The sequence below is a fragment of the Pseudomonas sp. Marseille-Q8238 genome (assembly GCF_965111915.1).
Genome location: NZ_CBCOPI010000001.1, coordinates 3,128,817 through 3,355,740, shown reverse-complemented (window position 1 = coordinate 3,355,740; position 226,924 = coordinate 3,128,817). Strand labels below are relative to the sequence as shown.

Genomic DNA, 226,924 nt, shown 5'->3' with positions numbered 1-226,924 from the left:
CGCTTTCTGTCTTTTTCCCCTGTAAACAGGCTGTGCCCGCTGCGCGAGGCCGATATAATGCGGCCCTTTGCCGGCTTGCCGTGGCCGCCGTTTGCCTGGAAGAACTAGATGAAAAGCGCAGAAATCCGTGAAGCCTTCCTCCGCTTCTTCGAAGAGAAGGGGCACACCCGTGTCGCATCCAGCTCGCTGATCCCGGCGAACGACCCGACCCTGCTGTTCACCAACGCGGGGATGAACCAGTTCAAGGACTGCTTCCTGGGCCTGGAAAAGCGCGCCTACACCCGCGCCACCACCAGCCAGAAGTGCGTGCGTGCCGGCGGAAAGCACAACGATCTGGAAAACGTCGGCTATACCGCGCGTCACCACACCTTCTTCGAAATGCTGGGCAACTTCAGCTTCGGCGATTATTTCAAGCGCGATGCGATCACGTTCGCCTGGGAATTCCTGACCAGCGACAAGTGGCTGAACCTGCCCAAGGACAAACTCTGGGTTACTGTCTACGCCACCGACGACGAGGCCTACGACATCTGGCACAAAGAGGTCGGTATTCCGGCCGAACGGATGATTCGTATCGGCGACAACAAGGGTGCGCCGTACGCCTCCGACAACTTCTGGGCGATGGGCGATACCGGCCCGTGCGGCCCGTGCACCGAGATCTTCTTCGACCATGGCGAGCACATCTGGGGCGGCCCGCCCGGTTCGCCGGAGGAGGACGGTGACCGTTACATCGAGATCTGGAACAACGTGTTCATGCAGTTCAATCGCACGGCAGACGGCGTATTGCACCCGCTGCCGGCGCCAAGCGTGGACACCGGCATGGGCCTGGAACGCATCAGCGCCGTGCTGCAGCACGTCAACTCGAACTACGAGATCGACCTGTTCCAGAGTTTGTTGGGCGCGGCGGCCAACGCCATCGGCTGCATCAATGAAGGACAGGCGTCGTTGAAAGTGGTCGCCGATCACATCCGTTCCTGCGGTTTCCTTATCGCCGACGGCGTGACCCCGTCCAACGAAGGCCGCGGTTATGTGCTGCGCCGCATCATTCGTCGTGCTTGCCGCCACGGCAACAAGCTGGGCGCCAAGGGCAGCTTCTTCTACCAGATCGTTGCTGCGCTAGTGGCCGAGATGGGCGAGGCCTTCCCCGAGCTGAAGCAACAGCAGGCACACATCGAGCGTGTGTTGAAAGCCGAAGAAGAGCAGTTTGCCAAGACCCTGGAGCAGGGCCTGAAGATCCTCGAGCAGGATCTGGCAGGGCTGCAAGGCAGCGTCATTCCTGGCGATGTGATCTTCAAACTCTACGATACCTACGGTTTCCCGGTGGACCTTACCGGCGATATCGCCCGTGAGCGCGAGCTGACCCTGGATGAGGAGGGCTTCGAGCGCGAAATGGAAGCCCAGCGCGTTCGTGCCCGTTCCGCCAGTTCGTTCGGCATGGACTACAACAGCCTGGTCAAGGTCGATGTGGACACCGTGTTTACTGGTTACGCCGCAACGTCCGGCGCTGCCAAGGTCATTGCGCTGTTCAAGTCGGGCGCGACCGTTGACCGCCTGAGTGAAGGCGAGGAGGGCGTAGTCGTTCTCGACCAGACGCCGTTCTATGCCGAGTCTGGTGGCCAGATTGGCGACACCGGCTACCTCGGTGCTGCCGGGCAGCGTTTCGATGTTCGCGATACCACCAAGGCAGGTGGCGCCTTCCTGCACCATGGCATTGTTGCCCAGGGCAGCATCGACGTAGGCTCGACCGTCGATACTCAGGTCGATGCCAGCGTACGCCAGGCTACTGCGCTCAATCACTCTGCAACTCACCTGCTGCATGCTGCGTTGCGCCAGGTGCTGGGCGAGCATGTGCAGCAGAAAGGTTCGCTGGTCGACAGCCAGCGCCTGCGCTTCGACTTCAGCCATTTCGAGGCGATCAAGCCCGAGCAACTGAAAGCACTGGAAGAGCTGGTCAACGCCGAGATTCGCAAGAACTCGGTGGTCGAGACCGAGGAAACCGACATCGAAACGGCCAAGGCCAAGGGCGCCATGGCGCTGTTCGGTGAGAAGTATGGCGACGATGTGCGCGTACTGACCATGGGTGGCGGTTTCTCCGTCGAGCTGTGTGGCGGCATCCATGCCTCCCGTACCGGCGACATTGGCCTGTTCAAGATCACCAGCGAGGGCGGCGTGGCCGCTGGCGTGCGCCGGATTGAGGGGGTCACCGGCGCTGCGGCGCTGGCCTGGCTGAATGCAGCGGAAGATCAGCTGAAAGAGGCGGCAAGCCTGGTCAAGGGCAGTCGCGACAACGTGCTGGACAAGCTGTCCGGCCTGATCGAACGCAATCGTCAGCTCGAGAAAGAGTTGGAGCAGCTCAAGGCCAGGGCTGCCAGTGCGGCGGGTAATGACCTGGCTGGCTCGGCTGTCGAGGTCAAAGGCATCAAGGTTCTGGCTTCGCGTATCGACGGGCTGGATGGTAAAGGCCTGCTGGCGTTGGTCGATCAACTGAAGAACAAGCTGGGCAGTGCGGTGATCCTGCTTGGCGGCGTGCAGGACGACAAGGTTGTGCTGGTCGCAGGCGTTACCCAGGATCTGACCGGTAAGCTCAAGGCGGGTGACCTGATGCGTCAGGCCGCGACTCTTGTCGGTGGCAAGGGCGGTGGTCGCCCGGATATGGCGCAAGGTGGTGGTGTGGAGGTCGGCAAGCTGGATGAAGCGCTGGCTCTCGCCGCAACTTTTGCCGAGCAAGGTCTCTAGAACAGCGAAAACCAGGGTCGGCAGCGCGTCCGGCTGGCCTTGGCAGTATGACCCGTTGCGGGTTTAATGGGCGCCCTTGAGGAATCAGGTGGCTTTTTGATATGGCTTTGATCGTACAAAAGTTCGGGGGCACTTCCGTCGGCACCGTTGAGCGTATTCAACAGGTGGCTGAAAAGGTGAAGAAGTTCCGCCAGGGTGGCGACGATATCGTCGTCGTGGTTTCCGCCATGAGCGGTGAAACCAATCGCCTGATCGATCTGGCCAAACAGATTAGTGATGGTCATCCGGTACCGCGTGAGCTTGATGTCATGGTTTCCACGGGGGAGCAGGTCACCATTGCCCTGTTGTCCATGGCGCTGATCAAACTGGGTGTGCCGGCGGTCTCCTATACCGGTAGCCAGGTGCGCATCCTGACAGACAGCTCGCACAATAAAGCTCGCATTCTGCAGATCGATGATCAGCGTATCCGCACTGATCTGAAAGCAGGTCGTGTGGTGGTGGTGGCGGGTTTCCAGGGGGTGGACGAGCACGGCAATATCACAACCCTCGGCCGTGGTGGTTCCGATACCACGGGCGTGGCGCTGGCTGCTGCACTGAAAGCCGACGAATGCCAGATCTATACCGATGTGGATGGTGTCTACACCACAGACCCGCGCGTAGTGCCCAAGGCCCAGCGCCTGGACAAGATCACCTTCGAAGAGATGCTGGAAATGGCCAGCCTCGGTTCCAAGGTGCTGCAGATTCGCTCGGTGGAGTTCGCCGGCAAGTACAACGTCCCGCTGCGCGTACTGCACAGCTTCCAGGAGGGGCCGGGCACCCTCATTACCCTTGATGAAGAGGAATCCATGGAACAGCCGATCATTTCCGGCATCGCCTTCAATCGCGACGAAGCCAAGCTGACTATCCGTGGTGTGCCGGATACTCCGGGCGTGGCGTTCAAGATTCTTGGTCCGATCAGTGCTGCCAATATTGAAGTCGACATGATCGTGCAGAACGTAGCGCACGATAACACCACCGACTTCACCTTCACCGTGCACCGCAATGACTACCAGGCAGCCTTCGAGGTGCTGGAGAACACTGCGCGTGAGATCGGTGCTCGCGAAGTCAGTGGCGACACCAACATTGCCAAGGTTTCCATCGTCGGTGTGGGCATGCGTTCGCACGCGGGCGTGGCCAGCCGGATGTTCGAAGCATTGGCCAAGGAAAGCATCAATATCCAGATGATCTCGACGTCGGAAATCAAGGTTTCCGTGGTTATCGAGGAGAAATATCTGGAGCTTGCTGTGCGTGCATTGCACACTGCTTTCGAGCTGGACGCACCGGCCCGTCAGGGCGAGTGACGCACCATCCGAAAGGCGCGCTGTCTCGCGCCTTTCGTCCTTTTTGATCGGCGGAGAAAGGAACTTTCCTTTTGCGTGCGCTGGTCAATACTTGGGTGAGGCTCGCGCTTGAGTTTTTGCGGAGCCGCCACCATTTCATTTTTGCAGACTGTTGTTCTGAACTGTAATCCGTAAGGAGAAAGGAATGCTGATTCTGACTCGCCGGGTCGGAGAGACCCTGATGGTCGGTGATGAGGTAACTGTCACCGTGTTGGGCGTGAAGGGTAATCAGGTGCGCATTGGCGTCAATGCCCCGAAGGAGGTTGCCGTGCACCGTGAAGAGATTTACCAGCGTATCCAGAAAGAGAAAGGCGACGAACCAAGCCACTAATTTTTCTCAAATTTTTGGCTTTTCAAACCGGGAAAACATGGTTATCATGCGCCCCGTGTTGCGGAGAGGTGGCCGAGTGGCCGAAGGCGCTCCCCTGCTAAGGGAGTACACCTCAAAAGGGTGTCGGGGGTTCGAATCCCCCCTTCTCCGCCATTTTCACAACCTTGGTTGTGTTTGCATTGGGCTGGTAAGTCATTGAGCTTACTCAGAAAAGTTCTTGACCCTAAAGTTTTGAACCCTATAATGCGCACCCTGTGGACTCATAGCTCAGCTGGATAGAGTACTCGGCTACGAACCGAGCGGTCGGAGGTTCGAATCCTCCTGAGTCCGCCATATTTGGAAATGGCCTGCGATAGTGGGGTTGTTTCGAAACCAGCGGTGATCTGGTTAAAAAGCACCATTTGCACTCATAGCTCAGCTGGATAGAGTACTCGGCTACGAACCGAGCGGTCGGAGGTTCGAATCCTCCTGAGTGCACCATATAAACAAAAGGCCCGCATTTATGCGGGCCTTTCGTTTTTCTGTTGTTTATAAATCTTCTTGTGCCTGGGTTTTGCGGATTCTCTTCAGGTGATCTGCTTGTTTGCCTGGCTATTATTTTTCTTGCTCTTTCTGCGTGTCTTGCGGTCTTACGCATGCGTCCTAACGTTATTCACAGGATGCTGAAGTGTGTTGCGCAAGCGCTTGTTCTCTCCGTGTTTTTGTCACATGCATGGTGGAATGGAGTGATATCATTTGCGCGTCAGCTCCGCCGGAGCTTGTGGAATCCCACCATGGACTTACCCAGTAGTTACTCAATATCTCGATTCAAGAATCGCGTCTTGACTGATTGACCCCCGTGGCGTGCTCTGCTGCTGGGGTGGAGCGTGCCATATGTCTGAAGTAGAAGCCAAAAAGCCGCAAGAGAGCATGCAGGATCGCCTGGCCCAGGTGGTCGAGCTGCTGCATCGCCACAAGCTGGTAGAGAACCTGACCCATCGACAAGAGGGGCAGCACCAGGAGCTTGTGGAGAATCTGGTTCATCGTCAGAACCTGTCCGAATTACAGCGCAAGCTCGATGAGCTGCACTCCGCTGATATCGCCCATATCCTTGAAGCGTTGCCCCTAGATGACCGTATGACGGTCTGGCAACTGGTCAAGGCTGAGCGTGATGGCGATATTCTCCTTGAGGTATCCGATTCGGTCCGTGAGTCGCTCATCGCGGACATGGATGATCACGAGATCCTGGCTGCGGCCAGGGACATGGATGCGGATGAGCTGGCGGATCTCGCGCCAGAGCTTCCCCGGGATGTCGTGCTCGAGCTCATGGAGTCGCTCGATGCGCAGCAGCGTGAGCGTGTCCGTTCAGCGCTTTCCTACGAGGAGGATCAGGTTGGTGCGTTGATGGACTTCGAAATGGTCACTATCCGTGAGGATGTGAGTCTCGAAGTGGTGTTGCGCTACCTGCGTCGACTCAAGGAGCTGCCGGGGCATACCGACAAGCTCTTCGTGGTTGACTACGACGGAGTGTTGAAGGGTGTTCTGCCGATCAAGCGTCTGCTGGTCAATGATCCCGACAAGCAGGTTGGTGAAGTCATGGCGAGTGATCCGGTGAGCTTCGGCCCCGATGAGGATGCCTACGATGCGGCTCAAGCGTTCGAGCGTTATGACCTTATTTCTGCGCCCGTTATCGATGGGACGGGGCGGCTTATTGGTCGTCTGACCATCGATGAAATGGTCGACCTCATCCGTGAGGAAAGTGAGGCTGAAGTGCTCAATATGGCGGGTCTGCGTGAGGAGGAAGATATCTTCGCCTCGGTGTGGAAGTCATTGGGTAACCGTTGGGCGTGGCTGGCCGTGAACCTGGTGACGGCTTTTGTGGCTTCCCGGGTGATCGGCCTCTTCGAAGGATCCATTGAGAAGCTGGTGGCGTTGGCTGCCTTGATGCCAATCGTTGCCGGTATTGGTGGCAACTCCGGCAACCAGACAATCACCATGATTGTGCGTGCCATGGCGCTGGATCAGGTGGGAACTGGCAATACGTCGCGGTTGATGCGCAAGGAGTTGAGTGTTGCGCTGATCAATGGTGTGGTCTGGGGTGGCGTGATAGGTGTGGTGGCCTTCCTGCTTTATGGCAGTTGGTCGCTCGGAGTGGTGATGACCGCTGCTATGACCCTCAACCTGTTACTGGCTGCACTGATGGGGGTGCTGATCCCTATGACGCTGATGCGCATGGGGCGCGATCCTGCCATGGGGGCAAGTGTCATGATTACTGCCATGACGGACAGCGGTGGGTTCTTTATCTTTCTGGGGCTGGCTACCATCTTCCTGTTGTAGCTGGAGCCAAATAAAAAAGCCGCCCACTGGGCGGCTTTTTATTTGCTTGGTCAGCTCAGGCCGAAAACGCGGTCAGGCCTGTTCAGCAGCGAGCTCGGCGTCATGGGCAATCAGAGCGACCAGGGCGTTCTGCTGTCGATGGGAGAGTTGTCTGAAGCGTTGCAGCAGTTCGCGCTCATGCAAGGAGAGTTCTGGGCTGTCGAGGCGCAAGCCTTCATCGTCTCCCAGTACTCCTTCCTGAAGCATGCTTTGCTCCAGGCGGGCGATGATTTCCGAATTCATGCTGCGATGATGGTTGCGTGCAACATCGGCAATGCGTTCACGCATGCCATCGGGCAGACGAACCACAAACTTGTCAGCCGTGCGGCTGGAGTAGATAGCTTGTTTCATAGGGCGCATACATTAAACCGGTTAGTCAGGAAGGTGACGCGGGCATTCAGTTGAATGGTCATCGCAGTTTTGACCGTCAGGTCTTGTTGCGGTTCAGCTGATTTTTGCATCGATTCTTCAGTTTGATAGTCTATTATTTGACGCCAATTACACGTCGTATTTTGGGTCAGATACCGGCTTATTGCCAGCACCAATTATCCGAAATGCGCGTCACTCAACAAAACGTCCGTACCAGTTTGCCACGAAAGCCGCTTGTTAGAGGGATTAGTAGCTTAGGATGTTTTTTCGAGAGGCGCCTGAAGTGTTCGTTGTGCCACCAACAGTAGGAACATATGTCATATCGCTGGCATGACAAACCGCGATCAGACCGTTAACATGCCGCCGCCACGCAAGGCCCATGTTGGCTGCGTGTTGTGCAGGTCCCAGTAGCTCAATTGGATAGAGCATCCCCCTCCTAAGGGGAAGGTTGGTGGTTCGAACCCACTCTGGGACGCCATGATTATTTGCCATAAGGCCCGCATTGATGCGGGCTTTTTGCGTTTTGGCAGTGCTGGAACGAAAAAACCGGCGCTAGGCCGGTTTTTAGGGAAGTATCGGATGGGCTCCGATCTTCGGGATATGGTCGGAGCGACTGGATTCGAACCAGCGACCTTCTCGTCCCGAACGAGACGCGCTACCAAGCTGCGCTACGCTCCGATGAATGGCGCGCATTGTACCGAAAAGGTTTGGCCGCACAAGGGGTTAGCTGGAGAATTTTGGGCGCTGAGCCGGCTGAATTAGGCCGCCGCATGTGTAGCAGCGGCCCGCATCTCAGAGCTCTTTGACGGTGCGAACTTGATCCTTGTTGACCTTGGCTGGCTTGCCGTCGAGTTGTTCGAATTCGTAGAAGCCTGAGTCCTCGTCGTACTTAGGAGTGTCGACGGTTTGAATCTCGCGGCCGTCATTGAGGGTGATCACGCTGGGGGTGGAGCATCCCGCCAGTGCGGTCAGGCCGAGGGTCAGCATCAGAATGGAGAGAGTCCGCTGTTTCATGGGGGTGATTCCTTGTAGGTCAGAAGCTGTACCCGGTTTCTGACGTGAGGCAGCGGCGCAAGTTCCTTATGGTTTCCGGGTGTTATCGGCGGCATTCAGCAGTTGGGGTGTATTGAGGTTGGCCAGTCGAGGGTCATCCGCTTGGCAGGATAGGGCTTGGGCGCCCAGCTGGAGCAATGCTCGGCGCGTACTGCGCTCTCCCGCCTGCCAGGCATCTTGCAGAAGTTCCAGCATCGCGGTGGGGATAACGCTGAACAGTGGCTCCCATTGTGTTTCGCGGCGCAGCATCAAGGGAATTTCAGGCTGTTCCTCTGCGTGCTGGAGCATGGCGTGCAGAAGGGGGCGATCCATCAGGGGGGAGTCGCAGGGGAGAACCAGCAAATGTGCATGCCGAGCGGCCTTTAGCCCGGCAAGAATACCGGCCAGTGGGCCTGGGAAGTCTCCACTCGGATCTGCCACAAGTTGATCAGCGTACCCAGAATAACGCTCATGGTTGCGATTGCAGGAGATGATCAGGTCATCGGTCAATGGGCGGGTCAGTGCATGGAGGTGAGCGATTAGCGGCAGGCCGTGCCATTCCAGCAGGCCCTTGTCGGCACCGCCCATTCGATGTCCCCGGCCACCGGCGAGCAGGAGCATCGAGCAGGGAAAGGAGCGTGTGGATGGGGTCATGACAGTGCTCGGGCTGGGGCCTGTGATATAACACTGGGCCGTTTTCGCCACAATCGGATAGCACCATGAGCCTCAAGGCCGAGGCGGCATTTGTGCCGCTGAATATTGCCGTTTTGACTGTCAGTGACACGCGCAGTCTGGACACTGATACCTCGGGCCAGCTGCTGGTTGATCGGCTGCTCGACGCAGGGCATCAACTGGCGGCGCGAGTGCTGCTCAAGGATGATCTCTATCGGATTCGTGCTCAGGTGGCGACCTGGATCGCCGAGGATGAGGTCCAGGTGGTGCTGATAACCGGTGGCACTGGGTTCACTGCACGGGATAGTACGCCCGAGGCCGTGCAGTGCTTGCTGGACAAACAGGTCGATGGCTTTGGTGAGTTGTTCCGCCAGGTGTCCGTTGCCGATATTGGCACCTCCACCATCCAGTCTCGCGCGTTGGCTGGCCTGGCAAATGGCACGCTCGTGTGTTGCGTGCCGGGTTCCACCAATGCGTGCCGCACAGCCTGGGATCGCCTGTTGGTGGAGCAGTTGGACAATCGCCATCGTCCCTGCAACTTCGTGCCCCATCTCAAGGCAGGGACTCATTGCGAGAGCCGTGGATGAGTGCCTTGCTATCGGTCGAAGAGGCCTTGAAACGATTGCTCGCGCTGGCAGATGCCGATCGCATCGTCGGCAGCGAAGTACTGCCACTGTCGGATGCTGATGGCCGCGTGCTGGTGGCTCCGTTGGTTGCGGGGCTGGATTTGCCGCCATGGCCCAATAGCGCCATGGATGGTTACGCCTTGCGCTATCGGGATGCCCAAGGTGAGCCGTTGTTGGTCAGCCAATACATCCTGGCGGGGCAGTTTCCCGAGCCTTTGCAGGCAGGCAGTTGTGCGCGCATTTTCACCGGTGCGCCGCTTCCCGCTGGCGCCGACAGCGTCGAGATGCAGGAGAATGTCGAGGTTCAGCCGGATGGTCGCGTTCGTTTTCTCGAGCCAATCAGGCTGGGCCAGAATGTGCGCCCTCAAGGTCAGGAGGTGCGCAGCGGGGAACTCCTGTTGGCTGCTGGCGCTCGCCTGGGCCCTATTGAGTTGGGTGTTGCCGCGTCGATTGGCAAGGCCGAGCTCGACGTGCGGCGCAAGCTCCGTGTGGCCGTCGTGTCTACCGGCGACGAACTGGTAGAGCCGGGAGCGCCCCTGGCGTTGGGGCAGATCTATAACAGTAACCGTAGCGTGCTGTGCACCTGGTTGCGCCGTCTGGGTTGTGGGGTGGTCGACGGTGGCATTCTTGCCGATGACGTGCAGAAAACCCGCGAGGCTCTGGCGGGCTTGCACGATGTCGACCTGATTCTGTCCACGGGCGGCGTCTCGGTTGGCGAGGCGGACTTCCTCGGCCAGGTATTGCGCCAGGAGGGAGAGCTGGACATGTGGAAGTTGGCGATCAAACCCGGGAAGCCACTGACGTGTGGTCGCTATCAGGGCGTTCCTGTCATCGGGTTGCCAGGTAATCCAGCTTCTACGCTTGTCACCTTTGGTCTGCTGGTACGGCCCTACCTGTTGAGGCGGATGGGTGTTGAGGCCGTCGCCCCCTTGAGCATCAGTGTGCCTGCTGGATTCGCCTGGACCAAGGCGGGCAGTCGTCGTGAGTATCTGCGGGCGCGGCTCGAGCAAGGACGGGCCGTGCTGTATCCGAACCAGAGCTCCGGCGTGCTGCGCAGTGCCGCCTGGGCTGATGGCCTGGCCGTCATTCCGGAAAATGGCACCTTGGCCGAAGGCGATAGTCTGACTTTCATCCCCCTGAGCGAGGTGCTGGGGTAACGACTGTCTGGAGATGGCTATGGCGCGTAAGGCTTGGTTGATTCTGCACGGCAAGCAGGCTCTCAACGACGAGGTGCGCGAGGCAGTGAAGGCCCGCCGTGATGAGGGGTGGGAGCTGGCGGTGCGGTTGACCTGGGAGGGCGGCGATGCCGCTCGCCTGGTGAGCGAAGCACTGGCGGCCAACGTCCCCATCATCATCGCTGGTGGTGGCGATGGCACCTTGCGTGAAGTGGCCGAGGCCCTGGCTCAGGCGGGAGGTGATGCGAGCCTGGTGCTACTGCCACTGGGAACTGCCAACGATTTCGCCAGCGCTGCAGCTGTGCCGTTGATCCCCGCGCAGGCTCTGGCCCTGCTCGATCAGGAGCCGACGACCATTGACCTGGGCGAGGTCGCCGGGCAACTGTTCCTCAACATGGCGACTGGTGGCTTTGGCTCGAAGATCACCGCCAATACGTCGGAAGACTTGAAGAAGATGCTCGGCGGCGCCGCTTACTTGCTGACTGGCCTGACCCGGTTCTCCGAGGTGCACGCAGCGTTCGGTCGGTTTAACGGGCCGGACTTCTCCTGGGAAGGCGAGTTCCTGGCGCTGGGCATTGGCAATGGAAGGCAGGCCGGTGGTGGGCATGTTCTGTGTCCGGATGCGCGGGTCAACGATGGTCTTCTGGATATCTGCATCGTGCCTGCTCCCCAGGATGCCGTAGGTACCCTCGGAACGCTGCTGTCAGGAGGCATTCTGGGGCTTGAGTCGGTGTCGGTCAGTGCGCGCCTGCCCTGGGTCGAGGTGGATGCAGCCGAAGGCTTGGACCTCAATCTCGATGGCGAGCCACTGGAGGGGAAGCAACTGCGCTTTGCCGTTCGGCCTGCGGCCTTGCGTGTGCATCTGCCGCCCGACTCACCTCTACTGCAGGCTTGAGCCTGTATGCTGGTCAGGCTGGTACGACCATGAGTGCTGAGGCATGATGGCGTAGTGCTATGTCGCTGCCGTCGGTCGCTACACTGGCTAGACTCGCTACAGAACATCAGGAGGGCGTGATGGCCAGTATTCTCGATTCGGTTGACCAGCGGACGCAATTGGTCGGTGAAAACCGCCTGGAGATCCTGATGTTCCGCCTGGCGGGCAGGCAACTGTTCGCCATCAACGTCTTCAAGGTGCAGGAGGTGCTGCAACTGCCGCGGCTGACCTTGATGCCGCACCGCCATCCGCACGTTTGTGGGGTGGTCAACCTGCGTGGGCAGACGTTGCCGGTGATCGACTTGTCGCAGGCCATCGGCATGCGTCCACTGACGCCGGGCGAGAACAGCACCATCATCGTCACCGAATACAACCGCTCGGTGCAGGCGTTTCTGGTGGGTGGTGTCGACCGCATCATCAACCTCAACTGGGAGTCCATCCTGCCACCGCCCGGTGGGGCGGGGCGCCAGCATTACTTGACGGCAATCACCAAGGTCGATGAGCAGATCGTCGAGATCATCGATGTGGAAAAGGTCCTGGCCGAAATCACACCAATGAGCACCAAGGTCTCGGACGAGAAGCTGGCCGACCCATTGCTGGCCAAGGCCCGGGGCCGTGAGGTTCTTTTGGTGGACGATTCCACCGTCGCCCTGGCGCAGTTGCGCGACACCCTGGTCCAGCTCGGGCTCAAGCTGCATGTCGCCAGTGATGGGCTGAAGGCCTTGAACATGCTGAAGCAGTGGGCAGACAGCGGTGAGGTGATGACCGACAAACTGTTGATGATCTTCACCGATGCGGAAATGCCGGAAATGGATGGCTACCGTCTGACCACGGAGATCCGCAATGACCCGCGCCTGCGCGACCTGTACGTGGTCTTGCATACCTCATTGTCCGGCAGTTTCAACGAGGCCATGGTGAAGAAGGTCGGCTGTGACAATTTCCTTTCTAAATTCCAGCCGGACAAGTTGGTTGAGGTGATCCGCGAGCGCCTGAGCCTCGACGCTTGAGCCTGTCGAGCGGCTGACGTATATATCCGGCTTCCCCGCGTTCATGGAGGCTGGCCATGCGTCTGTCTGCTCTCTACCGTTTTCCGCTCAAGTCCGCCATTGGTGAGAGCCTGCAAAGCCTTGAGCTGGATGCGCTGGGCGTGGTCGGCGACCGCCGCTGGATGCTGGTGGATGCCGAGAATGGCCGTTTCCTGACCCAGCGCGCTTATGCCCATATGAGCCAGCTGGAGGCTCGCTGGAACGCGGCGGGTGGGCTGACGCTTTACGCACCCGGGCGGCCCAGGCTGGATGTGGCGTTGCCCGAAGCTGACGAAAACCTGCGCGGTGCATTCATCTGGGGCGATGCCATGCGTGTGCCGGATGCTGGCGACGAAGCCGCGCAGTGGTTGAGTGACTTCCTTGGCAAATCCTGTCGCCTGGTGCATGTGCCGGCCGAGCGCGCACGCTATATCGAAGGCAATCTGAGCAGTGCGGAGAAGGTCGGCTTTGCCGATGGTTTTCCAATATTGCTCATTGGTCAGGCCTCTCTTGACGACTTATGTGCCAGGGTGGGCCGGCCCCTTGAGATGCTGCGTTTCCGGCCCAATCTGGTAGTGGAAGGTGGTGAACCCTATGCGGAAGATCACTGGAAGCGTATCCGCATTGGGGCGGTCGAGTTCACGGTGGACAAGGGCTGTTCCCGCTGCATTCTCACGACTATCGATCCGCGTACCGGGGAGCGGAGTGCCGATCGCGAGCCCCTGGCTACGCTACGGACATATCGCGAGCGAGAGGGCGACGTGTATTTCGGGCAGAACCTGATCAACCGTAGCCATGGCCGAATAGAGGTTGGCATGCCCGTCGACGTGTTGGAGTAGGCTCCGCGTAGGAATAAAAAACGGGCGCTATTGGCGCCCGTTTTTTATGGGATTAAGTCTGCTATGCGCGCGGGTCCGAGTCGATGGCTACTGGTCGTCGAAGAAGCGCTCATGCCAGTCGACCAGGGGTTGTGGCGCATTGAGCTTCTGTCCGTAGATCACCGAGTAGGACAGGACGTTCTGCACGTACTGGCGGGTCTCGTCGAATGGAATGTTTTCCACCCACACGTCGAAGGCCAGGTGATTGGCGCCCTTGAGCCATTGACGTACGCGGCCGGGGCCGGCGTTGTAGGCGGCAGAGGCGAGCACGCGGTTGCCGTTGAACTGGCCGTGTACCTGGCTCAGGTAGGCGGCGCCGAGCTGGATGTTCTTGTCCGGGTCGAGTGCCTGCTGCGGTGCGCTCAGGGGAATGCCGAACTTGCGCGCGGTTTCCTTGGCGGTGGCCGGCATCAGCTGCATCAGGCCCATGGCGCCTACGCCCGAGCGGGCATCGCTCATGAAGGCACTTTCCTGGCGGGTGATGGCGAACACCCAGCTGGAGTGCAGGCCGCGCAGTTTGGCCTGCTGAGTCAGGTTGCTTCTGTAGGCCATTGGGAAGCGGATATCCAGATCATCCCAGTACTGCGCCTGGCTGATGGTGCGGATAGCTGGGAAGTACCACTGCATGTCGTACGCCAGCTTGGCCTGGGCGACCATTTCGTCACGGCTGAACAAGCGACTGACGTGGTACCACTCGCGGCGCCCGTCAACGATCTGGCCACGATCATGGAACTCAATGGCGCGGCGGATACCGGCAGTGTTGCGTACTTTCTGCATCACCTTGGGTGCAAGGGTCAGCGGCTTGTTATTGAGGCTGTAGGGCGCTTCGATCCGGTCGGCAGCCAGGAAACCGTAGAAGTCACGTTCCTTGGCTAGCGGCTGATAAAGGGCCAGGGCCTGTTTGCTGTGTGGCTGGGCCAGTTGCAGGCTGCGTGCCTGCCAGTAACGCCAGCGGTTGGTGTTGGCCAGCTCTGCCGGCAGGCGGCTGGTCAACTGATAGGCTTCATCCCAGCGACCATGGCGCAGCAGCAGGCGCGCACGCCATTCGGAGACGGTGTTGTCACGCAGTTCCGGGTCATACTGAGCCATGACCTGCAGGGCGCGCAGATCGAAACGCTTGGCCAGGGACAGGCCGATCTCGCGGGCGATGGCGACTTTTTCCTCGGTGGAGAAGGACAGCTTGCGCGCATAGCCGTCGAGCAGGCTGAGGGCTTGTTCCGGGTCCTGGCGCGCCAGGCGCCGCAGACCAAGACCCACCACATCGCCCATGGCCTTGTCGGCTGTAGAGAAGCGTGCCGTATTGCTCAGCAAGGTGGGCTTCTGGGCCACTTCGATCATCAGTTCGCCGCGTGCCTTCAAGGTTGTCAGGCTCTTGCTCATGAAGGTGGCCAGGCCGTAATTGCGCGCTTCGGCGGCCAGCTTCAGGCGTTTCCAGCGCTTCTCCTCGGTCAGTTGGCCGGCTGCAGCCCAGCGCTCGAAGAGAGGGTCGCAGGCATTGGGTTGCGATTTACCGACCAGCCAGAGCTTTTCTGCGGTGGCATACCCTTCGGCCACCATGCCATGACCAAGCTGGTACTGGCCGTAGAGGCAGTCCAGTTCGGTGAAGTTCAGCTTCGGATCGTAATGGTTGATGAAGGGTTTCCAGTCGCCACGCTCGGCCAGCCAGCGCAACCAGCGCAGTTTCATCCAGCCGGCCTGGGGGAGGTCACCATGTTCGGCGAGGAATTTCTCGATCTCATCGTTGCTTGCCCATTTCAGCCGGGCAGTCAGTTCGTCATAGGCGAGGTACGGCGTGAGCGGGTAGTCGCGCAGCGCGTCGGCGTAACGCAGGTAAGGCGATTTGTCGCCCTTGGCCAGGGCGCTTTTTGCCTGGTCATACATCTGGCGCTGCTGGGCCAGGCTGGCGGCCTGGGCATGGGAGAGGCTGAAGGTGCAGAGCAGCAGGCAGGAAAACACACTTAACAGAGAACGGCGCATGACTCTTCCGGGCAGAAAACAGGGTGAATGGTGATCAAGGGCACCATCGAGTGCACCTAGCTTAGCCTTTTGCCCGGTCGCGGCGAAAGCATGGGGCTGGCGAGTGATGGGTGATCCACAAATGCCAGCGTGCTTATTCGGCAACTCGGTTAGAATGCCTCCCCGGTTTTTTGGAAGTGCTGTCATGACCTTGCTCAAGTTCACCGAAGTTTCCCTGGCCTACGGCGCTATGCCGCTCCTGGATAAGGTGTCCTGGCAGATCGCACGTGGCGAGCGCGTGTGCATCATCGGTCGTAACGGTACGGGCAAGTCGAGCATGCTCAAGCTGGTCAAGGATCAGCAGAAGCCCGACGACGGCAGCATCTGGCGCGCGCCGGGGCTGAAGATCGGCGAACTGCCTCAGGAGCTGCCGGTGGCTGACGATCGGACGGTGTTCGATGTGGTTGCCCAAGGTCTCGATGGCGTCGGTGAGCTGCTCGCGCAATACCATCATCTGGCGCAGAACTGCGTTACTGAAGAAGACCTCGACAAGCTCATGCATGTCCAGCAAGCGCTCGAAGCCCGCGACGGCTGGCGCCTGCAGCAATTGGTCGAAAGCACCTTGAGCCGCCTGCAGTTGCCGGCCGACAAGACTCTGGCCGAGCTGTCTGGTGGTTGGCGCCGTCGCGTGCTGCTGGCACAGGCGCTGGTCAGCGAGCCGGATCTGCTGCTGCTCGACGAACCGACCAACCACCTGGATATTGGTGCCATTTCCTGGCTGGAGGAGGCGGTCAAGGACTTCCAGGGCGCCGTGCTGTTCATCACCCACGACCGCTCCTTCCTGCAAAGCCTGGCCACGCGGATTCTCGAGTTGGACCGTGGTGGGCTGATCGACTGGAATGGCGACTACGCCAGCTTCTTGGTGCACAAGGAGGCTGCGCTGGCCGCCGAGGAAACCGCCAACGCGTTGTTCGACAAGAAGCTGGCCCAGGAAGAAGTATGGATTCGCCAGGGTATCAAGGCCCGTCGTACCCGCAATGAGGGGCGCGTGCGTGCCCTCAAGGCCCTGCGTGTCGAGCGCAGCGAGCGCCGTGAGCGTACCGGCAAGGCCTCCATTCAGTTGGACGTCGCGGACAAGTCCGGCAAACAGGTGATGGTGCTGGAGAACGTTAGCTTCGCGCATCCGGGTGGGCCGCTGCTGATCAAGGATTTTTCCATGGTCTTGCAGCGCGGCGATCGTATCGGCCTGCTCGGCGCCAATGGTACCGGCAAGACCACCCTGCTGAAGCTGATGCTCGATGGTCTGCAGCCAACCGCCGGCAAGGTGGAGCAGGGCACCAAGATCGAGGTGGCCTATTTTGACCAGTTGCGCCATCAGCTCGAGCTGGAAAAGACCGTAATCGACAACATTTCCGAGGGGCGCGATTTCATCGAGATCGATGGCCAGAACCGCCATGTGCTGAGCTACCTGGGCGACTTCCTGTTCAGTCCCCAGCGTGCCCGCACCCCGGTGAAGGCACTATCCGGTGGTGAGCGTGCGCGTCTCCTGCTGGCCAAGCTGTTCAGCAAGCCGGCCAACCTGCTGGTGCTCGACGAACCGACCAACGATCTCGATGTGGAAACCCTGGAGCTGCTCGAAGAGGTGCTGGCGAATTTTTCCGGCACCGTGCTGATGGTCAGTCACGATCGGGCCTTTCTCGACAATGTGGTCACCAGCACCCTGGTGTTCGAAGGCGATGGCCGCGTGCGCGAGTATGTGGGCGGTTATCAGGACTGGCTGCGCCAGGGTGGCTCGCCGCGTTTGCTCGGTGTTGGTGAAAGTAAATCAGGCAAGGCCGAAATGGCGGCGCCTGCTCCTGTTTCTGACCCTGCCGAATCGGCAGTGACAGAGGTTGCGGTACCCAGGAAAAAACTCAGCTACAAGCTGCAGCGTGAGCTGGAGACCATTCCGGGGCAAATCGATGCCCTTGAGGTCCAGCTCGCAGCGCTCCAGGCGCAGATCGCCGATCCGGCGTTCTATCAACAGGCAACGGATATCACCGCTGCCGCGTTGGATCGCCTGCAAGGCCTGCAAGACGAACTGGACCAGCTCTTGGAACGCTGGGCCGAATTGGAAGCCTGAGTAGCCTGCCGGAGACACGCATGGCGATTGAGTACCGCATCACTCTGGATGACGAACATCAGTTCAGCTACAAGATCGAACTGGATCGTCAATATGATCCCCAGAGTGCAGAAGCCACCCCCAAGTGGACGCGCTTGACCTACAACCAATGCAGCAACTGCCCGCTGAGCAAGGATGCGTTCAGTCACTGCCCGGCGGCGGTCGATCTCCATCGGGTAATCGAAGACTTCAATGGCCTGCCTGCCATCAAGCGGGCTCAGGTGGCCGTGCGTACGCCGGAGCGTGAGTACAGCAAGCAGGTGAGTCTGGAAGAGGGCTTGCGTTCGCTGCTCGGGGTCATCATGGCGACCAGTGCGTGCCCTCTATTGGGTCGGCTGAAGCCAATGGCGAACAATCACCTGCCCTTTGCCAGCAGCCAGGAGTTCATCCTGCGCACCATTTCGCTCTACCTTGCGCGGCAGTACTTCAATTTTCGCGAGGGGCGGCGTCCTGACTGGGAGCTGCGCGGGCTGGTGCGGCAATTCCAGCAACTGCAACTGGTCAACCAGGCGTTCTGGCAACGTATTCACGATACCTGCGAGGGGGACTCCAATCTCAAGGCGTTCCTGACGTTCTTCTCCATGTCATCGAGCATGACGGTGTCGTTGGAAACGCAGTTGCAGAAAATCCGGCCGCTGGTGATGAGTGCCGAGGATTCGGGAGAGTGAAGGCGGGCGGCGCTAAGCGCCGCCCTGGCTGTTTATTGTTTCTTCAAGCGCACGGCGAGCACATCGCAGGGAGCGCCATGCAGAACGTCATTGGCGGTAGAGCCGAGTAGCAGTGCCAGGCCATGGCGACCATGGCTGCCGACCACGATCAGGTCACACCCATGCTCTGCGGCAAGGCGGTGCAATTCCTGGCGAGGTTGGCCGTAGGTCAGGTGGCACTGTTCGCTGGTCACTTGTGGATGCTTATTGGCGAAGCGCTGCAGATGCTCACGTGCCTGATCGAATTGCTGTTGCTGCAGCAGCGACAGGTCCATCGGAACATCGCCGCCGAAGGCCATGGCCATGGGTTCGATTACATGCGCCAGGGAAACCTTGGCGTTACCTTCGCTGGTCGCCAGGGCCAGGGCGCGCTGCACCACGGGATCGCACTCTTCAGTCAGATCGACGGCGATGAGTATGTGCTGATAGGACATGGTGCTTCCTCCTGAGGTTTTTGATCAGTATGGCTGCGCCTGCTGGATAACGCAGGCTTTCCTGCAGAGTGACATATATGACCGGATGGATAGTGATTTTGCTCATAGGTGTGGCGCTTAGTCCTCTGGTCTGGCTGCGCCCATCGGCACGCCAAAGCCGCCAGATGGCCTTGCGCATGGCCGCGCGACGCATGGGGCTTGCCATGCAACTGACCCAGCAGGAGTGGCCGCATTGGCTGACGTGCAGTCCGCCGAAGAGCTGTGCCCAATATCACCGTGGGCGGCGGGCCGGGCATGTCGATACCTGGGTTTATTGGCAGCCCGAGGCAGGTCAATGGCTCAATCAATGGCGTGAGCCATGTGACGATGCGCCTATGCTGGCTCGTTTGAGCGCGCTTCCTTCAGATGTGTACAAGGCGGAAGCCGGTCGGCAGATGATCGCCGTGTACTGGGGGGAGCGTGGCGACGAACACGATTTGCAGAAAGTGGCCACTTTTCTTGCTGAGCTCGCCTGAGTTTCCTCCCGTTCATTATTAATTCATGCGGCGAATAGTCGTCATGGGTAGCCTTTCTCGACCGCGATAGCCTATGTGACGCGGGCTCCAGGGCATGTACCGCTATACCTGCCGCTGCTCGATACAGTGTGAAGCGCGTCGACAATTGACAACTGTCTGCTTTTCGCAGAATGTGTGCGCACCCAAATCAAACGGGCGTATGAATTGAGTGTTTGTCTTGTAGACGGCATCAATACAGCCCGAATATCGCGTCGGCGGGTGTGCCAGGCCGATTGGGGCTATGCTCGACGGCTGTGTCGCGAGCGGGTCCCTGGTTGGCTCCGATGTGTACTGTTCAGCTTCCATACCGTGGAGATCAGTTGATGATTTACGAAGGTAAAGCCATCACGGTTAAGGCTCTTGAGGGTGGCATCGTCGAATTGAATTTCGACCTCAAGGGTGAGTCCGTCAACAAATTCAACCGTCTCACACTGAGCGAACTGCGTCAGTCCGTGGATGCCATCAAGGCAGACGGTTCGATCAAGGGCGTAATCGTTACCAGCGGCAAGGACGTCTTCATCGTCGGCGCCGACATCACCGAGTTCGTCGACAACTTCAAGTTGCCCGATGAAGAGCTGGTAGCCGGCAACCTCGAAGCCAACAAGATCTTCAGCGACTTCGAAGACCTCAACGTTCCGACCGTAGTTGCCATCAATGGCATCGCCCTGGGCGGCGGTTTCGAAATGTGCCTGGCTGGTGATTATCGCGTCATGAGCGAAACCGCCAAGGTCGGCCTGCCTGAAGTCAAACTGGGCATCTACCCAGGCTTCGGCGGCACCGTGCGCCTGCCGCGCGTGATCGGTACCGACAATGCTATCGAGTGGATCGCTTCGAGCAAGGAAGCCAAGGCGTCCGATGCCCTGAAAGTAGGCGCTGTCGACGCTGTCGTCGCTCCGGCCAAGCTGCAGGAAGCTGCTCTGGATCTGGTCAAGCGCGCCATCTCCGGCGAGCTGGACTTCAAGGCCAAGCGTCAGCCCAAGCTGGAAAAGATCAAGCTCAATGCCATCGAGCAGATGATGGCCTTCGAAACCGCCAAAGGTTTCGTCGCTGGCCAGGCTGGCCCGAACTACCCGGCCCCGGTCGAAGCAATCAAGAGCATCCAGAAGGCCGCCAACTTCGGTCGCGAGAAAGCCCTGGAAGTCGAAGCCGCCGGCTTCGTCAAACTGGCCAAGACTTCGGTTGCCGAAAGCCTGATCGGTCTGTTCCTGAATGACCAGGAACTGAAGAAAAAAGCCAAGCAATACGACGAAATCGCGCGCGACGTGAAACTGGCTGCCGTACTCGGCGCTGGCATCATGGGTGGCGGTATCGCTTATCAGTCGGCCTCCAAAGGCACGCCGATCCTGATGAAGGATATCCGTGAAGAGGGTATCCAGATGGGCTTGAACGAAGCGGCCAAGCTGCTCGGCAAGCGCGTCGAGAAAGGTCGCATGACCCCGGCGAAGATGGCTGAAGCCCTCAACGCCATTCGTCCGACCATGTCCTACGGTGATTTCGGTAACGTCGACATCGTCGTCGAAGCCGTCGTCGAGAACCCGAAGGTCAAGCAGATCGTTCTGGCCGAAGTCGAAGGCGTGGTACGAGAAGACGCTATCCTGGCTTCCAACACCTCGACCATTTCCATCAACTTGCTGGCCAAGGCCCTCAAGCGTCCGGAAAACTTCGTCGGTATGCACTTCTTCAACCCGGTGCACATGATGCCGTTGGTCGAAGTCATCCGTGGCGAGAAGTCCAGCGAAGTGGCCGTGGCCACTACCGTTGCCTACGCCAAGAAGATGGGCAAGAGCCCGATCGTGGTCAACGACTGCCCGGGCTTCCTGGTCAACCGTGTACTGTTCCCGTACTTCGGTGGCTTCTCCAAGCTGCTGGGCTTCGGTGTCGACTTCGTGCGCATCGACAAGGTGATGGAGAAGTTCGGCTGGCCGATGGGCCCGGCGTACCTGTCCGATGTGGTCGGCATCGACACCGGTCACCACGGTCGCGACGTCATGGCCGAAGGCTTCCCGGATCGTATGGCCGTTGAAGGCAAGACTGCCGTTGACGTGATGTACGACGCCAATCGCCTGGGTCAGAAGAATGGCAAGGGTTTCTATTCGTACGAGACCGACAAGCGCGGCAAGCCGAAGAAAGTCTCCGATCCGCAATCCTACGAACTGCTCAAGGCCATCGTGGTCGAGCAGCGCGAAGTGACGGACGAGGACATCATCAACTTCATGATGATCCCGCTGTGCCTGGAAACCGTTCGTTGCTTGGAAGACGGCATTGTCGAAACCGCAGCTGAGGCCGACATGGGCCTGATCTACGGCATCGGCTTCCCGCCCTTCCGTGGTGGTGCACTGCGTTACATCGACTCCATCGGTGTGGCCGAATTCGTTGCCCTGGCGGACAAATACGCCGAACTGGGCGCGCTGTACCACCCGACCGCCAAACTTCGCGAAATGGCCAAAAACGGCCAGAAGTTCTTCGGTTAATCGCGCAACGATCAGAGCGAGAGTAGAGATATGAGCCTGAATCCGAGAGACGCAGTCATTGTCGACTTCGGTCGTACCCCGATGGGTCGTTCCAAAGGTGGCATGCACCGCAACACCCGTGCCGAGACTATGTCGGCACACCTGATCAGTGGTGTCCTGGCGCGCAACAGCAAGCTGGACCCGGCTGAAGTAGAGGACGTGATCTGGGGCTGCGTAAACCAGACCCTGGAGCAAGGGTGGAACATTGCGCGCATGGCGTCGCTGATGACCCAGATCCCGCACACCAGCGCTGCGCAGACCGTCAGCCGCCTGTGTGGTTCTTCCATGAGTGCCCTGCACACTGCCGTGCAGGCAATCCAGACTGGCAACGGCGACGTGTTCGTGGTTGGCGGTGTGGAGCACATGGGCCACGTCAGCATGATGCACGGCGTGGATCCGAACCCGCACCTGTCGCTGTACGCCGCCAAGGCGTCGGGCATGATGGGTCTGACCGCTGAAATGCTCGGCAAGATGCACGGCATCAGCCGCGAGCAGCAGGACGCTTTCGGTGAGCGTTCTCACCGTCTGGCGCACAAGGCTACCGTCGAAGGCAAGTTCAAGGATGAAATCATCCCGATGCAAGGCTACGACGAGAACGGCTTCCTGAAGGTATTCGACTACGACGAAACCATTCGTCCGGAAACCACCCTTGAAAGCCTGGCTGCCCTGAAACCGGCGTTCAACCCGAAAGGCGGCACCGTGACTGCAGGTACGTCCTCGCAGATCACTGACGGTGCTTCCTGCATGATCGTCATGTCCGCCCAGCGTGCCCAGGACCTCGGCATCCAGCCGCTGGCCGTGGTTCGTGCGATGGCCGTGCACGGTGTCGATCCGGCGATCATGGGTTACGGCCCGGTGCCGTCCACTCAGAAAGCACTGAAGCGTGCTGGCCTGACCATGGACGACATCGACTTCGTCGAGCTCAACGAGGCCTTCGCCGCGCAAGCTCTGCCAGTGCTGAAAGACCTGAAACTCCTCGACAAAATGGAGCAGAAGGTTAACCTGCACGGCGGCGCGATTGCGCTGGGCCACCCGTTCGGCTGTTCCGGTGCGCGTATTTCCGGCACCCTGTTGAACGTGATGAAGCAAAATGGCGGCACCCTCGGCGTGTCCACCATGTGCATTGGCCTCGGCCAAGGCATATCCACCGTCTTCGAGCGCATCTAGGCGATCCCGTCTAAGCGTTCCAGGATGGAAAGACCGGGGCCTCGTGCCCCGGTTTTTGTTTTTGTGCAGAATTAATCAGGAGTCGAACCAATGCTGTTGCAGCCGGGTCTCTATCGTCATTACAAGGGGCCGCACTACCGTGTATTTACTGTCGCTCGCCATTCGGAGACAGAGGAACAGGTTGTGGTCTATCAGGCGCTATACGGCGATTTCGGCATGTGGGTACGACCGCTGGAGATGTTCTGCAGTACTGTCGAAGTGAACGGTGAAAGCGTGCCGCGCTTTGCCTTGATCGAGGCTGAATCTGCGTCATTCGGCAAGGATTGAGCAAGTCCCGAGCTTGACCTTGCCTTGATCGCCACTATATATAGCGGTGCCTTTAGTGGCTCCTCCCGCTTTTACTCTCTCGAATTCAGGAATTTTCCAATCCATGGGCAAATCGCTGGTCATCGTGGAATCCCCGGCCAAGGCCAAGACCATCAACAAGTACCTGGGCAACCAGTACGTGGTGAAGTCGAGCATCGGCCATATCCGTGACCTGCCTACCAGCGGTTCCGCCAGTGCTGCCAAGGAGCCGGTCAAGCGCGGCAAGGCCGCTGCGGCCGAAGCGCCTGCGCTGTCGCCCAAGGAAAAGGCCAAGCGTCAGTTGGTCGCCCGCATGGGCGTCGACCCTGAGCACGGGTGGAAGGCCAAGTACGAGATCCTTCCCGGCAAGGAGAAGGTGATCGAAGAGCTGCGCCGCTTGGCCAAAGATGCCGACACCATCTACCTCGCAACCGACTTGGACCGTGAAGGGGAGGCCATTGCCTGGCACCTGCGCGAGGCCATTGGCGGAGACGACAGCCGCTACAAGCGCGTGGTGTTCAACGAAATTACCAAGAAGGCCATTCAGGAGGCCTTCTCCAAGCCTGGTGATCTGGATATCAACCGGGTCAACGCGCAACAGGCGCGTCGCTTCCTCGATCGCGTGGTCGGCTACATGGTCTCGCCACTGCTCTGGCAGAAGATCGCCCGTGGCCTGTCCGCCGGTCGGGTGCAGTCAGTAGCGGTCAAGCTGGTGGTTGAGCGCGAGAAGGAAATCCGTGCTTTCGTACCGGAAGAATACTGGGAGCTGCACGCAGACCTCGGCACTGCCAAGAACGCCAACGTGCGCTTTGAGGTGGTTCGCGAGAATGGCGAGGCGTTCAAGCCGGTCAACGAAGCCCAGACCATGGCGGCGCTGGAGAAGCTCAAGGCTTCTGCCTACAGCATTGCCAAGCGGGAGGACCGCCCGACCAGCAGCAAACCGTCGGCGCCGTACATTACCTCGACCCTGCAGCAGGCCGCGAGCAACCGCCTCGGCTTCGGCGTGAAGAAAACCATGATGATGGCTCAGCGTCTCTACGAGGCTGGCTACATCACCTATATGCGTACGGACTCGACCAACCTCTCGGCTGATGCTGTGGAGATGGTGCGGGGCTTCATCGAGAGCGAGTACGGCAAGAAGTATCTACCGGCCAAGGCCAACGTCTATTCGAGCAAGGAGGGCGCCCAGGAGGCGCACGAGGCGATTCGTCCGTCCGACGTCAATCTGCGCCCGACACAGATCTCCGGCATGGAGCGTGACGCCGAGCGCTTGTACGAATTGATCTGGCGTCAGTTCGTGGCATGCCAGATGCCACCAGCCGAATACCTGTCGACCAGTGTCACCGTTGCAGCGGGTGCTTTCGAGCTGCGTGCCAAGGGCCGCATCCTCAAGTTCGACGGTTATACCAAGGCGCAGCCGCAGCAGAGCAAGCCGGGTGAGGACGACGTTCTTCCGGACATGAGCGAAGGCGATGCGCTGAAGCTGATCAAGCTCGACCCGAGTCAGCACTTCACCAAGCCACCGGCTCGTTTCTCCGAGGCCAGCCTGGTCAAAGAGCTGGAAAAGCGCGGTATCGGTCGCCCGTCGACCTATGCAGCGATCATTTCGACCATCCAGGAGCGCGGCTACGTCACGGTACAGAACCGTCGTTTCTATGCCGAGAAAATGGGCGACATCGTCACCGAGCGTCTCAGCGAGAGTTTTTCCAACCTGATGGACTACGGCTTTACTGCCGGTATGGAAGAGCATCTGGATGATGTCGCACAGGGTGAGCGCGATTGGAAGCATTTGCTCGACGAGTTCTACGGCGACTTCAAGAAGAAGCTCGAAGTGGCGGAGGTCGCCGACAGTGGCATGCGTGCCAATCAGCCGACCCTGACCGATATCGCCTGCCGCGACTGTGGCCGACCGATGATGATTCGTACCGCATCCACCGGTGTATTCCTCGGCTGCTCTGGCTATGCACTGCCGCCGAAAGAGCGCTGCAAGGCCACTATCAATCTCATCCCTGGTGATGAAATTGCCGCTGATGACGAGGGCGAGTCGGAGTCGCGCGTTCTGCTCAATAAGCACCGTTGCCCGATCTGTTCCACGGCGATGGATGCGTACCTGCTGGATGAAACACGCAAGTTGCACATTTGTGGCAACAACCCTGACTGCACGGGATATGAGATCGAGCAGGGCCAGTACCGCATCAAGGGGTACGAAGGTCCGAGCCTGGAATGCGACAAGTGCGGCAGTGAGATGCAACTCAAGACGGGGCGTTTCGGCAAGTTCTTCGGTTGCACCAATAGCAGCTGCAAGAACACCCGCAAGCTGCTGCGCAGTGGTGAGGCTGCTCCGCCGAAAATGGACGCGGTGCAGATGCCGGAACTGAAGTGCGAGAAGGTCAACGATACCTATGTGCTGCGTGATGGCGCATCGGGCCTGTTCCTGGCGGCCAGCCAGTTCCCGAAAAACCGCGAAACTCGTGCACCGCTGGTGCTCGAGCTGATTCCGCACAAGGATGAAATCGATCCGAAGTACCACTTCCTGCTGGATGCTCCGAAGAAGGATCCAGAAGGCCGTCCGGCGGTTATCCGCTACAGCCGCAAGACCAAGGAGCAGTACGTGCAGAGTGAGGTGGACGGTAAGCCCACTGGCTGGCGTGCATTCTTCTCCGGCGGTAAATGGAAGGTTGAAACCAAAGGCTGATGGAGTGAGCCCTGTTCGGATTGCAGTCGAGCAGGGCGAAATCGCCAGCAATGATCGAGGGTGCCGCGATGGCGCACGAGCTGTATACCCGAACTAACCAGAAGATCTATTTTGCAGGTCTGGCCCTGGATAGCCTGCGCAAGGCAGAAGAGGGGCAGGCGCTAGGCGGGCCGGGCAAGGTTCAGGCGGAGCGTGAAGCGGCCTTGTTTCACCTGTATGGCGCATTGCTCGGGCTGTGCCATGAAGTCGCAGGTTATTATCGTCTGGCCGAGGCCAATGCGTCGCGGGTCGAACTACTGCTCAATCAGGCGGTCCTGAAGGCAGCGCCAAGCCCGGAGTTTGCCGAGCTGGTCGAGATGGCGCAGCAGCCGGAAACCTGGCTGGCGCAATTGCTTAGTGCTTACGAGGCATTATCTGCCCCTCCTGCGGCTCCGAAAGCGGCGAAGGTCGATCCTACGTTGCCGCTTATTCAAACCGTCAGTGTTTCTGACGAGCCGCCTGTATTGACGCAAGAAACGATGGAAGGTTGGCGTCAGCAGCTCAAGCTGTTGGCCTTGCGCTTTCGCGAATCGCTCAGCGAGTGCTGAGTTTGGAAGGATGGATGGGCAGCGGCTGCCCTGATCTGACTGTTACACTAGCCGCCTGATTGGAGAACCTGAATGCCTACATCCTTCCTGGAAATTGTCGAGCTTCCTGACGGGCGCATTGCATTGCGTCGTGCTGAGGATGAGGAAACGTTGGTGACTCTGGATTTCTCCGCCGACGCCAAGGCATTTCTGCAGGGGCATCATGTCGAAGTGGCGAAAGCCATGCTCAACGTCGGTGTCCAGATGGCTGGGCGATTGGCTGAGGGCGAGGTGGAGCATGATGACCACCCGCGGGTTCTTCACTGAGCTGTTGCGCTAATTGGCTTTCGGCTCGTCATCATTCGAATAGATCGCGATACTGAACTACCTTCAGTACTCGCAGGATGATCTTCCTTCTCTACCTGGTTCTTTCCTGCACATGGCCTGGGCTGTTCTGCTCAGGCCTCTCAACTCATGCGAATGTTCAGGCTTTGCGCGCTACCGAGCCGGGCGGCGCTGCTCAGGGTTGCTCGTTCTCCAGCCTGAAGCTCAAGCCAGCTGACGACGGTGTGGCTGCGGCCCAGGCGCAGTGCTTCGCAAGCCAGTTCCATGGCACTTTGTTCTGATTTGGGTTGCAGAACGAGCAGTCGATCGAGGTTGAGTCCGGCGCTACGCAGCCAGGCATTGGTAATGCTGGCAGGCGGGGCAATCAGCGTCAGCCAGCGGGCATTCTGATTCTGGCTCAGCTCGCGCATAACAGGGCCTAGCAACTGGCGACAGTGGCTGATCGAGCCGCTGAGGCTCAACTCGCTGAAGGATTCGGGCTCTTCGGCCCAGGCCGGCAATTCGATTTCATCAATCAGTAGTGGGCTCAAGCCCTGGCCCAGGAAAGCTTCAAACAGCGGAAGTTGCGAGTGGTTCAGCGACTGCGGGAACTGCATGAAGCTCTCCTCGGTTAGCGGCGAATGACGCCGACACTCAAACCTTCAATGATCAAATCCTGTTCTTCCAGATTCACTTCAATCGGTGCGAATTCCGGGTTTTCTGCAATCAGAAGCACTTTATTGCCGGTGCGTTGAAAGCGTTTGACCGTAACCTCGTCATCGATGCGTGCCACGACGATCTGGCCATTGCGCGCCTCGCGCGTGGTATGCACGGCAAGCAGATCGCCATCGAAGATGCCGATATCTTTCATGCTCATGCCGCGTACGCGGAGGAGGTAGTCGGCGCGAGGCTGAAAGAATCCCGGGTTGATCTGGCAGGACTCCTCGACATGCTGCTGGGCGAGAATGGGCGCGCCGGCAGCAACGCGACCGATGATAGGAAGGCCTTCCTCTTCCGCCGCTTCAGGCTCATAGCCTGGGATGCGAATGCCGCGCGAGGCGCCAGGGGTCATTTCAATCGCCCCTTTGCGTGCCAGGGCCTTGAGATGTTCCTCGGCAGCATTGGGTGACTTGAAGCCCAGCTCCTGAGCAATTTCTGCTCGCGTTGGAGGGTAGCCGTTGTCTTCCAGGCAGCGTTTGATGAAGGCAAGAATTTCAGCTTGGCGGGGCGTTAGTTTGATCATGCTGGTGGTCTGTCTGTTTATACAGTTGCTGTGATTATATACAGTGAAAGTGCGATGGCAACAATTCTTTCTGTACCTGCTTTGCCGCAGCCAAGCAGCAGCTTTAGTGGTGTCTGTGGCGCTATGGTTTAATCTATGACCGCCCGGCCACGATTGGGCTGGGAATACTTGACAGGACAGTCGCCTGAAACGTATGTTTCAAACAAGTGTTTGTCAGGTGAGAATCTTATGGCTCAGTCAGAAACTGTTGAGCGCATATTGGACGCTGCAGAGCAGTTGTTCGCGGAAAAAGGCTTCGCCGAGACTTCCTTGCGCCTGATTACCAGCAAGGCTGGTGTCAATCTGGCTGCCGTTAACTATCACTTCGGCTCGAAGAAGGCGCTGATTCAGGCGGTTTTCTCGCGTTTCCTCGGGCCTTTCTGTGTCAGCCTCGAGCGTGAGCTGGATCGTCGCCAAACCAAGCCGGAGAAGGCCAGTCTCGAAGAGCTTCTCGAGATGCTGGTCGAGCAGGCGCTGGCGGTGAAGCCGCGCAGTGGCAATGACCTGTCGATTTTCATGCGTTTGCTTGGACTGGCTTTCAGTCAGAGCCAGGGACACTTGCGTCGCTACCTGGAAGATATGTACGGCAAGGTGTTCCGTCGCTATCTGCTGCTTCTGCATGAGGCGGCGCCGCGTATTCCTCCGCTCGAGCTGTTCTGGCGTGTGCACTTCATGCTGGGTGCTGCTTCGTTCAGCATGTCGGGCATCAAGGCCTTGCGCGCGATTGCCGAGACCGACTTCGGTGTCGATACCTCCATTGAGCAAGTCATGCGCCTGATGGTGCCTTTCCTGGCGGCAGCGATGCGAGCGGAAACAGGCGTCAGCGAAGAGGCACTGGCTACTGCCCAGCTGCTTCCACGCGCCAAGTCGACAGTCGCCAAAGCCTGATCCTGACTGTGCCGGGGCGTCTGGATCGGCTAAGCTAGCGATCTATGCGCCCGCTCGATCTATTGCACATATCCATCGCTGATCAGTGCCTATACGGCTTTGCCGATGGGCAGCTGTTGTTGCGCCTGCCGGTTTCCACTGCTCTCAATGGAGCAGGGGAGCGCAGCGGTTCGAATTGCACGCCTCGCGGCCGTCATCTGGTTCGGGCAAAAATCGGCGAGGGTCTGCCTGAGGGCGCTGTGCTGCGAGGTCGGCGCTGGACGGGTGAGGTCTGGTCGGCTGAGCTGGCCAATCAATTTCCCGGCCGGGACTGGATCCTGACCCGCATCCTCTGGCTAAGTGGCTGCGAGCCAGGCATCAACCGTCTGGGTGATGTCGATACCTTTCGCCGATACATCTACCTGCATGGCACGCCTGATATAGAGCCTATGAGTGTGCCGCTGTCCCATGGCTGCGTGCGGCTGCGCAATACGGACTTGCTGGACCTTTTCCCTCGCGTGCCTGTGCACTGCGCGGTTTTCATTGGCGAGGCACCTTGCCCTGAGTGGGCGACTGCCGATCTCGCTTAAGGAATACTTTTGACGACTCCCTTGACTGGTTCCCTGATGCTGGACATCCACGGTACCTGGCTGACGGCCGAGGATCGCCAGATCCTGCGCCAGCCAGAAGTGGGTGGGCTGATTCTGTTCGCACGCAATATCGAAGATCCCCGGCAGGTGCGCGAACTGAGCGCTGCTATCCGCGCCATTCGCCCGGATCTGCTACTGGCGGTGGACCAGGAAGGCGGACGTGTGCAGCGGCTGCGCCAGGGTTTTGTCCGGTTGCCGGCCATGCGTGCCCTGGCTGATAACGAGAACGCTGAATACCTTGCCGAGCAATGCGGCTGGCTGATGGCGACAGAGGTCCTGGCGGTAGGCCTGGATTTGAGTTTTGCCCCGGTACTGGATCTGGACCATCAGCGCAGTGCGGTGGTCGGTAGCCGCAGCTTTGCCGATAGCGGTGAGCGCGCGACGGCATTGGCCGGTGCGTTCATCCGTGGCATGCAGGCGGCGGGGATGGCGGCAACGGGCAAGCACTTTCCCGGACACGGCTGGGCCGAGGCCGACTCGCATGTGGCCATTCCGCTGGATGAGCGCGAGCTGGAGGATATTCGTCGCCACGATCTGGTTCCGTTCCAGCGCCTGAGCGGACAACTGGCAGCGATCATGCCGGCCCATGTGATTTATCCGCGCGTGGACGCTCAACCAGCCGGTTTTTCGCGGCGCTGGTTGCAGGACATCCTGCGCGGCGAGCTGGGCTTCCAGGGCGTCATCTTCAGTGATGACCTGTCCATGGCCGGTGCGCATGTCGTCGGTGATGCGGCCAGTCGCATCGAGGCGGCCTTGAGTGCAGGCTGTGACATGGGGCTGGTCTGCAATGATCGTGCTGCCGCCGAGCTGGCGTTGAGCGCTGCGCAGCGACTCAAGGTTCAACCACCTGCAGGCCTGGCACGCATGCGCGGCCAGGGCTTTGCCACCACCGACTATCGTCAGCAGCCACGCTGGCTGGCTGCCGTGGGCGCTTTGCGTGCCGCACAGTTGATCGACTAGGAGTGAGCATGGCTGTTCACGCCATCATCGGCGGCACGGGTCTTACCCAGTTGGAAGGCTTGACCCTGAAGGAAGAGCGCCTGTTCGATACGCCCTATGGCGCACCCTCTGCGCCTGTGCTGAGCGGCGAGTATGCCGGGCGCGACGTACTGTTCCTGGCTCGCCATGGTCATCCGCATCGCATTGCACCACATCAGGTCAACTACCGGGCGAACCTGTGGGCGCTCAAGCAGGCGGGGGCGGGGGCAATTATCGCGATCAACGCAGTGGGCGGTATCCATGCCGCCATGGGCACGGGTCAGTTGTGTGTCGCCCATCAGATCATCGATTACACCTGGGGCCGTGAGCATACCTATTTCGCCGGTGACATCGAGCATGTGACCCATGTCGACTTCAGCTACCCCTATGATGAAGCGCTGCGCGGCAAGTTGAATGCGGCGCTGCAGGTGTTGGGCTATCCGCACAGCAGTCATGGTGTGTATGGCGCGACTCAGGGGCCACGCCTGGAAAGCGTGGCCGAGATCGCCCGCATGGAGCGTGACGGTTGCGATATCGTCGGGATGACCGGCATGCCCGAGGCCGCCCTTGCACGGGAGTTGGATCTGCCTTATGCCTGCCTGGCATTGGTGGTCAATCCCGCGGCTGGCAAGTCCAGCGGCATCATCACCATGGCCGAGATCGAAGAGGCACTGGCGGGTGGTATCGACAAGGTCAAGCAGGTTCTGGCGCACGTGCTCGTGGCGTGAGGCTATAGTTCGAGACAGCTATTCGGGATCTTGAATATCCCGCTTCAGCGGCGTTGACGTGTTGTCCGTATCGGCAATGCTTTTTGCAGGGAAAGTGTACAAGGATGAGTTCGTACTCAATCTACCGTGACCTGGTCACACAGCTCATGCAAGGCGAAGAAAGCCTGCCGAGCCTGCCAAACCTTACCCTGCAGATTCGCAGCGCGCTGCATTCCAGTACGACCACCACCGCCCAGCTTGAGCGGTTGATCGGTCGTGATCCGGCGCTCAGTGCCTTGCTGGTCAAGCATTCGAGCAGTCCGCTTTATCGTCAGTCGCGGCAGGCGCAGGGGCTGCGCGATGTGATTCAGGTGCTGGGGATGAAACAGGTTGGCAACATCACCATGGCCCATAGCCTGAAGAGCTTGTTCACGCTCTACAGCCCTGCCTACAAGCGCCTGTTCCTGGAGGTCTGGGAGCGCCTGGTGATCAAGGCCAGTACCTGCTCGGTGATGGCACGCCAGATCGGCAAGGTCGCACCCGAGCATGCCTTGCTGGCCAGTTTGCTCAGTGAGGTTGGCAGCCTGGTGCTGCTGTCGGCGTTCAGGAATGACACGCAGCCACCGAGTGCCGACGAGTACTATTTGCTATGCCGTGAGTTCAGCAAATCCCTGGGCGTGATTCTGTTGAAGAAGTGGGCGGTGGAGGATGAATACATCCAGATCATCCGTCAGGCCGGGGATTGGTTCAGTGTTCACGAGCCCCGTCTGCAGCCGGTCGATCTGGTCAACCTGGCGCTCTATCACGCCATCATCGAGCGAGACCCCAATGCCGGGTTGCCACCGCTGCCGACGCTGGCGGCCTATCAGAAGCTGCCAGCTCCGTTCAATCAGCTCGATGACCTGGGGTTTCTGCAGTTGATTACCGAGAACGAAGACGCCATCCAGACAGTTGCCAGCGCCTTGCGCTGAACTCAGAACCTGTTTCGGTCTTACGAGCTATAGCCAAACAAGGGCTAGGCGCCCCCGCGAAAACGGCTGAGGAAGCGTCGCTTAGGCGCTGCAAATGAGCATGGCTCGCTTCGCTCACCCCTTTGGGGCGCACTGAAGTGCGTTAGCCGCAAGCGGCTTGCCGAAGTCGTCTTCAACGCAGTTTGGCCGACGCGCAGCGGATCGGTTCTCAGGGCGGGTCGTGGTTACAGCAGCGTGACCTTGACCAGCATTCCCAGGCTGCCGTGGTCCAGGTAGGTCAGTTCGCCATTCTTCAGGCGGGTGCGTTGCTTGATGCGCTCGCTGCCGCTCAGCAGGCCGTTGCCATCGAATGTATTGACCCAGATATCGGCATCGATATCGACCAGGCGCTCGGGCTGGCTGAGGGCAATGATCCCTTCCACGGGGAAATGGCCGAATTGCTCGTTACCGGTCTCGAAGGCGAATTTCTCGGGGGCTGGTGATACGGACTGCTCCCAGGCCTTGTGCAGCAACACTTGATAACCACTGCCGGGGTTGAGCTTGGCGGCCACGTCGCTCAGGGTCACGCTGCGCTCATTGCCGCTGATGGGCTGTGCGCCTGTTGCCCAGTCGTCCGGTGAGGGCTGGCTGGCCACGACCGGCTCACCTGCCTGGCGGAACACGATGACTTCGATCTGGTACAGCGCATCGGCGAAGGCCGATGGCGCCAGCAGGCAGAGCAGCAGGGTGAAATGGCGGAACGCACGCATGGCATCAGTCCTTTAAGCGGATTGCGGTTGTAGACGTTCGAGCAGGGCCTCGAGCGTATTGAAACGTTCTTCCGGGCGCTCCATGGGCACCTGGAACTTGAACATCGTGGCACCTTCGAACTTGTAGCGCTTGGGCTGGCTCTGGATCAGCTTGATCAGCACCATCGGGTCGACACTGGTATCGGCGGCGAATTCGATACGGCCACCTTGGGGGCCAGCGTCGATCTTCTTGATTCCCAGTTTCTCGGCCTGCAGCTTGAGCAGGGTGATGCGCACCAGGTTCTTGGTTGGCTCTGGCAGCAGGCCGAAGCGGTCGATCATTTCCACCTGCAGTTCTTTCAGGCCATCTTCGTCGGCGGCATTGGCGATGCGTTTGTACAGGATCAGCCGCGCATGTACATCGGGCAGGTAGTCGTCGGGGATCAGCGCCGGTACGCGCAGATTGATTTCCGGGCCGCCGCCTAGCGGCTGTTCGAGGTTCGGTTGCTCGCCCTTGCGGATGGCCTTGACCGCGCGCTCGAGCATTTCCATGTAAAGCGTGAAGCCGACCGCCTGGATCTGCCCGCTCTGGCCGTCGCCAAGCAACTCGCCGGCGCCGCGGATTTCCAGATCGTGGGTGGCCAGGACGAAGCCGGCGCCGAGGTCCTGGGCGTTGGCGATGGCTTCCAGGCGTTTCTGCGCATCGTCGGTCATCTGCTTGCGCGGTGGAGTCAGCAGGTAGGCATAGGCCTGGTGGTGGCTGCGACCAACACGGCCGCGCAACTGGTGCAGCTGGGCCAGGCCGAACTTGTCGGCGCGCTCGATGATGATGGTGTTGGCGCTGGGCACGTCGATGCCGGTCTCGATGATGGTCGAGGCGATCAGCACGTTGAAGCGCTTGTGGTAGAAGTCGCTCATCACCTGTTCGAGGTCGCGTTCGCGCATCTGCCCATGGCCGATGCCGATGCGTGCCTCGGGGACCAGTTCGGCGAGGTCGGCGGCGCACTTCTCGATGGTCTTCACGTCGTTGTGCAGGTAATACACCTGGCCACCGCGCAGCAGCTCACGCAGCAGCGCCTCCTTGATCGTCGGGTTGTTCTGTTCCATGACGAAGGTGCGCACCGACAGGCGCCGTGCTGGCGGTGTGGCGATGATGGACAGATCGCGCATGCCGGCCACGGCCATGTTCAGGGTGCGCGGAATCGGCGTGGCGGTCAGGGTGAGGATGTCCACCTCACTGCGCAGGGCTTTGAGCTGTTCCTTCTGGCGCACGCCGAAACGGTGCTCTTCATCGATGATCGCCAGACCCAGGTTGGGAAACTTCACGTCTTCCTGCAGCAGCTTGTGGGTGCCGATGACGATATCGATCTTGCCTTCGGCCAGTTTGTGCACGGCTTCATCCACTTCCTTGGCGGATTTGAAGCGGCTCATCACCTCGACCGTTACCGGCCAGTCGGCGAAACGGTCGCGGAAGCTGTTGTAGTGCTGCTGGGCGAGCAGGGTGGTGGGCACCAGTACGGCAACCTGGCGACCGCTGTGTACGGCGATGAAGGCGGCACGCATAGCCACCTCGGTCTTGCCGAAACCGACGTCGCCGCAGATCAGGCGGTCCATCGGCTTGGCTGCGAGCATGTCTTCGCGCACCGCTTCGATGGCGGTCTGCTGGTCCGGTGTTTCCTCGAACGGGAAGCCGGCGCTGAAGGTCGCGTAGTCGGCCAGTGGGTCCTTGAACGCATAGCCTTCGCGGGCAGCGCGGCGGGCGTAGATGTCGAGCAGCTCGGCGGCGACGTCGCGGACCTGCTCGGCCGCTTTGCGCTTGGCTTTCTGCCAGGTTTCCGAGCCAAGCCGGTGCAGCGGCGCCAGGGCATCATCACTGCCGGTGTAGCGGGCGATCAGGTGCAGGTTGGCAACCGGCACGTAGAGCTTGGCTTCCTCGGCGTACATCAGGGCGAGGAATTCTGCGGCCTGGCCTTCGATCTCCAGGGTAATCAGGCCCAGGTAGCGGCCGACGCCGTGGTCGATATGCACCACCGGTGAGCCTTCGCGCAGCTCGGTGAGGTTCTTGATCACGTTGTCGCCGCCATCGCGCGATTTCTCGCGGCGACGGCGTTGCATCACGCGCTGGCCGAACAACGGGCTCTCGGCGACCAGGGCCAGTTCGTCGAGCAGCAGGCCTTCGTCGAGCGGAGCGATGGTGATGCCCATGCGCTCTTCGTTATCGATGAATTCCTGCCAGCCGCTGACCTCGCGTGGCTTGAGCTTGAGCCGGGCCAACAGCTCCAGCAACACCTCGCGGCGCCCGGCGGATTCGGCGCAGAACAGCACGCGGCCCGGGTATTCCTCGATAAAGCGGCGCAGTGCGGCCAGGGGTTCGCTGGCCTTGGCCTGGATTGCCAGGTCGGGCAGTTGCTGGGCGTTGAAGCGTTCGCGGCCGACGCCAGGCTCCACGTCATCCTGGCTGATGACGACGCGCGGCCAGTTCTTCAGGCGGGCGAAGCAATCCTCTACCGGCAGGAAGATGTCGGCGGGCGGCAGCAGCGGGCGTTCCGGGTCGACACGGCGCTCGTCGTAGCGGTTGCGCGCGTCGTTCCAGAACTGCTCGGCGGCCTTCTCGATGCCAGGCAGGGAGAACACCTGGGTGTCTTGCGGCAAGTAATCGAAGAGGGTTGCGGTCTCTTCGAAGAACAGCGGCAGGTAATACTCGATACCGGCCGGGGTGATGCCGGTGGAGAGGTCCTGGTAGATCGGGCAGCGGCGGAAGTCGACGTCGAAGCGTTCGCGAAAGCGCCCACGGAAGTCGGTGACGGCCTTTTTATCCAGCGGGAACTCACGGGCGGGCAGCAGGCGGATCGATTCGACCTTGTCCACCGAACGCTGGGTTTCCGGGTCGAAGGTGCGCAGCGTCTCGATTTCGTCATCGAACAGGTCGATGCGGAAGGGCAGTTCGCTGCCCATGGGAAACAGGTCGATCAGGGCGCCGCGCACGGCGAACTCGCCATGCTCGTAGACGGTATCCACGCAGCGATAGCCGGCAGACTCCAGGTTGCTGCGCATGGTGTCGACATTCAGTTTCTGGCCGACATCCAGCACCAGGCCTGAGCCGAGCAGGAAGCGCGTCGGTGCAATACGGTGCAGGGCAGTGCTGATCGGCACGACCAGCACGCCGTGGGTCAGTTGCGGCAGGCGGTACAGCGCGGCGATGCGCTGGGAAATGATGTCTTGATGTGGCGAAAACAGGTCGTAGGGCAGGGTTTCCCAGTCCGGGAAGTGCAGAACGGGCAGGTCGGGGGCGAAAAATGCCAGCTCCTCCTGCAGGCGTTCGGCATTCTGGCTGTCGGCTGTCAGCAGCAGGGTGAAGCGCTTGGCAGCGCTGGCTGCCTCGGCAATCGCCAGTGACAGCGCGGCACCGGGCAGGTTGCCCCAGTGCTGTTTGCCAGCGGCGGCGGGTAGTTTCGGTAGGTGCAGGACGGACGCGGTCGGCATGGACACAGGCAACGCAACCCCAGATTGGCGAGCGTGTGATTGTAACGAGGCGAGGATGCCGCTGTCAGTTGCGACAAGCGCGCATTGCTCAGGCTCGCGTGCGCCGTCATAATGTAGCCCCTTTTTTCAGCCCCTACATGTGGAAGGTAATTGCCCGTGACTCAGAAGCCCGACCAGTGTCTCGGTGAGTGGATCGATCGCGAAGCCCTCGCAGAAGCGATGATTCCGTTGATCGGCCAGCTCTACCGCAACAACAGTGTGGTGACCTCGATCTACGGCCGTGGCCTGATCAACCGTTCGGTGATCGCCATTCTCAAAGCCCACCGTTTCGCCCGTCACCGCCTGGCCGACGACAGCGAACTGACCGTGCACGAGACCTTCCCGATCCTGAAGGCCATGAGCGAGCTCAAGCTGGGCGCCGCCTCGGTAGACCTGGGCAAGATGGCCGCCAAGTTCAAGAGCGAGGGCGCTGGCCGCTCCGTCGAGCAGTTCGTCAAGGATGAACTGGCCGATGTGGTTGGCAAGCAGAACGGCGCTGCCCGCGAAGGCACCGACGTCGTGCTTTACGGTTTTGGCCGTATCGGTCGTCTGCTGGCGCGCATCCTGGTCGAGAAGACTGGCGGTGGCGACGGCCTGCGTCTGCGTGCCATCGTGGTGCGCAAAGGTGCGGAAAACGACCTGATCAAGCGCGCCAGCCTGCTGCGTCGCGACTCGGTGCATGGTCCGTTCGATGGCACCATCACCATCGATGAGGCCAACAATACCCTCACCGCCAATGGCAACCTGATCCAGGTGATCTACTCCAACGATCCGGCGTCCATCGACTACACCCAGTACGGCATCAAGAACGCCCTGCTGGTGGACAACACAGGCAAATGGCGCGATGCCGAAGGCCTGGGCCAGCACCTGAAGTGCCCAGGCATTGCCCGCGTGGTTCTCACCGCACCTGGCAAGGGCGCGCTGAAGAACATCGTGCATGGCATCAACCACGGTGAAATCAGCGATGACGACAAGATCGTCTCCGCGGCTTCCTGCACCACCAACGCCATCGTGCCGGTGCTCAAGGCGGTCAACGACCAGTACGGCATCGTCAACGGTCATGTTGAAACCGTACACAGCTACACCAACGACCAGAACCTGATCGACAACTTCCACAAGGGCAGTCGTCGTGGTCGCAGTGCGGCGCTGAACATGGTCATCACCGAGACGGGCGCTGCCACCGCTGCTGCCAAGGCGCTGCCGATCCTCAAGGGCAAGCTGACCGGCAACGCGATTCGCGTACCGACGCCGAACGTGTCGATGGCCATCCTCAACCTGAACCTGGAAAAGGCCACCACCCGCGAAGAGATCAACGAGTACCTGCGCCAGATGGCCATGCACTCGGATCTGCAGAAGCAGATCGACTTCGTCCAGTCGCAGGAAGTGGTGTCTACTGACTTCGTTGGTTCGCGTCACGCCGGCGTGGTTGATGCCGAAGCCACCATCGCCAACGACAACCGTGTCGTGCTGTACGTCTGGTACGACAACGAGTTTGGCTACAGCTGCCAGGTCGTGCGTGTGATGGAAGACATGGCCGGGGTCAACCCGCCGTCTTTCCCGCGCTAAGCGCCGGGTGTTGAACAAAACGGGAGCCATGGCTCCCGTTTTGCTTTTCAGGGAGCGGCCAGTAACTGCTTGCGCAGGGTGTCGGAAAGGCCGTTCTCGGCGAGCCATATGCCCAGGTAGGCGCGGGCCAGTTCGGGATTGGCGTTCTGGTAGAGGGTTTCATCGTTGCGTTGCAGGCTTAGGCCATCCTCTGCCGAGTAGTTCAGGGCGTAGCGGTCGCCGGGCTGGATGTCGCGAAAGGCGGCATGCAGGGCGTCGATATCGCGGCGCAGGGGCCCCAGTCGGGCCGGTTCATGCTGGCGTTTCAGGGTGATCCAGGCGGCCTTGATGACATCGCTGCGCTTGATCGAGCGAAAATAGTAGAGCTCCAGGCGCAGTGGGCTCTGTTGCGCGATGGCCTGGCGCGGTGTGAGTGTCGGCGGGGCGTAGAATGCCGCGGCGTATACATCGACCCAGAGGTAGTCCAGCACGGCCTGGTTCTTGAGTGCCACGGTGCTGCCGTATACGTCCTGGGTGCCGCTGAACGCGGCCTCGGACAGTCGATCGGCCAGCAGGTGGTTGCTGCCGGTAAGCAGTACAAGCGCAAGCAATAGTCGGTACACGGCGAGCTCCTATGGAACCCTATGGTCTCTTCAGGTTGGCGCTGCTCGTCAAGTGCCGGGTGAGCCGGTTCGGTGGGCAGTGGAAGGAAGGGGGAGGCATTTTGGCTAGACAGGCAGGTATTGCAGTGTTGCTGCTGCTCCTGGGGGGCTGCAGTGATCCGATCGAAACGCTGAGTGGCCCGACCATGGGCAGCCAGTATTCGTTGAAGTACGTGGCGGGCCGCGGGGTGCCGCAGGTGGCGGTGGTCAAGGTAGAGGTTGAGCGCATGCTGGGTGAGGTCGATCAGCAGATGTCGACCTGGCGTGCCGACTCGGATATTTCCCGTTTCAATCAATTGCCAGCAGGACAATGCCTGGGCATGCCGGAACCCGTGTTGAAGCTGGTGCGCTTCGGCGAGCAGATGTCCGAGAAAAGCGATGGCGCATTCGACCTGACCGTGGCGCCCCTGCTGAACCTGTGGGGCTTCGGCCCGCAGTCGCGGCGCCAGCAGGTGCCCGGTCCGCAGGAGATTGCCGCTGTGCTGGCACGCACCGGGCATCAGCATGTGCGTATCGAGGGGCAGCGCTTGTGCAAGGACGTAGCGGCCGAGATCGACTTGGGCAGCATAGCGGCCGGGTATACGGTGGATACGATTGGCGACCGGCTGGCCGAGCTGGGCATCTCCAGCTATGTGCTCAATGTCACCGGTGAGCTGCGGGTCGTGGGCCGCAAGCCCGACGGCTCTCCGTGGATGATTGCCATCGAGTCTCCCTTCGAAGGCAAGCAGACTGCCGAGCGAGTGTTGCCTCTGGACGGCATGGGGCTGTCCACCTCGGGCGACTACCATAATTACTTCGAGCGTGACGGCGTGCGTTATTCGCATACCTTCGATCCGCGTCGCGGGGCGCCAATCGATCATCAGCTGACTTCGGTTACGGTGCTGGATCCGTCGACACTGCGTGCCGAGGGCCTGTCGACAGCGCTGCTGGTGCTGGGGCCTAAGCAAGGTTTCGACTATGCCGAGCGCAATGGCGTCCTGGCTCTGTTCATCAGTCGTGGTGAACAGGGTTTTTCCAGTCGCATGACCAGTGCCTTCGAGGCACGTTTCGGCGCTGCCACCCAACCATGAGTTGTGCGTATGGATATGTAGTGAACGCAATGCTCGCCTACGACACGACCAAGCGCTAATGTGCAGCGCGATAGGGCACAGCTAAGCTATGCCAGCGATTGAGTGCCGTAGCCATGGGGCGCTGCGACACCTTCAGGGCGTGATGAGGTCCTGAACCGTACTGAGAGGAGTAAGCATGGCGGTCTACAACTACGACGTGGTGGTGCTGGGTTCCGGCCCGGCGGGCGAGGGTGCGGCGATGAACGCAGCCAAGGCCGGACGCAAGGTGGTGGTGGTCGATAACCGCCCACTGGTCGGCGGCAACTGCACCCACCTCGGTACGATCCCCTCCAAGGCCCTGCGCCACTCGGTGCGGCAGATCATGCAGTACAACACCAACCCACTGTTCCGTCAGATTGGCGAGCCGCGTTGGTTTTCCTTCCCGGATGTGCTGAAGAGCGCCGAGCGGGTCATTTCCAAGCAAGTGGCCTCGCGCACCGGTTACTACGCGCGCAATCGCATCGATGTGTTCTTCGGTACGGCCAGTTTCTCCGATGAGCAGACCATTGAAGTGGTTTGTCCTAATGGGGTGGTGGAAACCCTGGTGGCCAAGCAGGTGGTGATCGCCACCGGGTCGCGGCCTTACCGCCCGGCGGACGTCGACTTCAATCACCCGCGTGTGTATGACAGCGACACCATTCTCAGCCTGACCCACACACCGCGTCGCTTGATCATCTACGGGGCCGGCGTCATCGGTTCCGAATACGCCTCGATCTTCAGTGGCCTGGGCGTGCTGGTCGATCTGATCGACAATCGCGATCAGTTGCTCAGCTTCCTCGATGATGAAATCTCTGATGCCTTGGGCTATCACCTGCGCACCAACAATGTGCTGATTCGTCATAACGAAGAATACGAGCGCATCGAGGGTGTCGAGAATGGGGTGGTCCTGCACCTCAAGTCCGGCAAGAAGATCAAGGCCGATGCCTTGCTCTGGTGCAACGGCCGGACCGGTAATACCGACAAGCTTGGTCTGGAAAATATCGGCATCAAGGTCAACAGTCGTGGGCAGATCGAAGTCGATCAGCATTACCGAACGTCGGTCTCGAATGTCTATGCGGCAGGTGATGTGATCGGCTGGCCGAGCCTGGCCAGCGCCGCCTATGACCAGGGCCGTTCGGCGGCGGGCAGCGCGGTGGAAAATGACAGCTGGCGCTTCGTCGACGACGTGCCGACCGGTATTTACACCATTCCGGAGATCAGCTCGATCGGCAAGAACGAGCGTGAACTGACCCAGGCGAAGATCCCCTACGAGGTAGGCAAGGCGTTCTTCAAGAGCATGGCGCGGGCGCAGATTTCCCATGAGCCGGTGGGCATGCTGAAGATTCTCTTCCACCGCGAGACCCTGGCGATCCTGGGTGTGCACTGCTTCGGCTATCAGGCTTCGGAAATCGTCCACATTGGTCAGGCGATCATGAACCAGCCGGGTGAGGCGAATACCCTGAAGTACTTCATCAACACCACCTTCAACTACCCGACCATGGCCGAGGCCTATCGTGTCGCGGCGTTCGACGGGCTCAACCGGCTTTTTTGAGCGGCTCCGGCTGGCGGCCTGAGCCGGTCGGGGTAGATCCTTTCAGCGACTCATCCGCATGGCGCTGGCCGAACCGGGAGAGCTACTGAGCAGGCGGGCAGGGCGGATCGCGTTGCGATCCGCCGAGTGGAAGCGTGGCGGATGAGAAAGCGTCATCCGCCGCGTCGAGCTATCCGGCAGATCAGCGCTTGAGCGTGGAAACTGCCAGTCCCGGGAAGTCGGTGATGATGCTGTCCACGCCGAAGTCGGCGAGGCGCCGCATCAAGGCGGGTTCATTGACTGTCCATACCGATACATGCAGCCCGGCCTTCTGCGCCTTGAGCAGCCGCTCCGGGGTGCACAGGGTCCAGTTCAGGGCGAGCAATGAGCAGCCGTGGTGAGTGGCCACCTTGATCGGGTCGAGCCAGGCGTATTCGGCGACCAGGCCGCGGGCCAGCTCCGGAGCCAGGCGATTAAGCGCGCGCAGCACCTCTCGTGAGCTGCTGGTCACGGTGATGCGCTCCTTGAGGTTGTAGCGTTCGGCCAGTGCCTGGATGGCCAGCACGGTACGTGCGGCGCGTACCCGCGAGGCGCTTTTCACTTCCAGTTGCCAGTGTTCGAAATCGCATTGCTCGAACAGTTCGGCCAGGCGCGGGATCGGGCTCGGCACTTTCCAGCCGGGGCCGCCGTGGCGCGCATCGTAGGTGGTCAGTTCTTGGGCATCGTGCTCGGCGACCTTGCCGCGTCGCCCGGTGGTGCGCTTGAGGGTCGGGTCATGAATCACCATCAGTTCGCCGTCGCGTGAGAGGAACAGGTCCAGCTCACAGCGCCGCACGCCGTGTTCTAGGCAGCGCTGAAACCCGACGAGGGTGTTTTCCGGTGCTTCGCCTTTGGCGCCGCGGTGGCCATAGATAAGGGTCACTGTTGCTCCTTGGGGTAACGGGGCTGATGGTGACGAACGCTGTCGACCACGTGATCGTATTCGAAATACACGCTGAATTCGCGGTAGTCCCAGCGTTTGATGGGCGGCTGGCCTACGGCGGGGTGTTCTTCATCGGGCAGGCCGAAGCGCTCCAGCACACTGCGTTGCGACTGGCCGCGCTGGGGCAGCTCGATAGTTGCCTGGCCTTGCTGGCCTACGGGGATTTCCAGCGTATCGGCAGCTACGGGCAGGGCCAGACACACGCTCAGCAGTAGAGGTAGGCGTAACGTCATCGCTGTTGCTCACGGGCCAGGCGGCGTTGCTGGGCCTGCTTCTGCAGGATATGGCGCGCCAACAGTTGGCGTTGGGCATCGGTCAGCGCCTCGAACTCGGTGCCGATCTCGAACTGGCCGTCAGGGCGCGCCTGGCAATGCACGACCTTGGCTCGAACCAGCAGCCCGAGTGCCTGTGGCATCAGGACCATCTTCAGCGCCAAATGGCTGTCTACCGAGACTTCTTTCGGGTGAATGAAGCCGAGGCCGCCTTCGGACAATGTCACCTGCCGCGGCAGGCCGATATCGCGCACCAGGCTTTGCGCGAGCGCCTGACCAAGCAGGTCGATGCGCTTGTTCATTACTTTCAGGTAGTTGGCCAGGGTGCGGTCGCGCTCGCTGATATGGCGCAGCAGATGCTGCGACTCGAAGTCCATCAGGTGCAGGTCGCTGAGCAGATTGAACAGCGGGGAGGCATCGTGTAACACATCACTGGCCAGCGCTTCCGGGCCGGAGAGCAGGCTGAAATCCAGTGCGATCATGTCCTCGATACGATAGTATTCGCGGCGATCATCAGCGTCTTGATACGACATGGCGAACCCATGGCAGCAGTGGTGGTCCGAGTGTAAAGCTGCTTGCCTAGCCCCGCCACAAGGACGTTCCCTCTTTCGCCAGTGAATCTCGCCCTTATGTTCAGACCCTTGCCGTTTTTTATCGGTGTGCGTTACACGCGCGCCAAGCGTCGCAATCATTTCATCTCCTTCATTTCCCTGACTTCCATGATCGGCCTGGCACTTGGTGTGCTGGTGATGATCCTGGTGTTGTCGGTGATGAACGGCTTCGACCGCGAGTTGCGTACGCGCATTCTCGGCATGGTGCCGCATGCGACCATCAGCTCGTTCCAGCCCATCGACGATTGGAAAACGATCGGCGATCAGGTCATGACCCACAAAGAAGTGGTCGCCGTGGCGCCCTTCACGCAACTGCAGGGCATGCTCACCCACAGTGGTGCGGTGCAGCCGGTGATGGTCCAGGCGGTGCTGCCGGAGGCGGAAAAGAACGTCTCGATCATCAACGAACATATGGTCCAGGGCAGCCTGGATGATCTGAAAAGTGGTGATTTCGGCATTGTTATCGGTGAGATCACCGCGCGCCGCTTCCGCATCAATGTGGGTGACAAGCTGACCTTCGTACTGCCCGAGGCGGCTGTCACGCCAGCGGGGGTGTTCCCGCGTCTGAAGCGCTTCACCGTGGTTGGCGTGTTCAAGGTCGGGGCCGAGCTGGATGGCTCGCTGGCGCTGATCAATATCGAAGACGGTGCTCGCCTGTCCCGTTGGCAGACCAATCAGGTCGAAGGTGTGCGACTCAAGCTCAAGGACTTGTTCGACGCCCCACGCGTTGCCTGGGAAATCGCCAAGAGCATGCCGGGTGATCTGCAGCCACGTGACTGGACCCGTAGCCACGGCAATCTGTTCCAGGCGATCCAGATGGAAAAGACCATGATTGCCCTGCTGTTGCTGCTGATCGTGGCGGTGGCGGCGTTCAACATCATTTCCACGCTGGTCATGGTGGTCACCGACAAGAAGGCCGATATCGCCATCCTGCGTACGCTGGGCGCCACGCCCCGGCAGATCATGGGAGTGTTCATGGTGCAGGGCACGGTGATCGGGGTGATCGGTACGCTGATCGGCGGCGTGCTCGGGGTGATCTCCGCGCTCAACGTCACCGCCTGGGTGGCCTGGCTGGAGAAGCTGATCGGCCACAAGTTCCTCAGCTCCGATGTGTACTTCATCAATTACCTGCCGTCCGAGCTGCGTGTCGAAGACGTCGTGCTGATCTGTGGTGCGGCACTGTGCATGAGTTTCTTCGCCACCCTGTATCCGGCCTGGCGCGCATCGCGCACCCAGCCAGCGGAGGCGCTTCGTTATGAGTGATGCCATGACTGTTAATGAGTCATCAGCCGGCACTGCCGTTTTGCTATGCCGTAATCTGGGCAAGCGATACGTCGAGGGGCCGCAATCGGTCGATGTACTGAGTGGTGTGGAGCTGAACCTGCAGCCCGGTGAGCGCGTCGCCATCGTGGGCAGCTCGGGCTCGGGCAAGACCACCTTGCTGAACATGCTCGGTGGCCTGGATACGCCGAGTGAAGGCAGTGTGTGGTTGGCTGGCGAAGAGCTTTCGGCACTGGGTGAAAAGGCCCGTGGGCTGCTGCGTAACCGGGCGTTGGGCTTCGTTTACCAGTTCCATCACCTGCTGGCTGAGTTCACAGCCCTGGAAAACGTCTGCATGCCGCTGCTGATCGGCAAGATGCCGATTCCCGAAGCGCAACAGCGTGCCACCACGTTGCTCGAGCGTGTCGGCCTTGGGCATCGCCTGAGCCACAAGCCGTCGGAGCTGTCTGGTGGCGAGCGCCAACGTGTGGCAATCGCCCGTGCGCTGGTCAATCAGCCCAAACTGGTGCTACTCGATGAGCCGACTGGCAACCTCGATCATCACACCGCGCGTAGCATTCAGGAGTTGATGCTGGAGCTGTCCACCTCTTTGCAGACGGCGTTTCTGGTGGTTACCCACGACCTCAGCCTTGCCCAGCAAATGGACAGGGCACTGCGTCTGGAAGAGGGTCGGCTGGTTCCGGTCTGAATCGGATGAATGAAAAACGCCGCTCTCCAGCGGCGTTTTCATTTGGTTCGTATGGTTGTGGGGGCGTGTGGGCTCCTGGGCTCTGTTGGCAGATCGCATTAACTCCTTGAGTCAGATGGCCTCTTTGAGGCAGTTGTGGACGTTCGACCTTTGCGTTTCATGACGCGCCGACTGGTGGGCTAAAGCCCACCCTACGCGGTGTGCCAGATCTGTAGGGTGGGGCTTCAGCCCACCAATTGCGGTACCCGCTTGTGCCTCGATCCGGCCATCCAGGTCGAAACGTCAACACCTAGCCCATGCACGCGAAGTGATTGAACTCCCGTCAGCGTGCTCTTTGTCACACGACAGAACCGTGCTGCCTGCATCTGGCAGGCTTTGACTATTCTTTCCCGGCCAGCACAAGCTGGAGCGCCCTGTTCAGGATGAGCGGGGCACGATGGAGAAAAAGAATGCGCACAGGGATGTTGGCGCTGGCTGCGGGGTTGGCCTGCCTGATGCTCTTGCCGGTTTTACTTCCGGTCTGGCTGGTTCTGTTGTTGCTCGCGCTCGGCCTGTTGTTGCTGCGCGGGCGTTTCTATCCCGTTGCACTTTTCCTGTTCGGCCTCTGCTGGGCCAATACCTCGGCGCAGTGGGCGCTGGAAGATCGTCTGCCGATAGAGCTGGACGGTCAGACCCTGTGGATCGAGGGGCGGGTGGTGGGCTTGCCCGACCACAACGACGGCGTGGTGCGTTTTCAACTGGAGCAGGTGTCTTCCCGTCGCCACGAATTACCGCAGCGGCTGCGTCTGGCCTGGTATGGCGGTCCCGAGTTGCAGGCCGGGGAGCAGTGGCGGTTGGCGGTGCGACTCAAGCGTCCGCGTGGTCTGGTCAATCTGCAGGGGTTCGATTACGAAGCCTGGTTGCTGGCACAGCGTATCGGGGCGACGGGGACGGTCAAGGTGGGTAAGCGCCTGCAGGCTGCGGGTGGGTTGTCGGCTTGGCGTGACGCCTTGCGCCAGCGCGTGCTGGCGGTCGATGCCTATGGTCGGGCGGGTGGCGTAGCAGCCCTGGTGCTGGGCGATGGCTCCGGCTTGAGCCGTACAGACTGGCGTGTGTTGCAGGACACTGGAACGGTCCATCTGCTGGTGATCTCCGGGCAGCATGTGTCGCTGTTCGCCGTGGCGTTGTATGGGCTGGTGGCCGGTTTGGCCCGGCTTGGCTGTTGGCCACGGGCACTGCCATGGTTGCCTTGTGCCTGTGCCCTGGCATTTGCGGGCGCGCTGAGTTACGGGCTGCTGGCGGGCTTCGAGGTGCCGGTACGGCGGGCCTGCGTGTCCATTGCCGCCGTGCTGCTCTGGCGTTTGCGCTTTCGCCACCTGGGTATCTGGACGCCGCTGTTGCTGGCTTGGGTCGTGGTGGTGCTGTTCGAGCCACTGGCGGTGCTGCAGGCTGGTTTCTGGTTGTCGTTTGGGGCGGTTGCGGTGCTCCTGCTGGTGTTCGGCGGGCGCCTGGGCGTGCGCTCGATGGGGTGGTCGTGGTGGCACGCTCAATGGACGATTGCGCTCGGTCTGCTGCCATTCTTTCTGCTACTAGGCTTGCCGATCAGCGCCAGTGGGCCGCTGGCCAATCTGATTGCAGTGCCTTGGGTCAGTTTCCTGGTCGTGCCGCTGGCATTGCTTGGCGTCTTGCTGCTCCCTGTCCCCTGGCTGGGAGAGGGGTTGTTGTGGTTGGCCGGCTTTCTACTTGAGATGCTGTTTCAACTGTTGGCTTCGATTGCGGCACTGCTGCCGGCATGGTTGCCGATGCTGCTGCCGTTCTGGGCCTGGCTACTGATTGCTATGGGTGTCTTGTGTGTTCTGGCACCACCTGGCGTTCCGCTGCGGCTTCCTGGGCTGATCATGCTGGTGCTGCTGTGCTTCACCCCGCAACAGCTACCGCAGGAGGGCCAAGCCGAGGTTTGGCAACTGGATGTCGGCCAGGGGCAAGCGTTGCTGGTGCGCACCCGTTCGCATGCGCTGCTGTACGACGCTGGGCCGAGCTTCGGTGACTTCGACCTGGGCGAGCGTGTAGTGGTGCCGTCGTTGCGCGCCCTAGGCATTGATCACCTCGATCTGATGCTGCTCAGCCATGCCGACAATGATCATGCCGGTGGTGCGCTCGCAATACGGCAACAGTTGCAGGTTGATCAGGTATTGAGTGGCGAAGCCGCCAGGCTTGACCCGCGTGTGCAGGCCGAAGCCTGTCGCGATGGCGCCAGTTGGCAGTGGGATGGCGTGCGCTTCACTACCTGGCATTGGGCGCAGGCTGCGTCGAGCAATGCCTTGTCGTGCGTACTCAAGGTCGAGGCGGCAGGCGAGAGTTTATTGTTGACCGGTGATATCGACAGCCAGACCGAGCGTTGGCTGATCAATCAAGGTCGTGATGTGCAGGTCGACTGGCTGCAAGTGCCACACCATGGTAGCCGTAGCTCATCCTCGGCCTTTTTCCTCAATACCGTCGCACCGCGTGCGGCGCTGCTGTCGCGTGGGCACAACAACCAGTTCGGCCATCCGCATCCGCAAGTGCTGGCCCGTTACCAGGCGCGTGGCATTGAGGTACACGACAGCGTTCACAGCGGTGCCTTGCGTATTCGGTTGGGGGCGAATGAGGCGCCAACCGCCTGGCGCGCCCAACCACGTTTCTGGCGGGAAAAATGAGAACCGCGGTGGTCTGTTGGGCGGTGCCCCTATGCTAGAGTGGCGCCACTTTTCCAAGGGGGATGCCCAACCGTGTGGGAACTGGTCAAAGCAGGCGGCTGGATGATGCTGCCGATTATTCTGAGCTCCATTACGGCCACCGCAATCATTGCCGAGCGTCTGTGGACGTTGCGTGCCAGCCGTGTTTCACCGCCACATCTGTTGGGGCAGGTGTGGCGCTGGATCAAGGACAAACAGCTCAACGGCCAGAAACTCAAGGAGTTGCGCGCGTCTTCGCCGCTGGGTGAAGTGCTCGCAGCTGGCCTGGCCAACTCCAAGCATGGTCGCGAGATCATGAAGGAGTGCATCGAGGAAGCGGCGAGCCGGGTCATCCACGAACTTGAGCGCTACCTCAATACCCTTGGCACCATTGCCGCCATGGCCCCGCTGCTGGGTTTGCTGGGTACGGTGTTCGGCATGATCGAGATCTTCAGCGGTTTCATGGATAACGGCATGGCCAATGCGAGTGCCTTGGCGGGCGGTATCGGCAAGGCGCTGGTGACCACGGCTGCGGGCCTTATCGTGGCGATCCCTGCGGTGTTCTTCCACCGTTACCTGCTGCGCCGGGTCGACGAGCTGGTGGTGGCCATGGAGCAGGAGGCGATCAAGCTGGTGGAAGTGGTTCAGGGTGATCGCGAGGTGGACTTCGCTACGGAAGCCAAAGCGTGAAGTTCCGCCGTAGAGCCGGGAACGTTGCTCGCGAGGAGGTGTTCCTCAACCTGACCTCGCTGATCGACGTGATCTTCGTCCTGCTGCTGTTCTTCGTGGTAACCACCACGTTCAGCCGGCCGACGCAGTTGAAAATCGATCTGCCGGAGGCACAGAGCGGCACGCCCCCGGAGAACACCCAGTTGAAAACCCTGGAGCTGAGTATCGCTGCCAATGGCCAGTACGCGCTCAATGGCCAGGTGCTGGTGAAGAGTGATCTGCCCAGCCTGGTCAGCGCCCTCAGCCAGGAGTCGGATGGCGACAACAGCCTGCCGTTGACCATCAGCGCCGACGCCAATACCACCCATCAATCGGTGATCACCGCCATGGACGCGGCCGGCAAGCTCGGCTTCAGCCATTTGCGCATGACCACTGTCGAGGCCGCTGCGGGCAAACCCTGATGGCGCTTTCCGACCGTCTGCTCGAGGCCTGGTACGGCGGTCATCCGGCTTTGATGCTGCTTCGTCCGCTGGAATCCCTGTATCGCCGTGTGGTGCGTGGTAAGCGCCAGGCCTTTCTGGCCGGGCAGGGCGATATCTACCGGGCGCCGGTGCCGGTGCTGGTGGTCGGCAACATTACCGTTGGCGGCACGGGCAAGACGCCGTTGATTCTCTGGCTTATCGAACACTGCCGTAGTCGCGGTTTGCGTGTCGGCGTGGTCAGCCGTGGCTATGGCGCCACTCCACCACAATGGCCGTGGCGCGTACGTGCCGATGACTCTGCCGCGCATGCCGGTGACGAGCCGCTATTGATCGTGCAGCGCAGTGGTGTGCCCCTGGTGATCGATCCGCAGCGGGCGCGGGCGGTGCAGGCTCTGCTGGAGCAGGAGCCGCTGGACCTGATCCTCTGTGATGACGGCTTGCAGCACTATCGCCTAGCGCGTGACCTGGAGCTGGTGCTGATCGATGCGGCGCGAGACCTGGGCAATCGCCGTTGCCTGCCAGCTGGCCCCTTGCGCGAACCGGTCGAGCGCCTGGATGAGGTCGATGCAGTGCTGTTCAATGGGGCTACGGCCGACAGCGAGCGCGGCTATGCCTTCAGCCTGCAGGCCACCGCGTTGGTCAATCTTCGCAGTGGCGCCCGTTTGCCCATTGATCATTTTCCGGCCGGGCAGCAACTGCATGCCGTCGCCGGGATTGGCAACCCGCAACGTTTCTTCAATACCCTGCAGGGGCTAAACTGGCGACCCATTGCGCATGCCTTTGCCGATCATGCCCGTTATGACGCCGCGACCCTGCAGTTCAGTCCGGCGTTGCCACTGGTGATGACCGAGAAGGATGCGGTGAAGTGCCGAGCTTTCGCGGCCGACGACTGGTTCTACCTGGCGGTGGATGCTGTGCCCTCTGCGGCGTTCATCACCTGGCTGGATGTCGAGCTGGATCGCCTGCTGCCGCGTTGAGCGTTGTTCCTCTGTTTCCCCATTGCCAAGGATCCCGCCCATGGACTCCAAATTGCTCGATATTCTCGCCTGCCCGGTCTGCAAGGGCCCGTTGCAACTCTCCGAAGACAAGACCGAGCTGATCAGCAAGGGTGCCGGCCTGGCCTATCCGATTCGTGATGGCATCCCGGTGATGCTGGAAACCGAGGCCCGTACTCTCAATGTCGACGAGCGCCTGGACAAGTAAATGAGCACAGCCTTCACCGTCGTCATCCCTGCTCGATACGCCTCAACCCGTCTGCCCGGCAAGCCGTTGCAGGACATCGCCGGCAAGCCCATGGTGCAGCACGTCTGGGAACAGGCGAAGAAAAGCGCTGCCGAGCGTGTGGTGGTGGCCACCGATGATGCGCGTATCGTCGAAGCCTGCCAGGAATTCGGTGCCGAGGTGGTGCTGACCCGGGTGGATCACAACTCCGGCACGGACCGCCTGGCCGAGGTGGCGACTCACCTGGGGCTCGCCGCCGATGCCATCGTGGTCAACGTGCAGGGTGATGAGCCACTGATTCCACCGCTGATCATCGATCAGGTGGCTGCCAATCTGGCGCGTAACTCGCAAGCGGCGATCGCCACGCTGGCGGAGCCTATCGAAGTGGTGCAGGCGCTGTTCAATCCGAATGTAGTCAAGGTGATCACCGACCAGAACGGCTTGGCGCTGACATTCAGTCGCGCACCGCTCCCGTGGGCGCGAGATGCCTTTGCCCAGGACAGGGATACCTTGCCGAGTGGCATTCCTTATCGCCGCCACATTGGTATCTACGCCTACCGCGCAGGTTTCCTGCATGACTTCGTGAGCTGGGGACCGTGCTGGCTGGAGGAGGGTGAGAGCCTAGAGCAGCTGCGTGCGCTGTGGCATGGCGTGCGCATCCATGTGGCTGATGCCCTGGAAGCTCCGCCGACCGGTGTTGATACCGCCGAGGATCTGGAGCGCGTACGGCGCCTGCTGGGGGCCTGATGCGAGTACTGTTTGTCTGCCTGGGCAATATCTGTCGTTCACCTACCGCCGAAGGTGTGTTCCGTCAGCGTCTGCAGAAAGCCGGCCTCGATGCTCACGTGCTGGTGGATTCCGCCGGCACGGGTGATTGGCATGTCGGCAAGGCACCTGATCGGCGTACGACACTGGCTGCCCAGCAGCGCAACTATGACCTGTCGACGCTGCGGGCGCGCCAGTTCGCGGTCGAGGATTTTTCGCGCTTCGACCTGATCCTGGCGATGGACCATAGCAACCTGCGCAATCTTCAAGCACTGCGCCCGGATACCGCTACGGCTGAGTTGGATCTGTTCCTGCGCCGCTATCAGCTCGAACTGGATGAGGTGCCTGACCCTTACTACGGTGGCGCGGATGGCTTCGAGCAGGTGCTTGATCTGATCGAGCAGGCCAGTGATGCCCTGCTGGCCGAAGTGCGGGGGCGCCTGTGAGCCTGTCGCTGGCTGAAAACCGTTCGCTGAAGCCGTTCAATACCTTTGGTGTCGAGGCAAGTGCCCGTCTGTTCGTCGAAGCCCATGACGATGACGAGGTGCGTGAGGCGCTGTCGATTGCCGAGCAACGGGGCCTGCCACTGCTGGTGATCGGTGGAGGCAGCAATCTGTTGCTGACCCAAGATGTCGAGGCACTCGTGCTGCGCATGGCCAGTCGTGGTGTGCGTGTGCTGAGTGATGATGGCGTACGGGTGGTGGTCGAGGCGGAAGCAGGGGAGGCCTGGCATCCCTTCGTGCTATGGAGCCTGGAGCAGGGGTTGGTCGGGCTGGAGAATCTCAGCCTGATCCCCGGTACCGTGGGTGCTGCCCCGATGCAAAACATCGGCGCCTACGGTGTAGAGATCAAGGATGTGTTCGCCGGCCTGACCGCGCTGGATCGTGAGACGGGTGAGTTGCGTGATTTCGATCTGCAAGCCTGTGCCTTCGCCTATCGCGACAGTCTGTTCAAGCAGCAGGTCGGACGCTGGGTGATTCTGCGAGTGCGTTTTGCCCTCGGTCGCGAGCAGCATGTGCATCTGGACTACGGCCCTGTGCGCCAGCATCTGCAGGCGGCGGGCATAAGCGCGCCAACTGCGAAGGATGTCAGTCGGGCGATCTGCGCCATTCGCAGCGAGAAGCTGCCAGATCCTGCCGAGCTGGGCAATGCCGGCAGTTTCTTCAAGAACCCGCTGGTGCCCGTGGCGCTGGCCGAGCGGCTGCGCTGCGAGCACCCTGGCTTGGTCAGTTACCCAGCAGGTGCGGGACTGGAGAAGCTGGCAGCTGGCTGGCTGATCGAGCAGGCCGGCTGGAAGGGGTTTCGCGAAGGCGATGCCGGCGTACACCGTTTGCAGGCTCTGGTGCTGGTGAACTACGGGCAGGCCAGTGGTGCGCAGTTGCTGGAACTGGCGCGGCGTATTCAGGCGGATATCGCCAGTCGTTTTGCCGTGCAGTTGGAGATCGAGCCGAACGTTTTGTAGGACAAGCGCTTTTTAAGCTCATGCCGGGCGTATCGAGCTTAGTTGTTAGCAAGGTGCTTTGGTCCGCTGCCCCGCCTGACTGAAGCAGGGCGGCTGCCCTGCATTACCAAGATCGTTCCTTGTCTATAAGCGAGCCATAAAAAAGGGGATGCCTAGGCATCCCCTTTTTCGTAGCGGCTTAACCTCAGGCTTGAGGTTTCGCTTCTTCTTTCTGCTCGGCAACAGGTTGCTCTACAGGTGTATCTTCAGCGTTTTCCGCCTGAGCATCGCTGGCAACAGCGGTGTCGGCTTCGACGTTGGCCGGGGTGACTGTTTCGGCTGTGGTCGACGCTATGGCCTCGACCTGCTCGATCAATTCCACGGCGGCCGGAGTCGGTTCGACCGTTTCAGCAACCACTACAGGCGCTTCTACTGTTTCAGGCTCGGCTGGGGCAGCTTGCTGCTGGGCAGCCGCTTCCGCAGCCAGGCGCTCGGCTTCGCGCTGGCGGCGACGCACTTCACGCGGATCGTTCGGTGCACGGCCATTCGTGGCCCGATTATTGGTGGGCTGGGCATTGGTTGCTTGGGTGTCGGTTTCAACGGCCGCCGGAGTGGCAACCACAGGGCTCTCGACTTCTGTTGCAACTGGTGCGGTCGGCTCGATGATTGCTGCAGGGGCAGCGGCTTCTTCGATAACCGGTGTCGTAGCCACTACTTCTTCCACAGCTTCGACGGCGGCAGGTGCGGCAGGCGCTTCCACGACTTCAGCAGGTGCTTCGACTTCGACTGGCGCAACAGCGACTTCGGCGGTCTCGGCAGTGGCTTCTACACGTGGCTGCTGATCTTCAGCAGGGGCAGGGCTTCCGGAAACCAGGGCTTCGGCAGCGACTGCAACTGCTGCTGCAGCAACGACTGGGCTGCCATTTTCTTCGGCTTCTTCGTTTTCGCTGCCTTCGATCAGATTGCCATCTGCATCACGCTGACGCTCACGACGATTGCTGCGACGACGCTGACCGCGCGAGCGGCGACGTGGGCGCTCGCCACCTTCGCTGCCTTCCTGGCCGTCATCGATCTGCTCGCCATTTTCCAGAACTTCTTCTTCACTGGCGGCTGCGGCCTGTTCGGCGCGTGGCTGGCGTTCTTCACGCGGTGCACGCGGTTGGCGCTCTTCGCGTGGCTTGCGCTCGGCACGCTGCTCGTCGTTACGCTCTTCGCCGGCGGCGGTATCCAGCGGCTCACGCAGTTCACGTGGACGGCGCTCTTCACGTGGCTGGCGCTCGCGACGATTTTCCTGGCCTTCACGTGGCTCGCGCGCTTCACGCGGTTGACGCTCTTCACGTGGTTCGCGTGGCTCACGGACCTCACGAGGCTGACGCTCTTCGCGCGGCTGGCGTTCTTCGCGTGGCTCGCGTGGTTCACGCGCTTCGCGTGGCTGGCGCTCTTCACGAGGTTTGCGTTCCTCATCGCGTGCGCCGCGGTTGCCACGGCCGTCGCGGCGATTCTGCGAGCGACCATTGCGACGCTCATCGCTGCGCGGTTTACGCTCGGCCGGTTTTTCCTCGGCCACGGGTTGCGGTTGTTCGTCCTTGCTGGCGAACAGGCTGACCAGCGACTTCACCAGGCCCTTGAACAGACTTGGTTCTACGGGGGCGGTAGTCGGTGCGAGCGGGGCGGCGGGCGCCGGTGCAGTCGCGCGTTGCGGCGTGACTTTCAGTGCAGCCTCCTGGCGAACCAGGGTGCGAGTGGCGCTGACCGGTTGGGCTTCTTCGACTTCGGCCGGAGTCATCTCGTAGCTGGATTGGCCGTTCAGCACTTCCGGGCTGTCGTCGCGCAGGCGCTGGACTTCGAAGTGTGGGGTTTCCAGGTGATCGTTCGGCAGAATGATGATGCGTGCGCGGCTGCGCAGTTCGATCTTGGTGATGCTGTTGCGCTTCTCGTTGAGCAGGAAGGCGGCAACCGGGATCGGCACTTGAGCGCGTACTTCGGCGGTGCGGTCTTTCAGCGCTTCTTCTTCGATCAGGCGCAGGATGGCCAGCGACAGGGACTCGACGTCGCGAATGATGCCTTGACCGTTGCAGCGTGGGCAGACGATGCCGCTGGTCTCGCCGAGGGACGGACGCAGGCGCTGACGGGACATTTCCAGCAGGCCGAAGCGCGAAATGCGGCCGACCTGAACGCGGGCGCGGTCGGCTTCCAGGGCTTCACGCACCTTCTCTTCGACGGCGCGCTGGTTCTTGGCCGGGGTCATGTCGATGAAGTCGATGACGATCAGGCCGCCGATGTCGCGCAGGCGCAGTTGGCGAGCGATCTCTTCGGCTGCTTCCAGGTTGGTCTGCAGGGCGGTTTCTTCGATGTCGCTGCCTTTGGTGGCGCGCGCCGAGTTGATGTCGATGGACACCAGGGCTTCGGTCGGGTCGATGACGATGGAGCCGCCGGACGGCAGTTTCACTTCGCGCTGGAAGGCGGTTTCGATCTGGCTTTCGATCTGGAAGCGGTTGAACAGCGGCACGCTGTCTTCGTACAGCTTGATCTTGCTGGCGTACTGCGGCATGACCTGCTGGATGAAGGACAGGGCTTCTTCCTGGGCTTCGATGCTGTCGATCAACACCTCGCCGATATCCTGGCGCAGGTAGTCGCGGATGGCGCGGATGATGACATTGGATTCCTGATAGATCAGGAACGGCGCGGCGCGGCCCTGCGAGGCTTCCTTGATCGCGGTCCACAGCTGGATCAGGTAATCGAGGTCCAGTTGCAGTTCGTCGCTGGAGCGGCCGAGGCCGGCGGTACGCACGATCAGACCCATATCGCCCGGGGCGTTGAGGCCGTTCAGTGCTTCACGCAGTTCGTTGCGCTCTTCGCCTTCGATGCGACGGGAGATGCCACCGGCGCGCGGGTTGTTCGGCATCAGCACCAAATAACGGCCGGCCAGACTGATGAAGGTGGTCAGGGCTGCGCCCTTGTTGCCACGCTCTTCCTTCTCGACCTGGACGATGACTTCCTGGCCTTCCTTGAGCACGTCCTTGATGTTGACGCGGCCGCCCTCGGGGGACTTGCTGAAGTATTCGCGGGAGATTTCTTTCAGTGGCAGGAAGCCGTGACGTTCGGCGCCGAAGTCGACGAAAGCGGCTTCGAGGCTGGGTTCGACGCGCGTGATGCGGCCTTTGTAGATGTTGGCTTTTTTCTGCTCACGAGCGCCGGATTCGATATCCAAGTCATAGAGCTTCTGGCCATCTACCAGAGCGACACGCAACTCTTCGGGTTGAGTTGCGTTAATCAGCATTCTTTTCATGTTGTACCAATGGTTTCCGGGCTGTCGGAAACGGCGTTTGGCACACACGACTCTCACGGTCGGTGTCAGGGCGCGTCAGAAATGGTCGTAAATCATTCCAGTGTCTAGCAGCCTTTGGCCAATGGGGCCTGGGCCGCGACGACGCTCCTGCTTGCTGTGGTGACAGAAGCACTCAGTCAGGGGAGGAATCAACCAGTCGCTGCGGACGAAAGTGAAGCGTCTTGTAAAGCATGTTGCTACGCAGTCCGACGGTTGTGCATCTCCACCCTACACGTATCGCTAAAATCGGGTGCCGCTCGCAGAATCCGCAGCGGGTTAGCTTTTACCGCAAGCTCCCTGGGGAGGCTTGCGCGTCTTATGGCTCAAGGCGTTGTTTCCGGGATATTCACGCTCTTGTGCGGCGAATATCCCGTCGGACGGCCTCACGTCCTGAAAGGGTTGCGCTCGGCAGGGATGGCTGTTTTGTCGAACATCCGCTGGCCGGGCCGCTTTTGGCGGCGTTCGCGACTATATCAGTAATGATTAAGTGCTTCAATTCCATAAAAAATTGTTATGATCGCCGCCATGACTACTCCTGCCATTCCAACCTCCGGCGTTCAGCTGCTTGAGGTTGCGCCGGAACTCGCCGGCCAACGCATCGACAATTTCCTTCGCACCCAGCTCAAGGGTGTGCCCAAGACCCTCATCTATCGCATTTTGCGCAAGGGTGAGGTGCGGGTTAACAAGGGGCGGATCAAGCCCGAGTACAAGCTGCAGGCGGGTGATGTGGTACGTGTCCCACCGCTGCGCCTGGCTGAGCGGGATGAGCCTGCGCCTTTGGCGCAGAGCCTGCTCGAGCGCCTGGAGGCGGCGATTGTCTATGAGGACAAGGCGCTGATCGTGCTCAACAAGCCGGCCGGTATTGCCGTGCATGGTGGTAGTGGGCTGAATTACGGGGTGATCGAGGCGTTTCGTCAGTTGCGTCCGGATGCCAAGGATATCGAGTTGGTGCATCGCCTGGATCGCGACACCTCCGGGCTGCTGATGATCGCCAAAAAGCGCAGCATGTTGCGTCACCTTCACGAGGCCTTGCGCGGTGATGGCGTGGATAAGCGCTACATGGCGCTGGTGCGGGGTAACTGGCCGACAGCGAAGAAGAAAGTCAGCGCGCCGTTGCAGAAGAATAATCTGCGTTCTGGTGAGCGTATGGTCGAGGTCGATCCCGAGGGCAAGGAGGCGCTGACGGTATTTCGCGTGCTGCGCCGCTTCGGTGAGTTCGCCACGCTGGTCGAGGCCAGTCCGATCACCGGTCGTACCCATCAGATTCGCGTGCATGCCAAGCATGCCGGGCATTCGATCGCGGGTGATTCCAAGTATGGCGATGATGAATTTACCCGCGAAATTCGCGAGCTGGGCGGTAAGCGCCTGTTCCTGCATGCCTATGCCTTGAAGATCGCCTTGCCCGAGGGCGGCGAACTCAGTGTGGAGGCGCCGGTGGATGAGATGTGGGCGCGCACGCTGGAGCGCTTGAGTGCCTGATTATCAACTGCTGATTTTTGATTGGGACGGCACGCTGGTCGACTCCATTGGTCGCATTGTTGCCTCCATGCATGGTGCGGCTGAATGCTGTGGTTTGCCATTGCGCAGTGATGAAGCGGTCAGGGGTATTATCGGGCTGGGTTTGCCGGAGGCTGTTCGCACGCTTTATCCCGATCTGGATGAGGTGGCGCTGATCGAGCGCTTCCGTCGTGATTACAGTGAGCATTATTTGCAGTTGGAGGCTGAGCCGTCTGCGCTATTCGATGGTGTTGCTGAGTCGTTGGAGGCGTTCCGTGCCGAGGGCTATCGACTGGCTGTGGCTACTGGTAAGAGTCGCAGTGGGTTGCAGCGGGTTCTGGCAGGGCGTGGCTGGCTGGATTATTTCGATATCACTCGCTGTGCCGACGAAACCGCAAGCAAGCCTGATCCGTTGATGTTGCAGGAAATTCTGGCGCACTTTGGCTTGTCGCCGCGTCAGGCACTGATGGTTGGCGATTCGTCGTTTGATCTGCAGATGGCGCGTAATGCCGGGATGGACAGTGTGGCGGTTGGTTTTGGTGCGCAATCGCTCGATAGTTTGCAGGCGTACGGGCCGCGGCTCGCGATCAATGAGTTTTCCGAATTGCGCGCCTGGCTTGGCGTGCGTGCTTATGAAAAGACGAGTGAGGTAGTCGAGCATGTCTGATGAAGGAACTGCATCGGTCGCCAGCGGCGACGATAAAAGCTGGAAGCTGCTGGAGAAAACCTTGCTGGCCGGGGTTCAGGAGCAGCGGCGCGCGCGACGCTGGGGGATCTTCTTCAAATCCCTGACTTTCCTCTATCTGTTCGTGGCTTTGGCGATGTTCGTGCCGGGGCTTGGTCTGAAGAAGGTGGCGGCTAAAGGTGAAACCCATACGGCGCTAATCGAAGTGCGCGGCATGATCATGGCGGATGAGCTGGCCAGTGCCGACAACGTCGTCAGCAGCCTGCGGGCGGCCTTTGAGGACAAGAAAACCAAGGGTGTCGTCCTGCGCATCAATAGCCCGGGGGGCAGTCCGGTGCAGTCTGGATACATCTATGACGAGATCAAGCGCCTGCGAGGCCTGAACCCGGATGTCAAAGTCTATGCCGTCATCAGTGATCTCGGGGCTTCTGGTGCGTATTACATTGCCAGTGCGGCGGATGAGATCTATGCCGACAAGGCCAGTTTGGTGGGTTCCATTGGGGTGACCGCTGCCACGTTCGGTTTTGTCGGTGCGATGGATAAGGTCGGTGTCGATCGTCGGGTATATACCTCGGGCGAACACAAGGCGTTCCTCGATCCCTTTCAGCCGCAAAAGCCTGAAGAAACCGAGTTCTGGCAAGGGGTGCTGGAAACCACGCACAAGCAGTTCATCGCCAGTGTGAAGAGTGGGCGCGGTGATCGGCTCAAGGTTGAGCAGCATCCGGAGCTGTTTTCCGGTCTGATCTGGTCGGGTGAGCAGGCGCTTGAGCTTGGCCTTGTGGATGCGTTGGGTAGCACCAGCTATGTGGCAAGGGAAGTGATTGGTGCGAAGGATATCGTCAACTATACCCGTGAGGAGAATCCCTTTGACCGGTTCGCCAAGAAGCTGGGTATGGGGGTTGCCGAGCATCTGGCCATGTGGATGGGCTTCCAGGGGCCGGCACTGCGTTGATGAAAAAAAGCCCGGTTTATGCCGGGCTTTTTCCTTCTATATGGTTTGCGGTCAGGGGGTGGCAATGCCCTGTTCGTTGAGCATGCTGGTCAGGCGGATGAGGGGGAGGCCGATCAGGCTGGTCGAGTCTTCGCCCTCGGTGGCGCGAAACAGGCTGATGCCCAGGCCTTCGGCCTTGAAGCTGCCGGCGCAGTCGTAGGGTTTCTCGGCTTCCAGATAGCGCGTGATCTGTTGCTCGTCGAGTTGGCGAAAGTGCACGGTGAAAGGGATGACGTCGATCTCGCAGTGCCCTGTTGCGCTGTTGAGTAGGGTTAGTCCGGTCAGGAATGTCACGCTGGTACCGCTGGCGGCCAATAGCTGAGTTTTGGCGCGCGCAAAGTTTCCTGGCTTGCCGAGGATTTGCTGGCCGAGCAGGGCGACCTGGTCGGAGCCGATGATCAGGTGGTTGGGATGAAGCTCCGCCAGAGCTCGCGCTTTTTGTTCGGCGAGGCGGCGCACGAGCGCTTCAGCGCTTTCACGTGGTTGTGGCGTTTCGTCGATAGCGGGCGCGCTCCAGATGAATGGATGGCGCAGGCGGGCGAGCAACTCGCGGCGATAGGGCGAGCTTGAGGCGAGCACCAGCGGCTGCATGGGCTTCTCCTGATTGAAAGGCGGGGATTCTAACGGGCATGCCCCTGGGCGGACAGGCCGAATTTCCTTTGACAGGGGGTGGGTGCATCCCTAGAATGTCGCGCCTATGTTGAATGGACCGATTCCACCTCACGTTGATCCGCGCAAACTTGCTGATCGTGGCGTTACCCTTGAAGGGGAAATGTCGCTGGCAAGTTTCGAGCGTCTGTGCGAGCCGCTGGCAGATAATGTTGGTGTCGTGCACGCGGAGCTAGTCTTCGAACGTGGTGAGCGCAAGGCTGTGACAATACACAGTCAGCTCCGGGCTGAGGTCAAGATGATTTGCCAGCGTTGTCTGGAACTGGTCGTCCTGCCGATCCAAAGCGAGTGTCATTACGCGGTGGTGAAGGAAGGTGCGGAGACCCAGTCGCTGCCCTCGGGCTATGACATGCTGGAAGTGGGTGAAGATCCTCTGGATCTGTTGGCACTGGTCGAAGAAGAGCTTTTGCTCGCTCTGCCCATTGTTCCGATGCATGCCCCCGAAGATTGCCAGCAGCCGGTCGGTCTTGATGAGCCCGAGTCGAGCGAGGACGAGGTATCGCGGTCCAACCCGTTCAGTGTTTTGGCGCAGTTAAAGCGTGACCCAAACGTTTAGGAGTTAATCAGTTATGGCTGTTCAGCAGAACAAAAAATCCCGCTCTGCCCGCGACATGCGTCGTTCCCACGATGCGCTCGAGGCCAGCACTCTGTCCGTCGAGAAGAGCACCGGTGAAGTTCACCTGCGCCACCACGTATCTCCGGAAGGCGTATACCGTGGTCGTAAAGTGATCGACAAGGGCGCTGACGAGTAATCCTTGTCCGCTCCACTGATCGCGATTGATGCAATGGGTGGGGACTTCGGTCCCCACTGCATTGTTCCAGCCAGCGTCGCCTGTCTGGCTGAGAACCCCTCGCTTCATCTGGTCCTCGTTGGCCAAGCCCCCCTGCTTGAAGATTTGATCGCCCGGCATCCTGCTGTGGATCGCTCGCGCCTGCATGTTGAGCATGCCGCCGATGTGATCGGCATGGATGAGCGTCCCTCCCAGGCTTTGCGCGGCAAACCTGATTCTTCCATGCGCGTCGCGCTGGAACTGGTACGCAGTGGGCGGGCCAAGGCCTGTGTCAGTGCCGGCAATACCGGTGCGCTGATGGCGCTGTCGCGTTACGTGCTGAAGACCCTGCCGGGTATCGATCGTCCGGCGATGGTCAGTGCCGTGCCAACAGGCAGCGGTGTCTGTCATTTGCTTGATCTGGGGGCGAATGTCGACTGCAGCGCCGAGCATCTTTATCAGTTTGCCGTGATGGGTGCGGTTGCTGCCGAGGCCTTGGGCGTGGTGCGGCCACGTGTGGCGCTGCTCAATGTGGGCACTGAGGAAATCAAGGGCAACCAGCAAGTCAAGTTGGCGGCCAGCCTGTTACAGCAGGCGCAAGGTCTTAATTACACCGGCTTCATCGAAGGTGATGGCCTGTATCGCGGTGAGGCCGATGTGGTGGTGTGCGACGGTTTTGTCGGCAACATCCTGCTCAAGTCGAGCGAGGGTCTGGCTTCGATGATCTCTGCGCGTATCGAGGCGCTGTTCTCCTCGGGTGTCGTATCGCGGTTGATTGGGGCGTTGGCGTTGCCTCTATTGCGCCGCTTACAGGGCGATCTGGCACCGGCGCGTCACAATGGCGCCAGCTTTCTCGGGCTGCAGGGTATTGTGGTGAAAAGCCATGGTGCCGCCGGCGTAGAGGGTTTCCAGAGTGCCATTCGGCGGGCGCTGGTCGAGGTGCGCGAGGATCTGCCGCAACGCTTGCATGGTCGCCTGGAGGATTTGCTGCTGTAGCCAGATTGCGGTTCGTGTGGCCGTCATGGCCGATCCGGTAGAGGCTTATTTCAGGCGGTTATAGCCAGGGCTGTGACTGCTGCATTCTTTGTGTCATCCAATCCCTGTTCCGGCCTGGCAGTGCCCGGCTCCATCCCGCAATGATCCATCAATAAGGGAATGTTTATGTCCGCCTCCCTCGCATTTGTCTTTCCAGGCCAGGGCTCGCAGTCACTGGGTATGTTGGCCGAAGTCGGCGCGCAGTGGCCGTTGATTCGCGATACGTTTGCCGAGGCCTCCGATGCCCTGGGTTATGACCTGTGGGCATTGACCCAGGAGGGTCCTGAGGAGCGTCTGAACCAGACTGACAAGACCCAGCCGGCGATCCTGGCAGCTTCTATCGCGCTGTGGCGCCTGTGGCTGGCCGAAGGCGGTGTGCAGCCTGCCTACGTTGCGGGTCACAGCCTGGGTGAGTACTCGGCACTGGTCGCGGCTGGCAGTATCGGTTTCGCGGAAGCGGTCAAATTGGTGGAACTGCGTGGGCAGCTGATGCAGCAGGCCGTACCTGCTGGGCAGGGTGGCATGGCGGCCATTCTCGGGCTTGAGGATGTCGACGTACTGGCAGCCTGTGCCGAGGCAGCCAATGGCGAAGTGGTTAGTGCGGTGAACTTCAATGCGCCAGGCCAGGTGGTCATCGCGGGTGCTGCGGCGGCGGTCGAGCGTGCCATCGAGGCTTGCAAGGCGCGTGGGGCAAAGCGTGCCATGCCGTTGCCGGTCAGTGTTCCGTCACATTGCGCGCTGATGCGTCCGGCTGCGGAAAAGCTTGCCGATACCGTGGCTGTGCTGCCTTGGCAGGCGCCGCGTATTGCCCTGGTGCAGAACGTCAGCGCTGCCGTTCCTACTGATCTGGAGACCCTCAAGCAGGATCTGCTGGCCCAGCTCTACAGCCCTGTGCGTTGGGTGGAGAGCGTGGTGTTTCTGGCAGAGCAGGGCGTCACCGATCTGGTTGAGTGTGGTCCCGGCAAGGTGCTGGCAGGCTTGAATAAGCGCTGCGTGAAGGGCATTACAACCCATAGTCTGGAAAGTGTGGATGCCATTGCTGCGACTCGTGCAGCACTGGTTTGATTAGGCGAGGAGAGACCGTATGAGTCTGCAAGGCAAGGTTGCATTGGTAACCGGCGCAAGCCGCGGTATCGGTCAGGCGATCGCATTCGAGCTGGGCCGCCAGGGTGCGGTAGTGGTCGGAACGGCGACATCCGCTGCCGGTGCCGAGCGAATTGGCGAGGCGCTCAAGGCCAACGGCATCGAAGGTGCTGGTCTGGTGCTGAATGTCGGTGATGCCGAGTCGGTCAATTCCGTGCTCGAGCAGATCCAGAAGGACTTCGGCGCGGTGACCATCCTGGTCAATAACGCAGGTATCACCCGTGACAACCTGATGTTGCGGATGAAAGATGACGAGTGGTTCGATGTCATCAACACCAACCTCAATAGCCTGTTCCGTCTGTCCAAGGCCGTGCTGCGTGGGATGACCAAGGCTCGCTGGGGGCGCATCATCAGCATTGGTTCGGTCGTTGGAGCGATGGGTAATGCCGGCCAGACCAACTATGCGGCGGCCAAGGCGGGGCTCGAAGGTTTTGGTCGTGCATTGGCCCGTGAAGTAGGGTCGCGTGCGATCACTGTCAACTCCGTGGCGCCAGGTTTCATCGACACCGACATGACCCGTGAGCTGCCGGAAGCCCAGCGTGAAGCGTTGCTGACACAGATTCCGCTGGGACGTTTGGGGCAGGCCGAAGAAATTGCCAAAGTCGTTGGCTTTCTTGCTTCCGACGGCGCAGCCTATGTTACAGGCGCAACCGTGCCGGTGAATGGCGGGATGTACATGAGCTGAATGTGACTCGCCCCTTCAGGGAACTGTCATAAAATCGGTCTAAAGTTCGTTACAAAAGTGCAACTGACCGACCGCGTTACTGTGATTGGATCTGAAAGGGCTAGGCGTTTGGCTTGAAAGTTAGAAAACCCTTTCTATACACTGCGGCTCAGCTGCACGGATTTTTTCCATAGGAGTGAAAACAAGACATGAGCACCATCGAAGAACGCGTCAAGAAAATCGTTGCTGAGCAACTGGGCGTCAAAGAAGAAGAAGTCACCAACAGCGCTTCTTTCGTCGAAGACCTGGGTGCCGACTCTCTTGACACCGTTGAGCTGGTGATGGCTCTGGAAGAGGAATTCGAGACCGAAATCCCGGACGAGCAAGCTGAGAAGATCACCACCGTTCAGGAAGCCATCGATTACATCAACGCCCACGGCTGATTGATCAGAATCGACGGTTTTCGGACCTGGAAAAACCGCACTGCCCCCAAAGGCGTGCGGTTTTTCTTTGCTAGGGTGTAGGGTTTGAATAGAACAAGAGGAATTCGTAGTGTCGCGTAGACGCGTCGTGGTTACCGGTATGGGCATGCTGTCGCCACTGGGCAACGATGTGGCCAGCAGCTGGCAGGGCATCCTGGCCGGTCGCAGTGGCATCGGCCTGATCGAGCATATGGACCTTTCCGCCTATTCCACCCGCTTTGGCGGTTCGGTTAAGGGCTTTGACGTCGAGCAGTATCTTTCCGCCAAGGAAGCCCGCAAGCTCGATCTATTCATCCAGTACGGCCTGGCTGCCAGCTTTCAGGCAGTGCGTGACTCCGGTCTCGAGGTTACGGATGCCAACCGCGAACGTATTGGTGTCGCATTGGGCTCCGGTATCGGCGGCCTGACCAATATCGAAAACAATTGCCGTTCGTTGTTCGACCAAGGGCCGCGGCGTATTTCGCCGTTCTTCGTGCCGGGTTCGATCATCAACATGATTTCCGGCTTCCTGTCGATCCACCTGGGTCTGCAGGGGCCTAACTACGCAATCGCCACGGCGTGCACCACGGGCACCCATTGCATTGGCATGGCCGCGCGCAATATTGCCTATGGCGAGGCTGACGTCATGGTCGCCGGCGGCGCCGAGATGGCCACTTGTGGGCTGGGTATTGGCGGTTTCGCGGCTGCTCGTGCGCTGTCCACGCGCAATGATGACCCGGCTCGTGCCAGCCGCCCCTGGGACAAGGAGCGTGATGGCTTCGTACTGTCCGATGGTGCCGGCGCTCTGGTGCTTGAAGAGCTTGAGCATGCCAAGGCGCGTGGGGCAACCATTTATGCCGAGCTGGTTGGTTTTGGCATGAGCGGTGATGCCTACCACATGACTTCGCCGCCCGAGGATGGCGCTGGCGCTGCTCGCTGCATGAAGAATGCACTGCGTGATGCCGGACTGAACGCCGATCAGGTGCAGTACATCAATGCCCACGGGACCTCGACTTCGGCCGGCGACAAGGCCGAAGCCGCAGCAGTCAAGACCGTGTTCGGTGACCAGGCGTACAAACTGTCGGTCAGCTCGACCAAGTCCATGACCGGCCACCTGCTGGGTGCGGCCGGGGCGGTCGAGGCGATTTTCAGCGTGTTGGCTCTGCGCGACCAGGTCGCACCGCCGACCATCAACCTGGATGCGCCGGACGAAGGTTGTGACCTGGACTTCGTGGCGAACGAAGCCAAGCCCATGGCAATTGATGCGGTGCTGTCGAACTCCTTTGGTTTTGGTGGTACCAACGGTTCGCTGGTGTTCCGCCGGTTCGCCGGCTGATGCTGTGCTGGGTCGACGGCCGGCCGGATACGCAGGTATCCGTGTCGGACCGTGGCCTGGCTTATGGCGATGGCCTCTTCGAGACCATCGCAGTAAAGCGCGGCGAGCCACGCTTGCTGATGCGGCATATGGCTCGGCTTGGCGAAGGCGCCCGGCGACTGCATCTTCCTCTGGATCTATCTGCCATCGAGCAGGAGCTGCTGGCCTTTTGCGCTGAGTTGGGTGTCGGGGTTGCCAAGTTGCTGGTGACGCGTGGCGGTGGACTGCGTGGTTATGCGCCTGCGCAACCTTCTACGCCGCGGCGTATTTTGCTGGGCAGCCCGTTTCCTGCTTACCCGCCGGAGCATGCCGAGCGGGGCGTGCGCCTGTATCCCTGTGTTACCCGTCTTGCTGAGCAGCCGTTGCTGGCTGGGCTCAAGCACCTCAATCGTCTGGAGCAAGTGCTGGCCCGTAATGAGTGGCATGACCCGCGCTACGCCGAAGGTGTGGTGTGTGATGTGTCAGGCAGGGTGATCGAGGGGGTCTACAGCAACCTGTTCCTGGTGCGGGATGGCCAGTTGTTGACGGCCGATTTGTCACGCTGTGGCGTGGCCGGGGTGATGCGCGCGGAAATACTGGCACGTGCGGCAGGCTGTGGTCTGGCTGCGCAGGTGCGGGATATCGACTATGCCGAGCTGCTTGCCGCCGATGAGGTCTTTCTTTGCAACAGCCTGTATGGCATCTGGCCGGTACGTGAGCTGCAAGGGCGCGACTGGCCGGTGGGCGCGCTCACCCGTAAACTGCAGGACAATCTCCGTAGTCTTCTGGATTCCTGATTCGTGATACGCAAACTGTTGCTGCTGCTCGCGGGTGGTGTGTTGCTGGCCGTGCTGGCGCTGGGCTTTTCTGCCTGGCGCCTGCATGTAGTCCTCGAACAACCCCTGCAATTGACTGAAGAACGCCTGCTCAACGTCGAGCCAGGTTCGACCCCGGGTGGCGTGCTCAATCGTCTGGAGTCCGAGGGGATTATCGAGGGGGCTTTCTGGTTGCGTCTCTACTGGCGCTTCAACCTGGCCCCGCAACCCTTGCACAGTGGCGAGTACAAACTGGTCCCGCAACAGTCCATGCGCGACCTCTTGGGTATGTGGCTGCGTGGCGAGGTGGTGCAGTACAGCCTGACGTTGGTGGAGGGCTGGAATTTCCGTCAGGTGCGTGCCGCGCTGGTACGCCAGGAGGCGCTCAAGCAGGAGCTTGGCGAGCTGGATGATGCGGCGCTGATGACACGCCTGGGCATGCCCGGAGCTAATCCCGAAGGGCGCTTTTTTCCGGATACCTATCGCTACATCCGTGGCATGAGCGACCTTGACCTGCTCCGGCAGGCGAAGACCCGCCTTGACCAGGTGCTGGCCGAGGAGTGGCAGAAGCGCGCCGAGGGCCTGCCTTATCGTGATGCCTATGCCGCGCTGATCATGGCCTCGATGGTGGAGAAGGAAACGGGTGTGCCAGAAGAACGTGGTCAGATCGCAGGCGTGTTCGTGCGCCGCTTGGCTATCGGCATGCGCCTGCAGACTGATCCAACGGTGATCTTCGGGCTGGGCGAGCGCTACACCGGTAAGCTGAACCGCGCTCATCTGCGCGAGCTGACGGCGTACAATACCTACCAGATCGATGGCATGCCGCCGACGCCCATTGCCCTGGCCGGGCGTGAGGCGATTCATGCGGCCTTGCATCCTGTCGATGGCAAGAGCCTGTATTTCGTCGCCCGCGGCGATGGCAGCCATGTATTCTCCGAGACCCTGGAACAGCACAATCGCGCGGTAGCCGAGTATCAACTCAAGCGCCGCAGCGACTATCGCTCCAGCCCACCGCCCAGACCAAAGGAAACGCCGTGAGCGGTTTGTTTATCACCCTCGAAGGCCCTGAAGGTGCGGGTAAAAGCACCAATCGCGACTACCTCGCCAGCCGGCTGCGTGAGCACGGCATCGATGTGCTGCTGACCCGGGAGCCGGGCGGCACACCCTTGGCTGAGCGTATTCGTGAATTGCTACTGGCCCCCAGCGATGAAGCAATGGCTGCCGATACCGAGCTGCTTCTGGTGTTCGCTGCCCGTGCCCAGCACCTGCATGGCGTGATTCGGCCCGCTCTGGAGCAGGGCCGTGTGGTGCTCTGTGACCGTTTCACCGATGCCACCTATGCCTATCAGGGCGGCGGGCGCGGTCTTTCCGAGGCGCGTATTGCCCAACTTGAAGACTTCGTACAAGGCGGGCTGCGGCCTGACCTGACCCTGGTCTTCGATTTGCCGATCGAGGTTGGCTTGTCACGTGCCGCAGCCCGTGGGCGCCTTGATCGTTTCGAGCAGGAAGGCCGACGCTTCTTCGATGCCGTGCGTCAGACCTACCTGCGTCGCGTAGACGCAGAGCCTGCGCGTTATCGGCTGCTGGATGCCGCACGCTCATTGGGTGAGGTGCAACAGGCCATCGATGTGCTGCTCCCGGAGATTCTGGAGCGCAGCCGTGGCTGAGGTGTATCCCTGGCAGCAAGCGGTGTGGCAACAACTGGCGGGGCGTCGACAGCATGCTCATGCCTATCTGCTGCACGGCCCTGCAGGTATCGGCAAGCGAGCCCTTGCCGAACGGCTGATGGCGTCGTTGCTGTGCATGAGCCCGGTTGATCTAGAGGCCTGCGGGCAATGCAAGGGCTGTCATCTGCTGGCGGCGGGCACACATCCGGACAATTACGTACTCGAACCCGAAGAGGCGGACAAGGCGATCAAGGTCGACCAGGTGCGTGACCTGGTCAGCTTCGTGGTGCAGACCGCTCAGCTCGGGGGGCGCAAGGTGGTGCTGCTGGAGCCGGTGGAGGCGATGAACGTCAACGCTGCCAATGCCTTGCTGAAAAGCCTGGAAGAGCCCGCTGGCAATACCGTATTGCTGCTGGTCAGCCACCAGCCGAGTCGGTTGTTGCCAACGGTGAAGAGTCGTTGCGTGCAGCAAGCATGTCCGTTGCCGGATCAGGCCAGCAGCCTCGCCTGGCTGACGCAGGCGCTGCCCGATTGCAGTGAACAGGAGCGCGTGGACCTGCTGCAGTTGGCTGCAGGCTCGCCGCTGGCTGCCCGGCGCTTGCAGCAGCAGGGCGTGCGTGAGCAGCGGGCCTTGGTGGTAGAGGGCGTGAAGAAGTTGCTCAAGCAACAAGCCAGTGCCAGCCAGTTGGCGGAAAGCTGGAAAGCGTTGCCGATGCTCATGCTGTTCGACTGGTTTTGCGACTGGGCGCAGTTGATGCTGCGCTACCAGCTGACCCACGACGAAGAAGGGTTGGGCATGGAGGATATGCGCAAGGTCGTACAGTATCTGGCCACCAAGGCGCCACAGCCCAAGGTGCTGGCCATGCAGGACTGGTTGCTGCAGCAGCGGCAAAAAGTTCTGGGCAAGGCGAATCTGAATAGTGTTTTGCTTCTCGAAGCGCTACTGGTGCAGTGGGCAAGCCTGCCTGCGTCGGGCTAGAATCGAAAATTGGAACGTATCGCTAGGAATGCTGCATGAGCTTGCCACCTAATCTTGGCCCGCGTAACGGGATTCTGTCCCTGACCATCAAGGACAAGTCCGTGCTCTATGCGGCCTATATGCCCTTCATCAAGAATGGTGGGCTGTTCATCCCGACTGGCAAGACCTACAAACTCGGCGACGAAGTCTTCATGTTGCTCAATCTGATGGATGAGCCGGAAAAGATTCCAGTTGCTGGCAAGGTGGTCTGGATCACCCCGAAAGGTGCGCAAGGTAACCGCGCCGCCGGTGTGGGTGTGCAGTTCAACGATGGCGACAATACGGCCCGCAACAAGATCGAGACCTACCTGGCGGGCGCGCTGAAATCGGATCGACCGACCCACACCATGTAATCTCTTTTCTGCACCGCTACGCCACCGATGTCGGTGGCGTTTTCGTTTGAGTGGTATACCCATGCTGATCGACTCCCATTGCCACCTCGACCGCCTCGATCTGGGCGCCCATGACGGTTCGCTCGATGCGGCCTTGGATGCCGCTCGTCACCGTGGTGTCGGTCACTTTCTCTGCATCGGTGTCAGTGCTGAAAACGCCGGCACCGTGAAGGCGTTGGCCGATCGCTATGCCGATGTCGACTGCTCGGTAGGGGTGCACCCGCTGGATCTGCAAGCAGGGGAGGCGCCGGCCCTGGAGTGGCTGCTCGGTGAACTCAACCATCCACATGTGGTGGCGATTGGCGAGACCGGTCTCGATTACCACTACGAGCCCGAAGCCGCGGAGCTGCAGCAGCAATCCTTTCGCCTGCATCTGGAGGCCTCACGCATCACCGGCAAGCCGGTCATCGTGCATACCCGCGAAGCGCGTGCCGATACCCTGGCGCTGTTGCGCGAGGTCGCCCTGCCTCAGGCCGGTGTACTGCATTGCTTCACCGAAGACTGGGCGATGGCCAAGGCCGCGCTGGACCTGGGTTACTACATCTCGCTGTCGGGTATCGTCACCTTCCGCAATGCCGAGGCGTTGCGCGACGTTGCCCGCCAGGTGCCGGCCGATCGTCTGCTGGTGGAAACCGATGCACCTTATCTCGCGCCAGTTCCCTATCGTGGCAAACCGAATCTGCCGCAGTACGTGCGCGAAGTGGCGGATTATCTGGCCGTGCTGCGTGGTGTCAGTGCCGAGACCCTGGCTGAGCAGACCAGTGCCAACTTCCAGCGCCTGTTCCCGTTGGCTAGGGTCTCCAGCGGCGCTGCACAGTAAATCCGGGGCAAAAAAAACCCGGGTTCTGGGGGATGAATCCGGGTCAAGACCATTAGGAGTAAACAGGGTACGCGGTCCACGGTACCCAGCCTGGTGGGGCACTTGGGGGGATGCCGCACGCCAGTACGTTGAAGTATTGGCCATGTTTGCCGAGCGTCCAGGCGGGGGCTGAGTGTTTTTTAAACAGATTTGGAATACTTGGGCCGCTGCTGAGCACTCAGCCAGGCAGCAACTGGCCCAGTACGTCCAATGTTTGCTCGATAACGGCGAGTTCCGTGTAGAAATGCGGCGAAAAACGGATGCCCGGGCCCCGTTGAGCGCAGACGATTTGTTGTTCCTTGAGCCTGGCGAACAGCGCCTGGTTATCCCAGCCGCCCAGGCTGAAGGTGAGAATGCCGGCGCGGCGATCAGGATCGAGTGGGCTGTGCAGGGTAGCGCCCAGGCGCTGCAGCCCTTGCTGCAGAAGCACCATGCGTTCTTCGATCTGGGCGGCGACCTGGGGCATGCCGACTTCTTCCAGTAACGACAGGCTGGCCTCAAGTGCCATCGCGCCAAGCATGTTCGGGCTGCCGCATTCGAAGCGCCGGGCGCTATGGGCGGGTTGCCAGTCACTGCGGTCGTAGTCGCCGGCGTGCTCCAGCATATGCCAACCATATTCGTGCAGGGTCAGGTGTTCGCGCAGGTCGGCGCGGCAGTAGAACCCCCCAAGGCCCTCTGGGCCGAGCATCCATTTATGCCCATCGGCCATGGCGAAGGCGCAACCATTGGCCTGGGCATCGAAGGGTTGAGCGCCGAGTTGCTGAATGGCATCCACGCAGAACAGTACACCACGGGCTTGGCAGCCGGCCCCGAGGCGCAACAGGTCCAGGCGCAGGCCGCTGGCATATTGCACGGCGCTGATCGCCAGCAGGCGAGTGCGCGGACCACAGGCGGCGAGCAGGTCGGCTTCCGGGTCCTTGCCGCGCAGATCGACCTGGATGACCTCGACGCCGCGAGGCTTGAGGGCCTCCCATACGACTCGGTTTGAAGGGAACTCTTCGTTGCTGATGACGATCTGGTCACCGGCCCGCCAATCGAGGCCGAAGGCGACGAACGACAAGGCTTCCGAGGTGTTCTTCACTAGGGCGATGTCATCGCTGCTCGGCGCATTGAGCAGGCGTTTCAGGCGCAGACGCAGGCGCTGCTCAATTTTTAGCCAATCTGGATAGTCACGCGCACCGATCAGGCTATTCTGTTCGGCGAAGCTGCGTACGGCTTCTGTGGCACGCCTTGGCCAGGGCGCCACAGCGGCATGGTTGAGGTAGCGCAGACCGGAAATGTGAGGGAACTCGATAGGAACGGCTGACATATGGGCGATGATCCGTGCAATTTAGCGCTGAACAGGCATAATAATGCGCTTCGATTTTGCATCCTGTAGTCACTTTATGAATAAAGAACCTCGCAAAGTTCGTGAATTCCGTCGTCGCGAACAGGAAATTCTCGATACCGCGCTGAAATTATTCCTCGAACAGGGTGAAGACAGCGTGACCGTCGAGATGATCGCCGACACGGTGGGCATTGGCAAAGGCACGATCTACAAGCATTTCAAGTCGAAGGCGGAGATCTACCTGCGCCTGATGCTCGACTATGAGCGCGACCTCAATGCGCTGTTCCATTCGGCCGATGTGGACCGTGACAAAGAGGCGTTGTCACGCGCCTACTTCGAGTTCCGCATGCGTGACCCGCAGCGCTATCGCCTGTTCGATCGCCTGGAAGAAAAGGTGGTCAAGGGCGCGCAGGTCCCGGAAATGGTCGAGCAACTGCACAAGATCCGTGCCTCCAACTTCGAGCGCCTGACCCAGTTAATCAAGGGGCGCATCGCCGAAGGCAAGCTGGAGGACGTACCGCCGTATTTCCATTACTGCGCAGCCTGGGCGCTGGTGCATGGCGCGGTAGCCCTCTACCACTCGCCGTTCTGGAGCAATGTGCTGGAAGATCAGGATGGTTTCTTCCAGTTCCTCATGGACATTGGCGTGCGCATGGGCAACAAGCGCAAGCGCGACGGCGACACGCCTGCAGCCTGATGCCACATTCAGCCCGCTCATGATGCATGTTGCATCGCTGGCAGCGGGCATATACTCCGGCGTGTATCCCGCCGGAGTTCTCAATGATCGTTGACCGTCAGGGCAGGCGCTTTCGCAATTTGCGCATCAGCCTGACCGCCGCCTGCAACTACGCCTGCACCTACTGCGTGCCCGACGGCAAGCGTCTGGTCGCTGCACAGGACGAGCTCTCGGCGCCAGCCATGGTGCGCGGTGTCGCCTATCTGATCGAAGCCGCAGGTATCGAGCGCTTGCGCATCACTGGCGGTGAGCCGCTGGTCAGCCCCAAGCTTGAGCCCTTTCTGCATGAGGTCGGCACGTTGGGGCTGGCGGATATCAGCCTGACCACCAATGGCCAATTACTCGCGCGCAAGCTGCCCCTGCTGCTGGACAGTGGCGTACGCCGGTTGAATGTGTCTCTGGATACGCTCGACCCTGCGGCCTTTCGTCGGATTGCTCGTGGAGGGGATCTGGCCACGGTCCTCGATGGGCTGCAGCAGGCGCATGCAGCGGGCATGAAGATCAAGCTCAACATGGTGCCGCTACGGGGCGTCAACCATGACCAGGTATTACCGATGCTCGATTATTGCCTCGAGCATGGCTTCGAGCTGCGCTTTATCGAGTTGATGCGCATGGGCCACCTGGCGCGTGAGGGACAGACCTTCCAGCAGCAGTTCTATGGCATGAGTGCGCTGCTGGAGACGCTCGGTGAGCGCCATACCTTCGTGCAGGCCGAGGCTCCCGTGGACGCCACTGCGCTGCGTTATGAAATTCCCGGTCAGGGTTTCTTCGGCATCATTGCCAACGAAAGCGTGCCGTTCTGCCGTACCTGTTCGCGTCTGCGTCTGTCGTCTACCGGTTGGCTGCATGGCTGCCTGTCATCGAGCAATCGACATTATGTCGGTGACTTGCTCGACAAACCTCGCCATCAGGCCCTGCCGGCCTTGCAGCGCCTGCTGGTACAGGCCCTGGCAGACAAGCAGGAACTGGCCTTTTCCGGTGGCGTGACGGTGATGAAGATCATCGGTGGCTGAACCGCCACGTCGTCTTTTTGAGAGTAAATGAACCATGTCCGCTGAATTCCCGATTGCCTATATCGAGCCGGTTTTTCGTCCGCCGAGTGAAGCCAACTCGCTGATCCTGCCGGTCACCAATGGCTGCTCGTGGAACGCCTGTACGTTCTGCGATTAGTTACCCTGGTTTCAGGTACTAAACTTATAGTGTCATCTCGTTTCGTCTGGATTTGACAGTGGTGGCCTTAATTAGGATCGTTTTCTCCCGCTCCAGTCGGTCGATCCTGGCCTCCAGCTCCTTGATTTTCTGCTGTTCGGGAGCCAGTGCTTTGCTCTTCGGGGGAACGCCCTGGGGTTCCTTCACGGAGCTGTTTGACCCATCGACGCAGAGCTGACTCAACCCGCCCCGATGAACTGGCTGCCTCAATGTGGCTATAGCCGTGATCGAGCCCCCGACTGTATCCTCTCGCTTGAACTCGGGCGTAAAGGAACGACGTTGCTGGGTCATGAGACACCTCTCTATGGCGAATACTCTCGCCCTAAATGGGTGTCCAAAATCAGTAGGCCACTACAGTTTGTTCATGTGGTGATCTAATTAGACAATTTACTAAGCAATGCGTCGATCTGTGTGCCTATATCTTTTAGCTCTTCGTGGAGATATTGGCGGGCCTGGGCCAGTGAGCGAAGATCCACAGGCCACTCCTCAGAGGATGAGGGAAAGTAGCGTCCAACATTGAGGGCGTAATCATTCGCCTGGAGCTCCGATATACTGAGCAATCTGACGATGTTGGTGTCAGATACCCGCCCGGTGAAGTTATCAGAAATTGTCTGAATAGCCTCAGGTGTCAGAGAGTTGAGGCTCTTCCCTGATGAGTACAAACTGCTGCCGTCAAGCAGCAGCATCGGTGCATCACCGCGTGACGCTTTGAAAGTTAGAATTACTAGGCGTCTAGGATCACTGCGATAGAGCTTCTGAGGCAGATAAATGATGGTGTCGAGTAGATTGGACTCGATGATTGATCGACGGATATCCGCTTCTTTTCCGGTGCGAAGTAATGCACCTTCGTCGACAATGGCCATCGCCAGCCCATTATGAGGATTCATGCATGCCAGCATGTGCTGTAAGAGTGCCCAGGAGCTTTTACCACGCGCAGGTATGCCGAATTTGTAACGACCAAATGGATCCTTCACCGCGTCATCCGGAGTCCACTCATCGACACTATGTGTTAAGTCAGAAACCACCAACTCAAAGGTTTTGAGATCACCATTGATGACCGGGGGATATTTGAGGGCATTCACCTGCTCGAAGTTCAGACCATAGCCCATGAAAAAGGCACGGACAAGGCTATAAAACAGTCCCGCTTCACTAGTTGTGTGTCCAAGCGCACTGACATCCCTCTCTATAGACCGCTGAGTTTTCGCTACTTGCGATAGAAGCCTTCCAGTAGCGGAGTGGGGATCGTAGATAGAGTAACTGACGTGCTCTAGAGCCAGCTCAGTAAGTAGGTTCGCGAGTCCTTCCGGGCTAACCTGAATTGCATCATCTAGGCCATCGTCTTCTAATTTTCTGATGAAGCTTTCTAAAGTCTTGGTCAATGCATCAATGGCAAAATTTTCACCGGCCAATGCGCCCTCGATGTTTGCAAAGTAATTCTGATTTTCAGTAGTGGAGCCGTGTTGAAGGCGGTATATCTTGAGCCTCTTGTGGAATAAATCTCCGAGTGTTGGTGCCCTGGCTTTCACCTTGTGCGCAGCAGCATCAAAGAAACTTTCATCGTAAGTGCAAGCACCGTCTGTTGCTAAACTATTCTCATCATCTATGTGAGATAGGAGCAATAGTAAGGAGTGGTTACTCAGGGCCTGATAGTTGGGATGAGCGGTTAGCAAGGTCATTATGGCAGGTGTATTCATGAATCTTCCTCCTTGAGCAAAATCTGACTCGCTAGCGCTGACAGTTGCTTTTCTCGATTAAGCATCAGGACGTTGTATAGCCGCTTTTCCTTTCGTGTTAACTCGATAAGCGCTCCCAGCCGATGCTGAATCTCAATGCTGACGTGGCTTATTGGTGCTGTCGCCAATGTTGAAATCGTGATGTTTCGATTATGGCTATCAGGGGTGCTCATATCGAAATGCCGCTGTGCTTGCAGCTGATTGAGTTGCCAGGCAACAAAGCCGGGATCAAAGCGCTCGTCCTTTATCCGAACGACGAGAAAATGCTGCGTGCAGACAACAGAGTCAAAAGGAAGCTCAGGTAAATAGAACGCAAAATTCCTACGCCCGCGGGCTTGGAAAATGATGTCGCCAGGTTGTAACCAGACTGGCTCTTTGCTCCCCACTAGGTGACATGTTTCGAGCTGCTCCCACATCACGCCGTCTGCCAGATCGACATCCCGCATCTGAATCACATTAGTTTCAGCTTCAGGGGAAGTGACGACAGCCCCTCTGAAGCCATGCCCCATGCGGATTTCAGCGATTTCATCCAGTGTCATTTGTGCCTCTCCGCTAGCCGTGGGGCACAGCCTATCGCAATGAATTTACGGTATCAACGCGTTGCTACGGTTGACGTGTGGCTCGGTGTCTGTATTATTGAATCATCGCGTTGATACATAAACTACGCAGGTTGAACCAAGGCAAAACCTCGGGAAATCCTGACGAAGATTTTCTAAATCTGGTGAGATCCGCCAGCCGTTCCAGGTGATCAAACGCCAGTTCGGTTATGTGAAGAGGGCATTGAGTGGCCGTCATCCTAGAAGCGTCGCATCGTGAGTTCAGGCCCTTTGTCTCTGACGCGTCCGGCGTTCAGTCTGTCCTGCCGATAATCGTGACTGACTATGGTGTGTTGGATCAGTTTGCTCGCTACATGCACCTTAACCGACTCAAGAGCCGCTCTTGGCAGGAGTCTGCGACTTTCGCTGTGCGACTGTTGTTAGAGTTCATGGAGGCCAACCAAAGTTTTTATGGCGAAGCAAGGACACTATTCGCTGCCTTTTCAGATGCGCTCTACATTGGCACGGTATCGAATAACACCGACCCCTCCGGACTATGGTGGCACCCCCGGCAGCCAGATGATGCCAGCAAGTTGATCGGTCAAATCACCCGTTTCACTGATTGGTTGGCAGTCATCAATGAAGATGCCAGTTTGCAACTCAATCCTTGGCGGCAAGCGACGAGGCATGAAGAGCGGTTGAATTGGGCAGCCTATTCGCATCGCAGGGATAACGCCTTTCTGTCCCACTTGTGGTGTTCCAAACCTAATACCAGCCAGTCAAGGGCTGTGCGCTTAGGGGGAATGCCTGTAGAGCGGCAAACGCCTGCTAAGGCATTTCCAGAAGATCATTTCGAGTTGCTGGTATCTGAGGGATTTCGTAGAAGAGCGCGAGATAATCGTGGGTCGATTGACCTTCGAAATGTTTTGATTACCCAACTGATGCATTTCGGCGGAATACGGCTGTCCGAAGCTTTGGCGCTATGGAGTGATGACGTTAGCGTTGAAGGCGGGGAGGTCATTGTCCGTGTGTATCATCCTGAGTATGGACGGGCACCTGACGGCAAAACCAATCGCGCCTCTTACCTACAAACACAATACGGGCTACAACCTCGTTGCCGTCTAGTCAAAGCCACTGATCCGCTGTTTCTTGGCTGGAAGAACAGCCTGATTACTGATCCCCACCGCCGCTGTTTTGAGGTGTTTTTCTACCCTCATGCAGTCGGCCAAGCTTTTGCTGCTATGTGGCGAGATTACCACTTGAAGCAGCGAGTGAAACCCAAGGTTGGTGAAATGCATCCATACGCATTTACCAATAAAAACGGTCAGCCCTATTCACACAGGATGTTTCGCAAGGCTCACAAGTTGGCAATTGAACGAATTGGTCTGGTCTACGAGAAAATTGAGGGTACAACCCCGCATGGACATCGTCATGCCTACGGGCAGCGCCTAGATCGGGATGGTGCTGACCGATTGTTGATCAAGAACGCCATGCACCATGCATCGATTGAATCGAGTCTGACCTACACCCAGCCCGCAGCGACAGAGGTGCGGCAGACTCTTATAAAAATGGACGCGCGGCTGCTATTGCAGCACTCAGACGACATTCCAGACCCTTCTGCCAAGGAGTGACCAATGTCATCAAATAAGATGTTTTATACCTACACTGAGGCCCGAGACGCAGCTCAGGCGCTGGGTATCAAGAGTCTGGCAGAATACAGAGAGCGTTACCGCGAAGAGTCAGCGCTGCCAGCTAGACCTGAAAAGACCTATGCCAACGCCGGCTGGATTGACTGGTACGACTTCCTTGGCAATAACCACCCCGACTTCTACCAAACTTACGTCGAGGCTCAAGCCGCAGCTCAGGCGTTAGGCATCAGTAGCCATCCCGAATACAGTAAGCGTTACCGCAAAGACCCAAAGCTGCCGAGCTGCCCTGGCAGGACTTATGCCAACGCCGGCTGGATCGACTGGTATGACTTCCTTGGCAATAATCGTCCCGATTTTTACCTAACTTACGCCGAGGCGCTGGCCGCAGCCCAGGCGCTGGGCATCAATAGTCAGCCAGAATACAGCAAGCGTTACCGCGAAGACGCCAAGCTGTCGAGTAGTCCTGAAACGACTTATGCCAACGCCGGCTGGATCGACTGGTATGACTTCCTTGGCAATAATCGTCCCGATTTTTACCCAACTTATGCCGAGGCGCAGGCCACAGTCCAAGCGCTGGGCATCAAGAGCCAGCAAGAATACAGCAAGCGTTGCAGTGAAGACCCAAAGCTGCCAGCTAAACCTGCAACGACTTATGCCAACGCCGGCTGGGTCGACTGGTACGACTTCCTTGGTAATGACAGGCCCGATTTTTACCCAACCTACGTCGAGGCACAGGCCGCAGTCCAGGCGTTGGGCATCAAGAGCCAGCCAGAATACAGCAAGCGCTACCGCAGAGACCCAAAGCTGGCGTCCAGGCCCGACGAGACCTATGCCGATGCCGGTTGGACTGATTGGTACGACTTCCTTGGTAATGACCGGCCCGATTTTTATCCAACTTACGCCGAGGCGCTGGCCGCAGCCCAGGTGCTGGGCATTAAAAGTCAGCCAAGATACAAAAAGCGTTACCGCGAAGACCCCAAGTTGCCGAGCAGCCCTGAAAAGACTTATGCCGACGCCGGCTGGACTGATTGGTACGACTTTCTTGGCAATGAAAGGCCCGAATTTTACCCAACTTACGCCGAGGCGCAGGCCGCAGCTCAGGCGCTGGGCATCAAGAGTCAGCCAAAATACAACAAGCGTTACCGCGAAGACCTAAAGTTGCCGTCCAGACCTGATGAAGTCTATGCCGATGCCGGTTGGACTGACTGGTACGACTTTATCGGCACTGATAAACCCTCTGCTGCATTAGCTACCTACACATCAATGTGGAGTGATGTGGGGGCGTGGCTGAAGACTCAGAAGGGCATTACTTCAAAGAGGAATGCAATCAGGACTTTCCTTGGTGGTTTCTGGCAAGCTCAGGAGCTACCTGATGACGGAAGGTATCTGCTGCTACGTACCAATCCATTCAATGCAGTGGCTTACCAGCAATTTATCGATGCCCAAGCCGCTTCTCTGAGGAAGCCCTACCACAGAGCTATCAGTGCGTTTTTCAGCTGGTTACTGGATGAATATTGCACTGATGCCGATGCCGACGAGCGCATTGTTCTTCCCGAATATCGCAACCCTTTCGAGACTGTGCTGGCCGGTTTTGCCGATGGCTTGCAAGGATATCGGCCCAGCCAGACCACAAAGTCGCCGCTCGGCTACGAATACATCCTTCGGGCGCGCAATTACCTTGTGCCGAACGGTGAGCAAGTCTTACAGACCCGGCCCAGCTTTAGTGATTTACCTCATTTGCAAGAGTTCTTTGATGGTCGAACTGACTGGATTTATGTCGAGGAGTCGATCATCGACTACAACGATCCGAATTGCATATGGCGTAAAGTCGCAAAGGCAGACCGCCGTATTGATGGGGCTCGCGTGCTGGTAGATAGTTATCAGATCTGGTCACCGGTTCGCTTCGTCGCCCTCTACGCGCTGCTGCGATTCCCGTGGCGGGGTCAGCAGATTTTATGGCTGGATAGCGGCGAAGCAGATAAGGAGGTTGCGGTTCTTGATTTTGAAAGTGGCGGCATCAGTTGGGAGAAAAATACCGGCCCCATGGCTGGTAAAGGAAGCAAGAAGTATCGGCCCCAGGCTGTAGTGCAGCGTGGTGATAAGAATGCGCCGAAGCTGTATATAACAACAAACAAGACCGGAAAAATTGAAGGCGGTTACGAGATTGAGTGGATACCCGACGATCTGCTTTATTGGCTTTTGCTATTGCGCGACTGGCAGATCAAGTACAACCCGCTGAAAGAGCCTACACACTGGTCTGATATCAAGTTACGCGCTGACACCAATGAAAAGATCTTGAAGGCGCGGGGCACCCAATGCTTCTTGTTTCGCACTGACGGATCGGGGCAGCCGTTATTCACCACGACGGCCTTTACCCATACCTTGCCTGCATTACTCAACGTGATACAGCGTCCCGGCGAGAACCTCGCCAACGAAGCCCCTGACTATAAGTCAAATAATCAGCGTTATATCAGTCCCTATACTCCCCACAGCCTTCGGGTCAGCTTGATTACGGCTTTCATCGCAGATGGTGAAGCGCCCATTCACCTGATCTCTAAGCTTGTTGGCCATGCTTCACTGGTCATGACGATCTACTACACAAAGTTGAACAGCCAGCAGATGCGTCGTGCTATGGGGGAGACTGAAAAGCGAGCCGCGCAGATTGCCACTGAGCACCATGCCGAAATGGTTAGGGCGCAAGGATTGAAGCCGTTCCTCCATCAACTTATTGCAACAGACGGCAATCGCTCGCTGCTTGAGTCTGATGTACCCAATTCGGCGTGTGTTGTGTTTGACTGCGGCATCTGCCCAATGTCAGCTGCTTTGTGTCACATCGGCGGTAAGCCTGTGGTCGAGAGGAAGACAGAAACCTCTTATGCCCCTGTCGAGGCAGGCTACCTAGGACAAAAGAATTGCCCTCGCTGCCGATTTTTTGTCACTGGTGTTCCGTTTCTTGGTGGACTGGTGGCACTGGCCAACGAGGTTGCATTGGAGATTCATGCAGAAAGTGCTCGTTTCCAAGGCTATGCAATAGAAGTTGATCGCCTTGAGCAAGAGCTTTATGACGCCTGTCAGGCGAATCAACCAGATACCGAGCAGGCAAAGCGTAAGCAGGCGATTGCTAATCAGCAGCAGAGTGCAGCAAAGCTCGATGGGCTACTGGCTGACTATGTCGCGGTTCATCACTATGTTAAAAGTTGCCTGAAGCTCATCAGCGAGAGTGAACAAGGCGACGAAGGCGGGAGTGGTGTAAGACTCATCGCAGCAGGCGATCTAGCGGATGCTAGTGTGGTCTTTGAAGATTCCGAGACAAATTATCATTTGCTAGCTGAAATCTGCCAGAACGCGACCATATATCGGTCGGCAAATCCCTCGCGTGCAATACCTTTAATCGCCCAAGCTATTGATCGTATGGCAGAGAACAATGGTTTGGCACCGGCTATGTTCAGACTGGATGACGGACAAAAGCTAGTAGTGGCTAACGAATTGACTAGGCTTCTCCTTTATCGGCTCGGCTCATGGGAGAAGATCGACAGACTGTTTTCAGGCGATCTGATGCTGCTTGATATTGATGCTGATGAGCCAGAACTCACGCGTATCTCTACCGAGATCAAACAGCTTCTCTCCGAACCTAATCGTGCTAGCAAAATCACACGTGAGGTTTCAATTAATGAGTGAATGCCTGACTTCGCCACAGGAAACTTACGAGCGGCTAATGAACGAGGCTAGCGATATTCGCCGCAAGCGGAGTCTGGAAGCCATTAACGAAACCTGCCGACTGTTGCATGAGCGGCATTCCTCGGACTTTTCTTATAAGACCATAATTACCCTTGGCAAAGATCGTGGACTGCCGGTTCCCAGTGAAAAGTCAATCGTAAATACGACCGGCGAGCATTATCGGGAACTGATCCAAGCGTGGAAATTGGTTTCGCATCCCAAGGTTAGTGAGAAAAAAGCCGCCCCCAATAACTGGATCGAGCATATCGAAGACCCTGTTTTGCGCATGAGTGTCACCCTGCTAGCCAAGGAGTTACGGGCGCTGAAGGCCAAAGAGGCGCGCAAGGTCAACCATAGCGGCGCACCAATTATCCTAGGGAGTGCGACGGGGCAGATCGTTTCAATGCAGCCGCGCTTCAACGATGCCGAGTTGGCTGCGCTGAAAGCGGCTATTGATCCGGCAGAGCTCGGTCTTGTCGGGCTGCGGATTGGTAGTAGGGGCGAAGTGGTGGATGCGAAAGACAGGAAAATCCACAAGCCAGGCTTTAGAGATGCCATTGAGAAAGTGCTGTCTGCACCGGTGAAGTGATATGGCTAACGGACAGCAGGTTGCCGAACAGAACCTAGCCTCCTTTCTGGCCTGGGTCACCTCTAAGCGTGACAACGAATTCCGTGAATACGTTCATCGGGGCAAGCTCAATCGTTCAGAAATTGCTGCCGAGTGCGGTTTCGGCAAAAGCGCACTGTTACAGAATCCTTCGATCAGACGCTCACTAGAGGCCCTGGAAGAGCGCTTGCGGGCAGCTGGTGTGTTACCGCCTCTGGTTGTTTCTCCTCAATTGACTCATGAAGATCCCCCGATACGCGACCGGGATGCCCGGCAGCGCCGTCAGGACAGCCAGCGGTTGAACTCGTTAGAGCAGGATAACGCTGCTCTCCGAGCCGAATTGGCGCATGCCAAGGCCATGCTAGAGCGCTACAAGCTACTGGCATCATTCATGGAAGAAACCGGGCGGCTGCCTCGATGAATACTCCTGGCCCGAATCTGATCAATGCCACAGTTCGCCTGACACGGATTCGTTCAAAGAACCGCCATGGGTGTATCGCCTTCGGTCACAGGGTTGACTTTTTGACCGGACTTAACGACCGGGCCGTTGCCCTGGTTGTCAGCGTGCCCGCCGTCATCGCGGATCCGTCAAACATAGCTATTGGCGGTATTTACGAAGTCTACGGAGAGGCACATACGACTCAGCGTACCCACGGTTCCTATACAGTTTCGGAAATCCAGGTTGAGGTTCAGGGCATTCGCTTGGTTCGCCCCTCTGGCAGCCAACTGATCCAGTGGTTGGCCGACAATGTGCCGGGTATCCGCGAGGTCAAGGCAACCCGGCTATGGGACGTCTTGGGTGAGAGTTTGTACGAATCACTCGATAACCGGGATCATGAGTCGATCAGGTCAATCATCCCGTCCGAACAGGTACGCGATGGTCTGTTTGAAAAATGGGGCGAGAGCGGTGATGCCAAGACGTTGCGCTTTGTTCAGGAACGAGACATACCGCTTGATCTTGCCCGAAAGGTCATCAGGTTTCACGGGAAGAACACCGTCGCCGTCCTAATCGAAGATCCCTATCGGCTTTTGTCCTTTGAGGGCAACTGGCAGCGCGTGGATGGCATTGCCCGAGACAGGTTCGGACTTGCCCTGGACGATGCTCGTCGGTTGGCTGCGGCAATTGAGGAAGCCTTGTATCGAGTGGCAGAGAAAGGCCATACATGCGCGACTTTGAACGACCTTCGGGATAAGGTCGGCAAGCTGCTTAAACCATATCCAGTTCCAGAGCGAGCCTTAGCGAAGGCGCTGCTTCAAGGAAAGGCAGCAGGCCAGTTCGTTAGTCGCGAAGCCGCTTGCGGCGAATTGATGCTGCATGCTCCCGGCTCCTTCATCATGGAAAGACAGTGTGCCGAGTTCATCCTCTCTCTGTTGCACTGCCCAGCCCCCCTGGATGTAGTGTTTCCGACTGATATAGATGCCCTAATTTGCGACTTCGAGCGCGAAGAACGGCTGCGCCAGGGGCATCCAGCCTTCGCATTGAACGACGCCCAGTGGACGGCAGTAAGGACTTCGTTTAATAACCGCTTCAGCATCATCACTGGCGGTGCCGGTGTAGGTAAGACCACCGTACTTAAAGCGCTGTACCGAGCGCTCGATACACTTGGTCGACCGCGTTTCCAAATGGCTTTGTCTGGTCGAGCCACTGCCCGCATGATCGAAGCAACCCAGCAGAAAGCAACGACTATTGCCGGCTTTCTGCGGTATGTCACCCCCCAAGATATGGGCCCGGAGCCGGTCATCGTGATCGACGAAGCCTCCATGCTTGATCTGGTGACGTTTTATCGTCTTGTCTGCAAACTGCCGGCTGGAGCCCAGTTAATTCTTGTGGGAGATCCGTACCAACTCCCACCTATTGGCGCTGGCCTTATCCTGCATGTGTTATGCAATCTTTCTAGTGTGCCATCAACGCAACTCACGGAAGTAAAGCGTCAGGCAAAAGAATCAGCTATACCGGCAGCTGCTCTTGCGATTCGGGATGGCAAGTGGCCTGAGTTTTCCTCGAATGTAAATGCACAAGTTGTATTTCTGCCCTGTGCGGATGAAGAAATTATTCCTACCGTCATGCAGCTTTATGACATTGATCGAGAAAGAACCCAGATTCTGGGGGCGACACGATCATGTCCTTTTGCAGGCGTTGCAACGATAAACAGGGCCTGTCATGCAAAGTATGCATCCCATGCCAAGCCGCTCCTTATCAAGAATAGTGAGACCGATATAGTTGAAGCGACTGGTTTTTGTGAGGGCGATTTATTGCTTTACACGGCAAATGACTGGCCGCGAAATTTGCAAAATGGTTGCTTGGGTCGGCTAACTGAGGTTTTCGATAAGCCGCGTAGAGTGAATTTCGGCGATGAGGATGTTCCGATTATGCGAACAGCTATTGCCAAAGCTGATTTTGAAGGTGTTCAGCACTATATATTAGATACGGATGTAGATGTTATAGATCATGCCTATTCGATTACAGTTCATAAGGCGCAGGGGTCACAATTTCGGCGTGTTATAGTTCCAGTCCGACGCTCGCGTGTCCTAGATCGTACGTTTTTGTATACGGCCATCACAAGATCCCAGGTTCAAGTTATATTAGTGGGCGACAGTGTAGCTGTTCGGGAGGCAGTTCTCTCTTTGCCCAAAGCCTTCATGAGAAGGGTTGGGTTACCTGATATGCTGCGTACAGTGATATAGCAATAATTGATTTAATTCGTCAGCATAAATTTTATGGGCACGCAGTCTTCGACTCGGCGCTGTACAGTCTGCCCATTGAAATACCTCTCAGTGATATAGGGCATCGGGTGCGCGTTGTGAAACGTTATAAACACGCAACTACTATCGACGTCATTGAGGAGAAAGCCAAAATTTATTCAAAGAATGGAAGATCGAATACGAATCTGGCGGCTTTGAGACTTGATGGTAATGAGTTAATCTAAGGGGCGCGGACACCCCTTAGGTTATCGTGCGCAATGTTTTATAAAGACTCAATCAAGCTCAATCCATTGCCTGTTGTCTGAGCCCCATCAATAGGGTTGTTATCAAATAACATCATGTAGTGATAACGGTATCCAGTTTCATGGGAAATTTGATTGGCCTGAGCCTCCCAAATCTTTCCAAGCTTTAGTTTGTCTTTAGAATCTGAGTTATCCCTATCATCCCCCTTTGTTTCCACAACAATAATATTATTATTCTTGGTGAGAACAATAAAATCAGGGTAATGATTCAGAAATCCATTGATGACGAAACCTTTTCCTCGCTCAAGATTCCTGTGCCACCAAACTATGTTTTCCAAGTCAGCCACACCACGAATAACCTTACTCTCCAGGTTGTTCACACTACCTTCAGTGATGTACAGGCTCTTGCTGATTGCAGGAGCATTGTCGCTTGGCGCAATCGTTGCAGGCAGTAAATGGGATGGGCGAAGCTTAATTTTCTGAGTCGTCAGCCAGTTGTTGAACTCCTTGGCAGCATATTCATTAGCAAGAAGCTGTATCTTGTCTTTAATGAGCTTCACATAAGCGTAGTCACGCTCAAGGCAATCTGAACGTTGATCCGTATTCATTGCCTCAATAATACGAGCCAGGTAACACTTGATGTCGTTGTCTTCTATGGGGTAGAAAGTGTTCTTTCCAATCAGACTGAAAAGCCGGCCAACGATAGAAGTAATTTGGCCTGAAGTCGGCTGGTTCTTGATGATGCTGTTCAGCGTTTCCTTCTCAGCTTTTTTAACGGCCTTGAAAGCTGGAGCGCTCTCACCCTTACCAATTTCTTCTGCATCTACTGCGTACACATCAGACTCAATAGCAGCAAAATTTATCGTGGCATCAAGATTTGCCAACACGAATTTAGACAGCAAGTTCTCTTTGGCGAGTTTATGCCATTCGTCACCACTGTCGAAAAAACCACCATCAGAAGGCAGTTTGATGAAAAACTGAGGTAGCTGAATTGCCTTTGCCGAACTCTCAAAAATCGGCTTCATCTTGTGCTCATTCATATGCACCTTCAGTTCTTCAGGGCAACTTTCGCCACTCGTAGTATTGGCCTGCTCTTCAAACTTTTGAGATTCTGCAATGGCCTGAGCCTTGATTGCCTCAATACCAGTTTTGTCAGTTCCAGTAGAAGTCGCCTGCTGTGTACCACTGACGTCTACATTGGCAGCTTGCTCTAAAGCTTGCTTTTCCCAGTCAGGATTAAGCTTACTCTTCTCAATCTCAAGATCCTGACCATCTTCTGTTTCAGCAGGTTGCTCATCATCAGTTTGAACTGTTAGGTTCAGTTCTTCCTGAGTCAGCAAAGGTGCGGGAGCTTCCTCTTGTTCAATATCAGCTAGGTCAATCTCTCTGTAATCCCTCTTCGAGAAACCTGCCTTGTTCAGACCTTCAACCACCTGACTCAAGGTGTTCTGGAAGTGGCTGGAGGAGGTGAACACATAGCTCAGGTTCAGCAGCTCAATGCCGTGCTTTCTGGTGTAGGGCATGCGAAGGACACGCCCAAGAATCTGAGTAACATCCACCACAGATGATTTATTTGCCAGAGTCGCAAGCACATAAGCAAACGGACAATCCCACCCCTCTTTCAATGCATTTATCGTAATGATGTATCGCACTTGGCAATCACGGCTCATCAAATCAATATTCTTCAGCTCATTAATATTGGCTGTTTTGATGGCAATGTGCTCAGGTGGAATGTTCAACTCAAGCAGAATTTCCCGTACCTTTTCAAATGTGGTGGTGTCATCCTTGTTCTTCGGCTCAGCCTGAAACAGGACAATAGGACGAATGTAGCCACCGCCATTTTGTTCAGATTTTTGGGCAAACTCTTCCAGCTGCCGGCGCATATTCAGCGCCGCCATAATGACATCTTCTTGACTCCGTTGATTAGCAACAATCACAGGTAACTTGACCATGTTTTGCTTCTTGAGTCTCAAGGCATCAACATAGCTGATGATGTTACTGTTATTCCTTGGTGTAGCAGTCAGGTCAAAAATAAAGCTTGGATTGAGATTGCGAAGCATGTCTACAGACAGGGTGCTTTCTGCATTGTGACTTTCATCCACAATCACAACTGGCTTAAGGCTCCGCATGACATTAATGAGAGCAGAAGGGTCAATTCCCTCTAGGGGCTCAACAACCTCACTATCATCATTCAGGAAAGAGGCAAGGTAACCATTCTCCTGAAAGGCTTTACGATTCTCTTTATTGGTGGCCTTGAGTGAATCAAACGACATTACAACAACTGAAAGCTGCTCCCTCACAGCATCAGCATTGAACCCTGCGCCTTGGAGCACATCAGCCTTCTCATAAATCTGTACTCGACCACTAAATAGATCGTTCAATCGCTGACGGTACGGATGATCGATGTTTGATAGATTCTTCACCGTTTGTTCAAGGATGGTTAGAGAAGGAACTAACCACACTACGAATTTAGGTCGGGTGGGATTGTATTCTGCAAAGGCAGAAAAAATCCTGTCCAAGGCATTCACCGCAATGAAAGTTTTCCCACCAGCTGTGGGAACTTTCACACATACATGAGGGGTTTCCTTGATATTGTTCTTATAGACTTGATTGAGAATACCTCGATCCTGCCAGAATTTTTCGAACGCATTTGCAAGATGTCCCTTGCGCTCAAGCAACGTTTCTAAGTACTTGCTGAGATCCGCTAGAACGTCAGCCTGATAGTCTTTGAGTTCCATATTTTCTTTTCTTAGAATCGAGTAATGTCACGTGGAATACGCTTGAAGGTGATTCCGTGCTTATAAAGAAAATCTTTATCTAAAGCACACTTGTCAGCATAAATCACAAATTGTTCTGGCCTGGATTGCAGATCCTTGATTCTCAATGCTGCAAGAAAATCAATATCAAGCGCAGTGACATGATCTCGCTCATAATAGAAGATATATAGGGCGGTATCTGTCGCACCTAGGGCATAGGGACTTACAGGATTTTCAGTATAAAGACGCTTCTCAGTCGGAATGCTCTCTGTGTAGGCAACATAGTCTCGAATTGCCTCAATGCCGACATCTTCATTTATGTTAAAATTATCTTTGAATAAACTAGGGCCTAATTCATAGAAATCAAATCCGCCTCCAGCTCCAGCTTCAAACTTGGAGCCCTCACCATATCCATTGATAATACGGCGAACCCGCTCTGCTGTAATCTCCTCAGCATAATCCATCATTTCGCACAAAATGAATCGACGACGACCTCCATCTTGAGCATTCAACTTTAGGACAGCTTGCGCTGTTGTACCGCTGCCACCAAACGAATCCAAAACAATTGCTTCGTCGTTATCGCAAAGCTCTAAGCAATCAACAATTAAATCTACGGGTTTTGGAAACTCAAATTTTGAAGCAAGACCCAGGCGACCAAGCTCTGTTGTACCTTGCTCACTGATGTACTTAGTTTCAGTCCAAATTGACTTGGCCTTAACGGTTTCTTTTCTATACTTCTCAAAAACACGCCATGCGCCTTCACGAGTCTGGCGAGCGTACAACGCTTCTGTTGTTTTTTCTTTTGTTTTGAGAAGAAATTTATCTTTACCCCATCGCCAACAGCTTTCAACTCCTTCGCTATTGTATGGCTCAATCTTGAATGAGTCCGGGTGCTCATCTAAAGAAACAAGATAATTCCCACTTTCATCTACCTCCCCAGGGCGAGCATAAATAGGGTAGAAAAGATTTGGACGATTGAATCTGCCAAATTTTGGGTTGCGATTACGAAGCTCTCTTGATGAATAAGGGCCAAATTTATCTTTCTCAGGAAGATTCTTCCCCTCAGTAGACAACTCGCCCAGCTCAGACAAGGCGCTCTTCCCAAAGCAAAGAAGATATTCGTGCGTCTTGGCTATCTGCTTATATGTTTGGCCACGCTTGTTAGACTGAACAATTATTTGGGCTAGAAAGTTTGACTCGCCAAATATTTCATTCATCAATAAGCGAAAGTGAAAGAATTCGTTATCATCAAGACTAACGAAAATCACTCCATCACTTGCCAGCAGGCGATGTAGCAACTTCATGCGCGGGTACATCATGCACAGCCACTTATCGTGCCGGCTTAAATCCTCGCCTTCCTTTTTTACAACCTCACCCAGCCATTTCTTGATTTTGGGATGATTAACGGCGTCGTTGTATGCCCAGCCTTCATTTCCTGTATTGTAGGGCGGGTCAATATAGATGCAATTTACCTTGCCTTCGAACTCGGGCAACAAGCTCTTAAGAACTTCAAGGTTGTCACCGTGAATGATTCTATTGTTGATAGTGTTTTTTGACGCATCACTTTCCGCTAGGAAAGTATATTTCTTGTTTAGTAGGCGAAATGGCACGTCATAGTGATGATTAATCACTGCACTTTTACCTACCCAATTAAGCATCGGCATAAACTAGTCTTCTTTTGATTCGCTGGAATTTCTGCCAGTTACATTTTTCTTTAATCAGATTGTCTCTATTTTTCCGCTTCGTCATCCAGCCTTCATGGGATAGGCGCTACTCAGCAGTCTTGAATTCTAATTTTTTGGCGCAGACTGATAGCAATCTGGTGCATCTATCGAATCATGCAGATACGCCTCACCGGCGGTAAAGGTACTGTGCTCTGCATGAGCATATCTGTATTCATACCCATAGCCCAGCGCCGTCTAGACACACTTTATTCGCTCTTGGTCGGCTCCAGCCCGTTGCAAATGGCGACTGTCTGCCAGAAATGGCCAAGCCGTAGGTGGTTCTGCTCTAGCTATCTCTAAGAGATGCCAGCACTGGCCATCGACTATGAATCTGGGAATGTTCCGCTGTTGGTGTCGTGGTCATGACATGGCCACGCCGCTGCTCGCCCTCACCAATGACCAGGTACTCCAGGGCATAGCCCTCCGGCACATCGAACCAGCGTGGTATCCGACTCTTCTCGCCCGGCCTACCTTCTTTCTCCATAAAGCGTTGAACCAGGCCGAAAGCGTAGCGTGGGTGACACATAGTCCAGCCACCAGCCTGCACTGTACTGAGCCTTGCCCATCCGCCCTTAGGGCCGAAGCCAGGCCGCTCTCTGCGCCTAGCCAACATGATCCAGTCCAGCTGCCCACTATCCTCCAGCAACACAGCGAGCGCCGCCTTTGGATTCGGGAAGTAAATCTTCTAGGGGAGCCCGCAGAATTCGGAAAAAATCGTACGCTAAGGTTTTCCGGGCATCCGTAAGGGCCGAAACTTCCCGTCTTCCAGTCTGCGGCTCTGCCGCCAGACGTAATCGCCGGTTAGGTTGATGTGCTCCCAGCCCAGCGGCGACAGGAATTGCAGCAGCTCGCCGTCCACCGGCTTGCCGGCCTCGACCAACCCCTGGGTGGCGCGTTCCAGGTACACCGTGTTCCACAGCACGATAGCCGCCGTCACCAGGTTGAGGCCGCTGGCCCGGTAGCGCTGCTGCTCGAAGCTCCGATCCCTGATTTCCCCAAGGCGGTTGAAGAACACCGCCCTGGCCAGCGAGTTGCGCGCCTCACCTTTGTTCAGGCCGGCATGCACGCGGCGGCGCAGTTCAACACTTTGCAGCCAGTCCAGGATGAACAGCGTGCGCTCGATCCGGCCCAGCTCGCGCAGGGCCACGGCCAGTCCGTTCTGGCGCGGGTAGCTGCCGAGCTTGCGCAGCATCAGCGAGGCGGTGACGGTGCCCTGCTTGATCGAGCTGGCCAGGCGCAGGATGTCGTCCCAGTGGGCACGCACGTGCTTGATGTTCAGGGTGCCGCCGATCAGCGGGCGCAACGTCGGGTAGGCTTGCACGCCCTGCGGCACGTACAGCTTGGTTTCGCCGAGGTCGCGGATGCGCGGCGCGAAGCGGAAGCCTAGCAGGTGCATCAGGGCAAAGACGTGATCGGTGAAGCCGGCCGTGTCGGTGTAGTGCTCCTCGATCCGCAGGTCGGACTCGTGGTACAGCAGGCCGTCGAGCACATAGGTGGAATCGCGGACGCCGACATTCACCACGCGGGTGCTGAACGGCGCGTACTGGTCGGAGATATGGGTATAGAACAGCCGTCCCGGCTCGCTACCGTACTTCGGGTTGACGTGCCCGGTGCTCTCGCCCCGGCCACCCGCGCGGAAGCGCTGGCCATCGGAGGATGAGGTCGTGCCGTCGCCCCAGTGGGCGGCAAAGGCGTGGCGATACTGGTGGTTGACCAGCTCGGCCAAGGCCGCCGAATAGGTTTCGTCGCGGATGTGCCAGGCTTGCAGCCAGGACAGCTTGGCGTAGGTCAGGCCGGGGCTCGACTCGGCCATCTTGGTCAGCCCGAGGTTGATCGCATCACCGAGGATTGCGGACAGCAGCAACGTCCTGTCTTTGGCCTCGGCCCCGTCCTTCAAGTGGGTGAAGTGGCGGCTGAAGCCCGTCCAGTCGTCCACGTCCATCAGCAGTTCGGTGATCTTGATGCGCGGCAGTAACTGGCTGGTTTGGTCGATCAGCGCCTGCGCCCGATCCGGCACCGCCGCATCCAGCGGGGTGATTTTCAGCCCTGACTCGGTGAGGATGGCATCGGGCAGCTCGTTGTCCTTGGCCAGGCGGGTGACGGTGGCCAACTGCTCGTCCAGCAGCTGCAAACGCTCTTCCAGGTACTGGTCGCTGTTCGGGTTGATCGCCAGGGGCAGGGCCTGCTCGCGCTTGAGTGCGGCGAACTTCTCGGCCGGCAGCAGGTAGTCGTCGAAGTCGCGGAACTGCCGCGAGCCCTTGACCCAGATGTCGCCGGAGCGCAGGGCGTTCTTCAGCTCGGACAGGGCGCAGATTTCGTAGAATTTCCGGTCGAGGCCTTCCGGGGTGATCACCAGCGGCTTCCAGCGCGGCTTGATGAAGGCCGTGGGTGCATCGGCCGGCACCTTGCGCAGGTTGTCGGCGTTCATCTCACGCAGGGTCTGCACGGCTGCCAGCACGCCTTGCGCGGCCGGCGCGGCGCGCAGTTCCAGCACCTCCAGCAAGGCCGGCGTGTAACGGCGCAGGGTGGCGAAGTTCTCGCCGACCAGGTGCAGGTGGTCGAAGCCTTCCGGCCGGGCCAGCAGCTCGGCCTCGCTGACGCTCTCGGTGAACTCGTCCCAGGGAATCACCGCCTCGATGGCGGCATAGGGGTCGCTGCCGCTTTCCTTCGCTTCCAGCAGCGCCTGGCCGATCCTGGAGTACAGGCGCACCTTGTCGTTGATCGCCTTGCCCTGCTTCTGGAACTGCTGCTGATGCTTGTGCTTCGCGCCGCTGAACAGCTTGACCAGGATGCGGTCATGCAGATCGACCAGCTCATCGATCACGGTCGCGGTGCTCTCCAGCACCACGGCGGCCAGGGTCGCGTAGCGGCGCTGCGGCTCGAACTTACCGAGGTCTTTGGGCGTCATCTGCCCACCCTCGCGGGCCAGCTTGAGCAGGCGGTTCTGGTGGATGTGCCGGCCCAGGCCTTCGGGCAAGTCCACCAACTGAAATGTCTTCAGCCGCTCGATGTGTTCCAGCATGTGCCGAGAGTTGGGTTTCAGCGGTGCCTGGCGCAGCCAGGTCAACCAGGTGATGCTGCTGCCGGCCTTGAGCTTCAACAGCTCGTCCAGCTTGGCCCGATGCGAGTCCGTGAGTGGTTCGACCAGGGCGCGGTAGACCCGCCGATTGGCTCGCGCAATGGCTTCCGAGCAGGCCCGGTCAATCACGCTCAGCGCCGGCAGGATGCGTCGTTTCTGCCGTAGGCTCTCCAGGGCCTGACCGGCCAGCAGCAAGCCTTTGTCGGTCTGCTGGGCCAGCTCGGTTAGCTCGCGCACCAGGGCGCGGAAGTCGGACAGGCCGAACGGGGCCAGTTGCAGGTAGGTGCGCAGTTCCTGGGCATGCTCGCGACGGGTCACGTCGCGCTCGCCGTACTTTGCCCAGCTCGCCGGCTCGGCCTGGACTTGCTTCGCCACCCACAGGATGACCGGCTCGGGCAGCTCGCTGTCGGTTCCCAGCGCGTAACCGGGGTAGCGCAGCAGGCAGAGCTGCACGGCGAAGCCGAGGCGGTTGGCGTCGCCGCGTCGCTGGCGGATCAGCGACAGGTCGGAGTCGTTGAAGGTGTAGTAGCGGATCAGGTCATCCTGGCTTTCCGGCAGCGCAAGCAGGGTGTCCCGCTCCGTGGCCGAGAGGATCAAGCGACGCGGCATGTGTCAGTCGTCCGTGCGGAGGTACTGGTAGAGGGTTTCCCGGCTGATGTTGAACTCGCGGGCAAGCTGCGCCTTGGGCTCGCCGGCCGTCGCTCGCTGCCGCAGGGTAGCAGCCTGCTCATCGGACAGGGCTTTCTTGCGGCCCCGGTACGCGCCACGCTGCTTGGCCAAGGCGATGCCCTCACGCTGCCGCTCGCGGATCAGGGCGCGCTCGAACTCAGCGAAGGCCCCCATCACCGACAGCATCAGGTTGGCCATCGGCGAGTCCTCGCCAGTGAACACCAGGCCCTCCTTCAGGAACTCGATGCGCACGCCGCGCTGAGTCAGCTTCTGTACCAAGCGACGCAGGTCATCGAGGTTGCGGGCCAGCCGATCCATGCTGTGCACCACCACTGTATCGCCTTCGCGGACGAAGCTCAGCAGCGCTTCGAGCTGGGGGCGCTGGGTGTCCTTGCCCGATGCCTTGTCGGTGAACACCTTGCTCACCTGGGTTTGTTCCAGCTGGCGTTCCGGGTTCTGGTCAAAGCTGCTGACCCGGACGTAGCCGATGCGGTGCCCCTGCACGATGTCTCCTTGGTTGAAGGCGGCTTAAGTGCACTTTCTGTTCCGTTGTGCCTCAAAGCCCATTTCTGTCAGGCTGAAATCTATAACCTTCGCGGGCATGTGTCAAAAAATGGGAAAGCAGACTCTATTCTGACGAAGCGGCGCGGCCCTGCCTGACATCAAGTTAGGGTATAGCTCAATATGACACATGGCTGCAAATCGCTAATTTTCCAACTATAAAGAGCTATGCTCTCAAGAAGCGGTTGCGCTAACCGATACAGTATAAATTGGGCCCCAAGTATTATTTTATTTGCACAAAGGTAATGATTATGTTTTTCAATAAAAACAAACAACTGCTGGACACAGAAAATAAGCTCTCAGAACTACAGCGGCAGCTTGATTCAATAAGTCGAAATGTCGCGGAAATCAGATTCAGGCCAGACGGGAGCGTAATCTATGCGAGCAATATCTTTCTAGAGATGCTTGGTTACAAACTCGAAGAAATAGCAGGGCAGCACCACAGAATTTTCTGCGAAAAGAATTATGCTAACACAGCTGATTATTCGCGCTTCTGGCAGAAATTGGCTGACGGCCATCTTCAATCAGGTTTATTTAGGCGGCTGCGCAAAGACGGTAACTTAGTATTGATTGAGGCTACTTATATTCCAGTTCAAAATCAAGATGGAAAAGTTATTGAAATCATTAAGATTGGCTCAGATGTCACTCAGAGAGAAAACGAGTTACTCTCACTAAGAGCCGTCCATGCAGCCATCTCCCGCTCGATGGCGGAGATCGAGTTCACACCTAACGGTGACATCCTGCATGCAAATGAGAATTTCCTCCGTGCTATGGGTTATCGCCTCAGCGATATCAAGGGTCGACACCACCGAATGTTCTGTTTCGATAATTTTTATCAAGAAAATCCAAATTTTTGGCAGAGTTTAAAGGGAGGAACTTTTTTAAGCGGGCAATTTGAGCGCAAGACCGCATCGGGAGAGACCATCTATCTTGAGGCCACCTACAACCCCGTCATTGATGAAGCCGGCCAGGTTGTGAAAGTGTTAAAATTTGCCACCGACGTCAGCTCGCAGAAGCATAAGGCTGATGAAATCCGTCAGGCCGCAGAGCTTTCCTTCACCACCGCCGAGGAGACATCTCAAATTTCCGTGCGGGGCATGGAGTCCCTTGCTAGTTCAATTGAACTATCTCAGGGTACATTTAATTTAATAAACGGTGCGGTTATTTCGATTACACAGCTAAATGCTCAGGCTAAAGATATCGAGAAAATTGTTACCATCATCCAAGGCGTGGCAGAACAAACTAACTTACTAGCACTTAACGCCGCAATTGAAGCTGCCCGAGCGGGTGAAATGGGCCGAGGCTTTGCTGTAGTAGCCGACGAGGTTCGTCAGTTGGCAGCTCGAACTAGCAGTGCCACCGTGGAAATCCAGAATGTGGTAACTGCTAACGGAAAGCTTACTCAGCAACTGAATATAGATATGAACAGCATCGCTAGAAGCGCCGAAGAAAACAACGATCAGATCGCAACTGTAACAACTATTATGCGTGAAATCAGTGACGGTGCAGACCATGTTGCCCGTACCGTATCGACGTTGTTCAAAGACAATAGCTAGTGTCCAGTTTTAGGCAAAATCAGGATCGGAACTTCGAGCCGCAGCGCTACAGAGCCAGAAGCCCAAACTTGGTGACGGCCATCGTGCTATGGAACACGATGTATCTGGAGTGCATCACTTGGGGCTGGTCGAGGCTGGCAAGTCGGTGGGCGGCGAGCTGCTGCAATACCTATTGCCGCTGGGCTGGGAGCACATCAACCTGACTGGCGATTACGTCTGGCGGCAGAGCCGCAGGCTGGAGATCGGGAAGTTCAGGCCGCTACGATTGCCCGGAAAACCTTAGCGTACGATTTTTTCCGAATTCTGCGGGCTCCCCTTCTAGATTTTGTCCGCTTCGCGGGCTTCAACTCCTCCGCACATTCCTAGCGCCTCACGCTGCGAGTAGCTGCACATTCGACAGCCGCCACCTTGTTCTAGACTGCTTACGCAGGATGCGCATTCACTTAATCAGCAAAGGACTTGCCCATGAGATATCTGACTGTCACCCGCCGAGAAGGCGATATGATTCGCCTGACCATCGATCCTGGCGTCGATACCGAGAAACTTCTCCAGCAACTCCTGCGCGACGGAATCACCGTGCATGTCGGCGCTTTTCAAGGCCAGAGTAAGGTGCGAATAAGCATAGAAGCGCCGAAGCAGCTGCTCATTCTTCGCGATGAGCTAATCGACGCCTGACGACGGAGCAGCTTCCTCCTGTCGGTTTTGACTCGGTCTCTGGTTGACCGAATTCGTGCCTTCTCGAATACTGTATGCATGTACAGTTTAGTGCGGAAGTGTCCAGATGTCTCTTTCCATCCTTGCTCGTGGCGAGCGTCTGCGAGAACGCCTGCTCTCCGACGTGGCTGACCTGCGCATCACAGGCTTCCCGTCTCCTGCCGAGGACGAGAAGGAGGAAGGGCTTTCTCTTGATCGTCTGACGGGTCTAGGGGCACCTCATGTTTGGGGTGTCCGCGTGCTGGACGACACGCTGCTTGGATTCGGGATATTTCCTGGTGATCGACTGATCGTTAACCGGGCCGCAAGCCACTTGGACAACAAGTTGGTGGTGGTCGATCTGGGCGATGGCTACAGGGTGCGGTTAGTTCAACGCGATCTGTTCGGGGGGCGCTGGCTTAAGGCTGCCGACCCCATCGTTCCGGATGTCCAGCTCGATGGGGAGGATATCATCGAGGTCTGGGGCGTAGTGTCCTGGGTTGTCAGCTGCGTGGCCTCATGACTGCCGCTCGTGTGTTCGCGCTGATCGATTGCAACTCGTTCTATTGCAGTTGCGAGCGAATCTGCCAGCCAGAACTCAAGCGTCAGCCAGTTGTTGTTCTATCCAACAACGATGGCTGCGTAATCGCCCGCTCAGCTGAGGCTAAGTCTCTGGGTATCGGCATGGGCGCCGCCTACTACAAGGTGCGCGATGAGATGCGTCGGCAAGGTGTGGTGGCGCGCTCCAGCAACTATCCCTTGTACGCAGACATCAGCAACCGAGTCATGCGAGTGATGGCGGAGATGCTGCCCGGTATCGAGGTCTATTCGATTGATGAAGCCTGGGGCGATATGACCGGTGTAGCTGACCCAGCTGGGTTAGGCCACAGCATCCGCGAGCGCCTGGCTCGTGACATTGGCATGCCCGTTGGCGTTGGCATCAGCACGACTAAAACCCTGGCTAAGTTAGCGAACTGGGCCGCGAAGAAATGGAAGGGCACTGGCGGTGTGCTCGACCTGACCGATCCAGTCCGCCAAGAGAAGCTTCTTCGCTTGGCGCCAGTGGGGGAGGTATGGGGCGTAGGGCATCGCTCCGCAGCCAGGTTAGCTGCTCTAAAAATCTCCACTGCCTGGGATCTGGCCCACTTCGATATTGGCACTCTGCGCAAAACCTTCGGGGTGACCATGGAGCGTACGGCGAGGGAGCTGCGCGGTATCTGCTGCATCGACTTCCACCAGGGCCCGCCGCCGAAGGAGGCAATTTGCAGCAGCAAAATGTTCGGGGTACGGCAGTCAGAGCTGCCACCGATCCGCGAGGCCCTGGCTGCTTATGTGGCCCGCGCCGCCGAGAAGCTCCGTGCCCAGAACTCGCTGTGTAGCACGATCCAGGTAGGTCTCCAGACGCAGCTGGCTGATCGCGAGGGGCCGTGCTACGCCAACGCGGTAACCATGGCTCTGCCTGCACCTACCGACGATACACGCGAAATTCTGGCGCTTGCCCAGCGAGGCCTGGGCCAGATCTACCGACCCGGTTACCCCTTCTCTAAGTGCAGCATCTTGCTCATGGATCTGAGCCAGCGAGGTGAGCTGACGCCCGATCTTTTTGCGCCCAAACCTCGCCGTGGCGCCGAGCAGTTGATGGCGGTTGTCGATCAGATCAATCAGCGCGAAGGCAGAGGGACTGTGCGTATTGGACGAGTGCCAGCGAAGCCTGCTTGGGCGATGCGCCGGGAGATGCTGAGTCAGAGGTACACGACTCGATGGGATGAGGTGATTGGGGTGAGGGGGTAGGTTTCAGCATTCCGCCCAAATGCTGCCCCACCGTACGAAGCGGATCTGCCCGAGATGAAGCTGCCATACTGTGCCTACAGCGTGAGGGCGAATCTATGACTACTACATCTGAGAGCTGGCGAGTTGTATGCCAAGACCCTGGGGATGGCAGCGGAGACGTTATTGTTGAGCTTCCATCCGAGCTACTTGAGCAGCTCGGATGGAGTCTGGGTGATGAACTGTCAGTTGAGGCGGGAGAGGAAAACATCTGCCTGAAACTCAAGCAAAGAGGTGATGGCGCCCCGTCATAGCAATCCAAACAATGTCTGATTGCGGTTGTTCGTATACCTTGATGAGACTGAGTTCGGTGAAGGCGCATTCAGTGGTTATGCCAGCCTCATAGCTGAGGAACGGATCGGTCAAGACGTTATCGATGAGGCATTAGAAAATCTTCGGATCGATACGGATCGCTTCCTGATGCCTCAAAAAACTATGGATGATAGAACGCTTGAAAGAGGATACTTTCACGCCGCAGATGACAGCAAAAATGCGCATTCGCATCTTTGTAGTGCTATAAACAAGCACGTCGTTGGGAATTTCAAGTCACATATTTTTCATGCAAAAAAGCATAATTTTTCTGACATTGATGAAGTATACGATCTTGCATCAAAACTTGCTGTAGTAGGCTTATTTTCAAAAGCGCGAGAGCTAACGTTTATTTTTGAGGGTAGGAATGGACTTAGTGTGCAGGCACTACTGGAGATGTGGTGGCCAGACCTTTGGAAAGGATTGAGTCAAAATTGCTTTTTAGCTCCATTTGTTGTCAAGTATTACCCGGATGTAAGATTCGAAATCTCCGATAAAAGTAATCCAGGGTCGCAAGTCGTAGATTTTATGCTTTGGTCTTCGCAGCGAGCAGCCTACGCGAAAGATCCAAAATGGTATGATCGGTTACATGGGTGGGCCAAGAGCAGAGTAACCACTGTCGATGGCGGATGGGATGGCCATAGTATAACTAGAATTATTCCAGAAGATTTGAATCTGAAACGATATGACATCGAGGACTTCGTGAGAATGACCCCGCTCTTGGGGCTAGATAATGATCTCTCTACGATTTTAATAAACGTACAAAAGGTAATTAACATAAGTCAATCAGCATCCAACAAAAACCACATTAACCATTTCATTACGGATGTGGATTTTCTGGTTAGGAATCGGCGGACTCAGCACGGCGTTGACTTTATCGTCAAAATGGCTGATTGCTTTATAAAATTATTTGACAACATTACATTGATTTCTGCTGATACTCCTGCTGCTGAAAAGACTTTTTGGCTTATGGCACGCAAGTGTATGGCCTTAACGCTACGCGATGGATTAGAGGCTAGAGTTCACGCAATAAGACTTTGCGATATTCGGAGTGATTTGATTGAAAATCACCCCGCGCTATTAGAAGAAGGTCTTTCCTAAGGGGTGAATGTCCGCTAAATGGCGTCCGCTACCCTTGGTGAGTGACAGCTTTTGACCGGTTCGAGCCAGTGGCATCGGGCCGGAGTCGGCCAAAAGCGGCCAGTCGTAACGGGTAATCGTCGGCCAACTATTTAGTACTTCACAATCATCCAGAGCAAGAATAGAGTAGAGTTTATTACCTAATAGGTATTTTACTCTACATGAATAATTGGTTATCCCTGATCATCGCCTTGCCGACCGCTAACGCCACAGAGCGTATGCGTGCCTGGCGTGCCCTCAAGAGCAGTGGCGCTGCGGTACTGCGCGATGGGGTCTATTTGCTGCCCGACACTCCCGCCTGCCGAGAAGCATTGGAGGCTGTTGAGCGCGACATCCTGGGTAGCAATGGCACAGCCTTTCTGCTGCCAATCAATGATCCGCAAGGCGAGCGTTTTATCGAGCTATTCGACCGTAGCGAGGACTACGCCAAGCTGCGCGTCGATATCGAGGCGTGCCAGGCTCAGCTGACTTCGGATAGCGCCCTCACCAGCACCAAGCAGGTACGCAAGCTGCGCAAGGCGTTTGCGCAGGTGGCGGCCATCGATTTCTTCCCTGCGGCGGCGCGGCAGCAGACCGACACGGCGCTCAAAACCCTGGAGACGGCCATCAGCCGGGCGCTGTCGCAGGATGAGCCGAGCAGCCACGATCAGCCTATCGAACAGCTGAATCTTCGCGACTACCAAGGCCGCCTCTGGGCTACGCGCAAGCGGCCCTGGGTCGACCGCCTGGCCAGCGCCTGGCTGATTCGGCGCTGCATTGATCCGAGCGCCCGCATTCTCTGGCTGGACACGCCAAGTGATTGCCCTACGGAGGCGTTGGGTTTCGATTTCGACGGTGCGACCTTCAGCCATGTCGGCAGTCGCGTCACCTTCGAAACCCTGCAATCCAGCTTTACGCTGGCCGAGCCAGGCCTAAGCCGCATCGCGGCTCTGGTGCATTACCTGGATGTCGGTGGCGTTCAACCCGCCGAGGCGGTCGGCATCGAGCGTGTATTGGCCGGGCTGCGCGAAACCATCCTCAATGACGACCACCTGCTAACGGCTGCTTGCGCCATCTTCGATGGGTTGCTGGCGGCATTCGTGAAAGAAGAGACCTCTGATGAATGAGACCACACTGCCGCCTGTAGAGCAGGATCTGCCACGTGCCGAGCCTGTCAGTTTGCTCCAGGCTTTTCTGTTCTGGCTCAAGCTCGGTTTCATCAGCTTCGGTGGCCCAGCCGGACAGATCTCGATCATGCACCAGGAGCTGGTGGAGCGTCGGCGCTGGATCTCCGAGCGGCGTTTTCTGCATGCCCTGAACTACTGCATGTTGCTGCCCGGCCCGGAGGCCCAGCAGCTGGCCACCTATATCGGCTGGCTGATGCACCGCACTTGGGGCGGCGTGATTGCCGGGGTGCTATTCGTGTTGCCCTCGCTGTTTATCCTGATCGCGCTGTCGTGGGTCTATATCGCCTTCGGCGATGTGCCGGTGGTGGCCGGACTGTTCTATGGGATCAAGCCCGCCGTGACCGCCATCGTGGTACAGGCTGCTCACCGCATCGGCTCCCGCGCACTGAAGAACAACTGGCTGTGGGCAATAGCTGCTGCTTCATTCGTGGCGATATTCGCCCTCAACCTGCCGTTCCCACTAATCGTGCTGGGGGCCGCAGTGATCGGTTATTTCGGTGGGCGTTTCGCCCCAGAGAAGTTCAGCGTTGGCGGTGGTCATGGCGCTGCCAAGCAGTCTTATGGCCCGGCGCTGATTGATGACGACACCCCAACACCGGAACATGCACGCTTCCGCTGGCCACGCCTGGTTTTGCTGGCGGCAATAGGCGCGGCGCTGTGGGCATTGCCCATGGGGCTGTTGACCGCGCTGTTCGGCTGGGAAGGTACGCTGACGCAGATGGGCTGGTTCTTCACCAAAGCAGCACTGCTGACCTTCGGCGGTGCCTATGCGGTGCTCCCCTATGTCTACCAGGGCGCAGTCGGCCACTACGGCTGGCTGACTCCGACACAGATGATCGACGGTCTGGCTCTGGGTGAAACTACGCCAGGGCCACTGATCATGGTGGTGGCTTTTGTAGGTTTCGTCGGCGGCTACGTGCAACAGGTGTTCGGGGCAGATCAGGCCTTCCTAGCCGGTGCCGTGGCCGCCAGCCTGGTCACCTGGTTCACCTTCCTGCCGTCATTCCTGATCATTCTCGCCGGCGGCCCGCTGGTGGAATCGACCCACAACGAACTGAAGTTCACCGCACCGCTGACGGCCATCACCGCCGCCGTAGTCGGGGTGATTCTCAACTTGGCGTTGTTCTTCGGCTATCACGTGCTCTGGCCGCAAGGCTTCGCGGGGACTTTCGACTGGCCTTCGGCACTCATTGCTGTGGCGGCGGCGGTGGCCTTGTTTCGCTTCAAACGCGGCGTCATCCAAGTGCTGATGGCCTGTGCGTTGGCCGGGCTGGTGGTACACCTGCTGCAAAATTGAGAGGTAGAAGATGAGCAGAATCTCGATATGCGAACTGGCGGAATGGCAGGCAGCAGATCGGACGTTCACTTTGCTGGATGTGCGCCGTACGAGCGTCCGGCTTGCCGATGCCCAAGAAATCGCCGGCGCACACTGGCGTGATCCTGAGGATGTCTTCACTTGGAAAGATCAGGTTACACGGGACAGGCCAGTGATTGTCTATTGCGCCAAAGGGCATGAAATCAGCCAGGGCATCGCCGCTACTCTGGAGGCCATGGGCCTGGATGCGCGCTACCTGATCGATGGCTTTGCTGGCTGGCACGGCGCTGGCCGGCCCACCCGGAGTTTATCCCGGTAGGCAGGAGGTGCTGCATAAAATGGATCACCCGCGAGCGCCCGAGAATCGACCGAGTCACATGCCCTTTAACGTTTACGCAGACAATGGGCGATGTACTTACTTGGCCTTATAGCAGTTCGATGCCAAAACGGCGGACGCATAAGGCAAACAAACCGAAACAAGCTGCGGTAGCGACGATGTAGATCAGCAGAGCTGGCCAGAAGCCGAAGCGGGTCAGAAGCATGGGAAACGCGAGTAGCGTCGGCAAGGTGGGCAACACGTACCAGAAGGTGTACCACGCATGGTTAGCGATCTTTTCTGCTGGCTGGTTTTCAACGTTTAGCCAGATAAGCGTCAGTACGGTGATCAGGGGCAGCGCCGCAATAAGGCCCCCAAATTTGTCACTACGCTTCGCGATCTCCGAGACCACAACGACCACGATTGCTGTCAGGAAATATTTGCTGATAACCCAAGCCATCTTGCATCTCCTTGAACGCTATTGTGGATGCCTTTTACTTAGAGGTACTTGGTGATTTGCTTGAAGTCTTCGAGTGATGCGCGCTCGCCTATCGCCAGTGCTTCGACCGTATGTTCCAGGCAGTGGTCGATATGGTCTTGGATAAGCACACGCTTGGCCTGGCAGACGGCTTTTTCCACGGCATGCAGCTGCTGAGCGATGTCGACGCAGGCCCGGCTTTCTTCGATCATGGTGACGATGCTGCGCAGGTGGCCCTCCGCACGCTTCAACCTTTTGATGATGTCGCCATGACTTTGGTGCTGGTGGCCGTGTTCGTGATCGCTCATGCCTTGAGTCTCGTGCGTCGATGAATTACGCTCGCATGCTATCCCCCCGGGGGGGATATGGTCAAACCGGCTACCTCCCCAGAAAAGCCACCCGCTTAGGCATCGAAAGAACCACAACATGCTCAGCAATCCCATCAGCACCAAGGTGATTTTTGCCCTTGCTCTCGCCATCTTGATGGCCTGGGCCGGGCATACCTCTGCGCTGTTTATGGGGTCGAGCCAGCCTGCCTTGGGTGGCAATGACGGTGCTCATTCGCATTCACATTCGCATGGTGACGAGACGCTGGCCTGTGCTGCGTATGGGGATCACTGCCACTCGCCGCTGACCGCCGACCATCTGCATGAAACACCGCACCTGACCGCGCTGCTGAGCATCAGCACGCTGCCAGAACGTGCGCAGCCGATACCAGCCCCTCATTACTCCATTCCTCCAAGCCCGATCTTCCTGATCGAGCGGCCACCGCGCGCCACATTCGTGATCTGACACAGGCCGCTGTGCGGCCCAAGACCCCTTTAATTTAGGACTCAACCATGCATTCGCTATCTATGGGCGCAATGGACGCATCTGTCGTGCGCCCGAATCGCTCGTTACTACTGTTGCTGCTGTTCACGGCATTGCTGTTTCTCGGCATGCCTGACGCACTGGCCCACGCTGTCGCCGAGGGCGACAAGGGCTTTATCCAGGAAAGCTCCGGGGTGATGGTGCTGCCGTTTATCTACATGGGCGCTAAGCACATGATCACCGGCTACGACCACCTACTGTTCCTCTTCGGGGTGATCTTCTTTCTCTACCGCCTGAAGGACGTGGGGCTCTACGTCACGCTGTTCGCCGTGGGTCACACCGTGACGCTGCTGTTGGGCGTACTGGCGGAAATCAACATCAGCTCCTATGTGATCGACGCCATCATCGGTTTCTCGGTGGTGTACAAGGCGCTGGATAACCTAGGCGCATTCCAGCGCTGGTTCGGCCACCAGCCGAACACCAAAGCGGCCACGCTGATATTTGGCTTGCTGCATGGCTTCGGTCTGGCGACCAAGATTCAGGAATACGAGATCTCGGCTGACGGCCTGATCACCAACCTGATCGCCTTCAATGTCGGCGTCGAAATCGGCCAGCTCCTGGCCCTGAGCGCCATCCTGATTGTCATGGGCTACTGGCGACGCACCGCCAGCTTCTGGCGCCATGCCTACACCGCCAACGTCGCCATGATGAGCGCCGGTTTCCTCTTGATGGGTTACCAGCTCACCGGCCTGATCGTCTCTCAGTAAGGAATTTTCAGCATGTTCAATACCAAGCTCCCGACCCAAAGCGAATTGCCTACCAGCCGCCAACTGCTGCGCTCCACCGTAATTGCCGTGGGCGTTGCCGCCGCCTTGCTGGTCACCGTGGTGATGCCTTCGGAGTACGCCATCGACCCAACGGGCGTTGGTCGCGTACTCGGCCTGACCCAGATGGGCGAAATGAAGATAACCCTGGCCGAAGAAGCGGCAGCGGATGCAGCGGTTCAGCCAGTCGCGGCTCCAGTCGCTCAAGCTCCCGCGCCTGTTCAGCCGGTAGTTCAAGAGCCTGTTGCAGCAGCACCTGTGGCCGAGCCCGTAGCTGAGCCTGAGCCAGCCCTGAAGTCGGATGAAGTGACCGTCACGCTGAAGCCGGGCGAGGCCAGTGAAATCAAACTGGAGATGCTGGACAAGGCCACGGTCAGCTACGAGTGGACAACCAATGGTATTCCGGTCAACCACGACACCCACGGCGAACCCTACAACGGCCCCAAGGGCTACTACCACAGCTACAGCAAGGGTAAGCAGATCAAGGGCGATAAGGGTGAATTCACCGCCATCTTTGACGGCACCCACGGCTGGTTCTGGCGCAACCGCAGCAACAGCGACGTGACCATCACGCTGAAGACCAAGGGCGAGTACCTGAGCGTCAAACGAGTTATCTAAGGCAAAGCGCCCCAGCGTCATCAGGCGCAGGGGCTTCTACATACCTGATCGAAATTGAAAGGAATACACAATGAAAACCACAACTACCCTGACTCGCTCCCTGCTGTTGGTTTGTCTGCTTGGCCTACTGTCAGCCTGTGGTGGCAGCGAGCCGGAAACCCAGTCCGAAGTCGAAAGCCACGGTCATGCTCACGACTAAGAACTGAAACGCTGTGATGTCACGCGCGAGGAGAGCTACTTGCGCGTGACAATCAGCAATTTCCTTTTCTTCTCGGCTACCGCTACATCATGCAGCTGAAGTGTTGAATGGCTGCTTTTGGCCGAAGCCGTCGGTCGCTTGCGACTGCTTTCGGCACGGCAACTTGCCTGGTTTCGGGCAGTTTGATGTGCTCCCGATGTATCGCTTTGAGTCCTGGCGTGTGCTTTTTTGACAAGCCAATGTCGTTGTCAACACTGCTTCGGCCTGCCCACCGTAGGTGGACGACGCAATACGGAGATGCTCATTGAAGGATATTGATATCTATCATTTAGCGAGTCAGGTCTTGGGCGACATCACTCATGATCTAAATGAAAGTAGATACGCAGAACTGGGCGGTGAGTTAACGCTCTCTTGGTGCACGGAAGAGAAATTTGGTGCCTACGCGTCCTCGCTGGACGAAGCAGGTAAGCCGCCGCAGCACCGCGTCACCATGTACTACGAGCTAGCACGGCAGGTGTGGCGGGACGCTGAGGAGCTTTGCAAGTTCTTGCGAAGCATTCCCCAAGACTCTGGCGTCGATAATCTGTACGACTTCTACGGCGACAGGGTAAAGCTCCCTAAGTGCTTCAACGACGGAGATCTCGTCAATAATATATTCGTCGCTGCGATCACCTGGGTGTATTTCCATGAGATCGGCCACCTCATGCAGGAGCATGGTGTTATCCGTGACGAGTTCGGGGAGGGACATAGTGGCACCGTAAAGACCTCTGACGTTTACGATTTTGAAGCGTCAAGCCACAAGCGGCTCGTGGGCCGAGAGGCGCTGGTTTCCCATGTCACGGAACTTGCAGCCGACTTCGAGGCGACAAACCTCTACGTACTGGAACTACTACGGCACGTCAACGACCCAGGCTTCGTCGAGGGCGAAGAGCGAACAGAAGTGTTGTCCGGCTTGATATACCTGATGGTATGTGGACTCTCGTTGCTCTTCTTCCGTTTCAATGGAAGTCTACCAATACTGCCGACAGCGGTCATCGAAGGCTCTCATCCAAATCCATTGATTCGGCTGGAATTAAACGTGCCTCATATTTTCGAGACCTTAGACATTGCTGGGAAAGTTTTAGATCACGGGCTTGATCGCAAACAACTTGTCTTGCTTTGCGGGAAAGCCGCCCTTTCGGCCACGCTTTACTGGTCGATGAATAAAACGGAAACTCGTGAGTTCGACAATCGTTTTTTGCCCAAGGGCCTCCTCTCCAACCCGGTCGTTCTGCAATATCTCCAGCCAATTGTGGCGTGTTGGGACGAAATTCTTCCCCGAGTTAAGGAGGTTCGCCGCTTTGGCTCCCCTCTAGGTCTGATGACTTTTACAGACAGGTTCAAAGAGCGAATTGCCAGTGTGATCACTTGGGGGAATGGCCCTGAAGGGGAAAACACCACATCCTAGTCACCTAATGTAATGGCCAAATAGATTTACATAGACTCAGGATTTGCACCGGGACAAACGATTGATATGCAGCGAAAGCCTCTGCTCCCTCGGGCATGCTCAAAATGTCGGGTTTCAGGAGGAAGGTTCAATATTGGAATAGGCATCTATTGGCCGGTTAGCGACGGCCTGACTTCGACCGTCGCTATACATGGTCAAACCTCGGTCTGCTCTGCCATTTCCAAGGCGTCGTCGACCTCAATCCCAAGATATCGAACGATGCTCTCCAGCTTCGTATGGCCAAGCAGAAGTTGAACGGCCCGCAAGTTCTTTGTCCTGCGATAGATCAGTGATGCCTTTGTACGTCTCATTGTGTGAGTGCCATACATGGCCGGATCAAGGCCAATGGCTTGCACCCAGCCTTTGACGATACGAGCGTATTGACGAGTGGATAGATGGTCTGAGGTGTGCAGCCTGCTCGGGAAAAGGCAGTCCTGGCTACGGAGCTGGGCTTGGTGTATCCAGGCCGCGAGAGCAGACCGTGTTTGCTCAGTAATTTCGAACTGCACTGGTCGCTTCGTTTTCTGCTGCATAACCATTGCTCGTGATGACACATGCTCGCCATGAGCAACGTCGCATACACGGAGCTTGGTTAAGTCGCAGGCTGGAAGCTTGCTGTCGATGGCCAGATCGAACAAAGCCAGATCCCGGGTTCGTTCTGCAAGCTGAAGCCTTACTCGGATGGCCCAGATATCTCTCAGCCGGAGCGGGGTTTTCTGTCCGACCAACTTTCCTTTGTTCCAGGGCCGGCGGGTGCAGGTAGCAGTGATGTTCATGGCAAGTCCTCCACATGTGGGAGGACAAGCATGGCTAGCCAGAGAAGTGGTCGCTAACCGGCCAACAGCGGACACCCGTGAGCTTCACCGAGCAGCGCCAAGTAATTGAGATAGTGCGCGAGGCTCAGACTGAGATCCAAGCATGACGCCTGGCCAGGCGTGATTCGCAAAAACAGCTCTAATCCTGTAGAATCATGCTGGTTTAGGTTTCTAAAGCCTCTCGATAAGACCTTATGCTTACCCTGCAAAACATGATCTGGCTGCCTACGCCGCCATAGCGCTTCGCCCCCCGCATCATCTGTGACCGCTTGCTCTGCCAGCGGTAACGCTCTGCTGTGCCTTCGGTTTCAACACCCGTCACAGCGCCCCCTACATCCGACAATTTGACCTCGTATCGACCAGCTGCACTTGGCCTGCGCCATGCTGTGCTGCGCGATCCATTGCCTTGGGAATTCTGATGCTCCACTCGTTAAAGCAAACCTGGTTATCCAACATCCGTGGCGACATCCTCGCCGGTCTTGTGGTCGCACTGGCCCTAATCCCTGAAGCCATCGCCTTCTCGATCATTGCTGGCGTCGACCCCAAGGTTGGCCTGTACGCATCCTTCTGTATCGCTGTGGTGATCGCCTTTGTCGGTGGCCGCCCCGGAATGATCTCGGCAGCAACCGGGGCCATGGCACTGCTGATGGTGACACTGGTCAAGAATCATGGTCTCGAATACCTGCTGGCGGCCACGCTGTTGTGTGGTGTGTTGCAGATCGTCGCCGGTTACCTGAAGCTCGGCTCACTGATGCGCTTCGTCTCGCGCTCGGTGGTGACCGGCTTCGTCAATGCCCTGGCGATCCTGATCTTCATGGCTCAGCTACCCGAGCTGACTAATGTCACCTGGCACGTCTATGCCATGACAGCCGCGGGCCTCGGCATCATCTATCTGTTCCCCTACGTCCCCAAGATCGGCAAGCTCATCCCATCGCCGCTGGTGTGCATCATCGTGCTGACCGCCGTTGCCATGTCGGTTGGGCTGGATATCCGCACTGTCGGTGATATGGGTCAACTGCCGGATACGCTGCCAATCTTTCTCTGGCCTGACGTGCCGCTGACGTTCGAAACGTTGGCCATCATCTTCCCTTACTCGGCAGCGCTGGCCGTGGTCGGCTTGCTGGAGTCGATGATGACCGCGACCATTGTCGACGACCTGACCGACACCCCCAGTGACAAGAACCGCGAGTGCAAGGGCCAGGGCGTGGCCAACATTGCTTCGGGTCTGATCGGCGGTATGGCCGGCTGCGCGATGATTGGTCAGTCGATCATCAACGTGAAATCTGGCGGTCGTTCTCGCTTGTCGTCCCTTGCCGCAGGCGTATTCCTGCTGCTGATGGTGGTATTCCTTGGCGATTGGCTAAAGCAGATCCCGATGGCTGCGCTGGTGGCAGTGATGATCATGGTGTCCATCGGCACTTTCAGTTGGGATTCGCTGCGCAACCTGAAGAAGCACCCGCTGTCGACCAACATTGTCATGGTCGTCACCGTTGTGGTCGTGGTGGCCACCCACAACCTTGCCTTCGGCGTGTTGGCCGGCGTGCTGCTGGCCGCGATGTTCTTCGCCAACAAGGTTGGCCATTACATGGCGATCAGTTCTTCGCTGGACGAAGCCGGCGAGCATCGTAGCTATAACGTCACCGGCCAGGTGTTCTTCAGCTCGGCAGACAAGTTCGTCGCGGCCTTTGACTTCAAGGAAGCCCTGAACAAGGTAACCATCGACCTGAATCGCGCCCACTTCTGGGATATCACCGCCGTAGCTGCCCTGGACAAGGTGGTTATCAAGTTCCGCCGCGAAGGCACCGAAGTTGAAGTGCTGGGACTCAACGAAGCGAGCGCCACTATTGTGGATCGCTTCGGTGTTCACGATAAACCCGACGCCATTGATCAACTCATGGGCCACTAAGAAGGAGAGCAACGATGACCCACGTAATTGCCTGTATCGACGGTTCCACCTCGGCTCCAGCTGTGTGCGACTACGCGGCCTGGGCCAGTCTGAGCCTGGAAGCGCCGCTGACCTTCCTGCATGTGTTGGATCAGCGCCAGTACCCGGTTGCAGCGGATCTGAGTGGTAATATCGGGCTTGGCAGCCGCGAGCATCTGCTCGATGAGCTTGCTTCCCTGGATGAACAGCGCGGCAAGTTGGCCCTTGAACAAGGGCGGATCATGTTAGTGGCCGCGAAAGAGCGGGCCATGGCGGATGGTGTGACCGCGCCTGAGTCCAAGCAGCGTCATGGCGATCTGCTGGAAAGCTTGCAAGAGCTGCAAAGCGAAACGCGCCTGCTGGTCATCGGTCGCCAGGGCGAGTCTAGTGGCAATCTGAGTCAGCATGTCGGAAGCCAGCTGGAGAGCGTGATTCGTATCATGCACCGGCCAATCCTGGTTACCCCGGCCAGCTTCCAAAAGCCCAAGAGCGCGATGCTTGCATTCGATGGCGGCGCTACTACCCGCAAGGGTGTGGAGATGCTGGCAGCCAGCCCACTGCTTAAGGGGCTGCCGATCCATCTGGTCATGGTTGGGCCCGTGAGCGATGAAGCGTCCGCGCAGCTGGACTGGGCGCAGAAAGTGCTGATCAATGCCGGATTCACTGTTCGTGCCGAGACCCGGAACGGCGAGATAGAGCCTACCCTGCACGCCTATCAGAAAGAGCATGGCATTGATCTGCTGGTGATGGGGGCCTATGGCCATTCCCGTATCCGGCAGTTCCTGGTCGGTAGCACCACGACCAGCATGCTCCGCACCACCATCAGTCCGCTGTTACTGCTGCGCTAATGGCCATGGACGACGCCCTCGATCTTGCCCATTTCAAGACCCTGCTGGAACAGCGGGCTGCCGAGCTGGATCGATTGCTGGAAGACGCTGAGTCTCGCTCGCAATCGGTAGAGCTGGATCAAAGCAAGGTAGGGCGTTTGTCGAGAATGGATGCACTCCAGCAGCAAGCAATGAACGATGCCATCCGCAGTCGGGCGCAGCATGAACGCGTCCGCCTCCAACTGGCCCTCAAGCGTTGGCACGAGGGTGAGTATGGCTGGTGTAACCAATGCGGCGAGTTGATCGCCTCGGGCCGCCTGGAATTTGATCCGGCCACGCTGCTGTGCATCACCTGTGCGAGTCGCACTGAGTCGGGTTGAAATCGTCACGATTCGTGGCGTCAGCCCCAATTAACGAGATTTCTATGTATTTGTTGGCAAAAAACTGGCTGGGCCGAACACGGAAAACAAGCGCCTGGATGTGGGCACTGCTGTGCCTTGTATTGCTTACCGTATTCCAAGTCCGCACCCATCACCTTGATGATCGTTTGTACTTCTGGATCAAGACCAGCTGGCACACCGACGATTGGCAGGAGCGCTCTGTGTGGCTGCCTGGCTATCGGGTTGAACTGGATGCTAAGGCGGTTTCCGGTGTGGACAGCAATCTTTCGGGTCTGACCTTTGACCCTGACCTAAACCTGCTGTGGGCGGTCACCAACGGCCCAAACGAACTATTGGCCCTTAGTCGTGACGGTGATGTGGAAAGGCGTTACAGCCTGGATGGCTTCCACGATGTGGAAGCTGTGTCCTATGCCGGCAATGGCCAGCTGGTAATCGCCGAGGAGCGCCGGCAGAGCCTGGTTATCGTGGATGTCCCCATCGCCGAAGACGGTAAACTTTCTCCTGATCGACCATTGAGCCGAGACCAGTATCCAGCTCTCACCCTGGCGCTTGGCAAGGAAGACAACAAAGGCCTTGAAGGGCTCGCCTACGACCTGAAAGGCGACCGCCTGTTTGTGACCAAGGAGCGAGATCCTCGCCAATTGCTGGAAGTGAGCGGCCTTCGTGCCAGCCTGGCCGGAGGCTTTTCCTTGCACGTGCGTGACCTGTCCAGCCTGGTAAAAGACAAGGTGTTTGCGACTGACCTGTCTTCAGTCGTCTTCGATCAACAGAGCGGCCATCTGATATTGCTCAGCGACGAGTCGAAACTGCTGATTGAAATGACCGACGAGGGCAAGGTGGTGAGTTTCCGCTCCCTGGCGAGAGGTTTTGCTGGTTTGTTAAAAGGCATACCCCAGGCCGAAGGCGTAACCATCGACAATGAAGGGTATTTGTACGTGGTCAGCGAGCCAAACCTGTTCTATCGCTTTACCCGAGAAAGAAACTGATCAGTTGTCAAACTACTGCCAGCTCTCACCCTGAAGAGGTGCGTCAAGAGCCAATTCGGCGCGCCCTCCATTCCGTCCGCTTTTGGCCGGAAGCAGCACACCTCCAGCGTCACTCAGCGGCTAAAAGTGTATTTCTGAAGCTGCGCACAATTAGCCATTCCCTATACCTGTTTGACCTTCCGTATCTACCGAGCGCTGTGCTATGCCAAAGCTGCATCTAGTGCTGGGTTGGCCTGGACGCCTTAGCGGTGTTTGCCGCAGCGATAGATACCCGCAATGGCCTTCGGCTACCATGCGCAAAGCTGTAAAGCAGGCTGCTTGGGAATATCACGCGTAAGGGATCACGATGTCGACTTCAACGAATTTCAGAGAGTTCTTGGGCAATCTGCGCATCACTAACGACGCCACCATTGAAGACCGATATGCAGAGATAACCCGGTCACTGAATAAGTATTTCCGGGATTTGGATTCAACAAGCAACAACCTGTTGGCGCTGATGGAAAATTGACCCACCCTGCCGATTGAAATTTGACCCAGGGCGGATTGCTGATTTTGTTACCAGCAACTGTGGATAAGTCTACCAGCGCAGCTGCTGTTGCCCCCACTCCTTCGCTAGCCCAGTTCAGTTGTTTAAGACCTGCCACACGCAGCCATGTAGCAGGCCGTCGTCGCCATGAAATCAGAACGGCTCATCGTCCTCCGGTTCTTGGCCGCCCTTACGCTTTCGCTCCCGTGATTTGATCTTGGCCTGGGCCGCCAAGCTACTGTGTTGCAGGCGATAGGACTCGTTACCGGTTTCGACGATGTGGCAGTGGTGGGTCAGCCGATCCAGCAGGGCGGTGGTCATCTTGGCGTCGCCGAACACGCTCGACCATTCGGCGAAGCTCAGGTTGGTGGTGATCACCACGCTGGTGTGTTCGTACAGCTTGGACAGCAGGTGAAACAGCAACGCACCGCCAGCCTGGCTGAACGGCAGATAACCCAGTTCGTCGAGGATGACCAGATCCATGCGCAGCAGTGCCTGGGCGATCCGCCCGGCTTTGCCGTCGTGTTTTTCGCGCTCCAGCAGATTGACCAGATCGACCGTGGAGTAGAAGCGCACGCGCTTACCGTGCCGGGTGATGCCGGACACGGCCAGCGCGGTGGCTAGGTGGGTTTTACCGGTGCCTGGCCCACCGATCAGCACCACGTTCTGCGCGGTGTCGGTAAAGGCCAGGCTGGCCAGCTCGCTGATCAGGCGTGCGTCGGCGCTAGAGGCGTTGAAATCGAAGCTGGCCAGATCGCGGTGCATCGGCAGCTTGGCCATGTTCATCTGGTGGCTCACCGAGCGCATGGCGCGATCTGTGTGCTCTTGTTCCAGCAGGTGTTCGAGCAGCCACTTGGACGAGGCTGTGTTCGACTCACCCTGCGCAGTCAACTCCGCCCAGGCCGTGGCCATGCCGTGCAGGCGCAGCTCCTTGAGTTCCGCCATCAAATCACGCATGACCGATCTCCTCGGTCTGGCCACGCAGGCGGTCGTAGCGCGCCGTGTTAGCGACGGGGGCTTCCTTGAGCGACAAGTGGGTTTCGACGCTGGGTGGTGGTTCGGTCGCGGCCAGGCGCGCCACGACATTGAGGATGTGTTCGGCGCTCAGGCTGCCGCTTTCCAGTACCAGCTCAACAGCCACCAGCACCGCATCGAGCCCGGCGACCGGTACGGCAGCCAGAACTTGCGCCATGATCCGGTCACCGCCGGCATGACGCCCCAGACCGTGCTTAAGCTGACGCAGCGGCGCCGGCAGATCAGCAAAGGGCGCGCCGTTGCGCAGCGCACCGGGCTTGCGTTCGATCAGCGGGAGGTAGTGCTGCCAGTCATAGCTGACCTGGTCGCGATCCAGCAAGCGGACATGGCTGGCGATCAGCGCGTCGTCAGCCACCACCTCGATTCGCGTCGGATACAAACGGCTGCTGACCCACTTACCCGCATACTCACACGGCACCGAGTAGCGGTTGCGCCCGACGCTGACCAGGCAGGTGCTGGAGACCCGCGCAGGCCGCTCGACGTAACCGTCGAATGGCGCTGGCACAGGCATCAGTTCAGCGCGCTCCAACTCCAGCACTTCGGCCACACTCAGCCCGCTGTATTGAGGGTGCGTCAGCTCGTTCCAAAGCGCGCGGCAGCGCTGGCCCAGCCAGGCATTGAGTTCCTCGAAGGAGTGAAACTGGCAGTCCTGGGCGTCTAGCCAGATACGCCTGCGGCTGTCTTGCACGTTCTTTTCAACGATGCCCTTTTCCCAACCAGCGGCGACGTTGCAGAAGTCCGGATCGAACAGGTAATGCGCGCACATCACCGCAAAGCGCGCATTCACCGCCCGGCCTTTGCCCTTATTGACCTTGTCGACGGCGGTCTTCATGTTGTCGTAGATGCCCCGGCGCGGCACGCCGCCCAAGGAGCCGAACGAGCGTGTATGGGCGTCAAATAACATCTCATGGCCCTGGCTCGGATACGCCACAAGCCAGAACGCACGGCTGGCACACAGCTTCAGATGTGCCACCTGCATACGCCGGTAAATGCCGCCGACCAGCAAGCCTTCCTCGCTCCAGTCAAACTGAAACGCCTCGCCAAGAGCAAAGGTCAGCGGCACAAAGGCCTGCGACGCCTTGCCCTGTCCCCCTCGCCAGGCACGGATAAACGCGGTGAGCTGGCTGTAGCCACCGTCATAACATTCGGCTTTGATTTGCGCCAACAGCGCCTTGGCACTGCGCCGCTGTTGCTTGGGCCGCAGCGAATCGGCTTTTAGCGCCTGCTCCAGCGTGGCGTGAAAAGGGCTGAGTTTGTTGAAGATCGCGCGGCGTTGGTAGACCGGCGGCTTGGCCTCAGGTGCTCTGACCCACTTGCGAATCGTGTTGCGCGCCAACCCGGTGCGCTTGGCTATCTCATGCAGCGACAGCTTGTCGCGGAAATACATCCGGCGAATTTTGCCCATCATTTCCATACTGATCACCCTGTGTTCTCCTGCTCAAAAATTGAGCAGAAGCAGTTGAACACCTGGGTCAGTTTTCAGTCGGCAGAACAGCCTCTACTGGGTCAGTTTTCGGTCAGCGGCAACAACAACCTTCAGGTTGGCTCTTATGGGCGTTGGACAGCTATCGAAGGCGTTTCAGATCTAGACATGCTCTACATCATGCCCGACAGCGCGTGGGAGACCTACAACAAGGATGGGGGGCAGTCAGCGCTGTTGTCAGCCACCCGCGATGCAATTCTAAAGCGCTATCCCACCACCAAGATCACCGTGGATCGCCTGGTGGTATGTGTCACGTTTCAGAATTTCAACGTCGAGGTTCAGCCGGTCTTCAGGCAGGGCGACGGCAGCTTCGTATACCCCGACACCTATAAGGGTGGCGCTTGGAAAATCACCAAGCCCAAGGATGAAATCGAGGCTACCAAGACGGTTGATGATGACCAAAATGGGAACCTGCGGAGACTGTGCAAAATGCTTCGTGCATGGAAGAACAAGCATGGCATTGGTATCGGCGGTCTGCTGATCGATACCCTGGCGCATAATTTCCTCACGTCGACTGATGCTTATGCCAATGCAAGCTTCAGCTCATATGGCTGCATGGTTAGGGATTTCTTCGAGTACGCCAAGAACCTTCCCCAGCAAGACCGGTACGCAGCCCTAGGTAGCCGTCAGCATGTGAAGGTCAAACAGAAATTCCAAAAGCCTGCTAAGCGTGCCTATGAACTCTGCGTTAAAGCCATCGAGGCGCAGGGAGAGGAGTATGAGGGCGACCGCTGGAAGAAGATTTTTGGGCGCAGCTTTCCTTCAACCCGTACAACCATGCGCAGCACCATGGAGTCTTTGGGTTCTGCCTACAGCTTCAGGAATACAGAGCAGTTCATCGAGGATCTGTATCCTGTTGATATTCGCTTCCCTCTGTCGGTCGATTGCGATGTTGAGCAGGACGGCTTCAGGGAGCGTCTGCTCAGTGAGCTGATTCAGCTTGGCCTACCGTTACGTGCACGCAAAACCCTCAAATTCAGGGTTACCCATAACGGTGTACCTAGACCCTACAGTATGAAGTGGAAAGTGCTGAATACCGGAGATGAGGCTGAAAGGCGCGACTGTATTCGCGGCAACATTGTGAGCGATTCAGGGCATGAGTCCATCCAGGAGGCCACGAACTTCAAAGGTGAGCACATGGTCGAGTGCTATATCATCAAGGATGGGGTGGTTGTAGCCCGCAGCCCAATTCCAGTACCGATTAGTGAGAACACATGAGCCAGGCCGCACTACTCAAGAACATTGCTGAGACAGGCTACAACGTGGGCTTTGGTGGTCGAAAGCACTGGGCCACCTATGACATTGTGGAGAAAGTCCCAGGTTTCATTGGTTTCTTAGGCACAGCCGTGGGCATTTTTGCCTTGGTATACGACTCGCTTTCGGCGAAAAACATATCTGCAACCATGGCTGTGATTGGGATTATTGGCATCTATATCTCTGTATATGACTCCAAGAAGTCCGAATATGAAAAGTCTGCCGTAGAACTCACCCGGATATATAACGGTCTGAGAGACCTCTATCGGAAGGTGCAGTCACTTCCGGCTGATGCGGACTTTACTGCATACCAGGGTGAGCTTTCTGGCTTAGAGGTGCGCTACTATAATGCATCTATTAGTAAGCAAATTCTTTTCAGCGACTGGTATGCGCATTACAAGTTCTTTTGGCAATACCAGATTGATTGGGTCAATGAGCAGAAAAACTTCTCTCTAGTCAGGGATAAGGTTCCGTTGACTGCATGGCTGGCTCTGGCGGCACTCATAGTGTCAGGTGGCGCGTATCTAATTTCTTGCTTTGCTGCCATTAAGGCTTGTTTGGGAATAGCTTGACTGCGTCTAACACTTCTTAGCGCCAGTTATTTCTTCGAAGGTTGTTGACATATGATTGGTGGAAGAGTGGGTTTTAGGGGCGGTTACTATGGACGTGTGGTTGCATGAGGTGCTTCGAAAAATTAACTCTGGAACAATAACCTTCGAGCCTGAGGATTCAACATCAGACGGCAAGAAGAAATTCCAGAGTCTTGCAAAAGCGTTAGTTCATGCGCATAAACAAGGTTACATAGATAAGATCATTGCTCAAACAGACTTCTCATCTGTTAATGGAGATTATGCTGTTGTCTTGGTGAACGGAGGCCTTACCTACAGCGGCGAGCAGCTTCTACAGCAGTTCTCAGGTCAGCCCACGCCGTTAGATGAGTCTCTAGCTGACCTGTTCGAGAGAATTCCAAGCCATAGCATTCGAGAGAAGTGGGACAAAGCTCTCCATCGACGAATTACAGACCCAAGCGGCGCTATTACTGCTGCAAGAGCCCTGCTTGAGTCGACGCTGAAGTGGATCATTGAGCAGCGGGGCGGGAAGCCGACTGATAGTAATAAAGCGCTTTTCAGCAAGGCCATTGATGCTCTTGGGTTAGAGGTAAAAGGAAAGCCCATTGAAAAAACTATTGAGGGTTTGAGTTCGATCATCTGGGGCATAGGTGATATGAGAAACAAGCATGGTGATGCACATGGAGCAGCATCGGACGCCATCCCTCCGACAAAATATGAAGCTGGATTGTGCGTAAACCTGGCCGGCGCAGTGGCTTTGTACCTTCTGGAAGAATTCGAAGCCGGTGCGTGATCCTTGTTCATAAGCCGAAGGTTGGTCAGGAAGATGGGTTAGTGCAGTAGGCGTAGGGGTAAGCGAAGTTTGGCTTGCCCTGAAGACTTGAACTGCATCAGCGAATACCAGCCATATGTGCGCTCAAACGTCACGATAACGTAGAAGCTGCCGCTTGTGGTGTGTAGTACCCAGAAGCCCCCTTCACAGTAAAGATGTATTACATCTGATGTTCGAATTGTCGCTCCCTCCCTGAAGCGCTTTCGTGAGCCTTGGTGGCTAAAAACGCAACCTATGCCAGATCTGGTGCAGATGTATGTGTCTATTAGGTATCCGGTTGCAGGCCATGAAAATTGGGTGCTCTGCGCTTTTATCAGGCGTATCTTAGTTAGTCGCGATAATTCGGTGATTGGCATCAAAAAATACGCCCAATAGCTTCTAGGGTCGCTCTTTTTTGCACGCCATTACCAATGAGTATGTAAATCGAATTTAGCGTTTTAAATATGAAGCCGTCTTCGAATTTATGGAGGAAACTTGTGCGCACGAAGTCGCCGACATCCCATCGACGACTACTATCGTAGATCACGGTATCTGCGTAGATAACTGCGGGCTCTCGATTTGTTCTGGTTAGCTCTTCGAATTGTGCAGGTGTGACATCTAAGTCTATCCATCGCCAATCTTTAACGATGCAGTATTCAGCATATGGGTAACGCTCTCGGACGATCCTTACAGCTTCATCCTGACTGACCTGAGCCCCTGGTATAGGTATGCCATCGCTACATAGCAAATCTAGGGTTTCATTCAATTCCTTCATGGTGTAAGTCCTTGATGTCTGATTTTTCTAACTCTGATTTATAGAGTGAGGTGAATGTGCACTGTTCCTCCTGGCTAGGAGAGAGCTCGATTGGGCCGTTTAATTTCGTAACTCCAAACTTTGTCTGTAGGTAATGAAAAGCCACGCTGCCATCTAACTTGGCTTCGATTAATTCCAACACTTCAGCAGAGGAGATGCCGCTACTAGTGGGTACGACAATGTGTATTGTTTTGATGAAAATATTTTTTTCTGGCGAAGATAGAGACTCTTTAATTTTATCAAAGTCGTTAGTATCTATTGATCCAACTACTGACTGGTCGTCATTGCAGGCAATAGTCAGGCACATCCATGGCTGATCTCCGCGCCTCGTTAGGCACCAGGTCTGTGGAGATGATGATGTAAACAAGACGGTTTCAGTCTGTGCTCTCTCGCTCATGCGATTCACGCCTCAATTCAACTTTTCGCTATCCCACAGAACGGGCGACAGTGCGCTGATCGCCGCTCTGCTAGCTCTATCTCATAGGGTCGGCTTGGGCATGAATCTCAACCAGTTGCGCCATACCATGACATTTCAATTGGTATGTATTGACAGGCTTTGCTGATAGGATTATGCGACACCTTGTTATCGTAAGCGGTAACGATAAGTCGCGTCAAAGCTGTTGTGATGCTCGTTTTTTTGGGCTCAAAGAAAAATGCGTTATGAAAGAGCTTTGGGTCGGGTGCTGCGAGACATCAGGTTGCAGGCTGGCTTGACGCGAGCTGAATGCAATGAGGCTCTCACCATTGCGAAATTGAGTCAGGTCGAAAACGGCCAAGCGGTCATCAAAATCGAGACTCTCGTTGGCCTATGCGGGGTGCTGGGCGTTGCACCAAGCGATGTTTTTTTAGCTGTAGAAGCGTATTGCTCAGACCGGAGCATTGAAGAACAGCTTGTGGTGAGCAATAAACGGATTAAAGCGCTACTGAGTGCTGGCCGCTTTGATCCGGTTACTCAGGATGACGCTAGACGGGGTATACGGGGTCAGAAGGCAGATCTCACTCGTGACTCAGTTGAGCGGATGCAGGGTGAAGGTCTGAGCAAGGAGGAGGTCGCTCGGAAGCTGGGCGTGACACTCAGGACAGTGCAGCGGTATTGGCTCAAAAGTGAGTAAGTGGCGGGGTATCAAGCTACCCGTGCCAGTTCAAACGTTGATGGCGGTATTTTTGGGAGTGGGTGATTTATCGATGCCTAAAAAATGCCCAAGAAAAAAGTCACATTTATCAATTGCATTCACTCACTCACTCGGTGATTTGGGACATTTTTGGGCCAACTACTGGTTAGATGTACACGCAGCCGCAGAAGAAATTTCGTGCCCGGGACGAGGCCGAGGTGCTGGAAGAAATCCGTCGTGCCGGCGAACGGCTGATCGTGCAGCGGGTATTTCTTGCCGATGGTGATGCCCTGGTGCTTCCCACTCGGCGTCTGTTGAATATTCTGACCGCGATTCGTCAGCACATGCCTGACGTGCAGCGGGTTTCCAGCTACTGTCTGCCGCGCAACCTGCGCAAGAAGTCGGTGGAGGAACTCAAGGAGTTGGCCGATGCCGGTCTGACCATGGCCTACGTCGGCTGTGAATCGGGTGATGACGAGGTGCTGGCGCGGGTGAACAAGGGCGAGACCTATGCGTCAAGCCTGAGTGCGCTGGAAAAGCTCGGCGAGGCTGGAATCGCTCGTTCGGTGATGATTCTCAACGGGCTGGGCGGTACGGCATTGAGTGCCCAGCATGCCGATAACTCGGCGCGCCTGATGAATGCGGCCCAGCCCGAGTTTCTCTCCACACTGGTGGTCAGTTTCCCTGTGGGTGAGCAGCGCTTTCGCGAAGGCTTTGCCGATTTCCAGCCATTGGGGCAGCACGAGCTGTTCCTTGAGGTGGAGCGATTGCTACAGGGGTTGGAACTGACCGACACGGTATTTCGTAGCGACCATGCCTCCAATTACCTGGTGCTCAAGGGCAACCTCGGGGCGGACAAGCCACGCTTGCTGGCCCAGGTGCGTCAGGCCATCGAGCAACCCCAGCAGGCGCGTCTGCGCCAGGAATGGCAGCGTGGGTTGTGATTGCTTCAAGCTGGCGCGGAAGCTGCAATGATCGCCTATCCGCCGGTTTTTCGTCGCCGGCCAGGGAGGAGATGCAATGCGTAGCTTGATTCTGCTGGTGGTCCTGCTCGGCCTGAGCGGCTGCATGAAGGTCAGCGATATGGTGGCTGGCACCGAGTATCACCTGCGTGATGCCGGGGTGCTCGATCACGGTGATACCCGGCGCACCAGCCCATGGCGCCTGCAGCCCGACTCGTTCGTGTTCATTGCGCAGAGCCATTTCGTGCCGCCAGGCAAGGCCTACCCACGCCCCAACGTGGTAGCCGAAGAGGCGTTCAGTGCATTCGTCGAATACTTCCCGCTGGTCCGCCGCGCCGCACGGCCGGAAGGGCTGGAAGAGGCCATGAGTGAGGCGCGAGCGGTTGGCGCGCATTACCTGCTGTACACCCGTTTTGCGGCTGCCGATGATCGCATTGGTACCGAGGAGGAATGGGATGCCGAGGAGGCTGTGGACCGGCTGGGTGTCGACAGCGGGGTGATCCAACTGATGCTGATCGAAACCAACACGCGCTACCTGGTCGACAGCGCGCGAATTCGTAATCGCGGCGGTTTTCTGACGTTCTATGACACCAAGCCGGAGGAGCTGCTGCGGCCCTCGTTCGTGCGCTATGCGCGCAGCCTGCTGGGCATCAGCGACCGCTGAGCAGATGCAGTTGGCAGGAACAGAGCTACCCCGATGACGTCATACAGTGACAAGACAGTAAGGAGCATGTGATGACTGATGCGGGCAAGGCGGGCGATCTGTTGGCGCAGATTCCCAAGGGTGAGCAGCAAGGTTTGCCGCCAGTGCACCTGTGGAACCCGGATTTCTGTGGCGATATCGACATGCGTATTGCGCGTGACGGGACCTGGTATTACCTGGGCACGCCCATCGGTCGCAAACCGATGGTCAAACTGTTCTCCACCATCATCCGCCGCGATGGCGACGATTACTTTCTGGTTACTCCGGTGGAGAAGGTCGGTATCACCGTCGATGACGCGCCCTTTGTCGCCGTGACGCTGGAGGTCGAGGGCGAAGGTGAGCAGCAGGTCCTGCGCTTTACCACTCAGGTCGACGATCAGGTCGAAGCCGGCGCCGAGCATCCGCTGCGTATCGAGCTGGACCCGCAGACCGAAGAGCCTGCGCCTTATGTGCACGTGCGCAGCAATCTGGAAGCATTGATCCACCGGAATGTGTTCTACCAACTGGTGGACCTGGCCGTCCCGCGCGAGATCGATGGGGCGACCTGGTTGGGGGTGTGGAGCGCGGGCGAGTTCTTCCCCATAGGGCCTCAGCCCTGAACGAATGGATTCACGGCGCAGCCGTATCAGTGTCCGGCAGGTTCTGGCCAATGCGCCAGAGCACCCCAGACGGGTCGAACACCACAAAGTCACGCATGCCCCATGGACGGTTTTCGGGCGGCAGCACGCGCACACCGAAACGCGCCTCCAGATCAGCCGCCTGGGCCTGTTGCCACCAGGCGTCTACGTCCTCTACCAGCAGGTGCATCATCAGATTTTCAGCCAGCTCGCGAACGTAGAAGTTCTGCAGCAGAAAGCTGCTGCTGCCGTGATGCAGATAGGCCAGTTCGTCGTCGTTCCAGGCCAGGTGAAAACCCAGGGCCTGATAGAAATCCTTGGAGATCTGGAAGTCCTTGGCCGGGACGAATGCCTTGATTTCTACCGTGCTCAGGTTGCTCATGTCAGGTGCTCAGAAAAGGTCGGTACGTTTGGTCGGCTTGATTGCCTGGAAGACGTTGTAGCCCAGGGTCAGGTCGGTGATTACACGGGTGCAGACCGCAGGAATGGCGATCAGGGCGTGAATCAGCATGGCGCAGGCGCTGTAGGCACCGAACTCCACCAGGCGAATGGGCATGGGCAGGGGATTGCGTCGGCTCTCCAGCAGGGAGTCTTGCAGTGCCGCCAGGTCCGCCCAACGGCCAGCCTCGATCTGTTGGCGCATGGCGAGCGGATACAGGTTGCGGCTGCGCCAGCCCCGCTGGAAAGCCCGCCACATGCGTTTGGGCTCCAGGACCAGGCCGGTAGACAGGGCAATCAGGTTCATGGTGCCGAGCAGTGGCGAGTTGAACATCGAGCCAGTGCCCAGCTCCCAGGCACTGACTTCCCCCTCGCCTATACGCCCGGTGCTATAGCCCGTCACCAGGTGGTGCAGGTCATGGTACTTGAGGTAGCGGTGGCGGGTTTCGATGTTCGGCAGCGGGACCAGCAGGCAGCCGGTATACACCGGGACTGTCAGCGGTTTGCGGTCCGCGGTTTCGGCGAAGCCGCAGCGGCGATAGAACGCGCTGAGCTCTTCCTGCAATGTCAGGCGGGCACGTTGGTTCATGTCATCCATATGCAATGTGCTCAGCGTGGGTAGAGCGGAGGCAAGGGGCTGGGTTCCTGCTGGTTGAGTGGGGTTTCCAGCGGCGGCAACGTGCGAATCGCCTTCCACAGCTCCTCGCCCTGCCAGTTCTGGCCGCTCTCGCTGTAGAGCGCGCCATTGAGTCCATCCAGTGTCTCGGACAGCGGGGCAAAGCGGGCCGCCATCTCCGCCAGGGTTTCCGGTTGCTGACGAGCCCACGCATCGAGGGCCTGGCGGGTGGCCTGGGTGTCGTTGGCCTGGCAGGCGCGCTTGAGGTCATCGAGCAGGGTGCGGGGGCTGGGGCCGGTCTGTACTGTCGGCAAAATGGCCGGTTGCCGGCGGGCCCGCCACCACAGGCCGAAGCCGAGCAGCGTGGTGATGCCGAGCAGGGCGCAGGCCAGTTGCCAGGGCCATAGCAGGGCACTGTCGCCACTTGCCACCGGCACTGCAGGGGCAACGGGTGTTTCCACGTCCAGAGCCGGGTTGTTCGCCACCTGCAGGGTGCGTGCTGGCAGGCTGGTGTGTTCCAGGCGGTCTTCACGGGTGTTCCACCACACCACCTTCAGCTCCGGCAGGTCGATGGTTCCGCTGCGGCTTGGCACCAGGGCCTCGCGTTCTTCGCGGCTGCCGATCAGGCCGCGCTCACTGCTTTCGTTGGCCAGTTTGGGCTGGTCCGGGTAGCGCCGCAGACCAATGGCCTGGCTGGTTGGCAAGGGCGGCAACTGGGCACTGGAAAGACCTTCGGCCCGCATCAGTATGCTGCGCGTCAGGGAGTCGCCTACCCGAGCCTGGTCGGGCTCGGGGCTCCACGATTCGGCCAGGCTGAGCGAGCGTGCCGGCAACCAGGGCGCGTCGGCCGGATAGTCGGCGGGTTTGGCCTTGACCGTTAGTGGGACCTCGGGGGATTTGACCTGCACGCTACGGCCCGGACGTGGCCCGAACGGGTTGTAGACGTCGTTGTTGGAGCGCTGTGCCGGTGTGGCGCTGAACAGTTGCGAGGGAATGGTCAGCTCGCCGCTTTTCTGCGGGTAGATCGCATAGCGCAGTTCGATCACGCCGTGGCGCACGCCGTTGATCTGCTTCTCGTAGGTCCGTGGTTCGCCGAGCTGCTCGATGCGCGCGTCAGGCATCTGCAATGGCGTCAGGCTGCTGTCGTCGTACAAGGAAACCGAGTGGTAGATACGCAGTGTGAGGATGGCCTGAGCCTGAACGTAGACGCTGTCCTGGTCGAGGCTGGCATCCAGGAAAATCGGTGCCAGCTTGCCGTTGTTGGCCGAGGTGTCGGCGGGCAATACCTGCAGGGTGATGGGCTCGCTGCTCGCGTCGCCAAGTGTCAGCGGCGGCACCACGACGAAGCCGGTCTGCTTGGGCTGCAGGGTGACAATCCAGCGCGTGGTGGCCTGGGTCTTGCCGTCAAAGGTGGCCAGGCGGTTTTCCTGGCGGGTGCTGAGCACGTCGAACAGCGGCTGCAGGGGCGTCAGGTCGGGTTTGCCGAAGACGGTGACATCATCGGACTGGAGAATCAGGTCGATGCTCTCGCCGTCGCTCAGGCGCGTACGGTCGACCGTCGCGGTAAAGCTGGCAGCAACCGCCTGCAGGGTCATAAGGCTGAGAAGGAGGGCACAAAGCAGGCGGCTCATCGAGACTGTTCCTGGCGCTGTTGCTGTTCATAAAGGAATTTGCGCCGCAGCAACTCACCCGGGTCATCGGGGATCTGCCGCAACCATTGCTCCAGGGCATCGCGGCGTTCGTCACTGAGGGCTTCGCGTGCACCCGCCTGGGCGCTGTCACCGTTGTGCTCCTGACCACTTTGCGCCGACTGCGGTGTGTCGTCCGCTGGCTTGCCGTTGTTGTCGGCGTCGCCATTGTGCTCGGGTTTTTCGGCTTGCCCGTTGTCAGGTTTGGCGTCGTTGCCAGGCTTGTCCTGCGGCGAAGTCTGCTTGTCAGGCTGTTGTTTATCAGGAGACAGCGGCTGTTGCTGTCCGGGGCTGCCAGACTGCGGATCGTTGTTCTGCCCCTGGCTCTGTTCGGACTGCTGTTGATCCTGCGGCTGCTGGTTCTGCTGTTGTTGCTGTTTCTGCTGCTGCAGGAGCTGTTCGACCAGTGTCTTGTTTTCCTGCGCCACCTTGAGGTCGGGCTGTTGTTCCAGCGCTTGGTCATAGGCGTCGATCGCTGCTTCCAGTTCGTTGCTCTTGGCCAGCGCGTTGCCGCGGTTGTAGTGGGCGATGGCGCTGTCACTCTGGGCGAAACGCTCTGCCGCCGCTGGATAGTCGCCGGCGCGGTACAGCGCCTCGCCTTGCCATTGTGGGTCGGCGAAGCGCTGCGCGGCCTCCTTGGGCTGTTGTGCATCGAGCAGGCGCTGGCCTTGCTGGTCCGGGCGTAGCCAGAGGTCTTCGAAGTCGAAGGCATAGCTGGCCTGGGGAACGAGCATGAACAGCAGTGGCAGGGAGAACAGCCAGCCCCGGCGCCCGGCGCAGGCAGCAAGCAACAGAAGAGGCAGGAGCAACCAATGGCCCTGGTCGGCCCAGGCTGCCAGGCGTACGGCTTCGCCATCGGTACGCAGGCTTTGCGGGCCATCGAGCAGACCGAGGCGATTCAGGTCGCGGTCATCGGTGCTCGCCTGGCTGTAGCGGCTGCCCAGTTCATTGGCAAACCGGCTCAAGCCGGCGCTGTCCAGGCGTGGCAGCAGAATGGCGCCCTGGGCATCCTTGAGGAAGCTGCCGTCTTCACCCTGGATGGGCGCGCCCTGGCTGGTGCCGATGCCAAGAATGCTCAGGCGCGAGCTTTTGCTGCCGAGACTCTGGCGAATCGCGCTACGCTCCTCGGCACTCAACTCGCTGGCAATCAGCAGCAGACGACCACGTCCCTGGGCGCCCTGTTCGAGCAGTTCGAGGGCGCGCTTCACGGCCAGGTCTGCCCGGTGACCCGGTGTCGGCATGATCGACGGGGTCATCGCATCAAGCAGGTTGCTGGCTGCGGCCAGGTCGTCGGAAAGTGGCATCAGCGTGTGTGCACTGCCGGCAAACACGACGATGCCGGTCTGGGCATCGGCACGCGCCTGCATGAGGTCGAGCAGTTTGCGCCTGGCCTGTGCCAGGCGAGTAGGCGCGGCATCACTGGCGAGCATGGCGGGCGTCAGCTCGAGGATCACCACCAGCGGATCGGCGCGCTTCTGACTGGCCTGTTCGACGCGCTGCCAGCTCGGTCCGAGCAGGGCCAGCATGGCGAGTATCCAAGCCAGGCCCAGGGCGATCCAGGGCAGGCGATTCTGCCGCGCACGACCACCACTGAGCAGGGCGGCTTGAAAGACCGGCGGCAGCAGCAATTGCCAACTGCCGCTGCGCCGTTCGCGGTGCCATAGGCGCCAGAACAGCCAACCGAGCAGCGGCAGCAGAAGCAGCCAGAATGGACGCAGCCAATGTGGCCAGAGCAAGGCGAGATGATCCATCAGGTGCGCCTCGCGAAGCGGCTGCTCAGGGTTTGCAGGGCATGTGGCCAGATCAGCTGGATGACCAGCAGCAGGCTGAGCAACAGCGCCGCTCCAAGCGGCCAGCTGTACAGTGCCAGGGCCGGCCGGGCACGGGTCGGTTGCTGCAGGGCGGGCTCGAGGCGGTCGAGGGTGGCCTCGATCTGTTTGAGCTCTTCGGTGTTGCGGGCGCGAAAATAGGCGCCGCCGGTTTGCTCGGCAATGTCGATCAGCGTGGGCTCGTCGAGGTCGACCCCCGGGTTCATGCCCAGCATGCCCATGATGCCGGTGCGCTCGGGGTCGGCACCGATGCCGATGGTGTAGATCTTCACCTGTTCTTCGGCTGCCAGGCGGGCAGCGGTGCGTGGTTCGATCTCGCCACTGTTGCTGGCGCCGTCGGTGACCAGCACCAGCACGCGGCTATCGGCCGGGCGTTCGCGCAGACGCTTGACCGCCAGGCCGATGGCATCGCCGATGGCCGTCTGTGGGCCGGCGATGTTGACCAGTGCCTCGTCCAGCCAGATGCGTACGGTATGGCGGTCGAAGGTCAGCGGTGACTGCAGGTAGGCGCGGCTGCCGAACAGGATCAGACCGACACGGTCGCCCTGGCGGTCTTCGATGAAGTCGCCGAAGAGTTTCTTCACCAGCTCCAGGCGCGAGATTTCGTTGCCGTCCCAGCGCATGTCGCTGTAGGCCATGGAGCCGGAGACATCCACGGCGAGCAGCAGATCACGTCCGCTGGCCGGCAGTGGCAGGGGCTCGCCGACCCATTCCGGGCGTGCCGTGGCCAGCAGCAACAGCAGCCAGAGGGCAGCGAAGCGGGCCTGCTGGCGCCAGGCGGGCAGGTTGGCACGGGCGCGGCGGCCGCTCAGGCCTTCCAGCTCGCTGAGGAAGCTGACCTTGAGGGCCGCTTCACCGCTGTCCGCGGCCGGCAATAGCAGACGTAGCAGCCAGGGCAGCGGCGCGAGCAGGAAGACCCAGGGCCAGGCGAATTCAAACATGCTTGCGAATCCAGGTGTCGATGGCCTGGTTCAGGCCGTCGATGGCCTTGTCGTCCAGGGTGCAGGTGCCGCGGTAGCCGCCTTCGACCAGCACCATCCAGCGGGTCAGGCCGGCGGCGGGGCAGCGGTTGTCGAGAAATGCCAGCCAGGCCCGGCCGCTGAGCGTGTGACTGTTGTCCTGCGGGTAATGGACGCGGCACAGACGCTTGAGCAACGCGTTGAGCTGCTGCAGCCAGAGGCCGGCATGCTGGCCATCGTAGGGCCTGCTCAGGGCGGCCAGCTCGGTCAGAGCGGCGCTGCGCAGTGGGTCGAGCACCTGTTCGCTGGCTTGCGACTTTTTGCGTCTGGGCAGGTAATGACGCAGGCGCCACAGCCCCCAGAGCAACAGCGGCAGCAGTGCTGCGAGCAGCCACCAGCCAGGCGCCAGCGGCCACCAGCTCACGGCCGCGGGGGCGATGGTCGGGTGCAATTGATCGAGCGGGTTCACGGTTTTTTCCCCGGACGCTGGTGAGCGTTGAGGTGGTCGCGCAGTTGCTCCACCAGTTCACCCGCGGTGGACAGTGGCAGCACGGGAACGCCGAGTTTTTGCGCCAGACGTTGCCAGCGGGCGACGCGTTGCTCGCCGAGGGCCTGGTAGGCCGCGCGCAGGTCGGGGTTGTGGGTGTCGAGTTCCAGTTGCGCACCACGCTCGGCGAAGCGCAGCAGGCCGGCGGCTGGTAGCGCACGGTCGAGGGGATCGGAGACTGGCAAAAGGAGCAGGTCGGTGTGCCGGGCGAGCAGGGTGAGTTGCTGTTCGGCGCTGTCGTTCAGGGCGCGCTCATCGCAAATGATGATGGCCAGGCTGCCTGGTCGCAGTACTTCACGGGCGCGCCGCAGGGCCATGCCGAACGCATCGCGCTCACCGGGCGCCTCGCTGTGCAACGCCTGGTTGGCCCGACTCAGGCGGTTGAGCAGTTGCAGCAGGCTTTGCTTGCTGCGCCGGGGCTTGATCTCGTGGTGGTCGTTGTCGCCGAACACCAGTCCGCCGATGCGGTCGTTGTGGCTGAGGGCGGCCCAGCCGAACAGGCTGGCGGCCTGGGCGGCGAGTACCGATTTGAAGTGCTGGGTGGAGCCGAAGAACAGCCGGCGGCTCTGTTCGACCATGATGAAGATCGGCCGCTCGCGTTCTTCATGGAACAGCTTGGTGTGGGGTTCCTGGGTGCGTGCGGTGACACGCCAGTCGATGGTGCGGACATCGTCGCCGGGCTGGTAGACGCGCACCTGATCGAAGTCCACACCCCGTCCGCGCAGCTTGGAGTGGTGCAGGCCGATCAGCGGGCTGCGCCGGGCAGGCGTGGAAAACAGTTGCACCTCGCGCACGCGGTGGCGCATCTCGATCAGCTCGGCGAGGCTGACGCGGATACCGGGTTGTGCGGGCAGGGCGTGCATGATTCAGCAGGCTTCGGGCGGGCGTGGCATCAGGCCACCGCGACCACATCGAGAATGCGCTGGATCACCCGGTCCTGGTCGATGCCGGCGGCTTCCGCCTCGAACGACAGGATGACCCGGTGGCGCAGCACATCGAACAGCACCGCCTGGATATCCTCCGGGCTGACGAAGTCGCGCCCGGCCAGCCAGGCATGGGCGCGGGCGCAGCGGTCGAGGGCGATGGAGCCGCGCGGGCTGGCGCCATAGGCGATCCACTCGGCCAGCTCGGCGTCGAACTTGGCCGGGGTGCGCGTGGCCATGACCAGTTGCACCAGGTATTCCTCCACTGCGTCGGCCATGTACAGACCGAGGATTTCCTTGCGCGCGGCGAAGATTGCCTGCTGGGTCACGCGGTGCTCGGGCTTGGCTTCGCCGTTGAGGGCATCGCCACGAGCCTGGGCGAGGATCTTGCGCTCCACGCTGGCATCCGGGAAGCCGATCTTCACGTGCATCAGGAAACGGTCGAGCTGGGCTTCGGGCAGCGGGTAGGTGCCTTCCTGTTCGATGGGATTCTGCGTGGCCATGACCAGGAACAGCGGCGACAGGTCGTAAGTGCTGCGCCCGACACTGACCTGGCGTTCGGCCATGGCTTCGAGCAGTGCCGACTGCACCTTGGCCGGCGCGCGGTTGATCTCGTCGGCCAGTACCAGGTTGTGGAAGATCGGCCCCTGCTGGAACACGAAGCTGCCGGTTTCCGGGCGATAGATTTCGGTACCGGTGATGTCGGCCGGGAGCAGGTCGGGGGTGAACTGGATGCGGTGGAACTCGGCTTCGATGCCTTCGGCCAGTTCCTTGATCGCCTTGGTCTTGGCCAGGCCGGGGGCGCCTTCGACCAGCAAGTGCCCGTCCGCCAGCAAGGCGATCAGCAGGCGCTCGATGAGCTTTTCCTGGCCGAGGATCTGGGTTGCGAGAAAGGTTCGCAGCGCGAGTAACGCCTCACGATGTTCCATCGAGGTTCTTCCTGGAAAGGGACTGACAGGCCGTCGAGTACACCCGATCGGGCCGCCTAATGTAATGCATCCAGGCGCTGGCGACTAACCATGCTGTGAGCGGTTGCGCAGCAGTGCGCAGTTGTCGGCTGACTCAGGTGGCAGCTTGTGTCTCGGCGGCCGCTGGTGGCTCTGTTGCAGCTTTGTAAGTCGGCATGACGGTCAGGCAGCGCAGCGGGCTGTCGGGGTTGTTGCGGTCATGCATGCTGCGGGCGCCGCCGAGGCGTACGGCCAGGTAGTAGAGCGCTGCCAGCGGGCGCAGCATGCCGGCTTCGAGCAGCATGGTATGGAACAGTCGGTCGGCCTGGGCTTTGCTCACGGGCGCGACGTTCAGGTACTGGTACAGCGCATCGTGCACCAGGCTGGCGTGGTGGGTGAGGGGCCAGAACACACTCGTCGTAACCAGCGTGCCGTGTTCGATGCGCTGGATCGGTTCCGCCTTGTCCCACCAGTCCGGGCTGCCGAACGTCAGCACCCAGTAGAAGGCTATCTTGGGTGTGCAACCGTCCCAGGCGTAGGTCCGTGGGTGGTCGAAGTCGTAGCTGATTTCGCCGCGTACCCGGTCAACCTGCGCATGGCCGGGGTTAATCACCAGCAGGCCGTCATGCAGGATCAGCCACTCGCCGTAGAAGTAGTGGCCACGTAGCGCCTCGCAATACCGCGCCAGGGGATAGTCGATGTAGTTGAGCCAGGGGCCGGCACGGTCACGCCCTACGAAGCCCCAGGTCGCCAACGATTGCTGGCGGATCTGCTCGGCCCGCTTCCTGCGCTCCTCGCGGCCGACCCTCAAAGGCAACAGTACGCCCAGGTAGACCGGTCCGCAGAGGATCAGCAAGGGCGCGATCAGTACAGGCCAGAGCACAGCGGCGAGGACGAGCAACAGCAGGCCGATCAGGGTGACGGCCAGTGTGCTGAAGTTGCGCACCAGGGAGCGTTTGACCGGAGCAATCTGCTGGTCAGCGGTGGATGGTTGGGTCATCGCCTGCTCCCTGTGGCGCGGTATTTCCGGGCGCTTATTGGCACGCCTCGGGCTGCAAGACGATGAACGAATATGTCGCAGCTCTGCAAGCAGCCGTTCACAGGCTCTCGTTAAGCTGGGTGTGACCTGTCGGTCGATGCATGCACTGCCTGGTTCTATCCATGGCCTAGACTGCTCTGGAGTTTGAATCGGTAGCGCGGCTTACATGAGCCGGCGCGGCATACCTAACAACAACTCCAGTGGAGCATGACCATGGCGTTTTTCACGGCGGCCAGCAAAGACGACTTTCAGCACCAACTGCAAGCGGCTCTGGCGCAGCACGTCAGCGAACAGGCGTTGCCACAAGTGGCGCTGTTCGCCGAGCAATTCTTCGGCATCATCGCCCTCGACGAACTGACCCAGCGGCGGCTTTCCGACCTGGTGGGGTGCACGCTGTCGGCCTGGCGCCTGCTCGAATCCTTCGATGCCGCCCGGCCACAGGTACGGGTGTTCAATCCGGATTATGAAAAACACGGGTGGCAATCCACCCACACCGCCGTTGAAGTGCTGCACCCGGACATTCCTTTTCTGGTCGACTCGGTGCGCATGGAACTGAACCGCCGCGGCCATAGCATCCATACCTTGCAGAACAGCGTGATCAGCGTGCGCCGCGACAAGCAGGGCGTATTGCAGGAAGTGCTGCCCAAGGGCAGCGTTGGCAAGGATGTCCAGCAGGAATCGCTGATCTTCCTCGAGATCGACCGTTGCTCGAGCAGTGCCGAGTTGCGTTCGCTGGAAAGCAGCCTGCTGGAAGTGCTGGAGGAAGTGCGCATCACCGTTGCCGACTTCCAGCCCATGCGCGACAAGGCGCAAGAGCTGCTGAGCTGGCTGGGCAAGGCCAGGCTCAAGGTCGATGGCGCCGAGCTGGAGGAGGTCAAGGTCTTCCTCGCCTGGTTGCTGGATGGCCATTTCACCTTCCTCGGCTACGAGGAACTTACCGTGCACGATGAGGCCGATGGTGGCCATATCGAGTACGACGAACGCTCGCTACTCGGGCTGTCCAAGCGTCTGCGCAGTGGTCTGAGCCACAGCGAATTGCACATCGAATCCTACGCGGTGAACTACCTGCGCGAGCCGATGCTGCTGTCCTTCGCCAAGGCCGCACTGCCAAGCCGCGTGCACCGACCGGCTTACCCGGATTTCGTTTCCATCCGCGAGCTGGATGCCAAGGGCAAGGTGATCAAGGAATGCCGCTTCCTCGGTATCTACACCTCCATTGTCTACAGCCAGAGCGTGCGCGACATTCCCTTTATCCGGCGCAAGGTCGCCGAAGTAGAGAAGCGTTCCGGCTTCGCGGCGCAAGGGCACCTGGGCAAGGAACTGGTCAAGGTGCTGGAGGTGCTGCCGCGTGACGACCTGTTCCAGACGCCGGTCGATGAGCTGTACAACACCGCGCTGGCCATCGTGCAGATCCAGGAGCGCAACAAGGTGCGCCTGTTCCTGCGCTTCGACCCCTACGGGCGCTTCGTCTATGCCCTGGCCTATGTGCCGCGCGACGTGTATTCCACCGAGACCCGGCTGCGCATCCAACAGGTACTGGTCGATCGCCTGCAGGCCACCGATTGCGAGTTCTGGACCTACTTCTCCGAGTCGGTGCTGGCGCGGGTGCAGTTCATCCTGCGCATCGATCCGAAGACCAAGCTGAACATCGATCAGCAGCAGCTCGAACGCGAAGTCATCCAGGCCTGCCGCTCGTGGAAGGACGACTACGCCGGGTTGGTGGTGGAGAGCTTCGGCGAGGCCAGGGGCAATCGCGTGCTGAACGACTTCCCGAACAGCTTCCCGGCCGGTTACCGCGAGCGCTTCGCCCCGCATTCGGCGGTGGTCGACATGCAGCACCTGTTCAGCCTGAGCGCCGAACGCCCGCTGGTGATGAGCTTCTACCAACCGCTGGTGCCGGGCGAGCGCCAGTTGCACTGCAAGCTGTATCACGCCGATACGCCGCTGGCGCTGTCCGATGTGCTGCCGATCCTGGAGAACCTCGGCCTGCGTGTGCTGGGCGAATTTCCTTACCGGCTGCGTCATCAGAGCGGTCGCGAGTTCTGGATTCACGACTTCGCCTTCACCTATGGCGAAGGGCTGGACCTGGACATCCAGCAGCTCAACGACACCCTGCAGGATGCTTTCGTGCAGATCGTCGGTGGCGCTGCCGAGAACGACGCCTTCAACCGCCTGGTGCTGATCGCCGGGCTGCCGTGGCGCGATGTAGCGCTGCTGCGGGCCTACGCGCGATTCCTCAAGCAGATCCGCCTGGGCTTCGACCTGGGTTATATCGCCAACACACTGCTCAACCATGCCGACATCGCCCGCGAGTTGGTGCGCCTGTTCAAGACGCGCTTCTACCTGGCACGCAAGCTCACCGCCGAGGACCTGGAAGACAAGCAGCAGAAACTGGAACAGGCGATTCTCAGTGCCCTCGACGATGTCGCGGTGCTTAACGAGGACCGCATCCTGCGGCGCTACCTGGACCTGATCAAGGCAACCCTGCGCACCAACTTCTACCAGCCCGACGCCAACGGCCAGGCCAAGAGTTACTTCAGCTTCAAGTTCAATCCCAAGGCGATTCCCGAGCTGCCACGGCCGGTGCCCAAGTTCGAGATATTCGTCTACTCGCCGCGCGTCGAAGGCGTGCACCTGCGCTTCGGCACGGTCGCACGCGGTGGCTTGCGCTGGTCGGACCGCGAGGAAGATTTCCGTACCGAAGTGCTCGGCCTGGTCAAGGCGCAGCAGGTGAAGAACGCGGTGATCGTGCCGGTCGGCGCCAAGGGCGGTTTTGTGCCACGCCGCCTACCAGCTGGCGGTAGCCGCGATGAGATCCAGGCTGAGGCGATTGCCTGCTACCGTATCTTCATCAGCGGCCTGCTCGATATCACCGACAACCTCAAGGAAGGTGCAGTGCTGCCGCCGGCCAACGTGGTGCGCCACGATGATGACGACCCCTACCTGGTGGTGGCGGCGGACAAGGGCACCGCGACCTTCTCCGACATCGCCAACGGCATCGCCGTCGAGTACGACTTCTGGCTCGGCGATGCCTTTGCCTCGGGTGGCTCGGCAGGCTATGACCACAAGGGCATGGGCATTACCGCCCGTGGCGCCTGGGTGTCGGTGCAGCGCCATTTCCGCGAGCGCGATCTCAATGTGCAGACCGATCACACCACCGTGATCGGCATCGGTGACATGGCTGGCGATGTGTTCGGTAATGGTCTGCTGCTCTCGGACAAGCTGCAACTGGTAGCCGCCTTCAACCATCTGCACATCTTCATCGACCCGAACCCGGACGCGGCGAAGAGCTTCGTGGAGCGCAAGCGCCTGTTCGAACTGCCGCGCTCCAGTTGGGCCGATTACGATGCCTCGCTGATTTCCGCAGGCGGCGGCATCTTTCTGCGCGCGGCGAAGAGCATCACCATCAGCCCGGAGATGAAGGCACGCTTCGATATCAGCGCCGACAAGCTGGCGCCGACCGAGCTGCTCAACGCGTTGCTCAAGGCGCCGGTCGATCTGTTGTGGAACGGCGGCATCGGCACCTACGTCAAGTCGAGCAAAGAAAGCCACACCGATGTCGGCGACAAGGCCAACGATGCCTTGCGCGTCGATGGTCGCGAGCTGCGTGCACGGGTGGTGGGCGAGGGCGGCAACCTGGGCATGACCCAACTCGGCCGGGTCGAGTTCGGACTCAATGGCGGGGCGAGCAACACCGACTTCATCGACAACGCTGGCGGGGTGGACTGCTCCGACCATGAGGTCAACATCAAGATCCTGCTCAACGAAATCGTCGCCGCCGGTGACATGACCGGCAAGCAGCGCAACACGTTGTTGGCGGAGATGACCGACGCGGTGGGCACGCTGGTGCTGGGCAACAACTACAAGCAGACCCAGGCGCTGTCGTTGGCCGAGCGCCGCGCGCGGGAGCGCATCGCCGAGTACAAGCGCCTGATGGCAGCCCTGGAGGCCGCCGGCAAACTGGACCGTGCGCTGGAGTTCCTGCCAACTGACGACGAGCTCAACGAGCGTGCCGCCAATGGCCGGGGCCTGACCCGCCCGGAACTGTCGGTGCTGATTTCCTACAGCAAGATCGACCTCAAGGAAGCGCTGCTCAAGTCGCTGGTGCCGGACGACGATTATCTGGCCAGCGAGATGGAGACAGCATTCCCGCCGCAACTGACGCAGCGCTTTGGCGAGGCCATGCGCCGCCATCGTCTGAAACGCGAGATCGTCAGCACGCAGATCGCCAACGATCTGGTCAACCACATGGGCATCACCTTCGTGCAGCGCCTGAAGGAGTCCACCGGCATGAGCGCGGCGAATGTCGCTGGCGCTTACGTCATCGTGCGCGATGTATTCCGCCTGCCGTACTGGTGGCAGCAAATCGAGGCGATGGACTACAACGTGCCAGCCGAGCTGCAACTGCAGCTGATGGACGAGCTGATGCGTCTAGGTCGGCGCGCCACGCGCTGGTTCCTGCGCAGCCGCCGCAATGAGCTGGACGCGGCGCGTGATGTCGGCCATTTCGGCCCGCGTGTGGCGGAGCTGGCGGTGCGCCTTGACGAGCTGCTCGAAGGCCCGGCGCGTGAGCAATGGCTGGCGCGTTACCAGGGCTTCGTCGAGGCGGGCACGCCGGAAGAGCTGGCGCGGGTGGTTGCTGGCACCGGTCACCTGTACACCTTGTTGCCCATCATCGAGGCGGCGGATGTCACGGGTAAATCAGCATCCGAGGTAGCCACGGCCTATTTTGCCGTGGGTGGCGCGCTGGAGTTGGGCTGGTACCTGCAGCAGATCACCAGCCTGCCGGTGGAGAACAACTGGCAGGCCCTGGCCCGCGAAGCATTCCGCGATGACCTCGACGGGCAACAACGCGCCATCACCATCGCCGTTTTGCAGATGGCCGATGGTCCGGTGGATATCGAGGCGCGCGTGGCATTCTGGCTGGAGCAGCACAGAGCTCTGGTGCAGCGCTGGCTGACCATGCTGAGTGAGTTGCGTGGAGCGACCGGCACGGACTACGCCATGTACGCCGTGGCAAACCGCGAGCTGATGGATTTGGCGCAGAGTGACCAGCAAGGGCAGGCGAGCGCTTGATTGCCTGGTCTTGCTGGCCAGTTATCGATAATTGCCTATTGTTATAGAATAACAAAACAGCTTTGTGCCTGGTTCGACAAAGCCCGTGCTCCGGCACGGGCTTTGCCTTTGCTGGAGGCCGAATGAGAGTCCTGGCGAATTACTGGAGGTAGCCATGAGCGATATTCTGATCCTGACCCACGTCGACCACTGCACGCCCGGCCACCTGGCTGCAGTGCTGGAGAGCCGGGGCATCGGTTTCTCTGTCGTGCGCGTCGACCGCGGAGAGCTCGCCGGCTATGACCTGGATCGTCCACGAGCCGTGGCGCTGATGGGCGGGCCGATGAGCGTGAACGACAATCTGCCTTGGATCGCCACGGAAATAGCCGCGTTGAAACACTTCATCCAGCGCGACATTCCCCTACTGGGGCATTGTCTGGGCGGGCAGTTGATTGCCCGTGCGCTGGGTGCTGCGGTGCATCGCATGCCTTATACCGAGTCTGGTTGGCAGACGTTGGTGCGCCGTGATCAGGCGAATCCCAACCCTTGGCTCGCCCATGTGCCGAAGGAGTTTCCGATGTTCCAGTGGCATGGCGATACCTTCGACTTGCCTGTCGGCGCCCAGTGGCTGCTGTCGAGCCCGTGGTGCCCGAACCAGGGATTCGCCTGGGGTGACAAGGTGCTGGCCCTGCAGGGCCATCCGGAAATGACCGAAGCGCTGGTGCGGGACTGGCTGCGGGATTGGTCGTCCCAGCTCGATGAGACCCAGCCCAGCCAGCAGGGTGTGCAGCAGATGCTGCGTGACTTGCCAACCCGGGTGGCGGCGCTCAACCAGATAGCGGAAGGTTTCTATCGGCACTGGCTCGAACTCTCCGCGATCGGCACGCCGCGCTGACCCCAATCCTCTACTGCTCCTTTCCCCACGACACCTGGCACGCCGTCCGAGAAATTCAGGAGAAACTCGGCGCGTTCTGGCCTGTCGCATTTAACTGATGGGCAGGTGATTCACTCGGATCATCTGCCTGACTGTGCTGTGCAAAGCCTGCCACTGATTGGGGCGTGCCGCTTTTTTGCCTTGGCATGGCGCGCCAATATGGTGCGCTGTATTCATTTTCAATAGTTAATTTATTGAAAATAAAGGAAAAGATTCTGTGGCACGGGCCTTGCGATAGGTCCCTTGTCCAGGGTGACAAGGAGTACGGCATGACCCGCACCTTTTTTGACGAGATGTACGATGCGAGTGGCGCGGTCCGCCCGCATTACCGGGAGTTCTCCCGCTGGTTGGCGGACACGCCGGAAGAGCTGCACGCTCAGCGCCGCCGAGAGGCCGATCTGTTGTTTCACCGCGCCGGGATTACCTTCACCCTTTATGGTGACGAACAGGGTACCGAGCGGCTGATTCCCTTCGACACCATTCCGCGCAGTATCCCCGCCAGCGAATGGCGTATCGTCGAGGCCGGCTGCATTCAGCGGGTCAAGGCGCTGAACATGTTTCTCGCCGATCTCTACCACGACCAGCGCATCATCAAGGCCGGCATAATTCCGGCCGATCAGGTGCTGGCCAACGAGGGGTACCAGTTGGCGATGCAGGGCCTGGACCTGCACCGCGATATCTACGCGCATATCGCCGGGGTCGACCTGGTACGCGACGGTGACGGCACCTACTACGTGCTGGAAGACAACCTGCGCACCCCTAGCGGCGTGAGCTACATGCTCGAAGACCGCAAGATGATGATGCGGCTGTTCCCCGAGCTGTTTTCCCTGCAGCGCATCGCGCCGATCGACCACTACCCGAACCTGCTGCTCGACACCCTGAAAACCTCCAGCCCGCTGGATAACCCCAATGTCGTGGTCCTGACGCCGGGGCGTTTCAACAGTGCCTATTTCGAACATGCCTTCCTCGCTCGTGAAATGGGGGTGGAGCTGGTCGAGGGGGCGGACCTGTTCGTGCGTGACGACAAGGTGTTCATGCGCACCACCGCCGGCCCGCAACCGGTGGATGTGATCTACCGCCGCCTGGACGATGCCTTCCTCGATCCGCTGGCGTTCAACCCCGAGTCGATGCTCGGCGTGCCGGGCCTGCTGGCGGCCTACCGCAGTGGCAACGTGGTGCTGGCCAATGCCGTCGGGACCGGGGTGGCGGACGACAAGTCGATCTATCCCTATGTCACCGACATGATTCGCTTCTATCTGGACGAAGAGGCGATTCTCAAGAACGTGCCGACCTGGCAGTGCCGCAAGCCGGCGGACCTGTCCCATGTGCTGGCCAACCTGGCGGATCTGGTGGTCAAGGAAACCCAGGGTTCCGGGGGCTACGGCATGCTGGTCGGGCCCGCCGCGAGCAAGACCGAAATCGAGGCCTTTCGTGCCCGCCTGCAAGCCCGTCCCGAGGCGTATATCGCCCAGCCGACCCTGTGCCTGTCGACCTGCCCGACCTTCGTCGAGAGCGGCATCGCGCCACGGCATATCGACCTGCGTCCGTTCGTCCTGTCCGGTCGCGAAACCCGTCTGGTGCCGGGCGGCCTGACACGCGTGGCATTGCGTGAAGGCTCGCTGGTGGTCAACTCGTCGCAAGGCGGCGGGACCAAGGACACCTGGATCGTCGAGGACTGAGGGCCGCGCATCATGTTGAGTAGAACTGCCTCCGATCTGTACTGGATGTCGCGTTACCTGGAGCGCGCCGAAAACCTCGCGCGCATGCTCGATGTCAGCTATTCGCTGTCGCTGATGCCGCAGGACGGTCGTGGCGATGGCATCGATGAACTGGCCATGCCGCTGCTGATCACCGGCACCATGGAGGAATACCTGGAGCGCCACGGGCAGATGCATGCCGAGCGCATGCTGCATTTCTTCGCCCTGGATGCCGACAACCCGGCCAGCATCTATTGTTGCCTGCAGGCCGCGCGTACCAACGCGCACGCGGTGCGCGGGCGCATCACCGCCGACATGTGGGAGAACATCAACGCCACCTGGCTGGAGATGCGGGGTATTGCCTCCCAAGGGCTGGGGCGCTACGGCATCAGTCGTTTCTGCGAGTGGGTCAAGGAGCGTTCGCACCTGTTTCGTGGCGCCACTTTCGGCACCATCATGCGCGGCGAGGCCTATCGCTTCATTCGCCTTGGCACCTTCATCGAGCGGGCGGACAACACCCTGCGCCTGCTCGATGCGCGTTACGAAATGCTCGGTGAAGAAGCCGATGCGGTCAGCGACACCTCGGCGCGTGGCTACTATCAGTGGAGTGCCTTGTTGCGCGCGCTGTCCTCGTTCGAAGCCTTCACCGAGATCTACCGGGGCTCACCACGCACCCGCAAGGTTGCCGAGATGCTCCTGCTGCGGGCCGACGTGCCGCGTTCGCTGCGGGCCTGCATGGAAGAACTCAACCTGATGCTCTCCGGCCTGCCCGGCGAGAACGGCCGCAGTGCCCAGCGCATGGCCGCCGAGCTGGATGCACGGCTGCGCTATACCCATATCGACGAAGTGCTCGACGAAGGCCTGCATGTCTGGCTCACCGATTTCATCCTGCTGGTTCGTCAGTTGGCCAGCTCCATCCACACGTCCTATCTGGAGGTCGTATGAGACTCTCGATCCGTCACGACACCACCTACAACTATGACGACCAGGTGCGCGCGAGCATCCAGTACCTGCGCATCACGCCGCAGGAAAGCGAGCGTCAGCATGTGATCAGTTGGCAGTTGGACCTGCCACGCCCGGTGCGCGCGCAGTGCGATCCGTTCGGCAACATCATGCATGTGCTGACCATCGACGAGCCGCACGAGGCCTTGGTGATCAGCGCGCGTGGCCAGGTCGAAATCGACGAGCACAGCGAAGCCGAGCACGATCATCGTTCCGCCTTGCCGTATTTGCGTGTGACCCGTCTGACCCAGGCCGACGATGCCCTGCATGCGTTTGCCCAGCAGCAGGCTGGCAGTCGACGTAATCGGGGGGGGCTGATCGACCTGATGCATGCCCTGCACGAGCAGATGGCCTATGTGCCCGGTGCGACGCGTGTCGAGAGTACGGCGGCAGAGGCCTTCGCCGGACGCGCCGGGGTCTGCCAGGACCATGCCCACGCGTTCATCGCCTGCGCGCGCAGCCTGGGTGTGCCGGCGCGCTATGTGTCCGGCTACCTGTACAGCGAGGATGACGCGCACCTGGCCAGCCATGCCTGGGCCGAAGCCTGGCTGGATGATGCCTGGTACAGCTTCGACGTGACCAACCGCCTGGCGCGACCCGAGCGTCACCTCAAACTGGCGGTCGGCCTGGACTACCTCGATGCTTGCCCGGTGCGCGGCATGCGCCGTGGCGGCGGGGGGGAGCAGATGCATGCACGCGTGCGGGTTTCGCCGCTGCTGCAGGTGCAGCAGTAATGCCGCGGTGAGTGGACCCGCTGGTTGGATGGCAGCGATCTAAAACTGCCATATTCGAGAAAGGGTGAACCCCAGGGACCCTGAGTTTTCTGACCTATGTACCTTGAGCATTGCCAGTGGTGCGCTCCATTGAGGAGCCCGCTTGCTGGCGATCCATGGTCTGCCAACGTGCCTCACGAGCAATCTCGCTACCCGGTCCATCGATAACGACGGACGCAAGTACGGCGTTCTGATTGAGGTGAGCCAGCAACAGCGCTCTTGCTTCGTGCACCCTGCAGGCCGATTTCCCAAGCACCTTGAAAGGGGTGGTTCCAGCGACAGGTGATTCATGACGTATTGCGTAGCCCTGAACCTGACCGATGGCCTGGTGTTCGTGTCCGATACGCGAACCAACGCCGGCATCGACCACATCGCCATCTTCAGCAAATTGCATGTATTCGGTGTTCCGGGAGAGCGCCTGATCGTACTGCAGACCGCTGGTAACCTGGCGACCTCGCAGTCAGTCGTCAGCTTGCTGCGGCACCGCCTCGGCAGCGACACCAGCAACCTGCACAACGTGCCCACCCTATTCGATGCGGCGGCATTGGTGGGCGCGACCTTGCGTGAAGTGCTCGACCGCGACAGCACCTCGCAGACCCAGGACATCGACCTCAGTTGCTCATTCCTGATCGGTGGCCAACTGCGTGGCGAGGCACCGCAGTTGTACAACCTCTATCCACAGGGCAATTTCATCGTTTCCACGGATGACACGCCGTTTTTCCAGATTGGCGAAAGCAAGTACGGCAAGCCAATTCTGGACCGCGCGCTGAGTCGGGAAACACCGCTGCCTCAGGCGCTGCGCTGCGCCCTGATCTCCTTCGACTCGACCATCCGCAGCAATGTCTCGGTGGGCATGCCGCTGGACCTCATGGTCTACAAGGCCGACAGCCTGGAGATACCGCAGGGCTTTCGCGTGCAGGAAGGCGATACGTATTTCGAAGACATTCGCCAGCAATGGGGCGGTGGATTGCGCCAGTTGCTCGGCGAGTTGCCATCGCCTCCTGATGATTATTGGGGCTAGTTTCTTCCCGTGCTAAGAACCTGTTCACGATCTCCTAGCTCGCGGCCATACGGCGCTGAAAACGCCCTCGGATGCGAGCCCAGTCGGAATGCTCATTTATCACTCGTAAACCCGTATGCGGGCCCAGTGCTTTCCTCGGGCGTTTTCGTGGGGGCGCCTAGCCCTTGTCTGGCTCTAATCCAGAAGATCGTGAACAGGTTCTAAGGCCAAAGTAAGTCAGGCGTTCTGCCACCTAGAGTACGTCGTGCGTGCCGAGCAATGTGTGATGGTTTGGTTACGCGCCAGTTCTGTAGGTGGACCGGGCGGCGCTCCGCTTCAGCCCGCCAATCGGCACCTCATGAAACGTAAAGTCGATTGTCTGCAATTGCTGGCCATCCATGCCGAAACGGCAACAGATCCTGGTCCTTCAGAATCGGTTCTGCTCTGGGCCGTGCTGTTTGCGTCCGGCCATATGCCGCAGGTAGGCGAGCAACTGCTGCAACTCGGCATCGCTCAGCACCTGCGGACTGAAACCGGGCATGCGACCTTGCGGCCAGCGGCGCATGCTCTGTGGGTCGCGAATGTACTGGCGCAGGAAATCGCCTGCCAGGTATTCCGTGGGGTTGTGGGGCAGGTTGAGGTCAGGGCCGAACTGGGAGTCCCCAGCGCCATTGAGTCGGTGGCAGGCCAGGCAGTTCTTCTGGAACTGGGCAAAACCAGCCTGGATATCATTGCCGGCCGTTACCGCCGGCAGCAGGGTAGGGAAGCGCTCGGCAAGTGGTGCCAGGCGGCGGATGCGCACGACCTGAAACGGCCACTGCTCGGGGCCGATAGCCGCCGCCCGAGGATTCTCCCACACCAGGTAGAACGGCCCGGCGCTGGGCTTGCCCTTGGCCAGTGGCGGCCAGGGCTGCGCAGGATCTTCCACGGCCAGCCAGGCCCGTGCGCCTTGTTGCGCGAGCAGCGGCGCAGCGGCCAGTTCGGCGGCAAAGCCATCGCGCGCCACCGCTTGCAGGTGGTCACCGGGGGCAACGCCTTTGAGCAGTGCGGCAAGTGGTACGGCGCGATAGTGCATGTCGCGCTTGTAGGCCACATCGCCAGGAATCTGGATGGTTTGCGCATCGGGGTGGGTAAGCAGCTCGGTGCTCTGCCAGACCTGTGTGCCGCCTGGCAATTCGAGCGTCAGTTCTACTGCGAATACGGGCAGGCCAACGCAGATCGCCAGGCCGGAAAGAAGGAAAGCGAGTAACGCACGCATGGACAGCGGGGCTTCATGACCGAGGATCACCAGACCCTAGCACAGGCGCCTTCGCCGGGCAGCCAGCACCGCATCAGTGATCGGATGGCGGCCTGCCGGGGATGAGCGACTCAACTGAACAACCGTGGGATGTTGGGGAGGATGAGGATCACTGCTGTGGCCAGGACGATGAGGCTTGCCTGCCGGTATTTCGGTTGTCTGAACATGGTGTACAGCCTTTTTTCTTGTTGGTGCTTCCCGCTCGGGGGAGCCGAATGTCGCCGTGGCGCGAATAATAAAATCGTCCCGGCAGAACCCGGCGACGATGCCTTGCATGAGTAACTCTAGGGTTGTGCTGATGTTCGGCTTAGATCACTTGGCTCCAAGAGCCGGTGTGCTGTGGCGCTGCGGTTATGGCCGCGAGTGCTCTATTCTGCCTTCAGCCCTCGTTCCAGAGAGCCTGAAGCCCCGCCGGTGGCGGATTTCAGCGGCGTGACCGTCTGTCAGGGGCGAATGGCTGAGCCGAACGGTCAATAGGCCTGAGCGCATTGGTCATTTGAGTGAATGCGTCACGCGACTAAGGTGGGTGTTCCGGCATTCGCCATTGCCAGCATTCGAGGACGTCATGACCGAAGCATTCATTTTCGACGCCGTGCGCACGCCGCGCGGCAAGGGCAAGAAGGACGGTGCGCTGTACAGCGTCAAACCGGTCAGCCTGGTCGCGGGGCTGTTGCGTGCGCTGGAACAGCGCAATCAACTCGATACCCGTCAGGTCGATGACATCGTCCTCGGTTGCGTGACGCCGGTTGGTGATCAGGGGGCGGATATCGCCAAGACGGCGGCCATGGTCGCCGACTGGGACGTCAGCGTTGCCGGTGTCCAGCTCAACCGCTTCTGCGCGTCGGGACTGGAAGCGGTCAACGTCGGCGCAATGAAGGTGCGTTCAGGTTTCGAAGACCTGGTAGTGGTCGGCGGCGTGGAGTCGATGTCGCGCATTCCCATGGGCTCCGATGGCGGCGCCTGGGTGATGGACCCGGAAACCAACATGCACACCCATTTCACCCCACAGGGGATCGGTGCCGATCTGATCGCCACACTGGAAGGGTTCAGCCGCAATGATGTCGATGCCTTTGCCTTGCGCTCGCAGCAGAAGGCTGCGCGTGCCAGCGCCGACGGCTCGTTCAGCAAATCGCTGGTGCCGGTGACCGACCAGAACGGCATCGTTCTGCTCGACCACGATGAGTTCATCCGTGGCGATTCCACCCTGGAAGGCCTGAACAAACTCAAGCCGAGCTTCGAGATGATGGGGCAGATGGGCTTCGACGCCACCGCTCTGCGCGTCTACAGCCATGTCGAGCGTATCGACCACGTACACACTCCGGGCAACAGCTCCGGCATCGTTGACGGCGCTGCGCTGATGCTCATCGGTTCCGAAGCCAAGGGCCGCGAGCTGGGGCTCAAGCCACGCGGCCGCATCGTGGCCACTGCGGTGACCAGTACCGACCCGACCATCATGCTCACCGGCCCCGCACCGGCTACGCGCAAGGCACTGGCCAAGGCCGGGCTGCAGATCGGCGACATCGATCTGTTCGAGGTCAACGAAGCCTTTGCTTCGGTGGTCATGAAGTTCATGAAGGACATGGGCGTCAGCGAAGACAAGGTCAACGTCAATGGCGGTTCCATCGCCATGGGCCACCCGCTGGGTGCCACCGGCTGCGCGATTCTCGGCACCCTGCTCGACGAGCTGGAGAAGCGCGAGCTGCGTTATGGCCTGGCCACTCTCTGCGTGGGCGGCGGTATGGGCATCGCCACCATCATCGAACGCATCTGATGAGCGTCCAGCCGCTGCTGCGCTCGGCCTGGCGTTGTTGGAATCCGGCTCAGAATGCTCATTTGCTACAGCAAACTGCGCTTCTTCGCCAAATTCCGCCTAGCCAGACCTTCGCTCGCGACGTGGCTGAATCGCTCCTCGAATCTGAGGAATGAGAAAAATGACTGACGCCATCCGTTATGAAAAAGGCCAGGACAATATCGTTGTCCTGACCATGGACATGCCCGGGCAGAGTGCCAACACCATGAACGCGGTGTACCGCGAGGCGATGGGCAAGGTGGTCGACCGCCTGGAGGCCGAACGCGACGACATTGCCGGGGTCATCGTGACCTCGGCGAAGAAGACCTTCTTCGCCGGCGGTGATCTCAACGAGCTGATCAAGGTCACCAAGGCCGATGCCAATGATTTCTACCAGATGATCCTGCGCATCAAGGGGCAGTTGCGCCGTCTGGAAACCCTCGGCAAGCCCGTTGTCGCAGCCATCAATGGCGCTGCCCTGGGCGGCGGTTGGGAAATCGCCCTGGCCTGCCACCATCGCATTGCCCTGGGCAGCAGCAGTGTGCAACTGGGCCTGCCGGAAGTGACGCTGGGCCTGCTACCTGGCGGCGGTGGCGTGGTGCGCATGGTGCGCCTGCTCGGCCTGGAGAAGGCCCTGCCATACCTGGCTGAAGGCAAGAAAGTACGGCCGGCCGAGGCGCTCAAGGCCGGGCTGATTCACGACACGGCAGCGACTGTCGAGGAAATGCTGGACAAGGCGCGTGCCTGGATCGCGGCCAATCCCGCAGCCAAGCAGCCCTGGGATGTCTCCGGCTACAAGATTCCCGGCGGCACGCCATCCAGCCCCAGTGTGGCGCAGATGCTGGCCATCGCGCCCTCGGTACTGCGCGACAAGACCAAGGGCTGCTTCCCGGCGCCGGAGAAGATCATGTGCGCCGCCGTGGAAGGTGCGCAGGTCGATTTCGACACCGCACAACTGATCGAGGCGCGCTACTTCACCGAGCTGACCACCGGCCAGGTGGCGAAGAACATGATCGGCACCTTCTGGTTCCAGTTGAACGAGATCAACGCCGGTAGTTCGCGACCCAAGGGCTTTGCGCCCTACGTGACGAAAAAGGTCGGCGTGCTTGGTGCCGGCATGATGGGGGCTGGCATCGCTTACGTATCGGCTGCGGCCGGGATCGAAGTGGTGCTCAAGGATGTGTCCATCGAGGCTGCCGAGAAGGGCAAGGCCTACTCGGCAACCCTGCTGGAGAAGAAGGTTTCCCGCGGCCAGATGAGCGCCGAGAAACGCGACGCCTTCCTCGCCCTGATCACGCCAACGGTGAGCGATGCCGATTTCGCCGGGTGCGACCTGATCATTGAAGCGGTCTTCGAGGACCGCGACCTCAAAGCCACCGTTACTGCGGCCGCCGAGCGCAGCGCACTGAGCGATGCGGTAATCGCCTCGAATACTTCGACCCTGCCCATCACCGGCCTGGCCGGCGCCGTGGCGCAGCCCGAGAAGTTCATTGGCCTGCACTTCTTCAGCCCGGTGGACAAAATGCCGCTGGTCGAGATCATCAAGGGCGCGCAGACCAGTGACGCGACCCTGGCGCGTGGTTTCGACTACGTCCTGCAGATCAAGAAGACGCCGATCGTGGTCAACGACAGCCGTGGGTTTTTCACCTCGCGGGTGTTCGCCACCTTCACCAACGAGGGCATCGCCATGCTTGGCGAGGGTGTGTCGGCGGCCATGATCGAGACCGAGGCGCGCAAGGCCGGTATGCCGGTTGGCCCGCTGGCCATCAGCGATGAAGTGTCGATGAGCCTGATGAACCACATTCGCCAGCAGACCATCAAGGACCTGCGTGCGGAAGGCAAGTCGGTTCCCGAGCACCCGGCGTTTGCCGTTATCGATCTGATGCTGGGCGAGTACAAGCGGCCGGGCAAGGCAGCGGGCGGTGGTTTCTATGACTACCCAGCGGGTAGCAAGAAGCACCTGTGGCCCGAGCTGAAGGCGCGTTTCGAGAAGGCAGATGCGCAGATTTCCCAGGTCGATGTGCGTGACCGCATCCTGTTCATCCAGGCCATCGAAACCGTGCGGTGCCTGGAGGAGGGCGTGCTGCTGTCTACCGCCGATGCGAATATCGGCTCGATCTTCGGTATCGGGTTTGCCGCCTGGAGTGGTGGTGCCCTGCAATTCATCAACCAGTACGGTGTTCAGGACTTCGTTGCCCGTGCCCGTTACCTGGCGGAGCAGTACGGGGAGCGCTTCGAGCCGCCGGCGCTGTTGCTGGAGAAGGCAGCCAAAGGCGAACAGTTCTGAGGCAGTGAAGTATCTTCCAGGCGTTTGCTCGTGAGCGCCTGGAGCCACCAACAAAACCGGCCTTAGGGCCGGTTTTGTTTTGGGGTACCGCCAGGAGTGCGCGTAAGGTAGACATACAGTACAGCCGGGCTTCACTGTAGGATCAGGCTAGTGGCCATAGAGTGGCGCTGCTGCCATGCTGAATCTGTAAAAGGTCTGCTGCGCGTCGGTTCTGCGGCGTTAAGAACAGGCTCAGAATGCTCATTTACGGTATGTAAACTGCGCTTCTTCGCCTATTTTCCGGGGGCGTCTGGCTCTTGCGTACCTCTAGCTCGCGAGACGTTGAACAGATTCTGAGGACGCATGGTGTCAGTGAGGGAGGTGAATTTGCACGGATGTAATGAGAACCTGCGATTTTCCTGCGTGATGCTGCTGGCCTGGTTGTTATGCTGGCCGTCGTTGAGCGCTGCCGAGTTACCACTGAATGTCTATGTCGGTCAGGGGCAAATGCCCTATGCCGATGACAAGGCCGGTAACCATGGCCTATTCGGTGAGTTAATGCAGGCCATGTGTGATCGCCTCCAGCGCGAGTGCCGCTATGTGAGCGTGCCCTGGAAACGCGTGCAGCTCGAGGTGGCCACGGACCCGCAGGGCATCGTGCTCAGCCTGGGTCGGGTTGCCGAGCGAGAAGATGGCTTCATCTGGCTGCTCGATGTGTTGCCGTCATCCTACGTGCTGGCCAGTCAGGGCAAGTCGTATGGCAGCCTGTCCCAGGCGCTGACTGCCGGACCGGTGGTGGTAATGGCGGGTACGCCGCGTTCGTTGGAGCTGCAAGCGCTGAAGCAGCCCGGGCAGGTGGTGGTGGAAGTGACGGACCCGAAACAGGCTGCGCGTATGCTGCACAGTGGGCGAGTCAGTGCCTGGTACGAGATCGATATGCGGGTGAACTACCTGTGGCACCTGCTGGGTTATCCGCCTGCCGAAATTCAGTTCGGCACACCGATCAACGTGACGCACAACTACATCGCTGGCAGTCCGATACTCGAAGATGCGGCTCTCATCCAGCGGCAGATGCGCCAGGCATTTGCCGAACTCCAGGCTGATGGCAGTTGGGGGCGAATTCTTACCCGTTACCTCGGCGAGCAGATAGCTCGCGAGCTGCTGCAGCAACCCTGATCGGACTATCAGGTGTCCCGACACCAGCGGTGCACACAAACCGCATCGTGGATGGCGTATTTCTCGCTCTGCCGGGTGGGCATGCGCAGCGTCAGCAAGCTGCCATCATCCAGCTGTACGGCGGCTTCGGATTCGAAGTGCAGGCCGGAGTCGTCCAGGCTGGCGTAAGTCACACCGTAGGTCTGTCTACTGACGAAAGCTTCGGTGATGGTCATGGTGATCTCCTCCTGGCGTAGGCCAGGATTTATTTGCGGTCCTGGCGGGTGTTGCGTGCAGGGTGTGCGCCTTTGTCTGCAGCACGCGGGGTGTCGGTATGGGGCGCGCTATGGAAAGCCGAAGCGGCGATCAGGCTGGCGATGGCGGCGAACTTGTTCATGTCGATTCCTCAAAGAAAGGGTGAGGACTGCATGATTGATGAGCGCTCGCATCAACAGAAGTGAATGGCAAGCATGGTAACTATCGAGCAGGCTGATAATCACCCGGGACAAGGCTGCCGGCCGCCGGGTGATAGTTGCGCTGACAGGGTCGTTCAAGGCAGGCTTGGGCCTTGTAACGCGTTCAACCTCCGCTTCAGGTAATTCTCCCCATGTCCTTGCGTATCTGCATTCTGGAAACCGATGTTCTTCGTCCCGAACTGGTCGATCAGTACCAGGGTTACGGGCGCATGTTCGAGCGCCTGTTCGAACGCCAACCCGTTGCGGCACAGTTCACCGTGTTCAACGTGATGCAGGGTGATTACCCGAGCGATGAGCAGACCTACGATGCCTACCTGATCACCGGCAGCAAGGCCGATTCCTTTGGACCGGACCCTTGGATCCAGACGCTCAAGGAATACCTGCTGGGGCGCTATCAGCGCGGCGACAAGCTGATCGGCGTGTGCTTCGGCCACCAGTTGCTGGCATTGCTGTTCGGCGGTCGTGCGGAGCGCGCCAGCCAGGGCTGGGGTGTGGGGATTCATCGCTACGAAGTGAAGCATCAGCCGCAGTGGATGACCCCGGCGCTTTCTGAGCTGGCTTTGCTGATCAGCCATCAGGATCAGGTGACCGCTCTGCCGGAAAAGGCCACGTTGCTGGCTTCCAGCTCATTTTGTCCGAATGCGGCCTATTGCATCGAAGATCAGGTGTTGTGCTTCCAGGGGCACCCGGAGTTCATCCACGACTATTCACGGGCGTTGCTGGATATCCGCCAGACCTGCATCGGCCAGCCGACCCACGCCAAGGCCTTGGCGAGCCTGGACAGCGATCATCACGGCAGCACGGTGGCGGAGTGGATCATGCGTTTTGTTGCCCATGGCAGGCGCGATCTGCCACTGGCCTGACTTGGAGTGCGCCAGAAAGTCTCTGGCGCTGAGTCTGGTGCACGCACCGTTTACAGCCAATCCATCCGCTTGAAGTTGGCGAACAGGCCTACGCAGCCGATGCCGATGACGCCGAGCACCCCGTAATAGCCGTAATGCCAGGTCAGCTCCGGCATGTTGTGGAAGTTCATCCCATAGATGCCCGCCACGGCAGTAGGGAAGGCCAGGATGGCCGCCCAGGCAGCGAATTTGCGCTGGGTGATGCTCTGCCGGGACGACTCGAGCAACAGGCCGATCTCGATGGCATGGTCGGCCATTTCCCTTAGCCCGGTCAGGTCCTCGAGCAGGCGATTGACGTGAATGGTGATGTCGCGGAAATACGGGCGCATGTGCTTGTCGATGAACGGGAAGTCCAGTTGTTGCAGCTCCTGGCAAATCTCCGCCATTGGCGCGATGTTGCGCCGTAAGCGCAGCAGGTCACGGCGTAGGCTATGGATGCTTTCGACATCGGCCTGGGTCAGGGGGCGATTGAGCACGTTCTGTTCGATCTCCTCCAGTTCCGCGTGGATGCCGTCCATCAGCGGCCGGTAGTTCTCCATCACGAAATTGAGCAGGGCATAGAGGACGAAATCCTCGCCATGCTCCAGCAGGAGAGGGCGGGCCTCGCAGCGTTTGCGCACCTGGGTATACGAGGCAGAGTTGCCGTAGCGGGCGCTGATGACATAACCCTTGCCGGCGAACAGTTGAGTCTCGACGAATTGCAGACGGTCGTTTTCGCGGATCGGCGAATAGACCACCATGAACAGCGCATCGCCAAAGGTTTCCAGCTTGGGTCGGGTGTGCTGGGCAATGGCATCTTCCATCGCCAGTTCGTGCAGGTTGAACTGCTGCTGGAGGCAGGTCAGCTCCTCGCTGCCAGGGTCACGGAGTCCAATCCAGACGAAATGGTCCGGCTTGGCGGCCCATTCGCGGCCTTGCTCCAGGCTGATATCCGCGACCTTGCGACCCTTGTGATAAGCGACGGCAGCTACGACCTGACCCATAAGCATTCCTCTGCGTGGCGATGACGCAGCTTAACCCAGCTTGTGTACAGGTGCAGCGCGAGGGGGATCAGCCGTGGCCGAGTTGCTCGTCCAGTTGCCGGATGCATTGCTGCATGAGTGTGTGGCAGCGCTCCATCAATTGCGGCAGATCATCCAGAGTCATACCCAGGGTCGGAATGGCCGGCAGCGACTGGATGAGAATGCGCCCGCTGGTCCAGCGGTTGACGCGAATGCGCTTGGCGTAATTGCTGACGCAGACAGGAACGATCGGCACGCCGGCCGCGATGGCCATCTGGAAGGCGCCTTTCTTGAACGGCAGCAGGTTCTCGCCGCTGTTGCGAGTACCTTCTGGAAAGACCCAGATCGAGGTGTCCTTGTGTTGCAGGGCATCGGTAGTGGTGAGCATTGCCTGCTTGGCCTTGAAGGCATTGCCACGGTCGATCAGCACATTGCCGGCCAGCCAGTACAATTGGCCGAAGAATGGCACCCACTTCAGGCTTTTCTTGCCAAGGCTGACCGTGCGCGGCGGCACCACGCGGCCGAGTACGTAAAGATCGTAGTTGGACTGGTGGTTGGCGATGATCACGCAGGCCTTGTCCTGGTTGTACAGGCTGTCGACATTGGCCTTTAGCTTGAGGCGCAGCATGCACAGGGCCGGGAGGGAATACAGGCGGGCACAGATACGACTGTTATCGGGGTTGAACGGACGGCACAGGCCCAACAGCAGGCCGAGCAGGCCGGCAACGATGAAGTGCAGTCCCATCATCGTCATACGCAGAATAAACAGCATGGGGACGCGCCCAAGAGACTAAAAGGTCGCGCAGTGTACGGCTGTACACTATTTTCGGCAATTGAGCTGTAGAGGGCGCCTGTAACGGGGCATTGCGCACCGCCGAAGCCGTGCGCAGCCCAGGTTTAGACCTTGAAACGACCCAGCAGGCGATCCTGTTGGCCGACCTGATCGACCATCACCGCACATTGGCGCACTTGCTGTTCGGCACCACCAGCGACTTCGTGGCTGATGTCGCGGATATTGGTGGTGTTGCGGTTGATTTCCTCGGTGGTGGCGCTTTGTTCTTCGGCGGCAGTGGCGATCTGCAGGTTCATGTCATTGATCCGGGTAATCGCTTCGCGAATGCGCCCCAGCATGTCATTGGCCGCACCGGCATCTTCTGCTGTCTTGCTGGCCGTGTCGCGACTCTGCTGCATGCGAGCTTCGGCCTGGCGCACGCCGGTTTGCAACTGATCGATCATCTGACGGATTTCCTGGGTCGATTGCTGGGTACGCGAGGCGAGCGAGCGTACTTCGTCCGCGACCACGGCAAAGCCTCGACCCGATTCCCCGGCACGGGCAGCCTCGATGGCGGCATTGAGCGCGAGCAGGTTGGTCTGGTCGGCAATGCTGGTGATGACCGAGAGAATCGACTCGATGTTGTGGCTGAGTTTGGCCAGCTCGTTGATCGCATGACTGGTGGCGTCCATTTCCCCAGCCAGGTGCTTGATGGCTTCTGTCGACTGGGATACCACGCGCACGCCGTTTTCCGTTTCATCGTTGGCGGCCATTGCCGCCTGGGCGGCGGCCTGGGCGTTGCGTGCGACCTCTTCGGCAGTGGAGGCCATTTCCTGCATGGCGGTGGCCAACTGATCCAGCTCCTGAAGTTGCTCTTGCAGGCGGTGTGAGGCCTGGTCGGCTTCACTGGAGGTCAGGGTGGTGCTTTCCCGAACCTGACGCGAGCTACCCATCACGTCGCCGATCAGTGTTTGCAGGCTTTGCAGGAACCCGTTGAACTCACGGGAAACCAGGGCGATCTCGTCATTGCCCAGGGCCGGCAGGCGGCGTGTCAGATCGCCCTGGCCGCTGTTGATCTCGCGCAGGGAGGCGCCGAGATGATCGAGTGGTCTGAGCAGATGTTTCATCAGCAGACCGAGCAGGAAAATGCTGATGGCAACACCGAGCAGGGTACCGATCACTGCGCGCCAACTGAGGGCATCGGCCTCGGCCATGACGATCTGCTTGTCCAGCACGACGCCGATGTACCAGTCCATGCCCTTGAGGTTGGGCAGCGGCGTGAAGGACACCAGCAGTTGCTTGTCGCCGCTGTCGACTTCCTGCAGCTCCTTGTTCAGCACCGGGTTCTTGCCGGCGAACAGGCTGCTGTAGGGCTTGCCGTTGAGGGCGGTGTCCGGGTGGGAAATGATGTTGCCGTTGCGGCTGAGCAGAAAGGCATAGCCCGCGCCGTTGAAGTCGAGGGTGTTGACCGCGTCAGCCACGGCTTTCAGGCTGATATCGCCACCGAACACGCCAAGGAAGTGGCCGCTGTCGGTGATTCTGGTGACGGCGGAAATCAGCGTCTCGCCTGTGGTGGAATCTACGTAGGGTTCAGTCAACAGGGCTTGGCTGGCGTCTTTGCCGATGCCATACCAGGGACGCTGACGGCCGTCCCATTCAGGCGCGGGATTCCAGCTGTCGCTGTTCTTGATCGGCTTGCCGTCTTCCTGCAAGGCACCGAATACCAGAATGAATTCGTCCTTGAGGATACGGGCATCGACCAGGTTCTGGGTTTGTTCAGGGCTGTAGCTGTTGTCGAGGGTCTGTGCCATCAGGTCCATCAGATGCAGCTTGGCATTGAGCCAGTTCTCGATTTGCCGGGCCAGAGCATTGCTGGATTCGGAAATGCTGGATTCGACTTGCGTGCGCAGCGTGCTGCGTACCTGATTGATCTGGGCCAACGACAACAGACTGGTGGTGAGAAACAGCACAGCGGCGGCCGCAAGGCCGACCTTATGAGCGATCTTCATGGAATGACTCCTGACAATCACGAATAAGAGAACGCGAGTGCCTGACCTCCATGACCCGGCAGCTGGATTAAAAGTAATACAGAGGCAGGAAAATTTCCCAACATATTTGCCATCATATGGCCATTAACTAGAAAGCCCGGCAAGGGCCGGGCTTTCTAGGGGTTGCTGAAGATCAGAGCGGGTGCTGCTTATCCAGCTCGATGGCCGCCTGGAGGGTATCCAGAAGTGCCTTGCGTACCTTCAGCTTGGTGTTCTTGTGGGCGGTCATGTTGATTTTCTTCAACTGCTGTGCGGCGGCGACAGCTGTGGCCATCAGTTGCTCCGGCGCCACGACCTTGTCCAGGAAACCGGCATCCACGGCGCCTTGCGGATCGAAGATCTCACCGTTGATGACCGAACGGTGGAAAGACGACTTGCGCAGGCGGTCGCGAGCCAGCTCGATACCGGCGTGGTGCATGGTCATGCCGATGATCACTTCGTTCAGGCCGATATTGAAGGGGCCTTCGACACCGATGCGGTAGTCCGCGGAAAGCAGCAGGAAGGCTCCTTTGGCGATGGCATGGCCCGGGCAGGCGACGATGATCGGGAAGGGGTGCGACAGCATACGGTGAGCCAGGGTAGAGCCAGCAGCTACCAGGGCGATGGCGTTTTGCGGACCGGAAGTCATGACCTTGAGGTCGTAACCACCCGAGAGGATGCCTGGCTGGCCGGTGATGATGACCACCGCGCGGTCTTGAGCGGCCTGATCGAGTGCGGCATTGAAGGCATCGATCATGTCGGGGGAGATGGCATTCACCTTACCGTTGTTCAGGGTCAGGGTGGCGATGCCGTCTTCGAGTTGATAGCTGATCAGGTCGCTCATGGCGGTATTCCTAGTCCTGGGGCAGAAGTGGCGCTGACGTTACCCAGCCTGACGACGCGGGTAAAGGGCTTTGGCTGACTGGTGGGTCATCCCTGCTGGTTAGATGCAGTCCATAGCACAGCGTTTGTGCAGGCCTTGAAGAGACCTATATACAGGCGAAAGCCTGCCAGGCCTCGGGCTGTGTATAAGCGCATGAATCGCCTGAAAAAAACTTTTGCCTTCACCCCAGGCTTCGGCTACATTAGCGCGCCTCGACGGACCAGCGGTTCGGCGAGATCCGGTGAAGTGTCCGAGCGGTTGAAGGAGCACGCCTGGAAAGTGTGTATACGGGAAACCGTATCAAGGGTTCGAATCCCTTCTTCACCGCCAGATAGCTACACATAAAGCCCTGATTTCTATATAGATTTCGGGGCTTTTTGCTTTTCAGAATCGGCAGGTGTCGACGAAGTGTCGAAAAGCGGATTCAAGGTCAAAGCATCCTGCAGGTGATCAGGCGACAAGTGCGCATAGCGCATGGTCATCGCAAGCGAGGTATGACCCAGGATCTTTTGCAAGGTCAGGATGTTGCCACCCTTCATCACGAAGTGACTGGCGAAGGTATGCCGTAGCACATGGGTTGCTTGGCCCTTAGGCAACTTGATCTGAGTCGTATCAAGCACCCGGCTGAACGTCAGCATGCAATTGGTGAACAGCCCATGCTGCTTGAAGTAGATCTGTAGAGCCTTTTCCAGGGTTTTACTGACAGGAATGGAGCGAGTCCGTCGAGACTTGGTATTGGCGAAGGTCACCATACCGTTGCGCACCCGCTCAGGCGTCAATGCCTGTGCCTCTCCCCACCTAGCACCAGTCGACAAACACACGCGGGCAATCAACCCAAGGGCGGGGCTTGTATGGCGAGCATCGAGAGCCTCGAGGACTTCCTGGACTTGCGCTGAAGACAGAAAGGAGAGGGGGCGTTCCTGTAGTCGCAGTGGGCGAACCTTGGCAAGTGGATTGGGATAGTCGATATCGCCCAATCGGTGCAACTCGTTAAATACTGCTTTCAGGTAACCCAACCGATTGTTCAGCGTCTTGCCATGGATACCGGATTCGAGCAAAGCACGCCGGGTTTCGCAGAAGGCGTTTCCGGTGAAGCCAGAGCCAACAGGATCACCCAAGTCCTTGGCCAGCTTTTGCAGGGTGCGTAGTAGAGCAGGGCCATCAGCCAATGTATGCCCGTGCAGATCGTAATAGCGTATGCATAGCTCAGACAGGCGACGCCGATCCTTTGGCTTGGGCGACCAGGTAGGGGACTCGATACATTTGGCCCGGCAGGTTGATTCAAAGCGCTGCGCTTCGCCCTTGGTTTTGAATGTCTTGCGGAAGCGCTTGCCCTTGATGGGTTCAACGTCGACTTTCCAGCGCCCGTCCGGCTGTTGCTCGATGGCCATCAGACAGCACGCCCCCACCTGACGTGGCGCTCCTCGAGCAGATCCTTGATGTGCTTGTAGAGGTCGTATTCGCTCATATCCTTGGCGGCGTAATGGTCACGAATCACCGGCCAGCATTCCCAGGTTTGCAGCCGGTCAAACGCCTTTTTTGCACCCACCTTTTCCCTTGCCAGCAGACTGACGAAGTTACCCAGGAACAGCTCGACATTCTTGCCGGAGAAGCCACGGCTGGACTTGTAGTAGCGCTTGTATTCGGTGTCGTCGAGCAGCGAATCAACCGGCAGGTCTACCCGCACGTCATCACGGATCAGCGTCCAGATGGCTTCATATCGGCCCGGTCGGGCCAGCAACTTGAATTGCCCAAGCCCATAGCGCCACAGCCCGTCCAGATGGCCGCAGAACGATGCAAAGGAGCGCGTGTCGATGACTTGGCCGGAATGCAGATTCACCGAACCGCTGGCGAATTGCTGAATGATGGAGTGGTGATAGCGTAGCTCTACGCGCCATACATCTTGGGCCGGATCGTAGTTGTCCGGGTCCGTATCGTCGAAGCTGTCACGGCGACGCCAAACGCTTTCCCAGTAGTCGAGTTTGTCGGTAGCGCGGGCCTGTTCGGTCTTGTTGTAGATGGCCAATTGCACGCCACTGGCCGAGCCGAACATGTGGGTTTCGCCACGACCGTACACAGCGGCTTTCATGGACCAGTTCAGCTCGTTGATGCCGGAAATGTCCCGATGGTTACGGGCGCGGCAGTGCATGCGAGCGACCAGATCGACTGGAGGTTTCCAGCCTTGGAGGTCTAGCGCCAAGTGGACGGCGCATTGGTTCAGTTCCAGGTGGCTCAGCAGTTCGCTGGCGTAATAGTCCATGCGCTCTTGCAGGCGACTGGGAGACAGGGCGTCGATTGCGTGAGGTGAAACCTCGATTTTGACGTGCGGCCCGATGGCGTCAATTTTTGCGTTGAAATTTTTGACGAGCAGGATGAACCCAAGGTCAGCGTTCTGGAGCTTGTACTGGTAGCCGGAGTCTTTACCGACGCGACCCGAGTGCCAGCGCTGGCCGGCAAAGTTGACCATGACGCCCGGCATTTCAAACAGCGCCATGATTTCGGGGCGGATCAGGCCCCGGTAAAGCTGGCGAACCGTATCGACGCCACAGCGCAGCAGGCGGACTTTCGACAGGTCGCTGATGATGGTGGTGTGTGTATCGAAGAACACGCGACCTTTCGGGTCTTCCTTGAATAGACGATTGACCCGAATTTGATCTTTAACGCTCATGAAGTACTCCAAATAGTGACGAATCGACACTTACAACCTTGGTTTATCTGACGTGTTACAGGGACGTCACGAAGGCGCGTGCCGCGCTCGCGCCTTCGTTCTGAACTGAACCACTCCGGCGCTCGCGCATCAGCGCCACGGCCTCGCTGGGTACTCGCTATCAGGCACTACCGTTACCCGTGTCAGGGTCTGAGGTTGCATGCCTGTAGAGGCGGGCTGAGAGGCTTGTATAGGGGGTGTGAGGGCCAGAGGTTGCCCTTTGCTGGTTTGTGTCTGCCCAGGGCAGATGGCTTGCCCTTTGAACCCTAGCGGGTGGCTGATATCAATCAGACAGTTACCCCGCACACGCAGGTGATACCCAAGCGCTTGCAGATCCGCGATGGACTGGCGAAAGGCGGCCCCATCACTACCCATCACATCCAGTTGGCCGAATTGCTGAAGCTGGCCATCACGAATGCCGGTCATCACCCCTCTGATAGAAAACGTACGAGGGGCAAACGGATGGTTCAGCTCAACAGCAGGCGCAGGAGCTTGCCCATCAGCCACATGACGAACAACAGCAGAAAGAGGCGAAGCAGCAGGTACTTGAGCAGCCACATCAGGGAGCGCAGTACCTGGCGTATCACCGGCAAGCGCACGAGAAGACGCCCCGACGCCATCAGTAATGACGGCAGTGCCGCCACTAAGTAGAAAATAGCTAACAGAGCCGGCAATAAGTGCCAGGAGTAGAAGTATCCGAGGCGACTTGAGAAGGCTTTTCCCTGCCTTGGTGTCTTGGGCTTTGCCGGTGGTGGTGGAGTCGTAGAGGCGGAAGGTGCGGGGCTTGATCTGCTTGTATTCAACGATGGTCCCATCCATTGGCGGGCGGTTGATTTGGGCATCATGCTGGGCTTCCTTGTAACGCCCCTTGATGCCAATTACAGCGAGATTGACGTGCTTGTAAGCCATCTCGCAGGTCATGCGAATGTCGTCGCGGATGTAGCTGATGTTTGGCGTGGTAAGGACGATGTCCCAGTTCCAATGCCGGTGACGGGTCCAGCCATCGAGCCAGCCCATGGGCCGATCAGCCGCAGAAGCCGCTTCCGGGCCACCAGGGAAGTCGAATCGCTCCAGTTCCTTTTCCCGCCATGCCTTGGGAAACACGAGCTGGGTTTCGTCGAAGATGATGAACGCGCCGCGTGGTGCCCATTGGAACCACGTGCGCATGCGTTCCATGTCTTCAACGGACTCAAGAGAGAGGTTGATGATTTCAACGCTGCTGGGAAGGTGCGGCATTACCTCAAAGACACGCTCACGGGTGAAACCACGAACATTGGTGATGATCAAACGACCCTCTTCTAGAGCAGGAATCGCATCATCCTGAATCGCACCAGAGGTCTTGAATGCGCCGTTGCCGCCATGGTGAATTTTAATAGACATAGTTATCGCCCAATGAAGGGGACGAACCGCAGCATGAAGCGCGTCGATAACGCAGAGAACAAAATGTTTAACGCTTGAGGCACGCCGAAGAACTCAAGAGTCGTAGCGACATTACCTGGAATACCTGCGTATCGCTGGCGAACAAACTGAGTGACCCCTAGATCAGAGACAATTTCCTGGGCGGCCTTATAAGCGACCTCAAGCGCAAGTATCTGGATTTTGTACCAAGACCACAAAGCGGCTTTAGTCAGGACAACAAGGCTGTCCTTGAAAAAGTCATAAACACCAGTGGTGATAAAATCCCAAATGTACTGGAAGAATGAGAACAGTTGATCCAGATAGGTTGCAATCCAATCAAACATAATTAATCCCTCAAAACCACAAATGCGGCAATAACAGCAGCCCCTAGCAGTAACGCGTATCGGAACCAAACGAGAGAGTCTGAAAAATCAGATATGCAGTAAGAAACCGTTGCGCCATGAGAAAGGGTTGTTCGATCACAAGGAAGAGAGCCTCCGCCACCGCCAAATCCAAGATCAAACAACCCTTTGAACTGGTTGCGATACTGTTCGAGCTTTTGTTCAAGCTCATCTTTTAGTTCTGAAACCCTCTCATCCCATTCGGTATTTCCTTGTTCAAAGTTTCCCTGCTCGCCCTTCTTCAACTGTGCAGTAGGAGCTTGACCGCAGTAGTCCGTGGCGGGGTCACAGACACCATCATCAGAGCCGTTACCATCCCCGTCGCCTTTCCCCTTGCCATTACCTTCCTTGCCATCGGTGCCACAGTTGGCCCCTCGACACGAAGACGAAGAGCCGCCCGATGTTCCGTCAGCGTTGGTATTAGTGGTTTCTGTAGTCGTGGTGGTGGACGTGGAGCAGGAGTTGGCGCCAGCGCAAGTGGTGACAGTGGTAGTGGTCGTCTTGGTTTCGGTTTTACTGCCATCGGGGTTTTGCTTGGTTTCCTGCTTAACCTCTTTTTTGGTTTCGGTAGCCTTGGGTCCATTACCCTTGTTAACGCAAGTCATGACGCCGTTAAAAGTACCGACAGAGCCGCCCCTGGCTATGCATGCCTGATTATCAATATCTGTAGTGGTTGTAGTACAGCTAGAGGTTTCATGGCGGCGACCTTCCGCATCAGTTGTTACGGAGGTAGCAGTGCACTCTTTGTTTTGGTCAGACTCAGTCGCTTCAGGAGGACTTACACTTGGAACAATCGAGGTGTTTGTTTGACAAGACTCACCAGTGTAAACACCAAAGAAATGATAAAGCGTTTCAGAACTTGCCGTGCGCTTGAATGGCTGAACGCCATCAAGTGCTAACTCACAATTATCGCGACACATCTTGAATTGAAGGCCGGCAACGATGAAGTTATCAGACTGACCTGCTTTAGCCTCGCACTTGTCAGGCTCAGGACCTTTGCATTCGCCAGTGGCTTCATCACGAACAGAACCATCATCACAGCTAGGCTTTATAAGCTTATATGCGGCATACCATGGAGAAATATAGTTAGGGTTTTGGAATGTGCATCTAGCACCAGTAACCTTAGACATATCAGAAGTAAGATTGCCAGTGTTGTCGAGATAGCCTTCAAACTTGGCAGAATGATAAGTTTTCCCGGATTGCAGATTAGCAATCATCCCATTAATGGATGAGCAGTGAGCCTGAGGAGACGAAATAAAGGTGCCACTAGTTTGCTGCTGACCAAAATATGACAATTCCCAATCAGCTGCACTAACAAGATTGCTAAATATTGGAAGTAATAAAAAAGATAGCCATCTACGCATAAAAAATAAGGGGCCTTTCGACCCCTTACTCCAGTCAGAAAAACTCGCCCATTCGGAAGCCGGTGATCAAGGCACCGGCCACGAACGCGCCGAGCCAAACTGACCAGAGCACGCCTGAAACGCCTTAGACTTTGCGGATCAGGGTGTAGATGATGCCGGCCACAGCCAGGATCACGATCACCGGGATGGCCAGGTTCACGATGGACCAGGCGTCGGTCTTGGCACCAGTCATGGCGCTGGTGACTTCCGAGATATCCAGCGCGGCGAAGGCCGGAGAAGCGGCCATGGTCACCACACCACTGATGGCAACGTTGCGAGCCATACGGCGGGCACGACCGAAGCCGGAAGCGGCGTTTTGCAGTTGGGTTTTCATTGCTTGCATTTGTGTTACCTCACACGTCGTAGGATTGATGCGACCGCTCCACCGGAGAGGCCGATCAGGAAAACCGAAAGCGTGCCGAGGAAACCGACCCCGAACGCCTCCGGTGAGAAACCGCCATTAACGAGGATGTCGACATAGCCAGCAGCCTCAGGCGGAATCAGGTAGGCCTGATGCCACTCAAGCGCCGCACAACTCACGGTGGAGTCGGGATTGGTTACCCAGGATGTGCAGGCTTGAACGGACACCACGGCCATTGATTACGGCTCCAGTCGCAGGGCGGGTTGGTGATAGGTGTCCATCACCAGCTCAGCACCTTCCATAAGCCCGGAGCTGTAGCCCCACAGGTGCCCGCCCAGGAAGGCGAGCGTGGCGATGAACAGATAGCGCCCCATGACTGACTACCCCTTAAGCCTTGGGCTGTTCAGGCTTCGCCTGAGCCTGGCCTTGCGGGCTGGCTTGGGTAGTGGTGCGGGCAGCAGGGGCCGGGGTTACGGCCTCGATGTGCAGCGCCAGATTCTTGCCCTTGTTCTGGCCACCACGGGCCACTTCGAAGGTGATACGGACCAGTTGCAGGGGCTCGAACTGAGAGCCAGCGGCGAAGACTTCATCGGCCACAGATTCGTCGATTGCCATGCCGATGATGGACAGGCCGTGTTCGGTCTTGCCGTCCGGCTCATCACCGTAGAAAACCTTGGCGTATTTGGTGTCTTCGACCTGAGTCATCTGAGTGCCCAGGAATGCAACTTCCATAGTTGAACGTGCCATCGGTATTACCTCGCTTAGTTGCGCCTTATTGCGCGGTTTTGCCTTTCAGCAGGCCGAGCGATCCCGCGAAGGTGAATTCTCAAAATTCGCCTACTCGGTTTTCTCGACTTGCCGTGGATCTACTAAATCTTTTGGGCGAACCCTTCGGGGCAGGCTCTATTCGGTTAACTCACCAAGCCAAACGGTGAAGCTGTTTGTCTTGGCCCATTCGGGTAACGATCCTTTTCGCAACACCAGGGCTACGCCCTGTAACCCTTTGCGCAGAGCCGACATTCGTCGGCTAGCTCCAAACAGGGGTGAACCCCTGCGGCCTTCGGCCTACCCCCACTTTCGCGTTGCCTGCCTTAGAAGCTCTCGCTAACGCCGACATTCGTCGGCTACCTCGAACAGGGTTGCCACCCTGCGGCTTCCGCCTACCCGTTGGATCTGCGATCCAATGTTTCGCCATTCGCTTCACGTGGTCGCTTCGCTCCAGGGTGATCAATGAGAAGCGGAGGGAGCGATTCGATTGGTGGGGAGCGGCACGGGCCACTTATGTCTGCGCAAAGACTGCTCACCGCTTCCTCGCCCCAGTCAGCGGACATGTTGTGAATGCAGAGGACGATAAAAGCCCCCAACACCATCGGCAGCCCCCAATAGAAGAGCTTTGCCAGCAGCCAGACGAGCCAATCGAAACGAGCGTGGTGGGTCATAGCTTGACCTCGCTCTTTTCAGCATCAGCCAGCACCTGAAACTGGATAGAGAGCTTGGCGATACCCGAACAGGCGTTGCAGCCGCAGAAGTCGCCGCCGCAGTTCGGGCAATGCTCATCACCTTGATGCCGGGCGTCAGTGAACGGCTCAGCGTGGCCGCAGTCCTGGCACAGCACGTAGGCATCGGTCGGTTCGGGAGCGTTAGGCATGGCTCAATACCTCGCAAATCCGCCCATTTCCCCTTCAAGCTGGGAAAGGAGCGTGTAGAAATTGCCACTCACGTGAGCCTTAAGCGACTCGATCTCAGAGATCGAGCAGCAGCGACGGGCCTCAGAAAAGAGGCGCTCTGATAACTGGTCATCCATGTCATCACCGAGAAAGTCGGCAATACGCAGAATGTCGCCATAGGTCATACCGTCATCTCTCCAGCTCGAACGGCTCGTGAATCGGCACGAAAGGTGTCGGCTTGCCCGTGTTCGAGTATTCGTGCCAGTAGTTCGGCGGACGGGCGCTTGGCGTGTGTTTCGCGCAGGTAAAGGCCGGCGTAACGTGGTTCCGACCATTTACCCGTGACCATTGCGCGGGGCGGCACTCGATGCATTGTATGGACCGGAAGGTAACGGGGGCTGGTGGCCCCCAGTTTCGGTTTATCCAGCAGACAGAGCAGTCGCAGTCCGACCGGTGCGGCTTGTGCAGATACTTGCGCAGTGGCATCAGTGGGCACCTCGACAGGGGCTTTCAGGGCAGCTTCCTGGCGCTCCAGCTTGATCATGATGGGCATGGTCGGACCGAGGTTGCGACGATCTGGAAACGGCTTGCCAGCGTGACGACAAGCGTTAAGAAGCAGGTCAGCAAGCAGAAAGGACTGTTCAACAGTGATCAGGCCCAGGCTCTCAGCCAGGTGTAATGAGCCTTGAACTGCTCCGAACCGGCGCAGATGGCACTCGTCACGTGCCGAGGCACGGACATGAACCAGGGCGTGAAGAACCTGGCGAATGAAGGTGGCGAGCTGGTCATTCACGACGTCCACTCCTGTTCCAGCAGCCAGTGGCGGAGCATTGCGCTGTTGACCATGCGCAGCTTGCCGAGCTTTACGGAGGGGAGGACGCCCCGGTAAACCCAGGCGCGGGCAGTGCCGCAACTGATGCCGTTGCGCGTGGCCCAGCTCTCGATGGTCTCTACATCCTGTTGTGGCCCGATCAGCTTCGAGGGCTCTAGCTCTTCCAGTTCCATGCTCATTCCGTCACTATTCGTGGCATTAGCCACAGATGGCTGGGGTAATAAATTCTCCGGGGGAATTATTAACCTGCCATGCACAGTGGAGCAATAATTTCTCTGGAAATATTTTCTATATGAGTACGGCTGCTGATAGAGCCCGTCTACTGATCAAGAAGCTTGGCCCAAAGAAGGCCAGCTCTTATGGGGGCGATTACGAGCGCTGGAAAAGCGTAAGCAAGGGCGCTGTGCGGGTTAGTACAGAAGAAATTGACGTGTTGGTGCAGGTTTATCCGGGCTATGCCCTTTGGCTAGCAAGCGGGAAAATTGCACCTGAGTCTGGCCAGACTAGCCCCGAGTACGACGAGGTCAATTCAAACTTGCCCAATCAAGACGCGGTATAGCGATCACCCAGGAAGTAGCTAGGCGCTGGTACGCCCAAAGGAAGGGGAAAGGATGAAAAGGATAATCGCAGCAGTAGCCCTGCTTATATCTGCCACTGCAAACGCAGACCTGCTCGATGACGCAGCCAAAGGCATCAGCGACAACATTGTCATGCCTATGGCGGATTCGCTGACCAATCGCATTCAGCGATCCCTTGCCCAAGGTAAAGGGCCAATGGCTGAAGCAGCCAAGGCAAATCTCAAGCGGCAAGATCTAGCCGAGAAAGAAGAAAACCGAGGCGTTCGCCGTACGGTTAAAGAATGCATAAAGCCTGGAAACGTTATCGACGATGACGTGCAGGAGTGTGTACGGGGTTACAGAGAAAAGAGCTGGTAAGGACATGAAAGCAGACAGGGACGACGCACCTCGATACCTAACATCGAGTAATCATGCTGGTGGACTAGCTAGGTGGTTGATTGCTGGCTTGGTAGGCGTAAGCATTACAGCAGGTCTACTTCACCTGGCAGGGGCCAAAATAACCAGCCAGCCAGTGCGCACAGCAAAACCTTCCAGCTCGGGCACATACGATCCCAATGCGTACGTTCCGCAGTTCGACGAAATCACCGAGTTGAATCGCTCAGCAGAAGAAGAATTCTGGTCAGACATTGCCAGGAAAGAAAGCCAGCAATCGCGGGCCAAGCAGACTGATTATAACGACAGAAATTACACCTCACGTGGCGCTGTAAATGTTGTGAGCACAGAGCCGCTCAGACAATCCGAAACTTACCAAAGATCAAACCAGAGCGTTGCTACAACCACAAATAACATAAATGGTCGCGATGGAAGGTGGATCAAACAATGGAGCGGCAGCGGGCGTTACTACGCAGAGTGGACGTATTCTAATAATCGTATAGATGGCCGTAGTGTCTGTCTGAATCATAAGCGTGGGTCAGTTGATTATCGCGAGTGTCGAAAAGCTGCCAAGCAGTACTATCACGAAGAGTGTACAGCATGGCGAGCCCGCTACGATAATGATAGAAAAGATCATAGTGATCGAATGAAGCAGCGCTATTGCTCTGCAGCGAGTAGCTTTAATCCAATGGGGTAATTTAATTCTAGTAAATAGAGTTGTTTTTTTTGTTAGAGTCTTGGTGGTAAATTATAAAGGGATGGTTTATGGCTAGGCCTAGAATTTTTGTTAGTTCGACTTATTATGACCTAAAACATATTCGTAGTGCCATGGAAGTTTTTATCGATAGCATGGGGTACGAGTCTGTTTTGTTTGAGAGTGGGGAGATCCCATTTTCCCATAGCGACCCCTTGGATGAGTCTTGCTATAAGGAAATTGAGGCGTGTCATATGCTGGTTTTGATTATCGGCGGGAGATATGGATCTGTGGTTTCAGAAGAGGAGGGTGCTCCTCCAGAGGAGGTGCTTGAAAAGCATTATCATCATTTTAACTCCATTACTAGAAAGGAGTACGAGACCGCAAGAGGGCTAGGGCTTCCTATATATATATTCGTAGAAAAGGGTGTGGCTGCAGAGTATTTGACGTATAAAGAGAATAGAGATAACGAGAGTATAAAGTATGCTCATGTGGATAGTGTAAATATATTCAGGCTGATAGAGTCGATTTATGTTCAGAGAACTAATAATTTGGTTCGGGAATTTGAGCGATACGAAGATATCTCTTTGTGGCTAAAAGATCAGTGGGCTGGTTTGTTTGCAGGATTTCTTTCAAGGAAGGCTACGGAGTCATCTATTTCCTCTCTGTCAAGGCAGCTGGGGAGCTTGGAGGATGTGGCCAATGCGTTAAAAGGCTATTCTGAAAAGATTATAAAAAGTGTTACGCCAGGTGAGTCGGAGGAAATAATTAGTCAGACAAACGAAAAGTTAAGGCATAAGAAAGAACTGGATGTATTCCTTTCTAATGATTTTATTAGTCATCTAGTTGTTGACCATTTGGCTATGGGTGATAGGTTATTTGATGCCTTTGTAGAGGCCTCCAGTTATGTAGATTTCTGCAAGATGGCTAATAATTTAATGCCGGCAGGGGAAATGTGTAGTGCATTTAGAAGCCAGAAGGCAATGAGAGAAATTGCTCGGTTGCGAGAAATCTTGAACCTTGAAAAATGGGAGATGGATGTGGTCAAGAATCTTGCTCCGCAACGCCCATCTGTTGCCAAGTCAGGAAGAACTCGATCTAGGAAAAGCTCTTCAGAAGACGACGATAAATAACTCGTAGCTAAACATACTTGTCATGTTCTGAGTCATAAGTGTCGAAAAAGTGTCGAAATCACTGTGCAGAATTGTGCCGGAACGAGCAGGTAAGAAAGGTGAAGCCCCCCCTCCCGGAATGAGCGAGTAGCGAAGAAATTAGACACTCACGGATGGGTTCGGATTTCTACATGTCTAAATATAGCTTATCCAAGCTGCTGAATTTTCAATGGTCTCAGCAGCTTTATATTGGTTGGATATCTACTTTGTGCAGTTGCACTCTGCTGCAATTTTCTTGAGGTCTTTAATATATTGGCTGGTTGCTTTTTCAATAATGGGTTGGTTGAGCTTTTGGAAGTGATCTGTAAATTTCCCAAGTGCATCACGGCTGACCTGGATTTCTTTTTGCGCAAGCGGTGAAGAATAAAATGCAATGAGCTGGTCAAGCTCCGATTCTGTGAATCCCGGTCCGTAATATTCCGCCCAGACATTGATCATTTCATCAGGGGTCCAAGGGGTTTCTGTGCTTTTAGTAAACTGTTTGCTGGCGGATTCAAATTTCTTTTTGAATTCTTCGTTAGGAACCAAGCTGGTAAGTATTTGATCCAGAATTTGTTGGCTAATCTGCTTGTTATATTCTTTGCCCTTTTCGATCATCTGAGTCCAAGAATCAACAAGACCTTGAGCGCGGAGCAACTCTGATATTTTCTGGGTCTTATTGTCAGCGAACGCTTGAGAGGCAATGAGGATAGAGAGAGCGGCAATTAGGTGGCGCATACAGTGATCTTCCTTGTAGGTGCAGATAAATTTTCCAATTGGAGAATAGAGCCTAAAGCCATCTCACTTGGTGGTCAGGATGGTAGCTCCAAGCCATCGTAACAGCCAGCACACTGGATAAGGTGTGTCGAAAAAGTGTCGAAATCACTGTGTCGAATAGTGCCGGAATGAGCAGGTAAGGGAGGGGAGGCCCCCAAAATGAGCGGGTTTGGTACGCACTGAGACGCTCACAGACGGGTTCGAATCCCTTCTTCACCGCCACTTTCGAATCAACGCGAACCCCCGTAATTCCTAGCGAAGCGGGGGTTTTGTGTTTCTGGATTCCGAATTTTAGGGCGTTTTGAGGGCAAAGCGGGTGTTTTCCAGTCCGTCTATGGCCGTTTCATTCCTGTCTGAATCCCATCATCTTGGAAACCAGTCCGGCCAAGCTCTTGGTGTCGGATGGTGTCCAGCGCCCATAGTGCTTCTTCACTAGGGTAGTGTCGGTGTGGCCGAGCGTTTCCTGAATCGCTTCCCAATCCTCAGCTGATACCAAGACATAGTTTGCCGCTTGCTTGAAATCAGGATGGGTTGGTGAGACCCCGCAGATTGATCCATTAGCCGATGCACGTTGGTGCGTGCTTCACTGGCGGTAGTGTTTGTATGAGAGCTGGTCTCCTGCTGCAAGTTATCGGCTGGCCGACTCTAGGAGGCATGGCCTTTGGCGATATTGCTCGCTATCACTGCGTGGCGCTCAATGCGTCAAACGGTACAAGTACTGTATCAAGCGCAATGTCTAGAGGTAGCGATACGGCAGTTATGACGGGGCAAACGACCATAAGCCAGCAGGCTACTGTTGCGCCATGGGCTTCACGGCTTGGGTTGTTTACTCCAAGCAGCAATAGATTCCCCTTCGTGCTGTTGTAGTAGTCCCCCTCTACCGGGCTAGTTTGAGACCTACCGATAAATGTTCCACAGGCACTTAGAAAGAGCAGGCTGATTAGCAGGGGGACGGCCGGAAGTGTGCGTTTCATGTAAGTTCCTTTTACCTCCAGAGCGTTGCGCGCTGGGCGGGAAAATTCTAAGAATCAGGGACGACTAATTCCATTCTTTTCCCGTTTGGGTTTGGCACCATCTGCCGAACATGTCGTCGTATCGCTGCTCTGTGCTCTAACCGTCCTCAGGCGTGGCGAGTCAACCGTGTCGCCAACACATCCAGCGACCAGCAGAAGATGAAGTAGACCACGGCGACGAACAGGAAGATTTCGGTGGGGTGCACCATCACCCGGTTGCTGACCTGGGTCGCTACGAAGGACAGTTCGCCAACGCCGATCACGTAGGCCAGGGAGGTGTCCTTGATCAGTGATATCCATTGGTTGAGGAAGGACGGCAGCATGATCGGCAGTGCCTGCGGCAGGATGATCAGGCTCAACACCTGCCAGGGGCGCATGCCCAGTGCTCTGGCTGCAGCCCATTGCCCGGGGGGCAGGCTCTGGATGCCGGCGTGTACCGAGTGGGCGAGGTAGGCGCCGCCGATCAGGGAGAGCGCGAGCACCACAGTGGGCAGGGCGGGTACGTCGACCTGGAACACGATGGGCAGGAGAAAATAGCTCCAGAAGATCAGCATCAAGACCGGTATGGCGCGGAAGAAGCCGAGCACGGCGAGCAGTGCCAGGCGTGGCTTGCCGCGCATCACGGTGAGGGCGATCCCCAGGCTCAGGCCGAGCATGCCGGCCAGCACGCCGGAGAGCAGCGACAGGATCAGGGTGAGCGCAGCGCCGCCAATCGGGCCATCTGGATAGGCGCCGAGCAGCAGGTAGGGCAGGTTGTCCTGAATGACGGAGAAGTCCATGGTCAGGCTTCTCCTTGGCGATAACGCTTGCTGTGTTGGATCAATTGGCCGATCACTTCGATCAGCGCAATGCTGAGGACATAAAGCAGCGTGGCGATGCCGAAGGCCTGGAAGGTCTTGAAGGTTTCGGTTTCCACCTGGCGCGATGCGTAGGACAGCTCGGCCAGGCCAATCGCCATGGCCAGCGAGGTGTTCTTCAGTGCGTTCATGTATTGGCCAAGCAGGGGCGGCAGGGCTGTTCGCAGTGCCTGTGGCAGGACCACGTAGCGCCACACTTGGCTGTCACGCAGGCCGAGCGCCATCCCTGCCTGCCATTGCTGGGTGCGAACCGAGGCGATGCCGGCGCGAAATTCTTCGGCGATGAAGGCGCTGGTGTAGAGCGTCACACCCCAGGCGCCGGCAATGAACTCGAAGGATGGCCAGCTCAGTTCCCAACTACCCAGCGCCACGCTGTGGGGCATGTTCAGCCAACTGACCATCCCCTCGGGCAGCATCGAGGCCACGCCGAAGTACCAGAAGAACAGCTGCACCAGCAGTGGCGTATTACGCAGGCTGGCCAGGTAGGCGCGTGCCGGCCAGGCCAGCCAGCGGCGACGGGAAAGACGGGCGATTGCCATCAGGCCGCCAAGGACGGTGGCCAGGACGCAGACCAGCAGCGACAACGCCAGGGTCAGCAGGAAACCATCCAGTAGCCACTGGAGATAGCGGGGTGCGAGAAGTTCGCCGAACATCGAACGATCCATCAGGAAATGACCGGCTATCAAAACACGGCAGGCCATCAGAAAACGACAAGGCGCGTCCCGTGGATGGGTACGCGCCCGGAAAGTTCGATCTACCGATCAGCTCTTGTCGCCGATCTTGAACAGGCGAGCCAGCGGGGTCTTGGTGTTCGGGCCGAACCAGGTGTCGTAGATCTTCTGCGCTTGGCCATCGGCTTCAAGCTCACGCAGGGTCTCGTTGACGAACTCGGTAAGAGCGGTTTCACCTTTGGGTACGCCCACGCCGATCAGGTCATCGGAGATGGTGAAGGCGGGCACTTCGTACTTGTCCTTGTCCGGCACGTTGGCCAGCAGACCGATCAGTTTGGGGCCGTCCTGAGTGATGGCCTGGACCTGGCCGTTGCGCAGAGCGGTGAAGGCGAAGGGCGTATCGTCGTAGGCAACGACTTTGGCGCCTGGGAATTTCTCGCGTAGCACGCCTTCGTTGACTGTGCCCTTGTCGACGCCAACGCGCCACTTGTTGAGGTCTTCCGGCGATTTCAGTGTGCCTTTCTTGACGATGAACTGCTGGCCCGAAGAGAAGTAGGGGATGCTGAAGTTGATCTGCTCGGCGCGCTCCGGGGTGATGGTGAAGTTCGCCAGCACCAGGTCGACCTTGTTGGCCACCAACAGCGGAACACGGTTGGCCGGGTTGGTCGGTTGCAGTTGGAGTTTCACGCCCAGCTTGTCGGCAATGGCCTTGGCGTAATCCACGTCGAGCCCTTCGATCTGCTTGCTCTTGGCATCGACGAAGCCGAATGGCGGGTTGCTATCGAATGCGGCGACACGCAGTACGCCGGATTTCTTGATGTCTTCCAGGCGGTCGGCATGGGCAAAGCCGGATAGAATAGCGAGCGCGAGGGCGGTAACGGCAGTAAGTTTCTTCATTGGCTTATAGCTCCTGATGGTGCTCGTGTATCGAGACGTGCGAGGCACCGTTACATGACGTACAGATGAGACAAGGTGAGGCCACATCTGTCAGCGCCAGGAGGATGGCTCGCTGGCGGGAGAATTCTTGCTGCATTGCGCTGTAATAGGGAAAGAACGATTTAGACCAATTAATAGCTAATAGGAATAAAAGATTTATTGCTTGCTCCCGTTGCGCATAAATATTGATCGACATTGTTTCGTATTCTAGACGCGTTACCTGTGCGAGCTGGGCGTTCTTCAGGCGCAGGTCTATAGTCCTCCGTGCGTGATTGCGGCGATGCGCGTATGATGCGCGACCCTTTGGCAGCGACGTCCGTCCACTGCCTTCTCATTGTCAGATACACCGGGAGGTGCCGAGCATGAATGAGTCCGACAGCAACAACGAACCCTACACCCCCAGCGGCGAGAAGCTGCAGAAGGTCCTGGCTCGCATGGGTCGTGGTTCGCGCCGCGACATCGAGCAGTGGATCAGCCAGGGCCGGGTCAAGGTCAACGGCGCGGTGGCGACGCTGGGCGTGCGGGTTGATCTGCATGATGCGATCAGCGTCGATGGCAGCTTGGTCAAGCGCGAAGAAAGTGCGGAAAACGTGCGTCGCGTGCTGATCTACAACAAGCCCGATGGCGAGATCTGTACCCGTGATGACCCGGAAGGTCGCCCGACGGTGTTCGACCGTTTGCCGCGTCCGAAAGAAGGCCGCTGGATCAATATCGGTCGCCTCGATATCAACACCACGGGCCTGCTGCTGTTCACCACCGATGGTGAGTTGGCCAACCGCCTGATGCATCCCTCCTACGAGATGGACCGCGAGTACGCCGTGCGCGTGCGCGGTGAAGTTACCGAGGAAATGATCGAGCAGTTGAAAGCCGGTGTGATGCTTGAAGACGGTCCGGCCAAGTTCACCGACATCAAGGAAGCGCCCGGTGGCGAAGGTTTCAACCACTGGTATCACTGCGTGGTGATGGAAGGGCGTAACCGTGAAGTGCGCCGCCTGTGGGAGTCCCAGGGCCTGGTGGTCAGCCGCCTGAAGCGCGTGCGTTTCGGTCCGGTATTCATGACCTCCGACCTGCCGATGGGCCGCTGGCGCGAAATGGGCCAGCGCGAAGTCGACATCCTCAGTGAGGAAGTTGGCCTGAAATCGGTGGCGTTGCCGGCCATGAAGGAAAAGGTCCGCGACAAGCTCGACCGCCTCCAGCGCAAGTCGGCCAAGCCGCTGAGCCGTAGCGATCGGCCCAAGCGTGTGTTGCGTCCGGCTCATGGTGCTCCAGTAGCCAGCGAGGAATCGCGCCCGGCGCGTGAACCCCGCAAGAGCTCCAGCGATCGTCGTGAAGGTGGCCGTGGTTCGGTCGTCGCCGAGCGGCCAAACGATGTGAGCAAGAAGCGCGTTACACGCCCAGCTCATGACGAAGCTAAAGGCGGCGAGCGTCCGCCCCGCAAACCGAGCACCGGCAAGCGTGCGCCAAGTGGTGAGGGACAGCGTCCGGGTTCCGGTCGCAAGCGCTGATAACCACCGCGCTGCTGATTGAAAAAGCCGTTTCGAGCACAAACTCGAAGCGGCTTTTTTATGGCGCAGCATCTGTTGCTTCAGCCGTTGACTGTAAGTCGCAAGTATCGCGTGGCGCCAGATTGGCGTGATCGAGCGTCTTAAAATATCCCCGGCTCGTTCCGCAAAGACACCTGCAAGGTGGTCGCACCGGGCGCTGATTCGATTTCCAGTTGCCCACCAATTCGTTCGATACGTGCGCGCATGCTGCGCATGCCAGTGCCTACATCATTGAACGTCACGCTGGCTACATCGAACCCCCGGCCATTATCCGATACGCATAAGCTCAGTCCTTGAGTCGTGGCTTGCATCTCCACACTCAGATGGCTCGCCCCGCTGTGCTTGATGGCATTGCTCAGGGCTTCTTCGACAAAGCGTATCAACGCTAAGCGCGAGCTAGAGGGAAGGGGGAGCGGCCACTGCTCAGGCATGACCCAGTGCGACGTCAGCCCAAGCTCGTCGAACAGCACCACGAAACGCCGGCGCAACGGCGCAATCCATTCCGTGGGCGTGCCATTGGTAATGCCGGCAGACGACGTACCATCAATTACATGGCGCAGGTCATCACGCAGTGACCTGAGCATCGACAGGAATTGATCCTGGCTCAAGTTGCGTGACTGCTCGGTATGAATGATCGAGCGCATCAACGCGCTGCCCATGCTGTCGTGCAGGTCGTGGGTGAGGCGCAGGCGCTCGTTGAGACGGATGTTGTCGATCTCCAGGTGATGCTCGCGCTTGAGGGTGTGGGTCAGTTCCTTGCGTGTGTTGGTGACAGCCACCAGCAACTCTTCATTGAATGATTCGATACGTAGCATGCCGCTGGCAAAGCGCCAGGCGACAATCAGGAACATGACGATCGACATGAGGGGGGCAGAGAAGAGCAGCCCCAGGTAGCCCAGTCCGCTGGCTTTTTGGCCCAGTACTCCATAGGTGCTGATGACCAGGAAAAACAGCAGGCAGGCAGCGAGCATGCGTTGCCCCGGGGCCGGGGCCGTAGTACGACAGGCGTGGATAACGAACTGTAGGCAGATCAGTATGAAGAGTACCCGGTAACCCAGAGAGGCGGATAGCTGCAGAGCACGGATATGCACCGAAGGAGCCACCATGACCAGCACGCAGACAGCTGCCGATATGCCCCAGATGAGACGGGCCAGGCGCGGAAAATTCATGCCGCCAAAGGCCCAGGCGAACATGCAGAACGAACAGCAATAGAGAATGAAGGCGACCAGGCTCAGGCGATCCCAGGTTTCACCATTGTCGAACGGCCAGGCAGAGGTCACCAGCATATTGCTGATACCAATCGACCAGAACAGGGACGTCAGAGCGAACCAGCCAAATGCGTATTCCGAACGCCGCAATAGCCAAAACACCAGAAACAATCCGGCGATTACGATAGAAACGGACAGGTTTATGACGAAGAGCTCGCGTTGCTCCCAGAGCTGTGTGCGGTATACGGGAAGAACCTGATCGACCGGCCCCAAGGTAACTGTGCCCAAGCCAGGGCCAGGATGGGGGGTCGACCACAAGTGAAATAGCAGGATATTTTGCTCAGCCAGCAACGGTCTCGGCAGCAGCCAGTAACGCGGCAAATTCCAGTTGCGGGAAGATGTTTCCTCCAGCGCATCGTCTTGCCAGATAAGCTCGCCATTGAGGAAGACCTGCCCGGCCATGACCATCCGGTTGACACTCAGGGCAACCGGTTCATCCTGGCAGTCGTTGTGCCAATTGACCCGATACCACATCGGACCGGTATACCCGGGTCTACGTTTTTCCCAGAGGTCAGGCAGGGTGGTGACCTCCCACCCATTGTCCGGGGGGAGCGCGCCATCACCTGGCGCCAGCCACACGCTCTCGATGCGCGGTTGGCACGCCTGAGCCAGTTCGGATAAACCACCTAGCAGGAAAAACAGCAGGGTTAGGGCAGCAAGCCACGTTGGCGTGCTTCGTTTACTGCTCGGGTACGTGAGGAGACGGCCAGCTTGCGGTAGATACGTTTGATATGGCATTCGGCGGTATATCGAGAGATGACCAGTTGCTCGGCGATTTCCCGATTGGTCAGTCCCTGGGAAACCAATTCTAGGATCTCACTTTCCCGGGCGCTCAGCACACCTGCTTCGACTGGCCTGGATGGCTCTTCGGGTTGGGTTGGGCCAGCCACTGGCAATAGCGCGAGAATGCGTCTGGCGATGAAAGGGTCAATCGGTGCCCCGCCGCGCAGCACGCTACGAATCGACAGTGACACCTCAAGGTCGTCCCGCTCCTTGAGTACATAGCCTGTAGCACCAGCATTCAATGCACCAAGAATGGACTCCTCGGTGCTCCATGCTGAAATCACAAGGATCAACAGCGACGGGTCCTGGGCTCGTAACTCCTCGATCAGTTCTATGCCATTGCCATCGGGCAGCCCGAGATCTACCAGCGCCATGGCCAGTGGATTGCTGCTCACGTAGGCGCGTGCCTCGGCCAGGCTTTGCGAGAAGGTGATGGCCTCGTCTGCATAGCCCAACCCTTCGAGCACAAGCGCCAGGCGCTGGCGCATCAAGTGATCATCCTCGACTACCAGTACGGGCGCAGGCAGCAGGTTTTCGTCAGAAGGCGCAGGGGGGGTCATCGATACGGGCATATTCAGGCGGGCAGTTCATCAGTCTGTCATGGAATGGCAGCGGCCTACTATCACCAGAAACTGGTAATCCGCTAACCAGTGGTCGCCTGCTCCGTCATGCACAGGTCACCGGTTCGCGCCTGGGGTAACCAACAAATTACCCATTTTCAGTGATGTTCAATTGAGACGCTCATCACGTTCAATACCACATCCCTAGATCCTCACCGCTTCTGCTCTATCTCTTCACCACAACAACGAGTTGTTCATTTATCAGGCGCTCATGAGGCCTCGTAAATGAGCGCCGTGGTGTTGGCGTGCGTACCACAACAGGATTTTCCAAATGCTCGATGATGTGGAGTTCTGGCAGCTACTACGTAAAGAGCTGCTGCCGCTGCGCCCCAGCCAGTACGACATCACCTCGGTGTGCAACCTGACCTGCGAAGGCTGCCTGTTCTTTTCCGGCGACGACTACCTGGGGCACAAGGACGTCACGGATTTGCAGCAGATCGAAGCGTTCTTTGCCGCTGAAGGCGCGCGTGGCGTGCGCTTCGGCTATTTCGCCGGAGCTGAGCCGTCTCTTGCCGAAAACAAGTTGGCCATCGCCAGTCGCCATATTCCCTATGGCACGGTGTTCACCAATGGCATCAAGCGCTTGAGCGCCGAGATCAGTTACCGGGTGCATGTGTCCATCTGAGGTAAACCCGAGCACAGTCGTGAACTGCGTGGGGCCGACATCATGGCCAAGCAGATCAAGAACTACCGCGACGACCCGCGTGCGGTATTCGTCTTCACCCTTACCGCACGCAACCTCGACGATATCCCGTATATCGCTCAGGTCTGCGCCGACAACGGCCTGGCGCTGACCTTCAACCATTACAGCCCGACCACCAAGTACCGGGACTTTATCGCCAGCGGCGCAGGTGCCGATAAGTACCACATCAGCAGCACGGCCGATGACAACCTGGTGCTGAGCGCCGACCACCTGCGCCGTGCCCAGGACAGCATTGCCCACCTGCTGCAACAGCCGGGGCAGCGGATTCTGTATGACGAGACCTTCAATCAACTGATCCACGATCCCGCCGGCCTATACCCCGATGTCCAGGCGCCCGGTGCGGTGACGCGCGATTGCGGGGTGCTGCTGACGCCCGCGCTGCGTCACTACAACACTGACCTGAGCCAGAGCAGCGGCAAATGCTGCACGCCCAATATCGATTGTGGCAGTTGCCGCTTGTACGCCCAGTCCTTCGCCAGTGTCTTGACCCGCGCGACCCGCGAGATGCGTCAGGACGGTGGCCAGACACGTTTGACCAAGCTCTGGCGACTGTGGTGTGAACTCTTTCTGAATGACGATCGCCTGCGCTGGCAGCTGCCGGCGGCGAGCGTTGCTTCCCGAACCCTGAGCGAGACGCTGCCGTGCTAGCCATTAGCGTGTTTAAAGATCATCGGATTTTCTGGGTATGGCAGCAGGTCACGCCGGTGCTACGCCAACAATTGGTCGATTTCTGGCGAGACAACGGCGCACTGCAAGATCCCTTCGAAGCGTGGCGCCGAACCTTCGAGGTGGCCTGCGTGGCCCTGGATGGCGCGGGGCAAGTGGTCGGCGTCAGTTCGGTGTATGGCGCTTATGGCGCAGGCGCGCCGTATTGGTTCTATCGCACCTTTATCCGCGAGGACTGCCGCGACATGGGGCTGGCACCCCGGTTGTTTACCGCTACCCGCGAGCAATTGGCCCTGGCCTATGGCAATGAAACTGCGGGCCCGGTGGGGATGATGGTCGTCTCCGAGAACCCCAAACTGGAAACCCCGGCGGGCATTCGTATCAGCCAGCGCGTCGGCCTGCAGCACCTGGGCTACAACGAGCAGGGCCAAAGTGTCTGGCACCTGCTGTTCCGGCCATCGGCCAACGGGGAGGGTGCGTAATGACCGAGCGTTCCCTGCATTTTATTTCCGGCCTGCCTCGCTCCGGCTCGACCTTGCTGTCAGCTCTGCTGCGGCAGAATCCGCGCTTTCACGCGCACATGAGCAGCCCGGTGGCAGGCCTGGTTCATGAGCTGCTCAATGGCATGAGCGGCAGCAACGAGTACGCCTTGTTTATTTCTGATCAACAGCGCCAGCGCATCCTGCGCGGGCTGTTTGAGCAGTTTTATGGCGAGGAGTTTGCCCAGCCGGTGATCTTCGACAGCAACCGCGCCTGGTGCGCGCGCATGGCCTTGCTGCACGGCCTGTTTCCCCAGAGCAAGGTGATTGCCTGCGTGCGGGATGTGCCGTGGATTGTCGACAGCATCGAACGGCTGGTGCAGCGCAATGCACTGTCACCGTCGGCCATCTTCAATTTCCAGTCCGGTGGCACCGTGTACAGCCGCGCTGACGGCGTGGCCAATGCCGATGGCATGCTCGGTTACCCCTACAACGCCCTGAAAGAAGCGTTCTATGGCGAGCACGCCAGCCGTTTGCTGCTGGTGCGTTACGAGAGCCTAGTCAGCGATCCCCAGGCTGTGCTCGACGGCATCTATGCCTTTATCGATGAGCCGACCTTTCTTCACGACCTGCACAACATTCAGTTTGACGCGCAGGAGTTCGACCGCCGCGCCGGCACGCCCGGCCTACATGATGTGAAGCCCAGCGTGCAGCTCAATAACCGGGCAACCATCTTGCCGCCGGATGTATTCGCCCGCTTCAGCAATGACGCCTTTTGGCAGCAACCCCAGCTCAACACTCACGGGGTCAGGGTTCTCTGACCGCATAGCCAACCATAACGATAAACACTGGAGTTTCTGTAGATGAACAAGGGAATCTATCGACTGGTCTGGAACCGCCGCTTGGGCGCTCCACAAGTCGTTTCCGAAGTAGCCAAGTCCAACGCTTGTGGCGTACCGGGCGAGATCAGCGGGCCGGGCGCATGCCCGTCGCGGGCTAGAAGCAAGGCCTGGCCACTAGCCCTGCTGTCACTGGCAATCGGCTCTTCGGCGTTCGCTGCGCCCTATGATGTGACCACAGGCGCCAATGCCGGAGCCGGCTCGCTGCGTGAGGCGATGCTCGGCGGTGGGGAGCTGCACATCGACTCGGCTGTCAGCACCATCGCGCTGACCTCAGGTATCACCCTGTATGCCGGGCCGGTGGAACTGATCGCTAATGGTCCCTTGACCATTACCGGCCCTGGTCTGATTGGCAGTGGCCACGCCCTGGAGCTTGCGGGCAACGGCAGTGGTTTCCTGAGCACGACGATCACCGGGCAGTTCAACGGCCAAGTCGGCTCGGGCGGGACAAGCTCGGCCGGTGCTCCTGGCCTTGGTGGTAACGCGGCTGGCGGGGCCGGGACCCATGGCATGGTCAGCGCAGGTTCAGCGGCGATCAGCGGCTCGTATTTCGACCTGAGCAGCAACGCCACCCTCACTGGCGGCCATGGCGGCATCAGCCCCGTTCTGGGTGCCGGTGGTACTGGCGGAAACGGCATTTCCAGTGGGCAAGGGCAAGCCGGGGGCGCCGGAGGCGCCGGAGCCAGTGGCCAGGCGGCCTCTTCCGGGGGCGCGGGAGTCAGTGGTTATGCGTCCAGAATGACCAATAGCGGGCTCATCTCCGGCGGCAACGGGGCCAACGGCGCGGCGGGAGGCATTGGTGGAGCCGGTGGCACTGGCGGAAGTTCCAGCGGCTCAGGTAAGTATGGCGGCAATGGTGGAGCAGGCGGTCAAGGGGGCAACGGCAGTAACGGTGGCGCCGGCGGTAACGGAATTGAGGGCGGCGCTCTCGAAATCATCAACCGGGGCACCATCCAGGGCGGCAACGGCGGGACGGCGGGCGGAGGCGGTGCGGGTGGCGCGGGTGGCATTGCCGGGGCCGGCACCAAACCCCCGGCAGGCGTAGGCGGCATGGATGGTGTAGACGGCGCAAACGGCCTGGCGGGCACCGCCGGTTCTGGCGGCATTGGCATCCTGTTGAGCGGGGATTCCTCCATCGTCAATTCGGGCACCATTGCCGGTGGCCTGGGCAATGGTGGCGCTGGCCCCCGTGCCAATGCGATAGAGCTGCGCTACGGTGGCAATACGCTGACGCTGGAATCCGGCTCCGTGATCAACGGCAATGTCGTCAGCTTCAGCGGCAGCTCCGATAAGTTGGTACTGGGCGGCGATAGCAATGTCAGTGCCAACACTTTCGATCTCGGCGCGCTCGGCACGCAGGGTAGCAGCAAGCAATACCAAGGGTTCGGCCGCTTCGAGAAGGAAGGCAGCAGCACCTGGACCCTGATCGGAAACGATTACTATGGCAAAGATTGGATCGTCAACGCCGGCACCCTGGCCATGGCCGACGGCTCGAACCTTCAGGGATCGGTGGATATTCTCGCTGGCGCCACCTTGCGGGGCGGCAACGTCTGGATTGGCACGAACGTAGATAACGCCGGCCGGCTGGCGGTCGGTAGTACGACAACGCCCTATGCGGAGTTGGAGATTGATGGCAATTACGTTCAATCCGCTAGTGGCTCCCTGCGGATCAGCGCGCTCAGTGCGTCGCAGTACAGCTCGCTCTATGTCGACGGTAACGTCACGCTCGCGGGCAATCTGGATATCGATGTCAGAAGTGGCAATACCCTGGCGATCAGCGACCAGCTTCTCAGTGTGATCAGCACCCCGGGCACCCTCAGTGGAACCTTCAGTAGTGTGACGGACAACAGCTACCTGTTCGACTTCACTGCGACCTACAACGCCCAAAGTGTCGACCTGAATGTCATCGCCGACCCTGTTGGTGGTGGCCCGGGTGGTCCCAATACCGCCACTGGCAGCGCCCAGGCCATGGGCAACAACCAGGCCAGGGGCGCAGCAGCGGTTCTGGACGGCGTGTTCTCCAGCAACGCGAATGGTGCGCTGGCCAGCCACTTTATCGGTCTGAACAGCCAGGCTGAAGTGTCCGAGGCCCTGAGCGAAGTCCTGCCGATGGTCGGTGCCTCGACCACCACTGCGAACACCACGATGACCACCATCAACCAGGTGGTGCAGGCCCGTAACGAGTCGGCGAGCGGTTTGTCTTCCGGTGACGAGCTCATCAGCGACGAACACCTGTGGATCAAACCCTTCGGCTCCTGGGCCCGCCAGGACAGCAGCGGTGGCGCGCCGGGTATGCGCTCCAATGTCGGCGGCATGGCGTTCGGCCTGGATGGCAGCTTCAATAGCCGCCTGACCCTGGGCGCGGCTTTTGTCTACGCTAATGCGGATACTCGCAACACCGGCAACAGCCCGCGCCAGAGCCTGGAGACCGATGTCTACCAACTCGTTGGCTACGGCACCTACCAGTTGGACGATGCCACTGCGCTGCGCTTCCAGCTCGATGGTGGCCAGAACCGCAACGACGGCAAGCGTGATATCGCCTTCGCTGGGTTGAACGCCAAGTCCAGCTACAACACCTGGACTGCCCATGCCGGTGTGGCTCTGGACCACACCTTCAGCTTGAGCTCGGCCACGCGCTTCACGCCTTCGGTGCGGGCTGACTACACCTGGATCAAGGATGATTCCTACACCGAGAAAGGTGCAGGCGCCCTTAGCCTCAAGGCCAAGAGCAACAGCACTGACCAGTTCATTCTCGGCGTGGACGGCAAGCTGAGCCATGACCTGACCGACCGGGTGAACCTGAGCGCCAACCTGGGTGTGGGTTATGACTTCCTGGCGGATCGTGACTCGATCACCACCAGCTTCGCCGGCGCGCCGGGTGCAGCGTTCACCACCTACGGTGGCGATGTGCAACGCTGGTTGGCGCGTGGCGGCACGGGGCTGACCTACAAGGTCTCGGACCAGGTGCAATTGGGCGTGCGCTATGACGTTGAGAAACGTAGCGACTACCTGAACCAGACCGCCTCGGCCGAGGCACGCTGGGCGTTCTAACCCGTTAGGCCTACGCCATGGGAGCGCAATGTTCCCGTGGCGTAAAGCCTGTGTTCACGATCATCGTTCTTCATCTGTCCCTCCCTTGAACCTAACTGGCCATCGACCCCAGCCGCACGCATAGCGGGCAGGTGATAACGATGTGCAACAGTGCGACTGGCCCGTATCTGGGCAAGTTTCTAAGCGGCATCCGCCAGGCCAGTGTGCGCGTCCGGGTGGCCCGGTGTGGGCTACGGGGAGCACCGTAAGCGTCTCTCGCTCAATCGCGCAGATGCTGAGTCTTTTTTTCGGCTGGGCAACCGGTCAGACTTGGCGCATGTCGATGATCGTTCTATCCAGTCTTCACGAAATCACTTCTGCCGCTTGGGATGCTCTGCTTCCCGACGCGCAGCCGTTCGTGCGCCATGCGTTTCTCAGCGCGCTGGAGGACAGCGGCAGCATTGGTGCGCACAGTGGCTGGCAGCCGGCCCATCGGCTCTGGTGCGATGCCCATGGCCAGCCCCTGGCGGCATTGCCGGCCTATGTGAAAAGCCATTCCTTCGGCGAGTACGTGTTCGACATGAGCTGGGCCGATGCCTGCCACAGGGCGGGCATCGCCTATTACCCCAAGCTGCTGGGGGCCGTGCCGTTTTCGCCCGTGGGCGGTCCGCGCTTGCTGGGCGATATGCAGGCTGCCGGGCAACTGCTCGATGCATTGAGCGCCAGCCTGGCGGGTGAGGGTATGTCCGGGCTGCACATCAACTTCACCGACGCCCAGGCCGACGCCTTGCTCGCCGGCCGCGAGGGCTGGTTGCCACGTATTGGGTGCCAGTACCACTGGTTCAATCGCGATTACCGGGATTTTCAGGGTTTCCTCGACGCCCTGACGTCGCGCAAGCGCAAACAGCTGCGCAAGGAACGCGAGCAGGTGGCAGGGCAGGGCATCGACTTCGACTGGCTGCACGGCAGCGAGTTGAGCGAGGAGCAATGGGATTTCGTCCATGCCTGCTACGCCAACACCTACCATGTGCGAGGGCGGCCACCGTACCTGACGCGGGACTTCTTCAGCCTGCTGGCCGAGCGCATGCCCGAAGCCATTCGCCTGGTCATCGCCCGGCAGGGCTCGCGACCGGTGGCGATGGCGTTCAGCCTGGTCGATGGCGATACCTTCTTTGGGCGCTACTGGGGCTGCCTGGGTGACTTCGATCGCCTGCATTTCGAGACCTGTTTCTACCAGGGGCTCGACTACGCAATGGCCCACGGGCTGCGCCGTTTCGATGCCGGCGCCCAGGGCGAGCACAAGCTGATCCGGGGCTTCGAGCCGGTGATCACGCGTTCCTGGCACTACCTGCTGCATCCGGGGTTGCGGGCGGCGGTGGCGAGTTTCCTCGACGAAGAAACCGAAGGGGTGCTGGCCTACGCCGAGGATGCCCGCAGCCTGCTGCCTTATCGCGACGGCCATCCCGGTGTGGCTACAAGCGCTGGCTAATAGCACGCCTGGCGCGCGTTGACGCGGACTTGCTGTACAGTGGCGCCCCCGTATTTTCCCATCCCGCAGGCCCGTCGTGACCGAACAAGCCAAGAACCCGCTACATGGCATCACCCTGGAAAAGCTGCTCATCGAACTGGTGGAAAAGTACGGCTGGGACGGCTTGGCTCAGCGCATCGATATCCGCTGCTTCAAGAACGACCCCAGCATCAAGTCGAGCCTGACCTTCCTGCGCAAGACGCCGTGGGCGCGTGAGCAGGTCGAGGCGTTGTTCGTGCGTATGCGCAGCCGCGGCTGAGCTACGGTTGCGCCGCCACGTTGCAGCCACTCTGGCTGCCGGGTTGCAGGGCGGGTGAAAGAATCGGTGCCATGCCCTTGAGCACCTGCACGGGAAGCGCTGAGGTGAAACGGAAGTTCTCCGCCGCCTGGCCGGGGACGAAAGCAGTCAATGTGCCGAAGTGATCGTCGCCCAGGTAGAACACGAAGGTGGCAGTGCGGTTCTGCACCCGCGAGCTGAGCACCTGGCCGCTGCGGGTCACGCTTTCGATACGGTTGTCACCGGTTCCGGTCTTGCCGCCGACTCGCAGTGGTGCGCCATCGCTGAAGGTGAAGCTGCCCTGTAGTCGGCGCGCGGTGCCGGCCTCGACCACCTGCGCCAGGGCATCACGCAGAGCGGTGGCCACTGCTGAGGGCATGACCCGCTCACCGTGGGCGGTGTTCTGCACCAGGCGGGTTTCGTAGGGCGTATCGATGGCGAAGTTCAGGCGATCGATGCGGACGCTGGGTTGGCGAATGCCGTCGTTCTGGATGATGCCCATCAGTTCGGCCAGGGCGGCCGGTCGGTCGCCGGAGCTGCCGATGGCAGTGGCCAATGACGGCACTAGGTGGTCGAACGGGTAACCCAGGCGTTGCCAGCGCTGATGAATATCGAGGAAGGCTTCGACCTCCAGCATGCTGCGGATACGGCTGTCCCGGGCGCTCTTGTGGCGGGTCTTGAACAGCCAGCCATACACCTCCTGACGCTCGTCGACGCTCGCCGTCACGGCGTCCTTGAACGTGGCCTGCGGATTGGCGAGCAGGTAGCCCAGCAACCACAGTTCCAGCGGGTGTACGCGGGCTATATAGCCCTGGTCGGGCAGGCTCCAGGCGCCGGGGCCGTAGTCCTGATAGAGCGTGTGTACGCGTGCTTCGCTGAGCTTTTCCTGCGGCAGATGGGCGTCGAGAAACGCGGCAAAGGTCTGCGGGTCGACATTCGGCATCAGGTAACGGTGCACGGCGGCCAGGCGCGTGGGTGTGGGGCGCAGGCCGTCGAGGAAGGTGTCCAGGCGTTCCTGGGCCGTCTTGTTCTGGTACTTGCGCCAGAAGCGCAGGAGAAAGGTGGTGCCCTCGCGGTCGGCGAAGCGCTTGAGGTAGTCGGCGCGCTGCGGGTGATGGTCATCCTTGAGCAGCTCGGCACTGTTGCTCTCGCCGTGGTAGGTGCTGTAGCGCACCAGGTCGCGCAGCAGGCGGATGAAGGGCAGGTTGATCGATTCCTGTAGCGCCACGCGCAGGGTGGGCATCCGGCCGTTGTCCTCGCGGCGGAAGTTGCTGAAGCTGTGCAGGCCGCCGCCGGTAAAGAAGCGCTCGTTGGGGCTGGCCGAGTAGGTACGGTCCAGCGCGGCGCCCAGCATCGCGTCGAGGTTGGCCCGGGGGTTGCGCAGCAGGTAGTCGACGGCCCAGCGGCTGAGTGGGTCCTGATCGCTTACATCAGCGCGGCGCAGGGTCTGGGCATCCTGGCCGGCATAACGCGCGTGCAGTTCGGCGATCACCTGCAGGTACGTGGCCAGCACGCGCAGCTTGGCGGTGGAGCCCAACTCCAGCTTGCTGCCTTCGTTGATGTCGAAGGGCTGGTCGGTGTTGTCGGTCTGCACCCGCACCCGCGCGCCATCGGCCGTGCGCTCGAACAGGGTGAAGCTGTAACGCACATCGGCGGTTTTCTGCGGTGAGAGCAGGCGCTCGCCGAGTAGGCCGACCTCTCCGGCAAACGCTGGGTCGGCCAGGTGCCGCAGGTAGTCGCTGACCTGTTGCTGCAGGTCGACATTCAGGGTACTGCTGGCGGCCAGGTCGAGGCGGTCGAGGTCGTACAGCGGCAGGTCGAGCAGGTTGGACAGGCGGCTGCGTGCCGCACTGATGCCCTTGTTGCTCTGCACAGGCTGGATCGCCGGATGCCGGCTCAGGTCGCGAAAAGTCAGGCGCTGGGCCAAGGCGGCGTCACGCAGTGCAGCGTCGAGCACACCGCCGTTGGCGAGCACGCGGATATGGCTGTCGGTCAGGGTTTCCAGCTCCTGGCGGCCGTGTGCCAGGTAATACGAGGGGCGCCGCTGGGCGATCATCAGCGCCAGCACCTGGCGCAGGGCGAGGCCTCGTTCGGGCTCGTTCGCTGTCGACGAGGGATTGGCGAGCAGGGCGTTGGTGTGGTCGAAATCGCTGCCGAACCACACGCGCAGGCCATCGGCCAAGCCGTGTACTTCGCCATGCCCGAGGGCGGCGGAGAGCGGCACGCTGTTGAGGTAGTCGCGCACGATATCCTGACGCGCGGGCAGGGTCTCTGGCCCCTGCTGGTAGGCGCGGACGCTGGCGGAGACCATCTGCAGCAGTTTGTCCCTGGGCGTCAGGGTCAGGCCATGCGGCGAGTGCCGGTACTTTTCCAGTTGTGTGGCCAGGGTACTGCCGCCGGCGGACTGTTCCTGCGCCGCGAAATTCTTGCCCACTTGTGACAGTGCGGCCTTGCCCAGGCGAGGCCAGTCCACCGCCGGGTTGGCTTGCGCGGGAGTCGGGTCGAGCAGATGGCGGTTCTCGATGAACAGCAGGGTGCCGACGATCAGCGGCGGGATATCGGCGAAGCGGGCATAGCCCTGCTGCGGGTAGCGGAATTGGTACAGCGGCAGGCCTCGGCAATCGCTGATCTGCAGACCGCTCTGCAGCTTTTCCCGGAAGGGCGGAAAGAAGCCGCGTTGACTGTAGTCGAGCAGGGCATCCGAGAAGTGCACTTGCTGCTGGATCAGGTAGCCGCGTTGCTGCAAGCGTTCGAGTAGATGCGGCAGTTGGGCATAGCCCAAACGCTGGTCGAACGGACCGCTGGCGGGAAACTGGATGGCGTCGCTCGGGCCGGCCTGTAACGTGTAGGTCAGACGGGCTGCATAGGCACTGAGCTCACGGGATTGCAGGGTGGCGGTACGCAGTTCATGGATGATCAGCCAACCGCCACCAAGCAGAAGCAACAACACGCTCAGCCAGAGGAACGTGCGCAGGCGGTGGCGGGGTTTACGGGTTTCGGACGGCAGGAACGGCTGAAGATCGCTCGCAGGAAGCGTCGAGTGCGGTGCGTCTGATTGCCATAACACGCCCATGATGATCGGCCTGGCTACACACTGAATCGTGCTCTTGCTGCAAGCTTAGTCGGTGCGGGCAGGCTTGGCCTGTTTTGCCCGGGATCTGTTGGCGTTGCGCTTTAATTTTTTGAGTGGGTGGCCGCATATTCCGATGATGCCTTTCAAGCGGACATCTTTTAGGTAGTTGCGGTCATCGCAGTTGGTGGGCTGAAGCCCACCCTACAAAAGCCGAACCCTATGTAGGGTGGGCTTCAGCCCACCAATCGGCATGTCGTGAAAATGCAAAAGCTGAACGTCTGCAACTGCTTCGATCCGGCCATCCATATCGAAACGGCAACAGGCCCTACCAACAGGAGTCGACCATGGCGGACGAACACACGCGGCAACTGGCGTTGAGCTGGCAGCGCAATGCTGCCGGTTGGACGCGGGCTGTGCGCGAGCAGCGCATCGACAGCCGGCGTCTGGTGACCAACGCCGCGGTGCTCGAGGCCGTGCTGGCTCTGAGCCCTCGGCGAGTGCTGGATATTGGCTGTGGCGAGGGTTGGCTGTGCCGCGCGTTGTGCCGCCACGGTATCGAGACGCTCGGTGTGGATGCATCCGCTGCATTGATCGAGGCGGCCCGGGCAGGAGGTGAGGGCGATTACCGGATCTGCACCTATGCCGATCTGGCGGGCACCGGGTTGGGGCTGTTCGATCTGCTGGTGTGCAATTTCGCCCTGCTCGACGAGGACCTGCAACCCTTGCTGCACAGTTTGGCGGCGCTGCTGGTGCCCGGTGGCCGCCTGCTGATCCAGACAGTGCATCCATGGGCGGCCTGTGGTGAGCAGCCTTATCGCGATGGCTGGCGCATCGAAACCTTCACCACCTTCGGTGCGGACTTTCCCGAGCCGATGCCCTGGTATTTCCGCACCTTGCAGTCGTGGCTGGGCGAACTGGCGCTTGCCGGTTTTCGCCTGGGAGAGTTGCGTGAGCCGGGCTACCCCGATGGGCAGCCTGCGTCGTTGCTGCTGATCGCGGAAGCCCCTGGCGGACGATAAATTTTGTTACATACCGACGAGTGTGGTGGCTCTGGCAAATCAACCAGATAGCCGATGTTTTTCTGTTTTTCAGGTGAATGGCGGCAGATATCTTTGCCGTGCTCGATTGTCTCGGGGTAAAGCCATGTGAGGCTCCTCGGTAGCCTGGTTTCAGGGTGCAAAAGGCTCTGGGATGGGGCATGACGCTGCACTTTCTTTGTGCAAGACTCGCCGCCGATCTCGGCCCCAACGACGTTTTCAGGCTGTTTCGGCCCCCATCAGGGCCCCTGCAGTCCTTTGTCCGGCAGGCGTGGCTATCCGCTGCGCTCACCCGTGTTTGCGGTCGAATTCCTCCATAACTACAAAATGAGGTATCGCTGCATGTCTGTCGGTAACCAACCCCAGCATGAATCGCTGCACCGTGATCTCGGTGAACGGCACATCCGCCTGATGGCACTGGGCGCCTGTATCGGCGTCGGTCTGTTTCTCGGCTCGGCCAAGGCCATCCAGATGGCGGGGCCGGCCATCATGCTGTCCTACATCATCGGCGGCCTGGCCATCCTGGTGATCATGCGCGCCCTCGGCGAGATGGCCGTGCACAACCCGGTAGCCGGCTCCTTCAGTCGTTATGCCCAGGATTACCTTGGCCCGCTGGCAGGCTTCCTCACAGGTTGGAACTACTGGTTCCTGTGGCTGGTGACGTGCGTCGCGGAAATCACCGCGGTGGCCATCTACATGGGCATCTGGTTCCCCGATGTGCCGCGCTGGATCTGGGCGCTTGCCGCGCTGATCAGCATGGGCAGCATCAACCTGATCGCCGTGCGTGCCTTCGGTGAGTTCGAGTTCTGGTTCGCCCTGATCAAGATCGTCACCATCATTGCCATGGTCGTGGCGGGTGCCGGGATGATCATGTTCGGCTTCGGCAATGACGGCGTGGCCACGGGTATCTCCAACCTGTGGAGCAATGGCGGCTTCATGCCCAATGGCGTGCAGGGCGTGCTGATGTCGCTGCAGATGGTGATGTTCGCCTACCTCGGCGTGGAAATGATCGGCCTCACCGCCGGTGAAGCGAAGAACCCGCAGAAGACCATTCCCCAGGCGATCAACTCCGTGTTCTGGCGCATCCTGCTGTTCTACGTTGGCGCGCTGTTCGTGATCATGGCGATCTACCCGTGGAGCGAGATCGGCACGCAGGGCAGCCCCTTCGTGATGACCTTCGAGCGCATGGGCATCAAGACCGCTGCTGGCATCATCAACTTCGTGGTGATCACCGCGGCGCTGAGCTCCTGCAACGGCGGAATCTTCAGCACCGGGCGCATGCTCTACAGCCTGGCGCAGCAAGGTCAGGCGCCGCGCGCCTTCGCGGTGACCTCGGGTGGCGTACCGCGTCGTGCCCTGCTGGTTTCCGTCGTGGCCCTGCTGATTGGCGTGCTGCTCAACTACCTGGTACCGGAGCAGGTGTTCGTCTGGGTGACGTCGATTGCCACCTTCGGCGCGATCTGGACCTGGGCCATGATCCTGCTGGCGCAGCTCAAGTTCCGCCGTGGCCTGAGCTAGGCCGAACGCGACAAGCTGACCTTCCGCATGTGGCTGTTCCCGCTCAGCTCCTACCTGGCCATGGCGTTCCTGGTGTTGGTGGTCGGGCTGATGGCGTACTTCCCGGATACCCGCATCGCCCTGTATATCGGGCCGGCGTTCCTGGTGATGCTGGTGGTGCTGTATCACCTGTTCAAGCTGGCGCCGAAGAATATCGCCCCAGCCACGGGCGAATCGGCGGTCTGATCCAGCTGGGTGGATGACGTTGATTCACCCAGCCTCCATGAGGTGGGCGGTAAACGCAGCCCGCCTCGCGCCCTAGCCGTTACCCACCTGTTCGTGACTCCTCCGGCCTGCCAGCCGTTGGCTAGCGGGCAGGTGGGTGGCTTGTTTCTGGCTCACGTCGGGTGGGTCTGCATGCGCAGCGGTCGCGACAGGGCCTCCTTGCGTTTGCCAAGGCGCTTGTTGAGATCGAGCCAGCCTGCCAGGGCCATCATCAGCAGCAGACCCAGCAGCGCGGTGCCGATCTGTACGGCCCAGCGGTCCTGCAGCAGGGCGTTCGCCGCATCGGCCAGTGGCGCCAGCAATACCCCCAGGCAGAACACCTCCAGCGAATAACGACCCATCCGGCACATCTCCCGTGCCGGCCAGCGCTCAAGCCAGTTGCCACCGGGCAGCACGACCGCCACGCAGTAAGCCAGGGCGAGGAAGTGCAGCAGGCGCAAGGGTGCCAGGTCAGTCTTGCTGATGGGGTAGATCAGCGTTTGCACGGACTGTGGGACCCAGGCGTCGTGCCACTGCGGCCATTGCCATGACAGCGCGAGCAACCCGGCCAGCACCAGGTATCCCGCGCAGGCGATGAACAGCGGCGAGGTTGCCCTGGGCTTCGGTGCATCCATCGGTCGTCGCTGGGCATGCAGCGCCGCCGCGCCGCCGAGAACGAACAGCAACTGCCAGGCCAGTGGGTTGAAGAACCACTCGCTGCCTTGTTGGGCGGAGAAATTCATCTGTGGCGCGAGCAGGTAGAGCAGGGCCGAGATCGCCAGCGTGGCGCCCGTCCAGCGCAACAGCAGTGGCAGTATTACCGGCAACGCCATGAGCAGCACGATATACAGCGGCAACGGGTCCATCAGGTTGGGTTTGAAGCGCAGCAGTAACTCGTCGATCAGGGCTTGTTGCGGATTGTTGAGGAAGTAGTCCAGGCCCATCTCGCGGATGAAGTCGCGCTGCTCGACGTGGTTGTTGGTGAAGAACACGATGCCCATCAGCACCGCCAGCAGGAAGATGTGCGCCACGTAGAGCACCCACACCCGGCGCAGGATGCGCACACAGGCGACTAGGTAACCATCGCGGCGCAGCAGCTTGCCGTAGGCCAGCACGGCGGCGTAGCCGGCGAGAAAGACGAAGATCTCCGCCGCATCGCTGAGGCCGACATTGCGAGGCGTGACCTGCCCCAGCGGATTGCCGGGAATGTGGTCCCAGAAGATGAACACCAGCGCCAATCCACGGAAGAAGTCGATGCGCAGGTCGCGTCCGGTTTGCGGCATGGTGGCGTACTCGTCAGGGGCTGCCGGACCGGCTCCGGCAGCGGGCGTATAGCGGGGTAGCTGCATAGTGGTGTGACTGCACGGCGGATGGGTATATCCGGTAGCAGGACCAGCGGTCATGCCCCGCAGCGGTGCGGACTATCCGGAAAAAGACCGGCAGCACGCTAATAAGGCGGGTGTAGCAAGTTTCTTGCCTGCCCCGGCGAGCAGGGCGCAGTGCCTGCTCGCCGAGCGGACGATCAGTTGAGTGTGTAGTTGTGCGCTTGCAGCGGAGCGGGCAGCGGATCGCCCAGGTGGTCGAGCAGGTCGATCTCGATGCTGCGCACCATGGCGTTCAGCGGCAGGTCGTTGTCGCACAGGCCGAAAGGCTCTTCCAGCTCGTCGCCCAGGGCATCCAGGCCGAAGAAGGTGTAGGCGATGATCGTCACCAGCACCGGCGTCAGCAGTTCCAGCGAGCCGACCAGGCCGAAGGGCAGCAGCATGCAGAACAGCCAGGCGGTACGGTGCAGCAGCAGGGAGTAGGCGAAGGGCGTCGGGGTGTTCTTGATCCGTTCGCAGATGGCCTGGGTGGCCGCCATGCTGTCCAGGCGTTGCTCCAGGCCACGGTAGAGCACATCGCTGATCAGTTGCTGTTGCAGGCAGTGGACCAGATCCTGGTTGATCCAGGTCAGCAGGGTGTCGGGCATGTTGCGGCGCTGGCGCAGTTGCTCCAGTTCGTCGGCTTCGATCCAGGGCGCGCAGGCGGCGGCGATGTCCTCGCCACGCAGGTGGGCGGCCAGGGCATAGGCGAAGGCGATGGTGCGGCGCATGGTGCGGCGGCGCAGGGGCTCCAGGGCTTCGCCTGGCAGCAGGGCATGGATTTCACGGGCCATGCCACGGGTCTGGATGATCAGTTCGCCCCATTGCTTGCGTGCTTCCCACCAGCGCTCGTAACAGGCGCTGTTGCGGAAGCCGAGAAACACCGAGAGGGCCAGGCCGAGCAGTGAGAAGGGTGGCGCGCTGAGCTGCTTGAGCCACTGCATCCAGCCGTATTCGTAGAGGCCAGTCACCAGGCAGGCGAGCAGGGTAATGACGACAAGCTTGCCGGCGATATGGGGGAAGATGGAGCCACGCAGAATGAAGAACAGGTGCAGCGCGTTGGGACGCGGACGGACGATCATGTCGAGCTGTATCCAGGCAGGGCGAACGAACGGCGCGGAGTATGCGCCCGCCCCGGACGCCTGAACAGAGGGTTTCGGGGCGTTATCGGTGAGGCTGTTCGTTCAGGTGAGAACCCGGCGGTGTGGGGCCGCCTGTTCATGCCCGCAGTTCGCGCGCATGGCGCGCTCCTGCGTGTGCAAGGCCCCCGTACTACACCGGGTTGGCTTCGAAGCTGTCGGCCCGGGCCATCTTCCACATGCGCTCGTAGAAGTCCCCGGAAATCTCGCCGCTCAGCAGCTCGCCCGGTTTGAGGAACACGTGCAGTTGGCTGAACAGACGCACTTCGATAGCAGTGACCCGGCGTACCAGATGGCGTGGTTCCAGATGGGCCGGGTGGTCGATGCCGGCCGCGGCGATCATTTCCGCCAGGGCCTTGAGCGTGTTGCTGTGGAAACTGTGCACGCGCTCGGCCTTGTCCGGCACCACCAGCGCGCGCTGGCGCAATGGGTCCTGAGTCGCCACACCGGTCGGGCATTTGTTGGTGTGGCAGGACTGCGACTGGATGCAGCCGATGGCGAACATGAAGCCGCGCGCCGAGTTGGCCCAGTCCGCGCCCAGGGCCAGCACGCTGGCGATATCGAAGGCGCTGATGATCTTGCCGCTGGCGCCGAGCTTGATCTTGTCGCGCAGGTTCAGGCCGACCAGGGTGTTGTGCACGAACAGCAAGCCCTCGCGCAGCGGTACGCCGATGTGATCGGTGAACTCCACGGGCGCGGCGCCGGTGCCGCCTTCCTTGCCGTCGACGACGATGAAGTCCGGCAGGATGCCGGTCTCCAGCATGGCCTTGGCGATGCCCATGAATTCCCACGGGTGGCCAAGGCAGAATTTGAAGCCCACCGGTTTGCCACCGGACAGTTCGCGTAGCTGGGCGATGAACTGGAGCATTTCGATGGGTGTGGAGAAGGCGCTGTGGCGCGATGGCGAGATGCAATCCTCGCCCATCGGCACGCCACGGGTCTCGGAGATTTCCTCGGTCACCTTGTGCTTGGGCAGGATGCCGCCATGGCCGGGTTTGGCGCCCTGGCTCAGCTTGATCTCGATCATCCGCACCTGCGGGTTCTGTGCCTGGACGGCGAAACGCTCGGGGTCGAATTGGCCGGTGGCGGTGCGACAGCCGAAGTAGCCGCTGCCCAGTTCCCACACCAGGTCGCCGCCGTGCTCACGGTGGTAAGGGCTGATGCTGCCTTCACCTGTGTCGTGGTAGAAGTTGCCGAGCTTGGCGCCCTGGTTCAGCGCGCGGATGGCATTGGCACTGAGTGAGCCGAAACTCATCGCCGAGACGTTGAAGATCGACGCCGAATACGGCTGCTTGCACTGCGGGCCACCGATCTCCACGCGAAAACTGCTGGGGTCGCTCAGGGGGGCTGGGCGCATGGAGTGGCCGATGAACTCGAAGCCGGCTTCGTAGACGTTGATCAGTGTGCCGAACGGTTTGTCCGCGCCTTCGTTCTTGGCCCGTGCATAGACCAGCGAGCGCTGGGCGCGGGAGAAGGGCAGCTCGTCGCGGTCGGCTTCGAGCAGGTACTGGCGAATCTCCGGGCGGATGCCTTCGACCAGGTAGCGGATGTTGCCGAGGATCGGGTAATTGCGCCGTACCGCCTGGCGGGTCTGCAGCAAGTCGTTGATGCCGATCAGGCTGAGTACGCCGGTGGTCAGGGTAAAGGCCCAGAGCCATTCGTGGGTGTGGAGAAAGGGCAGGCTGGCCAGGGTGAAGAGGACACAGAAGGCGAAGAAGGCATAGCGGTTCAACAACGACAGACTCATGGAAGCGTCCTTGGCGGTGGCGACAGGGCCTATGGAGCATACACCGCAATGTTGCATAGGCGTGGTGGGGGCACGGCTGACGTTGTGCTCTCGCATCCACAAGGCGAGTGTCTGGGACATTCAGACTCTACGCGGGTTCAGCCTTTCTGTGCTTCGAGAAAGAGCGCGAACAGCTCCGACTGGGACTTGATGCCGAGCTTGCCGTAGATGTGCTTGCGGTGGACCTTGACCGTCTCGGTGGAAATGGCCAGCTTGCGGGCGATCTCCTTGCTCGAGCAGCCACTGAGCAGCAGGTGGCCGACATCCAGTTCGCGGGCGGTGAGGGCGCTTTCCGCCTTGTGGCCCACGCTCTCGAAGCGGTTTTGCCAGGTCGGCGCGGGAGGCACCGGATGGGCGATCAGCTCCTGTTCGAAGGCCATGCGCTGGCGCATCAGTGCGGCGATCCAGGGTTGCACCACGCTGAGCAGGGCGATGTGCTCGGGACTGAAGCGCTGGCGCGAACCGAGGGACAGGCACAGGGTGCGTTCGTCATCCAACGGCACGTTGATCTGCACTTCATCGGCGACCACGTTGAGGCTGAAATAGCGCTGGTAGTAATCGGTCTGCTCGAAGCATTCCGGTGCCACGTCGGCCAGGCGGAACAGCCCGGCAGCCTGTCGCTCGCGGCTGGCGATGTAGAACGGATCGAGCAGGTAGAGGCCGGCCAGGTAGTCCTGGAACAGCGGGTCGAGGCCGCCATCGGCGCCGGGGCATTCGGCGAATACCAGGGGTTGGCCGTTGCTGAACAGCAGGGCGACCCAACTGTCGAAGCTCACGTATTGCTCCAACTGGCGTACCAGGGTGATCCAGAAGCCTGGCTGATCCAGCGCCTCGACCAGTTGGCCAATGGCGCGGTGCCAGGCGATATCCTGCAATGAAAGGTTCATGCCTACCCCCAATGGGTTAACCCGCTGGCGTAATTACCGGTTCCCGGCCACGCGTTCCATACTCCATGGCAGGGCGTGACGGGTGCCGGGCATTCTGTTCGCGCCTGCCGACAAGAACAAGGAGACCCCATGAAAGTCGAACTCGTGCAACTGGCTGGCCGTGATGGCGACACCGCCCACAACCTGGCGTGTGCCCTGGAAGCCATTGCCGCCTGCGCCGCCGATACTGACCTGGTGGTGTTTCCGGAAACCCACCTGATGGGCTTTCCCACCCGCGACACCATCGCCGCGCTGGCCGAGCCGCTGGACGGCCCGACCCTGCAGGCCATTGCGCAGGCTGCACGCGCGCACGACATTGCCATTGCCATCGGCATGGCCGAGCGCGATGGTGAGCACTATTACAACACCACCGTACTGATGACGCCGCAGGGAATCGCCCTGCGCTATCGCAAGACGCACCTGTGGGCATCGGACAAGGGCATCTTCACTGCCGGCGACCGTTATGCGACCGCCCTGTGGAAGGGCGTGCGTGTGGGTATGCTGATCTGTTTCGACATCGAGTTCCCTGAAAGCGCCCGTGCCCTGGGGCAACTGGGTGCCGAACTGATCATCGTCACCAACGGCAACATGGACCCCTACGGCCCTACCCATCGCACGGCGATCATGGCCCGCGCCATGGAAAACCAGGCCTTCGCGGTGATGGTCAACCGCGTCGGCACGGGCGATGACGGCCTGGTCTTCGCCGGTGGCAGCGCCGTAGTCGACCCCTTCGGCAACCTGCTATGTGAAGCCGGGCGCGAAGAGTGCCGCCAGGTCATGGTGCTGGATTTCGACCGCCTGCAGGCCGCCCGCAATGACTATCGCTACCTGGACGAGCGGCGCCTGACGCTGCCCGGCGAGCGTATCGAACACGCCGATGGCCGCCGCGAATTGCTGATCCCACAAGATTCCTTTTGACGGGTTTTGCTCGCATTCGCCGCCATGGCTACCCGCATGACGGCGGTTTTTGCTTCAAGCCGATTTCGGCTCTGCCACCGACTCCGTACGGCGTTTGCCGGCGTCTGGTGAGGTGTGGTTGTGCTCAGGCGCGTGCGTCCTGGCCTGCCATATCTGCTGACCAAGCGTCTGGCGAGTTTGCGTACGGAACCTAACAACCAACAATAGACGGAGTAGCAGATGGCTAGATTACAGCGCACCTTGTCGCTGGGAGCGGTGGTGCTTTTCGGCATCGCCTACATGACCCCGATCATCGTCCTTGGCACCTTCGGCATCCTCGCCGAAGTCACCCAGGGCAGTGTCCCTGCCGCCTACGTGGCTGCATCGCTGGCGATGCTGTTCACCGCCCTGAGCTATGCCCACATGGCCAAGGCGTTCCCGGTGGCGGGCTCGGCCTACACCTACGTGCGCAAGGCGATCAGCCCCAAGCTGGGCTTTCTCGCCGGTTGGGCGGTATTGCTCGATTACCTGTTCCTGCCCATGGCCATCTGGCTGATCGGCGCCGCCTACCTGAGTTCGGCGTTCCCGGCCGTACCCCAGCCGCTCTGGGTGCTGGCGTTCATCGGCATCACTTCGCTGATCAACGTCATCGGCCTGCGTCTGGCCAAGACGGTCAACGGCGCACTGATGCTGGTGCAGTTCCTCGTCCTGTTCGCGTTCATCGCCCTGTGCGTGCACTACGTGCTGGGGGATGCGAGCAAGCCGCTGTGGTCACTGGAGCCGTTCTTCGGCAATGGCATCAACCTGCCGCTGGTGATGAGTGGCGCGGCGATCGCCTGCTATTCCTTCCTCGGCTTCGACGCAGTGAGTACGCTGACCGAGGAAACCCGTGATCCGACCCGCACCATCCCGCGGGCGATTCTGCTGATCACCCTGATCGGTGGCCTGATCTTCATCGTCACGTCCTACTTCGTGCAACTGGCGCATCCGTCCATCACGTTCGAGAGTGCGGATTCGGCGGCCTACGAGATTGCCCGCAACATCGGCGGCGATGTGTTCGTCTCGATCTTCCTCATCGGTCTGATCGTCGGTCAGTTCACCTCCGGCCTGTCGGCCCAGGCCAGCGCCTCGCGTCTGTTGTTCGCCATGGGTCGGGACGGGGTGCTGCCACGGCGTTTCTTCGGCACCCTGAGTGCGCGTTTCGGCACGCCGGTCGGCAGCATCCTGCTGTGCGGCGTAGTGGCCCTGCTGGCGCTGAAACTGGATGTCACCACCTCGACGTCGTTCATCAACTTCGGCGCCTTCCTGGCGTTCACCCTGGTCAACCTGTCGGTGATTTTCCACTACTGGCTGGGCGCCTCGCGGCGTGGTCCGCGTGAACTGTTGCTGCACCTGTTGTGCCCGCTGCTGGGCATGGTGGCGACGCTGTGGCTGATGGTCAGCCTGGATCACCTGGCGATCATTCTCGGCCTGTCGTGGCTGGCGCTCGGGGTGATCTACCTGGGCTGGCTGACCGGTGGTTTCCGCCACCAGCCGCCGGAAATGAGCTTCGAGGAATCCTGATCGTCGCGTTTTCCGGATGTGCCCCGAGCAGGGTGCGCATCCGGCTGCTGCAATCCGCAATCAACGCCCGGTTCGAGTCGTCAACCTAGCGCTGGCGAATCGGGCACTTGCGCCACTCAACGCGCCACGCTGACCCCTTCGAGATTGGCGAACGACGTGTCCTTGGCAGTCAGCAGGAAGTCGCGCATGAACGGTGCATCGAGCATGTCGGTGCGGATACCGGCATACAGCGTGGCGAACAGGCCTTTCTCGCTCAGGCGCCTGGCCGTCACGTAGCCCCGCGAGCTGTATTCGTGCAGCGCCCAGTTGGGCAGACCGCATACACCACGACCGCTGGCGACCAGTTGCATCATCATAACCGTCAGTTCCGAGGTGCGTACCTGCGCCGGCTCGATATCGGCCGGCTCGAGGAAGCGGGTGAAGATGTCCAGGCGATCACGGTCCACCGGGTAGGTAATCAGCACTTCGCTCGCCAGGTCCTCGGGCACGATGTAGGGCTTGCTCGCCAGCGGGTGCTGGTTGGCCACGGCCAGCAATGCCTCGTAGGTGAACAACGGCACATAGGTGATGCCGGCCAGGTCCACCGGGTCGGAGGTTACCACCAGGTCGAGATCGCCACGGGCCAGCGCGGGCAGGGGCGCGAAGGAAAAGCCTGAGGCCAGGTCCAGTTCGACTTCCGGCCAGGCATCACGGAACTGGTCGATGGTCGGCATCAGCCATTGGAAGCAGCTGTGGCATTCGATGGCCATGTGCAGTCGCCCTGCGGTACCGCCGAGCAGGCGCGCCAGGTCACGTTCGGCACCGCGCAATTGCGGCAGCAGGCTGTCGGCCAGTTGCAGCAGACGCAGGCCGGCGCTGGTGAAGCGCACCGGCTTGGTCTTGCGCACGAACAGCGGCAAACCCAGGCGCTCCTCCAGCTCCTTGAACTGGTGGGAGAGGGCGGACTGGGTCAGGTGCAGGCGTTCGGCGGCCTCTACCAGGCTGTCTGCTTCGCGCAAGGCATGCAGGGTCTTCAGGTGACGGATTTCGAGCATGCGAGCCTCAGTATGTAGTGCGGATAACGCTGTGTTCATCCACCATTGAGCGGTGCGGTTTCACGATGGATAAGCGCAGCGTTATCCACCCTACGGTGATCATGCGGTGTCTGGTGCGGGTGAAACTCATGGAAAGGCATGTGACTTTCATCATGAGTAAAATCGTAGATCATAAAGAATATATTGAGTTTGTCTCATGTACGGTCGGGTGTCGAGAATGGCGGCCATCCACTGACTAGGAGACGGACCCATGGCACTCGCCCACAACCTCGGATTCCCGCGTATCGGCCGCGACCGTGAATTGAAGAAAGCCCTGGAAGCGCATTGGCAGGGTGAGCTGGATGAAGCCGGTCTGCGCGCCGTTGGCCGTGAGCTGCGTGCCAGGCACTGGCAGGTGCAGAAGGACGCCGGCATCGAGCTGCTGCCGGTCGGCGACTTCGCCTGGTACGACCAGGTCCTGACCCATTCCCTGACCTTCGGCGTGATCCCCGAGCGTTTCCGCCCGCACTCCGGCAAGCCAACCCTGGACACCCTGTTCGGCATGGCACGTGGGGTTGTTGGAAGCCAGAACAGCAACAGCTGCTGCGGCGGTGCCCATGGGCAACCCCTTCTCGCACAAGAACTAACCAAGTGGTTCGACACCAACTACCACTACCTGGTCCCTGAATTCAGCGCCGACCAGCAGTTCGTTCTGAGCTGGGAGCAGCTGTTCGAGGAAGTCGAAGAAGCCCACGCGCTCGGTCACACGGTCAAGCCAGTGGTGATCGGCCCGCTGACCTACCTGTGGTTGGGCAAGGAAAAAGGGGGCGAATTTGATCGACTGGACCTGCTCGAACGCCTGCTACCGCTGTATGGCGAAATCTTCCAGCGCCTGGCCGCCCAGGGGGTCGAGTGGGTGCAGATCGACGAGCCGATCCTCGCCCTCGACCTGCCGCAAGCATGGAAGAACGCTTTCGAGCGCGCCTACAACCTGTTGCAGCGTGAGCCGCTGAAAAAGCTTATCGCCACCTATTTCGCCGATCTGGAAGACAACCTCGGCCTGGCTGCCGGCCTGCCGCTGGATGGCCTGCATATCGACCTGGTCCGTGCACCTGAGCAGTTCCCGAGCATTCTCGACCGCCTGCCGGCCTACAAGGTGCTGTCCCTCGGCGTAGTCAACGGCCGCAACGTCTGGCGCACCGATCTGGAGAAGGCCCTGGCCATTCTGCAACAGGCCCAGGCGCGTATCGGCGACCGTCTGTGGGTCGCGCCGAGCTGCTCGCTGTTGCACAGCCCGGTCGACCTGGGCCGGGAAGACCAACTGGATGCCGAGCTCAAGAGCTGGTTGGCCTTCGCCGTGCAGAAGTGCGAGGAGGTTGCCGTGCTCACCACAGCGCTGAACGCGCCGCAGAATGCCCGGGTCCAGGCCGCGTTGGCCGAGAACCGCGCGGTGCAGGCCAGCCGTGCGCAGTCGTCGCGTATCCACAAGCCGGCCGTGCAGTCCCGCCTGGCCGCGATCACCGCCGCCGACAGCCAGCGCCAGTCGCCGTTCGGGCAGCGTATCGAGCAGCAGCGTGCCTGCCTGCAACTGCCGGCGTTCCCGACCACCACCATCGGCTCGTTCCCGCAGACTTCGGCCATTCGCCTGGCGCGCCAGTCGTTCAAGGCCGGCAAGCTCTCGGCAGCCGCGTACACCGAAGCCATGCACAGCGAAATCCGCCATGCGGTGGACGTGCAGGAGAAACTGGAGCTGGACGTGCTGGTGCACGGTGAAGCCGAGCGCAACGACATGGTCGAGTACTTCGCCGAGCAGCTCGATGGCTACGCCTTCACCCGCTTCGGTTGGGTGCAGAGCTACGGTTCGCGCTGCGTGAAGCCGGCGGTGATCTTCGGTGACCTGAGTCGCCCGCAGGCGATGACCGTGGAGTGGATCACCTATGCACAGAGCCTGACCAGCAAGGTCATGAAAGGCATGCTGACCGGCCCGGTGACCATGCTGATGTGGTCCTTCCCGCGTGACGACATTTCCCGCGAGCAGCAGGCGCGGCAACTGGCCCTGGCGATCCGCGACGAAGTGATCGACCTGGAAGCTGCCGGTATCAAGGTCATCCAGATCGACGAAGCCGCCTTCCGCGAAGGCCTGCCGCTGCGCAAGGCGCAATGGCAGGCGTACCTTGGCTGGGCGACCGAGGCGTTCCGTCTGTGTGCCAGTGGCGTGCGTGATGAAACGCAGATCCACACGCACATGTGCTACAGCGAGTTCAACGACGTGATCGAGTCCATCGCCGCCATGGATGCCGACGTGATCACCATCGAGACCTCGCGTTCGGACATGGAGCTGCTGGATGCTTTCGAAGCCTTCGAGTACCCGAATGAAATCGGCCCGGGCGTGTACGACATCCACTCGCCGCGCGTCCCGGACACCCGCGAGATGGTCCAACTGATGCGCAAGGCGGTGCAGCGCGTGCCGGCCGAGCGCCTGTGGGTCAACCCGGACTGCGGCTTGAAAACCCGTGGCTGGCCGGAAACCGAGGCGGCACTGGTGAACATGGTGGCGGCAGCTCGCCAGCTGCGTACCGAATTGGCCTGATACAGCCAGGTCGGAAAGGCGGAGCGGGGCACGCAGGTGCCGCGCTCCGCTTTTCCACGTTCTACGGGAGCACGTTCATGAGCCAAATCGAACGACCGAAACTGACCCTGCCCGGCGGCGCCGACCGGCTGTTGCTGCATTCCTGCTGCGCACCCTGTTCGGGTGAGGTGATGGAGGCGATCACTGCCTCGGGCATCGATTACACGATCTTCTTCTACAACCCCAACATCCACCCGGCACGTGAATACCTGCTGCGCAAGGACGAGAACATCCGCTTCGCCGAGCAGCATGGCGTGCCCTTCGTCGATGCCGATTACGACACCGACAACTGGTTCGCCCGCGCCAAGGGCATGGAGCACGAACCCGAGCGTGGCGTGCGTTGCACCATGTGCTTCGACATGCGCTTCGAGCGCACGGCGTTGTATGCCCATGAGCATGGCTTCGCGGTCATCTCCAGTTCGCTGGGCATCTCACGCTGGAAGGACATGCAGCAGATCAACGCGAGCGGGGCGCGTTCGGCGGCCAAGTACCCGGGCATCCGCTACTGGGACTACAACTGGCGCAAGGGTGGTGGCGCGGCGCGGATGATCGAGATCAGCAAACGCGAGCGCTTCTACCAGCAGGAATACTGCGGCTGCATTTATTCGCTGCGCGACACCAACCACCACCGCAAGGCCCAGGGCCGCGAGATCATCCGTATCGGCGTGCAGTATTACGGTGACGATGGGGAGGATTGAGCCTCCTGCTCCTCTTCGCGGATGCGGTACCAGGCCACGTACAGCGCCGGCAGGAACAGCAGGGTGAGCAGCGTGGCGCTGAAGATGCCGCCGATCATCGCGTAGGCCATCGGCCCCCAGAACACCTCGCGGGCAATGGGGATCATGCCCAGGCTGGCGGCGGCGGCGGTCAGCAGGATCGGCCGGCGGCGGTGCTGGGTGGCTTCGATCACCGCGAGCCAGGGTGACAGGCCGTCGCGTTCGAAGGCATCGATCTGCGTCACCAGAATCACCGAGTTGCGGATGATGATGCCGATCAGCGCCAGCACGCCGAGGATGGCGACGAAGCCCAGCGGCGTGCCGGTGGGCACCAGCGCCAGGACCACGCCGATCAACCCGAGCGGTGCGACGCTGGCCACCAGGAACATCTTCTGCACGCTGTGCAGCTGGATCATCAGGAACAGCGCCATGAGGAACAGCATCAGCGGCAGCACGCCGAGGATCGGTCCCTGTGCCTTGCCGCTTTCCTCCACGGTGCCGCCGGTGGCCACGCTGTAGCCGCGTGGCAGGGCATCGGCGAATTGGCGGATCTCCGGGGCCAGTTGCTTGACCAGGTCGGTGGGCTGCATGTCGCCATTGACCGCCGCCTTGAGGGTAATGGTGGGCTTGCGGTCGCGGCGCCACACCAGCGGTTGTTCCAGCTCGTAGCGCACCGTGGCGAACGCCCGCAGGGGAATGGCCGTGCCGCTGCGATTGGCGATCTGCAGGTTCTCCAGGGTTTCCGGTGAGCCGCGCTCGCTGTCCTCGGCGCGGCCGATCACGTCGATCAGGTAGATGTCATCCTTGATCTGGGTGACCGGTGCGCCACTGACCACGCTGTTCAGCACGTTGGCCACGTCCTCGGAGGACAGGCCCAGCTGGCGTGCCTTGTCTTGCGCGACCTCGATGCGCAGCACCTTGCCCGGCTCGTTCCAGTCGTAGACGGTCTCGCCGATGGCCGGGTTGCGGTCGAGCAGGGTGGCCAGTGCCAGGGCGTGCTTGCGCACCTGGTCGACGTCGGGACCACTGACGCGGTACTGGATCGGTCGTCCGACCGGTGGGCCCATCTCCAGTGGCTGGACGAAGCTGCCGACACCGACGAAGTCCTCGCGCAGGCGCTCGCGCAACGTGCCGATCAATCGCCCGCGTGCCTCGACATCGGTGCTGACGATCACCAGTTGCGCGTAGAAGGGGTTCTGCAGCTGCTGGTCCAGGGGAAGGTAGAAGCGCACGGCGCCCTGGCCGATGTAGGTGCTCCAGCGGGCGATGTCGGGATCGTCCTTGAGCGTGGCTTCCAGGCGATCGACCTGGCGGCGCGTCTCGCCGATCGAGGCGTTCTGCGGCAGGGTCAGGTCGACGAGGATTTCCGGGCGGTCGGAGGAGGGGAAGAACTGGTTCTGCACCAGGCCCATGCCCAGCACCGAGGCGATGAACAGGGCGACGGTCAGGCCGATGGTCCACCAGCGGTGGCGCATGGCGAGCAGCAAGCCGCTGTTGAACGCCCGGGCAATACGGCCGGGGCCTTCGCTCTTGCGTTTGAGCGTGCGCGGCAGGATGTGCACGGCGATCACCGGGGCGAACACCACGGCCACCAGCCACGACAGCAGCAGGGCCACGGCGATCACCGCGAACAGGGTGAAGGTGTATTCCCCGGCGGAACTGGCGTTGAGGCCGATGGGCACGAAGCCGGCCACGGTGACCAGGGTGCCGGTGAGCATGGGAAAGGCGGTCGAGGTGTAGGCGAAGGTGCCCGCGTCGTGCAGCGAGTCGCCTTCCTCCAGGCGGGTGACCATCATTTCCACGGTGATCATGGCGTCGTCCACCAGCAGGCCGAGGGCGATGATCAGGGCGCCGAGGGAAATACGCTGCATGGTGATGCCGCTGTATTCCATGAACATGAAGACCATCGCCAGCACCAGCGGAATGGAGCAGGCGACCACCAGCCCGGCACGAATGCCCAGGCTGACGAAGCTGACCAGCAACACGATGACCACGGCTTCGAACAGGGCACGGGTAAAACCGCTGACGGCTTCATTGACCACGTCGGCCTGGTCGGAGACGCGGTGCACACCGACCCCCACGGGCAGTTCGCCAGTGAGCTCGTCCATCTTCGCGTGCAGGGCCTTGCCGAACGTCTGGATATTGCCGCCGTCGCGCATGGCGATGGCCAGGCCAATGGCCGACTCGCCGTTGAAGCGGAACAGCACTTGCGGCGGGTCGACCACGCCCCGGCTGATGTCGGCGATATCGGCCAGGCGATAGAAGCGGTCGTCGAAGCGCAGGTTGACGTTGCGCAGGTCATCCTCGGAGGTGAACTGGCCGCTGGTGCGCACCGAGATGCGCTCCGGCCCGGCCTCGATCACGCCCGAGGGCGTCACCGCGTTCTGTGCCTGCAGGCTCTGCACTACCTGGGCCTGGTCGATGCCCAGGGCGGCCAGCTTGCGCGTGGAGAAGCTGAGGTAGAACACCTCCTGCTGCTCGCCGACCATCTGCACCTTGCCCAGGTCGGGGACGCTGCGGATCTCGGCGCGTACCTGCTCCACGTAATCGCGCAACTGACGCTGGCTGAGGCCGTCGCCGGTGAAGGCGTAGATGGAGCCGAACACATCGCCGAACTCGTCGTTGAAGGCCGGGCCCTGGATGCCCTGGGGAAACTGCCCACGAATGTCGTCGATCTTCTTGCGCACCTGGTACCAGATTTCCGGGATGTCGGCGGCCTTGGTGGTGTCGCGCAGGAACACCAGGATGGTCGACTCGCCAGGGCGGGTGTAGCTCTTCACGTAGTCCAGCGAGTCCAGTTCTTCCAGTTTCTTCTCGATGCGGTCGGTGACCTGCAACAGGGTTTCATCCACCGTGGCGCCTGGCCAGCGGGTCTGGATGACCATGGTCTTGATGGTGAAGGACGGGTCTTCCTCGCGGCCCAGGTTGAAGTAGGAAATGACCCCCATGAGCAACGAAACGAACATCAGGAACCAGACGAACGACTGATGGCGCAGGGCCCAGTCCGAGAGGTTGAAACCGCTGGACGTCATGGCGGGCTGTCCTCGTTCCGTGTGTTGGGCTCGAACCTGACGGCCTGCCCGGCTTGCAATTCGTTTACGCCAGCACTGACGACCTTGTCACCGGGTGCCAGGTCGCCGGTCACCTCGACGCGTTCGGCCTGGCGTTCCACGACCTGCACCGTGCGTGGGGCAACGCTGCGCTGTTGTGGGTCGATGACCCAGACCTGATCGCGGCCATCGACATGCTGCACGGCGCTGGCGGGCAAGGGGATATGTGCGTCGACCGCGCGGCTCAGGGTAATGCTGACCGCGCTGCCCAGGCGCAGCTCGGGCGGTGTGTGCTCCAGGCTCAGGCGAACGCGACGGGTGCGGGTGGCGGCATCCGCTTTGGGTTCCAGCTCCCGCAGGGTGCCGAGGGTGCGCACGTCGGGGCTGAGTTGGGCGGCCACATCGAAGCGTATCGGCGCACCCTGGCCGGCTTGCATGTGTTCGACCTGCTCGGCGAGAGGCGCGGGCAGATCGAAGACGGCCTCCCTGACATCGGGCCTGGCCAGGGTCACCACATCCTGGCCAGCACTCACCACCTGGCCGGCTTCCACATGCCAGGCGGTGACCACACCGACGAAATCGCTGCGCAGGGTGCCATAGTCCACCCGGTCCTCGGCCTGGCGTGCGGCGGCGGCTGCCTGGTCGCGGGCACTGCGGGCGTCGCTCAGCTCGGCCTGGGCCTGTTCCAGCTGCGCCTTGGCGCCGACGCCCTGGTCGAACAGTTCGCGCTGGCGCTGTGCGTTAGCCTGGGCGTTGATCCACTGAGCCTCGCTACGCGCCAGGTCACCCTTGCTGGCGCGCAGGGCGTTCTCCTGGTCGGTCGGGTCGAGCGCGGCCAGCGCGGTGCCTTTGTCGACCTGGGTGCCGACATCCACCAGACGCTGGGCGATGCGACCGCCGACTCGGAAGCCCAGGGTGGTTTCATAGCGTGCCTGGATCAGCCCGGCGAAGCGCCCGAGTGGCTGCTCGCTTTGCGGCTGGACTTCGACATACAGCACCGGTCGCACGGGCGGTTGGGGCGTTTCCTTGTCGCAGCCGAGAAGCGTCAGGCCGAGCAGTAGAGCGGCCAGCGGATAGCGGCTCATGGGCTGGCTTCCTGCTTGGGTTCGTTGGCGATTTCCACCTGCTGTTGGGGGTGCAGGAGCTGCCCACCGGCCACGACCACGCGATCACCGGCGTTAAGGCCGCCCTGGATGATGACCTTGTCAGTCAGGTAGCGGCCAATCTGTACGGGTTGCAGGTCGACCACATCGTCCTTGTCGAGGCGCCAGACGGCGGGCTGGTGCTGCGCCTTGGTCAGGGCTGACCAGGGCAGCTCGATACTGTTGGCGGCCTGTGTGCTCACACTGGCGCTGACCGTGGCGCCGAGCCCCATTGCCGCAGGCGGGTTCTGCAGCGCGACCTTGACCTGCACCGTGCCGCTCTGGGCTGATACCGCGGGCGTTACTTCACGCACGCGGCCCTGGGTACGGACCTGGGGATCGTCGAGCAGGAACACCTCGATGGCCTGCCCGGAAGGGGCGGCCAGCAGGGCTTCGTAGACATTGAAGACGGCGTCCCGCTCGCCGTCGCGGGCCAGGCTGAAGATGGGGGCCGTGGCCTGGACTACCTGGCCGACCTCGGCATGCCGCGCGGTGATCACCCCATCGGCTTCGGCGCGCAGTTCGGTGTAACCAAGCTGTTCGCGGGCATCGGCCAACTGGGCCTTGGCGGCATCCAGGGCGTTTTTTGCGCTGCGCTGGTTGGCCAGGGCGGCGTCGTATTCGCTCTGGCTGGTGTAGCCCTTGGGCAGTAGTTGCTGCTGACGCCAGAGGTTGTTGCCCGCCAGCTTGTACTGGACCTCGGTGGCCTGGGCAGCGGCTTGGGCAGCCTGCAGGTTGTTCTGCAGGTCCTGCGGATCAAGCCGGGCCAGCACCTGGTTGGCGGTGATCTGCTCACCCACTTCGACCCGTCGCTCGATGATCTTGCCGCTGACCCGAAAGGACAGCTCGGTCTGTACCTGAGCCTGGATATCCCCGGTGATGGTTGCCGTGGCGGCGTAGTCGCCGGTGGTCACCGTCATCACCTTCACTCGCGGTAGCGGCGCGGATGCGGGTGGCTCGCTGCAGCCCCACAGTACAGCCAGCGTCAGCAGGCTGATGCAGCGGTGCAGGCAAGTGATCGAGCGAGCGACAGGCATGCAGGTTCCCTATGCAATGAGCCACGGTTAAACCCTGTGTGTTCATGCGACTGCTGGCGTTATGCAGGGGTTCCCATGGTTTTTTGCGTGTAGCGCTGCTGCTCGGGATAGGTGCATCAAGGCGGCACCTGGGGTGTGTAGCGTGCGCTGGCTGCACACCATGCGCACCAGCTTTTCGCCTGCGAGGCCAACGCCGGCAAGTCTCGCGTGGCAGTCATGCAGCCCAACGCGGTGTTCAGGCCGCAATGGCGATCAGGCTGAGCAGGTGCTGGTCGAGGTCGGTGTATTGGCCGTCCAGTTCGCATCCGCTGTGCCAACCCTGGCCCAGGTCGATCAGCAAGCGCAGGCGGGCGCGCCCATCGCCGGCCTGCAGCAATTCGGCATCGTGGAAGTAGAAGCGCTGGCGCACCAGCGGATAGAGCGCCTTGAACAGGCTTTCCTTGAGCGAGAACGTCAGGGTGACCCGTTGGGCGAACGCCTCCGGGTCCAGGCCCGCGCTGCACTGCAGCTCCGCTGTAGTGAGAATTTCGCCAGCCAGTTTGGCGGCGCGTTCGACCTTCAGGCGTTTCTCCAGGTCCAGCCCTAGCCCGGCCCACTGGCTGCTGTGCCCCACCAGCGCGGCGGCAAACCCCGCGCCATGGCTGATAGAACCGCACACGCCGGCCGGCCACAGCGGGACGCCATCCTCATCGCGGCCGGGTATCTGTGGCGCATGGGTCAGCAGGTGCAGAGCCTGCCGGGCGCACAGGCGTCCGGCCAGGTATTCGCTTTGTCGCTTACTGACACCAGGCACGGGCGGGACGGCACAGCGCGCGCAATCATCGGCCTGCAGGCGCGTCGCATCGAACTGGGCGAGTACCAGCTGAGCGCCGGGCAGATGCAGCGGTGCGGGCCAGTGAGAGGGCAGCAGGGTGCAGAAATCAGGATGGAAGAGGGCGCTCATGGCGGCATTCTGCCCGGCGCGGCGAATCAGGGCCAGTTGCGCGGCGGTTTACATTTCGTTGCACGCCGATAACGAAGCGCTACAAAGCAAACGCTCGTTTTTTGCCAGACTGCGCCCAGCGTTCCTGGAACGCTGGTGAGGTTTCAGTCTGGTCAGGTGCGGGTCACCGCCAGGCTTTACTCTACTGATCGAGTACGGGAGTCCTTTGGGACTCCCGTTTTTTTTGCCGATGCGGTGTGCGTTTGATGGCCTACACCGATGCGTTCACCCGGTTACTTGACGAAAACTTCCTTGAACAGCGCCTGCATGTCGGACCAGGAGCGCTCGTCGGCTTCCTTCTGGTAACCGATATCGAGGCCATGGCCGGCATGGGCATCGGCGTCCGGGTTGCTGAAGCCGTGCTTGGCACCGGGCAGGGCGACGAAGCGGTAATCGGCACCGGCTTCGTCCATCTCGGTCTTGAAGGCGGCAATCTGCTCGGCAGTGATCATGCTGTCGGCATCGCCATGCTCGACCAGAATGCGCGCCTTGACGCTGCCTGGCGTGGCCGGTGTGGTGGTGACCAGAGCGCCGTGGAAACTTACCACGGCGGCCAGTGGCGAGCCTTGACGTGCCATGTCCAGAACGACCTTGCCACCGAAGCAGTAGCCAATCGCGGCCAGGCGTCGGTCATCGGTCTGCGGTTGAGCCTTTAGCAGCTGCAGGCCTGCGTCGAAGCGTGCCTTGGCTGCTTCAGGATCGGCCAGGGCGGCTTTCATGAAGGCCATGGCGTCTTCCGGGTGTTCGGCGGTTTTGCCTTCGCCATACATGTCAATGGCCAGGGCGCTGTAGCCGAGCGCGGCAAGCTCACGCGCACGATGCTTGGCATAGTCGTTCAGGCCCCACCATTCATGCACAACGAGCACCCCGGGACGTTCGCCTTCGATGGCGTCATCCCATGCGTGGTAGCCGACCAGTTTGCTGCCGTCGGCAGCGGTGTAGGGAATTTCCCGGGTCTGGATATCGGCATGGGCCAGGGCGCTGGCGCACAGCAGCAGGCCGAGCAGGGTTTTGCGCATAAGTCTATCTCCATCTGGCAAGCGAAGCGGCAGTCTGGCGTAGCTGGCCGGCCAAGGAAAGACGCGAGGGCCTTGGCCGCTTCGCCGATGACGGAACAGTGTGTCCCGAAACGGGCACGAGCGCTTGTCGATTACCGGCCTGCCAGGGCATCTCAGGCCTTGGCGTATTTGACCCTTAGCATGTAGACGAACACACCGCTGCACAGCCCGAACAGCCCTATGAGCGCCACGCCGATCAGGGCTTTTCCGGTGATCAGCAGAAGGACGCCCCCCAGACTCATCAGCAGCGAAACCACCAGCAGTGCCCAGAGGGTCGGTTTGTTATGGCTGGCGGCCGAATTGCTGTAGCCCTCTTTGAGGGTGAGTTTTTCTTCGGTCACCGGGCAGTTGCGCAACAGGCTGCGGGTGGTCAGCAGGAACCAGGCAAGCAGGCCGATGGCGGCGGGCAGTAGCAGCCACCACAAGCGCAGTACGCTGAGGGCGATGATCACCGGCAGGGTGACCATGTAGTAGCGCTTGATGAAGGTGCGCAGGGTTGCATGGGTTTCTGCGTCGGGCAGGACGCGGCCCTTGCCGAGGACACCCCAGGGGTAGAACACCGAATTGCCGTTGCTGTCCTGTTTGAAACTGGCGTCTGCCAGGCCGTCGAAATAGCCCACGAGGGTGCTCCTGCTGGTTGCGTGAAAGGCCCTTTATGCCAGACGCAGGCGCCTGCTGCCGGGCGTTGTGCGCATTTTCAGCAGGTGATCAGTCGACGACCTTGGGTACCACCGCGCCAGGCTTGGGCGCCGTGATGCCCATCGACACGTAAATGCTGGTGAAAGTGTCCATGCCCATCTCTGCCGACTTGATCCACTCCACCGGCACATAGAGCAGGCCGCCACCCACCGGAATCGGTGCCGTGGGGACGAGGATCGCGTGGTAGGCGCGGCCGTCGATTTCAATGGGCTGCGGGTTGGGCAGCAGTGCCAGCACAGCAGTGCCGTCGCCACCGAAGAAGCACCACACCGGGCTCATCGCGGCGAGGTCGGTGTCCTGCTTCTTGTCCAGCAGGCCGACGAAACGGTCAGCCAGGCCGTAGAGGTTGCCGAACAGAGGAATGCGCCGCAGGGTCATATCGAGCAGGCGACTCAATGGTCCCTTGAGGCCCATTTGCACGGCCAGGCCAAGTGGGTAGAGAGCCGCAAGCAGCAGCAGGGTACCGATCAGCCAGGCCAGCATGGGGCTGCTGACGAAGGGTTGACCCAGTTCGGTGAACAACTTGCCGGCCGTGCTGGTGGGGCCGAACAGGCGGTTGAGCATGCTGACCAGCCAGCCGACCAGGGCTAGGCTCAGCGCCAGGGGCAACAGAACCAGCAGGCCCGCGAGCCAGGTGCCGAGAAGTGATTGAAAGCTGCGCTTGAACATGGGGGTGAATCCGTCCTGCTAGAGTCTGTTGACGTGTTGCCGCACATAGCATTGCAGCATTGTATGCGGGCAGATACTGCGTGCTCGTGAGCAAACGTTAACAGACGCGGGCATCAGCTTTCCTGTGCGCGATAGGCGCCAGGTGTCAGCCCGGTCCATTTCTTGAACGCGCGATGAAAGGCCGAGGGTTCGGAGAAGCCGAGCTGTTCGGCCAGGACCTGGGTGGAGAGCTCGTCACGCCCGAGGTGATAGATAGCCAGGTCGCGGCGCAGGTGGTCCTTGAGTTCCTGGAAGCTGGTGCCTTCCTCGCGCAAGTGGCGGCGTAATGTTTGCGGGCTGATGTGCAGGTGCTGGGCGAGTTGTTCCAGGTCCGGCCAGTGGGCGCAATCGCGACCAAGCAGGCGGCGGATACGACTGGTCAGGCTGTCGCCGCCGTCCGGGCGCGCCAGCAGATCGGCAGGCGAGTGCTGGAGAAACTGTTTGAGTGTGCGCTCGTCCTGTAGCAAGGGCATGCGCAGGTAGCGCGAATGGAACAGCAGGCTGGTGGTGGTTGCCTCGAAATGTCGCGGGCAAGGGAAGAGCAGGTCGTACTCGCCGATATGTGCGGGCTCGGCGTAGCTGAAGGTGGCTTCCTCGAGGCGGATGCGCTGGCCGATCAGCCAACTGCCGAGACGATGCCAGATCACCAACAGGCTTTCGGTAAGGAAATGATCCGGGTCCCACAGCTGACTGCTTTCGATGCTCAGGCGTGCCCACTCGCCCTCCTGGTGCAGGCGCACACCGGGTGCATCGGGGAACAGGTCGTAGAACAGCATGCCGCGTACCAAGGCTTTTTCCAGGGTGCGGCAGTGAATGATGGCGTGGCACATCATGGCGAAGGTGCCGGGTTTGCTGCGGCGTTTGCCGAAGCCCATGTATTCGTCGCCGAGCAGCAGCCACAGGCCTTGCAGCAAACGGGTGAACTGCTCCGGAGCCAGGCGCGCGCGCGGTTCGTCGAGCAGGGCCGGCTGGATGCCCAGTTCGCGCAGCAGGGCGCTGTAATCCTGGCCGCGTCGCTCGGCACCGCGCAGGGCGGCGCGGACGAAATGGCTGGCGATGGTGCGTTCGCGCATGGATGGGCTCATCAGAAAGTCAGGCCGGATGGTAGGCCGGGTATTTGCCCAGGGACAAGCCGACTTATGCACTGAAACTGGCTCGGCGGGCTGGGGGATACCCGCCACACGCATGGCGGATATCCGCCAAAAGAGTCCCTTAAAATGCTTGAGTGTTTTATTTAAGTTACTGTTTTTAAAGTATTTATTATCATTTTTTGATCATGGCACAGGCTTTGCGATAGGCGCTGCAACCCCCAGTCGGGGCACACAACAAATCCCTCCAGTGCAGGAGGGTTAGCGCTAAACGCGTCTGCACGGCCATGACGAGATGACAGGCCGGTGCAGCGAGTGAGGAATCGCCATGACCCGTACTCCCTTTTACAAGAGCCTATATGTCCAGGTGCTGGTGGCCATTGCCATCGGTATTGCCATCGGACACTTCTACCCTGATACCGGCGTGGTGCTGAAACCACTGGGTGACGGGTTCGTAAAACTGATCAAGATGGTCATCGCCCCCATCATCTTCTGTACCGTCGTCAGCGGCATCGCCGGCATGCAGGACATGAAAGCCGTCGGCAAGACGGGTGGCTATGCGCTGCTGTATTTCGAAATCGTCTCCACCATCGCCCTGATCATCGGTCTGGTCGTGGTCAACGTGGCTCAGCCGGGCGTTGGCATGCATGTCGACCCGGCTACCCTGGATGCCAGCAAGATCGCTGCCTATGCCCAGGCGGGTGAGCAGCAGAGCACCGTGGGCTTCCTGCTCAATGTGATTCCGTCCACCGTGGTCGGCGCATTCGCCAACGGCGACATCCTGCAAGTGCTGTTCTTCTCGGTGATCTTCGCCTTCGCCCTGCAACGCATGGGTGAGTTCGGCCGTCCGGTGCTCGAGTTCATCGACCGCATCGCTCACGTGATGTTCGGCATCATCAACATGATCATGAAGCTGGCGCCTGTTGGGGCATTCGGTGCCATGGCCTTCACCATCGGCCAGTATGGCGTCGGCTCGCTGGTGCAGCTCGGCCAGTTGATGCTGTGCTTCTACATCACCTGCGTGGCGTTCGTGCTGATCGTGCTCGGCGGTATCGCTCGCGCCCACGGTTTCAGCATCCTGCGTTTCATCCGCTACATCCGTGAAGAGCTGATGATCGTGCTCGGCACCTCGTCATCCGAGTCGGCCCTGCCACGCATGCTGGCGAAGATGGAGAAGCTGGGCGCGAACAAGTCGGTAGTCGGTCTTGTGATCCCGACCGGTTACTCGTTCAACCTCGACGGCACTTCCATCTACCTGACCATGGCGGCGGTGTTCATCGCCCAGGCCACTGATACGCCGATGGACATCACCCACCAGATCACCCTGCTGCTGGTGCTGCTGGTTGCCTCCAAAGGCGCTGCTGGTGTGACCGGTAGTGGTTTCATCGTGCTGGCGGCCACGCTGTCCGCAGTCGGTCACCTGCCGGTTGCCGGCCTGGCGCTGATCCTGGGTATCGACCGCTTCATGTCCGAAGCACGCGCGCTGACCAACCTGATTGGTAACGGCGTGGCCACCATCGTGGTTGCCAAGTGGTGCAAACAGCTGGACGAAACCACCCTGCAGCAAGAGCTGGCCAGCGGTGGTACCCCTCTGCAAATGGACGCCGAGCAGAAGCTCGCCTGAGTCGATTGCATACCGCCCTGGTGACAGGGCGGGCTTCTCGAGACCCGCCCTTGTGGCGGGTTTTTTATGGGTGTCACAACAGCGATGACGACTACGGCTTGATCAGCGTCCACCGTATCGGATATGGCCGGCAGGCGGGCATCCATTTCCGCGTCGAGCTGGGTTACCAGTGCCGCCAGCAACCCCGTCTCGTCGCCGGCATTCGGCATTGCGCTCTGTGCCGGGGCGTTGGTTGCTTTGGTGGCGGTGTGGGGCTATCGACGGCTGCGCCGGAGTACGGGAAGGGCGCCTGAACTTGCGTGATAGGCGCAGGCTCCGTTCGACGCCGACGGCTGCTGCTTATACAGTTGCGCCAAACGCACGTATCTGGACGTAGGAGCTGTGCTGCATGCAATTACCGGATCTCAACCTGCTGGTCGCGCTGGATATCCTGCTGGATGAGGGCAGCGTGGTGGGCGCAGCGCGGCGCATGCACCTGAGCCCGCCGGCCATGAGCCGCACGCTGACGCGCATTCGCGAGGCCGTGGGCGATCCGATCCTGGTGCGCGCCGGGCGCGGCCTGGTGCCGACGCCCAAGGCCCTCGAATTGCGCGATCAGGTGCGCTCGCTGGTGGAACAGGCCTCGGGGGTGTTCCGCTCCAGCGAGACGGACCTGTCCCAGCTGTCCCGTCATTTCAATGTGCGCAGCAGCGACCTGTTCATGGTCTGTTACGGCGGCCAGCTGTTCGAGCGCATGCACCAACAGGCGCCCAATTGCGTGCTGCGTTTCGTGCCGGAGATCGATGGTGACGACGAGGCGTTGCGCGAAGGGCGGGTCGACCTGGTGATTGGTGCGTCCAGCCAGCAGACATCGGAGATCAAATCCCAGGGGTTGTTCAACAGTCGCTTTCTGGCGCTGGCGCGCGAAGGGCACCCGATTTTCGATGCCGAGATCACCGCGCAGCGGTTCGCTCACTACGACCAGATCAGCGTGTCGCGCCGTGGCCTGGCCCATGGGCCGATCGACCGCCTGCTGGCGGATCAAGGGCTGGCCCGGCGTGTGGTGATGATTTCTCCCAGCTTCTTCTCGGCGGTGCTGGCGCTGATGGAGTCCGACCTGATCCTGCCGATGCCGGAACAGGTGGCGTGGATCTGCCAGCGCCTGGGCTTGCCCCTGCGTACGTTCACCATTCCCCTGGCGCTGGAGACCGTGCTCGTGCGGCAATCCTGGCACCCGCGCTTCGACAACGACGCCGGCCACCGCTGGCTGCGTGGCCTGATCAAGCAGGGATGCCTGGAGGGGCCGAGAATTCACTGAGCTCGCCCGGTAATAGTCTCTATCGTGGCAAAAGCATCGCCGATTCAGGTGGTGGAAACAGGCCCGGAATCGGCGCTTCAGTGCGAAGGTTGAGCGCATTTTGATCAGTGCGTGTAACGCAATCCTAAATTAAGAATATTGCAATTTTCGGCATGGATGGCGGGCCATAGACTTTGCCCGTCCCCCTCATCCGGAAGTCCCTCATGTTTGCCTCTCTTGTGTGTCTGACTCGGATCGCTCGGTCATGAGCACACTGGTCCAGACTCCCTCTGCAGTTGCTGCTGCACCCTCGGCGAAGCCGGTGGCCACGCCGTTTGGCGGGCGCATCATCGTCGGGCTGATCGGCGTGTTGCTGGCCGTGCTGGTGTCGGGTTTCAACGAGAACGTCACCCGTATTGCCCTGGCCGATATCCGGGGTGCCATGGGCATCGGCCATGACGAAGGCAGTTGGCTGATTGCCCTGTATGCCGCGCCATCGGTATGCGCCATGGCGTTCGCGCCCTGGTTCTCGGTGACCTTTTCCCTGCGCCGTTTCACCCTGTGCGCCATTGGCGCCTTCATGCTGCTCGGCCTGCTCAGCCCGTTGGCGCCGAACCTTCATGTGCTGATGCTGCTGCGTGCCCTGCAGGGGCTGGCGGGCGGAGCCCTGCCACCGATGCTGATGACCGTGGCACTGCGTTTTCTGCCTGCCAACATCAAGGTCTACGGCCTGGCCAGTTATGCACTGACCGCCACCTTCGGGCCGAGCCTGGGCACGCCCCTGGCGGCTTTCTGGGTGGAGTACGTCGGCTGGCAGTGGGCCTTCTGGCAGATCATCCCCACCAGCCTACTGGCCATGGCGGCCGTGGCCTGGGGCCTGCCGCAGGACCCCTTGCGCCTGGAGCGCTTCGCCCAGTTCGACTGGCGCGGCCTGCTGCTCGGCTTCCCGGCGATCAGCATGCTGGTGGTGGGGCTGATCCAGGGCGAGCGACTGGACTGGTTCGAGTCGACGCTGATTACCACGCTGTTCCTCGGCGGCGGTCTGCTGCTGGTGCTGCTTTTCATCAACGAGTGGTTCCATCCGCTGCCGTTCTTCAAGTTGCAGATGCTCGGGCTGCGCAACCTCAGCTTCGCCCTGTTCGCGCTGGGCGTGGTGCTGTTCGTGCTGCTGGCATCGAGCATGATCCCCACCAGCTACCTGGCGCAGGTGAAGGGTTATCGCCCATTGCAGAGCGCGCCATTGATGCTCTGGGTGGCGTTGCCGCAACTGCTCGCGCTGCCGCTGGTGGCGGCGCTGTGCAACCTGCGCTGGGTTGATTGCCGCTGGGTGCTGGCGATTGGCATGGGCATGCTGGTGCTGTCCTGCGGGATCGGTTCGCACCTGACGTCCGCCTGGATTCGTGACGATTTCTTCGTCATGCAGATGCTCCAGGTATTCGCCCAGCCCATGGCGGTGCTGCCGTTGCTGATGCTCTCCACCGGCAGCATCGCCCCGCCGGAAGGGCCGTTCGCGTCGGCCTGGTTCAACTCGATCAAGGGCTTCGCCGCCGTGCTGGCCGGTGGCGTGCTGGATGCGCTGACCACCGCGCGCCTGCATTTCCACTCGAGCATGCTGGTCGACCGCCTGGGCAACAACCCGCTGGCGCTCGACGGCCAGGGCGCCGGCCTTGCCCAGCGTCTGCATCAGCAGGCCGTGGTGCTGACCTCGGCCGATCTCTACCTGTATGTCGCGGTGATTGCCGCCGCGCTGATTCTCATCATTCCCTTCGTGCCGACGCGCATCTATCCACCGCGCGCGGCCTGACCTCACTGGAACCCTGCATCATGAGCACATTCAACAAACCCACTGTTCTGATCGGCCTGACATTGCTGGCCGGTATCGTTGTCGCAGGTGGCTGGTACGGGCTGGCCGAGCATGCCGAGCAGCGCACCAACGATGCCTTCATCAGCGCCGATTTCACCCTGGTTGCGCCCAAGGTCTCCGGCTTCGTCGAGGAGGTGCTGGTGCAGGACAACCAGCGGGTCGAGGCCGGGCAGTTGCTGGCGCGCATCGACGACCGTGATTACCGCGCGGCCCTGGCGGTCGCCGTTGCCGGCGTGGCCAGCGCCCAGGCGCAACTGGCCAACACCCGGGCCACACTGGAACGCCAGGCGGCGGTGATCGAACAGGCCGAAGCGACCGTGCAGGCCGATACGGCCGATGTGCTGTTCGCCCAGCACGAGCTGGAGCGCTACCGGCACCTGGCCGGGCAGGGCGCCGGCACCTTGCAGAACCAGCAGCAGGCGCAGGCGCGCTTCGACACCCGGCGTGCCCGGCAGACGCAGAACCGGGCGGCCCTGGTGGCCACGCGCAAACAGACCGAAGTGCTGACCGCGCAACGCGATGCAGCACGCGCTGCCGTGCAGCGTGCCGAGGCCGAGCAACAGCGTGCCGAGCTGGACCTTTCCCACACCCGCTTGCAGGCGCCAGTGGCGGGGATGGTCGGGCGCCGCGCGGTACGCGTCGGGGCCTTCGTCAATCCGGGTGATGTGCTGCTGGCGGTGGTGCCGCTGGAACAGGCATTCGTGGTCGCCAACTTTCAGGAAACCCAACTGACCCACGTGCGTCCCGGGCAGGTCGCCGAGATCGAAGTGGATGCCCTGCCGGGCGAGCGCCTGCGTGGGCATGTCGAGAGCATCGCCCCGGCGACCGGGGTGACCTTCGCCGCCATTGCGCCGGACAACGCCACTGGCAACTTCACCAAGGTGGTGCAGCGCATTCCGGTGAAGATCGTGCTCGATGCGGACCAGCCGCTGGTGGGCCACCTGCGGGTCGGCATGTCGGTGGATGCACGCATCGATACCCACAGCAAGGCCGCGGCTGAATTGCAGGTGATGAAATGAAACGTCATCTGCTTGCCTGTAGCGTGAGCCTGGTTGGCGCCTTCGGCTTGACCGCCTGCGGCGTGGGGCCGGACTTTGGCAAACCCCAGAGCGATCTTGGCGCGCAGTGGTCTGCGCCAGCCGCGAGCGAGGCGGTGCGCAGCCGCACCGTCAGCACGGCCATGGAGGCGCGTTGGTGGGACAGTTTCGCCGACCCCGTCCTGTCGTCGCTGATCCAGCGTGCCGCCAGCGGCAACCTCGATCTGCGGGTTGCGGCCAGTCGCCTGGAGCAAAGCCGCGCGGCCCGGCGCAGTATCGCTGCCGAGCGTCTGCCGAGTGTCAATGCCGGCGCTGGCTACAGCCGCACGCGCAACAGCCAGGATGGCCTCAGCGACCCGTCCGGTCGGGCGGGCAAAGAGGCCTACAGCCTGTGGCAGGGCGGTTTCGACACGGGCTGGGAGCTGGACCTGTGGGGCCGTGTGCGCCGTGAAGTGGAGGCCGCCGATGCGCTGGTGCAGGGCGCCGAGGAGCAGCGCCACGGGGTGTTGCTCGCCGTGCTGGCGGAAACCGCCAGCGACTACATCCAACTGCGCGGTGCGCAGAGCGAACTGGCGATTACCCGGCAGAACCTCGATATCGCCCTGCGCACCCTGGAGCTGAACCGCACCCGCCTGGGCGATGGCGTCGCCACCCAGCTCGAAGTGGCCGAAGCGGCGGCGCAGGTCGCCGCCATCGAGGCCCGCGTGCCACCGCTGCAGCAGCGTGAGGCGCAGTTGATCAACGCCCTGAGCCTGCTGCTGGCCCGGCCGCCCCAGGCCCTGCACGCGGAGCTGAGCGCCACGGCGGCGATTCCCGCTGGTCCGCGGCACGTACCGGTCGGGCTGCCCAGCGAGCTGGCCGAGCGACGCCCGGATATCCGCCGTGCCGAAGCCGAACTGCATGCGGCCACAGCGAGCATTGGCGTGGCGCAGGGCGATTTCTATCCGCGTATCACCCTCTCCGGTAACGTCGGTTTCCAGGCCCTGCAACTGGCGGACTTCGGCAGTTGGTCGTCGCGCACCTTCGCCTTCGGGCCGGCATTCAGCGTGCCGCTGTTCGACGGCGGGCGATTGCGCGGGACTCTTCAGTTGCGTGAGGCGCAACAGCAGGAGGCTGCGATCACCTATCAGAAAACCGTGCTGGGGGCCTGGCATGAAGTGGACAACGCACTCAGCGCCTACCAGGCCGAGCAGCGCCGCCACGCCAGCCTGGAGCAGGCCGTGAGCCATAGTCGTCTGGCGCTGCACAGCGCTGAGGAACAGTACGCCCAGGGCACGGTGGATTTCCTTAATGTGCTCAGCGTGCAGAACGCGCTACTGGCCAACCAGGCCGCATTGGTCGAGAGCACGGCGGGCGTTTCGCTGGCGCTGGTCGATTTGTACAAGTCACTCGGTGGCGGCTGGCAGGCTGCGCCAGCCGGCTGAGCCTCACCTAATCGGAGCATGAACATGGCACTCAAGACAGACGATTTCACCCTGCACGACGTCGATGATTTTCCGCTGGTGCGCTTTCGCGGTGAGGCGGCCATTCCCGGTTATGCGCCGGTCTGGGCCGATGAACTGGAGGCGCTGCTCGCTCACGGCGAACGCTTCGTCATCCTCTACGGCGCCATGCGCCAGGACGAGTCCCATGAGGACCGCAAGTCGCGGGGGCTCTGGCTCAAGCGGCGCAAGGCGGAGCTGGGGCGTTACTGCGCAGGGTTGGTCAGCGTGGTGGCGGATGCCCAGGCGCGGGAGGCAATGCAGCCGAAACTCGACGGCGCGGTACGGGCATTCGGCGTGGCGCAGGTGCTGGCCGCCGATGCCGAGGAAGCTGAGCGTCTGGCGCTTGGTCTGTTGGCTGAGTCGCGAGTCTGATTAAGCTCTGCGCACGAGGCAGGGTGGACAATGCTGCTTTTGTCCACCAGTGCGCTCACCGAGCGGTGGACGGAAAAAGCGACGTTCACCCTACGAGCTACGCAGGAGAAGGTAGTCGTTCAGGCGGATCGCTTTGAGGCAGTTGCAGACATCGCTACGGTGGGCTGAAGCCCACCCTACAAATTCTGCACCCTGCGTAGGGTGGGCTTTAGCCCACCAACCGGTGCGTCATGAAACGCAAAGACTGAATGTCCGCAACTGCCTCGTTTCGACCACTCATGCCCTTCGTAGGGTGGGACGGGCCGCGTAGGTCGCAGCTCACCGACCTACCTGGCGGGGCACTCCGTGCTGCGGGTACGACGTCTGCACTTATCGAATGGCGCCCCCGCGTGGTGTGTGCCTGAGCTGCGTAGCCCGTTCCACCTACGGGCCTCTACTGAGATATCAATGCCGCCACCCGGCGGCATCGATTATCAGAGCTTCAATTGGCCGATGGCCTTGCTTAGCTCGTTGGCCAGGCCCACCAGTTCGGCGCTGGTGTTGGCCGATTCCAGAGTCTGCTCCACGGTGTGCTCGGTGACATCGCGAATGCCGACGATGGAGCGGGTCATCTCCTCGGCGACTTGGCTCTGTTGCTCGGCGGCGACGGCGATCTGCGTGTTGCTCTCGCGCATCAGTGCCACGGCATGGGCGATGGTGGCCAGCGCTTCGCCGGTAGCGTTGGTTTCCTGCACGCATTGATCGGCCTTGATCGAGCTTTCCTGCATGAACTCGACGGCGTCGCGGGTGCCGGCCTGCAGGGTGCCGATCATGCGGGTGATCTCGTGGGTCGAGTCCTGCACGCGCTTGGCCAGGTTGCGCACCTCGTCGGCGACCACGGCAAAGCCACGGCCCATCTCGCCGGCACGGGCGGCTTCGATGGCGGCGTTGAGGGCCAGCAGGTTGGTCTGTTCGGCGATGCCGTGAATGACGTTGACCATGCCGCTGATGGTCTGGCTGTCCTCGGCCAGGCGGTTGACCATCTCGGTGGTCTGCTGCACGCCAAGGGACAGGCTGGCGATGGCCTGACCGGCACGGCCCACCACTTCACGACCGGCACTGCTCAGGCGGTCGGCTTCGGTGGACTGGTCGCGGGTGTCGGCGGCGTGTTGGGCGATGTGGAATACCGTGGCGGACATCTCGTTGATCGCGGTCGCGGCCTGGTCGGTCTCGCTCTGCTGGCCGAGCATGCCCTGGCGCACATCGTCCATGCTGCTGGCCAGGCGCTTGGCGCCGTCGTCGAGGCGGGCGGCGGCCTGGGCCACGGTGCTGACCACGCGCTGGTAGCCGCTCTGCATGGCATTGAAGGCGCCGGCCATCTGGCCGACTTCGTCCTGGCTGTCACTGAGGGCGCGGGCGGAGAGGTCACCGCTGCGCTCGACGTGCAGCATGATGTCCTTCAGCGCATTGAGGTGGCTGAGGATGAAGCGGATCAGCAACTGCGAAGCGGCCAGCAGAAGCAGCATCAACACCGCCACGGCCATGGCATAGGCGCCGGCACGTTCCTGGAAGACCTGGAACAGGCTCGGTGCATGGGCCAGCACTGCCAGGCGCTGGCCGTCACCGGCATCCTGAACCCAGGCCCCGATCACGCCGTTATCGCCGTTGGGTTGCAACTCGACCCAGCCACGGGCCTGGGCGAGAGGCGAGCTGTCGGCGACACCAGGCACGCTCGGGCGGCTGCCACTGGCGAAATACACCAGGTCGGCCTGGGCCGGTGGCCGGCTACCTTGCGGCCAGGCGGCGATCAGCGCGGCGCGGCCTTCTGTCGCTGCGCGTGCCGCATCGATACGGCCACTGTGCTCCTGGCGTACGGCGAACAGCACCAGCAGCAGGGTGATGACGAAGACCACCAGGTTGACGGCCCAGAACTTGTATTTCAGCGAGAGGTTTTTTATCCAGGTGCCCATACATGACTTCTTCGGGTAGGTGGATGGCATTTGGCCATATCGTGCCGGAACGAGGAAGTGCCGACTTGATCCGCGTCAATACGATGTGGTTTTCCCCAGGGCCTGTTGGTGTTCCATTCGGCTGATTTTATCGTTCGCGAATGAAGCAGGCCCTAAAGCTTAGCGGTTGGATGGTGACGATCTTTAGCGGGTTGCCGCTGATTTTCGTGAGAAAAAACTCAGCCCGGTTGATGAAAGTGGCCGCTGTCCGGCTTGAAGCGGTAAGCCAGAGCGGCCAGCAGCAACGTCGCCACGGCCATCGCGATCCAGCTCAGGCGCAGGTCGTTGCTGTACTCGCGCACCAGGCCAGCGAGCAGCGGCGCACTGGCGGCAATCAGGTACCCGCCACCCTGGACGAAGGCCAGCAGGTCGCCGGTTTGTTGCGGGTCGTCGAGGTGGTCCTGGGCAATGATCAGCGAGAGCGGGAACAGCGCGCCAATTCCCGTGCCGAGCAGCACGCAGACCAGCAGCGCCAGGCGCTCAGGTGCCAACACCAGGCAGGCCAGCCCCAGCAGCAGGCTGCTCAGCACCATGAACAGCGGTACCCGGCGATCCGGCCAGCGGTGCAACTGGCTGGAGATCAGCAGGCCGGCGATCACTTCGCAGACGGTCAGCCCACCGAGCAGCAGGCCGCTGGATGTCGCGCTCCAGCCCAGTGCCGTGTAGTAGGGCGGCAGCCAGGCCAGCACCAGGGTGTAGGCACCGGTGCCAATGCCGAAAAAGCACAGCAGCAGCCAGGCACGCGGGGAGCGCCACAGGCTCAAACCGGCCAGCGCCAGGCTGGTGTCTTCCGGCGGTGCGGGTGTTGCGGTGGCGCGCAGCCATACGCCAGCGGCCAGCAGCGCCGGCAGGCCCCACAAGCCCAGGGCCACAGGCCAGCCGAACAGCCCGGCGAACCAGGGCGTGCCGGCCGCAGCGAGTGCTGCGCCGGCCATGATCGCGCAGCTGTAGAAGCCGATCAGGCGTCCGCTGTCAGCGGCAAAGCGGCGCTTGATCAATGCGGGCAGCAGTGCCTGGACAAAGGCGATGCCGGCCCCGGCGAGCAGGGCGCTGAGTACCAGCGAGTCGGCGCTGGGCGCCAGCCAGCGCCACAGGCAGGCGAGCATGACGAACAGCATGCCGCAGAGCATGCCGCCGCGTTCGCCGAGCAGGCGCCGCAGCAGGGTCGCGGCCAGGGCACCGAGGCCCATGGCGATCACCGGCAGGGTGGTGAGCAGGCTGGCGCCGACGTGGTCCAGGCCAGTGTCCGCCTGGATCTGATCGAGCAGCGGGCCGACCCCGGCCAATACCGGGCGCAGGTTGAGGCCGAGCAGGATGACTGCGGCCAGCAGCAGTGTGTCGCGTTTCATGTCGAGGCTCCCTGAGCCGTGTTGGGTGCGCGGCGCAGGGCGACCAGCACCACGCCAAGCGTGATGCACAGTGCAGCCAGGCCCATCACCGGGCTACCCGGTTCACCGAATACATAGATGGCCAGGCCCGCGCCGGACAGCGCGGTGACCGAGCCCATCTGGCTGAGAAATACCGCCCCGGCGATTTTCTGCAGCATGAAGTACAGCGCATACATGGTGCTGAACAGCAGCACCTGCGCCAGCAGCAACCACAGCGCAGTAGGCGAGTGATGCAAGGGGGAAAGGTCGACGATCAGCGCGGCAGGCGTCAGCAGCAGGGCGCCGGCCAGCAGCATGCCAGGCGCCAATGCCAAGGGCGTGGCACCGGTCGGCCAACTGCGCGAGCGGTAGATATTGCCCAGGGCGAGAAACACCGGTGTCGCCAGCACCGCCAGCACCCAGGTCAGCGGGCTGTCACCGCTGCTGGCCTTGTCGACCGCGAGCAGCAGGCTGCCGAGCAGGCCGATGGCAATGCCCAGCATGCGCAGAGCGCGTGCCGGCTCCATCTTCAAGGCCAGGGCCAGCAGGTAGGTGATCAGCGGTGGAAAGGCCAGGCACATGGCCGCGTAACCGGCGCCGACATGGGGGATCGCGCTGAACAGCAGGGCATTGGGCAGGGTCAGGCTGATCAGCCCGGAGACCAGGTAATAACGCAGGTGGTTGCGCTGCAGGCTCGGCGCCTGGCCACGGGCAATCGCCAGCAGTAACAGTACGACGCCGGCGCCCAGCAGGCTCCACAGCAGGAAGGCGACCGGCTGCCAGCCCTGGCTGACCGCCAGCTTGACCATGTTGCTGATGACCCCCATCAAACCGCCGACGATCAGCAGCAGAAGCACGGACAACCAGGTTTGTGCGCGGGACATGAATGGATTTCTCCGGGTGAGCGTATACGTTACGATGGCTACATTCTTTTTGATAAGTATCTTGATAGCAAGATAAATCGGAGGCTGTATGCAGGATCGCGCACAAATCGCCGTGGACCAGTGGCGCCGTGAACGCCCTGATCTCGACACCTTGGCCATGGCATTGCTGGGGCGCCTGGGCGAGGTAAGCCAGGTGGTCAATCGCGATTACCTGATGCCGCTGTTTGCCGAACACGGCCTGCAGTCCGGCGAGTTCGACGTGCTGGCCACCCTGCGTCGCTCCGGTGCGCCGTATGCGCTGACGCCCACGGCGTTGTACGAGAGCGCGATGATTTCCTCCGGCGGCATGACCAGCCGCATCGACCGCCTGGAAAAGCACGGATTGATCGAGCGGCAGAAACACCCCACGGACCGTCGTGGCGTGCTGGTGGCCCTCACGCCCGCCGGCTTTGCCCTGATCGACGGCATGCTCGCCGCCCATGTGGACAACCAACTGCGGGTACTGAGCGGCTTGCACAAGGATGAGCAGCAGCAGCTGTACACATTGCTCGGCAAGTTGCTGGTGGGTTTGCCCCAGCCTGACCTCGATTAAGAACCGGGCCAGGTGCGTTGCGGGAACACGGAAAGGGGGAGCGAGTAGGGCAGAAGACGCGCAGCTTGTCTGCCGCTTTACCGATGCGCACCACATAACCATCGCAAATCAACCCTGTTCCCTGACGACGCTTGACTCTGCCCCTAAGGGCAACCTGCATGCTGCCTGATCTGTTTCAGTTCACGGATCAGGTGCTGCTGCCGTTTCGACGTGAATGGCCGGGTTGAGGCAATTTCGGGCATTAGAGTTGGTGGGCTAAAGCCCACCCTACAAAAGCCGGGCCCTGCGTAGGGTGGGCTTCAGCCCACCAATCGGCGCGTCATGAAACGCAAAAGTCGAATGTCCGCAATTGCCTCAAAGAAGCCCGCTTAGGGCTGCTATGAATACCGTACCGGATGGCCATTGGGCATCGTGGCAACGATTCTGATTGAGCCATTGCACGCGCTGGCAGCAGGTAAGGGCCGGTTGCGTGATCCGGGAGTTAACAGGCCTGACCTCAGCTGTCAGATGATTCGCGCAGCACTCCAGGCTGTAGCCGCTCACATCCGGTGATGCTCCAGCAGAAAATCCACGAACACCCGCACCCGCGCCGGCATGGCCGAGCCGCCCACGAACACCGCATGGATCGGTTCCCGGTCGCCAGGGTTCCAGCTTTCCAGCAGCGGCACCAGTTCACCGCGTTGCAGCTCCTGGGTCACGCTGAACTCGCCGATACGCGCGATGCCGGCGCCTACCCGTGCCAATTGGGCCAGCGCCTCGCCGCTGCTGCATTCGATATTGCCGCTGACCTTCAGGGAAAACTCGTTGCCATCGCGAACAAATGGCCAGTTGGGTTCGGCGCGGCGGAAGTTGAAGCGCAGGCAGTTGTGGCTTAGCAGGTCTTCCGGCTCCTGGGGTGTGCCATGGCGTTGCAGGTACTCGGGCGAGGCCACAACCACCTGGCCGGTTTCGCCGATTCTGCGGGCGGTCAGCGGGCTGTCGGGCAGGTGGCCGAAGCGCACGGCCACGTCGGCCTGGCCGCCGAGAATGTCGACCACTTCATCGCCCAGGGTGAGGTCGACGGTGATGTTCGGATAGCGTGCGCTGAACGCGGCCACCAGCGGCACGATGGCCATGCGGCCATGAACCAGTGCCGCGCTGACCCGCAAGCGACCCTTGGGCACGCCCTGGTCGGCGATGGCGTCTTCGACTTCGGTCAGGTCGGCGAGGATGCGCCGGGCGCCACGCAGGTACGCCTCGCCCTCGGCGGTGAAGGTGATCGCGCGGGTAGTGCGCAGCAGCAGGCGAGTGCCGAGGCGCTGTTCGATGCGCGCGATGATCCGGCTCACGGCCGAAGGAGTCAGCCCCAATGCCCGTGCAGCGGCCGACAAACTGCCCTCCTGCGCCACCGTGGCAAATACGCCCATCTCGCCAGACCTGCCATTGACGTCCATTTGTGCTCCGTACGCAAAGGTGCTTGCCAGAAAAGCCATCTACCGCCTGTAAAGGCTGGATCGTAGCATTCGCAGCATAGATAAGGAGCCTTCCATGCGTATCAATCCACCTCTCATCGCACTCGCCATCGGTGCCTTTGGCATCGGTGTCACCGAGTTCGCCCCCATGGGCATGTTGCCGGGTATCGCCAGCGATCTTGGCGTGTCGATTCCCGCCGCTGGCCTGCTGGTCAGCGCCTATGCCATCGGCGTGCTGTTCGGCGCGCCGCTGATGACCCTGACCACCGGCAAGATCCCCCGGCGCTACCTGTTGATCGGGCTGATGGCCATCTTCACCCTGGGCAACCTGATGTCCGCCCTGGCCACCGATTACTACAGCCTGTTGATCGCCCGGGTGGTCACCTCCCTCAACCACGGTGCGTTCTTCGGTGTCGGCTCCATCGTCGCCGCCAGCGTGGTCGCCCCGGACAAGCGGGCCGGCGCCGTCGCCGCGATGTTCATGGGGCTGACCCTGGCGACCATTGGCGGCGTGCCGTTGGCTACCTGGTTCGGTGAGCTGCTGGGCTGGCGCACGGCGTTCTGGGGCATTGCCGGCCTGGGCCTGGTAACCATGTTCGCGCTGTGGTTCGCCTTGCCCAATATCGAGATGCCGAAAAGCGACGGCGTACTTGCCGAAATCCGCGTACTGGGCCGTGGCCCGGTGCTGGCGGCACTGGCGCTGACGGTGGTCGGCTCGAGTGCGATGTTCACCGTATTCACCTACATCGCGCCGATCCTCAGCAGCGAGACCCACGCGTCCACCGCCTTCATCACCGCCATGCTGGTGCTCTACGGCGTGGGCCTGACGCTGGGCAATATGTGGGGCGGCAAAGCGGCGGATCGTTCCGTCGACCGCACCCTCATCGTCTCGCTGAGTGCGCTGATCATTGTGCTGCTGGCCTTTGCCGTGTTGATGCGCTGGCCGCTACCGGCTGCCGTCGCCATCCTGATCTGGGGTATCGCCAGCTTCGCCATCGTGCCGCCGCTGCAGATGCGTGTGATGGAAGCCGCCAAGGACGCCCCCAACCTGGCCTCGGCGGTGAATATCGGCGCCTTCAACTTCGGCAACGCCATCGGTGCGGCGCTGGGCGGCGCGGTGATCAACGCCGGCCTGGGTTACCCGGCGATTTCCCTGGCAGGTGCGGCGATGGCGGGTGTTGGGCTGCTGATGGTGCTGGGGTTTGCCTGGCGCTCCAGGGCAGTGGCGGCTGCGGTGGCGTGACGGTTGCGCGAGTTGTTGTTTGTGGGAGTTCCACACGTCCACAGCAACTGCGACGCGATAGGTATGTTCGATAGCAAGCGGTGGGCTGCTTGGCACAGCCCACCGCTTGCCTGCCTATAACTGCAACTCCGTACGCCGTGCCAGATGCCCGCCGCCTATTGGCGAGCACAGGCGCTGGTGGATGCGACTGAGAAAAGCCAGCTCGAAGGCATGGCGCTGTGCGCCCGGCGGGAACAATTGGCGCTCCAGCAACGGATGCATGATGGCTCCCACGCTCCTGCGTGGGAGCAAGCCTGTGACGCTCTGCGTCACTGCGTAGCACGCAATCGCCAGTGGTGGACGCTGGAGCGTCGAGGGCTGCGTTCCCACGCGGAGCGTGGGAACGATCAAATGCGCTGGCCGCTGCCGGCTGCCGTCGCCATCCTGATCTGGGGTATCGCCAGCTTCGCCATCGTGCCGCCGCTGCAGATGCGCGTGATGGAAGCCGCCAAGGACGCCCCCAACCTGGCCTCGGCAGTGAATATCGGTGCCTTCAACTTCGGCAACGCCATCGGTGCAGCGCTGGGCGGCGCGGTGATCAACGCCGGCATGGGGTACCCGGCGATTTCCCTGGCAGGTGCGGCGATGGCGGGTGTTGGGCTGCTGATGGTGCTGGGGTTTGCCTGGCGCTCCAGGGCAGTGGCGGCGGTGGCGTGACGGTTGCGCGAGTTGTTGTTTGTGGGAGTTCCATACGTCCACAGCAATTGCGACGCGATAGGTATGTTTGATAGCAAGCGGTGGGCTGCTTGGCACAGCCCACCGCTTGTCTGCCTACAACTGCAACCTCTGTACGCCGTGCCAGATGCCCACCGCCTAGCGGCGAGCACAGGCGCTGGTGGATGCGACTGAGAAAAGCCAGCTCGAAGGCATGGCGCTGTGCACCGGGTGGGAACAGGTGTGCTCCAGCAACGGATTGGCCCATAGCCAGGTGCTGTTGGCATCGTTCAGCCATGCCTGTGCCTGCGGCATGATGGCTCCCACGCTCCTGCGTGGGAGCAAGTCTGTGACGCTCTGCGTCACTGCGTAGCACGCAATCGCCAGTGGTGGACGCTGGAGCGTCGAGGGCTGCGTTACCACGCGGAGCGTGGGAACGATCAAAATTGGGGGGCAGATTATATAAATCTGTCCCCTTTTCCGCACTGAGTCCACCCTACGGGCTGACCCCACCGCACTTGCTTACTGAGGAGGCGAAAGCGGTTTTAGCGTTGTTGTTTTATTAGGAATCGAGAGCGTTTTGAATGTTTCGATTTTCTCCGATTCCAGTTCTTTCAAGATTGTTTCCTTTGCATCGTTCTTATCAATTGACTTGCCCGTATTATCGAAGGTGATCTGCTTGATTCGTAACTCGATTTCGCTGTCCTTGTTTTGGCCAGCAGAAAACTCTGGAAAACCAAGAGAAATGACACAGTCACCGTCTAGCCCAGATGTACTGAATCGGAATTTGGCATCTAGACGATGCAGGAATAGGCTTGGTCTATAGGAGGGGTTGGATAGGAATTCCGAATCCTCTAGACTAATTCCCTTCAAATCTAAGTTGCGAATTTTTTCTTTCATCCACCCTAGATCGGCTGGCAATATGTTGCTGGGGTCAGGTGCTATCCCAATGTCCACAACTTCAAGGAACGTGATGGCTACCAATCTGCTGTACTGGGTTAGACCTAATAAATAAAGGAATCTGTTCTCGTTGGTGAAGTCGCAGAATCGAATGGAGGTAACAGTCTCGTTTTCGTTGATTTGGTCGACAGATTTAAAGTGTGATACCAAGTGCTTTGATACAGCCTTGTTCGTACTTCTCGTCTCTGGTGCGGTATGCGTACTGATCAGAATTAGCTCGTCTTGTGCCTTGTTTTTTTTAATTTCGATTGAGCCTTTGAAGGTTTTGTGCGAGTCCGCCCAGCTTTTGGAGCGATCAATTCGCTCCAAAAGGTAGTCCATTCGAATGGTGTCGAGATCTTTGTTGACGGGATAGAAATTAGGGGTGCCCAGTATTTTAAAGTTTGCAAAGTCTAGGTCGAGAAGCTTGTTTACATCAATCGAGTCCGGGATGGAGTCGAGCAATGTATCTTTACCTTGCCACTTAATTGTTTGGGTGGTGATCTTGGGGTTGTCTTCTTTCGTTGTATAGGCAAGCTGGAGTTGAGAGAATTCACTCGGTCTAATCAAGGAGAGTGTAAGTGCAGGAATGGTCTGTTCTTTTTCTTGGCTATTGATAAAGACCCCCCTGTTTCTCAGCACAGCCTTGATGTCTCCTGCACCGATGTAGGGCTGTACTAGGTAGGTGCGCAGTGCTTCACCCTGAGGCAAGATCGAATCAATGTTTTGATTGCTCATGGTATCAGCCTCTGAAATCTGCTTTATAAGACTCTACGTTAACTATGGATGCGAATTCTTTGTTTGCGATTGCCAGTTTGGCAATGTTTACAATCTCTTCATGCTCCACGTAGTTGTAATCAGGGAATGCCAGTCTCACTTTATATGGGAATTCGAGAGCGATTGCCATCGAAAAGCCTATCATGCGCTTCACTGCTTCCTCGCTAAAATCATCCTGACAGCATATGACCAAATGCTTCTGGCCATGCTCTTGGGCGAAGAAAGGAATGAGGCCGCTATTGAGGTATTCAGGGGGTAATATTGGGCCGTTAGTCAGCCTTTGAATGGGATTGACGTTCTTCCCTGTGGATGGGTAAAGGAAGCTAACGTTATCAGCGCCGAACGTATTCCTAACGTAGGTGATGGTGTCGAAAAGGAAGCTGGCTCGATAGTTGTCGACTACATAAATAGTTCCATAGCTTGATTCATCAAGCTTGCGCGAGCCTGCAACTTGACTGATTACATCTGCTTCAGTATCAGATTTTGCACTTAGCCAGAATAATACTCCTGCAATCGACTGAGAGCCGGCATTGGGGTATCCGGAGTTTATTGACCTCTTTACGGGAGAGCGATTGAAACATTCGACTGTTGTTGCTAAGTCAATAAAGTGCTCTTTAAATTTGCTGCCCGGTGATGTCGGGTAAGGCACACTCGAGAACTTTGACGAGATGACCATGTGCTTAAGTACGCCATCCTCAAGGGGGGACAGGCAGCTAAAGATGAAGTCCGCGCCATGCGTCTGTCTCGGATTGTTGGTCGAGCTGTGCTGTTTAGATTTGACGCAGTCTATGCTTGTACCTTTGAGCGCCGCTTTCCACCCAATAAGGTTGAGTAGAGTTTCAACAACGTGCTCCCCACGCTCTCCTAGTTTCTTTGACCATTCGCCCATCACAAATCCCTTATAAGAAAAGCGGTAACAATCGTACTCCAGCAAAACGCTACGGAGTATGAGCGATGATGTCTAGTGGCACTTGGCCTACGAAATGACTCTCCATTGATCATTGCTATTCATCAGAGGTCATTTTCTGGCAAGACAGTCTTACCCAGCGACCTTATCTCAGGGGGCTTCTACGGCTCTATAGCCTGCCCGCCATAAGCCGTAATCTGCGACAATCCCGCCTTTGCCTTGATTGCTCGATTCTGATGACCGACCTCGCCACCCTGCAGAACAATCTCGACCACGTCATGCTCGCCGATCGTCATCGTCTGCGCCGACAGTTGCACGACCTACACAAGCACGGTGCTGCCGACGAGGCCAAGTTGGCGCAGTGGCTGGAGCGTTTCCAGCAATCGGCAGCCAAG

205 protein-coding genes, 6 tRNA genes and 10 pseudogenes (1 of these 221 running past the window's edge) are annotated in these 226,924 nt (G+C 59.6%); 130 read left to right on the top strand and 91 right to left on the bottom strand.

Annotated features, from left to right (window positions below):
• Window positions 1–108: 108 nt before the first annotated feature.
• From alaS to mgtE, 7 genes are all read left to right on the top strand, one after another.
• Window positions 109–2,733 (top strand): alanine--tRNA ligase, encoded by a 2,625-nt coding sequence (alaS, locus tag ACWPW0_RS15675; protein WP_454255790.1) that lies wholly within the window; start codon window positions 109–111, stop codon window positions 2,731–2,733.
• Window positions 2,734–2,834: 101 nt separating this feature from the next.
• Window positions 2,835–4,073, top strand: a complete 1,239-nt coding sequence (locus ACWPW0_RS15670; RefSeq protein ID WP_447592823.1) for an aspartate kinase — start codon at window positions 2,835–2,837, stop codon at window positions 4,071–4,073.
• Between the two features lie 184 nt (window positions 4,074–4,257).
• Window positions 4,258–4,443 (top strand): carbon storage regulator CsrA, encoded by a 186-nt coding sequence (csrA, locus tag ACWPW0_RS15665; RefSeq protein ID WP_069517029.1) that lies wholly within the window; start codon window positions 4,258–4,260, stop codon window positions 4,441–4,443.
• Window positions 4,444–4,505: 62 nt separating this feature from the next.
• Window positions 4,506–4,596: transfer RNA gene (locus tag ACWPW0_RS15660), tRNA-Ser, on the top strand.
• A gap of 103 nt (window positions 4,597–4,699) precedes the next feature.
• Window positions 4,700–4,776 (top strand) — tRNA-Arg (locus ACWPW0_RS15655).
• Between the two features lie 70 nt (window positions 4,777–4,846).
• Window positions 4,847–4,923: transfer RNA gene (locus ACWPW0_RS15650), tRNA-Arg, on the top strand.
• A gap of 393 nt (window positions 4,924–5,316) precedes the next feature.
• Window positions 5,317–6,759 carry a magnesium transporter gene (gene mgtE / locus ACWPW0_RS15645; protein ID WP_447592820.1) on the top strand — a complete coding sequence of 481 codons (1,443 nt, stop codon included), beginning with the start codon at window positions 5,317–5,319 and terminating at the stop codon, window positions 6,757–6,759.
• Between the two features lie 72 nt (window positions 6,760–6,831).
• Here mgtE and ACWPW0_RS15640 read toward each other — a convergent pair whose 3' ends face one another.
• Window positions 6,832–7,158, bottom strand: coding sequence for an Arc family DNA-binding protein (locus ACWPW0_RS15640; RefSeq protein ID WP_447592818.1), 327 nt, complete (start codon window positions 7,156–7,158; stop codon window positions 6,832–6,834).
• Window positions 7,159–7,568: 410 nt separating this feature from the next.
• Here ACWPW0_RS15640 and ACWPW0_RS15635 point away from each other — a divergent pair.
• A tRNA-Arg gene (locus ACWPW0_RS15635) sits at window positions 7,569–7,645 on the top strand.
• 123 nt (window positions 7,646–7,768) lie between these two features.
• On the opposite strand, the gene ACWPW0_RS15630 is transcribed toward ACWPW0_RS15635, so the two are convergent.
• The 3 genes from ACWPW0_RS15630 to mobA all read right to left on the bottom strand — a co-directional run bounded on the left by ACWPW0_RS15630 (window position 7,769) and on the right by mobA (window position 8,853).
• A tRNA-Pro gene (locus ACWPW0_RS15630) sits at window positions 7,769–7,845 on the bottom strand.
• A gap of 114 nt (window positions 7,846–7,959) precedes the next feature.
• A complete protein-coding gene (locus tag ACWPW0_RS15625; protein WP_447592816.1) occupies window positions 7,960–8,181 on the bottom strand; it encodes a YgdI/YgdR family lipoprotein in 222 nt (73 codons plus the stop codon).
• A 66-nt stretch (window positions 8,182–8,247) separates the two neighbouring features.
• Window positions 8,248–8,853 carry a molybdenum cofactor guanylyltransferase MobA gene (mobA, locus tag ACWPW0_RS15620; RefSeq protein WP_454255789.1) on the bottom strand — a complete coding sequence of 202 codons (606 nt, stop codon included), beginning with the start codon at window positions 8,851–8,853 and terminating at the stop codon, window positions 8,248–8,250.
• A gap of 65 nt (window positions 8,854–8,918) precedes the next feature.
• On the opposite strand from mobA, the gene moaB reads away from it, so the two are divergent.
• From moaB to ACWPW0_RS15595, 5 genes are all read left to right on the top strand, one after another.
• Window positions 8,919–9,458 (top strand): molybdenum cofactor biosynthesis protein B, encoded by a 540-nt coding sequence (gene moaB, locus ACWPW0_RS15615; RefSeq protein WP_447592812.1) that lies wholly within the window; start codon window positions 8,919–8,921, stop codon window positions 9,456–9,458.
• On the top strand, window positions 9,455–10,654 hold the full coding sequence (locus tag ACWPW0_RS15610) for a molybdopterin molybdotransferase MoeA (protein WP_454255788.1): 1,200 nt from the start codon (window positions 9,455–9,457) through the stop codon (window positions 10,652–10,654). Before moaB ends, ACWPW0_RS15610 begins: the two co-directional genes overlap by 4 nt.
• 19 nt (window positions 10,655–10,673) lie before the next feature.
• Window positions 10,674–11,567 (top strand): lipid kinase YegS, encoded by an 894-nt coding sequence (gene yegS, locus ACWPW0_RS15605; RefSeq protein WP_454255787.1) that lies wholly within the window; start codon window positions 10,674–10,676, stop codon window positions 11,565–11,567.
• Between the two features lie 119 nt (window positions 11,568–11,686).
• A complete protein-coding gene (locus ACWPW0_RS15600; RefSeq protein WP_447592806.1) occupies window positions 11,687–12,613 on the top strand; it encodes a chemotaxis protein CheV in 927 nt (308 codons plus the stop codon).
• Window positions 12,614–12,669: 56 nt separating this feature from the next.
• A complete protein-coding gene (locus ACWPW0_RS15595) occupies window positions 12,670–13,470 on the top strand; it encodes an MOSC domain-containing protein (RefSeq protein WP_454255786.1) in 801 nt (266 codons plus the stop codon).
• A gap of 87 nt (window positions 13,471–13,557) precedes the next feature.
• On the opposite strand, the gene ACWPW0_RS15590 is transcribed toward ACWPW0_RS15595, so the two are convergent.
• A complete protein-coding gene (locus tag ACWPW0_RS15590) occupies window positions 13,558–15,486 on the bottom strand; it encodes a transglycosylase SLT domain-containing protein (protein ID WP_454255785.1) in 1,929 nt (642 codons plus the stop codon).
• 184 nt (window positions 15,487–15,670) lie between these two features.
• Here ACWPW0_RS15590 and ACWPW0_RS15585 point away from each other — a divergent pair, with 184 nt between their 5' ends.
• Window positions 15,671–17,587, top strand: a complete 1,917-nt coding sequence (locus ACWPW0_RS15585; RefSeq protein ID WP_454255784.1) for an ATP-binding cassette domain-containing protein — start codon at window positions 15,671–15,673, stop codon at window positions 17,585–17,587.
• A gap of 20 nt (window positions 17,588–17,607) precedes the next feature.
• On the top strand, window positions 17,608–18,294 hold the full coding sequence (locus ACWPW0_RS15580; RefSeq protein WP_454255783.1) for a DUF6901 family protein: 687 nt from the start codon (window positions 17,608–17,610) through the stop codon (window positions 18,292–18,294).
• A gap of 32 nt (window positions 18,295–18,326) precedes the next feature.
• Here ACWPW0_RS15580 and ACWPW0_RS15575 read toward each other — a convergent pair whose 3' ends face one another.
• A complete protein-coding gene (locus tag ACWPW0_RS15575) occupies window positions 18,327–18,767 on the bottom strand; it encodes a universal stress protein (protein WP_447592797.1) in 441 nt (146 codons plus the stop codon).
• A gap of 77 nt (window positions 18,768–18,844) precedes the next feature.
• Between ACWPW0_RS15575 and ACWPW0_RS15570 the strand changes: the two genes are divergently transcribed.
• The 7 genes from ACWPW0_RS15570 (at window position 18,845) to ACWPW0_RS15540 (ending at window position 26,931) form a co-directional block, all read left to right on the top strand.
• Window positions 18,845–19,282, top strand: a complete 438-nt coding sequence (locus tag ACWPW0_RS15570) for a hypothetical protein (RefSeq protein WP_447592796.1) — start codon at window positions 18,845–18,847, stop codon at window positions 19,280–19,282.
• Between the two features lie 362 nt (window positions 19,283–19,644).
• Window positions 19,645–21,792 carry a fatty acid oxidation complex subunit alpha FadB gene (gene fadB / locus ACWPW0_RS15565; protein ID WP_447592794.1) on the top strand — a complete coding sequence of 716 codons (2,148 nt, stop codon included), beginning with the start codon at window positions 19,645–19,647 and terminating at the stop codon, window positions 21,790–21,792.
• A gap of 30 nt (window positions 21,793–21,822) precedes the next feature.
• On the top strand, window positions 21,823–22,998 hold the full coding sequence (gene fadA, locus ACWPW0_RS15560; protein ID WP_454255782.1) for an acetyl-CoA C-acyltransferase FadA: 1,176 nt from the start codon (window positions 21,823–21,825) through the stop codon (window positions 22,996–22,998).
• A gap of 90 nt (window positions 22,999–23,088) precedes the next feature.
• Window positions 23,089–23,325: a DUF1653 domain-containing protein gene (locus ACWPW0_RS15555; protein WP_454255781.1), complete on the top strand. Its 237-nt coding sequence runs from the start codon at window positions 23,089–23,091 to the stop codon at window positions 23,323–23,325.
• Between the two features lie 103 nt (window positions 23,326–23,428).
• Window positions 23,429–26,038 (top strand): type I DNA topoisomerase, encoded by a 2,610-nt coding sequence (topA, locus tag ACWPW0_RS15550; protein ID WP_454255780.1) that lies wholly within the window; start codon window positions 23,429–23,431, stop codon window positions 26,036–26,038.
• A gap of 68 nt (window positions 26,039–26,106) precedes the next feature.
• A complete protein-coding gene (locus ACWPW0_RS15545) occupies window positions 26,107–26,625 on the top strand; it encodes a DUF6586 family protein (protein WP_454256749.1) in 519 nt (172 codons plus the stop codon).
• Between the two features lie 72 nt (window positions 26,626–26,697).
• Window positions 26,698–26,931 carry a hypothetical protein gene (locus ACWPW0_RS15540; protein ID WP_447592786.1) on the top strand — a complete coding sequence of 78 codons (234 nt, stop codon included), beginning with the start codon at window positions 26,698–26,700 and terminating at the stop codon, window positions 26,929–26,931.
• A 140-nt stretch (window positions 26,932–27,071) separates the two neighbouring features.
• On the opposite strand, the gene sulA is transcribed toward ACWPW0_RS15540, so the two are convergent.
• Together sulA and lexA are read right to left on the bottom strand one after the other, a co-directional pair.
• Window positions 27,072–27,545: an SOS-induced cell division inhibitor SulA gene (gene sulA / locus ACWPW0_RS15535; RefSeq protein WP_454255779.1), complete on the bottom strand. Its 474-nt coding sequence runs from the start codon at window positions 27,543–27,545 to the stop codon at window positions 27,072–27,074.
• A 14-nt stretch (window positions 27,546–27,559) separates the two neighbouring features.
• Window positions 27,560–28,171 (bottom strand): transcriptional repressor LexA, encoded by a 612-nt coding sequence (gene lexA / locus ACWPW0_RS15530; RefSeq protein WP_447592784.1) that lies wholly within the window; start codon window positions 28,169–28,171, stop codon window positions 27,560–27,562.
• Between the two features lie 228 nt (window positions 28,172–28,399).
• Here lexA and ACWPW0_RS15525 point away from each other — a divergent pair, with 228 nt between their 5' ends.
• From ACWPW0_RS15525 to ACWPW0_RS15505, 5 genes are all read left to right on the top strand, one after another.
• Window positions 28,400–29,098, top strand: a complete 699-nt coding sequence (locus ACWPW0_RS15525) for a TetR family transcriptional regulator (protein ID WP_454255778.1) — start codon at window positions 28,400–28,402, stop codon at window positions 29,096–29,098.
• Between the two features lie 44 nt (window positions 29,099–29,142).
• Window positions 29,143–29,667, top strand: coding sequence for a L,D-transpeptidase family protein (locus ACWPW0_RS15520; protein ID WP_454255777.1), 525 nt, complete (start codon window positions 29,143–29,145; stop codon window positions 29,665–29,667).
• A 21-nt stretch (window positions 29,668–29,688) separates the two neighbouring features.
• A complete protein-coding gene (nagZ, locus tag ACWPW0_RS15515; RefSeq protein ID WP_454256748.1) occupies window positions 29,689–30,687 on the top strand; it encodes a beta-N-acetylhexosaminidase in 999 nt (332 codons plus the stop codon).
• An 8-nt stretch (window positions 30,688–30,695) separates the two neighbouring features.
• Window positions 30,696–31,433 (top strand): S-methyl-5'-thioinosine phosphorylase, encoded by a 738-nt coding sequence (locus tag ACWPW0_RS15510; protein ID WP_454255776.1) that lies wholly within the window; start codon window positions 30,696–30,698, stop codon window positions 31,431–31,433.
• Window positions 31,434–31,537: 104 nt separating this feature from the next.
• Window positions 31,538–32,383, top strand: coding sequence for an HDOD domain-containing protein (locus ACWPW0_RS15505; RefSeq protein ID WP_454255775.1), 846 nt, complete (start codon window positions 31,538–31,540; stop codon window positions 32,381–32,383).
• Window positions 32,384–32,607: 224 nt separating this feature from the next.
• On the opposite strand, the gene ACWPW0_RS15500 is transcribed toward ACWPW0_RS15505, so the two are convergent.
• Together ACWPW0_RS15500 and mfd are read right to left on the bottom strand one after the other, a co-directional pair.
• Entirely contained in the window at window positions 32,608–33,132 is a 525-nt protein-coding gene (locus tag ACWPW0_RS15500; RefSeq protein WP_454255774.1) for a CsiV family protein, read from the bottom strand.
• Between the two features lie 12 nt (window positions 33,133–33,144).
• Window positions 33,145–36,594 (bottom strand): transcription-repair coupling factor, encoded by a 3,450-nt coding sequence (gene mfd, locus ACWPW0_RS15495; RefSeq protein ID WP_454255773.1) that lies wholly within the window; start codon window positions 36,592–36,594, stop codon window positions 33,145–33,147.
• Between the two features lie 156 nt (window positions 36,595–36,750).
• On the opposite strand from mfd, the gene ACWPW0_RS15490 reads away from it, so the two are divergent.
• Window positions 36,751–38,199, top strand: coding sequence for a glyceraldehyde-3-phosphate dehydrogenase (locus ACWPW0_RS15490; RefSeq protein WP_447592770.1), 1,449 nt, complete (start codon window positions 36,751–36,753; stop codon window positions 38,197–38,199).
• 47 nt (window positions 38,200–38,246) lie between these two features.
• On the opposite strand, the gene ACWPW0_RS15485 is transcribed toward ACWPW0_RS15490, so the two are convergent.
• Complete coding sequence (locus ACWPW0_RS15485; RefSeq protein ID WP_454255772.1) at window positions 38,247–38,801, bottom strand: chalcone isomerase family protein; 555 nt, start codon at window positions 38,799–38,801, stop codon at window positions 38,247–38,249.
• A gap of 119 nt (window positions 38,802–38,920) precedes the next feature.
• Here ACWPW0_RS15485 and ACWPW0_RS15480 point away from each other — a divergent pair, with 119 nt between their 5' ends.
• Together ACWPW0_RS15480 and sthA are read left to right on the top strand one after the other, a co-directional pair.
• Window positions 38,921–39,910, top strand: coding sequence for an FAD:protein FMN transferase (locus ACWPW0_RS15480; protein ID WP_454256747.1), 990 nt, complete (start codon window positions 38,921–38,923; stop codon window positions 39,908–39,910).
• A 175-nt stretch (window positions 39,911–40,085) separates the two neighbouring features.
• A complete protein-coding gene (gene sthA / locus ACWPW0_RS15475; RefSeq protein ID WP_447592766.1) occupies window positions 40,086–41,480 on the top strand; it encodes a Si-specific NAD(P)(+) transhydrogenase in 1,395 nt (464 codons plus the stop codon).
• 181 nt (window positions 41,481–41,661) lie between these two features.
• On the opposite strand, the gene ACWPW0_RS15470 is transcribed toward sthA, so the two are convergent.
• From ACWPW0_RS15470 to ACWPW0_RS15460, 3 genes are read right to left on the bottom strand one after another with little or no spacing between them, the layout of a single operon-like run.
• Window positions 41,662–42,381 carry a glycerophosphodiester phosphodiesterase gene (locus ACWPW0_RS15470; protein ID WP_447592764.1) on the bottom strand — a complete coding sequence of 240 codons (720 nt, stop codon included), beginning with the start codon at window positions 42,379–42,381 and terminating at the stop codon, window positions 41,662–41,664.
• The gene (locus tag ACWPW0_RS15465; RefSeq protein WP_454255771.1) at window positions 42,378–42,674 is read right to left on the bottom strand and encodes a phosphodiesterase; all 297 of its coding nucleotides are present in this window, start codon (window positions 42,672–42,674) and stop codon (window positions 42,378–42,380) included. The genes ACWPW0_RS15470 and ACWPW0_RS15465 overlap by 4 nt, the downstream gene beginning before the upstream one ends.
• Window positions 42,671–43,246 carry a PilZ domain-containing protein gene (locus ACWPW0_RS15460; protein WP_447592760.1) on the bottom strand — a complete coding sequence of 192 codons (576 nt, stop codon included), beginning with the start codon at window positions 43,244–43,246 and terminating at the stop codon, window positions 42,671–42,673. Before ACWPW0_RS15460 ends, ACWPW0_RS15465 begins: the two co-directional genes overlap by 4 nt.
• Window positions 43,247–43,342: 96 nt before the next feature.
• Here ACWPW0_RS15460 and ACWPW0_RS15455 point away from each other — a divergent pair, with 96 nt between their 5' ends.
• From ACWPW0_RS15455 to murB, 10 genes are all read left to right on the top strand, one after another.
• The gene (locus ACWPW0_RS15455; protein ID WP_447592759.1) at window positions 43,343–44,587 is read left to right on the top strand and encodes a lipoprotein-releasing ABC transporter permease subunit; all 1,245 of its coding nucleotides are present in this window, start codon (window positions 43,343–43,345) and stop codon (window positions 44,585–44,587) included.
• 4 nt (window positions 44,588–44,591) lie between these two features.
• Window positions 44,592–45,293 carry a lipoprotein-releasing ABC transporter ATP-binding protein LolD gene (gene lolD / locus ACWPW0_RS15450; RefSeq protein ID WP_447592757.1) on the top strand — a complete coding sequence of 234 codons (702 nt, stop codon included), beginning with the start codon at window positions 44,592–44,594 and terminating at the stop codon, window positions 45,291–45,293.
• Between the two features lie 449 nt (window positions 45,294–45,742).
• Window positions 45,743–47,968, top strand: coding sequence for a DNA internalization-related competence protein ComEC/Rec2 (locus tag ACWPW0_RS15445; RefSeq protein ID WP_454255770.1), 2,226 nt, complete (start codon window positions 45,743–45,745; stop codon window positions 47,966–47,968).
• 72 nt (window positions 47,969–48,040) lie between these two features.
• Window positions 48,041–48,676, top strand: coding sequence for a MotA/TolQ/ExbB proton channel family protein (locus ACWPW0_RS15440; RefSeq protein ID WP_447592754.1), 636 nt, complete (start codon window positions 48,041–48,043; stop codon window positions 48,674–48,676).
• Window positions 48,673–49,116 carry an ExbD/TolR family protein gene (locus tag ACWPW0_RS15435; RefSeq protein ID WP_447592753.1) on the top strand — a complete coding sequence of 148 codons (444 nt, stop codon included), beginning with the start codon at window positions 48,673–48,675 and terminating at the stop codon, window positions 49,114–49,116. The genes ACWPW0_RS15440 and ACWPW0_RS15435 overlap by 4 nt, the downstream gene beginning before the upstream one ends.
• Window positions 49,116–50,114, top strand: coding sequence for a tetraacyldisaccharide 4'-kinase (gene lpxK / locus ACWPW0_RS15430; protein WP_454255769.1), 999 nt, complete (start codon window positions 49,116–49,118; stop codon window positions 50,112–50,114). The genes ACWPW0_RS15435 and lpxK overlap by 1 nt, the downstream gene beginning before the upstream one ends.
• Window positions 50,115–50,154: 40 nt before the next feature.
• Window positions 50,155–50,340, top strand: coding sequence for a Trm112 family protein (locus ACWPW0_RS15425; protein WP_447592749.1), 186 nt, complete (start codon window positions 50,155–50,157; stop codon window positions 50,338–50,340).
• Window positions 50,341–51,105 (top strand): 3-deoxy-manno-octulosonate cytidylyltransferase, encoded by a 765-nt coding sequence (kdsB, locus tag ACWPW0_RS15420; RefSeq protein ID WP_454255768.1) that lies wholly within the window; start codon window positions 50,341–50,343, stop codon window positions 51,103–51,105.
• Window positions 51,105–51,569, top strand: a complete 465-nt coding sequence (locus ACWPW0_RS15415) for a low molecular weight protein-tyrosine-phosphatase (protein WP_454255767.1) — start codon at window positions 51,105–51,107, stop codon at window positions 51,567–51,569. The genes kdsB and ACWPW0_RS15415 overlap by 1 nt, the downstream gene beginning before the upstream one ends.
• Complete coding sequence (gene murB, locus ACWPW0_RS15410; protein WP_454255766.1) at window positions 51,566–52,585, top strand: UDP-N-acetylmuramate dehydrogenase; 1,020 nt, start codon at window positions 51,566–51,568, stop codon at window positions 52,583–52,585. Before ACWPW0_RS15415 ends, murB begins: the two co-directional genes overlap by 4 nt.
• Before the next feature lie 184 nt (window positions 52,586–52,769).
• Here murB and rne read toward each other — a convergent pair whose 3' ends face one another.
• Window positions 52,770–55,853, bottom strand: a complete 3,084-nt coding sequence (rne, locus tag ACWPW0_RS15405) for a ribonuclease E (RefSeq protein ID WP_454255765.1) — start codon at window positions 55,851–55,853, stop codon at window positions 52,770–52,772.
• 564 nt (window positions 55,854–56,417) lie between these two features.
• On the opposite strand from rne, the gene rluC reads away from it, so the two are divergent.
• Genes rluC through sppA form a run of 3 tightly spaced genes read left to right on the top strand, consistent with a single transcriptional unit; the run spans window position 56,418 to window position 59,026 of the window.
• Window positions 56,418–57,371, top strand: a complete 954-nt coding sequence (gene rluC, locus ACWPW0_RS15400) for a 23S rRNA pseudouridine(955/2504/2580) synthase RluC (protein WP_447592740.1) — start codon at window positions 56,418–56,420, stop codon at window positions 57,369–57,371.
• On the top strand, window positions 57,364–58,056 hold the full coding sequence (locus ACWPW0_RS15395) for an HAD-IA family hydrolase (RefSeq protein WP_454255764.1): 693 nt from the start codon (window positions 57,364–57,366) through the stop codon (window positions 58,054–58,056). Before rluC ends, ACWPW0_RS15395 begins: the two co-directional genes overlap by 8 nt.
• A complete protein-coding gene (sppA, locus tag ACWPW0_RS15390; RefSeq protein ID WP_454255763.1) occupies window positions 58,049–59,026 on the top strand; it encodes a signal peptide peptidase SppA in 978 nt (325 codons plus the stop codon). Before ACWPW0_RS15395 ends, sppA begins: the two co-directional genes overlap by 8 nt.
• Before the next feature lie 51 nt (window positions 59,027–59,077).
• Here the strand turns inward: sppA and ACWPW0_RS15385 are convergent, their stop codons facing one another.
• Window positions 59,078–59,656: a Maf family protein gene (locus tag ACWPW0_RS15385; RefSeq protein ID WP_447592734.1), complete on the bottom strand. Its 579-nt coding sequence runs from the start codon at window positions 59,654–59,656 to the stop codon at window positions 59,078–59,080.
• A gap of 106 nt (window positions 59,657–59,762) precedes the next feature.
• On the opposite strand from ACWPW0_RS15385, the gene ACWPW0_RS15380 reads away from it, so the two are divergent.
• From ACWPW0_RS15380 to ACWPW0_RS15320, 13 genes are all read left to right on the top strand, one after another.
• Window positions 59,763–60,290: a YceD family protein gene (locus ACWPW0_RS15380; RefSeq protein ID WP_454255762.1), complete on the top strand. Its 528-nt coding sequence runs from the start codon at window positions 59,763–59,765 to the stop codon at window positions 60,288–60,290.
• Between the two features lie 13 nt (window positions 60,291–60,303).
• Complete coding sequence (rpmF, locus tag ACWPW0_RS15375) at window positions 60,304–60,486, top strand: 50S ribosomal protein L32 (RefSeq protein WP_003245185.1); 183 nt, start codon at window positions 60,304–60,306, stop codon at window positions 60,484–60,486.
• Between the two features lie 3 nt (window positions 60,487–60,489).
• Window positions 60,490–61,500, top strand: coding sequence for a phosphate acyltransferase PlsX (gene plsX, locus ACWPW0_RS15370; RefSeq protein WP_447592729.1), 1,011 nt, complete (start codon window positions 60,490–60,492; stop codon window positions 61,498–61,500).
• Between the two features lie 165 nt (window positions 61,501–61,665).
• Window positions 61,666–62,604, top strand: coding sequence for an ACP S-malonyltransferase (gene fabD, locus ACWPW0_RS15365; protein WP_454255761.1), 939 nt, complete (start codon window positions 61,666–61,668; stop codon window positions 62,602–62,604).
• 19 nt (window positions 62,605–62,623) lie between these two features.
• Entirely contained in the window at window positions 62,624–63,367 is a 744-nt protein-coding gene (gene fabG / locus ACWPW0_RS15360) for a 3-oxoacyl-ACP reductase FabG (protein WP_447592725.1), read from the top strand.
• A gap of 188 nt (window positions 63,368–63,555) precedes the next feature.
• The gene (gene acpP / locus ACWPW0_RS15355) at window positions 63,556–63,789 is read left to right on the top strand and encodes an acyl carrier protein (protein WP_437881147.1); all 234 of its coding nucleotides are present in this window, start codon (window positions 63,556–63,558) and stop codon (window positions 63,787–63,789) included.
• A gap of 109 nt (window positions 63,790–63,898) precedes the next feature.
• The gene (gene fabF / locus ACWPW0_RS15350; protein ID WP_447592723.1) at window positions 63,899–65,143 is read left to right on the top strand and encodes a beta-ketoacyl-ACP synthase II; all 1,245 of its coding nucleotides are present in this window, start codon (window positions 63,899–63,901) and stop codon (window positions 65,141–65,143) included.
• On the top strand, window positions 65,143–65,958 hold the full coding sequence (gene pabC / locus ACWPW0_RS15345; protein WP_454255760.1) for an aminodeoxychorismate lyase: 816 nt from the start codon (window positions 65,143–65,145) through the stop codon (window positions 65,956–65,958). The genes fabF and pabC overlap by 1 nt, the downstream gene beginning before the upstream one ends.
• A gap of 3 nt (window positions 65,959–65,961) precedes the next feature.
• The gene (gene mltG / locus ACWPW0_RS15340; protein WP_454255759.1) at window positions 65,962–67,014 is read left to right on the top strand and encodes an endolytic transglycosylase MltG; all 1,053 of its coding nucleotides are present in this window, start codon (window positions 65,962–65,964) and stop codon (window positions 67,012–67,014) included.
• The gene (tmk, locus tag ACWPW0_RS15335) at window positions 67,011–67,643 is read left to right on the top strand and encodes a dTMP kinase (RefSeq protein ID WP_454255758.1); all 633 of its coding nucleotides are present in this window, start codon (window positions 67,011–67,013) and stop codon (window positions 67,641–67,643) included. Before mltG ends, tmk begins: the two co-directional genes overlap by 4 nt.
• A complete protein-coding gene (locus ACWPW0_RS15330) occupies window positions 67,636–68,622 on the top strand; it encodes a DNA polymerase III subunit delta' (protein WP_454255757.1) in 987 nt (328 codons plus the stop codon). Before tmk ends, ACWPW0_RS15330 begins: the two co-directional genes overlap by 8 nt.
• Before the next feature lie 35 nt (window positions 68,623–68,657).
• A complete protein-coding gene (locus tag ACWPW0_RS15325; RefSeq protein ID WP_447592713.1) occupies window positions 68,658–69,014 on the top strand; it encodes a PilZ domain-containing protein in 357 nt (118 codons plus the stop codon).
• Window positions 69,015–69,075: 61 nt separating this feature from the next.
• Window positions 69,076–69,873 carry a TatD family hydrolase gene (locus ACWPW0_RS15320; protein ID WP_454255756.1) on the top strand — a complete coding sequence of 266 codons (798 nt, stop codon included), beginning with the start codon at window positions 69,076–69,078 and terminating at the stop codon, window positions 69,871–69,873.
• Between the two features lie 217 nt (window positions 69,874–70,090).
• On the opposite strand, the gene ACWPW0_RS15315 is transcribed toward ACWPW0_RS15320, so the two are convergent.
• Window positions 70,091–71,221 (bottom strand): aminotransferase class V-fold PLP-dependent enzyme, encoded by a 1,131-nt coding sequence (locus ACWPW0_RS15315; protein WP_454255755.1) that lies wholly within the window; start codon window positions 71,219–71,221, stop codon window positions 70,091–70,093.
• Window positions 71,222–71,297: 76 nt separating this feature from the next.
• Here ACWPW0_RS15315 and ACWPW0_RS15310 point away from each other — a divergent pair, with 76 nt between their 5' ends.
• The 3 genes and pseudogenes from ACWPW0_RS15310 to ACWPW0_RS15300 all read left to right on the top strand — a co-directional run.
• Entirely contained in the window at window positions 71,298–71,936 is a 639-nt protein-coding gene (locus ACWPW0_RS15310) for a TetR/AcrR family transcriptional regulator (protein WP_447592707.1), read from the top strand.
• A gap of 83 nt (window positions 71,937–72,019) precedes the next feature.
• Window positions 72,020–72,988, top strand: coding sequence for a GTP 3',8-cyclase MoaA (locus ACWPW0_RS15305; protein WP_454255754.1), 969 nt, complete (start codon window positions 72,020–72,022; stop codon window positions 72,986–72,988).
• Between the two features lie 34 nt (window positions 72,989–73,022).
• A pseudogene (locus ACWPW0_RS15300) lies at window positions 73,023–73,142 on the top strand (radical SAM protein); the annotation flags it as partial.
• A gap of 69 nt (window positions 73,143–73,211) precedes the next feature.
• Here the strand turns inward: ACWPW0_RS15300 and ACWPW0_RS15295 are convergent.
• The 3 genes and pseudogenes from ACWPW0_RS15295 to ACWPW0_RS15285 all read right to left on the bottom strand — a co-directional run.
• Window positions 73,212–73,475: pseudogene (locus ACWPW0_RS15295) on the bottom strand (transposase); the annotation flags it as partial.
• An 83-nt stretch (window positions 73,476–73,558) separates the two neighbouring features.
• Window positions 73,559–74,878, bottom strand: a complete 1,320-nt coding sequence (locus tag ACWPW0_RS15290) for an N-6 DNA methylase (protein ID WP_454255753.1) — start codon at window positions 74,876–74,878, stop codon at window positions 73,559–73,561.
• Window positions 74,875–75,456 carry a restriction endonuclease subunit S gene (locus tag ACWPW0_RS15285; RefSeq protein ID WP_454255752.1) on the bottom strand — a complete coding sequence of 194 codons (582 nt, stop codon included), beginning with the start codon at window positions 75,454–75,456 and terminating at the stop codon, window positions 74,875–74,877. Before ACWPW0_RS15285 ends, ACWPW0_RS15290 begins: the two co-directional genes overlap by 4 nt.
• 245 nt (window positions 75,457–75,701) lie before the next feature.
• Between ACWPW0_RS15285 and gmtY the strand changes: the two genes are divergently transcribed.
• The 5 genes from gmtY to ACWPW0_RS15260 are packed head-to-tail and all read left to right on the top strand — an operon-like array spanning window position 75,702 to window position 84,111.
• Window positions 75,702–77,084: a gamma-mobile-trio recombinase GmtY gene (gmtY, locus tag ACWPW0_RS15280; RefSeq protein ID WP_454255751.1), complete on the top strand. Its 1,383-nt coding sequence runs from the start codon at window positions 75,702–75,704 to the stop codon at window positions 77,082–77,084.
• Between the two features lie 3 nt (window positions 77,085–77,087).
• Window positions 77,088–80,780 (top strand): gamma-mobile-trio integrase GmtZ, encoded by a 3,693-nt coding sequence (gene gmtZ, locus ACWPW0_RS15275; protein ID WP_454255750.1) that lies wholly within the window; start codon window positions 77,088–77,090, stop codon window positions 80,778–80,780.
• Window positions 80,773–81,408, top strand: a complete 636-nt coding sequence (gmtX, locus tag ACWPW0_RS15270; protein ID WP_454255749.1) for a gamma-mobile-trio protein GmtX — start codon at window positions 80,773–80,775, stop codon at window positions 81,406–81,408. Before gmtZ ends, gmtX begins: the two co-directional genes overlap by 8 nt.
• A gap of 1 nt (window position 81,409) precedes the next feature.
• Window positions 81,410–81,847 carry a VPA1267 family protein gene (locus ACWPW0_RS15265; protein ID WP_454255748.1) on the top strand — a complete coding sequence of 146 codons (438 nt, stop codon included), beginning with the start codon at window positions 81,410–81,412 and terminating at the stop codon, window positions 81,845–81,847.
• Entirely contained in the window at window positions 81,844–84,111 is a 2,268-nt protein-coding gene (locus ACWPW0_RS15260; RefSeq protein ID WP_454255747.1) for an AAA family ATPase, read from the top strand. Before ACWPW0_RS15265 ends, ACWPW0_RS15260 begins: the two co-directional genes overlap by 4 nt.
• A 280-nt stretch (window positions 84,112–84,391) precedes the next feature.
• Here the strand turns inward: ACWPW0_RS15260 and ACWPW0_RS15255 are convergent, their stop codons facing one another.
• The 4 genes from ACWPW0_RS15255 to ACWPW0_RS15240 form a co-directional block, all read right to left on the bottom strand.
• The gene (locus ACWPW0_RS15255) at window positions 84,392–87,109 is read right to left on the bottom strand and encodes a DEAD/DEAH box helicase (protein ID WP_454255746.1); all 2,718 of its coding nucleotides are present in this window, start codon (window positions 87,107–87,109) and stop codon (window positions 84,392–84,394) included.
• Window positions 87,110–87,120: 11 nt separating this feature from the next.
• Complete coding sequence (locus ACWPW0_RS15250; protein ID WP_454255745.1) at window positions 87,121–88,791, bottom strand: site-specific DNA-methyltransferase; 1,671 nt, start codon at window positions 88,789–88,791, stop codon at window positions 87,121–87,123.
• 781 nt (window positions 88,792–89,572) lie between these two features.
• Entirely contained in the window at window positions 89,573–92,539 is a 2,967-nt protein-coding gene (locus ACWPW0_RS15245) for a Tn3-like element TnAs1 family transposase (protein WP_001138014.1), read from the bottom strand.
• Between the two features lie 3 nt (window positions 92,540–92,542).
• Window positions 92,543–93,103 (bottom strand): recombinase family protein, encoded by a 561-nt coding sequence (locus ACWPW0_RS15240; RefSeq protein WP_001161490.1) that lies wholly within the window; start codon window positions 93,101–93,103, stop codon window positions 92,543–92,545.
• A 302-nt stretch (window positions 93,104–93,405) separates the two neighbouring features.
• On the opposite strand from ACWPW0_RS15240, the pseudogene ACWPW0_RS15235 reads away from it, so the two are divergent.
• From ACWPW0_RS15235 to ACWPW0_RS15185, 11 genes and pseudogenes are all read left to right on the top strand, one after another.
• Window positions 93,406–94,170, top strand: a pseudogene (locus ACWPW0_RS15235) (PAS domain-containing protein); the annotation flags it as partial.
• Window positions 94,171–94,257: 87 nt separating this feature from the next.
• Window positions 94,258–94,716, top strand: a complete 459-nt coding sequence (locus tag ACWPW0_RS15230; RefSeq protein WP_275941885.1) for a methyl-accepting chemotaxis protein — start codon at window positions 94,258–94,260, stop codon at window positions 94,714–94,716.
• Window positions 94,717–94,736: 20 nt separating this feature from the next.
• Window positions 94,737–94,999, top strand: a pseudogene (locus ACWPW0_RS15225) (Tn3 family transposase); the annotation flags it as partial.
• A gap of 182 nt (window positions 95,000–95,181) precedes the next feature.
• Window positions 95,182–95,391: a carbon storage regulator gene (locus tag ACWPW0_RS15220; RefSeq protein ID WP_454255744.1), complete on the top strand. Its 210-nt coding sequence runs from the start codon at window positions 95,182–95,184 to the stop codon at window positions 95,389–95,391.
• 106 nt (window positions 95,392–95,497) lie between these two features.
• Entirely contained in the window at window positions 95,498–95,932 is a 435-nt protein-coding gene (locus ACWPW0_RS15215) for a LexA family protein (protein WP_454255743.1), read from the top strand.
• Entirely contained in the window at window positions 95,929–97,200 is a 1,272-nt protein-coding gene (umuC, locus tag ACWPW0_RS15210; RefSeq protein ID WP_454255742.1) for a translesion error-prone DNA polymerase V subunit UmuC, read from the top strand. Before ACWPW0_RS15215 ends, umuC begins: the two co-directional genes overlap by 4 nt.
• Before the next feature lie 95 nt (window positions 97,201–97,295).
• Entirely contained in the window at window positions 97,296–97,490 is a 195-nt protein-coding gene (locus tag ACWPW0_RS15205) for an AbrB/MazE/SpoVT family DNA-binding domain-containing protein (protein ID WP_454255741.1), read from the top strand.
• Window positions 97,491–97,509: 19 nt separating this feature from the next.
• Window positions 97,510–98,646, top strand: a complete 1,137-nt coding sequence (locus ACWPW0_RS15200; protein WP_454255740.1) for a hypothetical protein — start codon at window positions 97,510–97,512, stop codon at window positions 98,644–98,646.
• 200 nt (window positions 98,647–98,846) lie between these two features.
• Window positions 98,847–99,791, top strand: coding sequence for a chromate resistance protein ChrB domain-containing protein (locus tag ACWPW0_RS15195; RefSeq protein ID WP_121369453.1), 945 nt, complete (start codon window positions 98,847–98,849; stop codon window positions 99,789–99,791).
• Window positions 99,784–101,148 (top strand): chromate efflux transporter, encoded by a 1,365-nt coding sequence (chrA, locus tag ACWPW0_RS15190; RefSeq protein ID WP_121369457.1) that lies wholly within the window; start codon window positions 99,784–99,786, stop codon window positions 101,146–101,148. Before ACWPW0_RS15195 ends, chrA begins: the two co-directional genes overlap by 8 nt.
• Window positions 101,149–101,158: 10 nt before the next feature.
• On the top strand, window positions 101,159–101,485 hold the full coding sequence (locus ACWPW0_RS15185; RefSeq protein WP_121369459.1) for a rhodanese-like domain-containing protein: 327 nt from the start codon (window positions 101,159–101,161) through the stop codon (window positions 101,483–101,485).
• 106 nt (window positions 101,486–101,591) lie between these two features.
• Here the strand turns inward: ACWPW0_RS15185 and ACWPW0_RS15180 are convergent, their stop codons facing one another.
• Window positions 101,592–101,942, bottom strand: coding sequence for a DUF3147 family protein (locus tag ACWPW0_RS15180; protein ID WP_121369461.1), 351 nt, complete (start codon window positions 101,940–101,942; stop codon window positions 101,592–101,594).
• Between the two features lie 38 nt (window positions 101,943–101,980).
• Window positions 101,981–102,268: a metal-sensing transcriptional repressor MreA gene (mreA, locus tag ACWPW0_RS15175; RefSeq protein ID WP_017675697.1), complete on the bottom strand. Its 288-nt coding sequence runs from the start codon at window positions 102,266–102,268 to the stop codon at window positions 101,981–101,983.
• A 118-nt stretch (window positions 102,269–102,386) separates the two neighbouring features.
• Here mreA and ACWPW0_RS15170 point away from each other — a divergent pair, with 118 nt between their 5' ends.
• The 5 genes from ACWPW0_RS15170 (at window position 102,387) to ACWPW0_RS15150 (ending at window position 105,858) form a co-directional block, all read left to right on the top strand.
• Window positions 102,387–102,752, top strand: coding sequence for a hypothetical protein (locus ACWPW0_RS15170; RefSeq protein ID WP_121369464.1), 366 nt, complete (start codon window positions 102,387–102,389; stop codon window positions 102,750–102,752).
• Window positions 102,753–102,799: 47 nt separating this feature from the next.
• The gene (locus ACWPW0_RS15165; RefSeq protein WP_121369466.1) at window positions 102,800–103,537 is read left to right on the top strand and encodes a HupE/UreJ family protein; all 738 of its coding nucleotides are present in this window, start codon (window positions 102,800–102,802) and stop codon (window positions 103,535–103,537) included.
• A 12-nt stretch (window positions 103,538–103,549) separates the two neighbouring features.
• Window positions 103,550–104,212, top strand: coding sequence for a transmembrane anchor protein (locus tag ACWPW0_RS15160; RefSeq protein WP_121369468.1), 663 nt, complete (start codon window positions 103,550–103,552; stop codon window positions 104,210–104,212).
• A 70-nt stretch (window positions 104,213–104,282) separates the two neighbouring features.
• Window positions 104,283–104,411: a hypothetical protein gene (locus ACWPW0_RS15155; RefSeq protein WP_341709137.1), complete on the top strand. Its 129-nt coding sequence runs from the start codon at window positions 104,283–104,285 to the stop codon at window positions 104,409–104,411.
• 304 nt (window positions 104,412–104,715) lie between these two features.
• The gene (locus tag ACWPW0_RS15150; RefSeq protein ID WP_121369471.1) at window positions 104,716–105,858 is read left to right on the top strand and encodes a hypothetical protein; all 1,143 of its coding nucleotides are present in this window, start codon (window positions 104,716–104,718) and stop codon (window positions 105,856–105,858) included.
• A 194-nt stretch (window positions 105,859–106,052) separates the two neighbouring features.
• On the opposite strand, the gene ACWPW0_RS15145 is transcribed toward ACWPW0_RS15150, so the two are convergent.
• Window positions 106,053–106,673: a tyrosine-type recombinase/integrase gene (locus tag ACWPW0_RS15145; protein WP_121369473.1), complete on the bottom strand. Its 621-nt coding sequence runs from the start codon at window positions 106,671–106,673 to the stop codon at window positions 106,053–106,055.
• Window positions 106,674–107,130: 457 nt separating this feature from the next.
• Between ACWPW0_RS15145 and ACWPW0_RS15140 the strand changes: the two genes are divergently transcribed.
• The 5 genes from ACWPW0_RS15140 (at window position 107,131) to ACWPW0_RS15120 (ending at window position 111,358) form a co-directional block, all read left to right on the top strand.
• Window positions 107,131–108,618, top strand: a complete 1,488-nt coding sequence (locus ACWPW0_RS15140; protein WP_034019483.1) for a SulP family inorganic anion transporter — start codon at window positions 107,131–107,133, stop codon at window positions 108,616–108,618.
• 14 nt (window positions 108,619–108,632) lie between these two features.
• A complete protein-coding gene (locus tag ACWPW0_RS15135; RefSeq protein WP_034019481.1) occupies window positions 108,633–109,484 on the top strand; it encodes a universal stress protein in 852 nt (283 codons plus the stop codon).
• On the top strand, window positions 109,484–109,843 hold the full coding sequence (locus ACWPW0_RS15130) for a TraR/DksA family transcriptional regulator (protein WP_004574007.1): 360 nt from the start codon (window positions 109,484–109,486) through the stop codon (window positions 109,841–109,843). The genes ACWPW0_RS15135 and ACWPW0_RS15130 overlap by 1 nt, the downstream gene beginning before the upstream one ends.
• A gap of 44 nt (window positions 109,844–109,887) precedes the next feature.
• The gene (locus tag ACWPW0_RS15125) at window positions 109,888–110,850 is read left to right on the top strand and encodes an SdiA-regulated domain-containing protein (protein ID WP_121369477.1); all 963 of its coding nucleotides are present in this window, start codon (window positions 109,888–109,890) and stop codon (window positions 110,848–110,850) included.
• Window positions 110,851–111,196: 346 nt separating this feature from the next.
• Window positions 111,197–111,358, top strand: coding sequence for an SMODS domain-containing nucleotidyltransferase (locus tag ACWPW0_RS15120; RefSeq protein WP_454255739.1), 162 nt, complete (start codon window positions 111,197–111,199; stop codon window positions 111,356–111,358).
• A gap of 171 nt (window positions 111,359–111,529) precedes the next feature.
• Here the strand turns inward: ACWPW0_RS15120 and istB are convergent, their stop codons facing one another.
• Together istB and istA are read right to left on the bottom strand one after the other, a co-directional pair.
• Window positions 111,530–112,333, bottom strand: coding sequence for an IS21-like element ISPst3 family helper ATPase IstB (gene istB / locus ACWPW0_RS15115; protein WP_011911830.1), 804 nt, complete (start codon window positions 112,331–112,333; stop codon window positions 111,530–111,532).
• Window positions 112,326–113,825 (bottom strand): IS21-like element ISPst3 family transposase, encoded by a 1,500-nt coding sequence (istA, locus tag ACWPW0_RS15110; RefSeq protein WP_454256738.1) that lies wholly within the window; start codon window positions 113,823–113,825, stop codon window positions 112,326–112,328. The genes istB and istA overlap by 8 nt, the downstream gene beginning before the upstream one ends.
• 45 nt (window positions 113,826–113,870) lie before the next feature.
• On the opposite strand from istA, the gene ACWPW0_RS15105 reads away from it, so the two are divergent.
• The 3 genes from ACWPW0_RS15105 to ACWPW0_RS15095 all read left to right on the top strand — a co-directional run bounded on the left by ACWPW0_RS15105 (window position 113,871) and on the right by ACWPW0_RS15095 (window position 116,510).
• Window positions 113,871–115,112 carry a nucleotide-binding domain-containing protein gene (locus ACWPW0_RS15105; RefSeq protein ID WP_454255738.1) on the top strand — a complete coding sequence of 414 codons (1,242 nt, stop codon included), beginning with the start codon at window positions 113,871–113,873 and terminating at the stop codon, window positions 115,110–115,112.
• Window positions 115,109–115,720 (top strand): SLATT domain-containing protein, encoded by a 612-nt coding sequence (locus tag ACWPW0_RS15100; RefSeq protein WP_454255737.1) that lies wholly within the window; start codon window positions 115,109–115,111, stop codon window positions 115,718–115,720. The genes ACWPW0_RS15105 and ACWPW0_RS15100 overlap by 4 nt, the downstream gene beginning before the upstream one ends.
• A gap of 88 nt (window positions 115,721–115,808) precedes the next feature.
• Window positions 115,809–116,510, top strand: coding sequence for an abortive infection family protein (locus tag ACWPW0_RS15095; RefSeq protein WP_454255736.1), 702 nt, complete (start codon window positions 115,809–115,811; stop codon window positions 116,508–116,510).
• 394 nt (window positions 116,511–116,904) lie between these two features.
• Here ACWPW0_RS15095 and ACWPW0_RS15090 read toward each other — a convergent pair whose 3' ends face one another.
• Both ACWPW0_RS15090 and ACWPW0_RS15085 read right to left on the bottom strand, forming a co-directional pair.
• Window positions 116,905–117,303, bottom strand: coding sequence for a DUF6957 family protein (locus ACWPW0_RS15090; protein ID WP_454255735.1), 399 nt, complete (start codon window positions 117,301–117,303; stop codon window positions 116,905–116,907).
• Entirely contained in the window at window positions 117,287–117,739 is a 453-nt protein-coding gene (locus tag ACWPW0_RS15085; protein WP_454255734.1) for a hypothetical protein, read from the bottom strand. Before ACWPW0_RS15085 ends, ACWPW0_RS15090 begins: the two co-directional genes overlap by 17 nt.
• Before the next feature lie 256 nt (window positions 117,740–117,995).
• On the opposite strand from ACWPW0_RS15085, the gene ACWPW0_RS15080 reads away from it, so the two are divergent.
• The 4 genes from ACWPW0_RS15080 to ACWPW0_RS15065 all read left to right on the top strand — a co-directional run bounded on the left by ACWPW0_RS15080 (window position 117,996) and on the right by ACWPW0_RS15065 (window position 120,718).
• Entirely contained in the window at window positions 117,996–118,454 is a 459-nt protein-coding gene (locus ACWPW0_RS15080; protein ID WP_454255733.1) for a helix-turn-helix domain-containing protein, read from the top strand.
• 170 nt (window positions 118,455–118,624) lie between these two features.
• Window positions 118,625–119,398, top strand: coding sequence for a radical SAM protein (locus ACWPW0_RS15075; protein WP_454255732.1), 774 nt, complete (start codon window positions 118,625–118,627; stop codon window positions 119,396–119,398).
• 76 nt (window positions 119,399–119,474) lie between these two features.
• Window positions 119,475–120,080, top strand: a complete 606-nt coding sequence (locus ACWPW0_RS15070) for a DUF4823 domain-containing protein (RefSeq protein ID WP_447592702.1) — start codon at window positions 119,475–119,477, stop codon at window positions 120,078–120,080.
• A gap of 71 nt (window positions 120,081–120,151) precedes the next feature.
• Window positions 120,152–120,718, top strand: a complete 567-nt coding sequence (locus tag ACWPW0_RS15065; protein WP_454255731.1) for a DUF1285 domain-containing protein — start codon at window positions 120,152–120,154, stop codon at window positions 120,716–120,718.
• A 10-nt stretch (window positions 120,719–120,728) separates the two neighbouring features.
• Here the strand turns inward: ACWPW0_RS15065 and ACWPW0_RS15060 are convergent, their stop codons facing one another.
• The 9 genes from ACWPW0_RS15060 to ACWPW0_RS15020 form a co-directional block, all read right to left on the bottom strand.
• Window positions 120,729–121,118 (bottom strand): VOC family protein, encoded by a 390-nt coding sequence (locus ACWPW0_RS15060; RefSeq protein WP_454255730.1) that lies wholly within the window; start codon window positions 121,116–121,118, stop codon window positions 120,729–120,731.
• Window positions 121,119–121,127: 9 nt separating this feature from the next.
• Entirely contained in the window at window positions 121,128–121,763 is a 636-nt protein-coding gene (locus ACWPW0_RS15055; RefSeq protein WP_454255729.1) for a hypothetical protein, read from the bottom strand.
• 20 nt (window positions 121,764–121,783) lie between these two features.
• Window positions 121,784–123,421, bottom strand: coding sequence for a BatD family protein (locus ACWPW0_RS15050; RefSeq protein ID WP_454255728.1), 1,638 nt, complete (start codon window positions 123,419–123,421; stop codon window positions 121,784–121,786).
• A complete protein-coding gene (locus tag ACWPW0_RS15045; RefSeq protein ID WP_454255727.1) occupies window positions 123,418–125,229 on the bottom strand; it encodes a VWA domain-containing protein in 1,812 nt (603 codons plus the stop codon). The genes ACWPW0_RS15050 and ACWPW0_RS15045 overlap by 4 nt, the downstream gene beginning before the upstream one ends.
• The gene (locus ACWPW0_RS15040) at window positions 125,229–126,248 is read right to left on the bottom strand and encodes a vWA domain-containing protein (protein WP_447592693.1); all 1,020 of its coding nucleotides are present in this window, start codon (window positions 126,246–126,248) and stop codon (window positions 125,229–125,231) included. The genes ACWPW0_RS15045 and ACWPW0_RS15040 overlap by 1 nt, the downstream gene beginning before the upstream one ends.
• Window positions 126,241–126,735 (bottom strand): DUF4381 domain-containing protein, encoded by a 495-nt coding sequence (locus tag ACWPW0_RS15035; protein ID WP_454255726.1) that lies wholly within the window; start codon window positions 126,733–126,735, stop codon window positions 126,241–126,243. Before ACWPW0_RS15035 ends, ACWPW0_RS15040 begins: the two co-directional genes overlap by 8 nt.
• On the bottom strand, window positions 126,732–127,676 hold the full coding sequence (locus ACWPW0_RS15030) for a DUF58 domain-containing protein (protein WP_447592689.1): 945 nt from the start codon (window positions 127,674–127,676) through the stop codon (window positions 126,732–126,734). The genes ACWPW0_RS15035 and ACWPW0_RS15030 overlap by 4 nt, the downstream gene beginning before the upstream one ends.
• Before the next feature lie 29 nt (window positions 127,677–127,705).
• Window positions 127,706–128,665 carry an AAA family ATPase gene (locus ACWPW0_RS15025; RefSeq protein WP_447592687.1) on the bottom strand — a complete coding sequence of 320 codons (960 nt, stop codon included), beginning with the start codon at window positions 128,663–128,665 and terminating at the stop codon, window positions 127,706–127,708.
• 133 nt (window positions 128,666–128,798) lie between these two features.
• Window positions 128,799–129,683 (bottom strand): DUF1353 domain-containing protein, encoded by an 885-nt coding sequence (locus ACWPW0_RS15020; RefSeq protein WP_454255725.1) that lies wholly within the window; start codon window positions 129,681–129,683, stop codon window positions 128,799–128,801.
• A gap of 252 nt (window positions 129,684–129,935) precedes the next feature.
• Here ACWPW0_RS15020 and ACWPW0_RS15015 point away from each other — a divergent pair, with 252 nt between their 5' ends.
• On the top strand, window positions 129,936–134,798 hold the full coding sequence (locus ACWPW0_RS15015) for an NAD-glutamate dehydrogenase (RefSeq protein ID WP_454255724.1): 4,863 nt from the start codon (window positions 129,936–129,938) through the stop codon (window positions 134,796–134,798).
• Window positions 134,799–134,952: 154 nt separating this feature from the next.
• The gene (locus tag ACWPW0_RS15010) at window positions 134,953–135,672 is read left to right on the top strand and encodes a type 1 glutamine amidotransferase (RefSeq protein ID WP_454255723.1); all 720 of its coding nucleotides are present in this window, start codon (window positions 134,953–134,955) and stop codon (window positions 135,670–135,672) included.
• Between the two features lie 55 nt (window positions 135,673–135,727).
• On the opposite strand, the gene ACWPW0_RS15005 is transcribed toward ACWPW0_RS15010, so the two are convergent.
• Window positions 135,728–135,982, bottom strand: coding sequence for a hypothetical protein (locus ACWPW0_RS15005; protein WP_447722270.1), 255 nt, complete (start codon window positions 135,980–135,982; stop codon window positions 135,728–135,730).
• On the opposite strand from ACWPW0_RS15005, the gene ACWPW0_RS15000 reads away from it, so the two are divergent.
• From ACWPW0_RS15000 to ACWPW0_RS14985, 4 genes are all read left to right on the top strand, one after another.
• The gene (locus ACWPW0_RS15000) at window positions 135,981–137,390 is read left to right on the top strand and encodes a circularly permuted type 2 ATP-grasp protein (protein ID WP_454255722.1); all 1,410 of its coding nucleotides are present in this window, start codon (window positions 135,981–135,983) and stop codon (window positions 137,388–137,390) included. The genes ACWPW0_RS15005 and ACWPW0_RS15000 overlap by 2 nt on opposite strands.
• Window positions 137,391–137,402: 12 nt before the next feature.
• The gene (locus ACWPW0_RS14995) at window positions 137,403–138,353 is read left to right on the top strand and encodes an alpha-E domain-containing protein (RefSeq protein ID WP_447592678.1); all 951 of its coding nucleotides are present in this window, start codon (window positions 137,403–137,405) and stop codon (window positions 138,351–138,353) included.
• Window positions 138,350–139,144 carry a transglutaminase family protein gene (locus ACWPW0_RS14990; RefSeq protein WP_454255721.1) on the top strand — a complete coding sequence of 265 codons (795 nt, stop codon included), beginning with the start codon at window positions 138,350–138,352 and terminating at the stop codon, window positions 139,142–139,144. The genes ACWPW0_RS14995 and ACWPW0_RS14990 overlap by 4 nt, the downstream gene beginning before the upstream one ends.
• 328 nt (window positions 139,145–139,472) lie before the next feature.
• A complete protein-coding gene (locus tag ACWPW0_RS14985; protein WP_454255720.1) occupies window positions 139,473–140,204 on the top strand; it encodes a peptidase in 732 nt (243 codons plus the stop codon).
• 406 nt (window positions 140,205–140,610) lie between these two features.
• Here ACWPW0_RS14985 and ACWPW0_RS14980 read toward each other — a convergent pair whose 3' ends face one another.
• Complete coding sequence (locus tag ACWPW0_RS14980) at window positions 140,611–141,441, bottom strand: c-type cytochrome (protein WP_454255719.1); 831 nt, start codon at window positions 141,439–141,441, stop codon at window positions 140,611–140,613.
• 604 nt (window positions 141,442–142,045) lie between these two features.
• Here ACWPW0_RS14980 and ACWPW0_RS14975 point away from each other — a divergent pair.
• The 3 genes from ACWPW0_RS14975 to ACWPW0_RS14965 all read left to right on the top strand — a co-directional run bounded on the left by ACWPW0_RS14975 (window position 142,046) and on the right by ACWPW0_RS14965 (window position 146,711).
• Window positions 142,046–143,251, top strand: coding sequence for an acetyl-CoA C-acetyltransferase (locus tag ACWPW0_RS14975; protein ID WP_454255718.1), 1,206 nt, complete (start codon window positions 142,046–142,048; stop codon window positions 143,249–143,251).
• Window positions 143,252–143,411: 160 nt separating this feature from the next.
• Window positions 143,412–145,556 carry a 3-hydroxyacyl-CoA dehydrogenase NAD-binding domain-containing protein gene (locus ACWPW0_RS14970; RefSeq protein WP_454255717.1) on the top strand — a complete coding sequence of 715 codons (2,145 nt, stop codon included), beginning with the start codon at window positions 143,412–143,414 and terminating at the stop codon, window positions 145,554–145,556.
• Window positions 145,557–145,922: 366 nt separating this feature from the next.
• Complete coding sequence (locus tag ACWPW0_RS14965) at window positions 145,923–146,711, top strand: substrate-binding periplasmic protein (RefSeq protein ID WP_447592669.1); 789 nt, start codon at window positions 145,923–145,925, stop codon at window positions 146,709–146,711.
• A gap of 8 nt (window positions 146,712–146,719) precedes the next feature.
• On the opposite strand, the gene ptrC is transcribed toward ACWPW0_RS14965, so the two are convergent.
• Together ptrC and ACWPW0_RS14955 are read right to left on the bottom strand one after the other, a co-directional pair.
• A complete protein-coding gene (gene ptrC / locus ACWPW0_RS14960; protein WP_447592667.1) occupies window positions 146,720–146,926 on the bottom strand; it encodes a type III secretion system co-regulatory protein PtrC in 207 nt (68 codons plus the stop codon).
• A 29-nt stretch (window positions 146,927–146,955) separates the two neighbouring features.
• Window positions 146,956–147,087 carry a hypothetical protein gene (locus tag ACWPW0_RS14955; protein ID WP_447592665.1) on the bottom strand — a complete coding sequence of 44 codons (132 nt, stop codon included), beginning with the start codon at window positions 147,085–147,087 and terminating at the stop codon, window positions 146,956–146,958.
• Between the two features lie 210 nt (window positions 147,088–147,297).
• Between ACWPW0_RS14955 and ACWPW0_RS14950 the strand changes: the two genes are divergently transcribed.
• A complete protein-coding gene (locus ACWPW0_RS14950; RefSeq protein WP_447592663.1) occupies window positions 147,298–148,029 on the top strand; it encodes an amidotransferase in 732 nt (243 codons plus the stop codon).
• Window positions 148,030–148,079: 50 nt separating this feature from the next.
• On the opposite strand, the gene ACWPW0_RS14945 is transcribed toward ACWPW0_RS14950, so the two are convergent.
• The 5 genes and pseudogenes from ACWPW0_RS14945 to ACWPW0_RS14925 all read right to left on the bottom strand — a co-directional run bounded on the left by ACWPW0_RS14945 (window position 148,080) and on the right by ACWPW0_RS14925 (window position 152,712).
• Window positions 148,080–149,051: a magnesium and cobalt transport protein CorA gene (locus tag ACWPW0_RS14945; RefSeq protein WP_447592661.1), complete on the bottom strand. Its 972-nt coding sequence runs from the start codon at window positions 149,049–149,051 to the stop codon at window positions 148,080–148,082.
• A 67-nt stretch (window positions 149,052–149,118) separates the two neighbouring features.
• Window positions 149,119–149,841, bottom strand: a complete 723-nt coding sequence (locus ACWPW0_RS14940; protein ID WP_454255716.1) for a 1-acylglycerol-3-phosphate O-acyltransferase — start codon at window positions 149,839–149,841, stop codon at window positions 149,119–149,121.
• Between the two features lie 125 nt (window positions 149,842–149,966).
• Window positions 149,967–150,794, bottom strand: coding sequence for a methyl-accepting chemotaxis protein (locus ACWPW0_RS14935; RefSeq protein ID WP_454256746.1), 828 nt, complete (start codon window positions 150,792–150,794; stop codon window positions 149,967–149,969).
• A 30-nt stretch (window positions 150,795–150,824) separates the two neighbouring features.
• Window positions 150,825–151,850 (bottom strand): annotated as a pseudogene (locus ACWPW0_RS14930) (HAMP domain-containing protein); the annotation flags it as partial.
• 172 nt (window positions 151,851–152,022) lie between these two features.
• Window positions 152,023–152,712: a crotonase/enoyl-CoA hydratase family protein gene (locus ACWPW0_RS14925; protein ID WP_447592656.1), complete on the bottom strand. Its 690-nt coding sequence runs from the start codon at window positions 152,710–152,712 to the stop codon at window positions 152,023–152,025.
• A gap of 279 nt (window positions 152,713–152,991) precedes the next feature.
• Here ACWPW0_RS14925 and ACWPW0_RS14920 point away from each other — a divergent pair.
• Window positions 152,992–153,081: transfer RNA gene (locus ACWPW0_RS14920), tRNA-Ser, on the top strand.
• A gap of 26 nt (window positions 153,082–153,107) precedes the next feature.
• On the opposite strand, the gene ACWPW0_RS14915 is transcribed toward ACWPW0_RS14920, so the two are convergent.
• The 13 genes and pseudogenes from ACWPW0_RS14915 to ACWPW0_RS14855 form a co-directional block, all read right to left on the bottom strand.
• Window positions 153,108–154,142 carry a phage integrase gene (locus ACWPW0_RS14915; RefSeq protein WP_454255715.1) on the bottom strand — a complete coding sequence of 345 codons (1,035 nt, stop codon included), beginning with the start codon at window positions 154,140–154,142 and terminating at the stop codon, window positions 153,108–153,110.
• Window positions 154,142–155,419, bottom strand: a complete 1,278-nt coding sequence (locus ACWPW0_RS14910; RefSeq protein WP_454255714.1) for a hypothetical protein — start codon at window positions 155,417–155,419, stop codon at window positions 154,142–154,144. The genes ACWPW0_RS14915 and ACWPW0_RS14910 overlap by 1 nt, the downstream gene beginning before the upstream one ends.
• Before the next feature lie 704 nt (window positions 155,420–156,123).
• Window positions 156,124–156,838, bottom strand: a pseudogene (locus tag ACWPW0_RS14905) (zonular occludens toxin domain-containing protein); the annotation flags it as partial.
• A 2-nt stretch (window positions 156,839–156,840) separates the two neighbouring features.
• Window positions 156,841–157,200, bottom strand: coding sequence for a DUF2523 family protein (locus tag ACWPW0_RS14900; protein WP_454255713.1), 360 nt, complete (start codon window positions 157,198–157,200; stop codon window positions 156,841–156,843).
• 2 nt (window positions 157,201–157,202) lie between these two features.
• Window positions 157,203–158,621 (bottom strand): hypothetical protein, encoded by a 1,419-nt coding sequence (locus ACWPW0_RS14895; RefSeq protein WP_454255712.1) that lies wholly within the window; start codon window positions 158,619–158,621, stop codon window positions 157,203–157,205.
• Between the two features lie 124 nt (window positions 158,622–158,745).
• Window positions 158,746–159,003, bottom strand: a complete 258-nt coding sequence (locus ACWPW0_RS14890) for a major capsid protein (RefSeq protein ID WP_454255711.1) — start codon at window positions 159,001–159,003, stop codon at window positions 158,746–158,748.
• 5 nt (window positions 159,004–159,008) lie between these two features.
• Window positions 159,009–159,257 carry a hypothetical protein gene (locus ACWPW0_RS14885; protein WP_454255710.1) on the bottom strand — a complete coding sequence of 83 codons (249 nt, stop codon included), beginning with the start codon at window positions 159,255–159,257 and terminating at the stop codon, window positions 159,009–159,011.
• Between the two features lie 3 nt (window positions 159,258–159,260).
• Entirely contained in the window at window positions 159,261–159,395 is a 135-nt protein-coding gene (locus ACWPW0_RS14880; protein WP_447592644.1) for a hypothetical protein, read from the bottom strand.
• Between the two features lie 13 nt (window positions 159,396–159,408).
• Window positions 159,409–159,768: a hypothetical protein gene (locus ACWPW0_RS14875; RefSeq protein ID WP_454255709.1), complete on the bottom strand. Its 360-nt coding sequence runs from the start codon at window positions 159,766–159,768 to the stop codon at window positions 159,409–159,411.
• A gap of 688 nt (window positions 159,769–160,456) precedes the next feature.
• A complete protein-coding gene (locus ACWPW0_RS14870; RefSeq protein WP_454255708.1) occupies window positions 160,457–160,669 on the bottom strand; it encodes a hypothetical protein in 213 nt (70 codons plus the stop codon).
• A gap of 3 nt (window positions 160,670–160,672) precedes the next feature.
• Entirely contained in the window at window positions 160,673–160,873 is a 201-nt protein-coding gene (locus ACWPW0_RS14865; protein WP_454255707.1) for a hypothetical protein, read from the bottom strand.
• Window positions 160,874–160,877: 4 nt separating this feature from the next.
• Entirely contained in the window at window positions 160,878–161,174 is a 297-nt protein-coding gene (gene pflM, locus ACWPW0_RS14860) for a lysogeny maintenance protein PflM (RefSeq protein ID WP_454255706.1), read from the bottom strand.
• A gap of 303 nt (window positions 161,175–161,477) precedes the next feature.
• The gene (locus ACWPW0_RS14855; RefSeq protein WP_447592639.1) at window positions 161,478–161,693 is read right to left on the bottom strand and encodes a DNA-binding protein; all 216 of its coding nucleotides are present in this window, start codon (window positions 161,691–161,693) and stop codon (window positions 161,478–161,480) included.
• Between the two features lie 438 nt (window positions 161,694–162,131).
• Here ACWPW0_RS14855 and ACWPW0_RS14850 point away from each other — a divergent pair, with 438 nt between their 5' ends.
• From ACWPW0_RS14850 to ACWPW0_RS14840, 3 genes are all read left to right on the top strand, one after another.
• On the top strand, window positions 162,132–162,455 hold the full coding sequence (locus ACWPW0_RS14850) for a hypothetical protein (RefSeq protein WP_454255705.1): 324 nt from the start codon (window positions 162,132–162,134) through the stop codon (window positions 162,453–162,455).
• Window positions 162,456–162,459: 4 nt separating this feature from the next.
• Window positions 162,460–163,167 carry a hypothetical protein gene (locus tag ACWPW0_RS14845; protein ID WP_454255704.1) on the top strand — a complete coding sequence of 236 codons (708 nt, stop codon included), beginning with the start codon at window positions 162,460–162,462 and terminating at the stop codon, window positions 163,165–163,167.
• 68 nt (window positions 163,168–163,235) lie between these two features.
• Window positions 163,236–164,297 (top strand): DUF4062 domain-containing protein, encoded by a 1,062-nt coding sequence (locus ACWPW0_RS14840; protein ID WP_454255703.1) that lies wholly within the window; start codon window positions 163,236–163,238, stop codon window positions 164,295–164,297.
• A gap of 240 nt (window positions 164,298–164,537) precedes the next feature.
• On the opposite strand, the gene ACWPW0_RS14835 is transcribed toward ACWPW0_RS14840, so the two are convergent.
• The 6 genes and pseudogenes from ACWPW0_RS14835 to ACWPW0_RS14810 all read right to left on the bottom strand — a co-directional run bounded on the left by ACWPW0_RS14835 (window position 164,538) and on the right by ACWPW0_RS14810 (window position 168,530).
• A complete protein-coding gene (locus tag ACWPW0_RS14835) occupies window positions 164,538–165,053 on the bottom strand; it encodes a DUF2059 domain-containing protein (protein ID WP_454255702.1) in 516 nt (171 codons plus the stop codon).
• A 382-nt stretch (window positions 165,054–165,435) separates the two neighbouring features.
• A pseudogene (locus ACWPW0_RS14830) lies at window positions 165,436–165,552 on the bottom strand (site-specific integrase); the annotation flags it as partial.
• Window positions 165,547–165,650, bottom strand: a pseudogene (locus ACWPW0_RS14825) (type II toxin-antitoxin system prevent-host-death family antitoxin); the annotation flags it as partial. The pseudogenes ACWPW0_RS14825 and ACWPW0_RS14830, both read right to left, overlap by 6 nt.
• A gap of 562 nt (window positions 165,651–166,212) precedes the next feature.
• On the bottom strand, window positions 166,213–166,884 hold the full coding sequence (locus ACWPW0_RS14820) for an amino acid ABC transporter permease (RefSeq protein ID WP_454255701.1): 672 nt from the start codon (window positions 166,882–166,884) through the stop codon (window positions 166,213–166,215).
• Window positions 166,885–166,886: 2 nt separating this feature from the next.
• Complete coding sequence (locus ACWPW0_RS14815) at window positions 166,887–167,615, bottom strand: amino acid ABC transporter permease (RefSeq protein ID WP_447592620.1); 729 nt, start codon at window positions 167,613–167,615, stop codon at window positions 166,887–166,889.
• Between the two features lie 108 nt (window positions 167,616–167,723).
• Window positions 167,724–168,530 (bottom strand): ABC transporter substrate-binding protein, encoded by an 807-nt coding sequence (locus tag ACWPW0_RS14810; protein ID WP_454255700.1) that lies wholly within the window; start codon window positions 168,528–168,530, stop codon window positions 167,724–167,726.
• Between the two features lie 401 nt (window positions 168,531–168,931).
• On the opposite strand from ACWPW0_RS14810, the gene rluB reads away from it, so the two are divergent.
• A complete protein-coding gene (rluB, locus tag ACWPW0_RS14805) occupies window positions 168,932–170,074 on the top strand; it encodes a 23S rRNA pseudouridine(2605) synthase RluB (protein ID WP_454255699.1) in 1,143 nt (380 codons plus the stop codon).
• Between the two features lie 140 nt (window positions 170,075–170,214).
• Here the strand turns inward: rluB and ACWPW0_RS14800 are convergent, their stop codons facing one another.
• Both ACWPW0_RS14800 and ACWPW0_RS14795 read right to left on the bottom strand, forming a co-directional pair.
• A complete protein-coding gene (locus ACWPW0_RS14800; RefSeq protein ID WP_454255698.1) occupies window positions 170,215–171,783 on the bottom strand; it encodes a sensor histidine kinase in 1,569 nt (522 codons plus the stop codon).
• Between the two features lie 245 nt (window positions 171,784–172,028).
• Window positions 172,029–172,724: a response regulator gene (locus ACWPW0_RS14795; protein ID WP_454255697.1), complete on the bottom strand. Its 696-nt coding sequence runs from the start codon at window positions 172,722–172,724 to the stop codon at window positions 172,029–172,031.
• Between the two features lie 331 nt (window positions 172,725–173,055).
• Between ACWPW0_RS14795 and ACWPW0_RS14790 the strand changes: the two genes are divergently transcribed.
• From ACWPW0_RS14790 to ACWPW0_RS14760, 7 genes are all read left to right on the top strand, one after another.
• A complete protein-coding gene (locus ACWPW0_RS14790; protein WP_454255696.1) occupies window positions 173,056–173,409 on the top strand; it encodes a hypothetical protein in 354 nt (117 codons plus the stop codon).
• Between the two features lie 42 nt (window positions 173,410–173,451).
• Window positions 173,452–174,135 carry a hypothetical protein gene (locus tag ACWPW0_RS14785; RefSeq protein WP_454255695.1) on the top strand — a complete coding sequence of 228 codons (684 nt, stop codon included), beginning with the start codon at window positions 173,452–173,454 and terminating at the stop codon, window positions 174,133–174,135.
• Window positions 174,129–174,635, top strand: coding sequence for a hypothetical protein (locus ACWPW0_RS14780; RefSeq protein ID WP_454255694.1), 507 nt, complete (start codon window positions 174,129–174,131; stop codon window positions 174,633–174,635). The genes ACWPW0_RS14785 and ACWPW0_RS14780 overlap by 7 nt, the downstream gene beginning before the upstream one ends.
• Window positions 174,635–175,453, top strand: coding sequence for a sulfotransferase family protein (locus tag ACWPW0_RS14775; RefSeq protein WP_454255693.1), 819 nt, complete (start codon window positions 174,635–174,637; stop codon window positions 175,451–175,453). The genes ACWPW0_RS14780 and ACWPW0_RS14775 overlap by 1 nt, the downstream gene beginning before the upstream one ends.
• A 42-nt stretch (window positions 175,454–175,495) precedes the next feature.
• The gene (locus tag ACWPW0_RS14770) at window positions 175,496–178,582 is read left to right on the top strand and encodes an autotransporter domain-containing protein (protein ID WP_454255692.1); all 3,087 of its coding nucleotides are present in this window, start codon (window positions 175,496–175,498) and stop codon (window positions 178,580–178,582) included.
• Window positions 178,583–178,898: 316 nt separating this feature from the next.
• The gene (locus ACWPW0_RS14765; RefSeq protein WP_454255691.1) at window positions 178,899–180,050 is read left to right on the top strand and encodes a GNAT family N-acetyltransferase; all 1,152 of its coding nucleotides are present in this window, start codon (window positions 178,899–178,901) and stop codon (window positions 180,048–180,050) included.
• A 76-nt stretch (window positions 180,051–180,126) separates the two neighbouring features.
• Window positions 180,127–180,348, top strand: coding sequence for a VF530 family protein (locus ACWPW0_RS14760; RefSeq protein ID WP_447592604.1), 222 nt, complete (start codon window positions 180,127–180,129; stop codon window positions 180,346–180,348).
• 1 nt (window position 180,349) lies between these two features.
• On the opposite strand, the gene ACWPW0_RS14755 is transcribed toward ACWPW0_RS14760, so the two are convergent.
• On the bottom strand, window positions 180,350–183,439 hold the full coding sequence (locus ACWPW0_RS14755; RefSeq protein WP_454255690.1) for a transglycosylase domain-containing protein: 3,090 nt from the start codon (window positions 183,437–183,439) through the stop codon (window positions 180,350–180,352).
• A gap of 344 nt (window positions 183,440–183,783) precedes the next feature.
• Between ACWPW0_RS14755 and ACWPW0_RS14750 the strand changes: the two genes are divergently transcribed.
• Together ACWPW0_RS14750 and ACWPW0_RS14745 are read left to right on the top strand one after the other, a co-directional pair.
• Entirely contained in the window at window positions 183,784–184,458 is a 675-nt protein-coding gene (locus ACWPW0_RS14750) for a class I SAM-dependent methyltransferase (RefSeq protein WP_454255689.1), read from the top strand.
• Between the two features lie 360 nt (window positions 184,459–184,818).
• Window positions 184,819–186,219: pseudogene (locus ACWPW0_RS14745) on the top strand (amino acid permease).
• A 152-nt stretch (window positions 186,220–186,371) separates the two neighbouring features.
• Here the strand turns inward: ACWPW0_RS14745 and ACWPW0_RS14740 are convergent.
• The 4 genes from ACWPW0_RS14740 to ACWPW0_RS14725 all read right to left on the bottom strand — a co-directional run bounded on the left by ACWPW0_RS14740 (window position 186,372) and on the right by ACWPW0_RS14725 (window position 191,410).
• Window positions 186,372–187,520, bottom strand: coding sequence for an OpgC family protein (locus tag ACWPW0_RS14740; RefSeq protein WP_447595675.1), 1,149 nt, complete (start codon window positions 187,518–187,520; stop codon window positions 186,372–186,374).
• A gap of 239 nt (window positions 187,521–187,759) precedes the next feature.
• Window positions 187,760–188,680, bottom strand: coding sequence for a bestrophin family protein (locus tag ACWPW0_RS14735; protein ID WP_447592597.1), 921 nt, complete (start codon window positions 188,678–188,680; stop codon window positions 187,760–187,762).
• A 190-nt stretch (window positions 188,681–188,870) separates the two neighbouring features.
• Entirely contained in the window at window positions 188,871–190,484 is a 1,614-nt protein-coding gene (locus ACWPW0_RS14730) for an FMN-binding glutamate synthase family protein (RefSeq protein WP_454255688.1), read from the bottom strand.
• A gap of 137 nt (window positions 190,485–190,621) precedes the next feature.
• Complete coding sequence (locus ACWPW0_RS14725; RefSeq protein ID WP_454255687.1) at window positions 190,622–191,410, bottom strand: response regulator transcription factor; 789 nt, start codon at window positions 191,408–191,410, stop codon at window positions 190,622–190,624.
• Window positions 191,411–191,539: 129 nt separating this feature from the next.
• Here ACWPW0_RS14725 and ACWPW0_RS14720 point away from each other — a divergent pair, with 129 nt between their 5' ends.
• Both ACWPW0_RS14720 and ACWPW0_RS14715 read left to right on the top strand, forming a co-directional pair.
• Window positions 191,540–192,367 (top strand): carbon-nitrogen hydrolase family protein, encoded by an 828-nt coding sequence (locus tag ACWPW0_RS14720; protein ID WP_454255686.1) that lies wholly within the window; start codon window positions 191,540–191,542, stop codon window positions 192,365–192,367.
• A gap of 219 nt (window positions 192,368–192,586) precedes the next feature.
• Window positions 192,587–193,909, top strand: coding sequence for an APC family permease (locus ACWPW0_RS14715; protein ID WP_447592589.1), 1,323 nt, complete (start codon window positions 192,587–192,589; stop codon window positions 193,907–193,909).
• Window positions 193,910–194,025: 116 nt separating this feature from the next.
• On the opposite strand, the gene metR is transcribed toward ACWPW0_RS14715, so the two are convergent.
• The gene (gene metR, locus ACWPW0_RS14710; RefSeq protein WP_447592587.1) at window positions 194,026–194,943 is read right to left on the bottom strand and encodes a transcriptional regulator MetR; all 918 of its coding nucleotides are present in this window, start codon (window positions 194,941–194,943) and stop codon (window positions 194,026–194,028) included.
• A 250-nt stretch (window positions 194,944–195,193) separates the two neighbouring features.
• Between metR and metE the strand changes: the two genes are divergently transcribed.
• Both metE and ACWPW0_RS14700 read left to right on the top strand, forming a co-directional pair.
• Window positions 195,194–197,512 carry a 5-methyltetrahydropteroyltriglutamate--homocysteine S-methyltransferase gene (gene metE / locus ACWPW0_RS14705; RefSeq protein ID WP_454255685.1) on the top strand — a complete coding sequence of 773 codons (2,319 nt, stop codon included), beginning with the start codon at window positions 195,194–195,196 and terminating at the stop codon, window positions 197,510–197,512.
• Between the two features lie 77 nt (window positions 197,513–197,589).
• Window positions 197,590–198,249: an epoxyqueuosine reductase QueH gene (locus tag ACWPW0_RS14700; RefSeq protein WP_454255684.1), complete on the top strand. Its 660-nt coding sequence runs from the start codon at window positions 197,590–197,592 to the stop codon at window positions 198,247–198,249.
• Here ACWPW0_RS14700 and ACWPW0_RS14695 read toward each other — a convergent pair.
• From ACWPW0_RS14695 to ACWPW0_RS14660, 8 genes are all read right to left on the bottom strand, one after another.
• Window positions 198,225–201,299: an efflux RND transporter permease subunit gene (locus ACWPW0_RS14695; protein ID WP_454255683.1), complete on the bottom strand. Its 3,075-nt coding sequence runs from the start codon at window positions 201,297–201,299 to the stop codon at window positions 198,225–198,227. The two genes, ACWPW0_RS14700 and ACWPW0_RS14695, sit on opposite strands and share 25 nt — an antisense overlap.
• Window positions 201,296–202,402, bottom strand: a complete 1,107-nt coding sequence (locus ACWPW0_RS14690; RefSeq protein WP_454255682.1) for an efflux RND transporter periplasmic adaptor subunit — start codon at window positions 202,400–202,402, stop codon at window positions 201,296–201,298. Before ACWPW0_RS14690 ends, ACWPW0_RS14695 begins: the two co-directional genes overlap by 4 nt.
• Window positions 202,399–203,496 (bottom strand): efflux RND transporter periplasmic adaptor subunit, encoded by a 1,098-nt coding sequence (locus ACWPW0_RS14685; protein ID WP_454255681.1) that lies wholly within the window; start codon window positions 203,494–203,496, stop codon window positions 202,399–202,401. The genes ACWPW0_RS14690 and ACWPW0_RS14685 overlap by 4 nt, the downstream gene beginning before the upstream one ends.
• A gap of 235 nt (window positions 203,497–203,731) precedes the next feature.
• Window positions 203,732–204,439, bottom strand: coding sequence for a 4'-phosphopantetheinyl transferase family protein (locus tag ACWPW0_RS14680; RefSeq protein WP_454255680.1), 708 nt, complete (start codon window positions 204,437–204,439; stop codon window positions 203,732–203,734).
• 272 nt (window positions 204,440–204,711) lie between these two features.
• Complete coding sequence (locus tag ACWPW0_RS14675; RefSeq protein ID WP_454255679.1) at window positions 204,712–205,497, bottom strand: dienelactone hydrolase family protein; 786 nt, start codon at window positions 205,495–205,497, stop codon at window positions 204,712–204,714.
• 152 nt (window positions 205,498–205,649) lie between these two features.
• The gene (locus tag ACWPW0_RS14670) at window positions 205,650–206,156 is read right to left on the bottom strand and encodes a hypothetical protein (RefSeq protein ID WP_454255678.1); all 507 of its coding nucleotides are present in this window, start codon (window positions 206,154–206,156) and stop codon (window positions 205,650–205,652) included.
• 88 nt (window positions 206,157–206,244) lie between these two features.
• On the bottom strand, window positions 206,245–206,904 hold the full coding sequence (locus tag ACWPW0_RS14665) for a DUF502 domain-containing protein (RefSeq protein ID WP_447592571.1): 660 nt from the start codon (window positions 206,902–206,904) through the stop codon (window positions 206,245–206,247).
• A gap of 113 nt (window positions 206,905–207,017) precedes the next feature.
• A complete protein-coding gene (locus tag ACWPW0_RS14660; RefSeq protein WP_454255677.1) occupies window positions 207,018–208,016 on the bottom strand; it encodes an AraC family transcriptional regulator in 999 nt (332 codons plus the stop codon).
• A 343-nt stretch (window positions 208,017–208,359) separates the two neighbouring features.
• Between ACWPW0_RS14660 and ACWPW0_RS14655 the strand changes: the two genes are divergently transcribed.
• The 6 genes from ACWPW0_RS14655 (at window position 208,360) to ACWPW0_RS14630 (ending at window position 215,688) form a co-directional block, all read left to right on the top strand.
• Entirely contained in the window at window positions 208,360–209,655 is a 1,296-nt protein-coding gene (locus ACWPW0_RS14655; protein ID WP_447592567.1) for a dicarboxylate/amino acid:cation symporter, read from the top strand.
• Between the two features lie 388 nt (window positions 209,656–210,043).
• A complete protein-coding gene (locus ACWPW0_RS14650) occupies window positions 210,044–210,952 on the top strand; it encodes a LysR family transcriptional regulator (protein WP_447592554.1) in 909 nt (302 codons plus the stop codon).
• A gap of 244 nt (window positions 210,953–211,196) precedes the next feature.
• Window positions 211,197–212,735, top strand: coding sequence for an MFS transporter (locus ACWPW0_RS14645; RefSeq protein ID WP_454255676.1), 1,539 nt, complete (start codon window positions 211,197–211,199; stop codon window positions 212,733–212,735).
• Window positions 212,736–212,755: 20 nt separating this feature from the next.
• On the top strand, window positions 212,756–213,814 hold the full coding sequence (locus tag ACWPW0_RS14640; protein WP_454255675.1) for an HlyD family secretion protein: 1,059 nt from the start codon (window positions 212,756–212,758) through the stop codon (window positions 213,812–213,814).
• Window positions 213,811–215,256, top strand: coding sequence for an efflux transporter outer membrane subunit (locus ACWPW0_RS14635; protein WP_454255674.1), 1,446 nt, complete (start codon window positions 213,811–213,813; stop codon window positions 215,254–215,256). Before ACWPW0_RS14640 ends, ACWPW0_RS14635 begins: the two co-directional genes overlap by 4 nt.
• Before the next feature lie 24 nt (window positions 215,257–215,280).
• Window positions 215,281–215,688, top strand: a complete 408-nt coding sequence (locus tag ACWPW0_RS14630) for a hypothetical protein (protein WP_454255673.1) — start codon at window positions 215,281–215,283, stop codon at window positions 215,686–215,688.
• A 473-nt stretch (window positions 215,689–216,161) separates the two neighbouring features.
• Here ACWPW0_RS14630 and ACWPW0_RS14625 read toward each other — a convergent pair whose 3' ends face one another.
• The 3 genes from ACWPW0_RS14625 to ACWPW0_RS14615 all read right to left on the bottom strand — a co-directional run bounded on the left by ACWPW0_RS14625 (window position 216,162) and on the right by ACWPW0_RS14615 (window position 219,927).
• A complete protein-coding gene (locus tag ACWPW0_RS14625) occupies window positions 216,162–217,637 on the bottom strand; it encodes a methyl-accepting chemotaxis protein (RefSeq protein WP_454255672.1) in 1,476 nt (491 codons plus the stop codon).
• 218 nt (window positions 217,638–217,855) lie between these two features.
• The gene (locus tag ACWPW0_RS14620; protein ID WP_454255671.1) at window positions 217,856–219,025 is read right to left on the bottom strand and encodes an MFS transporter; all 1,170 of its coding nucleotides are present in this window, start codon (window positions 219,023–219,025) and stop codon (window positions 217,856–217,858) included.
• A complete protein-coding gene (locus ACWPW0_RS14615; protein WP_454255670.1) occupies window positions 219,022–219,927 on the bottom strand; it encodes a DMT family transporter in 906 nt (301 codons plus the stop codon). The genes ACWPW0_RS14620 and ACWPW0_RS14615 overlap by 4 nt, the downstream gene beginning before the upstream one ends.
• 88 nt (window positions 219,928–220,015) lie before the next feature.
• On the opposite strand from ACWPW0_RS14615, the gene ACWPW0_RS14610 reads away from it, so the two are divergent.
• On the top strand, window positions 220,016–220,519 hold the full coding sequence (locus tag ACWPW0_RS14610) for a MarR family winged helix-turn-helix transcriptional regulator (RefSeq protein ID WP_447592538.1): 504 nt from the start codon (window positions 220,016–220,018) through the stop codon (window positions 220,517–220,519).
• A gap of 539 nt (window positions 220,520–221,058) precedes the next feature.
• On the opposite strand, the gene ACWPW0_RS14605 is transcribed toward ACWPW0_RS14610, so the two are convergent.
• On the bottom strand, window positions 221,059–221,952 hold the full coding sequence (locus ACWPW0_RS14605; protein ID WP_454255669.1) for a LysR family transcriptional regulator: 894 nt from the start codon (window positions 221,950–221,952) through the stop codon (window positions 221,059–221,061).
• 94 nt (window positions 221,953–222,046) lie between these two features.
• Between ACWPW0_RS14605 and ACWPW0_RS14600 the strand changes: the two genes are divergently transcribed.
• Window positions 222,047–223,213: an MFS transporter gene (locus ACWPW0_RS14600; protein ID WP_454255668.1), complete on the top strand. Its 1,167-nt coding sequence runs from the start codon at window positions 222,047–222,049 to the stop codon at window positions 223,211–223,213.
• A gap of 114 nt (window positions 223,214–223,327) precedes the next feature.
• On the opposite strand, the gene ACWPW0_RS14595 is transcribed toward ACWPW0_RS14600, so the two are convergent.
• Window positions 223,328–223,474, bottom strand: coding sequence for a LasR-specific antiactivator QslA (locus tag ACWPW0_RS14595; RefSeq protein WP_454255667.1), 147 nt, complete (start codon window positions 223,472–223,474; stop codon window positions 223,328–223,330).
• A 129-nt stretch (window positions 223,475–223,603) separates the two neighbouring features.
• Here ACWPW0_RS14595 and ACWPW0_RS14590 point away from each other — a divergent pair.
• Window positions 223,604–223,909, top strand: a pseudogene (locus ACWPW0_RS14590) (MFS transporter); the annotation flags it as partial.
• 519 nt (window positions 223,910–224,428) lie between these two features.
• Here the strand turns inward: ACWPW0_RS14590 and gapS4b are convergent.
• Together gapS4b and gapS4a are read right to left on the bottom strand one after the other, a co-directional pair.
• A complete protein-coding gene (gene gapS4b, locus ACWPW0_RS14585; RefSeq protein ID WP_454255666.1) occupies window positions 224,429–225,583 on the bottom strand; it encodes a GapS4b family protein in 1,155 nt (384 codons plus the stop codon).
• A gap of 4 nt (window positions 225,584–225,587) precedes the next feature.
• Window positions 225,588–226,511, bottom strand: coding sequence for a GapS4a family protein (gene gapS4a / locus ACWPW0_RS14580; protein ID WP_454255665.1), 924 nt, complete (start codon window positions 226,509–226,511; stop codon window positions 225,588–225,590).
• 254 nt (window positions 226,512–226,765) lie between these two features.
• Between gapS4a and hrpA the strand changes: the two genes are divergently transcribed.
• On the top strand, window positions 226,766–226,924 hold the start of the coding sequence (gene hrpA, locus ACWPW0_RS14575) for an ATP-dependent RNA helicase HrpA (RefSeq protein WP_454255664.1). It continues 3,876 nt past the right edge of the window; 159 of the gene's 4,035 nt are visible here — the first part of the coding sequence; its start codon is at window positions 226,766–226,768; its stop codon lies off the right edge, out of view.

Coding starts and splice junctions, on each gene's coding strand:
- ACWPW0_RS14680 (WP_454255680.1), bottom strand. CDS start 204,439: ATGAGCGCCCTCTTCCATCCTGATTTCTGCACCCTGCTGCCCTCTCAC.
- ACWPW0_RS15165 (WP_121369466.1), top strand. CDS start 102,800: ATGCATTCGCTATCTATGGGCGCAATGGACGCATCTGTCGTGCGCCCG.
- ACWPW0_RS14740 (WP_447595675.1), bottom strand. CDS start 187,520: ATGCCGCAAACCGGACGCGACCTGCGCATCGACTTCTTCCGTGGATTG.
- istB (WP_011911830.1), bottom strand. CDS start 112,333: ATGCGTGATTTGATGGCGGAACTCAAGGAGCTGCGCCTGCACGGCATG.
- ACWPW0_RS14595 (WP_454255667.1), bottom strand. CDS start 223,474: ATGCATCCGTTGCTGGAGCGCCAATTGTTCCCGCCGGGCGCACAGCGC.
- lpxK (WP_454255769.1), top strand. CDS start 49,116: ATGGCGCTTTCCGACCGTCTGCTCGAGGCCTGGTACGGCGGTCATCCG.
- ACWPW0_RS15085 (WP_454255734.1), bottom strand. CDS start 117,739: ATGAGCGAGAGAGCACAGACTGAAACCGTCTTGTTTACATCATCATCT.
- ACWPW0_RS15045 (WP_454255727.1), bottom strand. CDS start 125,229: ATGGATCATCTCGCCTTGCTCTGGCCACATTGGCTGCGTCCATTCTGG.
- ACWPW0_RS15170 (WP_121369464.1), top strand. CDS start 102,387: ATGCTCAGCAATCCCATCAGCACCAAGGTGATTTTTGCCCTTGCTCTC.
- ACWPW0_RS15015 (WP_454255724.1), top strand. CDS start 129,936: ATGGCGTTTTTCACGGCGGCCAGCAAAGACGACTTTCAGCACCAACTG.
- rpmF (WP_003245185.1), top strand. CDS start 60,304: ATGGCTGTTCAGCAGAACAAAAAATCCCGCTCTGCCCGCGACATGCGT.
- ACWPW0_RS15590 (WP_454255785.1), bottom strand. CDS start 15,486: ATGCGCCGTTCTCTGTTAAGTGTGTTTTCCTGCCTGCTGCTCTGCACC.
- ACWPW0_RS15255 (WP_454255746.1), bottom strand. CDS start 87,109: ATGGAACTCAAAGACTATCAGGCTGACGTTCTAGCGGATCTCAGCAAG.
- ACWPW0_RS15050 (WP_454255728.1), bottom strand. CDS start 123,421: ATGAGCCGCCTGCTTTGTGCCCTCCTTCTCAGCCTTATGACCCTGCAG.
- ACWPW0_RS15585 (WP_454255784.1), top strand. CDS start 15,671: ATGACCTTGCTCAAGTTCACCGAAGTTTCCCTGGCCTACGGCGCTATG.
- gapS4b (WP_454255666.1), bottom strand. CDS start 225,583: ATGAGCAATCAAAACATTGATTCGATCTTGCCTCAGGGTGAAGCACTG.
- fabG (WP_447592725.1), top strand. CDS start 62,624: ATGAGTCTGCAAGGCAAGGTTGCATTGGTAACCGGCGCAAGCCGCGGT.
- ACWPW0_RS14715 (WP_447592589.1), top strand. CDS start 192,587: ATGGCTAGATTACAGCGCACCTTGTCGCTGGGAGCGGTGGTGCTTTTC.
- ACWPW0_RS15380 (WP_454255762.1), top strand. CDS start 59,763: ATGTTGAATGGACCGATTCCACCTCACGTTGATCCGCGCAAACTTGCT.
- ACWPW0_RS15525 (WP_454255778.1), top strand. CDS start 28,400: ATGGCTCAGTCAGAAACTGTTGAGCGCATATTGGACGCTGCAGAGCAG.
- moaB (WP_447592812.1), top strand. CDS start 8,919: ATGAGCCTCAAGGCCGAGGCGGCATTTGTGCCGCTGAATATTGCCGTT.
- ACWPW0_RS15155 (WP_341709137.1), top strand. CDS start 104,283: ATGAAAACCACAACTACCCTGACTCGCTCCCTGCTGTTGGTTTGTCTG.
- metR (WP_447592587.1), bottom strand. CDS start 194,943: ATGCTCGAAATCCGTCACCTGAAGACCCTGCATGCCTTGCGCGAAGCA.
- ACWPW0_RS14935 (WP_454256746.1), bottom strand. CDS start 150,794: ATGGGTAGCTCGCGTCAGGTTCGGGAAAGCACCACCCTGACCTCCAGT.
- ACWPW0_RS15070 (WP_447592702.1), top strand. CDS start 119,475: ATGCGTAGCTTGATTCTGCTGGTGGTCCTGCTCGGCCTGAGCGGCTGC.
- metE (WP_454255685.1), top strand. CDS start 195,194: ATGGCACTCGCCCACAACCTCGGATTCCCGCGTATCGGCCGCGACCGT.
- ACWPW0_RS14685 (WP_454255681.1), bottom strand. CDS start 203,496: ATGCCTGTCGCTCGCTCGATCACTTGCCTGCACCGCTGCATCAGCCTG.
- ACWPW0_RS15510 (WP_454255776.1), top strand. CDS start 30,696: ATGGCTGTTCACGCCATCATCGGCGGCACGGGTCTTACCCAGTTGGAA.
- umuC (WP_454255742.1), top strand. CDS start 95,929: ATGACTGCCGCTCGTGTGTTCGCGCTGATCGATTGCAACTCGTTCTAT.
- ACWPW0_RS14665 (WP_447592571.1), bottom strand. CDS start 206,904: ATGTTCAAGCGCAGCTTTCAATCACTTCTCGGCACCTGGCTCGCGGGC.
- ACWPW0_RS14785 (WP_454255695.1), top strand. CDS start 173,452: ATGGCCAAGCAGATCAAGAACTACCGCGACGACCCGCGTGCGGTATTC.
- ACWPW0_RS14900 (WP_454255713.1), bottom strand. CDS start 157,200: ATGTTTGATTGGATTGCAACCTATCTGGATCAACTGTTCTCATTCTTC.
- ACWPW0_RS15135 (WP_034019481.1), top strand. CDS start 108,633: ATGACCCACGTAATTGCCTGTATCGACGGTTCCACCTCGGCTCCAGCT.
- ACWPW0_RS15160 (WP_121369468.1), top strand. CDS start 103,550: ATGTTCAATACCAAGCTCCCGACCCAAAGCGAATTGCCTACCAGCCGC.
- ACWPW0_RS15320 (WP_454255756.1), top strand. CDS start 69,076: ATGCTGATCGACTCCCATTGCCACCTCGACCGCCTCGATCTGGGCGCC.
- ACWPW0_RS14955 (WP_447592665.1), bottom strand. CDS start 147,087: ATGAACAAGTTCGCCGCCATCGCCAGCCTGATCGCCGCTTCGGCTTTC.
- ACWPW0_RS14980 (WP_454255719.1), bottom strand. CDS start 141,441: ATGCGTGCGTTACTCGCTTTCCTTCTTTCCGGCCTGGCGATCTGCGTT.
- ACWPW0_RS14635 (WP_454255674.1), top strand. CDS start 213,811: ATGAAACGTCATCTGCTTGCCTGTAGCGTGAGCCTGGTTGGCGCCTTC.
- ACWPW0_RS15385 (WP_447592734.1), bottom strand. CDS start 59,656: ATGCAGCCGCTGGTGCTCGCCTCAAGCTCGCCCTATCGCCGCGAGTTG.
- pabC (WP_454255760.1), top strand. CDS start 65,143: ATGCTGTGCTGGGTCGACGGCCGGCCGGATACGCAGGTATCCGTGTCG.
- ACWPW0_RS14625 (WP_454255672.1), bottom strand. CDS start 217,637: ATGGGCACCTGGATAAAAAACCTCTCGCTGAAATACAAGTTCTGGGCC.
- yegS (WP_454255787.1), top strand. CDS start 10,674: ATGGCGCGTAAGGCTTGGTTGATTCTGCACGGCAAGCAGGCTCTCAAC.
- ACWPW0_RS15195 (WP_121369453.1), top strand. CDS start 98,847: ATGAATAATTGGTTATCCCTGATCATCGCCTTGCCGACCGCTAACGCC.
- ACWPW0_RS14620 (WP_454255671.1), bottom strand. CDS start 219,025: ATGAAACGCGACACACTGCTGCTGGCCGCAGTCATCCTGCTCGGCCTC.
- ACWPW0_RS15185 (WP_121369459.1), top strand. CDS start 101,159: ATGAGCAGAATCTCGATATGCGAACTGGCGGAATGGCAGGCAGCAGAT.
- sulA (WP_454255779.1), bottom strand. CDS start 27,545: ATGCAGTTCCCGCAGTCGCTGAACCACTCGCAACTTCCGCTGTTTGAA.
- ACWPW0_RS15315 (WP_454255755.1), bottom strand. CDS start 71,221: ATGTCAGCCGTTCCTATCGAGTTCCCTCACATTTCCGGTCTGCGCTAC.
- ACWPW0_RS14890 (WP_454255711.1), bottom strand. CDS start 159,003: ATGCAAGCAATGAAAACCCAACTGCAAAACGCCGCTTCCGGCTTCGGT.
- ACWPW0_RS14925 (WP_447592656.1), bottom strand. CDS start 152,712: ATGAGCGACCTGATCAGCTATCAACTCGAAGACGGCATCGCCACCCTG.
- ACWPW0_RS15555 (WP_454255781.1), top strand. CDS start 23,089: ATGCTGTTGCAGCCGGGTCTCTATCGTCATTACAAGGGGCCGCACTAC.
- ACWPW0_RS15030 (WP_447592689.1), bottom strand. CDS start 127,676: ATGCACGCCCTGCCCGCACAACCCGGTATCCGCGTCAGCCTCGCCGAG.
- ACWPW0_RS15500 (WP_454255774.1), bottom strand. CDS start 33,132: ATGCGTGCGTTCCGCCATTTCACCCTGCTGCTCTGCCTGCTGGCGCCA.
- mfd (WP_454255773.1), bottom strand. CDS start 36,594: ATGCCGACCGCGTCCGTCCTGCACCTACCGAAACTACCCGCCGCCGCT.
- ACWPW0_RS14725 (WP_454255687.1), bottom strand. CDS start 191,410: ATGAACCTTTCATTGCAGGATATCGCCTGGCACCGCGCCATTGGCCAA.
- ACWPW0_RS14855 (WP_447592639.1), bottom strand. CDS start 161,693: ATGGAACTGGAAGAGCTAGAGCCCTCGAAGCTGATCGGGCCACAACAG.
- csrA (WP_069517029.1), top strand. CDS start 4,258: ATGCTGATTCTGACTCGCCGGGTCGGAGAGACCCTGATGGTCGGTGAT.
- ACWPW0_RS14720 (WP_454255686.1), top strand. CDS start 191,540: ATGAAAGTCGAACTCGTGCAACTGGCTGGCCGTGATGGCGACACCGCC.
- ACWPW0_RS14880 (WP_447592644.1), bottom strand. CDS start 159,395: ATGGGGCGCTATCTGTTCATCGCCACGCTCGCCTTCCTGGGCGGGCAC.
- ACWPW0_RS14970 (WP_454255717.1), top strand. CDS start 143,412: ATGACTGACGCCATCCGTTATGAAAAAGGCCAGGACAATATCGTTGTC.
- ACWPW0_RS15445 (WP_454255770.1), top strand. CDS start 45,743: ATGCGCACAGGGATGTTGGCGCTGGCTGCGGGGTTGGCCTGCCTGATG.
- sppA (WP_454255763.1), top strand. CDS start 58,049: ATGTCTGATGAAGGAACTGCATCGGTCGCCAGCGGCGACGATAAAAGC.
- acpP (WP_437881147.1), top strand. CDS start 63,556: ATGAGCACCATCGAAGAACGCGTCAAGAAAATCGTTGCTGAGCAACTG.
- ACWPW0_RS14605 (WP_454255669.1), bottom strand. CDS start 221,952: ATGGACGTCAATGGCAGGTCTGGCGAGATGGGCGTATTTGCCACGGTG.
- ACWPW0_RS14865 (WP_454255707.1), bottom strand. CDS start 160,873: ATGACCTATGGCGACATTCTGCGTATTGCCGACTTTCTCGGTGATGAC.
- pflM (WP_454255706.1), bottom strand. CDS start 161,174: ATGCCACTGCGCAAGTATCTGCACAAGCCGCACCGGTCGGACTGCGAC.
- ACWPW0_RS15455 (WP_447592759.1), top strand. CDS start 43,343: ATGTTCAGACCCTTGCCGTTTTTTATCGGTGTGCGTTACACGCGCGCC.
- ACWPW0_RS15325 (WP_447592713.1), top strand. CDS start 68,658: ATGAGCTTGCCACCTAATCTTGGCCCGCGTAACGGGATTCTGTCCCTG.
- ACWPW0_RS14885 (WP_454255710.1), bottom strand. CDS start 159,257: ATGGCCGTGGTGTCCGTTCAAGCCTGCACATCCTGGGTAACCAATCCC.
- ACWPW0_RS15145 (WP_121369473.1), bottom strand. CDS start 106,673: ATGAACATCACTGCTACCTGCACCCGCCGGCCCTGGAACAAAGGAAAG.
- ACWPW0_RS15000 (WP_454255722.1), top strand. CDS start 135,981: ATGACCCGCACCTTTTTTGACGAGATGTACGATGCGAGTGGCGCGGTC.
- ACWPW0_RS15245 (WP_001138014.1), bottom strand. CDS start 92,539: ATGCCGCGTCGCTTGATCCTCTCGGCCACGGAGCGGGACACCCTGCTT.
- ACWPW0_RS14985 (WP_454255720.1), top strand. CDS start 139,473: ATGACGTATTGCGTAGCCCTGAACCTGACCGATGGCCTGGTGTTCGTG.
- ACWPW0_RS14675 (WP_454255679.1), bottom strand. CDS start 205,497: ATGCGCAAAACCCTGCTCGGCCTGCTGCTGTGCGCCAGCGCCCTGGCC.
- ACWPW0_RS15140 (WP_034019483.1), top strand. CDS start 107,131: ATGCTCCACTCGTTAAAGCAAACCTGGTTATCCAACATCCGTGGCGAC.
- mreA (WP_017675697.1), bottom strand. CDS start 102,268: ATGAGCGATCACGAACACGGCCACCAGCACCAAAGTCATGGCGACATC.
- ACWPW0_RS14940 (WP_454255716.1), bottom strand. CDS start 149,841: ATGCTGTTTATTCTGCGTATGACGATGATGGGACTGCACTTCATCGTT.
- ACWPW0_RS14870 (WP_454255708.1), bottom strand. CDS start 160,669: ATGCCTAACGCTCCCGAACCGACCGATGCCTACGTGCTGTGCCAGGAC.
- ACWPW0_RS14655 (WP_447592567.1), top strand. CDS start 208,360: ATGACCCGTACTCCCTTTTACAAGAGCCTATATGTCCAGGTGCTGGTG.
- ACWPW0_RS14755 (WP_454255690.1), bottom strand. CDS start 183,439: ATGGGCGTGTTATGGCAATCAGACGCACCGCACTCGACGCTTCCTGCG.
- ACWPW0_RS15075 (WP_454255732.1), top strand. CDS start 118,625: ATGTACACGCAGCCGCAGAAGAAATTTCGTGCCCGGGACGAGGCCGAG.
- ACWPW0_RS15520 (WP_454255777.1), top strand. CDS start 29,143: ATGCGCCCGCTCGATCTATTGCACATATCCATCGCTGATCAGTGCCTA.
- ACWPW0_RS14850 (WP_454255705.1), top strand. CDS start 162,132: ATGAAAAGGATAATCGCAGCAGTAGCCCTGCTTATATCTGCCACTGCA.
- ACWPW0_RS14895 (WP_454255712.1), bottom strand. CDS start 158,621: ATGCGTAGATGGCTATCTTTTTTATTACTTCCAATATTTAGCAATCTT.
- ACWPW0_RS14945 (WP_447592661.1), bottom strand. CDS start 149,051: ATGGGTCAGGTCGTAGCTGCCGTCGCTTATCACAAGGGTCGCAAGGTC.
- ACWPW0_RS14815 (WP_447592620.1), bottom strand. CDS start 167,615: ATGTTCGGCGAACTTCTCGCACCCCGCTATCTCCAGTGGCTACTGGAT.
- ACWPW0_RS14845 (WP_454255704.1), top strand. CDS start 162,460: ATGAAAGCAGACAGGGACGACGCACCTCGATACCTAACATCGAGTAAT.
- ACWPW0_RS15580 (WP_454255783.1), top strand. CDS start 17,608: ATGGCGATTGAGTACCGCATCACTCTGGATGACGAACATCAGTTCAGC.
- ACWPW0_RS14770 (WP_454255692.1), top strand. CDS start 175,496: ATGAACAAGGGAATCTATCGACTGGTCTGGAACCGCCGCTTGGGCGCT.
- ACWPW0_RS14690 (WP_454255682.1), bottom strand. CDS start 202,402: ATGAGCCGCTATCCGCTGGCCGCTCTACTGCTCGGCCTGACGCTTCTC.
- gmtX (WP_454255749.1), top strand. CDS start 80,773: ATGAGTGAATGCCTGACTTCGCCACAGGAAACTTACGAGCGGCTAATG.
- ACWPW0_RS14645 (WP_454255676.1), top strand. CDS start 211,197: ATGAGCACACTGGTCCAGACTCCCTCTGCAGTTGCTGCTGCACCCTCG.
- ACWPW0_RS15265 (WP_454255748.1), top strand. CDS start 81,410: ATGGCTAACGGACAGCAGGTTGCCGAACAGAACCTAGCCTCCTTTCTG.
- ACWPW0_RS15080 (WP_454255733.1), top strand. CDS start 117,996: ATGCGTTATGAAAGAGCTTTGGGTCGGGTGCTGCGAGACATCAGGTTG.
- ACWPW0_RS15285 (WP_454255752.1), bottom strand. CDS start 75,456: ATGACACTGGATGAAATCGCTGAAATCCGCATGGGGCATGGCTTCAGA.
- topA (WP_454255780.1), top strand. CDS start 23,429: ATGGGCAAATCGCTGGTCATCGTGGAATCCCCGGCCAAGGCCAAGACC.
- ACWPW0_RS15600 (WP_447592806.1), top strand. CDS start 11,687: ATGGCCAGTATTCTCGATTCGGTTGACCAGCGGACGCAATTGGTCGGT.
- ACWPW0_RS14730 (WP_454255688.1), bottom strand. CDS start 190,484: ATGAGTCTGTCGTTGTTGAACCGCTATGCCTTCTTCGCCTTCTGTGTC.
- ACWPW0_RS14910 (WP_454255714.1), bottom strand. CDS start 155,419: ATGAGCGTTAAAGATCAAATTCGGGTCAATCGTCTATTCAAGGAAGAC.
- ACWPW0_RS15130 (WP_004574007.1), top strand. CDS start 109,484: ATGGCCATGGACGACGCCCTCGATCTTGCCCATTTCAAGACCCTGCTG.
- ACWPW0_RS15310 (WP_447592707.1), top strand. CDS start 71,298: ATGAATAAAGAACCTCGCAAAGTTCGTGAATTCCGTCGTCGCGAACAG.
- chrA (WP_121369457.1), top strand. CDS start 99,784: ATGAATGAGACCACACTGCCGCCTGTAGAGCAGGATCTGCCACGTGCC.
- ACWPW0_RS15640 (WP_447592818.1), bottom strand. CDS start 7,158: ATGCGCCCTATGAAACAAGCTATCTACTCCAGCCGCACGGCTGACAAG.
- lolD (WP_447592757.1), top strand. CDS start 44,592: ATGACTGTTAATGAGTCATCAGCCGGCACTGCCGTTTTGCTATGCCGT.
- mgtE (WP_447592820.1), top strand. CDS start 5,317: ATGTCTGAAGTAGAAGCCAAAAAGCCGCAAGAGAGCATGCAGGATCGC.
- ACWPW0_RS15505 (WP_454255775.1), top strand. CDS start 31,538: ATGAGTTCGTACTCAATCTACCGTGACCTGGTCACACAGCTCATGCAA.
- ACWPW0_RS15595 (WP_454255786.1), top strand. CDS start 12,670: ATGCGTCTGTCTGCTCTCTACCGTTTTCCGCTCAAGTCCGCCATTGGT.
- ACWPW0_RS14695 (WP_454255683.1), bottom strand. CDS start 201,299: ATGACGTCCAGCGGTTTCAACCTCTCGGACTGGGCCCTGCGCCATCAG.
- ACWPW0_RS14700 (WP_454255684.1), top strand. CDS start 197,590: ATGAGCCAAATCGAACGACCGAAACTGACCCTGCCCGGCGGCGCCGAC.
- ACWPW0_RS14995 (WP_447592678.1), top strand. CDS start 137,403: ATGTTGAGTAGAACTGCCTCCGATCTGTACTGGATGTCGCGTTACCTG.
- ACWPW0_RS15100 (WP_454255737.1), top strand. CDS start 115,109: ATGAGCCAGGCCGCACTACTCAAGAACATTGCTGAGACAGGCTACAAC.
- rne (WP_454255765.1), bottom strand. CDS start 55,853: ATGAAAAGAATGCTGATTAACGCAACTCAACCCGAAGAGTTGCGTGTC.
- ACWPW0_RS14750 (WP_454255689.1), top strand. CDS start 183,784: ATGGCGGACGAACACACGCGGCAACTGGCGTTGAGCTGGCAGCGCAAT.
- ACWPW0_RS15305 (WP_454255754.1), top strand. CDS start 72,020: ATGATCGTTGACCGTCAGGGCAGGCGCTTTCGCAATTTGCGCATCAGC.
- ACWPW0_RS14650 (WP_447592554.1), top strand. CDS start 210,044: ATGCAATTACCGGATCTCAACCTGCTGGTCGCGCTGGATATCCTGCTG.
- ACWPW0_RS15415 (WP_454255767.1), top strand. CDS start 51,105: ATGCGAGTACTGTTTGTCTGCCTGGGCAATATCTGTCGTTCACCTACC.
- ACWPW0_RS15290 (WP_454255753.1), bottom strand. CDS start 74,878: ATGAATACACCTGCCATAATGACCTTGCTAACCGCTCATCCCAACTAT.
- ACWPW0_RS15005 (WP_447722270.1), bottom strand. CDS start 135,982: ATGCCGTACTCCTTGTCACCCTGGACAAGGGACCTATCGCAAGGCCCG.
- fadB (WP_447592794.1), top strand. CDS start 19,645: ATGATTTACGAAGGTAAAGCCATCACGGTTAAGGCTCTTGAGGGTGGC.
- fabD (WP_454255761.1), top strand. CDS start 61,666: ATGTCCGCCTCCCTCGCATTTGTCTTTCCAGGCCAGGGCTCGCAGTCA.
- ACWPW0_RS15020 (WP_454255725.1), bottom strand. CDS start 129,683: ATGACCCAACCATCCACCGCTGACCAGCAGATTGCTCCGGTCAAACGC.
- ACWPW0_RS14630 (WP_454255673.1), top strand. CDS start 215,281: ATGGCACTCAAGACAGACGATTTCACCCTGCACGACGTCGATGATTTT.
- gmtZ (WP_454255750.1), top strand. CDS start 77,088: ATGTCATCAAATAAGATGTTTTATACCTACACTGAGGCCCGAGACGCA.
- ACWPW0_RS14835 (WP_454255702.1), bottom strand. CDS start 165,053: ATGCGCCACCTAATTGCCGCTCTCTCTATCCTCATTGCCTCTCAAGCG.
- ACWPW0_RS15120 (WP_454255739.1), top strand. CDS start 111,197: ATGTCGACTTCAACGAATTTCAGAGAGTTCTTGGGCAATCTGCGCATC.
- ACWPW0_RS15065 (WP_454255731.1), top strand. CDS start 120,152: ATGACTGATGCGGGCAAGGCGGGCGATCTGTTGGCGCAGATTCCCAAG.
- ACWPW0_RS14950 (WP_447592663.1), top strand. CDS start 147,298: ATGTCCTTGCGTATCTGCATTCTGGAAACCGATGTTCTTCGTCCCGAA.
- ACWPW0_RS14660 (WP_454255677.1), bottom strand. CDS start 208,016: ATGCGCGAACGCACCATCGCCAGCCATTTCGTCCGCGCCGCCCTGCGC.
- mobA (WP_454255789.1), bottom strand. CDS start 8,853: ATGACCCCATCCACACGCTCCTTTCCCTGCTCGATGCTCCTGCTCGCC.
- ACWPW0_RS15205 (WP_454255741.1), top strand. CDS start 97,296: ATGACTACTACATCTGAGAGCTGGCGAGTTGTATGCCAAGACCCTGGG.
- rluC (WP_447592740.1), top strand. CDS start 56,418: ATGACTACTCCTGCCATTCCAACCTCCGGCGTTCAGCTGCTTGAGGTT.
- ACWPW0_RS14975 (WP_454255718.1), top strand. CDS start 142,046: ATGACCGAAGCATTCATTTTCGACGCCGTGCGCACGCCGCGCGGCAAG.
- ACWPW0_RS14600 (WP_454255668.1), top strand. CDS start 222,047: ATGCGTATCAATCCACCTCTCATCGCACTCGCCATCGGTGCCTTTGGC.
- ACWPW0_RS15125 (WP_121369477.1), top strand. CDS start 109,888: ATGTATTTGTTGGCAAAAAACTGGCTGGGCCGAACACGGAAAACAAGC.
- ACWPW0_RS15425 (WP_447592749.1), top strand. CDS start 50,155: ATGGACTCCAAATTGCTCGATATTCTCGCCTGCCCGGTCTGCAAGGGC.
- ACWPW0_RS14775 (WP_454255693.1), top strand. CDS start 174,635: ATGACCGAGCGTTCCCTGCATTTTATTTCCGGCCTGCCTCGCTCCGGC.
- ACWPW0_RS14795 (WP_454255697.1), bottom strand. CDS start 172,724: ATGACCCCCCCTGCGCCTTCTGACGAAAACCTGCTGCCTGCGCCCGTA.
- ACWPW0_RS15575 (WP_447592797.1), bottom strand. CDS start 18,767: ATGTCCTATCAGCACATACTCATCGCCGTCGATCTGACTGAAGAGTGC.
- ACWPW0_RS15180 (WP_121369461.1), bottom strand. CDS start 101,942: ATGGCTTGGGTTATCAGCAAATATTTCCTGACAGCAATCGTGGTCGTT.
- ACWPW0_RS15570 (WP_447592796.1), top strand. CDS start 18,845: ATGACCGGATGGATAGTGATTTTGCTCATAGGTGTGGCGCTTAGTCCT.
- ACWPW0_RS15040 (WP_447592693.1), bottom strand. CDS start 126,248: ATGTTTGAATTCGCCTGGCCCTGGGTCTTCCTGCTCGCGCCGCTGCCC.
- ACWPW0_RS15055 (WP_454255729.1), bottom strand. CDS start 121,763: ATGAACCAACGTGCCCGCCTGACATTGCAGGAAGAGCTCAGCGCGTTC.
- ACWPW0_RS14615 (WP_454255670.1), bottom strand. CDS start 219,927: ATGTCCCGCGCACAAACCTGGTTGTCCGTGCTTCTGCTGCTGATCGTC.
- istA (WP_454256738.1), bottom strand. CDS start 113,825: ATGGAAATGATGGGCAAAATTCGCCGGATGTATTTCCGCGACAAGCTG.
- ACWPW0_RS14790 (WP_454255696.1), top strand. CDS start 173,056: ATGCTCGATGATGTGGAGTTCTGGCAGCTACTACGTAAAGAGCTGCTG.
- ACWPW0_RS15260 (WP_454255747.1), top strand. CDS start 81,844: ATGAATACTCCTGGCCCGAATCTGATCAATGCCACAGTTCGCCTGACA.
- ACWPW0_RS14640 (WP_454255675.1), top strand. CDS start 212,756: ATGAGCACATTCAACAAACCCACTGTTCTGATCGGCCTGACATTGCTG.
- ACWPW0_RS15625 (WP_447592816.1), bottom strand. CDS start 8,181: ATGAAACAGCGGACTCTCTCCATTCTGATGCTGACCCTCGGCCTGACC.
- gapS4a (WP_454255665.1), bottom strand. CDS start 226,511: ATGGGCGAATGGTCAAAGAAACTAGGAGAGCGTGGGGAGCACGTTGTT.
- ACWPW0_RS15230 (WP_275941885.1), top strand. CDS start 94,258: ATGGAGTCCCTTGCTAGTTCAATTGAACTATCTCAGGGTACATTTAAT.
- ACWPW0_RS15545 (WP_454256749.1), top strand. CDS start 26,107: ATGGCGCACGAGCTGTATACCCGAACTAACCAGAAGATCTATTTTGCA.
- sthA (WP_447592766.1), top strand. CDS start 40,086: ATGGCGGTCTACAACTACGACGTGGTGGTGCTGGGTTCCGGCCCGGCG.
- ACWPW0_RS15095 (WP_454255736.1), top strand. CDS start 115,809: ATGGACGTGTGGTTGCATGAGGTGCTTCGAAAAATTAACTCTGGAACA.
- lexA (WP_447592784.1), bottom strand. CDS start 28,171: ATGATCAAACTAACGCCCCGCCAAGCTGAAATTCTTGCCTTCATCAAA.
- ptrC (WP_447592667.1), bottom strand. CDS start 146,926: ATGACCATCACCGAAGCTTTCGTCAGTAGACAGACCTACGGTGTGACT.
- ACWPW0_RS15460 (WP_447592760.1), bottom strand. CDS start 43,246: ATGTCGTATCAAGACGCTGATGATCGCCGCGAATACTATCGTATCGAG.
- ACWPW0_RS15025 (WP_447592687.1), bottom strand. CDS start 128,665: ATGGAACATCGTGAGGCGTTACTCGCGCTGCGAACCTTTCTCGCAACC.
- ACWPW0_RS14765 (WP_454255691.1), top strand. CDS start 178,899: ATGTCGATGATCGTTCTATCCAGTCTTCACGAAATCACTTCTGCCGCT.
- ACWPW0_RS15060 (WP_454255730.1), bottom strand. CDS start 121,118: ATGAGCAACCTGAGCACGGTAGAAATCAAGGCATTCGTCCCGGCCAAG.
- ACWPW0_RS14990 (WP_454255721.1), top strand. CDS start 138,350: ATGAGACTCTCGATCCGTCACGACACCACCTACAACTATGACGACCAG.
- ACWPW0_RS14735 (WP_447592597.1), bottom strand. CDS start 188,680: ATGATCGTCCGTCCGCGTCCCAACGCGCTGCACCTGTTCTTCATTCTG.
- ACWPW0_RS14810 (WP_454255700.1), bottom strand. CDS start 168,530: ATGAAGAAACTTACTGCCGTTACCGCCCTCGCGCTCGCTATTCTATCC.
- alaS (WP_454255790.1), top strand. CDS start 109: ATGAAAAGCGCAGAAATCCGTGAAGCCTTCCTCCGCTTCTTCGAAGAG.
- ACWPW0_RS14840 (WP_454255703.1), top strand. CDS start 163,236: ATGGCTAGGCCTAGAATTTTTGTTAGTTCGACTTATTATGACCTAAAA.
- rluB (WP_454255699.1), top strand. CDS start 168,932: ATGAATGAGTCCGACAGCAACAACGAACCCTACACCCCCAGCGGCGAG.
- ACWPW0_RS15670 (WP_447592823.1), top strand. CDS start 2,835: ATGGCTTTGATCGTACAAAAGTTCGGGGGCACTTCCGTCGGCACCGTT.
- ACWPW0_RS14800 (WP_454255698.1), bottom strand. CDS start 171,783: ATGGCCGGGCAGGTCTTCCTCAATGGCGAGCTTATCTGGCAAGACGAT.
- ACWPW0_RS15090 (WP_454255735.1), bottom strand. CDS start 117,303: ATGAAGGAATTGAATGAAACCCTAGATTTGCTATGTAGCGATGGCATA.
- kdsB (WP_454255768.1), top strand. CDS start 50,341: ATGAGCACAGCCTTCACCGTCGTCATCCCTGCTCGATACGCCTCAACC.
- ACWPW0_RS14875 (WP_454255709.1), bottom strand. CDS start 159,768: ATGGCACGTTCAACTATGGAAGTTGCATTCCTGGGCACTCAGATGACT.
- ACWPW0_RS15250 (WP_454255745.1), bottom strand. CDS start 88,791: ATGCCGATGCTTAATTGGGTAGGTAAAAGTGCAGTGATTAATCATCAC.
- ACWPW0_RS14610 (WP_447592538.1), top strand. CDS start 220,016: ATGCAGGATCGCGCACAAATCGCCGTGGACCAGTGGCGCCGTGAACGC.
- ACWPW0_RS14915 (WP_454255715.1), bottom strand. CDS start 154,142: ATGGCCATCGAGCAACAGCCGGACGGGCGCTGGAAAGTCGACGTTGAA.
- ACWPW0_RS15610 (WP_454255788.1), top strand. CDS start 9,455: ATGAGTGCCTTGCTATCGGTCGAAGAGGCCTTGAAACGATTGCTCGCG.
- ACWPW0_RS15215 (WP_454255743.1), top strand. CDS start 95,498: ATGTCTCTTTCCATCCTTGCTCGTGGCGAGCGTCTGCGAGAACGCCTG.
- ACWPW0_RS15540 (WP_447592786.1), top strand. CDS start 26,698: ATGCCTACATCCTTCCTGGAAATTGTCGAGCTTCCTGACGGGCGCATT.
- ACWPW0_RS15010 (WP_454255723.1), top strand. CDS start 134,953: ATGAGCGATATTCTGATCCTGACCCACGTCGACCACTGCACGCCCGGC.
- ACWPW0_RS15465 (WP_454255771.1), bottom strand. CDS start 42,674: ATGACGTTACGCCTACCTCTACTGCTGAGCGTGTGTCTGGCCCTGCCC.
- ACWPW0_RS15220 (WP_454255744.1), top strand. CDS start 95,182: ATGAGATATCTGACTGTCACCCGCCGAGAAGGCGATATGATTCGCCTG.
- ACWPW0_RS14820 (WP_454255701.1), bottom strand. CDS start 166,884: ATGGACTTCTCCGTCATTCAGGACAACCTGCCCTACCTGCTGCTCGGC.
- fadA (WP_454255782.1), top strand. CDS start 21,823: ATGAGCCTGAATCCGAGAGACGCAGTCATTGTCGACTTCGGTCGTACC.